This is a genomic window from Alteromonas sp. 4NH20-0056 (assembly GCF_057539655.1).
Genome location: NZ_BAAJLS010000002.1, coordinates 57672 through 288357, shown reverse-complemented (window position 1 = coordinate 288357; position 230686 = coordinate 57672). Strand labels below are relative to the sequence as shown.

The following is a 230686-nucleotide window of genomic DNA, read 5'->3' as shown; positions in this document are numbered from 1 at the left end:
ACTACCGTGATTAACATAGCATTACCCTTAGATTGATTTATTCGTCTATCTTTACTGTTAAAAGAAGAGAAAGGTTTAAAATTATACAAAAGTATTACACCAGTTTAACATTGGTGCCTAGTGCGAGCGTCAGTGCGTACCATCGTTGCCTTAACATGTACTAACGGCTGGCTTTCAATCTTGTAGTAAAAAAGTCTGCTAACGTTTTGCTAATTACCGGGTGCTGTGTGTCTTGGTTAAATAAGCAGATATTCACTTTACCTAATGCAGGAAGGTGCGGGTGATTCAATGAAATTAAATGCTTAGGCACACTTGAACGCGCTAACGCGGTCACCCCAAGACCTTGCTGAATTGCGGCTACTAACCCGGTTAAATCGGCATTGGTATAGGTAATTTTCCACGCAAACGTTTGCTGTTTTAGCTCTTCAATCACGCGGCTTCTATACATGCATCCGTCGGGCGCAAGCACTAGCGGAATATTGTCGCCAACGAGTGGATGTGACACATCACCCACCCATACCACGTCATCTTCTAGTACTACATCGCCTTCTGTTTCTTCGTCTGGATTCACTAGCGCTAAAATAAGGTCGAAATGATCGCGCTGGCTTGGGTGGAGAAGATCTCGGCTCAAAGCCGATGTCACTTCTAGTGAAACATCAGGATAGCGTTTAGAAAATTCGCCAATCAACCCAGGCAGCAGGGTAGACGCAAACTCGTTTGGAATGCCTAAACGTAATCTTCCACTAAGCGGTGCGAGGGTTAAGCTTCTGAAGATATTATCATTTAATTCAAGTAACTCTTTTGCTTTAGGGTAAAGCCAGTTTCCGTCTGCGCTTGGCACATGACGTTGGCCTACTTTAGTAAACAGCTTTTTGTTTAGTTGTGATTCAAGCTTCTTTATTTGCAAGCTAATAGCCGGTTGAGAACGGCCCAGAAAATCACCGGCTTTGGCATAGCCACCAAGCTCAATAACGCTAACAAATGTGCGTAAGTTATCTAAAGACAGTTGCTTCATGTTGATTTGAATTCCTGATGTAATCGCACGAATACATTAGCATTGTAAATGTATTGATAAGAAATTCCAATTTGTTGCACGTTATTTACCCCACTATACTTCATTCTGTTTTCTATCTTTATAACTGAGAAAAGTGGAATGACTAACACTACCGCCCTACACGCGAAGCACCTAGAAGCTGGTGCGAAAATGGTCGACTTTTTTGGCTGGGATATGCCAATTAATTACGGCTCGCAAATTGAAGAGCATCATGCAGTGCGACAAGACGCTGGCATGTTCGATGTGTCGCATATGACCATTGTTGATGCAAAAGGCCCGCAAGCGAAAGCCTATCTTCAATTTCTATTAGCAAACGATGTAGCGAAGCTTACCGTTAAAGGTAAAGCGCTTTATAGCGGCATGCTTAATGAAGAGGGCGGCGTGGTTGATGACCTCATCGTTTATCACTTCGATGAAACTAATTATCGCTTAGTGGTTAACTCGGCCACCCGTGAAAAAGACATGAACTGGTTAATAAGCAAAGCCGAGGGCTTTGACGTAACCATTACTGAGCGCCCTGAATTTGCAATGATTGCGGTACAAGGCCCTAACGCGAAAGAAAAAGCAGCAACGCTTTTCAGCGCAGCGCAAAAAGAAGCTGTTGCCGATATGAAGCCGTTCTTTGGCGTGCAAGCCGAAGACTTATTTATCGCCACAACCGGTTACACTGGTGAGGCGGGCTACGAGATTATGGTGCCTACCGCGCAAGCTGAGAGTTTTTGGCAGGGTTTACTAGATGCAGGCGTTAAGCCATGTGGTTTGGGTGCGCGTGACACGCTTCGTTTAGAAGCGGGAATGAATTTATACGGCCAAGATATGGACGAAACCGTATCGCCACTTGCCGCTAACATGGGGTGGACAATCACATGGGAGCCAGCAGAGCGTAACTTTGTTGGTCGTCAGGCGTTAGAAGCCCAGCGTGAAGCGGGTACCGATAAGCTAGTAGGTTTAGTCATGACCGAAAAAGGCGTGCTTCGTCATGGCCTTAAGGTAAAAACTGAAAACGGCGAGGGTGTTATTACCTCAGGTACGTTTTCGCCTACGCTAGGCCATTCAATAGCAATGGCTCGTGTACCTCGTGATGTTGGTGACACGGTTGAAGTGGAAATGCGTAAAAAGTGGGTTACAGTAAAAGTGGTTAAGCCCTCCTTTGTTCGCAATGGAAAAAGTGTTTTATAGGGTCTGCGCCAATAGGCCCCAAGTTAACAGAGAATAACAGGAACGATTATGAGCAACATCCCAACTGATTTACGTTACGCCGCTACACACGAATGGGTTCGTCCAGAAGGTAACGGTATTTTTACTGTCGGTATTTCTGAGCACGCTCAAGGCTTGCTAGGCGATATGGTTTTTGTTGAATTGCCTGATGTTGGCGATGCAGTTACTACTGGTGACGACATTTGTGTTGCTGAGTCGGTAAAAGCGGCGTCAGATGTATACGCCCCAATTACTGGCGAAGTGGTTGAAGTTAACGAAGACCTCGAAGACTCACCAGAGCTTGTAAACTCAGACCCATATGGCGACGGTTGGTTATTTAAAATTAAAGCCGACGATGCCGCAGAGGTACAAGGTTTACTAGACGCAGAAGGTTACGAAAACAGCATCGACGAAGAGTAATTCGTTACGCAGTTTTAAACGATACAATTTTAAAAAAGGGGCATGAATACAATTCAGCCCCTTTTTAACTTTAAGATTTAACGCGCCCTTGCGGCAATCAATACGAGTGCTTAATAACGTTATGTCGAATACTTCCCCTACATTGGCTCAGCTTGAGCAAAAAGATACGTTTATCCGTCGTCACATTGGCCCGGGTAAAGGCGAAATAGATGAAATGCTGTCTGCTATTGGTGCTACCTCGCTTGATGATTTAATTGAGCAAACCGTGCCTGCAGGTATTGCGTTACCAGAACCATTGAAATGCGGTGAAGGTGCGACAGAAGTTGAAGCATTAAGCGAACTAAAAGCGGTTGCTGCGAAAAACAAAATTAACCGTTCTTTCATCGGGATGGGTTATTACGACACCCATGTACCTAACGTGATCCTTCGTAACGTACTGGAAAATCCAGGTTGGTATACTGCTTATACGCCTTATCAGCCAGAGATTGCCCAAGGTCGTTTAGAAGCAATTCTTAACTTCCAGCAAGTAACCATTGACCTTACTGGGCTAGAGCTTGCTTCTGCATCGTTACTTGATGAAAGTACGGCGGCGGCTGAGGCCATGGGCCTAGCCAAACGCGTATCAAAGAATAAGAAATCAAACCTCTTTTTCGTGTCGGACGATGTTCACCCGCAAACATTAGACGTAGTGCAAACTCGTGCCGATATGTTTGGTTTCGGCATTGTGACAGGCCCTAGTGAAGATGCATCGAATCATGATGTGTTTGGCGCATTACTACAATACCCTAGCTCGACAGGCGAAGTTAAAGACATTTCAGACGTGATTGCAGCGGTACAAGCGAACAAAGGTATTGTAGCGGTAGCCGCTGACCTGATGAGCTTGGTAATGCTTAAGTCGCCAGGTGAACTAGGGGCTGATGTAGCACTAGGTAGTGCGCAACGCTTTGGTGTGCCAATGGGCTACGGCGGCCCACATGCTGCATTCTTTGCAACACGCGATAGCTACAAGCGTTCTTTGCCTGGGCGTATTATTGGTGTAAGTAAAGACACCCGTGGTCGCCAAGCGCTACGTATGGCGCTGCAAACTCGTGAACAGCATATTCGCCGTGAAAAAGCGAACTCGAACATTTGTACTGCTCAGGTACTACTTGCCAATATGGCAAGCTTTTACGCCGTATACCACGGTCCGCAAGGCCTTAAGACCATTGCTGAGCGCATTCACCGTTTTGCTGACATTTTAGCAACGGGCCTTAATCAAAAAGGTGCGGATAAAGGCGTTGCCCTTAAGCATAGTACCTACTTCGACACGCTAACTGTTATGGTAAGCAACAAAGAAGACGTGCTAGCAAAAGCGTATGCAAAAGGGATGAATCTTCGTGCAGATCTTGACGGTGCGGTAGGCGTATCGCTTGATGAAACGACGACCCGCGAAGACATTACCGCGCTGTTCGACGTTTTCCTTGGTGAAGGCCATGGTTTAACTGTAGAAGATGTTGATGCAGAAGTAACAACGCAAGGCGTGAAGTCTATTCCTGAAGCGCTTGTACGTATCAGCGACATTCTTACGCACGAAGTATTTAACAAGTATCACTCTGAAACAGAGATGCTTCGTTACATCAAAAGCCTTGAAAACAAAGATTTAGCATTGAATCACTCAATGATTTCATTGGGCTCGTGCACCATGAAACTAAATGCAACGGCTGAGATGATCCCCGTTACTTGGGCTGAGTTTGGCCAAGTACACCCGTTTGCACCGCTAGACCAAGCATTAGGCTATCAAGAAATGATTGCCGAGCTGGCTGAGTGGCTAATTAATGTTACAGGTTATGACGCTCTTTCTATGCAGCCTAACTCGGGTGCACAAGGTGAATACGCAGGCCTATTGGCCATTCAGCGTTATCATGAAAGCCGTGGCGAAGGCCACAGAAACGTATGTTTAATACCTAGTTCTGCACACGGTACTAACCCTGCTTCAGCGCAAATGGTTAGCCTTAAAGTGGTTGTAGTTGCGTGTGATTCGAACGGTAACGTTGACCTAAACGACCTTCGCAAGAAAGCAGAAGAAGTAGGTGAAAACCTGTCTTGCGCAATGATCACATACCCGTCTACGCACGGTGTATACGAAGAAACGGTACGTGAAATGTGTGACATTGTTCATAAGTACGGTGGCCAAGTATACATGGACGGCGCGAACATGAACGCGCAAGTGGGCATTACCTCGCCGGGCTTTATTGGCTCTGACGTATCGCACCTTAACCTACATAAAACTTTCTGTATTCCTCACGGTGGTGGTGGCCCAGGTATGGGGCCGATAGGGGTTAAATCTCATCTTGCGCCATTCCTACCTAATCACTCGGTAGTGAACGTAGAAACAGCAGGGAAAGATTGCGGTGCTGTGTCAGCAGCGCCATGGGGAAGTGCGTCTATTCTGCCTATCAGCTATATGTACATTAAAATGATGGGTAGCGAAGGCCTACGCCGTGCTACTGAAGTGGCCATTCTTAACGCTAACTATGTGGCGAAGAAGCTAGAAGGGCACTATCCAGTGCTTTATAAAGGCAACAACGACCGCGTAGCGCACGAATGTATTATTGACTTGCGCCCACTAAAAGAAGCAAGTGGTGTAACGGAAGTAGACATTGCGAAACGTTTGAACGATTACGGTTTCCACGCGCCAACAATGAGCTTCCCGGTAGCGGGTACGCTTATGATTGAACCAACTGAGTCAGAAGCGAAGTACGAGCTAGACCGTTTCATCAATGCCATGATAAGCATTCGTGAAGAAGTGGCGAAAGTAGAAAGCGGTGAGTGGGATGCAACAGACAATCCTCTACACAACGCGCCACACACACTTGCAGACATCTGTGATAGCGACTGGAACCGCAGTTACGACCGCATGCTAGCGGCGTACCCAGCACCAGAAGTTCACAGAAATAAGTTCTGGCCAACGGTTAACCGTATTGATGACGTATACGGCGACCGTAACTTGATTTGTTCATGCCCGAGCATTGAGAGTTATTCTGAGGAATAGGTTGGTTGACTAAATGCAATTAAGATTGTGAATAGCTAGATATGAGAAAGGCGAACCAGGTGGTTCGCCTTTTTTGTCACATTCTCGGCCCTTGTTAAGCTAAGAGTGCTCGTAGCGAGAATATAACTGCAAGAAACGGGGGAGTGATAAACCGCTGCGCGGCGAACACTCCCTTTTGGTCTATAAAAACAGCTAAGCCTAATGGCAGCGTGTTATTATGGAACAGCTTTAATAGGCTGATAACCTTCTATATCTAATTCTTCATTGATGCAGCTAAGCAAATAATCATCAAGTGATAAACCGTCTGTGCCTTCATCTTCTGCAAGCTCTGTACAGTATGCTTTATATTCAAGAACTAGGTCCATGTTTGCAACGGGCCTATCGTCAGCAAACGTGGTTGAAGAAAAAGCTAACCCTGCCACTAACCAAATATATTTCATGTTATCTCCAAATAAGTTCATTCAGTGAACAGGCTAAGATTAAAATTTATTGGCCAAAATACGAGCGAAATAAATTGACCGTTAAGGACAAATTATTTCGTCAAAATACTGCTTTTCATCCTAAAGCTAAGCAGGCAGTTAGATGCCGGTAAATAGAGCAACGTCTGCCGTGCAAAAACAATGAATCTTAAACGTACTTTCTGCGTTTAGTGACTTACGCCCTCACAGGTTCAACCGTGAGTGAATCAGTTTTTCTGTATTAAGCAGTTATAGACCATGGTTACCTATTTATTGTGCTTGTACTTTTCTCTTTTGCTGTAATGTCTCAATCGGTATAAAGTCGAAGTCGAAGCCAAAATGGCGCGGCCCCATTAATTCAATACCTTTTTTAGTTCGCCATTGTTTATGTGCCGGTACGCCAACTAACACCACTTCTTTATGTAAAGGGTAACCACCAATACTGCCCCCTTCAGGGGTAGATTCGCCTGTTTTTGGGTCAAGGTTATAAATATAGTCTGGGGAAACTGCGTCAAGCTTGCCATCTAGCCAGCCTACGATATTCTCGTTTTTAACAAACACCTTATAGGTTTGACCGGTAAATTCATTAGTGCCTTCAATTTCAACATCCACCCAATTAAACCCACGTTCACCTTTTTCATCCGATTTAGTTACCATACCTTGGAATAACTTGTATCCGTTCGTAACCGTTAACAATGCATTTATAGGGTCATTGCCAGACTCTCTTGCCTCTCTTACCGTCTTTCCGTACAAAATGGCTTCAGATAAATTGCCTGGAATAATGCCTTTGTCTAGCTGCTTCCCCGTCATTGGTGTCATAGTAATAATTGCTGAACCCCCACTGGCTACCGCAAGCGCACGACCAATATCTTCAACCCTATATTCATCTACCGCGTCTTTGATAACAATTTCGTCACCCCATTGAGTGACTATCGCCGTCGGTATTGACGCAATCCCATTAATCCAAGGAAGTGATTGTTGTACTTCGGGAACCGCTCGCCCGGTAATGCCTGCATCTAAGGTTGGAATGCCTTTTTCAGCGGCTACTATCAGCGCTGTTAGTGTGGCATCTGCAGCCTCTGAACGTATAAGCGCTGTCATTTCGGTTCCCATATGATCACTGAGTAAATCGATAACCTTAGCGTTTTGTTCTGAGAGGCTAAGCGTGCCCAATTGCTGCTGCTTCGTTCGCTCTATTACGTAGTCCCAAGCGCCACCGCCTCCAAGGCCTTGCACTGCAGCAACTAAGCCGGTTTCCGGAAAGTTCTCGGGTGACATCATGGTGAACGTCATCCCGTTACCGAGTGCTGCCTTTATCTCTGATACAAGCGGTTCAGAGTCGCACCCTCGTGTTGACTGAATACACGAGCCAACTAGCATATCTACTAACTCCTGTTCACTTAACACTCTGGTTTTTGCTTCTTGAGCAGTAGCTACTTCAGAGGCGCTTACGCTAGCGAGTAATAAACCGCTAAATAGCAATGAAGTTAATGGCTTAGACATGAATTATGTACTCCGGAATGTTGAGTAGGGGTATTAACGGCGGGCTGCGCCTCCATAGCTTTAACTTACCATCGCGCTGTCGAAGGTTACAAAAAAGAATTAAATCTACCTTTTTAAGTTTTGGCTTAATGGTTCACATAGAAAGAGCGCTGCTACATATGTACCAAAGCATTAGCCTTACTGGCTGTCCAATGCGTATTGATTATGTCATGGGCATTGTATGCGTTGGTGAGGGCCTCTGTGGTTGAAAGCAAAAGCTTGATTGTCGATAAAATGAGTAGATATAGCAGGGGGCGCGCGTGCAACCCCATACACGCTCAAGGCGAACATTCTCAATGAGAAAAGCTAGTGATAATCTTTATTAACATGATAGTGTCGGTGTATGTGGAACACAAATAACAGTAACGCTTTCTTTAGAACGAGACAGCACGTTGATAAAAATTTATAGTTATTACCCATAAACCATCAATAATGTTTAATGCGCATTATTCCCTAATTATTCGCTTGTAGGCAATACAACTCCTTATGTCTAAAACCACGATGACACCATTACGCTCCCCCTCATTTCTACACTCTTTCATTTGCTTTAGTGCAATTGTTGTTGCCCTCGCGGGGGGCATTTTTGGCTTTGGTATTAGTTTGCATGCGTTGATGTTTTTGTGTTTGATATGGGTAGGGCTAAACGCGCACTTACTAGGCTATAACTACCTTCAAATTCGTGAACTTATGACAAGTTCATTGGCCCGAGCCATGCCCGCTATTTATATTTTTATTCTGATAGGCATGGTTATTTCTAGCTTTATGCACAGTGGCACAATCGCCACTTTGATGTATTACGGGTTAAGCTGGCTAAGCCCTAGCTTGTTCTTAGCGGTTGGCATGATACTGTGCGCCATTATGTCCGTGGCAACTGGCACGTCTTGGGGCACGGTGGGTACGCTCGGTGTTGTGTTAATCGGCATTGGAAGTGCCATGAATATTCCACCTCCATTGGTAGCGGGCATGATTGTTTGTGGCGCTACCTTTGGCGATAAAATGTCACCTATATCAGATACTACCAACCTTGCTGCAATGAGTGCGGGTACCACACTTTTTCGCCATATCTACTCAATGCTTTTTACCACGTTACCTACGTTTGTTATCACCCTTATTATGTTTGTCGTTATAGGTTTAAGTTATGGAGATCAAAATCTCAACCTCGTTGAAGTATCGTTAATTCAAGAGGCACTGGCAAACAATTATAGCCTTACACCAATCGTCACATTACTCCCGCTTATATTATTAGTTACCTTAAGCATCAAAAAAGTGCCAGCAGAAGTCACAATGTCATTTAGTATTGTGTTAGCAGTAGTTATTGCCATTTTTTATCAAGGCGAGAGCTTCATCAGCGTACTAAACGCGCTGTGGGAAAATAAACCGGAATCGACAGGTCTCGAAAACATAGACAAGTTGCTTGGTCGCGGCGGTATAACTAGCATGAGCTGGACCTTGTTACTTGCTTTAATGGCTATTGCATTAGGTGGCATGCTGCATGGCGCAGGTTTTTTAAGCTCGCTTCTCGCCGGCAGTATTGCCAGAGTAAAACGAACGGCGAGCCTAATTGCTACTACTATAGTGTCTGGCTTTGTCGGCAATATGGCGATGGGGGAGGCCTACATCTCTATCATTCTTAGTTGCCAACTTTTCAAGCCGAAGTATGAGCAACAGAAACTAGACAATGCATTGCTATCACGGTCAGTAGAAGAAGGCGCTACCATGACAACCGGCCTTATTCCATGGACAACAGCGGGTGCATTTTATGCTGCCACGCTAGAGGTAGACGTATTGTCTTATGCGCCATATGCCTTTTTTAATTACCTAAACGGGATAGTAGCGGTAATAATGGCAATGTTCGGGATAGGGATTTTGAGAAAAAACAATGCCAACGAAGCGCATCCGTAAAAAAGCCGCAAGCACTAACGTGATGCGGCTTTCCGAGCTGGGTTGACTAGACAGCCGTATAGAACAAAAACGTAAAAGAGGTTAGCTAGAACGTTCTTCACTCATGGCCGCCTGTTCAAATACTTGAACTCTCGACATATGACCACCTCTTTAATTTTGTTGCCAGCACTTTCAAAAAAGTAGCATACGAAACAACTAGCTGAAGCACGCCAAAATCAAAAAACGTAAGTTGGGATGCATTAAGTTAAGCTTAATTAGGCGTTTAGTATAACTGTAAAGAAAATGGACACTCGGTGTTTTGGTTTCCAAACGGAAAAAAACCTCAGATATACCATTGATGTAATGCACCCTGGGACAGATAAAAACAGCGTAGATAGTGGCCTAAAGAGAAATAATGAAGCGACGATGTTGTTTTTGTCAGTTATTTTTACAGAATAAGCACATAGTGAGAAAATTTTTTATAAACCCACTATAAGTGTTTGATATTGAATTCGTATCTGCTATTGGTTCAGTTCTTGCTGGTGACTAATTTGAATTGTTCAATCATTCCCAGGAGTACAGAAGTGATTACTGAACTGAAAAATAAAATATCCAAAGGTTTTATTGCTGCGTTAGCTACGCTTTCTATTTTTGGATCGATGCCAGCCTTGTCATCAATAATATTATTTGAAGATGATTTTTCTTCAAACGACCTCAGTAATTGGAGCCTTAGTGGTGGCAGCCAAACATGGCAGGTTATTAACGGTGAATTGGTCACGAACCGAGTGCCTTCAGGGTTCCGATATTTCGGAATAAATGGTATTACCACGCCTGAAAAATTTGTTTTTAGTGTCGATGTAAGAAACATTGCTGGTGCTTCTAATAGAGTCTCTTCTCAAGGCCATGGTGGTATTTTCTGGGATCAAACTTCTTTGGGAATTGATAACAAAACGTATATTCGAACTCACTCAGACCACCTTAATCTTGTATCTATTGGTGCCGGCGAGACGCATGCACCTATTGTGGCAGACAATGGTGATACGATACGTTACACGTTAGATGTCGATTACCTCGCTCGTGAGCTATTAATTAACGCGACACTTATTGCCGGCGCTAATCAAGGTAACGCTACCCAAATTAGTTACGTTGGCAATGACTTCGATACCTATGTTCGCAGCTTTGGTGCAGGAGAGCTAGGCCTTCTTACGTGGGGTGATGCCGTTGCTTTTGATAACGTTAGAATAACCACCGTTTCTGAGCCATGGTCAATTGCCATGCTGGGTTTTGGAATATTAGGCTTGTCGCTGTATCGTCGTAAAAAACAGTAATATTACGAGCAATAATAGGAAGGCCAGAGTGAATCGCTTATGAAGACTCTGGTCTTTTTTGATCCCGCATAGTTATTTAGACTGACGTTTGTCCAGTGCGTATTGTACGGCCATTCGCGCAACACCCGCACCAATACCCGACACGACCGCCCATGTTACTGCCTCTTTAAGGTCGGTATCTTCGCTTGCTTTGTCTTTTGGAGCCGGCTTGTTCGTCACCTGTTCCCATGACTTCTGTAATGTCTTTCTGGCCAGCATGCCAGCAGAGGCAGCGGCAAGTCCGACACCTACTGTGGTTATTAATTGTTTTTTACTCATAATATTCTCCGTTATTTATTATCGGCAACCCAATAATGAATCGGTAGCGCTTAGCGCTTTATGGTGGCCGCGTGCTGCTCGGCTCTAAAAAAACAGCCATTAATCAAAAATTAATAGCTGTTTTTTTGCAGGTTTGTGACATGCATTGAATGCATGCCAATTAGTCTGCGTGGGTTCATTTGCCCCTAACCATATTCATAACCAGCGAAACCACCAGTAAGATAAGGAAAATACCAAAAATTATTTTGGCAATACCCGCTGCAGAACCGGCAATGCCGCCAAATCCTAATACTGCTGCAGCAAGTGCGATCACTAAAAATATTAAAGCCCAACGTAACATAATGTATCCCTTCAGTTTGTGAGTTCATAATGACTGGTGCAAAGCATAGGCCGCTTTGACTAAATTTATAGTGCCACCACTCAGAACCAAGAAAATACGGGGCTTAAAGGGCGAATATGGATTTAAGAATAGTAACTTTTTTTTTCAACGTTTCGACGGAGTCGGCACAATATATAATCAATTTTACCGAAATTTTTGTAAAAATTTCTTAATGAACGTTTGTGCCGATTGGCATGGCGCAAACATAAAGCGTTATTTTTCTTACTTTCCCATTAATGGCGCGTGACGATGAATACACGTGCTGCCAAGCAAGCCTTATAAACCCTAGCGGCAATAATCCGTTTACACAAAATCGATGTAACGGGCAGATAACGATGAACACGACGTTATTAATTTTAATTACTGGCTCGTGCCTTGCAACCAGTCTTGTAAAGAAAATGCCCATTAGGTAACTGCGCCACATCAGTATATGGACATCATTTTAAAAACGTACTTAATAAAGTTAGCTATCGCACAGTGGTATTGATTTATGTGAAAGGGTTTTGTTTAACAATATAGAGTGATGTAGGCAAGCACATCATAAATAAACAACAAAGCTCAATACCACTTTCGCTTTCTTCAAACTGACAGGGACAAGGTAATGAAGCAGAATCCGCTTTTACATAGGCATGATGACTTTAAAGTTAAAACCAGGGATGTACGGGTGGTTAGGTTACTTATTGTCTTGGTGGCGCTTTCAACACTCTACACATTATATTTCGCCCAATCACTTATTATTCCCATGGTTTTTTCAATGCTTGTGGCATTACTGTTAAGTCGTATTGTCACTAAATTAAAAGAGTGGCGGATCCCGCGGTCTATTTCCTCAATTACACTACTTACTATGCTAATTGCTCCCCTCATGTTTTTAATACTCGAACTCTCAGAGCCAGTAGAAAGGTGGGTGAAAGCGTTGCCCCAAATCTCTGAACAGGTGTCACAGCAGCTTACTGAGGTAACTGCTGCTATTGATGGAACAGAGCAAAAGGCAGAGGGTGAAGAAAGTTCGACAAATACTACGGCTTACCCTTGGTTTGAAAAAGAGCCTGTTAAAAAGCAAGACGACACCATGGTCGAAGAGCGGTTTAAGGAAGGAAGCAGGCAAATGATGTTTGAAATGCTGCTTGCTACGCCAATATTTCTTGCACAAGTGCTTGGGGCTATTGTTCTAACGCTATTTCTTCTTATTTTTGGGCCACCGCTGTCTAAAGTGATCATTGATGATTTTCCCATAATTAAAAATAGACATCGAGCCAGAGCATTAATTAAGAACATTCAGCAGGCCTTGTCTCACTATATTTTAACCATAAGCGTTATTAATTGCGGGTTGGGGGTGTTGACGGCAGTCGGACTTGCGTACTTTGACGTTCGCGATGCCATTTTATGGGGGGCGATAGTGGGGTTACTGAATTTTGTTCCGTATATAGGTTCAGTGATAAGCGTAGGCATATTGCTGTTTGTAGGTGTTGTGCAGTTTGGATTTACGGATACCGCATTTATCCCAGTAGGCGTATTTATTATTTTAAATATTGTGGAGTCTCAAATAATCACGCCAACGGTGCTGGGCAGAAGCATGCAAATTAACCCGCTTGTTATCATTTTATGGTTATTTCTTAGCGGCTGGTTGTGGGGCATGTTGGGCGTACTGTTAGCGGTACCTATCTTTGTGTGTATTAAGCTTACCCTACAGCAGATGGAAGTTTTTCCTCACTGGTTAAAATTTATTGAAGCCCATGAATAAATTAGTGTTGTCGATATGACCTTTGCCCCTTTAAACTGGGGTATTATTGCATTCGATAAATCATCTTCGAACGACGTTTCGACACGGCAATTATAAGGCTCACATTTGGCACACTCAGAAATGACAGTTTATTTTCGCTTACTTAACTTAGACGCAATGCAAGCGCACACGCTCAAAAGGGAAATTGAAGGGGCATATTTTCATAAACACGACGATTCCCCTGTTTTTATTGGGCTCGTACCATTAAAAGAAGCGCTGTTTGACGAGTTAAACGACTATGTCATTCGCCAACAAATTCAATATGACGAGTGTGATATTTACGTTAAAGCAGAAAACGCAGATGGGGATATTGATGTTCCGCGCGTGGTCAATAAGTTGCTTAAATACATCGACTGTAAACTCACCTACGCATTCGTAAAATAACAAAGCCGTTAACCAATAGCGTGGCTAGCAGATTAATCGAAACCGCCAAGACAGCAGTGCGCCTTGTTAGGCGTAATCTATACCGATACGGGGCGAGCACTGTATTTCTTGAATCGATATCCCGTTCCCATTACCCGAAATCCACAGAGTGTGACCAAGCAATCCTTTTGCGATGCTCACCACATCACAATGGCTAAAAAAGGTGCGAGGTAATGTCACGATAACAATGCAGAAACGTTAGGATGTTTTTTGGATTTCACTATGGGATTTTAATACCTCGCTACCATCGTCCTGTTCAATAAGGTAGGCAGGGTCTCTGTCGCTGGCATCGCGTTTAACGGATGAACCTTTAATGGTGCATTCCACTTCACTGGTATACTTTTTACGTATATTTCCAGTGGCGTGACCTTTTCCCCATTTCCATTCTACTTCAGTGTTAATTGCATAATGTTTCATATCAAATCCTTATGTTGTTACGTAACTGCGACGTTAGGTTATTTTTATTTGTCAGTATTAACCAAACGCTAATGCCGTTACGCACTTTGTGATTTCCATATTTTTAAACGAGCGCATTGCGATTTAAGTTCATTAAATGCTGGCATGGGTTCATAAACTGGCAAAAAGAGAAAAAATTGTCGATAATCAAATCTTTGACTAATACAAAGACAGAATGGAAACACGACTTCCGCTATACAAAAAATTATTGGTAATGTATCGCATCGAGCCTGGGTGTCTTGGGCCGCAAGGTGTTGAGTATGTTGAAGAATTCTGTACTTTCGCCAAGAAAAAGCTAAAAAACAATCATGGGCACTGTTTACGTTGGGTGGTGAAGCCGCGTTATGATAAGTCGCTTCCTGAGCTTGAGTTTCAAATTAAGAACAATGTAGTTTCGCGTGAAAATGCTGCGAAGTACATGGACAGCTTTGATATAGATATTGACGCTTTTGAAGAAGCATTGGAAGAAACGTTGGCTGATTTAGTTGATTTGTTTTTCGAGCGATAAAAGCGCACGAATGTGCGCTTTTATTGTGTTTTATTATTGCGGAATTAATTCAACTTCAAGTTCTCTGGGTAGAACGTGGCATAGGTCTTTTCCGATACCATAGTCACTTACCTGAAAAGTTTCATAGCCTGCTTTTTCAACGGTAATCGAATAAAAACCAGGGCGTTCGTCTAACATCGTGACAGCGTTGCTTCCATCGCACTCACCAGAGGCAGTTTCAGCATAATCCTCTTCCGTTGCCGTCACCGTTGCATCACAGGCAATGGGGGCGTTAGTTGATTGGTCGACAATCGTCACTATCAACCCACTTTCTATAGAAGTAGTGCAGGCAAAATCGTCAGCACCCAGCACATTGCCTACCTCAATAGTGTACTCATCGTCAGCCATTTGAGCATTACCGTCTACTTGAATTCGTGTTGGGTAACCAAGCTCAGGGTGATATTCAACCGATAGCGATTCTGCGCGGCTTTCTTCCAATGCTATGCGCTCGAACAAGCCGGCTATAGTTTCAGAATTCACAGTGTCTAGCGGCAGCGCTGCATTGTTCGCTTTGATGGTTTGTGATGTCACTTGATTTGCGTTCACTACCACTAGACGAGGGCGGGTAACGTCGTCTAAACAAAAGCAAGAAATACTGAAATCGAATTGGTAGTTATCAATGTTCGCACTTTCCCATTTTGCGCGGTTGGCATTGAGCTCTTCTAACGTATTGTTTGAATTGCCATTGCAGGAGAAAAGTAAAAATGTGGAGGCAATGGTTGCACAGCAGCGACGTAGGTTCTTCATAACAGTCCTTGGTAATGAGAGTGAACAATAATCACTATTGCAAGCACTGCCGATATAGTCAAAGCCTTTTGGGTTGACGTGCGCTTACTTTACACCGAATGCGTGCTACCGACGCTTTTTACGCCCTTTGAACCGGCCTTTATGCTTTGGCTTTTCATCAGCTTCAAAATTTCCGTACAACTCCTCATCTGCTTTTTCCTTTTTAGCTGCAGGTGGTTTGGGTTTTGGTGAAAACCCTTCCACAAACGTTTTCTTAAATTGTCGCCCAATAAAACGCTCAACCGCTCTTAGTTGCTTGGCTTCATCTTCGCTGTATAACGATATCGCTAACCCCTTCATCGATGCTCTGCCTGTGCGGCCGATGCGATGAATATAGTCTTCGGGCACATAGGGCAAATCTACATTTATAACGCACGGTAATTGTTGGATATCGATGCCTCTGGCAGCAAGGTCGGTACCGATTAATACCTTTATAGTGCCACTTCTAAAACCATCTAAAGCTTTGGTACGCGCTTGTTGTGTTCTGTTTGCATGAATAGACTCGGCGGCAATACCTAATGCTTCAAGCTCATTCCTTAGCGTGTCGGCACCTCGCTTCGTGCGTGTGAATACCAATATCTGAGACCAATCGTTATTGTTCATCAAATGAATAAGCAGCTCGTGTTTTCGGTCTTTGTCGACGGGGTGTAGAACTTGTGTGATATTTTCAATATGGTCGTGCGCGGTCGCTAGCTCAATAGTTTCAGGGTTTTTAAGCATATCAGTGGCTAACGTTTTAATTTCTTTTGAAAACGTAGCTGAGAACAGAAGCGTTTGGCGTTGTTTCGGCAATAGCTTTTGTAGACGTTGGATATGTTCGATAAAGCCTAAGTCCAGCATGCGGTCGGCTTCATCTAATACTAAGATTTCGAGATTATCGACGTTGATATCACCCTGCTCATATAAATCGAGTAGGCGCCCAGGCGTCGCGATAAGGATATCAATGCCTTGCTGCAACGCATGTTTTTGCGGTTCAATACGCACACCACCAAATACTGCCGTTGAGCGAATATTCATCTGTTGACTGTAGGTGTCTACGTTTTGCGCAACTTGAGCGGCAAGTTCACGTGTTGGTGCAAGAATAAGCGCTCTAATTCCCCGTGCGTGTTGGCGAGGTTTTTCTGCCAACAATTGCAATATGGGGAGCGAAAAACTAGCGGTTTTTCCTGTGCCTGTTTGCGCAATGGCGATAACATCTCGCGCGTTCAATATTGCAGGAATTGCGTCCTTTTGAATGGGAGATGGCTCGGTGTACCCTTTCTCAGAAACCGTATTTAACAGTTCAGTGCATAGACCTAAGGCTTTAAACGACATAAAAGAGAAGCTCATAACGTATAAAAATTGGCGTCATAATACGTGTTGCGGGTAAGCTTTGCGGCATTAAATTTTGTCTTTTTGTCCTATTCATTAGCAATGTAGGCCTAATTTGCTGATTCATAATAGTTATTGTTTTAAATACTCACGGCTACCCTTGGCGTTTTTGCTCACACAGTACTACGCTTAGCTAAAATCAAGGGTAAAAGCAGTGATGAATACTGACAAAAGACAACATCCGCGATTAAGCCTTAAAGGCGTTCATGCAAACATCACCATCAGTAACGCATTAAGCGAGGATAGCATTCACTTAGAAGGTGATATGGTCGATATGAGTTATTCCGGTATCCGAATTAAACTGCTCTCTGAAATGCCCCAGAACCTTCCTGCGAGTAATGTCAAAATTGTTCTTACGCTACCGAACTCAGACGTTAGCTGCACTATAAAAGGGGCAATTAGGCATATAAATAACAACGCCGAGGTTGGCTTGCACTATCGCGATAACCACAAAGAAGATGATGTTGATGCATTCATGTTTGAATGCGTTAAGCACATCGATACACCAACACAACACATGATTTAATATCACATATATCCATTATTGAAACCAGAAATTGATAGCTCAGTATGTTGAGCTTTAGTCACGTTCACCACGTACATACCCATAATCACCATTTGTATGAAATACTAGTGCGTATCGGCTATCGCAAGAATAGTAAACAAAATAAAAAACGAGGACGGTAAGAAAATTATGCGGAAAAAAATGATCAAACAAAAGCTAGCGTTGCTTGTCACCGTAATGGCTGCGTCGTTCACAGGTGCTGTACAGTCTAGTTGGGCAGAGCAAGTTGAAATGAAAGGCAGCAAGGGAAGCGCAGTTTCCGGCAATGTACTTGCTACCTTTGACCAACCATGGGCTATGACGTTCTTACCTGACGGCCATAGTTTGGTGACAGAAAAGCCCGGCACAATGTGGTTACTTGATGAAAATCAGCAAAAGCGGTTTGCAGTAACCAACTTACCGGAAATTACTGCGCGTGGGCAGGGCGGTTTGGGGGATGTCATTGTTCACCCTGAATTTAGCACTAACAACACCATTTATTTGTCTTACATTGAGCGCGACTCACAAGACGATGCTTTCAGCGGTGCAGTGATTGAGCGAGCAACCCTCACTATTACCGATAGCGGTGCAAGTTTGTCTAACCGTCAGTTAATTTGGCAACAGGCGCCAAAAGTAACAGGTAATGGGCATTATTCTCATCGTATGGTGTTTTCGCCAGACGGACATTTGTTTATCACGTCTGGAGAGCGTCAAAAATTTACGCCGGCACAAAACATGGCAATGAATTTAGGAAAAATTGTACGCTTAAATGCCGATGGCAGTGTGCCAGAAGACAACCCATTTTATGGAAATGGCAGCATAACCGAGCAAATTTGGACACTGGGACATCGTAACCCTTTAGGTATCGACTTTGATGCAGAAGGCAATTTGTGGTCGCACGAAATGGGGCCGCGTCATGGCGATGAACTGAATATCATTGAAAAAGCGCGTAACTATGGCTACCCCACAGTATCACAGGGCGATCATTATTCAGGGGTTAAAATACCTAACCATGAAGATATTCCAGTATTTAAAGCTCCCGCGCTAGACTGGGTTCCTGCAATAAGCCCAGCTGGGTTTATTATTTACAAGGGCGACTTATTCAGCGAGTGGACCGGCAACGGCTTTATTGGCGGGCTTTCTTCACAAGCGCTTGTGCGAGTCGACTTCGGTAAAGATGATAAGGGCAAGTGGAATGTACAAGAAGCTGAACGCTATGAGTGGGGAAAGCGTGTCCGAGAGGTCGAGCAAGATAGCCAAGGTAATATTTATGTATTGGAAGACGGAAAAGGCGGGCGCCTGATAAAAATTAAGCAGTAATTACATCAGGCCACCTTGACGTAAACTGATTAAGCCCGATAAACGCAGCAGATTTGATTATATTTTCCGTCTGCTGCGTACCTGTAACTTAGCACTACTCGTATCAACGTGGAGTAGTGCTTGGTTCGTTTAGCGGGCCTTCATTTCCTTCTTGTTCTATGCCCCCAGAAGACTGTAATTGAGAGGCCAGCATAAGGCATAAGATGGACCAGAATATACCAACCGTCCAACCCGCCAATACATCTGATGGCCAATGCACACCTAGATAAACGCGGCTAATACCAATACTTACTGTTAGCAATGTGGCGATAGACATCAAAAATACTTTAACCCGCTTGCGCTTCTCGACACGTGATAGCAGCGCGCCTAGTGTAAAATACACCAATGCAGACATTAGTGAATGCCCGCTTGGAAAACTGTGAGTGTAAACATAGCTTCCATGAGGCACTAAGTCAGGGCGAGGACGATCAAATCCATACTTAAGCGCAAAGCTTAGCAATGTACCGGTTACAATCGCCACCACGATAAAAAGTGCCATTTTGGGCTTCTTAATTAGCAGCATGTAAGCCGCTGATGTCAGCGTGAAAAAGGTGAGAATACCTACGCCACCTAACCCGGTTATATCACGCATAAGCTCTTCTACCCAATGTGCTCCTATCGGATCGGAAAGGTCATCTGCGGTGCGAAACAGTAACAAGAGTGTTTCGTCAATCGCTGAGGTACCGCCGCTCATTACCATGCCTGCTATTTCGACAAAGGCCCACAAGCAGCCGGCTAGCAGCATTCCGCCTAGCAGCATGTTTATATCAATTCGGTTGATATTTTTAATATTCACCAGTGCTTCTCCTTACGCGGGTTGTGTATTGGCGTTGCTACGTTTTTTGGTATGGCGATAAGCCACAATGGTCATAATGATACTGACAACAGCACCGCCCGCCAGAATGGCCCACTGATACGTTGGCGGATGAGAGTCACTGTTAAGCATCGAGTTTCCTCCTACCCAGCCAAGATAGGTATAGAGTGTAACGAGGGGAAGCTGACCTATGAACGACGACCAGACATACTGTTTGAATGAAATATTGGTGATGCCAAAACCATAATTTTTGAGAACGGCGGGAATGAACGGATTAAGTCGCAATAAGATAACAAAACGCCACTGACCGTCCTCAGCAAGTTCTAGTACTTGTTTACTGCTGTCATAGTGCTCCAGCTTTTTCTTAATGCTGTCCTTCATCCAATATCGCGCGAACAGGAAGGTAATGCATGCACCGCTGAGCGCTGCAAGTGCCGACACACCTAACGCAATAGAAAAACTTAGTAATATGCCGGACGTTATATTTAAAATGGTTGATGGGAAAGAGAGGGTCACAAGCACGGTATATAACAGAAAGTAAACGATGGCTGTCCATGCCCCAAAAGAACGAACGTACTCAACGACTTCAATCACTTGCTCTCGGGTAACTACATATTTCCATAACAGAATGACGCCTGCGATAAACACGGCAGCAAGCAGTCCTTTCACTAACCAAATATTACGCTTCTTCACATTTCATTCCTTTTTGTATCACGTTTTGCATTGTGCTTTTAACGTTGACTGACATCACTGTCGATATCATTGCTACGGGTTAGGCACAGAAAAGATTAAATATTATTTAATTTAGCCTTAAAGCAGTGACTGGAATAAGTGCAAGGAAGGTTAAAAATATATTTTGATAACAGTGAGTTATCTTTTGTTGCGTGCGCGTGACATGGAGGAATAGATAATCACTTTGCTTTATTCAGATACTGATTAAAACAAAGTGATAAGTATAGATTGCGATTGCATACCACCTAGGTTTCATCATCCGTAGGATTAATTCGTGCGAGTCGGGCCTTCTCTTCATCTTCAGCCGCTTGAATCTCTTCAAGTATCGCACCCACATCCGCCGCTTCTTCACTCTCTTCAAATTCACCAGTAAGGACCGTATTCGGGGTGAGGTTACCCTCTTCAAACAGGGCCCACATTTCTTTGGCGTATTGAGTGTGTAATAACTCGGGGGCAAATTCGCTGTAATAGCGGCGCATGTTGTTAACATCGCGGGCGAACATCGCTTCAGCGCTATTATTCGCAGCGGCATTAACGGCCTGAGGTAAATCGATAACAACAGGCCCCTTATCATCTACCAGTACGTTAAACTCGGAGAGATCACCATGAATGAGGCCTGCGCACAACATAAGCATGATGTTATGCATCATTAACGTGTGTTGCTTGATAGCCTCTTCTCTGCTCATGCTAACGTGGCCTAATTGAGGCGCGACATCGCCGTTCTCATCAGACACGAGTTCCATGAGTAACACACCATCGACACAGCAGTATGTGTCGGGCACACGCACGCCGGCTTCGCTCAAGCGTGACAGAGCATCAACCTCAGCATTTTGCCATATCTCTTCTTCAAGCTGGCGGCCATAACTAGACCGCTTACCCATGGCTCGAGCCTGGCGACCGCCTCGCACTTTTCGGCCTTCTTGGTATTGTGCTGCTTTTTTAAAGCTGCGTTTAACCGCATCTTTATACACTTTTGCGCACCGCACATGCTCGCCACAGCGAACCACGAAAACATCGGCCTCTTTCCCGCTCATTAGGCGGCTAAGTACTTCATCAATTAAACCATCATCAACGAGCGGCTGTAAGCGTTTAGGTATCTTCACACAGTGCCTGCATTATGGCGTTGTTTTTTCATCATTATTTTTTGGGTACTCTGTTTGTTTATATCAAATATACTGCACCAGTATATCAGGCTTAAAAAGTAAGAGCAGTGACGTAAAGGCACTTATTCATGTTCTATTTGAAAAATGGGGCAGTTTTTTGAACGTATTTGAAGGCTTACCATTAACTTCACTAGGCATTTTGCTCACGGCTTATTTCAATCTGCTGTTTCACTTTTGCACTAACCATAACCAAGGTGGAATACAGCAAATCTATTTGCTCGTCGAAGGCGTCGGTTACTGCTTGCTTATCGTGTTGGATAATTTGCTCAACGGTGTACGTGAATTCAGCTAAATTATAAGCGCCAATGTACCTAAGCGCAGTAATGTAGATATGTGAAATTCTCAAAATAGACGCATAATCTTTGTTATCAATAGCACTTCGAAGGGCGTCAAGTTCGCTAGAAAGCGCGACGAAGTCGTTAAGTAGAACGTGGTAAAGCGCCTCATCATTAAGCAATCCTCGCATGGCTTGCGTTTTATTAATCACCGCAAGTTTATTGCTAGAAGCGGCGTCCGTTAGATTTGCGTTAAAGTCCGGGACCTTTTCGACGGCAGAGTCTGAGGTGTCTTTAACTAATATATTTGCTAGCACTGCGAATAGCTTGTCTGGGTCTATTGGCTTATTAATATGGCCATTCATGCCTGACGCTCTGCTTTTCTCAATATCTTGTTTCATGGCATGCGCAGTCATAGCAATAATCGGTACGTTTAGCTGCAGTTCTTTACGAATGGTTCTTGACGCTGTTAACCCATCCATTTCAGGCATTTGAATGTCCATTAATACAATATCGAATGACGGATCGTCTCGAAGCGTATTTATCGCCTCTAGGCCATTATTTACTACGGTAATCGTTGCCTTACTATCGGCTAACAAACCCAATGCGACTTTCTGATTGAGCGAATTGTCTTCTGCCAGAAGAATTTTTTTACCCGTAAAGTCAGGAATGTTAACTGCCGCTGTGGTCGCTGAAATCGGACTGGAAGTAACGTTGAGGCATAGCTCTTGAATGGTATTTACAAGCTCGCTGGCACCGAATGGTTTTTTTATGAATGTGTGGATGCCGAGCCGGTTTGCTTGCTCATGCATCTTAGGAGAATCGAAAGCAGATAACATGATCACCTTGGGTTGTTTAGCCGAGCGTTCTTGATTCATTATCGCTGCAACTTCGAGACCGTCGATATCAGGCATTTTCCAGTCAAGTATTAAAACGTCGTAGGCGCTATTACATGCAGCCGCAGCACGAAGTTTAGCGATAGCCTCTTGCCCCCCAGAAGCAAGATCTGTACGAATATTGGCAACCGATAGGGCATCAGAAATGGCGTGTCTTGATAAACTCACATCGTCTGCAACAAGCACGTTTAGCGCGGCAAGCTGCTTTGACGGAGACGCTATCTGCTGCTGGGCGGGGTTGTGCTCAACAACAACGGTGAAATAGAAGCTAGCACCTTTTCCAACTTCGCTTTCTACCCAGACGTTTCCACCCATTAACGTGGCTAGCTGTTGGCAAATGACTAAGCCTAACCCTGTTCCCCCGTAACGGCGGGAGATAGACTCGTCACCCTGATTAAAGGGTTGAAAGAGCCTTGCTTTCTGTTTTGCACTTAACCCAATCCCCGTATCTTTAACTTCAAATATGAGCTTTATGCCACCGTCTTCCTGCGTGCTTCTAACACTTACTGATATCAATCCATCGTCGGTAAACTTCAGTGCGTTACTTAGCAAATTATTTAAAATTTGCTGTATGCGCAGCGGGTCACCTATGAGGTTAAGGGGGACATCTCTTGCGATGTGTTGAATAAGCTCAATGTGCTTCTCGTTGGCTCGAGCGAGGTGGAATCTAATCGCTTGATTTACTAGCGAGTCTAAATTGAATTGTGTCGACTCAATATCAAGTTTTCCCGCTTCAATTTTTGAAAAATCGAGTACTTCGTCAATCACACTCAGTAGTGTTTGTGATGCGGCTTCTATCTGAACTAAGTTTGTTTGCTGTTCCTGACTTTCTGCAGAACGCTGAGAGAGTTTAGTAAGCCCTATGATCGCATTTAGCGGTGTACGTATTTCATGGCTCATGTGCGCTAAAAAGTCTGACTTAGCGTCGGTGGCTTTTTGTAAGGCTTGTGCGAGGTTATTTAATGCTTTGCGTTGTTTTCTTGTGCGTAACCATAGGGCAATCACCAATACTAGTGAAACGACCACGCCCGTTATGAAGTAAAGCTGCATTGTGTTACTTTTTTGCTGAGCAAGGTTACGTTGTTCTTTTAGCTCGTTATCTTTTTCAAGCAGTTTAATGGTTTCTTCTTTTTCCGCGATGGCCAAGCGTACGCGATTAAGTGCCAATTGCTGAGATTGTTGTTCGTTAAAGCTTTGTTGGTAGGCTGATTGGTACTGCTTAGCGTAGTCTAGGGCAGATTGGTAATTTTTGGTGCTTTCAGATAGCGACACTAATTGCTCTAAAATATTGAGCGTGACCACCTTATCATTCTGTGCAACATCTTTAGTCAGGCCGGCCTTGAGCTCAGCAATGGCCAGCTCTGTCTCGCCTCGCTGTACATAAATTTCGGCTAATTGCAGTAAGCGAGCACCCTCGTTGTAGCGAAAGCCGACCTGACGATCAGCTTCAGCCGCTTGGTTTAGCCTTTTCAGGGCTTCACTTACGTTCTGCTGCGCAATATGAAGTTCTGCCATTGTACTGTAAACAATACCAATAAACGGATACTCAACGTCGTGAAGTATTTCTTCAGCAAGTAATAGGCTGATTTTTGCGTCTTGGAATGTGCCAAGCTCTTTTTGTGCGTATCCTTGAAAAAAATACGCAATGCCTTGTTCCCGTCGGCTGTCTAGGCGTTTTGCAGTGGATAAATATTGATATCCAAGGGCGAGCATCGCGTCAAAGTCTTTTAGAGACATGTAGACGTTCCCCATTGCTCCGTAAACAAGGAGGACATTGTCACTTTCAGCTTCACTGTAAAGCGCTAAAGCGCGATTCAATGCTTCTAGCGCACCAGCATGTTCGCCTGACAAGTCTAAAATCAACCCTTCCAGCCGAAACGACTCTGCAAGCGCTAGCTTATTATCGCTGGCGTTCGCAAGTTTTCGAGCTTCTAGAAGTGCTTCATACCCTTCAACGTAGTTTTGCTTTAACACGTAGTGATACGATTTAAGATTAAAAAAGTCAGCCTGATTAAATTCGCTAGGCTGTGCGGTGAAAAATTGCGCTAGCTCAGTAAATGTCGTTTCAACCGTTGGGTCATTTTCTTGAATACGTTGTTTTAATCCATCTAGTAGCGTTAATGACGGAAGCGTACTATCGGTATTGGCATTTACAGCGAAAACCGATAGCGTCATCGAAAAAACGATGGCAATTGAGAGGCATCCCCAAAGACGTTTCATTGTCACTTATACATCATTTAATAATTAATAACGCGAGTCGCTTTGCTGGCATCATCAAAGCGTCGTTTCACTTCATCCCAATTTTTCTCTTCAATCAAACGTAGTTCGTCATCTACCAGTCCATAAGCACGTGCTGTTCCAACTGGGTCTTTCTTATACGCTTCCATTAGTTTGCTATTGGTGTCTAATTCTTCTAAAAAATCTACAATTGATTGTTCCACTTTTATTCCTTTTAGTTAGTTTTAGGATGTCGATAATTAATGACTTGTTGTTCAGTCAAACCAAGCGCTCCAAGTCGGTCTTGTCGATACTCTGGTAAACCTAATGAAGGCACCACCAAAGTAGAAATTAATGTGGGTTTCGCCTGCGGCAATTCGCGAAGGGGAATTTTTTGGATGCAGGGTTCACAAATGGGTAAGGTTGCCGCCTCGTAAACGATAACTTCATGAACGTCAGGATAATGTTCCAACAAAATGTCTGTCAACATGACTAATCCGCTGTGACTGTGCGTAGCATCGAGTACACTTAGAGAGGCTTCTCCGGCAAGCCCTATCTGCCAGATTATCTGCGTCATGTAAGGGTCTATACGGTAGTCACGAAACAAGAATTGCGTTGCTTCATAAGACTGACAACCGAATCGAGAAGGGTCGATACCTAAATCGGCAATAAGACAGTCTTCTGCAGATACCCCAGGCAACATTACTGCTTCTAAACCAAGCTCGGTCACTCGGCGAATAGCGTCATGAGAGGGAGTAACAAATACACCTGCATGGCCATAAAACGCAGCACACACCTTATTCCCCTCGACTACGGCTTGCACAATACGGTCTGCCATCTGGCGGTACGTAATGGCGCGAGATTTACCTTCTTCATAAAGGTCATCGAGAGAAATACTATTAGGGTTCAGTTTTTTGACGACGTGCTCGCCAACACGGTTCATGATGCCCATAAACACGATATCAGCATTTTCAATATGGCTTTTCGCCGCCAGCGTCATTTGACCCGCCACGCTGATTCCGGTACCGACAACGGTAAGCGAGCCTTTTTTAGCAGTGTCCATTCCTTCCCTTGCCAGTAATACACAGGTTCCATGCCCACTATAAGACAGATTTTTTGCTTTTACTATGCTTGAAGCGCAATGCCTTACAACACCGTGGTGCATGAGCTAGTGATTTTAAATGATGCGTTGCTCTATTCGTTTGCAGCCTTACGTTTTGCATATACCCACTGAGGAGTGACTACAATAAAAATAAGCAGAATAAATGGCCATATTAGCGAGGCCAATGTACTGAAAAGTGCATAGGACATTACGTAGCCATATTCAGGCCGCTGAGGATTAAGTGCAATAGTGACGCTGCTGCCAACTTCAATAATACCTATGCGCGAATAAACATGGGCATTTTCCCATATCCAATAGGTTTGCTCACCGAGAACATACTCTATAAGTATGTCGTGTCGTTGCGGGGTTCTGTCCGATACCGTCATAAAGGTAGGGCGCTCTTTGGTGACGGTATACTCAACAACTTCACCATAAACCGTATCAAAAAAGAAATAAGCGGGGATTGCACGTTTTCCTAACACTGCGAACGTCAGTATCAGCGCAAATCCTATGCATAACGTTGCCGTTAATTGTTTATATTTCTGTTTATAGGTCATTAACCTTCTCTTTCAGCCTGCCGCACTGACTATATCAGTTATCACGTTAACCGCCGTACTCTTTTCATCGAACACGCTTTTAGATCTGAATTTTATACAAGAAGCACTGTAATTGTAACTTAGTGTTAAAAATACTATACATAGTGACTGGTTTGGTTTACATTTCATGTTGTACTGTTTGCTAAGAACGTTATTACACTCACCGTATTTAACAAGCCATAGAGGTTTACAATGAACATGTCACTGAAAGAAAAGAGTACCTGGATATCTTTGGTTGCAACCGTACTGGTTTTTGGCTGGTACGCGTTAAACGTAGTGAATATTGATATGAGTAATATGCCTGAAAAAGACGTAAATGCTGTCGCTATGGGGTATTTAAGCGGCGCTATTTTATACATCATAGTCATCGAGATTGCGTTTCAGTCACTTATTTCAATCGCCGGTACAAAAGCTGATGTAGAAGGCGATGAACGAGACCGAATGATAGCCCTTACAGCAAATAACAGTGGCTATTGGGTGTTAAGCATTGGCGTCATTCTTACGTTAGGGCAACTATTATTGCCACACCTGCTAGGTATGGAGTCTTCAATAAGAGAACATTTTCCAGTGCCTCTGTTCGAAGTACATGTGCTGCTTTTTGCTTTTATTCTGTCGGAGATTGTTCGTTTTACTCATCAAATTATTCTTTATAGACGAGACGCGGTGTAAAACATTATGGCGATTACCAATAAAGTAAGAGAATGCCGTTTTTTTGCTGATGAAATGACCCAGCAAACCCTTGCCGAAGCGGTTGGCGTTACACGACAAACCATCATGGCTATCGAAAAAAATAAGTACAACCCTTCTTTAGAGGTTGCTTTTAAGATTGCTAAACTTTTTGATAAACCGTTAGAAGAGGTATTTGCCTACATCGATGAAGGTTGATGTATCTTCCTTTCAAAGGTGTGCGTGTTTAACGATAATGTCGTCATATTATTAAATTTTAATTGGCCAAATTCGCTACTTACATATTGTTTTATGCTTAAAGCTTTGTTTTGTATCGTCTTTATTTTTGGCGCTTATTTTGCTTTTTTACATTGTTAACAATGCGTGTAAAAAAACAAAAAAGGATAGGCACATGTATACCGATGAAGATTTAACACTGGCGGTAAAACAAAATATCTTTAGTCAGAATGAGGTCAACCAATTTCGGCAAAGTATTAACGCCCTTCGTAACAGTCCTGCTGTTGATGAAGAGAATTTTCGTTTAATTAACGGGTTCAATGATATTTTCGTCGTCATAGCTAGCGTGCTATTGCTGGGTTCACTAGGTTGGTTAGGTTTTTCTATCACCCCAGCCCTTGGCGGCATTGCCGTTGCGGCAGGCGCATGGGGCCTAGCGGAATACTTTGTTAACAAGCGCCGCATGGCGTTGCCTGCTATTGTCCTGTTGCTCGCCTTTCTTGGTGGCCTTTTTGCTACGCCAATATTATTTAACCCCGATGCGAAAGAGTTTGCCTTAATGATGGCGGGGCTGCTGACAACCGCTGGTGCGGTAGCGCATTGGGCACGCTTTCACGTACCCATCACCATCGCCGCGGGGGCCGCTACGTTAAGCGGCGCGATAGTAGCGAGCACGCTATACCTTTTCCCGGCAGTGCTTTACTACATAGACAACATTGTACTGGTGTTGGGTCTCCTCATCTTTGGTTTTGCGATGATGTGGGACAGTAAAGATACGCGTAGACAAACTCGCGACTCAGACGTTGCCTTTTGGTTGCATCTTATTTCGGCACCTATGATTGTCCACCCCATATTTAATAGCTTAGGTGTTTTAGATGGGAATAGTGGGGTAATAATTTCGGCCGTCGTGCTCGGTTTGTATATTCTGCTAGGTATTATCGCTATTGCTGTTGATCGCAGAGCAATCATGGTTTCGGCCCTAGTTTACGTAATCTACACCTTTTCAACGTTAATGGAGAACTATGGATTTGTAACCTATAGCTTTGCAATAACCGGGCTGTGCATTGGTTCAACCTTGTTACTACTTTCAGCGTTTTGGCACCGTTGCCGTAAGGGGATTGTCGATCTTCTGCCCCAAACTGTTCAGATGAAACTGCCGGTTCTAAAAATATAGAGAAGTATGAAGGTGGCGTTCATCTAATCCCCACTTGTGATTTGACCTGATGTATTAGGTCAAATCACGTTTCCTGCTCGTTCCCTCGTTCCCTCGTTCCCTCGTTCCCTCGTTCCCTCGATTCATACATTAATATTGATATCTCTATTGAAAATGAACAGCCCAGACAAATATCTATGCTGTTCAACTAATTGGGAAATCCATTGAAATTACATTATGCGCTTATAGCACTTTCATTTGTCCTCACGTTAATGTTTGCCAGTGGTTCGGTGCGAGCACAGGACAACTGGCTTGAACAACATGAGATTGAGGTAGCCTTAAAAAACCTAATCATTGCGGTAGAAGCAGACTATCTTTTTGATGAAAACCGAGCGCTTATTGTTGAAAGACTTACCTCAGCAATTAATCAAAGGGATTTTGACGGGCACTATCAGTTTGAACGCTTTAAAAGAAAGCTCGAAAGTATGTTATTTGCTGTAAGTAAAGACTCTCGGTTTGAAATACAGTGGCGTGCGAGCTCGCTGCAATTGGGCGTTAATGGTGGCAAAACCTTTCCTGGCACGATTGAGACGCAGTGGTTTGATGACGGTGTTGCTTGTCTTTTGATAGACGGCGACTTTACCTATTCAAATTCGCAAGAAGATATTAATGAGGCAATGGCGTATTTGATGGATGCGAAAGCATTAGTTATCGATTTAACCGGCGCAGGTTATATCGACTTTGCTGTTGCTAACGGTTTTCTTCAGCACTTTATTCCAGCCGGTCAGCCAATGGTTACCCTATCGCTTGCCCATGGCAACGCGCTAAATATAGTCTCTGAAGCCGATGTTACCCTTAATGATATTCCGGTTTATATTGTAACGTCTTCGTTCGTAGCAGGTACGTGGGAATTTGTAAGTTACACACTTCAGCATGCTGGGCGAGCTACCGTCGTTGGTGAGCCGACAATGGGGCTAAGTACGATGAAAACAACGACTACATTGAGTGAACATATCAGTGTAGTCATGGCGTACGCAGAACCCCTTCACCCCGTTACCAAAGTAAATCACAAAGATGAAGGTGTGACTCCAGACATCGAGTCAAACGCAAACGAGGCACTAGATAAAGCGCTTGGCTTAGCCTATGACGCCATAGCAGATAGCCAAGCGATTAATCAGTAATGCCGTCGACCTAGTGCATAACCTTGTCGCCTTAATAGCCAGTAATATAAATAATTTTTAATCCTACTCATTCACCGCGCTGTATCAAACCTTAACAGACACAAACTAAGCGATTACATGAGTACTACGCATCTTAGCAAAGCTGAATCGGCCCTTGGGTTAACAACAAGAAATTGGTGGAGCATCATCAAGCGCACGTTCGTGCACGTACAGCGCCATAATATTTCATTGATTTCTGCAGGCGTGGCGTTTTATTGCTTACTTGCCATATTTCCTCTGCTTGGGGCCACTATTGCTCTTTATGGGTTGGTGGTGTCACCCAGCGAATTACAAGAACATATGACAATGTTAGTGAGTGTTGTCCCTTCAGATAGCCGATATATCATTGAAGAAAAATTGAATGATTTAACGCAAAAGTCGAACTCTGCGCTAGGGTGGGGCTTCTTATTAACGCTGTTACTTTCATTGTGGAGTAGCAGCAAAGGAGCAAATGCGCTGATTACGGCATGCAATATCACCTATATAGAAGACAATGGACGAGGTTTCTTTAACGGCATGTTGGCGCGCATCGTGTGCACGATTGCAATGATTGCAACGGTGATCGTTGCGTTGCTTTGCATCAGTGTTTTGCCTGAGCTAATTAGCTCTTTTTCCACAGGATTTATTACTGATAAACAAGCGGAATGGATGACATGGCCTGTGCTACTTATACTGTTTAATGTTTGTTTGTCTGCCCTTTATCGTTATGCGCCGCATCGACGAGCGGCACAATGGCGGTGGGTTACGCCAGGTTCTTTATTTTCTACACTGCTATGGATTGTGGCCTCTTTCGGCTTTTCGTTTTATTTAAACGAATTTGCCAGCTACAACGAAACGTACGGTTCGGTAGGAGGCATTATCATATTATTGATGTGGCTGTACTTAAGTGCCTATATCATTTTGATTGGCGCTGAATTAAATTCATCAATAGAACTGCAAACTACAGCAGATAGCACCGTTGGCGAAGACAAGCCCATGGGGGAGCGAAACGCAGTAGTTGCCGATAATACGCCAAAGGATTTAAAGCAATCTTGATGTTGAGGGAATAATCAACATGCCCTTGTTGTATTATACCCATCAATCTCAAGAAGGAATATACGGCTAATGGCCCCAGACTACTCTCAGTTATTACACTCCCTTTTTGGGTTTTCTTCGTTTCGTACTGGGCAACAAGAGGTGGTAGAGAGGCTGTTAAATCAGCGCTCCACGTTGGCCATATTCCCAACGGGTTCGGGTAAATCATTGTGTTACCAATTTGCCGCCACGCAGCTTCCTCATCTTACTTTGGTAGTATCACCCCTGCTTGCGCTTATGAAAGATCAGCTTGAGTTTTTGCATAGCAAGGGAATTGCAGCGGCAAGCATAGATTCAACATTAACAGCACAGCAGAACAAACAAGTAATGCATGATGTACGCACTGGTACATGCAAAATTCTAATGGTGTCGGTAGAGCGCTTTAAAAATGAGAGATTTAGACAGTTTATAGAATCAATTGACGTGTCTATGCTGGTGGTAGATGAAGCGCACTGTATCTCTGAGTGGGGGCATAATTTTCGTCCCGACTATTTAAAGTTACCTGCCTACCAACAAGCGCTAAACATTCCCTTAGTGCTATTACTGACTGCAACGGCGACCAAAAAAGTGAAAGTGGATATGGCGAAAAGATTTGCCATAGCTGAAGATAATATAATTCAAACGGGTTTTTACCGTTCAAACCTTAATGTAAACGTATTGCCAGTACTAGAACCGAGTAAAAACAAGGTGCTGCTTCAACAGATACAGCAGCAAGACGGGGCGGGTATTGTCTACGTTACGCTGCAACAAACCGCTGAACAGGTAGCTCGTTTTTTACAACAAAGTGGGTGCGTAGCGAAGGCCTATCATGCGGGGTTAGACAGTGCACTAAGGCAAAACATTCAACGAGATTTTATGGACAATACGCTGCAGGTGGTGGTGGCTACTATTGCATTCGGCATGGGAATTGATAAATCTGATATTCGCTTTGTTGTCCATTATGACTTACCCAAATCTATCGAGAACTACAGCCAAGAAATAGGCCGCGGTGGGCGAGATGGTAAGGACGCGAATTGCACGGTGTTGGCAAATTTAGATGGGTTAGTAACAATAGAAAATTTTGTGTACGGTGACACGCCAGACCGCGCAGCCATTGCCCGAGTTATCAATGATATTGCCTCACAAGGCGACGCGCTACCTCAAGGTAATGACGTCACAACAAGTGGCAAGTACCAATGGGAAATGCAAATCAATAGCTTAGCGACGCTAAGCAATATTCGTCAGCTTCCTTTAAAAACACTGTTAGTCCAATTAGAGCTCGCGGACATCATAAAGCCTTTATACGCTTACTTCGCCGAGTTTAAGTACCGATTTATTACCAATAAAGCAGACATACTGAACCTTTTCTCTACAGAGCGAAGCCAGTTTTTAGAGGCGGTATTTACCCATACCAATATGAAAAAAGTATGGGGTGTTGTTCAATTCGATGACATTTTTCAACAATATGGCGCACAGCGTTCGCGTATTGTTGCGGCATTAGAGTACCTACATGAACATAATCACATCGAGCTTGCGTCGCGATTGATTACTGACGTATATGAAGTCAATCAACGTGCGTTACTTAAAAGCGACGTTGTAGATAACCTAGCGAATTACTTTGCTGACAACGAGCAAAAAGAGATAGCGCGTATTGACGCACTTGTTCGCTTCTTCGAGTTAGATACCTGTTTGAACGCTCAGCTTTCTGCTTATTTCGATGACAAGCATGCGCCTAAACAATGTGGTCATTGCAGTGTGTGTAACGGGAATGTGGCGAAACTTGAATACTCAACACCTATAGCGATGCCAGATAAAGCCCATGTGGCAGAGGCGATGGCTTCATTAGAGGCGCATGTCGAAGACAAAATTGATGCGCCGCTTACCGCATCCACTTACTGCCGTTTTTTAACTGCGATGACCATGCCGTTGTTTACCCGCTTGAAGGTGAGGCAGGTACCAGGGTTTGGGCGGTATGAGCAAAGTCGCTATTCTGATGTGCTATCAGTGGTTACATCGCTAATGGTTTAGGGCGTGAAACTCAAATAACTGATATTATAGCCCCATCAAAGACAGCGTACGAATAGGCAATGAGCAAGCCTACACACGTCATAGCGAGTGGTTTTTACGTACGCCGTACATTAGGAAACAAAGAATTACATGGCCCTTAAAGCAACGATTTTCAAAGCAGACATATCTATTACCGATATGGATCGCAATTACTATAACGATCACAACCTGACAATTGCCCGTCACCCGTCTGAAAATGACGCGCGTATGATGCTTCGCATTATTGCATTTATCGTCAATGCGCATGAGCAGCTTCAGTTTACCAAGGGCTTATCTGATGACGACGTGCCTGATCTGTGGCAAAAAAGCTACGCTGATGAAATAGAGTTGTGGATTGAGTTAGGGCAACCTTCAGAGCAGCGTATTAAAAAAGGGTGCAACCAAAGTCAGCAGATGATGATTTACGCATACGCGGATAACAGCTTTGATGTGTGGTGGAAAAAAGAGCAAAACAAGCTTCAAATGCGAAAGAACCTGTCTATCTTCACAATACCGGCAGAGATGGCGACAACACTTGCTCAAGCTGTAGAGCGTTCTATGCAAGTCCAAGTGACCATCCAAGACGGACAAATCTGGCTTACGATAGAGAGTAGCCAAGCCAGCGAATGTGTAGAGGTTGAGATTACTCAGCACCAATAATACTTATTGAAGACATGTGGCCGCTATCGGCGACACTTCTTTACTACGCTAGCGAGACAACACCATGAAAAAACTTTCAGCAGTGCAATTAAAGCAGCAAGCGCTTATCTTCGATGTTGCTGATAGGCTCGAAGCGATGGGGCAGGCAGACATCCCAGGCATGTTACAGTGCTGGTTTGACGTAAAATACCATGAGTTTCCTGGCTCACTATTACTGCGCTTTCAATTTGAAGATGAGCAAGCATTAGCCGCTGCAAAACCCGATTTGCTCAAATGGCAAAAACGTTTAAGTGCAGCCATGCTAAAAAAAGGAGTCGTGCTAAAAGATATGCGCAGGCACCTGACGTTTACCACAGAAGGACCTGATGCGTAGGCATCACTAATCGTCCCCTTTTTACCTCAAGAATGAATGTCGAGTTGGCCATCAGAAAATTGCGCTTGGGCTAGCCGTACTTTATCGATGTTGTAGTCTTGGTCTAATCGCCAAGGCGCGACATTTCCCTGTTTAGGAATAATGCTTTGCGCTCGCTCTATGTAGCCTGACGACAAATTAAGAAAGGGCTCTGGCTGAATGTCTGAAGAGGGGGTAGGGACAAAATAGCTAGCATCGTTTTTGTCCAAGTGATTTATTAATCGGCAAATATATTGGGCCACCAACTCTACTTTCAACGTCCAAGACGCATTAGTATAACCGAACACCATACCAAAATTAGGTATGTCTTGAAGTAAGGCACCTTGATAAAACATTTTGCTGCCGGTGTCCTGCACCTTGCCGTCAATGCAGAGGTCTACGCCAGACATAAACTGCAGCTTTAAGCCTGTAGCCGTAACGATAATGTCTGCATCAATATGCTTGTCACTTTTTGTCTTTATACCCGTTTCGGTAATGCAGTCTATTTCGTCGGTAATAATCGACGCTTGTTCGTTATTAAGGGCGGTAAAAAGGTCGGCATCGGGTACTAAACATAGCCGCTGTTCCCATGGATTATATTTGGGCGAAAAATGCACGGCGTCTATATTCTTAAAAAGTAATTTCTGCCGCTCTTTATTAATGATTTTTTTCGCCTTTTGGGGGTGTTTGGTCATGTATTTGAAATAAAAGTTTCCCAACCAAATATTCCGCTTTCTAATGAGTGATGAGGCGAGTTTTTCAGGAAGTAGGGTTTGAACAACTTTGGTAAATAAGTCTCGTTGAGGCCTCGATAAAATGTAAGTCGGTGAGCGTTGAAGCATAACCACATGTTTAGCTTTTTCTGCCAAAATAGGCACCAGCGTTACGGCCGTTGCGCCACTGCCAATAACCACAACATTTTTATCTTTATAATCTAGGTCGTGTGGCCAAAACTGGGGGTGAATTAGTTTGCCATTAAAGTTTTCACTACCTTTAAAATTAGGAGAGTGCGCTTGTTCATAATCATAATATCCGCTACATGCAAATACAAAGCTAGCCTCTATAGTACTGTCACCCTCAGGTGTGCTGACACTGATTTCCCATTTCTTTATTTGGCTGTTCCAGTTTAGATGGGTCACCTTGTGTTGGTAACGTATATGTTTGGTAATGCCAAATTTCTGCGCGGTATCGTCAAGGTAATTGCAGATACGATCGCCCGTAGCGAGCGACGATTTTTCAGTCCAAGGGTTGAACTGATAGCCATAGGTATACATGTCACTATCAGAACGTACACCAGGGTATGTAAATAAATCCCACGTACCACCAAGGCTTTCTCGCCCTTCTAGAATAAGTAGCGATTTACTCGGGCAGTTTTTCTTCAAATAATAACTTAACCCTATGCCAGAGAGACCTGCACCAACAATTACAATATCGACGACTTTTTTCATGACACTCTCTTATTGAAGCGTTTTAGATTCGACGTTTCCGCATAATCTAAAAAAGTATGCATAACGGTCAGTTGTGTTTAAAAATGTACGCGGTTGGGAGTAAAAGCGCAATGACGTTATCGATAAGGTTGTAGTATTCCATCGTGTCAGGTTGGTTTGCACCAAATTTTATCAAACGCTCGAGTTATACTTTAGTCTGCTTTTTTCCTTCACCTTACCTCTAGTTACATTATTTCTATTTTTTTTCAATAGTTTATGTTTTCGTATACTAAAGAGTAAGCCTAACGGTAGTGTTAAAATTACAATATTGGTTTACCTTTAAATAAGGGTAAACCAATTAAAAACGCACTTCGCACAGGCAGTATAAATGGGTAAAGCTGATGTCAATGCTATTTTGCAGCTAGGCAACGTTCCTAATATGGAGCTAATGGAAATGTTAGTCGCGTCGAACGATGGCTTCGTTGCATATTATGATAAAGAAGGGAAGCTCGCTGGCTGTCTGCTCGAAGAACACCTTGGTTACATAAAGGCTTCTCTCCCCCAAAGCCTAGCCCCAAGTTGGTTACATGATATTGAGGCGCTACCGCGTTCGGTAAATATTGATTCGATGGAGGGCAACACGTGTATTTTAGCGCTCAACGCCGATGAAGCTGCGCCATACGCCTTGTTTGTACTCAGTGAGTTCAAGTCACTCATTAAAATAATACATGATTTACCTGTAGGCGTTATTTATCTCAATAAATACTGGGACGCGGTGTTTATTAACGCGAAGTGTGCCGAACTAGTAAACAGCGACATAGAGTCTATGCTTGGGCGGCAATGGATTCGTTACCTTCCGCCTGAACTTGATAGAGAGTTTCATCAACATATAAAAGACGTGCGTACCTGTCGGGAGCCGCTCCGCAAACAAATTGAATATATTACTCCGCTTGGCAGGTCTTACACTTTTTTGGTCCAACTTGTTGCCTATTTTGACCATCGCAGTGAATTTATAAGTGCAGCTATTACCGTCAACGACATAACAAAAGAGTCGCATGCTGTTATGAGATTGCAATACACAGCTGAGCATGACCAACTGACGGACCTTTATAATCGTTCGGCGTTTATTTCTAAGGCAGAGGCACTTGAAACAACAGATTTTAACAAAGCCCTTTTCTTGTTTATCGACCTAGACAGATTTAAAGAAATTAACGATACGTTGGGGCATAAGTTTGGAGACCGGGTGCTTGAAATTGTTGCGCGCCGAATAAATTCTACTATCCGTGATGACGATTTGAGTGCTCGCTTTGGTGGTGACGAATTTGTCATTTGTATGCCTAATGTTTCAAGTAATGAAGTGGTAACACAAGTTGCTACCAAAATAGCAAATTCACTAAATTGCAGTGCAACGATTGAAGGAACGGACGTTTATATAAGAGCAAGTGTCGGTGTTGTATGGACGCCAACAATTGTGTTTGATGAAGAGACCAGTCGTGCTGAAAAGGTTCAGGCGCTGATTGATGCTGCAGACCAAGGGATGTACGAAGCAAAAAGAGGGTATTTGACCCATGAAAACTTCAAGATTTATGACATCAATTTAAGGCAGCAGCGTTTATTACTTCAAAATCAAAAAGACGAGCTTTGTCATGCGCTTGATAATGATGGTCTCACATGTCACTTCCAGCCCATTTTTAACAAAGCGGGATGCGTAGCGTCGTTAGAGGCTTTAGCGCGATTTAAAACGCCATTGCAATACTTTGACGGCATCGAGGAGGTTATCGTTTTTGCCAAACGATTAGGTATAGAAAGCACCTTTTTTAAAAGTGCGCTTCAACAGGCTATTGAGGGGTTCTCTAGACTTCTTTGTTACAACCCAAGTCTAATGGTAAATTTAAACGTAGATGTGTCGCAATTAGAAACACCGATGTTCGTATCAGAAATAAAGACACTTTGTTTGAGCCACAAAATCCCTTTTACTCAGGTAAGAATTGAAATTACAGAAATTATGCTTGAACGCAGCAGTTCACGGTTAGACGCCCATATAAAACAGCTGATCAAACTTGGTTTCTCAATTTCAATGGACGATTTTGGGACGGGATACAGCTCGTTTAAGCGCCTCCTAAATTATGATTTTAACGAACTCAAAATTGATAGATACTTTGTAGACAGTTTAGTGAAAAGTAATAAATTCGAAAAAATGTTTAATGCTATGGTAGCGGTAGGTAAAAGCTTTAATTTGAAGATACTTGCCGAAGGAATTGAAACAGAACAGCAGTACAATAAGTGTAGGGAGTTAGGGGTAGAATTGTTTCAAGGATATTTTCTATCTAAGCCCATGAGCATCGCTCATTTAGAAAAAAGCACCCTTTTAAATAGCGGTGAGCCTTCATTGATAGAGAGTAGATAAAATGGATAACAAGGATACGAAAATGGCACCAAAGTACATTGTTGGGATTGGCGCATCTGCTGGAGGCCTTGAAGCACTTCAAGAGTTATTTAATGAGTTGCCCTCAGACTTAGGGGTTGCATACGTAATTGTTCAGCACCTCTCGCCCGATTTTAAGTCGATGATGGACGAATTACTGAGTAAAAACACGTCGATGGCGGTACATCAGGCTGAAGAGGGAGAAGAGTTAAAAGCCGATACGGTATTTTTAATACCAGCAGGCAAATTAATGCGAATAGCGGAAGGAAAAATTTACCTTTCTGATCTTCCTCCTGATAACCGAATCAATCTTCCTATCAACGAATTATTTAGAACACTTGCAGAAGATGCGCAAAACCGTGCTATTGGTATTATTTTATCAGGTACGGGTTCAGATGGTAGCCGCGGTGTATTATCACTAAAAGAAATGGGCGCGATGGTTATTGCGCAAGACCCCAACGAAGCTAAGTTTGATGGCATGCCATTAAATGCTATTAATACTGGGTCGGTTGATTTTGTGCTAAACATTGGTGAAATACCAGAACAGATAAAGCGTTTTATTCAGCATCCACTGGCAACAGAAAAACATGGTAAGTTTAGAGATCACCTCTCAAAAAACTCAAAAATTTTAGATGACATTATTGGGTTGATCCACAAGCGTACGGAACTCGATTTTAAAGCATATAAAGAGTCAACGGTGTCCAGAAGAATTGAACACCGTATGAGCATCAATAGTAAGCACACATTATTCGAATATTGGGAATATCTAAACAGCTCACCTGAGGAAGTAGACTTAGTAAAGCAAGATTTATTGATTGGTGTTACACAATTTTTTAGAGATGGCGAGCTGTGGGATTATCTGTATGAAACCGTTGTTAAACCTATAGTACTAGAGACATCGCCTAAAGATAGAATTCGGATATGGTGTGCAGGGTGCTCGACCGGAGAAGAGGCATATTCGTATGCCATGCTATTTGCAGAAGCTATGGAGGAACTGCAAATAGAAAGGCAGGTTACTGTTTTTGCGAGTGATATAGACCAATCTGCTATTGCGTTTGCGGCAAATGGCGTTTATCCATCGAGTATTTCCTCTGAAGTGCCAGTTGAATATTTGGCCAAGCATTTTAATTTGCAAAGCGATAACAGCTATCAGGTTTCAAAAACGCTTCGAAATATGGTGGTATTTGCCACGCACAATTTAATTCAAGACCCTCCATTTTCAAACATGAACTTGGTGAGCTGTAGAAATACGCTTATCTATCTACAAGTTTCTGCGCAGCAAAAAGTAATGGCCTTCTTTCATTTTGCACTTAAAGTGACAGGCACCTTAGTTCTAGGTAGTGCAGAGTCTCCTGGAAGTTTTAGTGTTTACTTTGATTCGGTAGAACCTAAAAAACGAATATATAAGAAGACGAGAGATATAAAAGTACCATCGTCGAATATAGATACCACGTCGTTTCGAGCGCGTCAGTATAGCCCTAAAGCCGTAGCCAACTTTATCAACACCTCAAATAAACGGATTGCAAAAGAGCGAAAGTCGTCTGCAATCGGGCATCAAGCTGTTATGGACGAGTATTTGCCACCTACCATCATTACTGATGAAAAGCTTCGCGTGGTATATAGTTATGGTGATACGGCTGAGTTTACCTCTAAATTGCGTCCGGGTTCGGTAACTAATGACTTGTCTGATGTGTTAAATGATCACCTCTCTAGTGTCGCAATATCGGCAGCTCATCAAGTACTGCGCGATAAAACATCGTTGGTGATGAAAGATGTTCATGTAAAAAATGACGAAAGTTGGTCGCTTCGGTGCTTTCATTTTGTAGAAAACGGGCCAGATAATTCTTATCTTGCAATCAGCTTTATCCCTCCGGGAGAAGAGAATACAAAAAAATCTGATGTGGTATATCAAAGAGGCGACCAATCAGAGAAACGAATTGAAGAACTTGACAATGCGTTGATTGAATGCCAGAAATTGTACAGAGAAGCGCTTGAAGACTTGGACAGCACAAGTGAAGAACTTCAGTCTAGCAATGAAGAACTAATGGCGGCCAATGAAGAGCTACAGTCTACTAACGAAGAATTGCAGTCGGTTAACGAGGAGCTTTATACCGTTAATAGTGAGTATCAGCTTAAGATTACAGAGCTAACGGATATTAATAACGACTTAGAGAACCTAATGACCGCAACGCGCTTAGCGGTGTTATTCTTAACGAGTGATCTTAAAATAAGACGCTTTACTCATGCACTTAAGCAATACGTCAATATCATAGACTTTGATATTGATCGAGACTTTAGAGATCTGTCTTTTAAAAAGCCTCTAGATGGGTTAGATCTTCTTGTAGATCAGGTCAATAAAGGTAAGGAGAAAGTAGTGAGTAAAGTATTTTCATCGGCCGAAAACGATGAGGAGCTAGAGGTTATGATTAGTCAGTATTCGACAGGTGATTCTGCCAAAGGTGTCATAATGTCAATTGTTCAACTGGTAAAGTAGGGAATATGGACACAACTAGTCGGCTTGAAGGAGGGCAGCATTATCTTGAAAAAGAGTTGCACATGTTGCTTCGTGAAGACAAGCTTATGTTTGAGTTTTTTCAGGAAGATGTCGTTGATGGGCTATGGTATTGGGATTTAGTTGAGCCAGAAAATGAATGGATGAGCGCTAAATTCTGGCGGCTTTTTGGCTATGATCCCGAATTTAAAACGCATAAAACCCACGAATGGCAAAACTTAATTTTTGAAGAAGATTTAAAAGTTGCTACACGCAATTTCGAGCTTCACCTAAGAAAGCCAAGCATACCTTATGATCAGATTGTGCGTTATCATCATAAAGATGGGTCTGTTGTGTGGGTAAGGTGCAAAGGGGTTGCTATTCATAATAGCAATGGCGAAGCGGTGAGGATGTTGGGCTGCCACCTAGATATGACCCGTTTCATGGAGAAGCAACAAGAACTTTTAGGCCTTAAAATTAAGTATGATAGAGCGTGTAGAGAGCTTAAAGAGTTAGAAACTAACCTGAACCGCAGCAAAGCAATGAATAGTATGTTTGCGCAGCGACTTGAAAACGAACAGGCTCACGACGATTTTGGTATTGCTGGACAACAATATTTTGTAAGTCAAACGCAAAATTTGGTAAAGACGGCGAGGCGCTGTAACCTTACGCTCAACACGCTGCATTTTTCTATCAATGCCGTGAGTGGAGACATTACGAGACAATCTGAAGCAAAAAGTTTTTTTGGTAGGCACGTACTCGCGATGATAGAGGGAGGCATAGCCTATCAATTTTCAGACGATTTTTTCGGCATTATAGCGTTATGTTACAGAGATGATGATGTCGCCACTTTACGAGAAAATATTATTGCACTGCAGGCCAATGCAGGCTGGATAAGCAGTGCGCCTGTTTTTGATATAACATATCGTGATATTGAGGTAACAGAGGAAACGGTGGAACGATGTGTCGATTTGGACGCAATTCTTACATTGTTTTTTATGTGATTGAGGCTCATCTTTCCGTTTTATTGTTATTTATATGTGTTTTGTAAAGCAACATTACGCGATTTTTTAGTATCGATTTAACATGCGTTAATTCTACAGCAACGCCCGCCCGGTTAGCCGAGCGGGCTTTTTATTTTGTAGTAACGAATGCGTGTCAGGTGCAATAAGAATGTGATCGTTATTGTGATGTTTTGTCTACCCAATACCAGGAGTAATTAACGTTTAGGGAAATGATGAAACAAAAAAATGAGGGTTGTGTTCAAGTCCGCGGTGCCCGAGTGCATAATTTAAAAGACCTCAGTGTAGATATCCCGCGCAATCAATTGGTGGCATTTACCGGTATATCAGGTTCTGGAAAATCCTCTCTAGCGTTTGGTACGCTGTTTGCGGAAGCGCAGCATCGTTACTTAGACTCTGTTTCACCTTACGCGCGACGACTTATCGATCAAATTGAAAAACCCGATGTGGATAGTATAGAAGGGTTACCGCCTACGGTCGGGTTACACCAGCAGCGCGGGGCGCCTTCTATACGTTCTACCGTGGGTAGCATTACCACCATATCAAACAGTTTGCGCATGCTCTACTCGCGCGCAGGCGACTACCCTGATGGTCAACATATTGTTTATGCCGACGGCTTTTCGCCAAATACGCCTCAAGGGGCATGCGAGTATTGTCATGGTATAGGAAACGTTTTCGACGTAACCGAAGACACATTGGTGCCCAACCCACAGTTGTCTATTCGACATGGGGCGATAGCAGCATGGCCTGGCGCGTGGCAGGGCAAAAACTTAGTAAGAGTTTTACTGTCGTTAGATATCGATGTGGATATTCCGTGGCAAGACTTACCGAAGGCTGTACGAGATTGGATTTTATTTACCGATGAAACACCGCAAGTACCGGTGTATCGAAACTACAACTTGGCCCAAACCCAAAACGCAAGAAAAGAGGGAGAACCTGCCAGCTATAATGGTAAGTTTATCAGTGCTAAACGCTATGTATTAGATACGTTTAAAACATCACAAAAAGACAAAATAAAACAACGTGTTGCTGCGTTTCTACATGTGTCGACATGCACTGTGTGTAACGGCAAAAAACTGAAAAAGGAGGCGTTATCGGTCACGCTTCACGGTCTCGATATCGTTGCGTTTTCTGAATTGCCTGTGAGTGATGCAATGTCGCATTTGACCTCGCTGCTGGATGCCGCTGCTAACGGTTCAACCGAGCGCAAAAAAGTTATCAACAATGTGGCCAGTGATATCATCGCGCGGATAAAACCCATCATGCATCTTGGATTGGGCTACGTATCGTTAGCACGAAGTACTACCACACTGTCACCCGGTGAACTGCAGCGTTTGCGGTTAGCCACACAGATAAAGTCGAAGCTTTTTGGCGTGGTGTACATCATGGATGAACCCTCATCTGGTCTTCACCCTTCAGATATTAGTGCACTAATGGATGCATTTGATGAGTTAGTGGAAGCCGGTAATTCGGTATTTATTGTAGAGCATAACCCACGCGTCATACGCCATGCGAATTGGTTGGTAGACATAGGGCCTTATGCCGGAGTAAATGGCGGAGCGCTTATTTATAGTGGCCCTGTGAAACAAGCTGACAATGTTGAAGGGTCTATCACGTCATCTTATTTGTTTAATTCAGCCACCCATCTTGATAATGAAAAACGTGCACCGCAATCGTGGTTAGGGTTAGAGAGAATTTCAGTCAATAACCTCAACGCGCTTGATTGTTCAATACCCTTAGGAGTAATGACAACGGTAACTGGCGTGTCGGGGTCGGGCAAATCTAGCCTAGTCAGTAAGGCTCTGGTCGAGTTAGTGGGTAATTTTCTGGGTAAGAATAACGGTGTTAAACCAGAAGAAACACATACAGAATTTAACGACGCCGCCTTGTTGAACGAAGCGCGTTTAGAGCCGGTGAGCGGCGCAATTACTGCGGGGAGTGATAGCGTAAAGCGATTAGTTGTCGTAAGCCAAGCGCCAATAGGTCGAACGCCGCGGTCGAACTTGGCAACCTATACGGGGCTGTTTGATCATGTACGCAAGGTGTTTGCATCAACACCCCTTGCTAAGCAGCGTAAGTATGACGCGGGGCGTTTTTCTTTTAATGTGAAAAAAGGGCGGTGTGATAACTGCGAAGGCGTAGGGTTCGTGTCTGTCGAACTATTGTTTATGCCCAGTGTGTACTCGCCCTGTCCGGTGTGTGAAACCCAACGCTACAATAGCGAGACATTAGAGGTTACTTGGAAAGGGCTTTCTATTGCCGATGTGCTGTCACTAAGTGTCAGCGATGCACGTAAGGTATTTGAAGGAGAGGCTGCCATTATGCGTGCGTTAAATGCCCTAGACAATGTGGGTTTGGGTTATTTAAAACTAGGGCAACCCGCTACCGAGTTATCTGGGGGGGAAGCGCAGCGCATAAAGCTTGCGACAGAGCTTAAGCGTGCAGAGAAGCGCCATACACTTTACGTGCTAGATGAGCCCACTACGGGCTTGCATCCTGCTGATGTAACCTTGTTAATGACACACCTAAACGCGTTAGTAGACGCTGGCAACAGTGTGGTAATGGTTGAGCACAACATGCAGGTTGCAGCCGCTAGCGATTATATTATCGACATGGGGCCGGGGGCAGGCGACGCGGGTGGTTCTATCGTTGCACAAGGTACACCGCAAGACGTGGCGAACAATGTGAAAAGTAAAACCGCGCGCTTCTTGCGTTAAATGAAGTACCGGTTGAGTTTGTTTGTGTATGCACTCCCTTATTGATAAACGATGGAGCGCTTTTTAGGAACTCAACATAAGTGAGGGTGGTTATAGATTGTTCAATGCATCTACCCCCTTTATTAGTCCATTGGTCGCGTGTTGCATTGAACCGCGACCAATCTATTTGTACTTTCAATGCGGTAAGGTCCTAATCAGCCAATAATAACTAGGCAATAATAATGAAAAAAATCCTTAAAGCTGCAGTGGCGGTAACGGTAGCGCTGTCATGCATGCCTGCGTTCGCAGATAAATCCGATAACGACAAAAATTCTGTTTTCAGTAGTAAAACCTTTAGAAGCATGGAGCTTAGAAATATAGGCCCTGCTTATATGTCTGGCCGTATTGCAGACATTGCAGTCGACCAAAATAACCCTTCTACTTGGTATACCGCGGTAGGGTCTGGTGGCGTGTGGAAAACCACGAACGCCGGAACAACGTGGTCACCAATCTTCGATAAGCAAGCGGTTTACTCGATAGGCGATGTCACCATTGCACCAAGCAACTCAAATATAATTTGGGTGGGAACGGGCGAAAATAACGGTGGCCGCCATATTAGTTTTGGTGACGGAGTATACAAATCGTCAGACGGTGGGCAAACATGGAAAAACATGGGGCTTAAAAAGTCTGAACACGTCTCTGACATTATTATTCATCCAACCAACCCTGATGTCGTTTGGGTGTCTGCCCAAGGCCCTTTATGGACAAGTGGCGGCGAGCGCGGTTTGTATAAAACTGTTGATGGTGGTGAAACATGGAAACAAGTATTAACTCCTGCTGATGAATGGACAGGCGTTACGTCTTTACTTATCGACCCAAGAAACCCAGATAAGCTTTATGCCGCGACCTGGTCGCGCCAGCGCACTATCGCAGCATATGTTGGTACCAATGAAGGGGCAGGCATTCATACCTCAGACGATGGTGGCGAGACTTGGACCGAACTAAAAGGCGGTTTACCATCAGGGAATATGGGCAAAATCGGGATGGCTATTTCGCCTATTAACCCTGATGTGGTTTACGCAACTATTGAAACTGACAATCGAAAAGGCGGCTTCTACCGCTCTGCGGACCAAGGCGCTAGCTGGTCTAAAATGTCAGATGAAGTAGGTGGAGGAACGGGGCCGCATTACTACCAAGAAATCTTTGCTGACCCACACCAATTTGACCGCGTCTACATTGCCAGTAATTACAGTAAAGTGTCTGATGATGGCGGTAAAACATGGACGCCAATTAATACCAAACATAAGCACGTAGATGACCACGCAATGGCCTTTCACCCAACCGACCCTGACTTTGTCATGATGGGGTCTGACGGTGGTATCTATGTCTCTCACGATAGAATGGCCAACTGGCGTTTTATGGCCAACCTTCCGCTTACGCAGTTCTATAAAGTAGCACCAGACGATTCATCACCTTTCTATATGGTATATGCCGGAGCGCAAGATAATTCAACGCAAGGTGGGCCTTCGCGCACTAATCGTGCAGAAGGGATCAAGAACAAAGACTGGTTTTTAACCCTCGGTGGCGACGGCCATCAGCCGGCAGTAGAGCCTGGCAACCCTGATATCGTCTATTCCCAGTGGCAGCAAGGTAACCTTACGCGTATTGATATGACCACGAAAGAAGGTGTATATATCAAGCCACAGCCTTTGCCTGGAGACCCAGCGGAGCGCTTTAATTGGGATGCCCCCATTAACGTTTCAGCGCACGACCCCAAGCGTATTTATTTTACGTCGCAGCGTGTATGGCGTTCAGATAACCGCGGTGACAGCTGGACAGCAATATCAGAAGACCTTACCAACAATGGTAACAGGATGCATATGCCCATGATGGGGCGTACCTGGTCGGTAGAAGCAGGCTGGGATATTTATGCCATGTCTGAATTTCACACCATTGCTAACTTTGCGGAAAGCCCGGTTGATGAAAATATCCTTTGGGCAGGTACCGATGACGGTATTATTCAAGTTACCACTAATGGTGGTAAATCATGGAAGAAGATAGAACTAGATGATATCAAAGGGATCCCAGCGACAGCGTATGTGAATGATATTCGAGCCGACCTGTACGACCCCAATACCGTTTATGTTGCGCTTGATAACCATAAATATGGCGACTATAAACCGTACCTTATAAAATCAACCAACCTTGGTAAAAAATGGACATCGCTTGCAGATGATTTGCCTGAAAAGCATTTAGTATGGCGAATTGTGCAAGATCACGTAAACAAAAACCTTATGTTTATTGGCACTGAATTTGGCATATTTTTTACCGTTGATGGCGGTAACAAGTGGGTTGAGCTAGACGGTGGTATCCCAACAATATCAACGCGGGATGTGAAAATTCAGCGCCGCGAAAACGACTTAGTCGCGGGCACATTTGGTCGCGGGATTTATATACTAGACGACTATGCGCCACTTCGTGAACTGACCGAAAAATCGATGCAGCAAGACGCGTTATTGTTTGCTCCTAGCCGCCCAGTTAAATGGTTCCAGTTAGACGACAATCACACAGATTCTGATGGCGACGATAGCTTTATTGCTAATAATCCTGAGCACGGTGCAACGCTTACCTACTATCTGAAAGACAGCATTCTTAGTGCAAAAGAAAAGCGTCAAGAGGCAGAAAAGGCGTTGATTAAAGACAAGAAAAAATACCCTAAATACCCAAGTTGGGAAGCGGTAGAAGCTGAAAGCCAAGAGGCACAGCCGTCGGTATATGTTGAAATTCGTGATGCTGCCGGTGATGTTGTTAAGCGCGTAGAAGGTAATACTAAAAAAGGCTTACACAGACTGACATGGGATATGAAGTATGCGAACCACATGCCTATTACCTCAGACAAACCATCTCGACGTTCTCGTGGAGCGTTAACTGCGTTGCCAGGTACGTACTCAGCTACGTTGTTTAAACGTGAAGGCGCAAGCATTACCCAGCTTGCTGAGCCTGTTGAGTTTGTACTGCAATCAATCTATAAGGGCGCATTAAAAGGTGCATCGGCAGAAGCGCGAGCTGAATACGACAATGCCGTAAACGCAGCACAAAAACGGGCTATTACTGCTACCACGGTGCTCAAAGAGATGAAAGCAACGATGACGGCGCTAAGAAACGCCATAGACCGTACTCCAGGCAACGTCGCGGAACTTGAATTGCAATTTGCGAGTATTCAAGACGAAATCAACGTGGTAAATCGTGCATTGTTTGGTTTAGCATCTCGCGATCGTAAAGGGGCGAAGCCAGCCAATATTACGAGCCGATTAGGTTATGCACGTTCGGGCGTAGGCTCTTCTTACGGCCCAACGCAGCAGCACCACGATCAACTGCGCTTTGCTAGCGAAGGCTTAAACGAGGTAAGTAACCGTATTAGCGCGTTACAGCAACGTAGCGTACCGGCACTTCAACAGGCAGTCGTTAACGAAGGTGGTCCGTGGACACTTGGGCTACCTGTTATCACACAGTGATAACCGCGTTACATAAATGACAAAACGGCAGGTATATTCCTGCCGTTCTTTTTCATCTTATTCCCTTACTGGTTAGTGACAAATTGACATGAATAGCCTGCGCATAATGCGCCATATTGCCGTCTCTTTTATCGGTTTTATTTTTGTTTCTACAGCGCTTGCAAGTAGCGTAGAAAAAGTGACTGTTATTGCACAGCGACCTTATTATCACGACACGCTGGAAAAGATTTTTGTGCAATATCGTTACAATGATTCTCGGTTGGTAAGCCCCGTACATGTTAACGATGTACTTACGCAATCTCCGCTTGTCTCGCTAAATGGACAAGGCGGGCAAATTCAAAATATCAGTATCCGTGGCTTTTCCCGATGGCGAGTGCAATCGTTGCTTGATGGCGTACCCATTAACAGTGACCGACGTGCCGGTGCAAGCGTCGGGTTTGTGCCGCCATCATTTATCGATAGCGCATGGGTTATTCCAGGGGCCGCATCAACGTACTTGGGCTCTGGCGCCATTGGTGGCGCTGTAAATTTACTGCTATCAGAAACACGCAAACATGAATTAACCATAGGCTGGGGAAGTAACCAAAACCTTCAAGAGTACGGGTACTCGGGCTATAACGATACCACAGACTGGAAAATAGCGTATCGCACCGCCAATAATAGTGAAGACGCTCGGGGTAATGTGCTGTTCGATTCATTTGATCAAACTGCTTTGTTTTTGCGTCATAGGCCCGAGAGCGGAGCGCTATCAGAAATATGGTCGCTCTACTCAGATAATCGCGATGTGGGTAAGTCGAGCAGTGATTATCCACAAGACAGAATAACGAATTATCCTAAAAACACGCATTGGTTGGGCAAAGCTACGTTCGCGCTTGATAGTGCCACTGGCAATGTATGGTGGCATCAGGCGCATCTTGATACCACTGTTTTGAGGCCTCAACAACGCATTAATCAAAGCCAAAGTGAGGCCTTAAATATTGGCGCAGAGGTAGGCGACAAGATTAGATTTGCTGAATGGTTAGTTAACTGGCAAATGCAAATAAACGCCCGGCATGGAGTGGTAATTGATGAGCGAGAGCTTACCCCTGAACAGCAGTTGGTATACCAAGTGCAAACACTAGATGCCTCATCATTAGGCGTTGCTGCCGTGATGGATGCTTCTCGGACATATGGCTCGACATCCTTAGCCGTTGGCGCAAGAGTTGATACGCTAAGGCAATCTCACGAACGCGTCGATATATCAAAATCTAATGTCAGTGGTTTTATAGGCGTAAGTCACTCTTTAGCGGCTAATTGGTCAACCAGTATTTATGTATCAAGTGCATTTAGAAACCCCACGCTTACCGAGCATTTTTTTCAAGGTGAAACACCGCGAGGAAGGGTATTAGGTGACGTAAACCTTGATACAGAGCAGGCTATTAATATACAAGGCGCGTTGTCGTTTAATAGCGCGCGCATCACTGGCATGTTTGATGTGTTTTACCAAAATATAGACAACTACATTGAACGCATTACGTCATCAAACGACATAGTACGTTATGCCAATTTAGAAAGCGCCACGGTCAAAGGTGTCAGTTATCAGTTAACGTGGAAGGCGCGAACTACACCGTTCAATGTTCTTCTCAGTGGCGCGTGGATACAAGGAAAGGACCAGTCTGGAAACAGTATTGCTGATATCCCCGCTCATAATCAGCGCATTGACCTAACCTTTGATATGAACCGGTGGCGTTTTTTCACGAGCTTACAATACCGCGCAAATAAAACCGCTATTTCAAGTGGAGAGAGAAAGCTTAATGATGTGACGACGCTTGATATCGGCGCGCATTGGCGAGTAACTAAGCGGATGACAGTAAGCGGAAGCTGGCGTAACCTGACTAATCAGCATTACTACGCAAGTGCTGACGACAGCGCCGCGTTCGCGCAAGGCCAAAGCCTGCAGCTTCGTTTAGCGTTCTCGCTGTGAGCGGAAGGCATGTTTTCGATACTTACTCTTCAGTGTTGTAGATAACATAACGATACCGGTTAGCCACAATATAAGTAATAAAACTGCAGCAGGTAAAAATACCCAAAGTTTCGCGCCCTCAAAAAACCAACTTCCGTCGTGTATCGCTTCTATGGTGTCGGTACGGCGGTAGGCTACCTGAAGAATATCGCCGTTACTGGCATTGAGTTGCACTTCCCAATGGTTTTTAGCCCGAACTTTTATAATGCCTTTATTCGGTCTTACATCCAATCGGTCTATATCATCCCAACCACTAATATCTGCCTCGGGGACACGCTTTACGACGCTTAACATATCGTCAAAGGTTATGATCGGTTCGGCGACCGCGATTTTTTTCGTGGGAGGCTGTACCCAGTCTATTTCTTTTTTCACCTGTAGCAACAATCCGCTGCCAATCACAATAACAACCGGAATAAATATGCTCAGTGAGATCCACAAGTGGAAACGTCGACTTATTTTACGAAGGGTACTTAACATGCTAACGCTACCTAAATCGTGCGGCTGCAATAATGCGTTTGCATTATTGTTTCTCTGTAAAACCTACTTGGGCTGTGCAAAAAACGCAGCCTTATGTTTTTATCATTCTCTTTGTTTAATAAAAAATCCAATAAAAACAGTTAAATGGCGTAATTATGCCGTTGGTTTGCTTATTGCATCGTTACTCGTAGATAGCGGGAACGCTATGCAGCCTAAATGCCGGTGCATACTACAGGTGATGCACGACATTTTCCTAGGCCGTATATGAAGTATAACAACACATTGCATAGAAATAGGAGTGTTTAACGATGAGCAACAAACAAAACCTAAAAGGTAAAAAAATTGCGATTTTAGCCACAGACGGATTTGAGCAAAGTGAACTGATTCAACCAAAAGATAAGTTAATCGAGCAGGGCGCTGACGTCGTCATTTTGTCGGTTGACGGGCAAGATACTATTACCGCATGGGATGAAAACAACTGGGGTGACAACGTCAAGGTTGATGCTCAAGTATCGACAGCTGCGCCTAGCGACTTTGACGCCCTCATCCTTCCTGGTGGTCAGATTAATCCAGATGTTTTGCGTACCAACGATGCTGCGGTTTCTTTTATAAAACGTGCCTATAAAGAGGAACGTATTAAAGCGATAGGCGCAATTTGCCACGGACCGTGGTTGCTTGTAGAGGCTGGGTTGGCAAAAGAGAGCCAGCTTACTTCATTCCCCAGTATAAAAACCGATTTGGTGAATGCCGGCGCGCAGTGGAAAGATGAGGAAGTGGTACAGGATGGAAAATTGGTTACCAGCCGTAACCCGAATGATATCCCCGCGTTTGTAGAAACTATTAGTGAACTTGTCGCCTAACAGCGGCTACGTAAAGGAGGACATATGTCAAAAGACCAAGCAAAGAACTCAAAAGTGATCGCCATTACAGGCGCATCAAGTGGTATTGGAAAAGCAACGGCGCAAGCACTTGTCAACGAGGGTCACAAAGTAGCACTGATTGCGCGAAGTGAAGATAAGCTAGCGGAATTGGTATCGGATCTGGGCGAAGACAATGCCTTTGCCGTAACCGCAGATGTCAGTGACTACGACGCACTAGAGCGCGCATTTGCCGATATCAATGCACATTTTAAGCGCATAGACGTGGTGTTTGCCAACGCTGGCACTGGCGCGAGTAGCGCAGGCATTGAGAAGGGCGACGTAGACGAATGGTCGACCATGTTAGGGGCAAACGTGAATGGTTTACTGTACACCGCGAAAGCCGGTTTACCGTTTCTTAAAGAAACCAAAGGGCAGTTTGTACTTACCAGTTCGGTAGCAGGGCGAATTGCACTTAAGGGCTCGGTATATGGCGCAAGTAAATGGTTCGCTTATGGCTTTGGAATGAACTTAGCTGAGGAAATGCGTGAATGGGGCGGTAAATGCACCACAATCTGTCCGGGTATGGTAAATACCCCATTTTTTGATGAGCCGAAAGAAGACAAACTAGCGCCAGAAGATATTGCTGATGCGGTTATTTATGCATTATCTAGCAGTGATAAGGCATGTGTTAGAGAAGTATACGTTATGCCAACCGCATAGCATTCATCGCGATAGACGGTTGCGCGTGCATTGTGCGCTGTCACGTCACAAAAATAAGGCCAGCGCTTGCGCTGGCCTTATCTATTTTTACTGTGGTTTATGCATCTTTAACGTTAACCACGTAACGGCCGACTACTTGGCCGTTGAGGAATTTATCTAAATACTCAGGCGTATCGCTTAATGAAATTTCTTGTTGGTAGCGGCCCAAATTCGGCAACTTCATATCGGTCGCTACGCGATGCCAGATGTGTTTTTTATCTTTAAGCGGAATGTAGACTGAATCCACCCCCAATAACGACACGCCTCGGGTGATAAACGGAATCACGCTCATCGCTATATCAGGAGAGGCGGCCAAGCCAACAGACGCCACACCACCACCGGGCTTAAGCTGTTTTAATAAGCCCGTAAGATAATCACCACCTAAGGTATCTATTGCATGAGCCCACATCGGTTTGCCCGCAAGCGCTTCTTTAACTTCTAACAGTGTGTCTCTAGGGAGCACTTCCTTTGCGCCTAGTTGTTTTAGCTTATCTTCTTGCTCTGGTTTGCCAGAGAACGCCACAACCTCATAACCCAATTGTTTGAGCAATGCGATGCTAATGCTGCCAACGCCACCGGTTGCGCCGGTTACAGCAACTGGACCATCGCTAGGCGTAGCGCCCATCGTTTCTAGTTTTTGAATACATAAAGCGGCGGTAATGCCACCTGTGCCATAGGTCATCGCCTCTTTTAGGGAAAGCGTATCAGGACACGCCACAGCCCATGTCGCGGGTATTGATATTTTTTGTCCAAGGCCACCAGGGGTATTCATACCAAGATCGTAGCCGAAAACTAATACGCTATCGCCAGGCATAAACGTACCAGACTTATCACTTATTACGATACCCGCGGCATCAATTCCTGGCGTATGCGGAAAATGTTGGCTAATTCTTTTGTTGCCGCTTGCTGACATTGCGTCTTTATAGTTTAACGACGAAAAATGCACATCTATCAGCAAGTCGTTCTCAGGTAGATCACTAAGGTTGCGGTCAACAATTTTTTTAGTAAAAGTATTGTTGTTTTCTTCAACGAGTAGGGCTTTGAAAGGTGCGTCGATGCTCATGAAAACTCCTTAAGGGTGAGTGGCTAGTCAGTGCATCTATGAACAGTGTTGTGGGTAATCACTATTCCATTATCTCTGCTAGTTAATGTTAGATGCACAGCGGTGTCACGGATAATGACACGTTAATGTCTAATTACGTTGGGCGTTATTGGCAAGATTCAAGGTGAACCTTGTATTTATTGTACGAATAATGAAACAGAGGGTTGTTTATATTCACGCGGTGAAGTCAGATGAATTAACCAAATAAAGTAGGTAAAACGCGGATGGGGTCCTAATCTTGTTAAATACGAATAACTAACGCCTTTCACTGCGTATAGCACAACGTTATCCACCCAAAGGCTGTTTAAAAAACTAAAATAAGGAATGAACATGTCAAACGAGTTTACGGGTAAGACAGCAGTTATCTCAGGCGCTGCTGGTGGCATCGGCCTGGCGATCGCTGAGGTGCTTGGTCAGCAAGGTATGAATTTAGTCATGTGTGATATCGATGCAAAAACGCTGGACGCGGCAAGTCACGGCTTGCGTGATAAGGGGCTGAATGTACTCGCATGCCAGTTAGATGTTACAGACTATACACAGTGGGAAGACGTTGTTACGCAAGCGAAAGAGACCTTTGGCAATGTGCATATGGTGGTGAACAATGCTGGCGTTGGCGGTATTCCTGGAAAAATTGAAGACACAGAACACGAAACGTGGCGTTGGGTGTTAGATGTGAATGTAATGGGCGTACTGTATGGCACACAGGCATGCGTACCTGCCATCAAAGCGCATGGTGAAGGAGGCTGGGTGTTAAACGTGGCATCGATGGCGGGCATGCTAGGCATGCCTTATGCTGGCGCCTACTGTGCGTCAAAGGCTGCTGTTGTATCGATGACAGAAAGTTGGGCTGCTGAACTTGCGCCTAAAAATATTCATGTATCTGTGTTGTGTCCTGCATTTGTAAAAACAAGAATTCACGAGTCGCACCGCAATCGTCAGGAAAAATACGCAGTCGCTGAAGGCAACCGCCAAGATAAAGAAAAATTGAAAGCAGGTGCTAACGCAGCTACTGTAGCAGTTGAATCGGGTATTCCTGCAAGCATGTTGGCTGAACGCGTTCTTGAAGCACTGAAATCAAAACAAACCTATATCTACACGCATCCCAACTACCGCAAAATCACAAGTGGGCGGGCGAAAGCGATTGACCACGCGTTTGTAGATGCAGAAAATAGCCCAGTAGTGGGGCATTTGATTAACGACGATATCGTTACCTTTTAGGCTTTCATGGTTTAAATAGCGCAAGGCTGTTCTTGCACGCTTACCTGTTTGTCATCAAGATCACTATGGCTCGGTTATGGCGGTGGCAGGTTCAGTTTGCGTTAGCCGAGCAAGGCACATAAAGCACGGCATCGGCGTTTGAAATTTACTCTAGCTACTAAAAAAGCCGGCAGTTTATGCCGGCTTATCATTTGACTGTTTAGCTACTTACTTAAATTAACCGAAGTCTGCGTAATTAATTAGCATCATGTGGTAGGTTTCCATTTGCTAAGTTGTTCGCATTTTCTACAAATTGCTTTGCAGTATCAACGTCTTCAAATAAGTAGTTAATATCAATGTAGTCTGCATCCTCTTCATCAGAAACAAAGATAGAAAACGCACTGTTGCTGATTGATAGGTAAAGTCTACCACCCAAATCAATACTTCCATCATCGTTGGTGGTGTACGAAAAACTATTAACTACACTGGTGAAGGTTTCATCATTAAATATTGTCGCTTCGCTTCCTGAGAATGAAACGAACGTAGTATTCCATTCTCCATCTTCATTTACGTCAACCAGTACAAGTTGTTTGTCGTTCAGCGTTGCAAAAGAAGCCTCAGACAGCTTATCTCTTAATACGGTTTCATAGGCTTGCGCGTCGCTGCTTGTGTTAAACAAAAGCACTGGCGTAGCACCTACTGCGCCAATAGTGACATCGCTTGTAGCAAATAAGAACGCACCGACAGAGGTTGGCACACCGGCTTCATTCTCACTCAAGATAATACTTTGGTCCTGAGCAACCTTATAGCCACCGGTTTCGACACCTCTTGCAGATGATGCGTTTTCATACGTGCCATCTGCGGCAAGCGTGAAGGTAAAGGTTGCGTCTTCAGTGCTAGTAATAAGGTTTTGAGCTACACCGTATACGGTGCTACCTACATAGCTACTTGGTGCAACCAAGCCTATGAATTGCTGTGGTGGCTGTGAAGGTAAATCAGGGTGAATGGGCAAATCAACGGATACTGGGCGAGTCGACTGTTTCGACACGCGTCGATTATCCATTGCTAAATAGTCAAATTCACCGTCGAACCCATTGCTGCCATCGGCAAGGTAAAAATCGAATTCGTGGCGATTAGTGATATGGTACGCCTCGCCTTCCTTTGCAAATAAAGACCAACTGCGATCGTTGTATAGATAGCAGCTAGGGTTTTCGTTAAAGCATCCCGGGAAACGATAATCCGTAAAGCGCAAACGGCTAATGGTTAATTCACCATCAACAGAGACACGCCAGTTTCCGTACATCACGCTTATTTCATCTACTGTTAAACTGCCATTGCCATCTCTATCGTTTGTACTAATAGTATACGCGCGGCCGTTTGGCCAAAGTTCCCACCAAAATTCATTGATGCTACTTCCGTCAAACGCATAGCTATAAATACCAGGTACAGAAGCGACATCAAAAGCATCATCGAGTGTTTTTGCACCGCCGGCATCCACTTTAAATGAGCGTGTTTCGCCGTCTAATGACGCACCTGATACAGCATATAAGTTTACACTTTGACTGTCGGTGAGTTGTAGATACGCCAGTTCGGTACCATCTTCAAAAGTGACGAGCAGTTCGTCGATAGTCTGATCAAATGACGAAGGTTGCTTAAGCCAAGTGAAGCGTCGGTCAATGTATTGAGAACTCCCTGTTCCATCAGGTGAAAATGCAAAGGTGTCAGCTGACCAATTAAAAAATTGTAGGGCAGGGTCTTCAGACGTAAATAGTGTGCTTGTGATCGGTAATGAAAGGTAGGTCGTCTCGCTGTCGTCTAATGCAACTTCATTTGCGTTATCAATTGAAATAGCTGTAACTTGACGTGCCGTGTCACTTAAACCACTTTCGTCGCTCAGCTCTCCATTAGGGTAGTGCTTTGAATACAGGTTTGTAAGTTGGAAGGTAAAAACACCTTGCTGCTCATCTAGAGGGAGGTAACGAAGTTCTTGATATTGGTATTCCACATTCACTTGAATTGTGTTGCCGTCCATCTCAATCGTCTCTAGTCCGCTTCGAACATACTCACCATCGGCGAAGCTAAGAACGATTTCATTAGCATCTTGTGAAAAGGTAGCCTCGACGTCCGTGTCGTAGGCAATGAAGTGGGCACTGTCATCGTCGGATATTTTCACAACGCTGCCAGGATAGGCCAGCAGTGGGTTATGATAATCAGAGATAAAAAAGGTTTTTATCGCACTGCTGATGTCACTGTTAACTAGTTCAGGGTCGTTAACGATTTCATCATAGGCTTCGGCATAAGCGGGCGTATCTTTGATTGCATCAACATACTGCGTCGCTGCTTCAGTATTTAGCGCAAGTGCGAGAGTATCAGTGATACCCTCTGGTAGCCCTAGACTAGGGTTATCGCCAGACTTATCAATTGCTACTTTAATTGCGGTAGCGAGAGCAAACTTTTCTTCTTGTGATACCTGTAAGTTTAGTGCAGCTAATAACGTATCGTCCGTAATCGCTTCGCCTAGATTTTCTCGCTGTACTAACGCAGCATTGGCGGTAGTCACATTGGTCACGTTTACGTCAAACAGCTCATCTTTGGTCAGTGTATTGTCATCACCTGATAACGAATCAAGTCTCTCGACTGTCCCTAATATCGAGGAAAGTTTCGCTTGAGCTTGTGCACCTTCACCCTGAGCGATGATGGAAACCATGCTACTACTATCGTCATCATCTAGGTTGAATTCAACGGTATAGTTACCCTGTGCATCCGCGGTCGTAGTTAACGTTTTATCGCCTACTGTGAAGGTCACGTTTGCGTTTTCAATAGGGGAATCGGTAACTACTCCTGAGATCGATAGCGTTATGGCGTTTTGGAGGACTTCAACGTTAACATTGGCACTGCTCGACTCACCTTCATCGTCCACGACGGTTACCGCGAAAAGAAGCATTTCATTTTCTGTTACTGATGGGGCGGTAAAGCGCATCGCCGCAGTATTCGCATTTTCAAGTACTACGCCGGTACCGCTTAGTTGAAACCATTGATATGAAGCAATTGAGCCATCATCTTCGGCCACTGCGGTAATGGTAATAGATTGCTTTTCTTCTACGGATTGTTCGGATACCGATAACACCGGTGCTGCATTAATGTGAGTAACAAGTACATTAACTGCGCCTGTTGCGCTGCCTCCATCATTATCTTGTACGGTGAGTTCAAAGGTAAGCGTTTCGGAGGGCTTAACATCTGGAGCTGTAAAAGACAGATTGGCAGTATCCGCGTTGGTTACCGTTACCGATGTCCCTGCCGTCTGCACCCAATTATAACTGGTAATCGTACCATCAGTGTCTGTGGCATTACTTGTTAATGTAACATCAGACTTTTCGTCTACCGTAATGTCACTGTTTAATCCTACTGTGGGCAGCACATTCGGGGCTTGCTCTACAATGTCTTCTACCTGCTGTTTGTTGTCGTCATTATTACACCCTGACAATGCAACTAATAGCGAGGCAGCAATAATACTTTTTTTAGTGTTTATGCGAACAGGCATGAACGATTCCTTTTTTATTTTTAGTTAACCTACGGCGTATTGGCAAAATAATATCGTCAACCGTATTGCTCATTCCTTCCTCAAATCGCGCAAATTTTGAGTCATTCACGGTTCTCATAAATTTTTAAATTAGTTTTGGAATTTTGCTCTGCATTTTCTTCCTACGCTTTTGACTATAAATGCAGCACTGTTTTGTCAATGTTATTAGGGGTAGATAGGGAAGATCATGACGCACCAATCAGGGAGCAGCGCGCAGCGGTTTAAACAAAAATTTGAAGCGCAATTGAATTATGAAATTCAAATACGACAAAAGGGCACCATTACGACATTACCTGATATCCGAGTGAGTGGCGTTGCAGTTGCTTTGAATATGGATGTTTCAAATTTGCGGCGTTTGTGTCATCGCTATTATAAGCAATCTCCCAAAAGCCTCATCGATCAGTACAGAGTAAAAAAAGCGCTTGTACTCCTTGCGAGAGGAATTCGCCCATCAATAATCGCGGATAAACTTGGGTTTTATGAGCACAAAACCTTTTCTACTGTTTTTAAAAAACATACGGGCATGGCACCTAGCAAGTTTGTTAAATGTTCGCCAGTGGCCTGAGTTAGCGACGTCGAAACCTAATTATACCTAATGCGGATTTACAACCGTGAACCGTTCATTAGAGACCGCCCAATACCCCGCTTCGGATATAATTAGTATCTTATACGCATTCCCTTGGCCGTTGAATTGAGACGGGTCGAGTTCATAGCTTCCTGAGTTAAGGGTGCGGTCGGACACTAAATACCAGCGACGCTTAAGTACCGTTGGAAAATGCACGTTTGTTCCATTGCCTATATTGTGTGGGCTATCGTGTAACACATAGATGGCGACCATATTGCCTTTCAATGCATCGTTATTCCATACGATATGGTTGCGCTGCCCTACGTTATAAACCTCATAGGCCTGCGGTTTGCTTATAGCATCAACTAACAAATTTGGGACCATCATCTGTTTTAGCCCGTTATCTGCCGCGTTGCCAGATTCCACGCCAAAAAAACCTTCATTGATAGCCCAATAACCATGATCAGACACAATCATGACTTTAAAGCCTTGTACACCATTCGCCATCATCACTAATGGGTCGAGAACGAGTTCTCCTGAGTTTTCTACATCAGAGGCAAACAAGTGCCAATGGATATCTTGAATGTTGCTCCAAGAGTCGAATGCGTTTTTAGAAAAGTTGTTTTTATGATTTATATATAAAGATACTTTCTCACCTTTAAGCGCGGTAGGTTGCCACTTGAAGGTGAACGGCGTGCCGATAGTCAGCATGTCAGCATGTCCTGGGGAGAGAACACTGCGTACTCTGCGATTACTTAAAATGATGTTATTCCCAGCCAAAGCGAGCGCACTAAAATCATTTAAATTTGAAAATTCAGTATGCGCAGGATTAAGCGACTTAAGTAGAGAATCGGAATAGGTTGAATTAATGCTCGTCTTCCCCAGCATGTCGAAAAAACGGTTTGCTTGTTCCGCATTTTTTTCAGTGGTGTAAGCCTCTATTAATGCAAGTCGGCTGCGTACATCTGAGTGTTCACTATGCGTACGGCCGAAATCTATCGCCCACGCAGCGTGTCCTGCACGTGTTGCTGCACTGATAATTGCTGCGGTGTGTTTTGATTCATGGTCTAACGTAGTTAGGTGTCTCAGTTGTTCTGTAGTTACCTCATGACCTAAGCCAATGTTACTATTGAGGGAAATAAGATTTGCAATAAACACATGAGAAGACTGCTTTGTTGAATCGCCATCAATAAATGGCGATAGCATCTGTAACGCCCCTGAATAATCGTTCGTAAAATATAGCGCCGCAGCATGTTTAATGGCTATACGTTCACAAGAAGCACGGGGTGAGGTAAGACATAATGTATGCGCGGAACGTATATAAGATGCGCTCTGTGCGAACTGCTTAGCATGTAAGTAGTAATTGTGCTGCTGCTCTAAAATAGTTAATAGTTTGTGGTCGAATAAAGGGCGCAAGCTGCTGAAAAGACTCTGTTGTTTGGTTAACAGCATTTCTAGCGTTAATTCATCACTGGCTGCCGCTGCCACCCACATTAACTTATTATAGATTAGGGCTTTTTCGGGGTTTTGGCTATTAAATGCGGTATTGGTGTGAAAGAGAGCCTCAGACATTGTCTTATGAGAACGTTCAAGATCATTTGTTGCGGTTTCTGCTTGTGCTTTTATCGTAAAGTACCATGCCAGTTGGTGGCCTGTGTAGCTTGAAGTATCTGTGTTGTTTAAGGTCACGAGCACCTTCGCTGCATTAGCATTAACGTCTTGCTCCCACCTTGAGCGTTGAAGTGAAAATTGCTGTGTTGCCGTTAATGCATGTTCAAAGCGTTGACGCAATACTTCCAACTGGTTTGTCGTTGAGCGCTCAGGGTAAAGATGGGTATCAATTTGTGAAGCAAGGAATAACCCGTCGAAACTCTCTTGCTCGGTGGCAGCGTTATACTTGTCTATCCACATTTCAGCATTGTGATAATCGCCTCTTAAGTAAGCTGCTTTTGCATAAATAAAAGCTGATACTAATGATTCATTTTCTACTTTAGAAATTACGTTTTCAGCCTGTTCCAAGTAGCCCAAATTTAACAGGCTGGTCGATAGTGTCGATGTAATAGAAGCTTTCGTTTTAGTGTCGGCCACATTAGATGCGCTTACCAAAGCAATGCCTTCATTTATAAAATCAGCAGCGCTTAGTGCGCCGCCTCGTGCCGACGTAGGTGTATTGACTTCAAACAACGTGTCATAAAAATCTAAGATCTGCTGGTTTTTATCTGCCTCATTTACGAGTTTATTGTTCTGTAAATATAAAATGCTTAAACCGGCGAGCAACGCTAGCGGAAACGCAATGGTCAAAAATGCTGAAGTGGGTGAGCGTTGAAACCACTTTTTAATTAAGTAACGTCGAGAGTTGTTATGCCATACAAGCGGTTGATTATTACGGTAGGCTAATATAGCGCTACTAAATTGCTCCATACTTTGAAAGCGAGATTGGCTTTCTTGCGATGTCGCTTTGTTCATAATAGCGTTGAGTTCGACGTCGCGACTACGACCGAGTAAAAAAACCATGAGTTGGCCCAATGAATAGATATCATCGGTGACATTAGGTTTATTACCTGCACGCTGTTGAGGGCTGGCAAAATGAGAGCTTGCGGCTGTTAGCTGCTGACGCTCAGCGTCATGAAGCGAATTTGCAATGCCAAAATCGAGTAGCTTTGGTGACAGATTGGCTTCTATTATTACGTTAGAAGGTTTGATATCTGCATGAACAATACCATTTTGATGTGCTTCGGTAAGGGCGCTGCAAAGCTGGCTTAGGATTGATAATTTTGCAGCCACGGTGAATTGACTAATGTCACACTCGTTTAACGCTTTGCCCCGCACAAACTCCATAACAATGTATGGCACGCCTTCGTCAGTCGTATCGATATTGTAAACTTTGGCTATATTTGGATGGCTCAGGCTGGCAAGAAACTGGGCTTCTCTTTGAATAAATGTTTCACCTGCCATATGAGCTATTGATGAGTATACAAATTTAATGGCGACTTCTTGCGCGATAAGCCCGTCGTTTCGTTGCCCTAAATAGACCGCCGACATCCCGCCATGCCCTAACTTATTTTCTAATAGGTAAGGGCCTACTTGATTGCCTGATAGTTCTTGAGTTTTATGATCGTCACAAAGAAGTTCTGCTTGTGTACCGACGAGAGCGGTGAAGCCACTCTGGTTTTTATTTGCATAGTGGGCGTCAATCAATGCGCGCGTATCTCGGTAGAGGAGAGAGCTTTCACTGCAAAAATGTCTCAAGTTTATCAACATATTCGCTTCATCAAATTCAATGAGGTGCGTAAACAGTAAAAGTGGATCGGAAAACGTCATAGCAACCTACGAATCAGTGTAAATTATTGTTTTTGTTATGCCGCGTCGCACTGCACTTTTAAGAAGGCTTTCGCAGCCGAGAGTTCGCTGTACACCGTTGAACCGCTTAGGCTTAGTTGGGTTTGTATTTCTTCTACATTTTGTCCGAGATAGTAATGCAGTAAAGCAATTTTGTAGCATCGCGCATTGGCTCGCTCCAAAGCGGTGAGTGCATTATCGAAATTTACATACAGAAAAGAATCTGTAGGTAGGTCGGTAAAAAGTGCCGGTGAGGTAAATTCATCATTGCGCTTCTTCGCTAGGCGTTTCTTTAGTTCGTCTTGTAACATCCATCGAACAAAAAGTGCAATTGACGTATAAAACTGTTCGCGGTTGTCAAAAATCTCATCGGGCGCAGAAAGTTTTATAATGACATCGTGAAGTAGGGATGTGGTATTGGGGAGTTTATCGACAATATGTTGTGAGCGTTGAGTACGTGCAGCGCTATCTATTTGCTTTTTAACAATGCCTTTTAAATGGTAGTAAACCATACTGCGTAGTTGATTCGCGCTGTCTAAATCATTGCTGATCACCCACTGGTTGAGAACAACCGTAAAATTAGCATCGGTAATATGCTCAGCTCCTACATCCATGTCGCATTCCTTTTAATTGTCCCTCTCCCTTTTTTGAGACCATACTCGAAAAGGGAAAACGTTTTAACCTTAAAGTAAAAGCGTAATAAATCAAAGAGAAAGTGAATAAAATTAACACAAAGTTTAATAATGCTTAACGCAATGAACGTGCGGTGGAAAATCATAAATGCAAAAAGCGTTGGGTAGAGAAAAGTCAACTAGATACGTTGATGTGCTATCTTCGCTATAATAACGTGGTATTAAAGAAAAGGGCGTGGCGTCGATGCGTCAACAGTTGATGAGTATTAAAATGAAACGATTTCATATGTTTACTGCATGTGTATGTTTATTCATCGTAGTCGCGTGCGCAGAAATTCCTCGCGTAGTCATTAACAGCGCTGAGGTCAAAGGTACTGTAATTGATAGCGATACAAAGGTACCTATTCAGGGCGTGAAGGTAACTGCGGTAACAAGTTACGGTAACGCAAGTGGGGCGCGTAATATGCAGCAAGGCATTGCATACACCGATGAAAACGGTGAATTTAGTATCCCCAAAAAACCTACTGATATTTCAAGTTATCAAACGTATATCATGAGCGCGCCCGCTCTTGATTTGGAAAAAAAGGGTTACTGCTTAAAGTCGGTGGTCCGAGGGGCAACCTCATATCAACAAGGTGTTATTATTGAGCTTTCATTGCCTGATGGGAATTGTAAGGTGCACTAGCACTATTTATTATTGTCACCTGATAGAAGTCATATTTTTTGTTTTATCAGGCACTCCACAAAAAAAGGGGCATTAGCCCCTTTTTGAATTTACTGCGTTACCTAACAATACGTGATTAGTGTGTTAACACCATCCCAGACCCAGTTCCCATTAGCACGGAACTGTTGCCATTTGGATTGCCTAGTTTAAGTGAGTTAATTACCCCTCTTCCAGACAATGCTGCACTTTGCCACACGACGCCACCTGTTGTTGTATCTATCTCGGTTAGCAATGTTTCATTAGCACTGAAATAGTCTAATTCTGGTATTTCGGCAATCAATACGTTATTCGAATTGGGTACGTTCACCATACCAGTGAATTCGCGGTTAATAGGCACATAAGCCATCTCGCTCAAATTAAGGCTATAAGTGGTAACGCCGCCCTCGCTATAATCTTGCGTTCCACATAAAAATGCATCTTCGGTAGCTGCTTCAAGCATGTAGCTACAAGCGCGTGCCGCTGAATTGCTTGCTCTCATCGTCAGCGAATTACTGCTGTTTATGTTAAGTGCTACCAAACCATTCCACGAACCAACAATGATAACGTTGTTATCATCACTGTCCTTTACTGTCGTAACATTATAAATACGGGCACCCGTTGACCACGTATCGATGACCGTGTCATTGCTAATGTCATAGATAGTTAGAATTTCTTCATCGGCCAATAAAAGGTCGTCGTTTCCGTCGTTATTAATATCGGCCACGTGGATTGCGCTGAAGTCGCTGTCGAAGCTATCGCCACCTATTTGCCACTGACTAATACCTGAATCTAAATTAATGACATCCACGCGTGGATCGTACAAATCGGCGCCGAGTAAAAAGAGTTCATCATAGCCGTCACCGTTGCTGTCACCAATAATACCTTTGTACTCTCTACTCCAGTTTGTTGATATCTCTTCACTGATAGTTACGTCGCCCTCTGATGTCATTAGTGCGTAACGTTGTCCGTCGTATCCACTGTCGGTTTCAGGGATGACATAAATAGCGGCTTCTTCTGTCGGCGATATATTGGCCCAACCAACAGGATAAAAGCTGTCTAGTTGTGCTGGATTTTCATTAAACCAAACCACTTCGGGCACGGGGCTAAGCGCTGCTACGACAACTTGGTCTTCACCTGTAGTCGAGCCGCCGGTACCCCAAACCAATTCAAGCTGACCATTACCGTTTGTGTCTCCAACCGCTAAGCTCTCGCTGCCATGACCAATTAGAGGTAATGCCCATGCTTGTGAGTAAGTGTCACCCGTTATGTCATAAGCGGTAATATTTCCCCACTGGCAATCACCTAAAATGATTTCATCAGCACCGTCGGCATCAATGTCAGCTGCAACCACGCTGCAGTTATCGTCATTTTCAATAGTCGCTATTTGAGATTGGGCATCAGCGTTCCAAACGATCAGAGACGTCCAATTTAGTGCTGCAATGATTTCATCAATACCATCGTTGTTTACATCGCCGGTGGTGAGTACTCGGCCAAAGCCTTGGCCATTGTTCCACTGTATGTCTCCAGAGTCTAAATCAATGACCTGTCCTGAAGAAATAACAAGCTCTAGCGCGCTGTCGCTGTCAACATTCGCAACGTCAAATTCGATTCGGTCGTCGACAGTAATTGTGGTGCCAAGGAGTTCGGTTGTGAAGTCATCATCTAGCACGACAAGATTGGATTCGCTAGACCGCTCTTCGAACAAAACGATAAGCTCAGGGGCGGCATCGCTATCAATGTTTCGTACCAAAAAATTCACCATGGCTGTTGACGATGAATAGACGAATTGTGGTGGTTTGTTAACGTCGCCGATGTAATACACCGCTTTTTTGCCTAACACATAGACTTCTTCGTTACCGTCGCCGTTGGTATCGTAAACCGAAAGCCTTGTTGCATTTCCAGTACTATTTAACGAATATGGGTAGGTAAATGTGCTCTCGTATTCACTGCCTGTTGCCTGAATAAAAGACAGCGCGCCGAATTGGTCTAGCACAACAATTTCAGACTCGCCATTGCTATCAAAGTCACCAATTTGAATGCCGCCTGGGTAGTAGGCGATGTCGATACCTTTTCTTATCGTTGGCGGGGTAAAGTCATTGAACGATACGTCGACATCAACAGATATTGGGTCGACAACATCGTTACTTGTAAACGCAAAACTAACCGTGTTTGTCTCAGAGATCATTGGTAATGACGCAGTCCAAGTCACATCGCCATCTTCAGATATCGCAGTGCCTGCAGGCCCATAAAGTAACGTGATAGGGAATGCTGAGTCACTGTCTTTTTGAACGTTGAATGAAAGTTCGCTTCCAATAGTTACACTACTTGGTACACTAGAAACCGATAGGCGGGCTGCGCGTTGCATTGCTATCAGTGCAGTACCACCCGTTTCATTTTCGAACCACTGCATGCTATTTCCACTAAAGCTGGCGTAAACCTCTAATACACCGCCCACAACATCCTCGAAGCTATTTTCACAGTCGTTTTCTAAATTCTGTTGTTCAACTGTTAGGGTGAGTGGGTGTCTGCTTCCCGCACTGACCGTACTATCGAACTGATAGCTGCCTGCGATAAATGAATTAGCAGAATTGATTTCAAAATTGCCGCTAGCATCGAATTCATAGGTTTCGACGCACTGGTTGGGGTAAACAAAAGTCCATATTGCAACGATGTTGTTCGTTACCTGTGTGGGAGGCGGTGGCGTGCTGCCGCCGCCGCTATCACTGCCGCCACCGCCACAGCCGGTTAGCAAAGCACTACAAACGAAAAGGAATGCAAACAAGCGCATATACGTCATCCTTGATGTTGAAGCTACTTGGCTTGCTATAGCGCAATGAAGTAGCTCATTAATTTATGGTGAGCGCATAGGTTACTGCTTTTACGCTACGTTAAAAACATTATTTTCATTAATTTGTTAGTTGAAGAATTTTTCATAGTGCCACCGTATCCAAACCGCAAATAACGCTAGGTAGCAAATAGGTCAAATTGTCCTTATAATCCGCAGGGTGTGTTAGACGTAGCCTGTGATAGTAGAAATGTATTAGCGACACAGCATTAACACGGGTGCTGACCACATGTAATATTCATATCATATGAGTATGGTCAGTTATTAACCAAAGTGGCATTGAATTACACTATGAAAACAACAAAAACCTATTCAGCGCATATATTTAATACGTTTTTTATCCAAGCATACCGGCTTGTGTTTGGTCGTATTCTTCCACAGCGTTGGTTACGTGCAAAAATTCCTTCAGAAGCTGAGCGTAAAGCGGTTCAAGGAATGATTAACTTAGAAATAGTGAGCCATTGCTGGGGATATGCAAATATGCTCACCTACCAACTAAGCTCATACGTTAATTATCCCCCAACGAAATTAAATCTTACCGCTACCGTGTTTTATTCCCAAGAAGACGAAAAAACCGCTGCTGTGTTGGCTTATTTCGAAAAAATTGATGTGCCCAATGTGACGTGGAATTTTCAACCAATGTCAAAGCCAAAGCTTTTTAGAAGAGGTATTGGGCGCAATATGGCGGCGCAGTCTACCAAGGCAGATTGGATTTGGTTTACCGATTGCGACATTATTTTTCATGAGAATTGCTTAGATTCTTTTGCCGATAGCTTTCAGCAGGAAAAGGGCTTACTGTTTTTCCCAAAAGAAGAAAAAATCACAGAAATGCTAGAGGATGACGACCCAATGCTACGCGCTGATGCGGGTTTGCAGGTGGTAGATATTCCGGTCGATAAATTTACGACGTACCAGCGCGACAAAACACGAGATAAGGCGAGAGGACCATTTCAAATCGTCCATGGTGATGTGGCAAGGGCGATAGGATATTGCGATCGTTTATTTATGTTTCAAACCGAATCAACACGGTGGCGCAAAACCTATGAAGATACGGCATTTCGTTGGTTGTTAGGAACTGACGGCGCGCCAAAAGAGATTGATGGCGTGTTTCACATTCATCACGTGACAAAAGGGCGTTATGCTCAAGATTCAAAAGTGTCTGAAATGCGTAGCAAAATTCGCCAAAATCAACGATGACACATAACGTTCTTATATTTACCAAAAAGGTGCTGCCACGCTCTAATACGTTCGTGGCAACGCAGGCCTTACAGCTACGCGATAAAAAGCCAATATTTTTGGGTTTTGCAAAAGATAGCTCGGGAATTGAGCTCATTAAGGGCAATCATCATTGTGTGTTAAGTGATTATTCGTCTTTCCCGAAGTTGTTTAAGTTATTATTTGAAACAACAGGCTACATTCACCCCCGTTGGCTTAGTGCGATAAAAGCTGAGGCCCCCGATATAATTCACGCTCATTTTGGTAAGGGTGGTTTTTATTGTGCGGCTTTCGCTAAGCAGTTGCAGCTGCCTTTGGTCACTACGTTTCACGGTTCAGATATTACCCAAAAAGACAAATTTTCTTATGGGCAAAAGCATCGTGAAGTGGCGTTTACCGCGTCTACAAAAGTCATAGCGGCGTCAAAATTCATTGAACGTAAGCTCATTGCGCGACAGTGCCCACCTGAGAAAATCATTCAGCACTACACCGGAATTGAAACTGATTATTTTGTGCCCTCAAATCAAAAATCTGACGTTCCGACTGTTCTTTTCGTTGGTCGATTGATAGAGCAAAAAGGGTGTCAGTTTTTATTGCATGCGTTTAAGCACGTACAGCAAGTCATTCCCGAAGCACGTTTATTAATAGCTGGTTATGGCCATTATGACAGCACGCTTAAGAAAATTGCGAGCGAACTCGAAAACGTGACCTTCTTGGGTGCGCAGAGCAAACCACAAGTTAAAACGTTAATGGATGACGCATGGTTAACGTGTCTACCCAGTATAGTTATGAAACGAGGTAATGAAGAGGGGCTTTCTACGGTATGTATGGAATCGCAAGCGATGAATACGCCGGTGGTAGCATTTGATACCGGTGGGGTAGGGGAGGTTGTTAAGCATGAAAAAACAGGCTTACTAGTAGAAAAGATATCGTCAGAAACGTTAAGCGAAGGGTTGTTAACGCTGTTGCAAAATGATGCACTCAGATTGGCTTATGGCCAAAATGCAAGAACGCATATCATGGAAAATTTTAACGCAAAAACACAAAGCCAGCGCCTCTCAACAATATATGAACAAATAATCGCTAGCTCCCGTCACTAGCAAATACCCCCAACGCATTCACAGTGAATACGGCTTGCCTGTATGCATGAAGCAAGCGCGCTTACCAATGTGCCACAAAAAAGTGGTTTGCTTACATACAATAAGTGCGCTAAATATGAGCAAAAGCCGTAAGTATTACCTTACTAAAAATGCAAACCGCAAAGGCCTGTTCTATGAATGACGCAACTGAACAACGTACACAACACAATGATGTTTCCATCCCTCAAGAAGCGTTTGATTGGTACGATGAATACGCACATGGTGACATTGATAGGCGTACCTTTCTGACTCGCCTAGCATCACTTTCTGTAGCGGGCCTATCGGTAGGGCTTATCGGCAGTGCGCTTATCCCTGACTATGCAAAAGCTGAGCAAGTATCATTTAATGACCCAGCCATTAAGGCGACTTATCAAGAATTTGATTCACCTAACGGGCATGGCACCGGTAGCGGTTATTTAGTCGTTCCCACAACGTTGAACGACAACGCGCTGGCCCCGGCTGTTTTAGTGGTGCACGAGAACAGAGGGCTAAACCCTTATATTAAAGATGTCGCGAGACGATTAGCCACACAAGGTTTTATCGCATTTGCACCTGATGCGCTATTTCCTTTGGGTGGCTACCCAGGGAATGACGATGATGGTCGAGCCATGCAGCGCAGTTTAGACAGAGAAAAAATAGAGCAAGACTTTGTTGCCGCCGCGCGTTGGTTAAAAAGTCATAAACAAACAACAGATAAGCTTGGCGTAGTCGGGTTTTGCTTTGGTGGCTATATCAGCAATTTTTTAGCGGCCACCATGCCAAATGCAATTGACGCAGCGGTTCCCTTTTACGGTACGCCAGCAAAAGGCGACTTACAAAACAACGTGAAAGGGCCATTGTTGCTTCAATTTGGCGAAAAAGATCAGCGCGTGAATGCATCTTGGCCCGATTATGAAAACGTTTTGAAGAGCAATAATGCCGTCTATACCGCCCACGTTTACAAAGGGGCTCAACATGGCTTTCATAACGATTCGACAAGCAGGTATAGCCCAAATGATGCGGAAATGGCATGGCAAAGAACGATAGCATTTTTTGAAAAGCATCTGCGTAGCTAATGCATCTTCTTCGTTAAACAAAAAGGGCCGGAGTACTGGCCTTTTTTGATCGCGAGGCGCAGGACGTTAAGATGGGAAAAACTTAGGTTCGCGGTAATTTTATAAATGAGATAAAATGAAACACTGCCAATAAGGTTCCCTCAATTAAGGTTTCATCCAATGATCCACAACGATGTATTACGTCGAATTCGTTATGCGCTTGCCATTAACGATACCGCAGCCATTAGTATCTTCAAACTCGTAAACTACGATATGGATATCGACTATTTGCACAGCATCATGAAAAAGGAAGGGGAAAAAGGATATCTTCCGTGCAGAGATAAAATTATTTCGTTGTTCCTTGATGGGCTTATTATCAAACAGCGAGGAAAGCAAGAAGGTGTTGAGCCCAAGGTATTGGAAGGCAGTGAACGTTTAAGCAATAACGAAGTGTTGCGAAAAATTAGAATTGCGATGAGCTATAAAGACGAAGACATGCTCGCCATGCTTAAACTCGCCGATTTTAGATTAAGCAAAGGTGAGCTTTCTGCGTTCTTTAGAAAACCTGACCATAGAAATTATAAGCCTGCCGGCGATCAGGTTGTTCGTAATCTGCTGCAAGGTATGGTTAAGAAATATCGTCCTGATGCACGTCACACGGCGCACTCAAAAGATGCGCTTCGAGAAAAAGCGAAAACCGAAAGCCGAGTACGTAAGGAAAAGCAGCAACCTCAAAAAAATAATGATGTATGGGGGAAGTTGTCTTAAGCGTTCCAAAGTGTATAGCTTTAAATTGCGGCAATTCCTTGTTGTTCGCTGCAAGGACCTAGCGGTTGAATTATAGAAGCTTGCCTCCATGCTTTAACATTCACCATAAAAATGGAAGGGGGGAGTGATGAGTAGACACTTTGATAACGCAGACGGGTTATGTGAGCAACGGGATGAAGCGACCAAAGGTTTTGTATTTAACCAAACGATGCTACGTATTGCAGAGCCTGCAAGAAGCTTAGATTTTTATACTCGTGTGATGGGGATGACGTTACTTAAACGTCTTGATTTTGAAGACATGCAGTTTAGCCTGTATTTTTTGGCGGCAGGCGATGATTTTTCTGACGTTAGCCTTGATGACGCGCAACGTACCGCGCAAACCTTCGGGCGTCCCGCTATGCTTGAGCTAACTCATAATTGGTCGGATACCGCAGATAAAACCACATATCATAATGGAAACTCAGAGCCTAAGGGGTTCGGTCATATCGGATTTCATGTGCCTGATGCTGATGCCGCATGTGCGCGGTTTGAAGCACTAGGTGTACCTTTTCAAAAAGGCCTTAACGACGGGGCGATGAAAGGCATTGCTTTTATAAAAGACCCTGACGGATACTGGATTGAAATCTTTGACGCTACCACAGTAGCAAACACATGTGCGCCGCATGTCACCTAAAAGTAAGTACAACAGTGTGTCCCTAGCGTAAATAAAAGTTAACCTAAGGGGCACAATACATTACACTGGTTAAATAATAACAAGAGTATGCTAGGTCATTGCTAGTGAACGTGTTTCGACTGTGTATCATTTCGGTCTTTTCAATTGCCTTATTTATAGGTAATACACTTCCTGTTGCAGGCGGCGAACGAGGCGCTTCAAAACAGCTTAAAGTAGCGATCAACTCTCCTGGGTCTTATCCCTATTTGTATTTCGATGATGTGTCTGAAGATTATCAGGGTGTGGTTCGTGACCTGTTCAACGCAATGGAGCGCGAATTAGGCTATTCATTTGAATATATCGATTCAAATCAGCTAAGAAGCGAAGAATTTCTTCTTAATGATAAGGTTGATATGCTGGTCATTAGTCCTCGATGGTTACAAAAGCCCGATAGTTTTATTTTTTCTGATGTGATAATCGACCATGAAACCTACTTGTATAGCACAAGCCCCTTTCCTAAAGACTTCTCTCTAACATCGCTCACTGGGCAAACTGTCTGCACACAAGAGCGCTATATCTATAGCGGTATTACGCAGCGTTTTGAAGATGGGGCGTTAAGGCGTATTGATTCGACCAATCAAGCATTAATGGCTGCAATGCTAATCGCCAAACGTTGCGATTTCGCCGTACTGAATAATTACAATGCCTGGAGCGCTTTTTCAAAACCTTCTAATTGTCATGCCACCATTTATCAATCGCCTCACCCTACAAGTAACGTTTCTTTACACGTTGCATTTCGCAGGGCACTTGCGCCCGTGAAACGTGACTTTGACAGCATTATGTCAACGCAAAAAAGCAACGGGGCATTTGAGAAACTACTTACCGAGCATAGCCTGAAAGTGTCATTCCCTAAAAAACCAAACTGTTAAATTTCCTCCTTTATTCCCCTTCTTTGTCGATATTTACGCAATACCGTTTTCATTGCTTTCAAAACGATATACGTTAGTCTCTCTTTTATGTATTCATGTGGGGTAAGTGTATGAAAACCTTTTTTGGCGCGAGTGTAGCTTCATTATTATTGTCTTCTTTTGCGTATAGTGCAGAGTTTGCAACGGGGCCGTTAATTTCAAATTATGGTAAACATGCGCCAGTCGAAGGTATTACACTGCCTGCGAACACGCAGTTTCACATTGCCTTTGATGTGGCCGGTGGTGCCGACACCGGAAAAGTAAACCGAAAGTTTGACTCGCTAGCGCGTTTTTTGAATATGCACGTAGCTAATGGCGTGAAAGCGGAGAATATCAAACTCGCGCTGGTTGTTCATGGTTCCGCTACGCTCGATGTTCTCGCTCATGCGCATTATCAATCTAAAAAGGGAAGCAGCAATAGTAATGTGGCACTGTTAAATGAACTGATGAAGCACGGTGTACGCGTTATTGTGTGTGGCCAGTCTGCGGCGGCAAACGGCGTAACAAACGACATGGTAGTGGATGGGGTAGAAATTGCACTTTCTGCGATGACAGCCCATGCGCAATTGAGCATGAACGGTTACACCTCAAACCCGTTTTAGTAATAGTCATTGGCATCGGGGATATGGGTGCCATTGCCTAAATGATGATATGGAATGAAGAGATGACACGGAATAGACCGCTTTTTAAGCATATTCGCAATCACACTGCGTTATTCAATCAATTAGCACGTTTTCGTGATGAGGCTGTTGCGGGGCTTGGTATTAGTGAGCTTGAGTTTCACAAAACACCTAAATTTATTACTCCCGAGGGCGCGCGGCTTACCATAGAGCCAGAAAGAAGCATTATTGTACCTGGCGTGCACCATTTAGAAGGGATAAAAAAACATTTGGTTAATACCACGAAGGGGCTGACGTTTGTCGATAACAGTGAGATAGGTTACCGATATCCAACTGCTGCGCTAGCAGGGCTTGACGCCCCTTTCATAAAACGCATGCGTTCTGAATATTTTCACAAGGTGGATGAAGACAGAAGTATTTGTCGACCCGTAAACTTATCATACGGCATAAAAAGTCGAGGTAAGGGAGACGATAGGCAAGAATATGAAGTATGGCTTCCAGAGGAGGCGCCTAATCAAAACCCGTTGCCATTAATGATAAACCGCTATGGAGAAGATCTTCCTAACGATATTAGGCATTTTGTAGAACAACCCTCACGTGTACACGGCTGGATGGGTGTAAAGCGGGCGGCCTTTGAGGCGCTTTATCAAAATAAAGTGGCGTGTGGTGACTTGATCATTTGTGTGTCAATGAGTGCTGATGCTTACAACATTGGCGCGCGTCCCGACTTGTCTTACTGCCCTATAGCAGAAAGCTCGATAGCGGTTAGTAATGCAGAGATAGAATGGGAAGTACTAGGCTATTATGCGCCAAGAACGTGGATGTTTGACCATGACATGGTATGGCAAGCCATAAACCATACCTTAGAAGCAATCAATAACCCGCTGAACGACGCATTAGCCCATTGCGCAATCCCTATTGCTGAGAGCAAAACAGAACGAATTCTTTCTACCTTGCAAGGTTTAGGTATTGAGCGTGATGAGATAGAGGCATTAAATTTGCAGCCTTGGGAATTTATGCAAAGCGAAAGCGATAGCCGGGTGAAGGGGCATGACCCAAGCCGTTCAGTGAATTTGCTCGGGCGTTTAAACCGTTTGTTCTACCAGCCAGAAAAGCAGTTACCGTCGTTAAACTGGCTTCATGATCTTATTGCGTAGCGCATATACCGCGCTACGCTGGTGTTAACGTCACTATTGCTTTGATGAAATCAAGTGAAACGTTTTTTGTCTGCTATCGAGATAAGTCACGCGCTTGCCATCAAAAAAGGCGTCTTCCTCTAACATAATGCGAACCTCTTTGTTCCATTCAGGAATAAACGTAGCAGCATTCAATTCGATAGAGTAGGCCGTGTTGGGGTACATAGGGTAATCCCCATTAACTGGCACGCCTTCTTGTGCATCCCACATGCCTATGGTTGGGCCAGCGGCATGCCCATGTAAACCCAAGGGGTGGGTATAGATGGCAGGCTTAATACCCTCATCAATAGCTTGCTTGCGAGACATCGCTAATATCTCATTACCTGAACGGCCGGTTTTAAAGTTGTCTGTCAGAATATCTTGAAGGCGATTTGCGTTGGCAAGCGCTGCAACCAAACCCGCTGGTGCCTCAGTTTCGCCTGGTTTTAGAATATAGGCATGTTGTTGTTGGTCTGTATTTAAGCGCAAATAAGTAATGCCAAAATCAACATGAATGAGGTCGCCACCTTGGATAACGTTCTCTCCTGGGCGTTTGCTAAACGCCTTAATTTGATCAAACACTTCGTTATCTGCACGCTGAATAGATACGGTGGGATGGAACCAGTTGCTAAACCCTAATTCGTTACTTTTATCCCGTAACCACCATACGACATCGTCAGTGGTGGTTACGCCAGGCACAACGACATCATTTGAGAATGCAGTGGCAATCAGTTCATGCCCCATTTTAGCGATAGCAGGGTAATGTTTCATTTCAAGTTCGCTGCGTGTTTCTAACCAGCCAATAGCGAGTCGTTCGCCCGATACGACACGCTCTTTGTACTTCTGCGGCAGTGCACCTAAAAAGTACGCTTGTTCCGTAGCGCTCATGCCATCGCCAAGTGCAAAAGAGGTAGATATATTAACCGCAATTTTCTTTGGGTCTCTTTTCGTAATGATGTCAGCAAGTGCTTTGAATTGATCGGGTTCTGCTTCTTTGTCCCAGGCCTTTTCAAATAAATCTGCAACGGCATAGCGGGCGACAGCCAGACGCTCTAGCGGTGCACCATTCCCAGGATTATATATCACCAACATGGTATGGCGGCGCGCTGATAGCCATGTAGAAGGAAGCATCGTTTTAAGTACGGGGTCTTCATTGTACTCCCGTGACATTATTACCCACATATCAATGTTTTCACGTTGCATCACGCCCGGTAGAACATGTTCAAACCGTTCAATAAGTATGTTATCTAATAATTCACTGCGCGCTTTCATCGACAGTACATCACTGGCGAGCGTTGCAAAGCTGGTAAGAATGAGTGCCAGCGTAACGATAATTTTCATGTGTTGTCCTTATCATGAATGATTAAAAGTAATCTATCATGTTATTGGTTAAACGCTAAACGGGGCGGTTGAAAAATGAACAGTAAACGCGCAAAATGGTATATCAATTGATATAAGCCATAGCAGGCTTTGCTGTTTTTACGTTTACTATAAGTGACGCAGTACGTAGGTATTTATGTACGTCTTTAAAAATAAACACGATCGAAGTGAAGGTGAGTTGTGCGCAAGCTGATCATTCTTTTTTTTATTTTTACTATGCATTCGGCTGCCAGCCAACCCGTGGTGTGGGGAACTGACTCATGGGACAATTTCACTAATGTAGATGGTACAGGCTTTTATCACGAGTTGATCAACCGTATTTATGATGAGGCCCACTATGACGTTAGCGTTGAGTATCTGTCATTTGCGCGCAGTTTACGGGCACTTCACGAAGGCAGCATTGATCTAACCGGTGCGCTACCGAAAACTGACGATTATTATCAGTCTGCGCTTCCTGTTCTTAGCGAAAATATTTATATGGTAGTTGATGGTGAAAACTATCCATTTTGTTGTGATACCACCAACAGAATCGGTGCGTATCGTTCAGGTTACAAAGACGAAGTGTTTCATGCCGCATTGCCTTATGAAGCTGAAGGCGTTGAAGTAGCGTCGGCCGAAGATGGACTTAAATTACTTAATGCAGGGAAGGTCGATTATGTCGTTGATGTTCAGAGCATTCTTTTGCCCTTACTTGCCAACCCCAACTATGGCAATATGAGCATGCACAGCATGGGGTTTTACGATTTGTACTGGTCTTTCGCGCGCACAGATAAAGGGCGAAAACTAAAAACGCAGTTCGACATTAGATTAAAACAGCTAAGAGATAGCGGTGAGCTATCAAAATTGTATAAAAAATACCAGCTAACCATGCCGCAATAGTGCCACACCCCTATAGCATCGCTTTTCACATTTAGCACACCGCCTAATCAGGTATACTGTGTGTAAAATTACATTGTTTGGCCTTCCGCGGCCATGATGTCCGTTATCCATCGTTTGTAGACACAGTAAATGCACCCAAGAAACATACATAAAAACGGGTATCCTATTGAGGCACTTTGTCGTGCTTACCCAGGCCTCAGTGGCTATGTGATTGACGCTAAAAGTGGAAGTAAGAGTGTCGATTTTTCTAATCCTAAGGCAGTTAAAGCGTTAAATGCGGCTTTGCTTACGCACTATTACCGCATTGACCGGTGGGACATTCCCGATGGTTACTTGTGCCCCCCTGTTCCTGGTCGGGCAGACTATATTCACGGTATTGCTGATTTACTTGCGCGCAGTAGCGGTGATGTTATTCCGATAGGAAGCGAGGTCAAAGGCCTAGATATTGGTACGGGAGCAAATGCTATTTACCCCATCATTGGAACACATAGTTACCAATGGCGATTTGTAGGCAGCGATATCGACCCGATATCGATAACTTCGGCACAGAAGATCATCAGCAACAATGCGCGCTTATCCAATACGTTTGAAGTGCGATTACAAAAAAAACGGGATTGTATATTCGAACACATTATCCAGCCTGATGAACATTATACCTTTACCATGTGTAACCCGCCTTTTCATAAATCTGCAAAAGAGGCACATGAGGGCACCCAGCGAAAAGTAAAAAACTTAGGCGTTAACAAGGCCAAGCGAGGCAGTCACCAGTCGAAGAAAGGCATGCAATCGACAGGGCTTAACTTTGCAGGGCAGGCAAACGAGTTGTGGTGTGAAGGGGGCGAGTTAGCCTTTATTCAACGAATGATAAAAGAAAGCGTTACGTTTAAGCGCAATGTACGTTGGTTTACGTGTTTAGTCTCAAAGTCCGCGCATTTACGGCCAATCCAAACGAGTATAAATTACTACGGGGCGTCGCAATGTCACACCATTGATATGGGGCAAGGGCAAAAACAAAGTCGATTTATCGCATGGACATTTGAAACGTAATCAACGTTAATATTACTACTTATTTTTCATCACTCATCACCAGCCCCCATGAGCGGTAAAATAGGGAGTAAACTTTTCATATAAACGCAGCGTATAGTTTATAATTAATTAGTTAGTTGTGTTGTTAACATTTAACGTTGGGGGTGCCATGTACTGCGCTGATTGTGAATCGATAGATGATTACTTTTTTGATGAGACGGTATTTTGGATCTTTGTTCCCACCATCGAGTCTTTTGGCAAAATTGCAGGGCTTTGTGGCTCTTTAGGTTTTGAGTCTAAACAAGAAACGACACACTGCATCTCTACCCGCGTTAAACGAGATGACATCTCTCAATTCTTAACCTCGTTGGCAGGGGCGCTTGAAGCGCCAGAGCTGGCAGGTACTAAAGTGACGACGACAGAAAGCGATCACGAATTAGATTTGAAAACAGTAGGACGAATGACAACGTTCGGTGTTTTGATAAACCGTTTTAAAGCCAAATGGTTAGCCGACAGCGTAGAGCAGCATCGCTATGAAACCTGGTATCAACCTATTGTTTACGCTAAAACTGCGTTATCTGAGAATGTTCCATTTGCCCATGAAGGGCTTTTTAGAATACGCGATGAGCACAATACCATCGTGCCACCTGCGCTAGCGTTTCAGCTAGCAGAAAGCTCTGATTTACTGTTTTCTTTAGATTTAGTGGCAAGACGCTCTGCCGTAGAATGCGCAGCTAGGGCTAACTTGCGCGGTAAGTTATTTATCAACTTTAATCCATCAAGTATTTACGACCCTGCTTATTGCTTGCGTGCTACTGCAGCGGCTATTAATGAGATTGGTTTAACACCCAGCGACGTGGTGTTTGAGGTGACGGAAACGCATAAAGCAACCGATGTTAATCATTTAAAGGGCATTTTAAGTTTTTATCGAACAGCTGGCTTCCAAGTTGCGCTTGACGATATCGGCTCTGGTTGGTCTGGACTCAATTTAATGCAAGCGCTGCGCCCTGATTATGTGAAGATTGATATGGAATTAGTCAGAGATGTGCACAACGACCCGTACAAACAAAACATCGTGACCAATTTAATTCGAATTTCCCGCCTAAACGGTATCCGAGTGGTCGCCGAGGGGGTGGAAGTAGTAGAAGAAGCGCAGTGGCTAATCGACGCAAAGGCGGATTATCTGCAAGGTTACTTGTTTGGCAAACCTGCGCCGCTTGAAGAGTCGGTAGATGAAAAGCGAAAAGACAGCATTAAAGCGTCGATGGCACCGCTAGAAAAAGCTGCAAAAGATATGAGTTAAGTGTCGTTTAGGCGACAGTGTTGGCTTGGCGTGTGACGTAGGCTTAAGCAATTGTTTACCTGAATGATTGCCTAGAAAGTTATGAAAACCTTAGAACAGCATATCAGCGAATATGCACATTACCACCGTGATAAGCGGAACATACTTACCCATTATGTTGGCATTCCTCTTATTGTATTCGCCTTACTTGCGTTTTTGAGCAGGCCAGCGGTAGGGATAACGTTCCCGCTTATTGGGCAAATTATCGTAAGTCCAGCACTACTTGTATGGTTAGCCGGCAATATGTTTTATGTTTTGCTAGATAAAAAATTGGGTGCAGCCATGATTATTTTAACCGGCGCGCTGCTATACGGTGCACATGCGCTTGCGCCACTCTCTATGTGGGCGTGGCTGTCGGTGTCTATCGGTGTATTCGTTGCTGGTTGGGTACTTCAGTTTATAGGTCATTATTTCGAAGGCAAAAAGCCTGCGTTTGTAGACGATATTATGGGGTTAGTTATCGGGCCGTTATTCGTGGTTACCGAGATTGCATTCGAACTAGGGCTTCGAAACGAATTAAAAGCGACGGTAGAAAATAATGTCGGGCCAACGCGATAGTTAAGTAATAGGTCGCAAGCCCTGAAAAGAAATTGATAACGACAATAGGGTACGTAAATTAACCCATTGTCGTTATCGATGCGCTATAGCAAACAGTAGTTATGCGCGCATTAACTCAAGCGTCGTCTTACGTAGTTGACGCTTAGACTCGGCAAACGCATGAGAAGGCAGCATCTTCAACTGTTCGGCATATTTCAGTGCGGTTTTGAGTACGTGCTCTTGTGGAACCGCAGCATCTAAAAATCCGGCTTCTACTGCTTCATTACCTTGATAAATTCGAGAGAATAGAAGTGCTTCAGTCAGTTTAGTCGGGGCAAGTCTCGCTTTCGCTAACTCCATCCCAAAGCTAGGTAAAACCATGCCTATTGCAGTTTCATTTAGGCCGTACTTTGTCTCGCCATCTTTACCGATACGTAAATCAGCAGCCATGAGAAAAATAGCCCCTAATGCGATGCTGTGCCCTTCAGCGGCAATAATGACAGGTAGCGGGAAGCTATAAAGACGCACGATAAGATCGGCTCCCTGCTGAACTAAATCATGCTGCTTTTGCTTGTCATCGTCTTTCATCACGGTTAAATCGAAGCCACCACAAAACCGTCCTTCCCCGCCATAAAGCACAACCGCTTTTGCATTTTTCTCGGCGTCGTCCAGCGCATTGTTAAATTGTTCAATTAGGGTAAAGCCCACTGCATTTACTTTGCCGTCATCAAAGGTGATAACAGCAATATCGTTTTCAATTGTCGCGTTGAACGCCATAATGTCTAATCCTTAATAAAGCTACGTTTACTATTATTTCGTATAGTGCGTATGCGAAACCACTTTTAACCCGTGATTATTCTCTATCGACATGGGTAATGTAAATGTAAAACGTGGAGAGCAACGAAAAGAGCACGAGAGACTTGCCTTGTTATGCGTTGTCGCTCATGTCATCCAACCGCACAAGCGTCGCTAATTCGTTAACCATTCTCTTTTTGTATCGCCGCTGTCTGCGCCTTGCTTTCTGGTTATTCGCCCGCCATTGCTGACGCTTGTCAAAAACAACGTTTTCTATATCATCGACGTTATCTATTTTATCGACGTCGTTTAACGATGTGCGTTTTGGCATTTACTCCTCCGGCGGGTTCATCATTAAAAGTCAAATGACTGCTGTTTACGTCTGTATCGCTTTGACGCATCGTTTAAAATATCGAGGTTTACTTCATTTTTTATTATTTGTTCGCATAGCGTTACCGCTGCAAGGGCTTGTTGGTAAGTAAGATGTTTGTAGGCCGGCGAGGGGATTTTTTCATACCAACTGCACTGGCATACTGTGTCTAGTACAACGCGCTGAAAGCAATGATCGTTGTGAATAGGCCAATCCGTTTTACGCGCAATATCGGGAAGTACCGTTTGGGTTAAATAAAGATACTGTTCCACCAGCATGGTGTGTGTCATACGTGTCGAGTCTTTACGTTAAATAATGGTTGCCTCGCTATCTTTTACTTTCTGAAGTGTGCTGATGGTTCACATAACCACATTAACCAATGTCTTTCGATGTTACTCTCGTTTCAAACACAAAGCAGGCCGGTAAAACGGGTAGTTTGATATTCTATTTCTCTGTATGCTAGTAATCATTAGCACCTAAAGAAATTCAAGGACGACAATGTTTTTAAAAAAAATAGCCTTATCGTTAGCCAGCGTACTTGCCCTTACTGCAAACGCACATGCTCATGACTTTATTGATACAGCTGGGTTTCCAGGGTGGTTTAATGAGGCCATGCAAAGGGAAGGGTCATTAAATGAACGCTCTGAGCTGTCGTTACCTGAGCTAAGCGTAAATAGTGAAGTGCTTGGCACGCTTGCACTTGCAGACACAAGTACAGGAACCTGGTATTACACCATTGATATTGGCAGTGATGTTCCTATGGAATGCTGGGTGTTTACTGAATACGATGGCACAGCGAATTCAATGCACGGCATTTCCCAAATGGGTCTGGAAAGTGCTGAAACACTTAATGAAAAAGCGTTATCCGGTCAGTTTAACTTTGCATTAGATGTAGGGGTTGTCGGGACTACGGCATATGCAGCTTATGATACGCTTTATCATTTGGGAGAAGGCGACCAAAAAGTTGCGGGCTTAATGAAAGCAATGGCAGCAGAGACAAATGATAGCTTGCAGGTTTGCCTTCACAATGAATTAGGCTATCGAGAAACATTCAAGCAGGCGTTTGTTGCATTTATTCAAGCATTTGAAAATGCCAAGCCTACCAATGCGTTCTATCAAACCGCCTACGCGTGGCGTATTAACGGTATACCCGTAGGTTTTTCACGTGAGTCATATGCAAAAGATGAAGACGGTGACGTTGTTATTGAGTCGTCGCTATCAATGTTAGTGCCGGTAGACGCCAATTCAGTGGCACGTACTGACAGTTTTTCAAATTCATGGAGTATGCCTGATGGCGCATTAATTAATGGCCAACAATACACTATTGAAAACGGCGTTATGGCCTCAACCTATCGTATCGACTACAAAGATGAAAAGTGGGAGGTTGCCGGTAAAATTCAAAACAAAGACATTGCCGCTACCCTTGAGTATAACCAATGGCTTCAGTCTGAATATGGTAACTATCTAAGCATAGAAAGCCTTCGCAATTCCGACGAAACCAGCGACACCTTTTTTATGTGGTCGCCAGATGCTGACCCAACATCAGCGTTAGAGGTGTCGTTAGAACAAACTGAAAGTAACGATACATTCCAGCTTAACATGTCGCTATTTACGTTTTTGTTTGAAATAGACGCTAATAACGCCCCAATCTCGGGAACGATCGATTACGGCGTAATGAAAATGACGCTAGATCAAATGGTATCGACAGGAACACCTAAACTTCCATGAAATGGTTAATCGCTCTCTTAGTATTTGGATATTGCGCACAGGGTAGTGCGCAAAGTTCGCCAACGTTTGCGCAGGTGGCGCTGTCCACTGATATTAACGTAAGTGAACCTCTGCCTTCTCGTGTCGTGTTAACCGCGTGGTCTAAAACACCAGAGAAACATGCACAAGCGGTCGCGGGCAATAGCAATGTAACGGTACTTAATCGTGATGAGCACGCATTGACGTTGGCACTTTCAAGTAATAATGCGTATCACGGCACGTTTTTACCATCGCAGTTAGCACCTAGTTTTGTTATCGATTTTGATGAAGAAGCCACAAAGCCGTTTATCTCTGGCTTTGAGTCATCGAAAGATGAGGATGTTAAAGCCCAAATAGTGAAATACGTATCAGGCTACATTACGGAACCCAGCTATGTGCATGGGTTTAACTTTGCTTCTACGGTTGCACAGCAGCGCAGTGGCGATTGTACGGAATATGCTGTGCTTACCACGGCACTTGCGAGAAGCGAGGGGATACCGTCAAAGTTGATACTGGGCATTGTTGTGGTGCAATATCCACACGGTTTGTACGCGTACGGTCATGCATGGAGTGAAATGTGGGAAGACGGACAGTGGCATACTGCCGATGCCGCGTTATATAACGATGGTGCACTAGCCAAGTTCTATTTACCGTCATCTGAGCTGCAAAATGAAACGATGGCATATAGTCGATTGTTGATGGAGTCTATGGCGTCCATGCCCTCGAAAATTACCGACTTTCAGCGCGGCGACAGTCAATTAGAATAACGTTTAGCGTGATTTGCCGCACGTAGGCTTGAGTTTTACTACAATTCACATACACTTCTCCGACTTATTTTTCGTGTAACGTATTGCGGCACTGACGCCACTTTTTTGTAGGGCCACTTATCAAATGAAACTTGATGACATAAAAAAATTGCACCAAAAGAAATACCGAAGCCAATTCGGATATTACTTGGTTGAAGGTGAGCACCTTGTTGCAGAGCTCATTAAAGCATCGTCCATGTCTGATAGTGAACAACGCATTACGCTTTATATTACCGAAGATTACCAACGCTGGGTTGCTGATAACTCGGTGGCGTATGAGGTGGTGGTACTTAACGCGAAGCAAATGTCGCAGATTAGTGATACCAAAACGCCGCAAGGCATTATTGCATGCGTACCGCTGCCCAGCGCGCTTGATAAACCAAATGAACGCGGACCGTCCCGCGCGGTTTACTTACATGAAGTACAAGACCCCGGTAACCTTGGAACCATCCTTCGCTCAATGGCATGGTTCGGCAATTTTCGCTTGTTACTTAGTCCAAATAGCGTCGACCCATTCAATAGCAAAGTGGTGCGCGCAAGCATGGGCGCTATTTTCCACGTACCGTTAGAATTAGACGTGTCACTTGATTCGCTGACGACGCGCTTCTCACGTTTTGCCTATCTCGATATGCAGGGTACTGCCATTACTGATAGCGCGTTTAACGAATTCGATTGTTACTTGTTTGGAAACGAGGCCCGCGGTGTACCAAGAAATGCACTTAAAGAATGTAATGCGTTGCCTTTCACCATAGAAGGAAGTGGCGCAATCGACTCGCTAAACCTTGCCAGTGCCGTGAATATCTCGTTATTCCAGCTATCCCAGGCACCGCGTTAGCCCTATTTTACGCACCCGTCTTCATGCAGTGCGTTTGCAAAATATTACAGTGAATATTGGGATTTCGTAAAACCGATAACGGAATTACGATATAATCCCTTCACATTATCTAAATTCTCATAAAGGAAGCACATCGTGGCCTTACAGTGGTTTCCAGGGCATATGCATAAAGCCCTAAAAGAAATGAAAGAGTCGTTGGCTCAAGTCGACATTCTCATTGAAGTGCTTGATGCGCGTATTCCTTATTCAAGTGAAAACCCAGAAATTGCTAAGATCCGCGGCGATAAGCCGTGTATTAAGATCCTGAATAAATTCGACTTGGCCGACCCGGAAATTACCGCTCAGTGGCAAGCGCATTTAGAGCTAGAGCGCGGTGTGAAAACCATTACTACGTCAAGTGATAACCCTGGAAATAGCAAACAGCTAATGGGGCTTATTCGTAGTATATGTTCGCACAAAGACGGCCAAGGGAAAGTGATTAAAGCTATGATCACCGGCATTCCTAATGTCGGAAAATCTACGCTTATCAATATTTTGGCAGAGCGTATTATTGCTAAAACAGGTAACGAGCCTGCCGTCACAAAAAGCCAGCAGCGCATTAATTTAGGTAGCGGTATCATTTTATTCGACACCCCTGGTGTGCTATGGCCAAAGTTAGAAAACCCCAATTCTATTTACCGGCTGGCCTCCTCCGGTGCGGTAAAAAATACCGCGATGGAATATGACGATGTTGGTTTTTTCGCCGCCGATTATTTGATTAAAGCGTACCCTGATGTAATGAAGGAGCGGTTTAAACTAGACACTCTCCCCGATACTGAAATTGAGTTTTTAGAAGCTGCTGCTAAAAACCGGGGGGCCATCATGGCCGGTGGAAGAGTTAATTTGCATAAAATATGTGAAGTGCTGCTTAAAGAGCTTCAATCAGGCATGCTTGGTCGGGTAACGTTAGAAACGCCTGAAATGCTGGTGGAAGAAAAGCGTATTATGGAAGAAGAAGCTAAAAAGAAAGCGGAAGCAAAGGCCAAACGCAAAGAGAAATTTAAGTCAGGCTCGCTAACACCAGACAAGCGCGATAGAAAAGAAAAGCGCACGGAAAAACGCGAGGAACAAAGTCGCAGAATGAAACGAGACAAAAAATAACGCAATGAACACCTTAGACCCAATCAGCGGCTTTTTTTGGTTTCTGATTGGGCGGCAATAACACGCGCAATATCGTCTTCGCAAGCCGTAACCTTGTTTTGTAATGCCACTTTCTCTTCAGGAGTACTGGCTTTGGCGAGAGCCTCAGTCAATGCAGCGAGATGTTCCTGTTTAGTTTCTAGCGCCAATTCATGTTGCTCTGCCTCTTCCGCTTTATCGAATGCGACACTCTCATGTTTTTCATCTTTTTTTGCGTCAGCTTTATTTTTCATGCTGTTTAATGTTGGAATGAAAGCTTTCGCAGGGTCAGTAGGGCGCTGAGCCACCACATTGGGTGACATAATTTCTACGCCATGTTGATGAAACTCATCAAGGATCGCAGTGTGCAATCGAGATTTTGCGCTCAACAACCCCTTTATTTCAGTAAGCAGCCCCGATATACGATAATTAACACTGAAGTCTCCCAGAGCTATAACTTGAACAAATCCATCAGTGAGCCCCGCATTTGCCGAAGCTTTCTCTAAATAATGCGTTACCGTATCGTGATGAACATCGTAACCAATCGAAATGTCGGCCGTGACAAGTGTCCCTGAAGCACGGATAACGGTGACTGGGTTTGCAATCAGGTAGTTATTCGCAATAGATATTAAGTCGCGTTGTTCGGTTTGAATTTCGGTATCTAGTAGCCCCTTTTCAGACACACGTCCGAAATAGTGATTACAACGAATAAAGTCACCGGTACGAAATGGGCGGTTAAATTTTAACACCGCACCGGCCATGAGGTTTGTCACAATGGTTGTTGACGAAAATGCCAGCACGCCTGATACCATTACGCCAAGTAACGCCAGCACTTGATTTCGAGAGCTCTCACTAACTGGCAACGTTAATATTATGGCAATGAGACAAATAATAATAAGTGCAATAACGCTCAATTGACGAGGCAACCGCTGGTCTGCCGTGCGCTCGTGGTTATGGCGATTCAGCAATGTGGTTGCAATGAATATAACAATACTTGAAACCAGAATAGCAGCCACAAAAGGAAGCCATAGGGTTAACCATTGCATAAGTAAATCCTTATTATTCGAGGCGAATATCGCAACGTTATGCGGCGTTATCTTTAAGGTGTTAAGCCTACCTGAAGCCTTGCTGCTTTGCTCTTATTTATTGAGAGAAATGCATATTGATATGAACAGTGTTGTGTCTGCGCCGCTACTTTCCAATATGGAAAGTGCTTGTTATTGTACTGCGAGGTGGTATGGTTAAGGATATTGAAACGCCACGCAGACGCTAGCGCGTAAACAATACTATGCCCGGCATATAGATATTAAAGAGAATTATTCATGCAAAACGTTACTACTAATTACTTTTACAATTTTACTCACTGACAGCGCCTGACGCTTATTGTTCAGGGGCTTATCGTCGCTTCTGGGCAAAATAGTAGAAACGTTTTGAAAAGCCCAGAAAATAAAAAATCTGGGTTTTTTTATGCCCGAAAAAAAAAGGCAAGATCATGAAAGAATTAACACTTGGTGACATTAGAAAGCAACATCGAGTAAAACAAGAAGTAGTGGCAATGGCGCTTTGTGTAACAGCGTCAGGGGTAAGTAAGCTAGAGTCTAAGCGTATTCAAGATGTTTCATTACAACGTGCAGCGAACTATTTGGCTGCCGTGGGCGGTAGTTTAAAAATCGAAGTAACGTTACCCGATGGTGCCACCGTAGCGGTGGGGTAGCGTTCCCTTATTTGGCCAGTTATATCTTTCGTACATAAGGCGAGAGCGCGGGCAAGAAAGCAATAACGCTATCCAAGTGTGCACATATTGCAGCGATAGCACGTTTGCGCTTTATATATGCTGAGGGTCGGGTAAACTTGGCGTACTAATTTGATTGGAGAATCACCATGGCCGTTCACGAAATAACACACCCCCTTATTGCACATAAAATTGGATTGATGCGCCACGCTAATATAAGCAGCAAAGACTTTCGTGAGCTTGCATCTGAAGTCGGTAATTTACTGACTTACGAAGCTTCCAGAACACTGCCCACTGAAAAAGCGCATATTGAAAGTTGGTCGGGTGACCAGGTCGAAGTAAAACAAATCAAAGGTAAAAAGATAACTATCGTTCCTATCCTGCGTGCTGGGTTAGGTATGTTAGACGGCGTTATGAACTTAATTCCTAATGCTAAGATAAGTGTTGTAGGGCTTTACCGTGATGAAGAAACCCTTCAGCCCGTTGCGTATTTTGACAAGGTAGTAAACAACATTGACGAGCGTACCGCATTAATCGTTGACCCTATGTTGGCCACGGGAGGCACGCTAATAGCCACCATCGACTTACTTAAAAAGAAAGGTTGCCGCAATATTATGGGCCTATTTTTAGTGGCGGCTCCTGAAGGCATTAAAGCCGTGGTTGATGCGCATCCTGATGTTGATATTTTCACTGCAGCAATAGATGAACGCCTTAATGAAAAAGGGTACATACTTCCCGGGCTTGGCGATGCAGGTGACAAAATATTCGGAACCCGCTAATAATATTAAATATTATTGTTTTATTTTAAGTGCCGCTTAAGTTTCGCCAGACATTGAAAACAGTGTGTTAGCACAAAATGTTAATTTTTTGGTATTAATCGATTAAGTTGATGTTATGATGGCTTTTTGCAGTTCGTCTAGGTGCTGACTTTTTAAGTTAGTACGTAGTGAGGTATGCGCACATTTGCTAATTTTATGTTGCGCATGAAGTAGTAAGCCATTGGCGAAAAAACAATGAAAAAAACAAAACTGACGCTTAAAGATGTAGCGCAGCAGTTGGGGGTATCAACGGCCACCATATCAAACGCATTTAATCGTCCTGATCAGCTCTCTAAACGCCGTCGTGAGGAGATTTTAAAAGCGTGCGAATCGATAGGGTACAGCGGTCCGAATAAAGCCGCACAAATACTCAGAAAAGGGCGTTCCAATATAGTCGCATTAGTACTTGCTGATAGTATCGCCTATACCGTGAGCGACCCGGTGGCGAGTACCTTTATTAAAGGTGTTTCTACCACGCTTCAGCAGCAAGGGAAACATTTGCTTCTCTATGCGGGCGACTCTCAAAGTATCCTTGATGTTGTTGATTTCGTGGATGGCTTTATTTGTTATGGTTCGCCTCGCAATCCTAAGCTAGCTGACGAACTCGCCAATCAGTCAAAGCCTGTGATAACCGTTGATTTCGATATTCAGGGCATACCATCTGTCAACATTGATAACGAAGAAGCCGCTTACCAAATAGCCAAAAAAGCCGTGTCGCCGAGCGATCATGTCGCCATTCTCGGCCTTCGTTTAATCGACTCTCCCTCTACATGTCGTATTTATAACAGCTCATTGGTCGATGTGAGTACCTCTATTTCGCATCGTCGTTTTCAAGGTTACAAACGTGCGCTTGAAGAAAAAGGGGTAACCATTAGTAATGATTGGGTATGGCATATTCCAGAAAGTGACAGGCGCTATGCAAAACAGGCTGCGCAAGAGGTATTGGGCAGTAGTCCAAGGCCTAATACCATATTGTGTATGAGTGATATTATTGCGCTAGAATTACTGCAGTGTGCGCTCTCAATGGGAATAGATGTGCCAAATGAACTTAAAATTACAGGGTTTGACGGTATCGAAGAGGCACAACGAACCCGCCCAAATCTGAGCACGGTTTGCCAGTCTAGTGCTAATAAAGGTGAAATTGCAGCGAAAGCGTTGCTTAGTGAATCAAGCGGCAATGTTGTGTTGCCATTCGATATGATTGAAGGTGAAACGGTGGCGAGCTAACCACCGTTTTTAGCGATTTGGGATAATAAAAACAAGGAAGTGGTAGGGCGTTACTGCGCACTTACGACAGTATAATTAGTTATCCCACACTAGCGCTTTGAAATGCTTACGACACATAGACTCGTATTTATCGTTGCCACCAATTTGCACTTGAGCGCCCCCACGTACAGCATTCCCCGCTTCATCAAGCCGTACGACAAAGTTTGCTTTTCGACCGCAATGGCACACGGTTTTAAGCTCAAATAGCTTATCTGCCCACGCTAGTAGATACAGACTTCCTTCAAATATTTCACCGAGAAAGTCAGTTCTGAGACCATAAGCAAGCACGGGAATATCAAGCTCATCGACTACTTCAACGAGTTGACGCACTTGCGCTTTAGTTAAAAACTGCGCCTCATCAATAAACACGCAATCGAGTTTCTGTGTGTCATTGTCTGCTTTGATGGCGTCAAACATGTTGTCGTCGTTGCCGTAAAGCTTAGCGTCTGCTTGCAACCCAATGCGAGACGTCACCTTGCCAACGCCATAGCGGTCATCGAACGCTGCAGTATAAATTAAAGAGTGCATGCCGCGTTCACGATAGTTATAGGCAGACTGAAGGAGTGAAGTCGATTTGCCTGCATTCATTGCAGAATAATAAAAGTAAAGTTGAGCCATGAGTTATTAATTATTTTTGTTGTACCAAGAAATGAAGTCGCTAGCAGCCATGGGTTTAGCATAGTAGAAACCTTGAAGATAATTAACGCCAAGTTGCTTAACGCGCTCGACATGTTCAACGGTTTCTATACCCTCTGCTACAGTTTTACAGCCAAATTCGTTCGCTATAAGCATAGTTGCGCGAAGTATAGTATCACTCTCTTCATTTGTATTCTGCACAAAAGAACGGTCAATTTTTATAAAATCACAGGCCAACGATTGCAAACGGCTAAGTGACGAAAAGCCGGTGCCGAAATCATCAATAGAGATGTTAACCCCCAGCCTCTTAAGCGCCGTGATCTGCTCGCCAACGTTGTCTTCTTCGTCAGCGAACACACTTTCGGTTATCTCTAAATGCAACCTGTCAGGTGTTATACCCGAAGATATCAGTGCGTTTTTCGTCGCTTTTTCAAAGTTTCCTTTTGTAAGCTGGCAAATAGAGACATTAACCGATAACGCAAGGTCAGTGTCGGTATTCCACTGCATAACATCAATACAGGCTCGGTTTAATACCCATATCCCTACTTCAGGCATAATGCCAATTTTCTCTACAAGAGGAATAAATTGAGCAGGAGAAATGGAGACACCATTACAATTCCAACGCAATAACGCTTCAACTTTCACGGTTTTTCCAGTGTTTGCGTCGATTATGGGCTGGTAATGTACACTAAACGTTTTTTTATCAATTGCCGTTCGAAGGTTTTCGCAAAGCTGTTGCTCTGTTTTTATATCTGTATGTAACGACTCACTAAATACCCCAATGCTCCCGCGTTGCTTTCTTTTCTGTTCATACATTGTTAAGTCAGCATGTTGGATAAGTGTTTGGGCGTCGATGCCATGATGGGGGTACATCGATATGCCAATAGTGGCGTCTAATGTGATCTCGTTTTCCAATGCGGTAATAGGAACGGTAATACCGCCTCGCATTGCCTGAGCCACTGCGAGGGCGGTATCTTCGGTAGCATAGGGCACGGTAGCAACAAACTCATCGCCTCCCCAGCGTGCTAAATGACCACTTTCACAGAACTTCGTTAACCGCTTAGCAATTTCAGCCAATACTGAATCACCCACTTTGTGGCCCAAGCTATCGTTAACTTGTTTAAATCCATCAAGATCGATAAACAGTAATGCCAATTGATTATTTAACGTACTCGCCTTTTTAATTTGACTGTTGACGTGTTTAAGAAACCCGTTTCTATTTAATAAGTTTGTGAGCGAGTCGCGATTTGATAATCGCAAAATGTCAGAGGTTCTTCGTTCAACTTGTTCCTCTAAACTTGCATTAGCTTGGTCTAAGCTATTGTTGGCTTTCAGCAATTCATCGTTAATCCGAAAGGTTTCGCGCTGCTTTTCGTTCATTTCTTTTAACAGCTTTTCTTTTTGGTCTTTTAAAATAACGGTATCAACGAAAAAACGGTTGTACCTAAAAGCGCTAGAAAAAATACCAATCCAGAAACAAAGACCAAGCGCGCCAAGAATAACAAATTGAGATTCATTGTCGTAAAGAGCGCGTAGAGAGGTAGGGACGAGTAGCGCGGTACAATAAACACTTACGAGCAGTCTACTTGGTGCGAGGACCGTGGCCGCCCCTCCAGCCATTGCTGCGAGCACAACCATGGTTGCTGCCAGTTCAATAGTGTCCATTGTGTGATATAGCGATACAGCATACAACGCCCACATCACTGCGGTAAAAATAGATGCGATGCAGAAGCGTAAAAAAACAGGTTGAGGGGAAAAGTGCTTTTGCTTTAAAGAAAAATGCCAGTAAAGCCAATCTAAAAAGCGAAAAATAACGATGGTATTCATGACATACCAAAACAGCATTTTAGTTTGACGAGTCTCTTCGTTATTGATGCCAAAGACCAGGCCTGTAAAGGCGATATAGGTCATAACTAATCCGGTTGCGACATTTCCGAGCAACATATTAACGATGTCTCTTTTCATCGACGTCGTAAATGAGGTTGTTTGGGCGAGCTTTTTATCTACATCTGTCTTCACGAATATGACTTATTTTTAAGCGCGTCTATAATCTAAGCATAGTATGCGATTTGACCAATGTATAAAAGTTAATGCTCCTTGTTTTAAACTTTAGGATTAAATTAACATTTTATTCCACGATGATTTTAGCCCATTTGTAGGTCCTGTCTTAATCGTTTAATCTAACGGTGTTAATTTATGTTGTTGTTTTATGGAGTGTTATCGAATTCATCACTATTGTTAAATGATGGTTAACGCAGGAGCTTTTAAAATAGATAATAAAATAAATAATTCACAGCATGTTTACAATTCATAAAATATGTTCTACATTCTTAATCGATTAAGTCGCTGGGCAAAAAAACCGCAGCTTTTACATTGGCCACTTTGGTTTAACGGCTCTAACACATCGCCGGAGAAAACATGAAAACACAACACACACTTAACACACTAACACTTGCGGTTTGCGCCGCATTGTCTGGTTCAGTCATCGCTCAAGAATCAGCACCTGCTGAGACTGAAAGCAAAGAAAAGTATGAACAAATTGTTGTCACTGCAACGCCGGGTGGCACAACAATGCAAGAGGCTAGCGTTTCAGTAAGTGCTTTCGATGAAAACGATATCGTTAAACTAGCGCCTCGTTCAACGGCAGAAGTTTTTCGTGCTTTGCCGGGGATTCGTGCTGAGTCTTCAGGTGGTGGCGGTAACGCTAACATTACTATCCGTGGTATTCCTCTAGCTACTGGTGGGTCTAAATTCCTTCAAATTCATGAAGACGGCCTTCCTGTTTTAGAATATGGTGACATCAACTTCGGTAACGCAGATAACTTCATTCGTTACGACTGGTCAGTTGCCAGCGTTGAAGCAATCCGTGGTGGTTCTGCATCAACGTTCGCAAGTAACTCTCCTGGTGGTGTCATCAACATGATCAGTAACACAGGTGAAGTAGGTGGCGGTGCTATCGGTACTTCATTTGGTGTTGACTACGAAGAGTTTCGTTTAGATTTCCGCTACGGCGGTGAAATTTCTGATGACATGTATTATCACATCGCGGGTTTCGCGCGTGGTGGTGAAGGTCCTCGTGAAACGGGTTATAACGGCGACCAAGGCGGACAAGTCAAAATTAACATCACTAAGATGCTAGATAACGGTCACATCCGTTTTTACTACAAAAATCTTGATGATAAAGTATCGACTTACTTGCCTTCTCCAGTGCTGGTTAAAGGCGATGGTCAATACGGTCCAGTACCAGGATACGATGCAAGCTCACAGGCACTGAATTCTGCATACAACACAAACATTTCTACATTCGATAGCTATGGTAACCCAGAGAATCGCGACGTACGAGATGGTATCGAGTCACAAGTAAGCTCGTTTGGTGTTGAAGTTGATTTAGAAGTAGCAGAGAACTTATTCCTACTGAATAAATTCCGTACTTCAACGATTTCTGGTGGTTTCATTGCCCCGTTCGTAGATGGTTTCCCTACAGGCCCTGGCGATGTATCTAACTTTGCATCTGCACTTTGTGCCGGCGCGCTAGACGGTGATGGAAACGCATTAAACTGTGATTCAACCACCGTTACATTGGCAAATGGCCCAGGTGCGGGTGATGTGTATAGCGGTCAAGCGTTCACAAACCTTCAGTTTGATACTCGTATCAACGATTTAGGCAACATGATTAACGACTTCAGTCTTCGGAAAGAATTCGATAATGGCGTTAATTTAACCGTAGGTTACTACTACTCGAATCAAGATATTGCGACAAGCTGGTCTAGCTGGCAGACATTCATCCAAACATTGGATGGCAGCAACTCACAAATGCTAAACATTACTAACGGGGATGGTGTTGAGTTAGTGTCTAACGGTTTACTTTCTCCAAGTTTCCTTTCATGGGAATGGGACTTAAACTACGTGACAAAAGCTCCGTACATGAACGTTGGTTTTGAATTGTCTGACAATATTATCATCGATGCATCTGTCCGTCGTGACACGGTAGAGGCGTCTGGTGAACTTATCAGCGCATGTTGTGGTGGTAACACTGACTTCGACGTAAACGGTAACGGTGTTATCGAGCAAATCGAAGACGCGTCAGCGACAAACAGCGGCTTTATCCGCGGTGGTGTAGTCAACCTTAACCGTGCGGGTGCATCGTCTCAAATCGTTAACTACGATGCGAACCATACGTCATACTCGTTCGGTGGTTCATACTTGCTAAGCGATAGCCAAACGTTCTTCGCTCGCTACTCTAAAGGTGGACGTGCAATTGCTGACCGTCTTCTACAGATTGGTGGCACATTGAATGCTGATGGTAGCCTTACAAGTACAACGTCTGGTTTCGATACCACTAAGCAATTAGAAGTGGGTTATAAGTACGGTACAAAAGACTTGATGCTTAACGCAACATTGTTCGACACCGTAACAGAAGATACGCAAGCTGAAGTAACCAGCGGTCTTACGTTTATGCGTGAGTACGAAGCAATGGGTCTTGAATTCGAAGGCCGCTACAATGTAACCGATAACTTTACTTTATCAGGTAACCTTACGTGGACTGATGCTGAAATTAGCAAAGACGTAAACAACGCTGCGATTGAAGGCAACACACCTCGTCGTCAAGCTGACTTTATCTGGACTATCACACCAGAGTACGCAACAGATACATGGTCTGTAGGTGCATCGCTTCAAGGGTCAACTGAATACTACGTTCAAGATAACAACGACCTTAAGCAAGAAGGCTATAACCTAGTTAACTTGTTCGCGACATACTGGGTGAATGATCAATTCTCAGTGTCACTTAACGTGAACAACGCGACTGATGAGTTCATCATCACTGAATCTGAAGAAGGTTCTGCAGCGGTAGGCAGCTATGTAAGAGCGCGTCCTCTTAACGGTCGCACAACAGTACTTTCACTTAAGTATATGTTCGACTAAGCGCCTAGCGTAGATAACTTATGCAGATGGTTGCGAATTTGGACTAACGCTTTATTCAACGCCACACTGTGTTAAAACAAAAAATCCGGTATCAGGTTCTGATATCGGATTTTTCTTTTATGGCATGAATGTGTTTACTCTACTGCGTGCAAATGTTCTATCTTCAACCCTTTTGCTGTACGCGGTGCAAACCCGTTCCAATAGGTATGCGTTGCTTCCTTGTTACCCGCTTTATCCATCGCCCATACACCATCGTTTGATTCGGGAATAAGGTCTAAGTAGGTGTGCATGTCGTTGTTGCTCTTCAAGTACTTGCCCAGCCATGCGGTGACGAAGTGTTGCGCAATATTATTCATGCGAGTGTTGTCCCAGACTGCGTCGATATAATGCGTGCTGGTGTTAAAGCCTAATGCGTTATCGAATACAAATGACTCTTTTGGTGCCGGCATTACCGCGCCAGCGTTATGGTTAGCGTTATTGAAGGTTAGTAGTGTGCGGTCAACATTGTTTGCCCCTTCCCAAATCGCACGTACACCATTTTCATAGCCAGAGACATCATCTTGAGAGCCGGCTACCAACATCATAGGAACTGCAACACTGTCGAGAGTAAACATACCGTAGTTCATTCCCCATGGCGCGAAGGCAATGATGGTCTTAATTCGAGGATCTACTTTTCCTGATTGATAGCGCGCCAGTAGGTCAAAAGGGGCGCCTAGTTGACTAGTAATCGCCTGTTCGGTTAGCCCAGCACCGGCATTAATCACCGCGCCGTAGCCTCCCATCGAGTAGCCCACAATGGCAGTATTATTAACGTTGACTAACTGATGTAAGAACGATTTTTCCTGCTTTGCTAATGCCTCGATGTGCGAAACAACGAAAAGCTGGTCGATAGGACGGTTAACCAACGTAGATGAAAATGCTGCTTGTGTTCTGTACGTTGAGTCTGTGTGATCAATCGATACGACCACGTAACCCTTTGACGCAATGTTTTCTGCTAAATGTGCAAGTAAAAAACGATTACCCGGGTAACCATGAGAAATTACTACCAATGGAAATGGAACATTAGCGCTCAGCGGTAGCGCATCTCTAACTGCTTTGCCATGCAGCGCTACTTGTTTTTTGCCATCGCGTATAAATGCCTGTAACACGGTATCGCCTTTGCTGTTTTTGTCAGCGGGATACCATACCTCAAGCGTAAGAGGGCGATTGTATACGGGCATAGAGTCAGGTTTGGGTTGGGTGGCGTCAAGTGCCAAGATATCAATTTGGGATGGGTTTGTTACGTCTAATTGACGCACGCCAACAGAGTAGTCTCCGTAAGCAGCGAGCGCAGGCGCATCAGGGCGCTGGGTATCAATTCGATTTTCTGAATACGCATTAGTCATCGTACCGAAACACAATAGCGTGCATACGGTATTAAAAAAAAGGCTGCGAATGTAGCGGTTGTTCTTCATCTTCTAAAGATCCTTAATGAGCGCGTTGGTGAGGATAGATTGTTACTTATTTTGATGACACGTTTATGGCTGCCTACTGCCTATCTCGCATATCCATTTGCGAATACAGCCACAAAGAGCGCAGCAGTACTTTGCTAAAGCCGTTAGAGCTTATCAGTCTAATGTAAGACATATCACCTGAATTTTTGTTATTTATTTGTATCATTGAAACATATAATCATCATTTTGAATTCTTATTACGGCATCTTTGTTTTTGTTAAACTTCAATTAAAACATTGTATTATGTTTATTTTGACTCACTGTTTTTATGTTCTTCTATCACGCCGTTTATTTTTAACAAAAAGATTGCAATTCATTTACTTATTGGTTAAGTTTTCATTATCTTCTGTCTTATATAAGACAAATGAGCCCGTCGTAGTCTAGACAAAAAATAATAATAGTAATCGTGAAAGCCGTCGGTCATGTGGCAGATAGCTTGACTAAACCTATAAAAAGAACTCGTGGAGAACACCCATGTCACTAAGACCTAGCACACTACATTCAAGTATCACCAAGGCGTTAGCCGTGGGTACTTGCATGACCATCGGCTTCGCTGCCCACGCTCAAGATGCTGAGCCTAAAGAGCCCAAGGGGCTAGAAAAAATAACGGTTACCTCACAGAAGCGAGTGGAGAGCCTTAACGAAGTGCCGGTAGCGGTCTCGGTATTAAGAGAGGATCAAATTAACGCCACGTTTGCTGCCAACATTGAAGGGTTACAAGCACTAGTACCCTCGGTCAGTTTCAGGAAAGGAAACACGACACGAAATTCAGCTATTACGGTGCGCGGTATTGGTACTATTTCATTTAGTGTTGCGGCAGAACCAAGTGTTTCTACTGTGGTTGATGGCGTGGTTTTAGGCCGTTCAGGTCAAGCATTCGTTGATTTATATGACTTAGAGCGTATCGAGGTATTACGCGGCCCACAAGGTACGTTGTTCGGTAAAAATGCCTCTGCTGGTGTAGTAAATATCACCACCAAGCGTCCTACTGAAGAATTTGAGGGCACCGCAGAAGTTACGTTGTTTCAAGATAACGAATATAGATTAAAAACCAGTGTGTCGGGCGCATTAAATGACAACGTGAACGGCAGTCTAACGGTGCTTAAGTCGCAATTCGACGGCTATATTAAAAACGTTTATAACAACGAAATGACCAACGGCTACGATAAAGAAGGCGTTCGAGCCATGCTTGATGTTGATGCTGGCGACGACACAGACATCTTATTCATATTCGAAAATGTTAAGTCTGACGATAGCTGTTGTGCCGATTTAGAACTTACGCCTAGCGGTCGCCACCCCGGTTCTGAAGCGCTACCCAATAGCACGGGGCCTGGCGATTTAGACTTAGAACAGCGCCTAATAGATCATGATTTTGAGACACGCACATTAGATGAAACCACTGGTTTCTCTGTTCAGGTCGATACTATGTTTGGCGATCATCAATTTACCTCAATTACCGCGTACCGAGATTGGGACAATACCGAGTTCCGCGAAGGTGACTTTACCTCAACGGCAGGAACGCGTCCGTTCCCTGTATTTGGCGAACCCTTCCAATTACATGATATTGGTGCCCAGAACTGGAAGCAAACATCACAAGAATTCCGTATTGCCTCACCACTTGGCAATGCATTTGACTATCAGGTTGGTGCATTTTGGTGGACACAAAAATCGCAGCGAAACTTTACTCGTGATGCAAGCTGTCAAAACAATGCGGGGCAATTCCCGTCGGCTATCAGCGCTTACTTAACCGATACCTTCGGCATTGCAGACCCAACAACTGATCAAGTTAATCAGTTCATTGCTGATGAAGGGTTAAGCTGTAACTCTAACGATATTGTTAGCGCTACCGCGTACATGGAAACGCAGTTTGATAACTGGGCGTTATTTGCTGATGGTAAATACCATATCAATGACGACCTGCGCCTATTATTCGGTGTTCGCTATACTGCAGATGAAGTGAGCTATTCGCACAATAGAAGCAGCAATGATCAGTACAGCCGCACCGGTGTTGGTGTGCGTAGTTTTGACACTGATTATAGCGGTGAAACCGATGAAACGAATGTGTCTGGTAAGTTAGGTGTACAGTATGATTTAACTGACAACAGCATGACGTATTTCACATTCTCTCAAGGTTATAAAGGGCCAGCATTCAACGTGTTTTATAATATGTCGGCTACCGATACCCTGCCAATAGGCGAGGAAACATCTGATGCGTACGAATTAGGTTACAAGTACGCCAGCACTAACATCGTGTTTAATGCGGCTATTTTCAGAACAGATATCGACGGCTTCCAAGCCAATAACTCAGAATTACTCGATTCGGTAACAATCTCTCGTTTAACCAATGCGGGTTCAGTAACTACACAAGGTTATGAATTTGACTTTATGTGGCAAGCAACTGACAACTTATCATTAACGGGTGGATTGTCGAAAGTCGATGCCGAGGTAGACGAGTTTCTTTGCCCTGTAACCGATGTAAACTGTACGGGACGCTCTGGCGCCGACTTGCCATTCTCACCGGATTTAAAATACTCAGTAACGGGTGAGTATATTTGGGAAATGGACAATATGGACATTATCTTAAACGGTTCTTATGTGTACACAGACGAAATGTTTGCAGGTGCACCAGGCGCGTTTGCGACAGATAACGATCCAGCAGTATTACCTGACTATGCCATCATCAATGCAAGTTTAGCATTTTCGTTCAGTGACGATGACTATCGCATAAGCCTTATCGGTAAAAACCTAACCGATGAAAGCTTTGTAACGACGTTTAGTGGTGACGGCTTCCGTTATCAATTACCTCGTGATGCTGACCGCTACTTCGGCGTGCAGCTTCGCGCTAAGTTCTGATCCCCCGGTAAGTGTGTGTAGGGCGCCTTCGGGCGCCTTTTTTCGTTTAGGACATCCCATATTCGTTGATACATGCTTGTGCCGGCAAACCTCTAGGATACGCTCTAGCCAAGAGATTTCGGACAGTAAGAGACTTCGGACAGTCATAATAAGGTTTTGGACAGTCATAGAAGAGACTTCGGACAGTCATAAATAAGGTTTTGGACAGTCATAGGATGTGACGTATAAAAAGTGACACCGTGCTATAGGAAATGAATAAAATAAACGAGAGTGCGCCGAGTGAAGTAGTGTTGTAGTGCGTATTTTATTTTACTTGGGTTGGCATTAAATGCGCAGCGATGGGAGCACGCCGCCCGTGGGATTTCGGGCCGTACCAAGTGTTAAGGTAGTCTAATATAACAGGCTCAGCATCTCCAAGCGGCCAAAGTTTTTGCGTGCGCTGCATCCATTTGATGGTCTCTAACCATCGCTCACGGCTCATTCTGTTTTGTGAAATAAGTGCAGCGGAATGGCAAGCCGTACAATGGGCCATAACCGTCATATGCCCTGGAGCGTCGACAAGCCCGGTGGTGGGGTGTGCTGAAGGTACGGCTGCCTCACCCCTTACCGTCATAACATAAAGAGTTGATAGCACTATAGCAAAAGGTAACCTTTTCATTGATTACACCACGCTAACGGCAATGCGGTGGCAGGCGTTGTTTAAGTAGCCTTTGGGGTTCCAACCAGGCAATACCATAGGCTGAGAACGGCCGTTATTGTCTTCAGCGCGTGCCCAAATTTCATAATATCCCGCCTGCGGAAACTTAATTTCTGCATTGAAATGCTGCCAAGCATGCCGATTCACAGCAGTTGTAACGCTCGTTTTTTGCCATGTTTGGCCGAAGTCGATAGAGGTGAAAACATTTGCTATTGCTGCTTCGCCACTCCATGCATGCCCACGAACCGCCAACGCGCTATTGCTAGCGTGCGTTATGCCAGAACGTGGGTGAGTAATTAACGATTTAACGGGCATCGCTTCAATGATACACATGTCATCTTCCGAAACGGTTGCACCTGGCGCGACAGGTTTGCACGGCACTCGATAGGCATTACCACCCATTTTTGCACCATCATGTATGCGGTCACGCACCACTATTTTCGATAACCACTTTCCTGATGTTGAGGCAGGCCACCCTCCAAAGACTAAGCGGAGTGGAAAACCATTCATAAGAGGTAGCGGTTCACCGTTCATTGCAAATGCAATCAATGATTCATCTTCAAGTGCTTTACTTATGGGTACACCACGAGAGATGGCCGCCTTGCCCGGTGTGCGGCTTAAATGTATATCTTCACCGTAATAACCAATGTACACGGCGTCGTTTTTAATTCCTACGGCCTTAAGCACATCTTTTAATCGAACCCCTGTCCAACGAGGGCAGCCTACTGCACCAGTAGTCCATTGGTTGCCGCTGGCAGCAGGTGAAAACTCTGAGCGGCCATTTCCGCCGCACTCTAACGTCAGTTGATAGGTGTAGTGTCTGAAGTTCTTTTTTAGTTCTTCTAGGGTGAACGTTCGCGATGTTTCAACTGACTCACCTTCAATCGTGAGTGTCCATTTGCTTTGGTCGAAACCTGTGGGTGATACGTCTGGTACTATTCCGTTATTACGCACAAATAAGCGTGAGGCAGGCGTCACATTATCATCAAGTAAGTGGGCCGGTGTTTCGGCGTTAATGGGCCTGTCATTAAGTATCACCAAGCCATCTTTACCTTTTATACTAAAAGAAGAATTGGTTTGCGCAAGCGCAGCAGGAATGAGCCCCGCCGGCATAAACTGCCCATAAACAATTTCTGCACCAAGTAACAGTGAGAGAGTTTTCAGGCCCGATAAAAAGCCACGGCGGGTAAGGGGAGCGGTATCGCGGCCAAAGGCAATTTTGTCAGCTTCAATAGGGTTTTGGCTATATAGAGCGTGCAAGCCTATATGGGGTGCTTTTGCAATTTTAGCCGTGCTTGCGGCCCCAGAGCTCGCCTTAAGTTTTTTAAACCGTTTCACCCCATGCTCCTTTATATAGCTTAACGTAAAAATAAAAAACCGAGGATCAACAGCGCTATCCAAACCGTTTCTGTAACAATAAGAACAATAGGGAGCATGCCAACTTCAGCCAGTTTGCCCAGGTTAGATTTCATGCCAATAGCGGTGATCGAAACCACAAGGAAAAAGCGTGATAGCTGAGTACCAGAATCAACCACGATATCGGGTAAAGAGAAAAAGCTGTTCACAAGCATCAAAACAACAAAACCAACTAAAAACAGCGGAAGTTTTGGCATGCTGCCATCGCATTCTTTTGAAATGCTATGAACCCGTTTTACAACAACCATCATGATCACAACAACAGGCAGCATCATGGCCACGCGAACTAATTTGGTCAATGTGGCCAAGTCACCGGCGTCGTTTGATACGGAGTAGCCTGCACCAACCACCTGTGCAACATCGTGAATGGTACCGCCAAGGAAAATGCCTGCTTGCGTATCGCTCATGTTCATTTGCGCCGCAATAATAGGGTAAATAACCATGGCAATCGTAGACATCGCAGTCACACCAATTACGGTAAGCAATGTGTCTCGTTCATGATTTTTACCCGCTGGCAGTATGGTTGAAATAGCCAATGCTGCCGATGCTCCGCAAATGGCCACAGAGCCACCGGTAAGCGCACCAAAACGCTTTTGCAAGCCTACCGTTTTCGCCAATACAATACCTAGCACGATGGTAGAAAAGATGGCGAAAGCTAGCATTGCGGCGGTTTGCCAGCCCAATACTATCAAGTCGCCTAGCGCAATGCGTAAGCCCAGCAGCACTACACCTGCACGTAAGAGCGTACTGGCTGTAAAATCGATGCCACATTTACATATACTATCGCTTTGATATAAGAATGAGATAGCCATACCAAGTAACAGTGCAAACAACATGGCGGGTGCACTATAGTGTTCACTTAAAAATAGCGCAGCCATTCCAGTGATTGTGGCAATACCAAAACCTGGCCAAATAGATTTGCACGTTACGGCAAAGCCACCCATAGCGATTAACGCTCAGAGGCCACAAGCGCTACAAGCACTTGGCGCTTTCTTTCGCCGGAATAAGGACGTCTGCCATGCATTGCACGGTAGTTATCTACCAATGCCACATCGCCGTCTTGCCATTCAAGGTCAAAGGTAAAGGTTTGAGCGAGCTCGGTAATACGGGTTAACCCTTCTCTAGGAATTGGCATACCATCGCCGAATGTTATCGCAGAGGATGGGTTGTCGTGTACGCCTTTCCAGCCCATATAGGCTGCGATAAGCTGGTTATAAAAAGACTGCGAACCGTCCGACAACTTAATCACTGCGGGTAGAACTGGCGTAATGGCACGTAAACTGCCGTCTCCCATCCATTCCCAGCTATAACCTAATTCACCTAATTTAGCTTCGGCAGCCTCGGTAGTGTCCACACTCAATGTGCTTTTCCAACTGCGGCCTTGGCCTGAATTTGCGTCATCAGCGGCGGGCATTGTTGTGGTGTATTTTACGCCTTTCTTCGCAAAGTCGTCAGCTAACGATGGATTTTCTGCTTTTAGTGCTTCAAACAGTTTGTCTGACCGACACAAGGGTGTTGCACCCCCTTTGTCGGCAGCAGATAGGCAGAAAAAGAACAGTTTGCTTGGAGAGATGGGTGTCTGTGCCATCTCGTGATGCAAGAAAATCTCTACTTCTTTTGGTGCTTCATTGGCTGTAAAGACTCGCTCAGTAAAATTAATGCGCACTGCGTTTGATAGCGATTCTTTATAGGTAAAATTTGCGTAACCGAAACTCGCTGAAAAGGTATCAAAGGTTTCGGCTGAATCAAGTGGAAAACCTCTGAACAATAGCGCTCCAGATATGGCAAGTTGGGCCTCAAGTTCTGCTTGGTTGTCTTGAATAAACGCAACGGTATCGTCTACCGAAATACAGTTATTGTTATTCACAACAATTTGCGGAAATACGGTATTACCGTAGCTATGTTGCGTCGCCACATTGGCGTAAGTGATCGCGTTGCTCATCGCACTCTCCTAGTCGTAAATAGGGTGGAAACGGTTAAATGCAGCTTCACAAAAGTGACCTGGATCGTTGAAGCGTCGGTTCATGTTTAGCGCAGAAATAGCGGCCATTTCATCATCAGTTAAAGAGAAGTCGAATAAAGCTAAGTTTTCTCGCATCCGTTCTGGTTTTGATGTTTTTGGAATAATGGCATTACCGCGTTGAATACCCCAGCGTAATACCACTTGAGCAGGGGTTTTACCATGCGCTGATGCGGCTTGCTTCACGACACTTTGCTCCAGTACCGATTCGGTTTTATCGGCCATTTCCAGCTCTAAATAAGACAACGCCCCTAATGGCGAAAATGCGGTTACGTTCATACCATAGTCTTTTGCCAAACGAATTAAGCGTGACTGGGTCAGGTAAGGGTGCGATTCAATTTGTAGCATGGCAGGTTTGATGCGTGCGTAACTCATCAGGTCGTGTAATAACCCGGTGTTGTAATTACATATACCAATACGGCTGACTTTTTTGCTATCGACTAACCCTTCCATTGCTTCCCATGTTTTATAGAGCGGGACTGGGGCTAATTCCATGGTCGGGTTTTCTAGCGTAGTGTCGTAAAACCACTCTGGCGGATAGCGTGTTTCAATGGGCACAAACTTCTGGGCAATCGGGAAATGAATCAAATATAGGTCGAGATAATCTAACTGTAAGTCTTTCAGCGTTTTTTCCAGTGCTAGTGGCACATGTTCTGGCGCATGGAAGGTGTTCCACAATTTAGACGTAATCCATAGCTCCTCACGGGTGCATAGGCCTTCTTTTATGGCGCGTTGAATGCCTTCGCCAACTTCTTTCTCGTTACCGTAATCTGCAGCACAGTCTAAGTGGCGATAACCCGCTTTAATCGCTTCGTACGTTGTATCAGCACAAATAGCAGTATCGACCTTCCAGAACCCAAACCCTACTTCAGGGATGTTTGCCAACGCGTTCATATCTCTAATCCTGTCAAATAATGTAGCACAAGTCTTGTATAAGACATAAGTTATTACAGGAGTAGTTCCTTGTCAACATTGTGTTAACAAGCTCAGTTGTTGCTGATAAATAATAAGCACTTGCAAAGGCGCTGTCTTTGGCAACAATAGGGAAAAAGAATGATATTTAAATAATAAGGACAGGGAGATCAACGCGGTGGAGGCGTGTTGAAGCAAAGCGTTAACCCTCTCCTTATGTCGGCGCTAGGCGTATTGAGCCGCGCATACACGGGAATGATTTTTAAAACACGCCTAGTGCAGATTTAGTCTAGCTCAACTTGGTAGTGATAATGATCGCTTCTGCATTTACTTTCACGGTATTCAATAAGTTTACCGTCGATAGATTCTGTCACGCGAGTGACAAGCAGCAAGGGCTCATTCTCTTTTATCTGTAATAACTTGGCGTCTGATTGTGACGCCAACACAGCTTTTATTCCGTCTCGGGTTTTTAGCACGGTTTGATTAAAGTCAGTTTGGTAGAAATGGTACAGTGTATGCGGAATGTCTTTGTGCTCGTGTATTCGAGGGAAGTATTTTGTTGGTAGAAAAATGGTTTCAAGCATACAAAATTCATTATCAAGAATACGCCGACGCTCGATTTTGGTTACGCGCTCTTTATTGGTAAGTTGTAAGGCGGTTTGAATCGTTTCATTGGGCGCTATCAACTCAATGTTTAGAAGCTCTGCTTTGGGCAACTCAGCACCTTTGCCGTCGGCTTGCAAAGGAAAAAACCTAAATAATGCATCTTGCGCGGTATGCTCCGATACAAAGGTGCCAACACCTTGGCGACGCGAAACAATTTTTGTGTCGGTAAGAAGTGTTAATGCCTTGCGCACGGTGCCTTGGCTTACATTGAATTCATCGGCAAGTTTAAATTCACTCGGCAACATTTCACCTGGTTGCCAGCGGCGTTCTACAATAAGCTGTTTGATATATTCTGCAACTTGTTGATAGAGCGGTTGGAACGCAAGACTAGGACCACCTAACTTATGGTCGAACTGAGATGAAGACATGAAACCCTGACCTAATGCTTAATGTTTATTAGTTATATCATACACACGTGTTATAGCGTAATTTTGATGTAAATCACATATCACCTTAGGTATAGACGAAATACCAGCTAATTAATTGTACCTTGCCCGCGAAATGTCCATTGACAGTTAAGTTACATTTCATTAACTTATGTCTTATATAAGACGTAGGGTGTTAAGTGACATGAATAAGGCATTTTCGGTTAACGAACCAGATTGGAACAGTATAAATGCTGCGGATATCAACGGCAGCTCATATTTATTAGACGAATATCACTTTGCGGTACCCACGCAATACGACACACTGGTATTCTCACTAAGTGAGTTTGGCCTGCGCATTCAATCAGGCATTGGCAGTGTGGAAGGAACGCGCGGCACAGACTATAACATGTTGGTCGCCACCCCTGACGTTTTGCCCCTTTCAGTCTCAGGAGATACCGAGCAACAAGTAATTAGTGCCGGAGACTACCGTTTAGCGTTATTTTTTGCCCCTCTTCATTTTAAACTTTATCGCAATGATGTATTAGTTCAGCAATCTGCAACTGATGGGCATTTTGTTCGACAGCATCGTCTTCCTCCGTTCGCTAAAACTGACGCAGGGTGGATAGTCAGCCTCGAGCTTACCGACGAAGAGCCTATCTATGGGCTCGGGGAAAAATGGGGCAAGCTTGATAAACGTGGTCAGTTAATTCGTTCTTATAATCACGATGCATTGGGCGTGAACACAGAAAAATCATATAAGAATACGCCTTACGCGTGGAGTACTGAAGGGTGGAATCTTTTTGTCCATACGCCCACACCGGTTACGCATGGGGTTGGTTATGCGCCTTGGTCACAGCGCGCCTATGTGTGCATAGTAGAAGATAACGCGCTAGATATGTTTCTTTATCATTGCGATACGCCTGCGCAAAGTATCAATACCTATAGCAGCTTAACGGGCTTTGCACCTGTGCCACCTACGTGGAGTTTAGGGGTTATTCTGTCGAAGGCTTATTACAAAGACGCAGACGAGCTGCTTGCGGTTGCGCGTGAAGTGCGTGAAAGAAAGATGCCATGTGATGTGATAACGCTAGATGGTCGTGCATGGCAGGACACTGACACCCGCTTTGCATTTGAGTGGGATCCTAGCCGCTATCAAGATCCTAAGCCAGTCATTGACGAATTAAAAGCGATGGACTTTAAAATTTGCGTATGGGAATACCCCATGGTGTCGGTTAAAAACCCGCTATTCGCAGAAGCTGCTAAGAAAGGTTGGCTTATTAAAGACAAGCGTACCGGTGAAGCCTATCGCTACGAATGGGATTTAAGCCCTTTTGGTGAAGTGCTCACGCCGCTGCCGGATTCTGGCATCCTCGATTTTACCCATCCAGATGCCTATGAGTTTTGGAAAGCGTCACACAAGCCGCTATTCGACTTGGGCGTTGATATGATTAAGGCCGACTTTGGTGAGCAACTAGAAGATGACAATATGCTGGCATACAGCGGTGACTCGGGTAATCGATTACACAACGTATACAGCATGCTATACAACCGCTGCGTTTACGAAGCTGCCGAAAAATACTGTAAAACGGGGCCATTTTTATTTAGTCGTTCTGCATGGACAGGCAGTCAACGTTTTCCTTCACAATGGGGAGGGGACCCGCAAGCCGACTGGCATGGGTTAGCGGCCAGTATTCGCGGCAGTTTGTCGTGGGGAATGTCAGGAGGCCCTTTCTTTGCCACCGATATCGGCGGTTTTTATAAAGACACTCGCGACGCTGAATTGTATGTGCGTTGGACACAGGCTTCTGTATTTTCAGCCCACATGCGTTTACATGGTATTGGGCCAAGAGAGCCTTGGTCTTATGGCGATGCAGCCTCTGATGCGGTGTTTGAGGCATTAGCATTGCGTTATCAATTATTACCCTATTTACAAAAGACCATGCAACAAGCCAGTGAATCGGGGTTGCCCGTACAAAGGGCGATGGCCTTAGCATTTCCGCACGACCCCTTAGCGCGCCAGTTTGAGCAACAATTTATGTGCGGTGAGAGTTTACTCGTGGTGCCGTGCATCGTCCCCGGCGGTAAAGTGAAGTTTTATCTTCCAGAGGGAGACTGGGTGAGGTTTGCTCCAACATCTACTTCTAGTTCGGTCTATGAAGGGGGTAAATATTATGAGCATACATTACCACTTAACGAGCTTGCGGTATTTATTCGAAAGGGTGAGCGCATTCAGTTGGGGCCTAAGGTAGAGCATACTGAAATGGATATGTCAGCCACCACAATGTGGCCACAGTAGTTGTCGGAGCGTTAGCATGAATGTCACCCTTACCTTAGTAACCTGCATTGCCTTTATGGCGTTAGTTGCCATAATTTCTTACTTTAAAACGAAGGGCGAAGTAGACACGCAAGATGGCTATTTTCTTGCGGGGCGAGGGTTAACGGGGATTTTCATTGCGGGCTCAATGATATTAACGAATTTGTCGGCAGAGCAGCTAATAGGGCTTAATGGCTCAGCGTTCGGTTATAACTTAAGTGCGATGGCATGGGAGGTAACCGCTGGCATTTCTACTATTATCATGGCACTCGTGTTTTTACCTCGCTATCTAGCGGGTGCGTTCTCTACGCTTCCTGAGTTTCTTCGTGACCGATTTGACGACAGCGTGCGACGTATGACTGTTGTACTATTTATGGTGGGATACACATTAATCACTATCCCATCGGTGCTTTATTCAGGTTCTATTGCCGTGCTGCGGTTATTCGATGTACCTGGGTTGTTAGATTTACCCTATGAAGCAAGCCTGGTTGTTACCATTGTTATGGTGGGCAGCATTGGTGCGCTATATGCCATATTTGGTGGGCTAAAAGCGGTGGCGGTGTCAGATACAATAAATGGTATAGGGTTACTGATTGTCGGTCTTTTGGTGCCTATTTTAGGGCTAATTGCGTTAGGTGATGGCAGCTTCTCCAGCGGGCTTACTACCATAGCGACAACAGAAACGGAAAAACTCAACGCCATAGGTGCAGCAGACGACCCTGTTCCCTTCGGCACCATATTTACCGGCATGTTACTCGCAAACCTGTTTTACTGGGGTACGAATCAATACGTTATTCAGCGCACGTTAGGCGCAAAGAACCTAGAAGAAGGGCAGAAAGGTGTCCTATTTTCTGGCTATTTCAAGGTACTTGTTCCCTTCATGATGATGCTGCCTGGTGTGATCGCGTATCATTTGTATCAAAATGAAAGCCTACAAACTATCGACTTGGCATACCCTCACTTAGTAAAAGATGTACTGCCTCAATATCTATCGGGCTTCTTCTTGGCCGTATTGTTAGGGGCTGTGTTTAGCTCGTTCAATTCGTTACTAAACAGTACTGCTACGTTGTTTTGTTTAGATGTGTATAAGCCATTTAAGAAAAATAAGGTTAGTGACGGCCAGCTAATTCGCGTGGCAAAAATAACCAGCCTTGTTATTGCGGTGGTGTCGTTTATTACCGCACCACTTCTGATGCTAGCGCCAGAGGGCTTGTGGCAAATCATCCGCATTTTTACAGGGTTTTATAATATTCCCGTTATCACTATTGTGTTGGTTGGGCTGTTTACTAAAAACGTACCGGCCGTGGCAGCCAAAGTGGCCATTATATTCCATGTTATCGCCTACGGGCTGTTGAAATTTGTATGGCAGGTAGAACTAAACTTTATTCATATATATGCTGTGCTTTTCTTCATTGAATTAGCAATTATGTTAACCATTGGTCATTTCTATCCAATGGCAAAGCCATGGCGTTTTATACCGAAAGCCGAAGTGGATATGACCCCTTGGCGCTATTCGATTCCGTGCGCCATTATCCTTATAGGTTTAATTGTTACCCTGTACTTGATGTTCTCTCCCATTGGCTTTGTGGGCGGTATGAGTAGTGCATTTGTGCCGTTACTAATCATTACGTGGGTGGTGAGTATCATATCGGTCGGCATAAGCCTGAAATGGTGGAGACGTCGTTATGAGCAAAATGTAGCGCGAATTATTACGCCGTAGGTGAGGTTCCCCTTCTTCACGTTGCAGACCGCAACCTAGCATCAGATGAAGCGCGGTTATCCGCGCTCTTCAATTACCGTTTGCAAGGCTTCAAATAATGCGCCTGATAGCATAAAAATTAAACATTACAAAAAATTAACTTATTGGTTGTGTGTAGCGTTCTTAGTTTAAACCGCGTTTAACGGTTATTAACCGTTGCTTAAAAAAAACTCTTCAAAAATACAATTCAACCCCCCGCTAATATCCGAATAACAATTAGTCTTTTGTTATCGAAGCCTTACGTTTTAGGCGTTTCAGGATAATTTTTTCAATAATCGCACTACGCTTCATGTGTTTGGATTCTTATTGCTAACGTATTACTTTCTCTAATTAATTGGCATATGATTATTCCATTTTGTTATTGAATGATTGTTTTTTATAACTTGAGAATTCTTCTCAAGCTTTTGTTCTAACTGAATTAATTATGGAATATAGGGTTTCGTTATAGTATAACATTTCACCAGTATCCTCTGGTTAATTTGGATTGGGCAATGATGAGAAATGATGTCGATTATATTGATGAAACAACACTTGAACGTCCACACCTCTTAGTTGTCATTGACACTGAAGAGGAGTTTGATTGGCACAAGCCAGTAAGCAGTGATTCTACAGGAACTGAACATCTATCAGCACTGCCGTCTTGGCAAAAGTACTTCGTTGAATCAGGAGTAAAACCTTGTTACGTGGTCGATTACCCAGTTTCTCAAGATAAGAAAACAATGCAATTGCTATCACTCTACCATAACGATGGTTCAGCTGAGATTGGTGCGCATTGTCATCCGTGGGTAAACCCACCAATTGAAGAAAAAATATGTGCAATGAACAGTTACCCGGGTAACCTCCCTAAACTATTAGAATTTGCAAAAATTCAAACTTTGACGGAAGAAATTGAAAGACAAATTGAGGCGCCGTTAAAATCATATAAGTCAGGTCGATATGGCAGCGGCCCCAACACGCAAGATATTTTACTTCAGTTAGGTTATGAAATTGATCTCTCAGTCTGCCCCGCATTTGATGCAAGAATGGACGGTGGGCCTGATTATCGCTTTGAAAAGACGCAGTCATTTATCTACACGTCACAAGAAAACGAAAAGCTAACACATTTTCCGTTATCATCAGACTTTGTTGGGTGGGGAGGAGTAATTAAGCCTCATATAGACCCCTTAGCACGAAAACTCGAACGTCTTAGGATACCTGGTATTTTGGCGCGAAGCGGCTTTTCCGATCGATTAAAGTTATCTCCGGAAGGCTACACATCTAACGAACATATTAAGTTAGCCAATTCCCTAATTAAAAAAGGCAATCGGATACTATCTTGGACTCTTCATTCTTCATCTTTCGCACCCGGGTATTCACCCTATGTCAGGACTGAGAACGACCTTAACGAATTTAAAGCGAAGTTTGATTTATTTTTTGACTATTTCTTTAACACATTGGGCGGCGTTGCAGTAACACCAGCTCAACTTAAAAAAGAGCTTACCTTATGATAATACTTGGTATATCACCCCTTGATAAAGATGCGACAGTTTCACTTATGATTGACGGTAAATTAGTATTTGCCGCATCTGAAGAGCGTTATTCAAGGGTCAAACAACAAGGCGGATTCCCCACTTTAGCGTTGTCTCATGCGTTAGAATATAACCAAATCACTATAGAACAAATTGATGTCGTGACTTATCCATTTCTAGAGGCGAAAGGTGAGTCTGCATGTATTAAAAAGAATGTTACCGCACTAGAGCAACTGCCGCGTAAAAAGCCGACACCAGAGCCGCCCATACCTCAAGATAGTACCTTTGAAACAGTACCAGGCTTGGATAGCGCTACAGAAACTATGCAAAAAAGTCCTCTGCATAAACTCGTTTACAGAGTCCTTGGAAAACCTTCAGCGTTAAGTAACTGGTATTCTCGCCGAGCGTTTCGTCAGTGGGCCGTTAAAAGCCAAAATAGCTTTTCTTACTACGACGACGTGCTATCTAGGGGCCTTAAAAGTTTAGGCTTCAAAGGTAAAGTCAAGCGGGTCGACCATCATCGCTCACATGCAGCTAATTCGTTTTATTGCAGTGATTTCGATAAAGCACTCATTGTCACTTTAGATGGTTATGGTACTGGGGGAGCGGGTTCGGTAAGTGTGGGTGAAAAGGGAAAAATTAAATTATTAAATAAAGTCGATTATCCCCACTCGTTAGGTCTCATGTATGAGCAGGTTACATCAGCGCTTGGTTTCAAACCTTCGAGGCATGAAGGAAAAATTGTCGGATTAGCTGCTTATGGCAACCCACAAGTACTTGGTCCTTACCTGCTCGAACGCGTTTATCTTGCCCCTGGAAAGTTTGAATTCGATATGCCCCACAATCCCTATTTTGCGCGCTACCTAGCGTCAAAGTATAGCAAAGTGGATGTGGCCGCTGGCTTTCAGTGGGTTCTGGAAAAGCTAGCATGTGATTACATTGAACATTATGTAGCAGAGACTGGTATTGAAAACATTGTGCTATCAGGAGGGGTAACTGCAAACGTAAAATTAAATCAGCGTATATACGAAATAGACGGTGTTCAAAGACTATTTGTATACCCGAATATGGGTGATGGCGGCTGTGCTACCGGAGCAGCGTTACTTGCAATGGATAATGCTGGTGATTTCAAATTTGATGACCCGTACTTAGGTCCAGAATATAGTGAAAAAGAACTTGAGCATGCACTTATCAAAAATGGCCTATCGTACGAGAAGCCAGATAACCTCGCAGAAACGGTTGCGTCGTTGATTAACGGTGGTGCGGTTGTCGCTAGGTTTGACGGCCGGATGGAATATGGCCCACGCGCACTGGGCAATCGTTCAATTATGTATCATGGGCGAGACCCTGACGTAAATAACTGGTTGAATAAAAGATTAGGCCGTACGGAGTTTATGCCGTTTGCACCTGTAGCATTGATGGAAGATCGTAACCGATACTTTTTCAATAGTGAAGGAGTGGAAAGAACAGCAGAGTTTATGACGGTAACGCTAGACTGTACCGAAGAGATGAAGCAAGACTGCCCAGCCGCTGTTCATGTAGATGGAACCGCCAGACCTCAACTTATTACAAGCGAAAGAAATCCCGGGTACTTTGACATTCTTAAGGCGTACAAGGGCTTAACTGGGATAGGGGCTTTGATTAACACCAGCTTTAATATGCATGAAGAGCCAATCGTGAGAACGCCAGATGATGCAATAAGAGCTTACCTATTAGGGGAGTTGGATGTTTTGATATTGGGTCCATTTATTTCTGTGAAGGGAATAAATTAGTAATAGAGTGGGGTGTTTTTTTGTACACCCCAGATTACTTCACGCTATCCATCATTCGTGTAATAAAGCGCCAATGTTGAACGTCAAACTATTTACTTCGATTCAACATTGGGTTTTTTATGGTTATCCGCGCTCTTCAATTACCGTTTGCAAGGCTTCAAATAATGCGCCTGATAAGTGTTGGTTTCTTTTGTGGATTACATGAACAGCAGGTTGTTCCGTGCTGATAGCTATTGTTTTTATCCTCATCGCCTCAAAATCAGCGTCTGACGAGCCATCGCTAGGCAGAATGGCATAGCTATAGCGTTTAAATGTCATCAGATCTCGTATCTTCTGAATATCTTCAAACCCATCTAAGTTTGCATAAATGTCTGGGATGTCTTTGTTTTCTCGACGTTGGGCTTTAAAACGACGCCTTACCGCAATAGTTATGGAAGGGTCACGCAGTATACCTAAGTTACAGGGTACATCGCTTGCACAATAAAGTGATAAACGTCCGTTTGCCAAAGGAGGGTAAATGGGAAGTACATTACTGAAAGGGCGGGTGACGCTCTCAAAGCGAATGATATCAGCATCCAAAAAGCCGTCATTAAGTAAACGAAGACCTCGTTCACCGCCTACCTCTATGAACGTGGGGGTAATGCCAATACGCCGGTAGGCCTCCTCAATCAGGGGTTTATAATAAGTGTGAATACGTGGGTGATTAATGTACCCGATGGTATACGCACGTTCTTCTCCATAACTATTTTTGACGCTGGTTATTATCAAAAAGACTAGCACTACAAGACATTTCATTGTGTTCCCTAGAATGTCGCCATACTAGTTAATATAGGGAGCCATTATACTAAAGTCTAATGCCTTGAGGTGGGGAGTGAGAACAATGGGTCATGTGTTGGCAATTTATATTGACGAAAAACCATTAAAAAAGCCCCGCTTTCGCAAGTTAATCTGTTTATCAGACACTTACCAATGCAGGGCTTTTTAGTAGGTTAATATAACCTAATTCGTTTAGGCTGCGTTTTTGCCGCCATCTACCGCTGTTAGCGTTTCAGACGCAGGAAGTAATTCCATGTCGAATGTATATTCGTCTACACGTACAGCAAGTTTACGCTTTTCATTGTAGTCATGAAGCTGTGCAGCTTCTTGTGCATTAACCACACCTTTTTCTTGCAGCTTGTTCAATGCATGCTCAAAAGAGATGAATGGAACCACTGGCTCTTTGCGAAGTGCTTTTTGTACTTTGCCAAGAAGGTGGGCAACCGCATGCTTAGCTTTAAACGCTTGCTCGTTGATATCGTTACCATCACCCGGTGTTACGCGTACAAGGTGAGTAAGCTGCGCTTTAACGCTATTATCTTGCATTGACGCAATTGATAATTCACGTACTAGGTCATCGCTAATACCCGCAACACTATTCGTGTAGGTGTTAGTAAGTAAACGCATTAGACCGCGCGTTGCTGTATTCGGGAAATTGTTGATGAAGTTAACAATCGCCTGATCAGCCTGCTGTAAAGACCACTGCATAGCATACTCGAAATACGGTAGTGCTAGCTTTCTGTCTTCAATGCGCTGCTCGTAAAAACGGATAGCAGCCATTGCACCGTATAGGTAGCTCATTACATCGCCTAAGCGAGCAGAAAGAAGCTCCGCTTTCTTAAGGTCGCCACCAAGTACTGCCAAAGATAGGTCAGCAAGAGGTGCAAGCTTCGCAGAAATGCTATTTACACGTTTTTCATACTTACGTACTTCAGGTAGTGCAGACTCGGTACCGCGTAAGAATGGTAAATATGATTTACCCAAGCTGCGGAACGCGTTATTCACACTGAAACCAACTGTCTTACGTAATACCTTGTTGAACTCTTTGTCCGCAGAACTTTCGTTGCTGTGGATAAGGTCTACCATGTCTTTTAGGTAAGGGTGACAACGCATTGCACCTTGACCAAAAATCATAAGGTTACGAGTAAGGATATTTGCACCTTCAACCGTAATTGCGATTGGCAGTGCTGCATAGCCGCCTGCTAATGTATTCTGCGGGCCACGTTGAATTGCTTTACCAGCTTGAATATCCATTGCAGAGTTCATTACGTCACGACCTAGTTCAGTCATGTGATACTTAGCAATCGCGGTAACAACTGATGGTTTAACGCCAAGACCTAAGCCTTCTGTCGTTAGAACACGCATTGCTTCAAGTAAGAATGTCTTACCAGCAATGTCAGCCATTTTCTCTTGAATACCTTCAAAACGACCAATTGGAAGACCAAATTGTTCACGAACGAAAGAGTATTCAACAGTACCTTTAAACGCAGACTGTGCTGTTGCTACGCCCATCGCAGGAAGAGAGATACCACGGCCAGCGCCTAAGCAGCTAACCAGCATCTGCCAACCACGGCCGATGTTCTTCTGACCACCAATGATGAAATCCATCGGGATAAATACGTCTTGACCGCGAGTGGTACCGTTGTAGAAACGAACGCCCATAGGGTCGTGACGGTTACCTAGTTCAACACCTGGGTGTGACTTAGGAAGCAATGCACAGGTAATACCTAGCTCTAATTTATCGCCAAGAAGGTGCTCTGGGTCGAATACTTTAAACGCAAGACCAAGTACAGAAGCGATAGGCGCAAGCGTAATGTAACGCTTATCCCAGCTAATACGAAGACCTAGTACTTCTTCACCATTGAACTCGCCTTTGGTAACAATAGCAGCATCAGGAATCGCACCTGCATCTGAACCTGCTTCAGGGCTAGTAAGCGCGAAGCATGGAATGTCACGGCCGTCAGCAAGACGTGGTAGCCAGTAATCTTGTTGATCTGTGGTGCCGTAGTGCATAAGTAACTCACCTGGGCCTAACGAGTTAGGTACCATTACGGTTACCGCAATTGCGCCACTTACTGCTGCTATTGTGGCAACAATCGTAGAGTTTGCATAAGGGCTGAATTCTAGACCACCAAATTTCTTTGGAATGATCATTGAGAAGAAACGGTTCTTACCAAGAAAATCTAAGATTTCCTGTGGAATGTGTTTGCCGTTACCCAACTCGAAGTCGTCGACCATAGCAAGAAGTTCAGTGACAGGGCCGTCCATGAATGCTTGTTCTTCAGCGCTCAATTTCGCTTGAGGAATATCGCGTAACGCCTGCATGTCAGGCTTACCCTGATAAATTGACGATTCAATCCACACGTCACCCGCGTCTAGCGCTTCTTGTTCTGTAACTGAAATTGGGGGTAAAACTTTCTTTAGACTTGTTCTAATACTCATAAGACTCATCCGCTCATCTGACCAGTTGTATGGGGTTAATACTACAACAGATTTGGAAAAGATCAAATTTTGTAAAAAGTGTATAAATATCATGTTCTTATTTTCATGGTTTAATTGCTTGTTTACAAAAAATAAACAAAATCAGCATCTTAAGGTGTATTTTATTTGTACAGGAAAGTGCAGAAAGGTGAAAAAATAGTCGTTTTTTGCGACTGTTAACAATATTTCATCTTAACCGTTGAGGTAATTAATCGTTTCACATTGATAACGGCTTCTTTATAGTGTGAATCATTAATTAAAGGAGTAATTGTTGTGAAGTTTTTAACAAATGTAATGAAAGCTAGCTCGATGCTGGCGCTGGCGTGCTTGTCTATTTCTGCTAACGCGGACGTTTATGGTGTTGCAACGGTTGGGTACGCAGATGTTGATACCGATGTAATAGGTGACAGCGGCATGGCATTTGGCGGTGCTATTGGCTATCAGTTTCATAAGCAATGGTATGTTGAAGGCGGTTATTTATCTCTGGTCGATGAAAGTGAGCCGTCTGCCATGGTCGAAGCCAAAGGGGCATATCTTGCTGTATTAGGTAAAGCGGGAAGCCGAGAAGGTGAATTGTTTTACAAGCTTGGCGTTGCCAATATCGATGTTACCAGTGTCGACGCTGTAGCGTGCGCGGCAGACGTATTGCCCTGCGCTTATGACGATAGCGTGGTGGCTGGGTTAGTTGGGTTGGGGTTCGACTATTTTGTCGGTCACCGCACCATGATACGGCTTGAATACACCTACCTAGGTGGCGAAGATGATTTTTCGGCCAACATGGTGAACGTGGGCGTGCGCTATAATTTCTAAACGCTTTTAGGTTCATACAATGCGTATGTGAGGGGCTTTCTTTTGCCCCCACCACGTTGTGATGAGCATATTGTGATGTAAACCAATACACACCTTGCTGTGTATACATTAGTAAATGAACAAGCAGCATGGAATTACAATGAAAAATGAATTAGACAGTAAGTTCCTCTTACAAGTGTTCGATAAAATTCGTAACAACGGCACTAAAAAAGATGAGCAGTATGCGTTAAATGGGGTAATTGCCTTTACCGACCATGATGGCTACACCCTGTATATAGAAGATGCCAATGTGAAGCTTCAATATGGCTTTCACAATCAATACCACTTCGATTATCAATCAAGCGACCAGTTCGAAAGCTTTGAGAAAAAGCTAAAGCAAATCGATAAAGAGTATTAGTGTAAACAGCAAGGTGAGGTCTAGTGCCCGGGTTTGCGCTACAGCATCTTGCTAAATAAATCGCTGGTCCGCGCTTTCTCAGCCTCAGTTTCTTGGTACAATAGCGACATAAAACAATTAAATGGATACCGTCGCGTTGGCTGCAGCACTCAAAGCTCCCACATTTAAGTTGGCATTTCTTGGCCCTAAATACTGGTTAATCTGGTTCGCCGTTATTGTATTGTATGCAATCACATGGTTACCGTTGCCGGTAATCCGCTTTATCGGTGGTGGCACGGGCAAACTTATCGCGAAAATTGTGCCTAAACGCGCAAAGGTGGCACGTCGAAACCTTGAATTATGGAACCCTGAACTTAACCCTGCGCAGCTTGAAGCCTTGGTGAAAGAGAATATTCGTAGAACAGGCATGGCGCTTTTCGAAACCGCAATGGGCTGGTGGTGGCCTGACTGGCGCGTAAGAAATGCGATGGAATTTGAAGGGACAGAACACGTAGAGGCTGCGTTAGCCAGCGGTAAAGGTGTTTTTGGTATGGCTTTGCACAATATGAATGTTGAATTTGGGTGTCGAGGAATTGGCTATTTTCACCCGAGCATTGCGTTCTACCGTAAGCATAACAACCCGTTGATGGACTACCTTCAGTACCACGGTCGCAATCGTTCGAACAAATACATGATCCACAAACGTAACTCGAAAGCCTTGCTAGAGGCCATGGACAACAACGAGTTGTGTTTATACTTGCCAGATCAAGACTATGGTCCTAAACAAAGTGTTTTTGTTCCGTTTGGTGGTGTAAAAGACACGGCCACAACAACCGCTACGTTAATGTTTATTAGGCGTTCAGAGGCAGTGCCTATGATGATTTCGTCACAGTACACTAAGCGTGGTTATAAGATTAAAATATATCCACCGCTTACGCATTTAGGCGAGATGGACGATCACGCTGCACTCACTGAACTTAACAGGCATATTGATTCTGCAGTGAAAGAGCAGCCTGAAAGTTATTTATGGATGCATAAGCGTTTTAAAACGCGACCGGCCTCTAACCCCGCGTCACTATATGACTAATGCATAATTAGCGCACAATTAGTGCGAATATGGCAGTAAAACCCTATACTTTTGTGTGAAAATGCCGTTTCGCAATTGTTTGTTGGTGCCGACTCGGTTAGTTTGTAGATAGTTTAGATAAATAAGAACATAGAATAACAATGGCTCAAAAAGGTTACTCAAGCTCTGCATTTTGGATCCGTCAGGTTGGACTAGCACTAGGACTTGTTGTTGTCGCGGGTGTACTTATCTTTTTGCTTGAGAACCAAGATGCTGCCCCGGTGCCTGAAGCACAAAAAGAAGAAAAATCAGTGTCTTCTGGCCTCAGCGATTTTTATCGAGACTTTCGCATGTCAGCCAACGATCCGATGGATGAAGAACAAGGTGATTTTGTTCTTGATACTGCCGGCGTTGACCCTCAGCTTGATAGCAAGCTGGAACAGATGTCGAGTGGCATTCGCCCGGTAGATAAACGCTGGGAAGGCGAATACAAATTTCGCACTTTCAAAGAAGGCAATACATTGCGTGAAGCAATATCAAACTACGCGCAAGAAGAAGGCATGCAGCTAATATGGAATTTAGAGCAAGACTTCGTTATCAAACATCAGTTCCAAATGGATAACTCTGTAGCCGGTTCATTGGCTAAAATCGCAAACGCTATCGACAGCAATTTTGAAGGCGATGTGAAGGCGTATTTGTGTGCTGGTCAGCGCTCGTTAGTAGTCAGCGCTGAAGAAACGGAATTCCTTAAAAGCGAATGCAGCGTACTAGAGCGTTAATACTGCATTTTATTTTGTGAATAGCGAATTCCAATACCGGCTAACGGTGCTTCGCATCGCCTCTAAATGCGCAGAATCATCGGCATATTTTGTGTCGGCAAGCGTAAGGTGGTGATACTGCTCCCTAAGTGCTAAGTACGCTTGCTGCAATTCGTTGGCTTGTATTTGCTCAATAATGCCGGTGTCGGCTGCCATGTCTAAAATACGCAAATTATCGGTGTAGCGCGTTATTTCATTAATGGTATTTGCGTTAGCAAGTACCCAATACTGTGTCATAAATTCAATATCAGTAATGCCGCCCACACACTGCTTTAAATCCACTTTGTCACCGTGTTCGGTAAGTAGGTGAGTGCGCATCTTTTCCCGCATTTTGCGTACATCATCGGCCAGTGTCATGTTATCTCGCGCCGTTGATAGTATGGCATGGCGAACCGCATTAAAATTGGTTAGCAGGTCTGTGTCGCCGTACACAGCGCGTGCGCGCACCAAAGCTTGATGTTCCCACGTCCAGGCTTCTTCACGCTGATATTTTTCGAACCCGTCTATGTGACAGCACAACAAGCCCGCATTACCTGAAGGTCGCAAGCGTAGGTCTGTTTCGTAAAGTTGGCCGAACAATGTTTTAGTGTTCAGCAAATGCATAATACGTTGAGACAATTTAATGTAGAACTGTTGCGCTTCTATCGATTTTTTGCCATTCGTTACTGCGTCGCGAGGGGCGTTGTGCAAAAAAACAAGGTCAAGATCAGACCCATAGCCTAGCTCGTAACCGCCTAGCTTCCCGTAACCAATAACGGCAAACCCTTTTTGAAGCTCGCTTTCACCTTGTGCTAATACATCGCCATTGTCTAACAAATGAGATGGTACGCCATAGCGGTCAACCATTTGAAACCATGCAGCGTTTACAGCATGTTCTAGAACCACCTCAGCTAGCACCGTTAACTTGTCACTGACATTTGAAATAGGCAGCGACCCACTAATATCACTGGCTGCAATACGCAGCTGTTGGCACAATTTAAACTGGCGAAGCATATCCATAATGCGTTCAACGTCGTCAAGTTCAACGCGCAACATGGTTTCTCGTAACTCTTGTTTGTAAGCAAGTTTACTGCTGACAATATCCGTGTTTTGTTGTTGCAAATAAAGTGGGCTAAGCAACTCATCAAGTAGCAGTGGAAAGCGCTTAATTTCACTGGCAATCCACTCGCTGCGATCGCAAAGTTTAACCAGCTGTTTTAATACATCAGGGTTTTCTAACAATAAATCGAGATAGGTGGTACGGCCGGTTATCGCCGTAATTACGCCCAGTATACGTTTTAACAATTGCTGCACGGTTGTGGGGTTATGAGCAATAAGCGCATATAAAATTTCGGGCATGAGCTTGTTAAGCGTGTCTTCACCTCGCTGTCCTATGCGGTAGTGTCGTTGGTTTCCTTTGAAATCAGACAGCAGCGTAAAAACATGTTCAGCGTCTTCTTCGCAAAGCATAGGCGCGAAGGTTTCTACAAACTCACCTTTATCGAGTGTTAATTGCCATGCATCTCTGCATGTTTCAAACAGCGTATCATGTTCATCATGGGTGTCTGCCTGCTCTTCAACTAGCTCGTTGAAGTGGCTGTGAACGCGAGTCATCACACTGTCTATTTCGCGTAGCAGGGCGTCATAATTATCATAGCCCAGTACCATACACAGAGCATGCTGCTCCCAGGTGTTATCCGGCAGGGTTTGGGTTTGTTTGTCGCGGCATTGCTGAAGAGTGTGTTCTATTTTTCGTAAAAATAAATAATCGGAAGCAAGTTGTTCGGTAACATCGTTCTCTACAATGTCTAATTTTGAAAGCGCTGAAAGCGTAGTAAGTAATGACTTACTTTGTAGTAGTGGTTCACGGCCACCGTGGATAAGTTGAAAGCTTTGGGCAAAAAACTCTACTTCCCTAATGCCGCCCGCGCCTAACTTAATATTGTTGTTCAGCCTTCTTCGTCTTATCTCAGTCGCAATAAGCTTTTTCATGTTGCGAAGGGCATCTATTGTGGTGAAATCTAAATACCGCCTAAACGTGAATGGTTGTAAGATCGCGCTAAGTGCCTGCGCGCTTTCACTGCCATCATGGTTAATAATGCGTGCCTTAATCATGGCAAACCGTTCCCAATGACGTCCCTGTTCTTGGTAGTAGTCTTCAAATGCTGAAAAATGCATAACTAGTGGCCCAGACTCGCCAAAAGGGCGCAATCGCATATCAACGCGATATACCTGTCCGTCGGTGGTTACTTTATTGAGTGCTTGAATAAGCTTTTGTGCCAAGCGGGTAAAAAACTGCTGATGTTCTAGGGGCTTTCTTCCCCCTTGTGTTTCGCCTTTCTCGGGGTAAACGAAAATAAGGTCGATATCTGAGGAAAAGTTTAGTTCTTTTCCGCCAAGCTTTCCCATTCCAAGAATATACATGGGCATGGCTACGCCATTGCAATGCGGTGTGCCATGCTTCTCGCTTAGCATGTTAAACAGCCATTGGTACGCACCATTTATCAGCGTATCTGCAAGGGCCGACACGTGGCTAAGCGAGGTTTCAATACCTTGCTTGTTCAACACATCACGATAGGTAATAGCCGCCATGTGCTTGTTTCTAAACTGGCGAAGTGCACGCAATAGCGCATCTTCATTGGTAACCTGCTGTAATTCAGTATCCAATGCGCCTTGATAAAATTTAACCGGGTCTACATCACGCAGGCGGGTGTCAGAATGGTAAACAATATCGTGTAGCCAATCGGGGTTAGCAATAACGGTTTCGGCCAAAAAGGTAGAGCAACCAAATGCACGGCATAGTTCGTCTTGGTGGCGAATAATCGTGTCGGGTAATGGGCCTTTCTCGGTTAGTTGCTGCCAAAAAGTGTGCCCACGTTGATGGTTATCAATGTTATTTGCGCTATCTGTAGGCATAATAGTGTTTTACCATTCTCTTAAATAAAAAAGCGTGTTTTCAAACCGTTAAGCTAGTTTAACGTAGTATATATAGCACACCGCCACCGATAAAGGACGAAAGCGGGCGATAGCGGGTGACATCGCCAGCCAAGCCAGTGCATACAATACAAAAACATAACGCTAATGAAGTAGTATTCAAGGAGCAACGATAACGTGGAAGCATTATTAAAACTAGTCCCCATTGCGCATGACTTATGGGTTTACCTGGCCATCGACATTGGGATAGTACTTTTCTTGCTCCTGATAATGAAATGGCTTTCAGGGGCTAGGCGTCAATACTCGGTGACAGAAGAGCTTGGCGTGAAGGACAACTTTGCATTCGGTATAAGCATCGCTGGCGGCATGCTGTCGTTGTGCATTGTAATGAGTGCGGTGGTGGGGCGCCATGTGAGCGAAGGGTATACGCAAGCCGCGGTCGGTATGCTTACGTTCGGCATTGTAGGCGTATTGCTGGTAAAAGTAGGGCGTTATGCTCACGACAAACTTGTTTTAAACCAACTCGATACGCAAGCATTAATTATTGATCGAAGCGTAAGTGTAGCCTTAGTTGATGCCGCCAGCTTAGTTGCCAGCGCCATTGTTCTACACAATATTATGGTATGGGTAGATGGCAGCGACATGAACGCCATCATCGCCATTGTTACGGGCTTCTTAGTGGTACTTACCATGCTATTGGTTATGACCCGCATTCTTGAATTGCGCTACGCCAAAGATAATCAAAATGGGTCGTTTCAAGAGGCGCTTAAAAATGGGCAGCTAGCCTTAGCCATTGAACACAGCGGTAACTTGCTAGGTACGGCTATGATTGTTTCGGCTGCTAAGAGCCTGCTGGAATACGATCCGTTAGGCTATGTAAGCAATGTTACGGGGTGGTTAATAGTAAGTGTTACGCTGGCTATTGCGCTGCATCTTCTTGTTATGCTGAGTAAAAAAATCATATTGTTTGGCATGAACTTTAGACAAGAAGTCGACCATCAACACAACGTAGGCGTAGCGGCGTTGGCTTTTACACTAAGCATTGGTAACGCGATGATTATTAACGGTGTGCTTGGCGGATAGGCCAGTACATTACAGGTTAAGCGATGCTTTAACGCAGCAGTATGATTGGAAACTCGCTTTGGTAACAATGGCGAGTTTTTTTGTTTTAGGTAACTGTTTTACTTCGTACTCCAGTCGCGCGGCTGTCGACTTATCGCCCACCTGAAATATGACTTTAAATGCCAGAGGCCCTTTGCCACGTAGTGCTTTTGCGCCGCCTACCAATTCGCCCCTGTGCTGGCGTATTCGCCTCTCGGGGTTGTTAGTAATACCGGTATAAAGCTGCCCTGTTTTATTTTCGATAATATAAAGGTACCAGGGCGCGGGTGAAGGCGTTTCACCATTATTTAACGCGCTGTCGCCACACGCACTAGGTTGAGTATTACGTTGGTGGGGTTTAGCGGTGTTAGTTGATATACTCACAAACAAGATTTCATCTATCGAAAAAATGGCCTAAAAATAATATGACCAAAGATATTATCAGATATCGGCCAAGCTAACGCGCTGATTGTTAGCACCTATATGGTAGCTAACAAAAGTTAGCACCGCTAAAGGTGGTAATGTCGGGTGCACATTCATGTGCTTACCTTTGGCGATGCAGGGTTTACCACCGCGAATATTAAACGAATTACTATGAATAAACTCAAGTAACTCGTTTAAAATTTAAGTATTATAAAACAGCGTATTTTTTCAACGGTTATTCAACACGGTATTTTGCATGTACGAAAGTTATTATGGACTTAACTCGAAACCGTTTCAGTTAACACCTGACCCAAATTTTTTCTTTGCCAGTAAGTGGCACAAGCGTGCTATGTCTTATTTGCAATATGGCTTGTCTCAAGCCGAAGGCTTCATTGTAATTACTGGCGATATTGGTACAGGTAAAACGACAATTGCCAATAGCCTATTGGCCGAAATTGAAGACGATATTGTTGCTGCACAAATTGTTACGCCTAAGCTGTCGCCCGATGAATTAGTAAAAATGGTGGCTGCTAAGTTTGATATTGAGACAGAAGGGCGGTCGAAAGCAGAAATCCTTAAAATGCTTGAAGTGTTTCTGTATGACTTAAGCGTGGTAGGGCGCCGTGCTCTGCTTTTAGTGGATGAAGCACAAAACTTACCTTTAGAAACGATTGAAGAACTGCGCATGCTGTCTAACTTCCAGTTAAATGGTAAGCCACTTATTCAAAGCTTTCTATTAGGGCAAGAAGAGCTACAGCCTATTCTTCGCGCGCCTAATATGGAGCAATTCAGACAACGTATTGTAGCGTCGTGCCACTTAGCACCACTATCGCTAGACGAATGCAAAGAATATATAGAATACCGTTTACATCATGCTGGCTATAACGGCTCTAACTTGTTTTCAGACGAAGCTTACGACTGTATTTTTCAGTTTACCCGTGGCGTACCCCGTAAAATTAATACCCTAATGGATAGAGTATTGCTGTACGGGTTTTTAGAAGAGGTAGACACCTTCGGCAGTGATGAAGTAAGCGAAGTGATTGCCGAAGTAAAAGCGGAAATGTTCGAACCACAAGAGGCGCCGGCCGCTCAGCCTGAATCGCTTATTCCACAGCAGGTAGGTGATGACGGCAAGCAAATTATTACGCCAGCGGGTAATACGGTTCGCGATACGCAATACTATTTAGACATGCTAGCAGAGCTAGTTGATGCGTTAGACGATGCCATTGGGCATAAGGTTAAAATGACGCAGTACATCGACAAGCTCATGAAGAAGAAGTTTAAAACTTACGTAAGGCTTAAGAGTACGGACAAAACGGAATAGAGAAGATATAGCCAAAGCAAGCGAATACAAAAAGGGCCTCATACGAGGCCCTTTCTTAATTTTTTTGTCGCAAAACAATCGACAGTAGTATTAGTTCCGCTTACTCGTAAGTGTAACTTAACGAGAGGGTAATACGTCTGTCGGTGAAGTTGGCACCAAAGAAACCGCCACCGACACCGCCGCCGTTAATTAAGTCGCCACTGCGGTCAATATACGAAAGATCGGCACCCACGGTCAGCGAGCGTCCTAGGGTACGTTCAATACCCATAGTGGCATTCCAGTTGTCACTTTCGCCGCTAATGGCTTGCTGCTCTGAACGTTGCTCAATATTAGCGTAATTCACGCTGGCATTTAAATTGGTGTAGCTTCCAATTTTATAAGCAAGGGTAGAGCCTAGTGAGTATGTGCGCGTTAATCTGTCTTGGTCTAGTGCATCGTCTAACGAATAGCGCCAAGACATGCCTAACGTTACCCGCGAAAAGTCGTAACCCATTTGGAAGTTACTGCTTTTACGCACAATAATATCGTCGTTAAACTCTACGTTCTGTGTAGATATTTGTACAAATTGTTCATTGGCCTCAGGCACATAAGCGAGGCTGTTAGGCTGGAAACAACTGGCAATAGAGTTTGAGCTTACTGGGCAAACAAACACCCCTAAATTCTCGGGGTTTGCTAAAAGCCTCGACGTATTAGTAACGTCTTCAGAGTAACCAAAAGCAGTCCGGAAATATTTAGAATTATAGCTAATGTTTGCAGATGCAGTTTCACCAAAGAAACGCCTTCCATAAGTCGCGCTTATTTGAGTGCGTGAACTTAGTGCCCACTGAATATCAACACCTATAAAGCTTTCGTTATTGTCATCCTCAAGGCTTGAATCGCTAGTATTCGCAGTAAGGGAAATATAACGATTGTTGCTTTGTCTGTAAGTAATCCCCGCACCGTAAGAGTTAAACTCACGTACTAGGCTGTTTGTGTCAGTTCTATCCGATATTTGGTTCGCTTCATGAGACGCAGTAACGCGTACTGCCCAATTATCAAACACATGCATATCTACAAAACCCGACCCTGTTCGCGATACGAACTCACCGTTATTGTTTTGCGCTCTATCTGTATTTTGATATGCGCCGGTAAGGTTCCAAATTAGGTACTTGGCTTCATCGCCGTTGGTTAGGGTGCCAGACAGCTGATAGGTGTCGTTATCAAGGGCAAAACCGTTATTCAGTGCGTTACGCTCAGAGGCTACATCGGAATACGATGCCGTACCTTGGCCGCGAACCCAATCGCCTTGTGAAAGCGTAATAGTAGTGCCGAAACGGTTAGAGCGTGTTTTGGCGAGTGCGTCTGCATTGGTAAAAAAGTCAGACACTAAAAAATTACCTGCCTGCGCATTTTGATAATTCAACGCGCCCGATGCCTGAAAAGTAATGAGCTCATCTACCGGTGCCCACTCCGCAGAGTAGCTGTATTCACCGTAATTATCTTCACGGCTGTTGTCGTCACTATCTCGGGAAATATGGGTAAGCTTACCTTGCCATAACCCGTTAAACGTACGCGACTGATACGCGACGTTTACACTGGGGTTAACCGATAACGTATTTAGCGAAAAGTTACCATTCTCTTCAGATTCAACATCTTGAAAAATGCCTTTCGCTGACGCAGTTGCGCTTATATCTAACTTAGCGTTTACGGGCCCACTAACACTAGTTAATAGTGCAGCGGCAACTACCAAGGCAATGTTACTGTGCCGAAAAGCTAATTTGTTATTTATTGCGCTCGGCATAGTAATATCCATAATATCCGCTTCCATCGGTATCGTTATGTACGCTTTTATTTACCACAAAGCCTATTGCCATTTCTGGGTTTAAACGCTCTACCGACATTTTTATGTCGCCAATTTTTGCTTTGCCTTCTTCCACTACCACAACGGCTTGGCCTGCAAAATTCGCTAAAATAGCACTTTCAGTAATACCAATAAGGGGGGGCGTATCAAAAATTACAATACGGTCTGGGTAGCGGTTCGCAAATTCATCTACCGTCTCGTGCATTTTTTGGCTAGCCAATAGTTCGGTAGATAAATGGTGCGATTTACCTGCAGGGATAATCTTTAATTTTTCAATATTGGTAGGGTAGAGCACATCTGAAATGTCTTCTACGTCACCCGTTAAATACTCCATCAAGCCTTTTCTACGCTCAAGGCCTAACGTATTTAATACGTTAGGCTTTAACACGTCTGCATCAACCAATAGCACGGTTTTATCTTGCTCTGCCGCAATACTTAGTGCCAAGTTAACTGCAGTAAAGGTTTTCCCCTCGCTAGGCCTGCTGCTACTTACCATAATTATATTTGGGTTATGTAGCGTTTTCGCTAGGCTGCCAAAGGCATTCGCCAGTAGCTTTCGCTTAATTTCACGGTATTCTTCGTTTATCTGTTTACGTTCGCCCGCTATTGAAATGTGGCCTTTTTCTTCTAAACGCTCTAAATCAATTTTAAATTCCGGTAGCGCAGATGATTGCCCTTTTTCTGAGCTTGTAGTAGCGGGTTCTGGACTAGGTGCTACGTTTTGTGGATCAGGAGAAGGGGACGCTTGAACAACAGGAGTACTGTTCTCAGTAAGGTCCGCTCGTTTTGCTGGCTGAGGCTCAGGTACAGAATTTTTTGCTATTTCTTGTTGCTTTCGCTTTGCTTCATTCTGCTTCTGCAACGCTTTTTCAATGGTGTTTTTCATTAAAGCATGCCCCTAAATAAATCGATATTCATAATTTCAGCGGCCATTAAAACAGCGTACATAGCAAATATCATCCCAGAGGACAAAAGAAATACAAATAAACGCATGCGATTAGTTTTGTTAATTTGCTCAATGTTTAAATGCGTAACGGTACCCCAGATAGGATAATCGGTTAAGGCTAACAGCTGTTTTGGCCTTATCAAGATAGGGTTTAGCTGGCTAACTAAAAAGGCAACAGCAATACCTGCTCCAAAACCTATAATCAACACTGCCGTATAAAATAATACTCGTTTAGGGCCGGCAGGTGATTTTGGCATCAAAGGAGGCTCGATAATTCTAAACTGTAAATCCTCTGATGACACATCTGCTCGTCGAGACAAGTCGGCAGACTCTTTTCTTGACAGTAGCTCTTCGTACTTACGTTTAGTAATGCCATAGTCGCGGTTCAGTGCAGTAGATTCGGCTTCAATCTGCGGTATTAAATCAACCTTACTTTCAAGTTCTGCAATTTTTGCTTCTAAGTCGGTTTCTTTCACGCGTAACGACGCAACTTGGCTTTCTAAACGACTGGCTTCCAGTTTAAGCTCGCGGTTTAGTTCACTTAAAGGTTGCGTGTCGTCATCATCACCTGCTTGTAAAAATGCTTCTATTTCTTTCGCTCGAGATGCTTCCAAACTTTCTAATAAGGCTGCCGTTTCAATAACGTCAGGGTGTTTGTCGGTAAAACGAAGGCGCAAGCGGTCAAGCTCTTCCTCAAGACCTTTTATTCGCTCGTCGTACCTAGTGCGAAGCACAGGTTCATCTTGATTTGTTACTCCAAAGCTATCTGCAGTTTTTCCGCTACCAAGCTGTTTCTTTAATGATGCCGTTTGCTGTTGGGTTTGTTTTATTTGAAGACGTGTCGCTTCTAAGTCATTGTTCAGTTGTTGTAAGCTAGAGTAATAGGTTCCTGCTAACGGCAGTATGTCGTTATACTGGCGCTTGAAATCGGCTAATCGCTGCTCAGATTCAGAGAGTCTAGCTTCATATTCACCTAACTGTTCATCTAAAAAGCGGCCCGCAGTGTCAGTATCTTTTCGGTTGTTACCAAGCGACCCTTCTACAAACAAATCTAACGTTTCTTGAACCACTCTTTGTGCAACTGCTGGCATCTCGTTAGAAAATGAAATGTTGTATATGTTGTCCCTGCCAGTTGATGACAAGTTGATATCTTTTGATAACCTTGTTACTAACGCTTCAAACTCGTCTTCTGTCGATGTTGTGATATCCAAATCGCTTTCTCTGGCAATTTTCTCCACATTACTTCGGCTAAGTAATGTTTTCGCCATCATTTGTATTTCTTGGTCGGGATTGGTCTGAATAGCTAAACCGCGAAGCAATGGTTGGAGTACCGAGCGGGTGTCTACGAAGACTTGTGCTTTGGATTCGTAAACATCGGGAAGGGTTGCGACATATAAAAAACCTACTGGGCATATAAGCCATGAAAAAATCATCACGTAGCGTTTTTTTATCCAGATTCCTTTTAAATAATCGAGAACCTGGACGAGCGTTTGCTGTAAATCCTGCATGTTATTAATTGTTCCGTTTACTGCTAGAACTAGAACCAAGCTTCCGGAATGATAACAATGTCGCCAGGCAACATGTCTACATTCTCTGAAATATCTCCATCGCGAATTAAGTCATCAATGTTGATATCGAAAGTGGTTTGTTTATTGTTTATTACTCTTACCAGTTTAGCGCCGTTTCCGTCAGCAAACTCGGTTAACCCGCCCACGGCTATCATAAGGTCTAGCAATGTCATGTGTTCAGTGTAATTCACCGCACTTGGGTTAGTCGCCTCGCCAATAACACGCACCTGTTCACTTAACGGGCCGGTAAAATTATTTACACTAACGGTAACGCGAGGGTTGTTGATATAAGTAGACAGTTGCTCTTCTATTTCACGGGCAAGCATAGTAGGCGTTCTACCCGCTACGTCGATATCTTCAACAAGCGATGTAGTTACTTTGCCATCAGGGCGAACAATAAATTGCCCCGACACTTCAGGGTTACGCCATACAAAAATAGTAAGCGAGTCGCCCGGGCCAATTAAGTATTGGTAATCGTTTACGTCGGTTGTTAACGACGCTCTGGTAGTAGATTCAGGGAGTGCCCCCGTATTACTACAGCCTGAAATGAATAGTGTTAGTAGTACTGCAAAACAGATTTGTAAGCGTTTAAAGCTCAACATAAGAGATCATCCTACACTCATTATGGTTAAATTCTAACTTTCGGTGGATACCCTACGGTAATTGTCACTATAATGCCAACAACAATTCTAGTCTATTAGAATAAATCCCTTTATAGTGGGAATCATAGCGGTAGTTTTTTGGGGGCCAGGGGTGGCAGTTAATAAAAGAAATCAGAATAAACGCTCAAATATATTAGTACTTACCGAGGCAGTCCTCATAGCGTACATGGGGTATATTTCTCATTTTATCCTTACGCAGTTGGGGTTGGCGGCCAATGTCGATATAGAAAAATTAATTGTGAACGTGGGCTTGCTCACCGTTTCTATTCTTTTGTGTTCGCTGTCGGTTGGGTTGTACGAGGCTAAATTGCGTGAAACCTTCAGGGGAATAATACGCAGAATTTTTGTAAGTGTAGGGTTAAGTTATTTTCTTGTTGAGGTAATTAGTAGGGCGTTTTTCGACCAGTTGGTAATGGATTCGTATTTCTTACCTGCCGCGGTAAGTGCCATCATTATTACGTTAGTCGTATTTCGCTACTTTACTAACCGCTTAGGGTTGCTTGGTTTAGGCAAAGTGCGCATTGTTGTACTTGGAGCGGGCGAACGTGCCTCTATAATAGAAAAGCGTATGCGCCGCGACGTAGACCGCATAGCATTCGATTTGTTGGGCTTCGTACCTATTCCGGGTGATAACCGCGAAGACGGCATAAAGCAGGAAAAAATTATTCATGTAAAAGTAGATGAAAGCTTTCAACAATTTATTTTAGATAACGACATTGAAGAAATCGTCATTGCCTGCGATCAACGCCGAGGCACTTTACCGGTAGAGGTACTGTTCGAATGCAGGCTGCGCGGTATAGAAGTTACCGAATTGCTCGATTTCATGGAACGCGAAACCGGGCAAATAGTTGTAAACTTAATGTACCCAAGCTGGGTTATTTACTCAAATGGCTTTCAAAGCCAAAACTATCTTCGCGACGCCCTCGATTACACCTTAAATGCCTTTTTAGCGTTTATTGTGTTCTTTTTTGTTTGGCCCATTATGTTGTTTACCGGCCTCTTTATTTATTTAGATGATGGCTTTAGAACTGGCGTGTCTGTGTTCTATAAGCAGGAGCGAGTGGGGTTAAACGGGCAGCTTTTCAAAATTATTAAATTTAGAAGTATGCGCCCCGACGCTGAAAAAGACGGTGCCAAATGGGCATCGAAGAACGACAGTAGGGTAACTCGTATTGGTAACTTTATTCGTAAATACCGCGTAGATGAATTACCTCAATTACTTAATGTGTTTAAAGGTGAAATGGCGTTTATCGGGCCGCGCCCAGAGCGCCCCGAGTTTGTTGAGCAATTAGTGAAAGAAGTACCCTATTACAACCAACGCCATAATGTAAAACCCGGGTTGGCAGGGTGGGCACAGCTTAACTACCCATATGGTGCCAGTGTTGAGGATTCAATGGAAAAATTGAAGTTCGACCTTTATTACGTTAAACACCAAAGTTTGTTACTGGATATCTTAATATTAATACGTACCGTTGAAGTGGTGCTATTCGGCAAAGGCCGTTAGTAAGGGCGATGAGCATGAAGTTAGATAATCGCCTAAATGCGATGACGGTTGATGTTGAAGACTACTTTCAAGTATCGGCCTTCGAAGGTGTAGTAGATAAAAAAGATTGGAACAGCATAAGTTTACGGGTTGGCGACAATACGCACCGTTTGCTTGACTTGTTTGCAGAAAATAACGTTAAAAGTACCTTTTTCACGTTAGGTTGGGTAGCCAAACGTTGCCCCGACGTCATAAAGCGTATAGTAGATGAAGGCCATGAGCTGGCTAGCCATGGGTTAGAGCATCAGCGTGCTACTACGATGAGCAGAGATGCGTTTATAAAAGATGTGGCTGATAGTACGGCAATACTAGAGGACACCGGCGGTGTCGCTATTAAAGGGTATCGTGCCCCTAGTTTTTCGGTGAACAATACCAATACTTGGGTTTACGAAGTATTAGCTGAACAAGGTTTTGTTTACTCTTCTAGTACATACCCAATACAACATGACCTTTACGGAGTGCCTGATTGGCCGCGTTTTAAGTATGAACGCGAAGAAGGCATTATAGAGATACCCATTCCAACTATCCGTAAAAACAATGCAAACACGGGTATCGGTGGTGGCGGTTATTTCAGGCTTTACCCTTACTGGCTATCTAAAAAACGAATTATGCAGTTCATGGAGTCTGAGTCAGCACCCTATAGCTTTTATTTTCATCCGTGGGAAATCGACCCTGATCAGCCATACATTGCCAACGCTAAATGGCTTTCAAAATTTAGGCATTACGTGAACCTATCAAGAATGGAAGCAAAAATTGATAATTTGTTAAAGGATTTTAACTGGGGCAGTATGTATGACACATACATTAAGTAGTGAGGCTGCATCGTACAATAAAGTTACATTGGCGGTAGGCCAGGCAGTTGTGTTGTGTGTTTTTGCAGCACTATGGTTAGCAATGTATTTCACTACATTTGCAGATATTGTGTCTATTTGGTTTTCGTCTACGACATTCGAGCACGCGGTATTAATTGTACCCGTGGCGTGCTGGTTAATTTATAGAAAACGTTATGCATTCAACTTGGCAGTTAAGCGTAACATGCTAAGTAATGTTGGCTTTATAGGGCTAGTGGGCTGCACTGTTCTTTATTTGGTTGGAAAGCTTGCCTTAATTGGTGCCGTTGAACATTTTGCCGTTATGGCAATGCCGCTTTTTTTTGTTTGGGCAGTATTTGGCACCGCTGTATTAAAGTTATTGTTGTTCCCCTTGCTGTTTCTTTTGCTTGCCGTTCCCTTTGGTGAGTTCTTAATTCCCGACTTGCAAGAAGTTACCGCAGACCTAACGGTATTTATGTTAAACGCCGTTAATGTTCCCGTTTATCGAGAAGGATGGTATTTACAAATACCAGAGGGTTTATTTCACGTGGCTGAAGCGTGCAGCGGTATTCGCTTTCTTTTTTCTACTATTACTATAGGGCTTCTTATTGCCCACCTAGATATTGTTTCGCGCACCAAGCAAGTAGTATTTATGGTATGCGTATGCTTAATACCCATTTTAGCCAATGGTATGCGCGCATTCATCATGGTGTATATCGGGCATATTAGTAATATGGAAGCTGCAGTTGGCTTTGATCACCTTGTGTATGGTTGGGTCTTCTTCTTTATTGTAACCGTGCTAGTGTTATTGTTCTCACGTCTGTTTTACGACAATAAACCACTTCCCGCGATGAATAAGAGTACGTCTCAGCTATCAGTAGCGAAAACTCACGTTGTATTTGCTGCAATAATTTTAATATGTGGCCCAGTATTTATGGTGGCGTTCAATGCTGAAAAATCTACGCTGCTCGAACAACTGCAAGAAGAAACCACAGATCAAACCGAGCCTAAAACCATCGATGGCTGGAAGCCAATTTATACTAATTACGATAAGCAGCAGTACGCTAATACAAGTATTAATGGTGTTGATATTAGCCTTTATAGCTTTACCTATTTCACAGAGCGAAACGATAAAGAGTTAATAACTTGGAGTAATAAACCATACGACCCCGAATTTTGGTCGGTGGCAGAGTCTATTGCGGCTACCTATGAAAGTGAATTAGGCATTGTTCACTATAAGTATTTACAATTGAAAAACGGCGGTGGTCGCACAATTAATGTTGTATATACTTGGCGTGTGGACGGCCTTTACACCGCAAACCCGATAAAGGCAAAAGCAACCCAGTTGCTTAGTAAGCTTTCTTTTGATGACTTTGGTGGTACAGCGTTATATGCTGCTAGCTCACAAATGGTATCTCCAGAAGTACTTATAAAAACGCTCATGAATAAAGAACAAGAAAGCGAGTAAGCATAGTGGATATTTCAGTTGTAATCCTTTCATTTAATTCGGCAAAGCATATTGAACGGTGCTTGTCAGACCTGCATAGCGCCTTGCAATCGCTTACTTTGGCAGCCGAAGTTTTTGTTGTAGAAAATGGCTCGTCAGATGATTCGTTACGCCGTATTGAGGCGTGTAAATCTCAATACGGTGACGCCCTCAAAATAATCAATCTACATAAAAATACTGGCACGACGTATTCTCGAAACCAAGCGCTAAAACAAGCAACGGGTAAATTTGTGCTGGTGCTAGATTCTGATGCGTATGTAAATGGCATTGCGCTAAACAGATTAATGAATTACTTAAATGAAAATGACAGCGTAGGGTTAGCCGTTCCTAAAATTACCTATGCGTCTGGTAACTTTCAGTTATCCTGCGACAAATTTCCCACCTTAGTTGGAAAAGCTAAGCGGTTTTTATTTCTAAAAAAGATGGAAGCTAAGCCTAGCGAGTTGTCTGCTATTCAGCAGCCAGTTGATGTAGATTATGCTATTTCCGCGTGTTGGATGTTGCCCAAACATGTAGTTGATAAGGTTGGTTTATTGGATGAAAACATCTTTTATTCACCTGAAGACGTTGATTACTGTATTCGCGTGTGGAAAGCGGGTTACGAAATTCACTATGTACCTGACGTTTCGGTTATTCACGATGCACAAGAGCTCTCGAGAGGCTTCAAGCTTACACGTTTTCACTTCTCTCATTTAAACGGAATTTTATACTTAATGAAGAAGCATAAATATTTCTGGGGGTTAAGCGGGCTTTATAAAAGCATGCAAAGGAGATAACCAGACGTGTGTGGTGTTGTAGCGTGGGTAAGGCAGCCCTCAGAGTGTGAAATTGACGAGTCTATACTTCGTAGTATGACCGAGTCGTTGCGCCATAGAGGGCCAGATGGCGAGGGTTATTATACAAACAAGAATGTTGGCTTAGGGCACAAGCGGCTGTCTATTTTAGATGTAGAAAAAGGCGCCCAGCCCATAATAAATAACAATATAGCACTGACGTATAACGGCGAAATTTACAATTTCAAATTATTAAGAAAAGAGCTTGAAGCGTTAGGGCATGTGTTCAAAACTAATTGTGACTCTGAAGTGCTACTTCACGGTTGGCTTGCCTGGAAAACCGACTTAGTAAGTAAATTACGCGGCATGTTTGCCTTTGTTATTCACGATGCGAATGACAACGTGCTTTATATGGCACGCGATAGATTAGGCATTAAGCCATTGCACTGGAGTATTACTAAGCAGGGCGATTTGCTGGTTGCCTCTGAACTGAAGGGCGTGCTGGCCCACCCATCTGTTACGAAATCATTAAACCATAGTGCGGTTGAAGACTTTTTTTCGTTAGGTTATGTAGCCGACCCTAAAACTATATTTTCAGGTATATTTAAGTTACCGCCAGCGCACCATGCATTGATTAAGCTGGAAGGGGAGGGTAATCACAACTTATCGGTAGTGCCTGAATGTTACTGGAATATTGAAGACTTTGTTTCCGATGAAAAACCTGATGAACGAGCAATAACGGCTGAGTTTGAAGCGCTAACCGAAGACGCGATTAAAGTTCGAATGCTAGCCGACGTGCCATTAGGTAGTTTTTTGTCAGGCGGTATAGATTCATCGGTCATTTCAGCAGTAATGCAAAAGCATAGCGAACAGCCCATCAATACGTTTTCCATTGGGTTCGATTTGTCTCAGTACGATGAGTCTTTCTATGCGAAACAGGTTGCGGATAGTTTGGGCTTTAAACATGTAAATACTAACGTATCGATAAATGACCTCACCTATTTAGACACGCTAATCGATATTTACGACGAGCCGTTTGCAGATAACTCTGCAATACCCACTTTCATACTGTCGGGTGTTGCCGCAGAACATGTAAAAGTGATTCTATCAGGTGATGGTGCCGACGAGCTTTTATATGGTTACCGTAACCATAAAATGTTGTGGGTAGAAGAGAAGATTAGGCGCTTGATGCCATCAAAACTGCGCCATGCGGTATTCGGTTCGCTAGCAAAATGTTATCCTAATTTGAATAAAGCGCCTAAGTTTTTGCGGGGTAAAACAACGTTAAATGCCTTGGCAGGTAGTGCCATTGCAAGCTATCACAATGCAATTTCAATTACCGACCAAAGCCATTTAGCGCGCATTTATTCACCGCAGTTTAAAACCGCATTACATGGGTACAGTAGTTTGAAGCTATTTGAGGACATTGCGAAAAAGAGTAAAAGCCGCGATGCGTTAAAAGCTATACAACTTGTAGATTTTAAAACGTACCTTGCTGGCGACATATTAACGAAAGTCGACAGAGCAAGTATGAAAAACTCACTTGAAGTGCGGGTTCCCTACTTAGATCACCATTTAGTAGAAAAGGTATTAGCGGTTTCGCCGACGTTAAATTTGTCGTGGGACAGTGCAAAGCGTGTGCTTCACAAGGCTTTTGATCATTTACTACCTGAAATTGTTACTAAACGCAGCAAAATGGGGTTTTCTGCCCCCATAGATGAGTGGCTTAGACAGATCCCAACACAATCACTGCAAAGTAAGTTAACAGGAGGAGCGCTGAAAGATACGGGCTTATTTGATGAAGCCGGTATAAGTGCGCTACTACAAGAGCATCATGACCGTAAATTCGACCACGGTATGACAATATGGTCACTTCTTATATTTAATGCTTTTGTAAATAAGCATTTTGGAAAACAGTAAACGTGAAAATACTTTACCACCATAGAATAGCCTCAAAAGATGGACAATATGTGCATGTTGAAGAGCTAACAAATGCCTTTATTGAGCAAGGCCACGAGCTGTGCTTTGTAGCCCCTCAGGTAAACGAAAACGCAGAATTCGGTGGTGATGGCGGCTTCGTTAGCAAGCTGAAAAAAGCGCTGCCACATGCGTTGTATGAAATTATTGAGCTGGCTTACAGCATTTGGGTATTTTTAAAACTGGCTGTTGCCATTATTAAGTTTAAACCCGATGTGATTTACGAGCGTTATAACCTGTATCAGCCAGCAGGCGTGCTGGCTGCAAAGCTTTTTAACGTGCCATTTATACTAGAAATAAATGCACCATTAGTGGAGGAACGCAGTAAATACAGCGGGCTGGCATTAAAAAACTTCGCAAAAAAAATTGAGAATTTTACATGGCGAGGGGCTGATTACTGTTTGCCCGTTACTGACGTTCTTGCCGACTATGTAAGGGCGGCGGGTGTACCCGATAGTAAACTAGAGGTTATCCATAACGGAGTACGCCAGTATTTCATTGATGAAATGCTAGCGCAGCCAATAAACGAAGATAAGGCTCAGATAACCATTGGCTTTACCGGCTTTATTCATCCATGGCATGGAATGGACAAGGCAATCGAAGCTATTGCCGAGCATAAAGAGTTGCCTCTTAAGTTGGTATGCATTGGCGACGGTGCCATTTTACCTCAGCTAAAAGCGCAAGCAGAGGCTTTAGGCATAGCTGACAAAGTAGAGTTTAAAGGCCTGGTTACCCGAGACAAAGTGCTAAATTATGTGAAGGAGTTCGATATAGCCTTACAGCCTGATGTGACGTCTTACGCATCGCCACTTAAAATGTTTGAGTATATGGCTGTGGGCGCGCTGATTATTGCGCCGAAAACTCCTAACATAGAAGAAATTTTAAGTGACACTACTGCATTGTTCTTCGAAAAAGGAAATCAACACGCCTTCAAAGCGGCGTTAACCGAAGCTATTACGCAATATACCAAACATATCGCGAAGCGAAGTGCAGTAAAACAGAGCGTGGTAGATAAACGGTTTGTTTGGCAAGAGAATTCAAGAAGAGTAGTTACCCTTGCAGCCCATTTAAAAGGTAGTAAACAGTAATGCCGATTACTGCGTTAGGTTTTTTGGCGGTATTTTCAATAGGCTGCCTTGTTGCCTTAAAGCGGCCATTTATAGGCTTATTGTTGTATTTTTTCGTGTTTTATATGCATCCACCAGGAAAGTATTGGGGGGCTTTTTTACCTGAGATTCGGTGGACACTAGTAGTCGCTGTTGTAACGCTATTAAGTACTCTAATGCATGCCAAGAACAAAGGTGCTTGGTTGAAGATCAAAGAATCAAAAATACTTTTATTGTTCTTTACCTACACATGTATCCAAATACCTCTAGTTACTTTTTCAGAGGTGCAAATTGATTATGTTATTTTACTTTTTAAATTGATTATCGTTTTCTTTCTTATAGTTACACTAGTAAACTCTGAAAAGAAGCTGGTAGCTTTGATAGCTGCGAATTGTATAGGTGCAGCATACATTGGGCTTACGGCTTTGCAGACTCATATAAAAGGCCGGTTTGAAGCTGCTGGGTTGCCAGGAATTGAAGACAGTAACTTACTATCCATTCACCTAATTCCAATAATAATGATGTCTTCTGCCATAGTTGCCACCAACGTAAAAAAGCGCTTTTTGATTCTAATACCACTAGCTCTAACCGCGAACCTACTGTTTATGTCAGGTAGCCGTGGTGGAATCGTTGGTTTGCTATTAGCTGGTGTCTGCTTTGTTTTTTTTGCTCCTAAACTTAAACGAGCTCTCATTTTTAAATGGGCTGCAGTAGCTGCCATTGCTGGACTAATGTTAGTTGGCCCTTTAATTGTTGAAAGATTAAATAACGTTATAAATGCAAATGATACTGAGCAAATAGATAAAAGTGCGTATTCACGGTTTGTTATTATTGAATCTCAATGGAAAATGTTGAAAGACTACCCGCTGTTTGGTTTTGGGCATAGAGGAACATTGCTATTAAGCCCTTTTTATGTACCAGAAGATTTTATGACCAACACTGAAATTGGTGGGCGTCGAGCCTCTCACAATATCACCATGAGCTTTTTAGTTGACCACGGAATCGTTGGAGCATTTTTATACTTTTGGTTGGTTTTCACTGCATTTATGAGAGTCAAGGAGGTTAAGCGCACGTCCGATGAAACGATTAATGTTAAGCTGATACTGTTAGGTTGCTGTAGTGGTTTGCTTGGTATAATGGCTGCAAGTCAATTTTCTAATAGCAAAGTTTTAGAGATATCGATTTGGATGATAGCCTTAATTGCTTCAATAAACTCAATTTTTAAGAAGTATAAAAACCACGATTTATTAGATAAAGATAAATAACGAGTAATTATGGATATTGAAGAAAAGCTGTATCGAACGGGAAAAGGGCATTGGAATCATTTTTCATTAGAGTTGAAGCAAATATTTGAAGCTGCAGAGAAGTGGAAGTCGAAAACAAATGGCTATGAAAAATTATGGCTATGCTGGAATGTTGATCCAGATTGGTGCCTTATACAACAGCAGTTAGTGAAAGATGTTGGATGGACGCCGCTTGTTGGCTCTGACCCAAGAGCAAAAGCACCTGTTTTGCTTGATGGTGCAATTGAAATTGACTTTAATCAAGATTTAAAGCTCCCGATGCTTCACATGATGTTCCCTATCGAATTTGCTTTCCTATACACAAAAAAACTAGCATTTTGGCATTCAGATTTACTGGTCCGTAAGAGAAACGTTTCATATTTAGCTGAAGTATTTGGGTCTTTACGGGAAGGCGACATCGCCGTAACCAAGCCTAATCGAGGCATCATGAACACTATATTAAATAAATATAATAGATACTGGGAATTAGCGGGTTGTACAACTCAAGCAGCCAGTAAGCACCAGTTTGAGACTGGCTCAGGTTGGTTTGGTCATGTGGCCTATCATCCAAACTCACCACAAGCAGAGTTTACAAAAAGATCTAAAATTTATTACGACCATGGTAGTGGTATAAAATACTGGGCTAAAAACCTTAAACCTAAAAGTTCAAAAGTCTATTTGATTCCTGAAAAAATATTAGATGAAGGTCACTGCACTCGCATTAGAAGCAAAAATTATGTAGCTCAATCACCTAATAATTCTAAACGAAACTTGGCATTAGACTTGTCTTACAATTTTGATCTTAAGGCTGAGTGCGAAAAACTTGAATTGAGCAAAACATATAAAAAAGTTTTACCTGAATAGAATAGATAACGACAAGCTTTAAAACATGACTATAAATAAATGAATCAAAAACATTCGCCAAGATTGGCAAAGAGTGCGCTACTAATGTTAGTTACTCGCTTAATTATTAATGCTCTAGGCATCATTAGCTCTCTCATTTTAGTGCGTATTCTGTCACCTCAGGACTTTGGTGTAGCAGCAATTGCTATGTCGCTATATAGCTTAGTTAGTTTGTTTGGTGACTTTGGGTTGAATACTGCGTTGATACAGAAAAACAAGTTGGAAAAAAGCGACTATGATACAGGTTTCACTATTAACCTAATGTTTGGCGGTTTTGCTTGTTTATTCTTTGTAATTATTGCAACTCCAATTGCAGTTTTTTTTGAAGACCCTCGCCTAGAGTCGGTGATCTACGCTGTTTCATCGCTGTTTATAATTTCTAGTTTCAAAAATATTAAAGTAGTAGACTTCCAAATCGAGATGAATTTTTATCTCGAACTTAAACTTCAAGTTATACCCAAGTTAATTAGCTTTTTCGGGACGCTATTAATGGCGTATTTATTGGAGAGCTATTGGGCTTTAATTTTTGGTTCACTTCTTGTCACCTTACTCAACATAATTTTCAGCTATGTGATGCTACCCTATGTGCCTTCATTGTCATTAAAAGGGGTAGGCGCATTATTTAACTTTTCTAAATGGATAATGTTGAATAACTTTTTTTACTATTTAAACAATAAGAGTGTTGACCTAATAGTAGGTAAGTTTATTTCGACCTCAGCAGCGGGTATCTACAGTATAAGTAAAGAAATGGCGACATTGCCAGCTACAGAAATAGCTGCGCCTATTAATAAGGCTGCATATCCAGCGTATGCAAAACAAAAGCATAATTTTGAGTCGCTACGTGAACTGTTTTATCAGACAACGTCAATGATCACGGTAATAGCACTCCCTGCATCATTGGGGCTAATGATCACCGCTGATTACTTTGTCCCTACAGTACTAGGTGACAAGTGGATGTCGGCAATTTCAGTTATTCAATTATTATCAGTTTTTGCGTTCATCAGCTCCGTTTCATCAAATAATGGATATATTTTCTTAGCACTCGGAAAGCCAAAGGTTACGACACTTATTTCAGCAGTAAGAATACTGTCATTTTTCGGATTTTTGTTTGGTTTTAATCTGATTGAAAATATAGAAGGCCCAGCACTAGCTCTCATATTGAGCTCTCTTGTCAACCTGTTTTTTTCATACTTCTTAGTTCGTCGTGAGATATCAATTTCGCTAACTAAGACTTTTATCACAAATATGCGAGCAATTCTTTCTAGTTTGGTTATGTGCACACTATTATTTTTGATAAAGTATTACGTTAACTTTGATATTAACTTGTTAAACTTTTTAATATTAGTTTTTTTAGGTATTGTATTTTATTCAGGAACTACATTAACAGTGTGGGTATGCGTAGGAAAGCCGGAAAGCGTTGAAACGTTGATTGTAGAAAAGCTCTCGCAAACTCTAAGAAAGTTTAGAGTTCTAAGGAGGGAAAAGTCAGATAATGAGTAATTTATATCGGTTAGTCTCTTTAGATGCCTTACGGGGAATTGCAGCCGTAGGGGTGGTAGCTTATCACTTTACATCTCTCTTTGCGATTAAGTTCAATTACCCTGAGTTGTTAGGTTTATTCCCTGCAGCCTCGTCACACATTGGTCGTTATGGTGTTGAGCTTTTTTTTATCATAAGTGGCTTTGTGATATCGATGTCTATCGAAAATTCTAATAATGTGTACCGATTTTTTGTGTCTAGGTTTGCTCGACTTTTTCCTACATTCTGGGCTGCAGTTTTTTTTCGTCGTTTTTTATTTGGGTGTTTAATGGACAATTTGATATCTTCGTTCTACTTAAAAACTTAACGATGATCCCTAATTTTCTCGGTGCTAAAAACATAGATGGCTCATATTGGACTCTTAGTTATGAATTATTTTTCTACATTGCAGTAGCGACAATTTTTTATCTTTTTAAATCTATCCCTATAATATTAATGATCGTAATTGGCATTGGAATTTCAGCCTTGACAGTATTGAGCTCTATATTTGACGTCTATCTTAGTTATAAATTTAAAGCTTTGATGCTAATTCCTCATATTCATCTGTTTTTAGCTGGTTTTCTTTTTTACAAACTGTGGGAGTCAAACAAATTACGAACTACCCAAACATGGTTTATATATTTTATACTGTTTTTCTTGATTTTAGCTCAGTGGCTGTTGGCTGAGACAGACTACTCTCGCCATAACCTTACTTCAAGCATTATGGTAACAGTCTTCTTTCTAGTGATGATTCTCGTAATAAAAGATAAATTATCTTTTTTAAGGCACCCAATACTTGTCTACTTTGGTACGATATCTTATTCGTTATACCTCATTCATCAAGAAGTCGGCTACATTTTAATTAATCAATTTATTAACTTTACCGGTAGCTATTGGTTGAGTATGCCTTTAAGTTTCTCTGGTGTAATATTAATAGCCCACTTTATGCATCGATATATTGAAAATCCATCTAATAAAATTGTGAAGAGATACCTATTGCTCTTTCAACCAAAATAAAGTAGAAAAAAATGTGCGGAATTTTAGGGACACTTAATTACAAATATGCAGCAGATGCAGAACGCATTGCAGTCATGCGAGACACAATGCCGTATCGTGGCCCAGACAGTAACGGAATATGGGTGTCAGACAATGGTTATTGTGGGTTAGCTCATCTACGCTTGAGCATATTAGATCCAACCCCGGCAGGCCACCAGCCACGCGTGGAAGAAAGCGGCCGTTTTGTTATTTCGTATAACGGTGAAGTGTATAACTATATTGAAATTAGAGCCGAGCTTGAGAAAAAAGGCTACAGGTTTGAAACCGGTACCGACACTGAGGTGATTTTACAAGCGTACGTAGAGTGGGGAAAAAGCTGTTTAAGCCGTTTTAACGGCATGTTCGCTATTGCAATATTTGATAACGAAACACAAGAATTGTTTCTGGCCCGAGATCGTTTGGGGATAAAGCCCGTTTATTATTATCAAGATGCTAACGAGCTTATATTTGCTTCTGAAACGAAAGCTATTCTCAAAGGACTAAGTGCACTTCCTGATTTAAACGTTGAACTTATCGACGACTACATGAGTTTTGGCTATATTCCTGGCGAAAATACGCTTCATAAAGGCATTAAACGCCTTATGCCAGGGCACTATGCTATTGTGAAGAATGGCCAACTAACAACAACACAGTGGTGGGACCTCGAGTTTAACAATGTTGAAGATAAAGGGTTCGACTACTATGTAAATGAAAGCAAAACGTTACTTGAAAGTGCGATAGACCTCAGGCTTCGCAGTGACGTTCCTTTGGGTATTTTCTTAAGTGGTGGTATCGACTCTAGCGCGGTTGTTGGGTTGCTTGCTGATAAAGTAAAAGAGCCCCTTAAAACATTCTCTATAGCGTACGACTTTGGTAAGAACTTCGACGAAACGCAGTACGCAAGAATGATTGCAGAGAAGTTTGGTACCGATCATCATGAGCTAAAAATAACACCGCAACAATTTGCCGACTTTATTCCTGAGTATATTCATTTAATGGATGAGCCTGTTACGGAGGCTGCGGCTATATCGCTATTTTTTGTTTCCAAATTAGCCAAAGAAAAGGTAACGGTTGCATTATCGGGCGAAGGATCTGATGAGATTTTTGCAGGATATGACCTGTACCAATACATGAATGTATTAGAAAAGTACCGTAACGTAGTCGGGCAGAGCGGAACAGAGCTTTTCGCGGGGATTTCAAATAAAGTGCTGGGTAAAAGTCATAAGGTATCTAAATACCTAAATATGGCCACACAACCCATTGAAAAGCGCTACAAAGGTATGTCTACTTACCCTGACGCACAGAAACAAGCATTGTATAGAGATGACTTTAATGAACGATTACAGTCAGCCAAAGCAGCAACAAACCACGGTGAGTTCTCTAAGCAATTGTTTGAAAAAACTAAAGACAAAGACCAGCTTAGCAAAATGCTTTATTTCGACACTAAAACTTGGCTGGTTGACGATTTATTGATAAAAGCTGATCGTATGAGCATGGCAACGTCGATTGAGCTTCGTGTGCCGTTTCTTGATTACAGATTAGTAGAGTTTGCGGCAACTATACCGTCGAAGCATAAAATTAAAAAAGGCGAAGGCAAGTACCCACTTAAAAAGATGATGGAAGGCATTTTGCCGAACGACATTATTTATCGTAAGAAAATGGGGTTCCCCACACCACTTAAACTTATGTTTCAAAATGAGCTTCGTGATTACGCGAAGGACTTATTGCTGTCGAATAAAACCAAGCTTCACCAGTTTTTCAAGGTTGACCGCATTCAGCAGCTGATAGAAGAGCATAATGCAGATAAGTACGATCACCATAAAACGTTGTGGCAATTGGTTGTGCTAGAAGAGTGGCTTAGGAAAAACGTTAGCTAATATGACTACGAAAAATGACCATCCAGATAGAGAGACCATACGCTCATTTGCTGCAGTATCAGTGATTATTTTGCATATTGATAATTCTGTAATTCTCGAAGCAAAAGTAAAAAGTGGCGCTCAATTTGAATAAGCATATTTCTTTGTATTTAGATGTATGGCGTTTTGGGGCTGCTTTGGTTGTATTCCTCTCCCATGTTGCATCACAGAAAATTAGTAATGGCTTATTTTGGCAAATGAAGCACTTTGATCAAACTGCGGTTATGATTTTCTTCGTCATGTCAGGCTTTGTGATCTCATACATATCATCGACAAAAGAAACGGCATTAAAAGACTACTCTATAGCAAGAATAAGCAGGCTTTATTCAGTAGTCGTGCCTGCGCTTGTAATTACTTTCTTTGCAGATTCTATTGGGTATTTACTTAACCCTGATTTCTATATAAGCGGACCTTGGCCTTTTGAGACAGATAGTTACCTACTAAATTATTTCTTGTCATTCTTTATGATTCAAAATATATGGGACCTCGGCTTGAACCCAGGTATAAATCAACCATTTTGGTCATTGACGTTCGAATGGGTTTATTATGTCGCATTTGCATGCGTATTTTATTTCAAGTCGCACTGGAAATATGCTTGGCTTGCGTTGATCTTGTTGTTTGCAGGTCCCTCGATAGTCGCGCTCTTGCCTATTTGGTTGTTGGGCTATTTTTTATATCGTGGAATGTCAAACAGTACTCCCAGGCCAAACTCTCTTATTTCGGCGCTATTATCAATCGGCGCATTAGTTACGATGATTTTCTTGGGTCCCGAAATACGTAGCATAGAGTTTTCAAGTAGCTGGGTGTCGAGAAAGGAAATATACGGGGATTACTTTGACGCAATAATGTTTTGTGTACACCTTTATTTTGTGCCTTCCGTTTTGCACCATGTAGGCCACATATTAGAGAGGTACGCAGGTATCATAAGAAATGTTGCTGCCTGTACGTTTGCACTTTATCTTTTTCACAGGCCTTTGATTCAACTGATTGCTGCGATTACACCGACCGACCTCGACTCTATTTTATATCGATTTTTTCTTTTATTAATGCCTCTGTTAATTGTATTTACTGTTGGGTATTGGTCAGAAAAGCAAAAAAATAATCTAAAAAATGGCTTGAATAAACTATATTCAATACTTCATAGGGGAACTAAGTAGGCTATGTTACAAAGCAAAAGAAAAAAAATACTAGCTATCAGTTACTTATTTCCTAACACGGAAAAACCAAACCATGGAATCTTTGTATATAATCGCTTAAATGCGATGGCGCAGTATGCCGATATCACGGTTATTAACCCTATTCCTTGGTCTCCTGTTCACTCATTTATTAGTAAGTTCGAACACCTTAGCCGCATACCAACTAAGACACAGCGTGGTAAATTAACAATTTATCATCCAAGATATCTGTCAATTCCAGGGTACTTTAAAGGGCTAGAGATTCAAACGTATCGAAATGCAGCGAAGAAGGTTGTTAAAGAAATTGGGTTCAATTTCGATTTAATTGATTTACATTGGACTTTTCCAGACCTCCCAGCCGGGGATTATCTGAGCAATCATTACGATGTTCCTTATCGTGTAACTTTAAGAGGAATGGAAGCGTTTCATCAGCAAGACGGTGATATAAGAGAAAAAGCCGTTGCGAAGTACCTGAAAAAGGTAGACAGCATTATCTCGCTCAGCGAAGAGATGGCCGATACTGCCGACAGAATTGCGAATACACGGCACAAAACCAAGGTGGTTAGAAACGGCGTAGATACTGCTGCATTTTTTTACAAAGACAAAACTGCCTGTCGCAGCAAGCTTGGAATTTCAGCAGAGCATAAGATAATACTTGGTGTTGGCGCACTTATTTATAGAAAGGGATTCGATGTCGTTATTGATGGTTTGAAAGATATAGTAGATACTCCCGCTCTGAGCAATACACATTTCTATATTCTTGGGGCTGAAGGTGCGGAAGGGGACTATCGAAAGGAGCTCAAGCAACTCGTTAGCGATTTAGAGCTGCAGGAACACGTCCATTTTGTTGGCGCTGTACCAAATGAACAGCTTATCGATTGGTATAACGCTGCAGACATATTTTGTTTATCTAGTCGTGGTGAAGGCAGTCCAAACGTTTTAACAGAGGCATTGGCGTGTGGTTGTCCCGCTGTCGCGACAAGTGTTGGTAGTGTGCCAGAAATCATGGCAAGTGAACCAGATCTTGGAAGTGTTGTCGATATTGACGCCATAGAAGCTACGAAACAGGCAATATATGATCTCCTAACAACAAACCATAAACGCGAGAATCAAGCAAAATTGTTCAAAAAGTATACTTGGGATTGGTGCGCTAGAAAAGCTATGGTTTAATTGTAGTCCGCTTTAATTTTATGAGTACTTATTTACGGTACACATATAGCCGAACTAGGTCTAGATGCCTCAACTGTTTCGATCTTGTCTAAAATAAGACCTTTGTTATTTGAATGATTAACATTAACGTTTATGAGGCTACTAACAGTATCTTTTAGGACTGTATATTCGCTTACAGCCTTCTGTTTTGGTTCAATCTGAACAGAAGCGCTTCTTTTCCATTCTTGTATGGTCGCATCAGTAATTCTAGATGAAGATGACAGTGATATTCTCGGAGAAAAAGTAACTTTTTTATTCGTATTGTTAAACCACGTCGTCCTAATTACGTCGCCACGCTGCAAGAAAAAACGGCTTCCAGATAGAAGAGTGAAATCGTAAACTTTGTTAGAACCTACCGTTATTGTTGTACCGAGGCGAGTGAAGTTTGTATAAGAATCCGTTTCTATTTTTCTAAACCTCTTATCAGCTATTAAAGATTTCTCAGCTGAAGTTTTAAAGTCTGCTAATAGTCCGCATTGTTGTACATGTAGGTCCTCACCCATTAAAACGTTAGCCTTAATGTTAACGAGTTCACTGAGACCTTTTGCGTCCACTATTTCGTATTCCATAAATAAAGTTTGCTTTTTTAGTGGGGTACCTGAAAGCAAGCCGGCCGCGTTAAGCTGCAGTCCATTTGGTAGTTTTTTTGCCTTAAAAACAAGCGGTGGCGTCCCTCCATATGCTTTAAGTTGCTGCTCGAAATATTGACCAACTAACATCTGATTTAAAGTTTCAGTCTCACTTTCGATAGGGTAGCTTACAGGAATTACTTGGTATTCGATGGTTTTAACAAGATCCGTTGTTCGCATGTAACCTAGGTCAGGAACGTAGACGTGACTAAAATCTACATCTTGCTGGTGTATGCGTTGGCGCTTTGACACATCTTTTACTGCGAAATATATTTTTCTATAAGGAGTTAGTTTCCCAATATCTTCTGGTTTTAAGGTAATGGCACCCCATAATAAATTGTACCCATTGCTTGGCTTATATAACTTACCTTCTTTGTTACTTTTAGCTCGATCAAAATTTAGTACAAAGTTAGGGATTGTCGCATGTTTAAAATTCGTATTATCAATTGGTGAAAATGAATATCTAATTTCATATTCTGCATTGCATTTACTACATCTGTATTTGTCTTCGAAACTTATATCAAAAACGGATGTACGAGGGTTGTAACCAATACCGAGGTTGTTAATTGTTTCCTCATTTTCATAAGCAACGTAATCAACGGTCATTTCGTCTAAATAGTAAGCTGACATCATTGGTTGGTTTCTATTGGCGCTTGCTGCGATGGAAAATGTGACTATGTTGTTAAAATAATCTACGCTGCTTCCTGGAAACTCGTATCCGCCGGAAGCGAAAGCGCTATATGCATTTTTAGAACCCGCGTTGTTATGTGTAGGATGTCCATCAAACTGTACTTTGGTCCATCCGCCCATTGGGATGTTAGATGAATGGTGGTAGTAGTGAGCACCTTTAGAAGAGTTAATAAAGGGGTACCAGCTTATTCGCTGCTCTGGGCGGCCTAGTTTTGCCAGTGTATAGTTTTCAATGTCTACTGATTTGTGCGGCATTAAAACCCAAATCGCTAGCCTGTTCTTGCCTTGCAGCTGCTCGAATCGAGACGTATTTGATTTAGTCTTAAAATATAGCGAGATATCACCAGGATATTTGTCAACAGATTTAAAACTTGAAATTGGGCGCGATATTATAGCCGACTCAAAGTCACCCTTCGATTTTGCGGGAATCCCACTAAACTCAACACCACCGCCTCTAGCGTGATGTGCACCGCCAGTAGCTTGCACTTTCAGTGCGCTCCCCGAGACTGTAAACTCGGTAGAAGCATCGATATATCCGTACCTCATCCATCCCATATGATCTGTATTATAATTGTTATAGTAAGGGTAAATTTTATAGCCATTCTCATTGCACAGCTTGGATTGCTTCTCTCCAGCATAAACGTTGCATGGATTTTCACCTTTATCAGAATAATACCAATCGCCAAAACCATTTTCGATAATATCACCTTCAAAATCGAAAGAGATAAATGGCGCTGCCAATGCTGCGATTGGTATAAAGAGTGCCGCTACGAAAAATAGCACAAGCATTTTTTTATAAATGAGACTTTTTGATTTTATCATTTTTAAATTTTATCACCGTATTTTGCCATCGCCTAGAATGACAGAATAAAAAGGTTTTATTTTGTATAGAATTTGTTGATGATTAAAATCAGAAACAGAAGTTTCTTCTATCTTTACCAATTGCTATGTGAATTAATTTTTTCGACTTATAAATATCGAAGCTATCTGATTGCAGGAGCGTCTTAAAGTTTGAACATCGTGATTCTTTCATCTCGCTAATTACTTTACGTTTTTCAGAGCCCCAACGAAATATGATTTTATTAACCCCTGAGTTCATAAGTAATCCATCAAGTTGCCAACCTGTAATTGGCTTTACAAATTCTCCAATCATTTTGTTTTCATTTACGGCATTCATGGTAAATATGGGTCTTGAATTCCTTCCTGTCACGATGATTTCATCATACTCAACGTCCAATATTGCTACCTCTCGTGCGATGTTAGTTATTAAACTATTATCGAAGCTTCTTTGGCTTTTATAGGTATTACCAATTTGATAGCTAAGCGAAATAACGATAGCTATAGGAATCAACGCGAGAAAATCTAATTTACTGTTTCTTAAACTAAAAAATAATATAACTAAAGCACAAAACGCAGTTGCAGTAGGAATAGTCCTGAAATGTACTAACGTATTACTAAGTAAAAAGAGAGGTCCAAACAACGACAAAACAACAAACAACAAACTTAGTAATAAGTAGAAGTTCCTTTTGCCACCTTCCGCAATACTTGACCTGCTAAAGAGCAGACCAAGAAATACAGTAAGACACATCACAATTAACAACGGTGAAGTTACGTATAAGTCAATCGTATAGTTTATAAATCGCGATATGTTACCAAATGCTTGAAACAAACCACCTTCTTTGAATAGCAAAAGTGAAGATCGCTCAGTGCGTGCACTCACAATGAGTCCTACAGTCAAATAGTAAAAAACATAAGCTGCTACAAAACTTGATATGCGTAGCGAAATTATTTTTACTAGCTCAGTTCTTCGGTTTGAAAAAACCACAATTAAAAGTTCTAGTCCGATAAGCGCTATAAACAAATTTACGATAGCTTGGTAACTACATAGGCCAGCAACGAGGAATGCAGATGAAAACATCAAGTAATAGCGGTTCGCTAATGGTCGCAAAGAAAATGCTAGCGCGACAAAGAAGATACCCAGTGCCATGCCGATAGAATCAAAGCGGTAATATAAATTGTATAAAAAGAAGGGATTGAGAAAGAAAAGAACGAAAGTAAAGACAATTCTTTGTTGGTAATATTTGGAGACAAAACTGGCTACAATCGTTACCGCTAAAGATAACAATAAGAGACTTACGATTTGCGTGAGTGGAGCTACGTCAATTAAAACGAGACCACTTCCGGATATCAAGCGAGAGGCTTCTTGAGCTATTGGTCGGCCTAATCCATACCAATCATAATTGCCTGTAATTGCCCTGTAGATATCATCCTGATGATAAATATCACCGAGTATTACTGGAAGACCCCATAACCCGAAAATGGCTAATGCTATTGTGAGTAGACGATAATCAGCTCTTGCGAACTTAAAATATTGTAATTGATCTATTACGTAGGTTTTTATCATTTCCATTTTTATTCGTCTTCCCTATAAACCCATTTGGATAGAAGTATGAATGTAATTATCGGTGTTAAAAAGGCGATACCGACGATTGACCACTGCGCGTCTATCTGTAGTAAATTGTCGACAAAGAATACCCAGAAAGCATTTATAGAATAACCTATAATAGCTGTACTGAGAAACCGCAAACTCATAGTTGCTGTCATGTTTTCAGATGATTTTTCAAACGTAACGTATGTTTGACCTACGAACGAGAAAGCTAATGCTATGAGGAATGCGACTAAATTAGCGACCTGGTTACTTGTCAACTCACTCGCTAAAATTGCCCAAAATACAAAAACATGTATCAATGTCGCGAATATGCCTATCGAAAAAAACTTAGCCAACGTTTTTATGAGTACGTTGTCGAGCATTGTGTGTAGCATCGTTTATTATTACTCCAAGGATAGTTATCTTAAAAGCTTCTCTGTAGGATTGTATATAATGTGGTTTATCGACTCAATTTATGAGAGGAGATATCATTTGAAGTGTACTGTAATGAGTTTATCCGAGAACCGAAAGTATATTCTCAAAATAGCTATTTTTCACAGCCTTACACTGGTAAGGTTATATTCGTAGCGCTTCGGATAAATCATTTTTCTAACGACCCATTTAGTTTAGGTATACACGACTATGAATGAAAATCTACCTTTAATCTCCCTTGTTGCTCCAATGTACAACGAAGAAGAGGTCGTAGATATATTTTTTAAATCGATAAAAGCTGAGTTTTTAAAAATCGATGCAAATTATGAGATTATTTGCGTAAATGATGGAAGTTCAGATGCAACTTTAGAAAAACTGCGTTTAGCTGCCGCTGCTGACTCAAATATAAAGGTAATAAATCTATCAAGAAATTATGGCAAAGAAATAGCGCTTACTGCCGGCCTAGATTATTGTACCGGAGATGCTGCTATACCGATAGATTGCGACTTGCAAGACCCACCTGAACTAATCGGTAAAATGGTTGCTGAATGGGCCGGCGGATATGACGTGGTTCTTGCTAAACGTATCGATAGATCTTCAGACTCTAAATTAAAACGTTTTACTTCGAATTTATTTTATCAATTGATAGATCGTATATCTGATGTCTCAATACCAAACAATGTTGGTGATTTTCGATTGATGGATCGTAAAGTTATTAATGCTTTAAAAGATTACAGAGAACGAACTCGATTTATGAAGGGGCTGTTTGCATCGCTTGGCTTTTCGCAGGTTACTATAGAATATACAAGACCTGAGCGTGTTGCGGGTACTACCAAGTGGAACTATATTCAGCTGTACAAGCTTGCCCTAGAAGGGTTTATATCATTTACATCTTTACCCTTGAAAGTATGGTCTTACCTCGGCGCTTCAATGTCGATTTTTTCTTTTCTATATGGCATTTATCTTATTATTAAAACACTTCTTTCAGGAATAGATACGCCTGGGTATGCTTCGCTCATGGTCGTTACGCTATTTATTGGAGGGCTCATTTTAATGTGTTTAGGGATCATCGGTGAGTACCTAGCGAGGATATTTATCGAAGTAAAACAACGTCCTCTGTATTTGGTTCAGGATACTAAAAATATAGATTAGCCGATTGATTTGAATCAGTGAAAAATATAAATAATAACGAAACGAGCGTAGCACAAAAGCTGACCTCAAAACGCAATCTAAAGATTACATATTTTTACAAAGTTTTTAATAACGCTAACAATTGCTCAGTTTTGCGTTCCCTGCTATGTGATGATAAGTCTCTGTTGATATTTAAACCTTGGTTTTCTAGAAGATATATCAATGCGTTTCCTAATTCTTTATCGCTATATCCAGCTACTGTCCCTTCATGATTAGTCGCTAATTTATACGTCGCTCCATCGCGGTGAGATTTTACTAATAATGGCTTTTGTGTTCTTAAATACTCGTACAACTTACCTGGTATTTGCTTATTAAACCTTTCATCTTGAATAAGCAACAGCGCATCACATGTCATCATATTCGACAAAGCGTGCAAAAAAGGCACCGGAGATACAAATTTAACCAGGGCTTCGATACCCAAATCGTTTAACGAACTCTTAAAATTTTTGCCGTCTCCCGCCCCCTGAAATACAAGTTCAAAGTTACTCTCGGAAATTTGTCCTTCACGCTGTAATAGCGCTAATGCGTTAAAAATAGGTAACGGGTCTCTACCATGGGGGTAAAGCACGCCCGAGTAATACAAGCTAAATTTATTGTCATCGAAAGGGGAAGGAGGGGCTTCCATTGTTTTAAGTTTTTCGAAATTCATTTCATCGAAACCGTTTTCAATAACACTGCTTTTCGATGACACCATGTCGCCGTACTTGTCACAATAAAGTTGTTCAACTTGTTCTGTCGCAAACGTTAATTTGTGAGCGTTTTCTAATGTATGCCTGTCTATTCTCGCTTGTATCTTGTCAAGCGTTGCACCCGCCGAGCCATTCATGTAATGAAAAGGGTCGCGGTAGTCTGCAACCCATGGAATATTGGCTTTATCTGCTAATTTTCCGGCTATGTGGTGAGTACTGGGTATGGGTGATGAAGACCATATCACGTCGGGGTTATATTTCTTAATGAGTTTTTTACCAACGTGAACTGCGCATGGTACCCATGTTAAGCCCCAACGGTCTGGCCGTTCTAAAGACGATAGGTATTTGCCTTTTATCGACAAATGGCGTGGCACATCTAACGCAAATGCACGATAAATTAAATCGTCACTACCGTCTTTATATTCTGCGTTAAACCTTTGATATGCTCTTTCGTTAGCTGTTAATACTACTACTTTCCAGCCCCACAACTTTAAATAGCGATAAAAACTTTCAATGCGAGGTACAGAAGCGCCATTACTTGGTGGAAATTCGAAGGCCACCATTAGCAGCGTCTTTTGCTTGTTACTCACTTATTGTTTCTCCCGCAATTTTTTTGATAGAAATACAAAACTGGTTAAAGTCTTTTCTGTAGGGCATAAACCTTGGTAGGCATGTGCGTGGCGTTTTAGTTGTTATGCCACCGTCGTTAGTGGCTAAACCATATTGAACACTGGTTTGTTTCAACATGTTTTCGTGCTTAGCGGTGAAGTCTTGTCCGTACCAACCGTTGGGGTAAGCAAAAAAGTTTACTGGCGTTGGCAAGAATTTATTTAAGTCGTTTATAGAATCTTCGATCTCTTTTTTTGCAATAGGGTCAGGCTGATATGAGAGTATACTATGTGTGACTGTATGCGCACCAATAGTGTGTCCTTGCTCTTGGAGGGTAATTAGCTGCTTATCAGTCATCATGCACCTAGGAGGTGTATATGCCCCTAACTGTTCTTCAATATCAACAAGCGCTTTATCGCGTTCATCGTTTTTCTTTATTTTTATGATAGTTACTAGCGTATGGTACGCATTTGCGCGTTTTTCTAACGAGGTTAAGTCGTAAGTGCACTCATTAAACGTTAGGGTTTTGTGCTGAGTTTTCTTTAGGATGAAGGCTAATTTATCGTTCCACAGATAGCCTCGTGCCGTGCCTTCAGAGGCAACAAAAAAGCACCCCTTAGCGCCTACGTTTTGCAAAATAGGTGCAGCATATTCAAAATTGTCGGCATAACCATCGTCAAAACTTAAGCACAACGCGTTCGCAGGAAGAGTGCCGTTATTTAAAAGTGCCATGGCATTATCGAGTGAGAGGATAGAAAAGTATTTTTTTAGCCCTGCAATTAGTTCTTCAAAGCGGTCTGCGGTCCAGTCGTCTGGGCAAAACGGGTCTGGCTCAGGCATTACTCTATGAAAATACAACACAGGTAGCGGGTTGCTTTTATGTTTAATATGGTTGAATGCGTCCATAGCTTTTAGTGCTAAACCAAGCATTTTTACGGTGTCCTTTACGTTTATTCACGCCAGCGCATGTTTTTATTGAAATGAGAATACACGCTCACAAAATGTAAGTGAACAATAGAAGTAGAAAGTTAGCGAATTATTGACTGTAAATATCAACCTAGGTAAGGCAAAATGATGGGCATTAGGGAAAATTAACTGCATAGATAATAAAGGCAAACGCATGAAAAAAGTTCTTACCGTTTTTGGTACACGCCCAGAGGCGATAAAAATGGCCCCGCTAGTACATGCATTAGCAGGCAGTTCAGATGTCGACGCAAAGGTTTGTGTTACCGCTCAGCATCGAGAAATGTTAGACCAAGTGTTGTCGCTTTTCGAAATTACGCCCGATTATGATTTAGATATCATGAAGCCAGGGCAAGACTTGTACGCGGTGACTACCCGAATTTTAGAGGGGCTTAAGCCCGTTCTTGAAGAGTTTAAGCCCGATGTTGTGCTTGTTCATGGCGATACTACCACTACGTTCTCAGCATCGCTTGCTGCATTCTATCAGCAGATTAGTGTAGGGCACGTTGAAGCGGGTTTAAGAACGGGAAATTTATATTCGCCTTGGCCTGAAGAAGCGAACAGAAAACTTACCGGTGCACTAACAGAATACCATTTTGCCCCAACTAGCTTGTCGAAAAGTAACCTACTTGCTGAAAATGTGCCTGAAAGCAAGGTAACCGTCACGGGTAATACTGTTATCGATGCACTTTTATGGGTGCGAGAAAAACTTAACAGCGATAATGCGCTCTCTACCACGTTCGAAGAAACATTTTCTTTTATCGATAAAACAAAAAAGCTTATTTTGGTAACTGGGCATAGAAGAGAAAGTTTTGGTGGCGGCTTTGAACGTATTTGTACTGCGCTTGCTGAAATTGCAGAACAACGTAGTGATGTCCAAATTGTTTATCCAATGCATTTGAACCCAAATGTAAGAGAGCCAGTAAACAGGCTACTATCGAAGCACGACAATATCATCCTGATAGAGCCTCAAGATTACTTGCCGTTTGTTTACTTAATGGATAAAAGCCACATTATTATTACAGACTCTGGCGGTGTACAAGAAGAGGCCCCTTCGTTAGGTAAACCGGTACTGGTTATGCGCGATACCACGGAAAGGCCAGAAGCAGTAGAAGCCGGAACTGTTAAACTGGTTGGTACCGATGCCAGTAGAATTGTTAGCGAAACGCTTGAACTACTAAACAATGAAGAAAGTTACAAAACCATGTCGATGGCGCATAACCCTTATGGCGACGGCAAGGCTTCAGGCAGAATAGTAGCCACACTGGCAAAGGATTCAAAGTAATGGAATTTAAAAAAGTATCAGTAATTGGCTTAGGGTACATTGGCTTACCAACCGCTGCAGTTATCGCATCTCGTGGGATTGAGGTGGTGGGTGTAGAAATAAACCAAAAAGCGGTCGACACCATAAACCAAGGCAAAATTCATATTGTAGAGCCAGATTTAGACATTGTGGTAAAAAGTGTTGTCTCTACCGGTAATTTGCGCGCAACGTTGAAGGTTGAACCCGCGGAAGCATTTATGATCGCGGTTCCTACCCCTTTTAAGAAAGGCGAAAATAATTCAAATAGTCCAGACCTTAGCTATATAGAAAGCGCAGCGAAAGCAATTGCACCCGTGCTCGAAAGGGGCAACTTGGTAATTTTAGAGTCGACAAGCCCTGTAGGCGCAACAGAGAAGCTCGCCGAATGGCTTAAAGAAGCCCGCCCAGAACTTACGTTCCCGCAAGACGTGGGCGCGCAAGCAGACGTGAATGTAGCACATTGTCCCGAACGCGTTTTACCTGGCTATGTATTGCAGGAATTGGTGTCTAACGACCGAGTTATTGGTGGTATTTCGTCTGCATGTAGCGAGAAAGCCGTAGCGCTTTATAAAACGTTCGTGCGTGGTGAGTGCATTGTTACTAATGCAAGAACCGCCGAAATGGCTAAGTTGACTGAAAACTCGTTCCGCGATGTGAATATCGCATTCGCTAACGAGTTGTCTATTATTTGTGACAAGTTGCAAATCAATGTATGGGAACTTATTAAGTTGGCAAATCGCCACCCGCGAGTGAACATATTGAACCCAGGCCCTGGGGTTGGCGGGCACTGCATTGCTGTAGATCCTTGGTTTATTGTTGACAGTTGTCCCGAAGAAGCCAAGATAATCAAGCAAGCACGTTTGGTTAACGATGGTAAGCCACATTACGTTGTAGACCAAGTTGTTGCAGCAGCAGATGAATTTAAGAAGCCGGTAATTGCATGTCTAGGTTTGGCATTTAAAGCTGATATTGATGACTTAAGAGAAAGCCCTGCCGTTCAGATTGTGAACGAACTGTCGTCAAACCCTGAGCTTTCATTGTTGGCAGTCGAGCCTAATATTAGTGCATTGCCCGACCATTTAAACAAAAAAGGCATCGAGCTTGTTTCATTAAACCAAGCGCTCGAAAAAGCTAACGTTATTGTTGTATTAGTCGATCACAAAGAGTTTAAGTCTGCTGACAAAGCAAGCCTAGCAAGAAAAGTGGTCATTGATACGCGAGGCATTATTTAAATGTATTCGTTTGCGCAAGGAGGCGCAACGCTAGCCCGTGTGATTATCGCGATATGCGCCTTTTTGTTTATAGTAAGCAGTTTTACGGCGCGTGCTGAGAAAGTGTTTGTCGACGGTGTGCCGTTTACATCATTTAAACAGGCCGTTAGTAATATTAAGGATGGCAGCCGTATTTACCTCGAAAAAGGGGTGTATACCGAAGGCGTTTATATTGGTGCAAGCGACATCTCGATTTTAGGTGAGACTGGCGTGGTTTTCGACGGCGCAGTTGCAGATAACAAAGCTGCGTTGGTGCTTACTGGCGATAACGTAACCGTCGAGTCTATAGAGTGTGTGAACATCAGTGTTTCAGCAGGAAACGGTGCATGTATACGCTTCGAGGGAACCAACCTTACCGTAAAAGATATTTATGTGCATGACTCGGAGTCAGGTGTGATGACGGCAAGCGACGCGGGCAACGTTGTTATTGCTTATTCTCGTTTTGAGCATCTGGGAAGCCGTAATGGTTATTCTCATGCACTTTATATAAAAGCTGATGAGCTTCAGTTTTTGTACTCATCAATTACCAACACTAAGAAAGAAGGGTCTGGCATTAAGTCGCGCTCGAAACGTGTGGTAGTCGACAACAGCCTTATTGCGTCATTAACGGGCGTTGATAGCCGATTGATTGACATGGCTAATTATGGCGAACTTGTCGTAACAAACTCTATATTGCAACAAGGCAATAAGTCTTCAAATAGCCAGCTTATTGCTTATGGCCTCGAAAAAAACGTTAACAAGCAATTCGAAGTAAACAAAATAACAATCAAAAATAATCTTGTTTTTTTCGATAGAAAACAAGCGAATGTGCTTGTCGAAAGCAGGCTTGATGATGAGCGTATTATTAGCGGCAATGTTTTTGTTGGGGATGTGAACAACCCCAATAGCTTCATGGCGGGAAATTTATGGTACTTATCACGCGATAAGGCAGGGGTTCAGCCATTTCCTTATTTACCTACGTTGAATGAACGTCAGTTTATAATGGACAGAACTAGAATTATTGGTGAAGCACAGAATGACTAATGGAAGTAAGGCATTGTATAACGTTGAAGAAGTTAAAAACGAAGATCACAATCTGTGGGATGCCTATGTAGAGCAGCACAGCAAAGGAACGCTTTATCATAAAATGGCGTGGGCAAGCTTAATTAAAAGAACGTTAAGTCAAAAACCTCGGTACTTTATAGCAAGAAATGCAGCAGGCGATGTTGTCGGCGTACTGCCGTTAGTTAATTTAAAAAGCATCGTGTTTGGTAATTTTTTAGTGTCTATGCCGTACTTTAACTACGGTGGCGTACTTGCTGATAATGCTGAAGTATCTACAGCGCTAATTAATGCTGCAACACGCCTAGCCGATGCGCTAAACGTGTCACACGTTCAGTTTCGTTGTAGCGAAGAGAATATGCCTTCAGAGTTTCACTTGTCGACACATAAAGTGAATATGATTCTAGATTTGCCAGAGAGCCAAGAGGCGCTAGGTAAGTCTATTGGTTCAAAGCGTCGCTCGCAGATAAAAAGGCCCATCCGCGAAGGCGTTAGCCACAAAATTGGCGGCAAAGAGCTGCTAGACGATTTTTATGAGGTTTTTTGTCAAAATATGAGAGACCTTGGCACGCCGGTTTACAGCAGAGCGTTGTTTGCCGACATACTAAACACTTTTGAAGCCAATGCCCGCATATGTGTGGTTTACTGGGAAGGAAAGCCAGTCTCCACAGGTTTTTTAATGCATTACAAAGACAAGCTAGAGATACCATGGGCTAGCACATTGCGATACGCCAATCGTATTTCAGTAAACATGTATTTGTATTGGCAAATCTTAAGCTATGCCATTGAAGCCGGGTTTGAGCAATTTGACTTTGGCCGTTCTTCTATCGATGCAGGAACGTATAAGTTTAAAAAACAATGGGGAGCACAACCTCAGCAGTGTTATTGGTATCACTATGTACCTGAAGGTAAAGCGTTGCCAGACTTATCGCCAGATAATGAAAGCTTTGGCTTGGCAATTAAGGTATGGCAAAAGCTACCAATAGGCATTACCAAATTGATTGGACCGCACATTGTTAAAGCTATTCCTTAGAGAATAGCTTCTTCTTTATTAGGCGTAGCTTGGTTTCAAGCTTCGCCTTCATCGTCGGGCGCTGAAAGTACGTGTAACTAAAGTCAACGCTCTCATTTGAAAATGAGCGCTTGTATCGATAGTCACCAGCAAGAAAGTCGTAGCGATTAATGCCCTGTTTTGCACACCATTCAATAACATAGTGATGCAAGCTTAATCCATGCTTAACTTTATTATTTTCGCTAGTTTCATTTGCCGACAGGTAATAATAGAACGTTCCATTATGAATAAAGCCAATCAGAGCAGCTACTATGCGTTCTTGCGTTTTAAGTAATGCACTCACAAGCCTTGTTTCATCTTGCACCTTAGTTAGCATAGCCAAGTACTGCTTGAATTCTTTAAGATAGAACCCGCTTTCTTGCTTCCACGTAGCCTTGTGCATAGGTGAAATGGATTCCAAGGCTTGAAGGAAGTCATCGTTATCATCAGAAATGATAATTGATGTGCTGCTGGCGGCAAGTAACTTATTGCTGCGTTTAATGTTAGACGTAAGTTGCTTGCTTTTATATTTTGGTAATTCATTCTTTGGTGTTGTTAATACAAGCCCTGTGTCGACAATGTAATCCCAAGAATAATAGTGGGGTAATATGCGTTGCGTGGCTAAGATAGTGTCCCTCGCGCTTACGCCAACAATAAATTCGTCAATATGGGTGAAGTGTGAGCTTATATAGCGCCACATTGCAACCCGTGTATCCTGCGCGTACTGGTTGTGAAGTAGGAAGTCGTTATATTCAATCCACGTCTTATCAAGTACTTCATCGCCTGTTTTGTGTAAAAATAATTGGTTGTATCGAAAGAGCTTGTGGCGCGTTTGCGTTCGCTCACAAAATATCGCTAAGCCAACAGTTGTATTGTCTTTTAATAATGCCTGAATTACGTGAACGGCATACCCTGCCTCTACCGCTTGCAGTGCGAAAGGCTTTATCCATCGCCAACTTAAAAAGAAAGATGTGTTAGATTGACTGAAGGTTTCTTTCCACATTGGGGTTAGTGCTTCGACGCTCATAGGTGTCGTTAACGTAAAACTTTTTACGTTAATTTGATGTGCGGGGGGCGTTTCGCTCAAAATAATTTTTTTCTTAAGGTAAATGGAATATAGTGTGCAAGCACAAAGGATGTCCAGTATGGAAAATGAAAATCGGTGAGTCAATGAAAAAGAAGGTTGTCCATCTCGTATATAGTATGGGGTGCGGGGGATTAGAGAAGGTTATAGTTAACTTGATTAACGGTTCGAGTGACGCTTTCGAGCATATTATAGTAACGCTTATCCCTGAATATGAGATGACGTCTAGCCTTAATGAACACGTTGAACTTCACTGTTTGCACAAGCGCCCAGGTAAGGACGTAGGCTGTCATAAAAGGCTGTTTTCGTTACTTAAAGGTTTGCAGCCTGACGTTATTAATACTTATAATTTTGGCACTATCGAATACCACATCACGGCATATCTAGCCGGCGTGAAAACGCGTGTTCATAGCGACCATGGACATGGCGGTGATGCACAAGATGGGTTGAATAAAAAGAATAACTTTATTCGCAAAGTGTCCTCTTACTTTATCAATGACTATGTGGTCGTATCTCAAGACTTAATGGACTGGGTTACGCAGGTTGTAAACGTTCGCCCTAGTAGGCTTCACCTTATTCAAAATGGGGTTGATGTCCCATCTTCAATTTCACCTAAAAAAACTACCACTACCGGTGAAAAAGTAATTTGTACGGTAGGCCGCCTAGACCCCGTTAAGAACCAACCGCTGTTGTTAAAGGCTTTTAAGCAGGTGTTACAAAGCACCACCTTACCCGTTAAACTAAAAATTGTTGGCGATGGGCCAGAACGTAAAACGCTAGAGGCCTTGGCAGTTTCGCTAGATATTCAGCAACATGTTGAGTTTATGGGGTACAGAGAGGATGTGCGCGAGCAGCTAGAGTCTTGCGATGTTTTCGTATTGTCGTCGCACTATGAAGCTATGCCCATGACAATATTAGAATCTATGGCAATAGGCAGGCCTGTTGTTACTACCGACGTTGGCGGCATAAGGCACTTCGTAAGTAGCGAATATGTAAATTATGTTTCAGCAGGAGATGCTAAAGAGCTCGCTGACACTATAACTTCGGTGATAGCAAACACAAGCTCTCATGATGAAAGAGTGATGAGGTCTCATTCACTTGTTTTAGATAAATACTCTTTGAAGAGCATGTCTGACCAATACGCCATTATTTATAATAAGAACTAGGATAAAACCATGCCATTAAAAAAGAACCAACTCTTGTCCCTTGTATGTATGTCAGTACTTGTTGCCGCTGGTTGCTCGTCTGAATCGCCGGAGAAAAAGTTGAGTGCAGCAAAAGTTGCCATTGAGCAGGGAGATTTCGCCGAGGCAGAAATTCTTATTAAGGCTGTACTTAGTGAAGATAATTCATTTATGGAGGCTAATCTTCAACTTGCTACTACATACTATCTGCAAGGGGAGTTTGAGAATGCATTAAAAGAGTACGAAAAATTAAAGAATTCCACTCTTCTGAAGGAGCGTGATGTAAGGAACTGGTTGCAAACCTTATTATTTACAGACAGCTTAGAGGTTGTGGAAGGTGTACTTAAGACGCATGGCGATAAGCTACCAGCTTCAGTGGTTAGCTACTACAAGATGAAAGCGAAGTTAGATGCTGGTAATAATACTGTTGATAGCAATTCAGAGCTTGCCTCGTTAGTAAATTGTTTTCCAGCTGGTACAACAGAATACGGTGATTGTATAAGTCAAATAAGAGATGAGAGTTCACTAGAATATTATTTCGAGCTGGCTACTGTGGCTATGCAAGTTCGAGATAATGATGCGTTTCTTAGCTCTGTTTCGACCTTGGCAGAAGCATTTCCCAGCTCGCCGATGTTTCAAATCCTTTACGCAGAATCGTTAGTAAGAGTTCAAAACTACAAGTCAGCGTCTGAAGTCGTGGCGCCATTACTTAAAAAATTTCCTAATCAGGGTTTTTTAAATTATTTGCAATCTTTAATCTCCTTTGATGAGAATGATTTTATCGCAAGTAAACGTCACTCAGAAAAAGCCATTCAAAATGGGGTCGATAATACTCAAACGAGATTGATTGCTGCAATTAGTGCTTATAATTTAGAAGCCTTCGAGCAAGCTTATAACCATTTTGAACCTATAGCCACAAACATTAGAAAAGCATCTCCAGAGTATAGGATTTATTCGTCAACCTTGTTGGCGTTAGGTTATGACTCCAAGGCTTTGGACGTTATTGAAGATATGGATGGTATATCGATTGACGATCTCCCGCTTTATACTTCCGTAGCGAGCGCATTATCAGAATCATCCAGTGAGCAAAAAGCACTTACGATTTTAGAGAAGTTCGATCATTTGGTTGAAGGTAATTCAAATGCTTTTATTGAACTTAATGTCAACAAGCTAGCTTTAGATGATATTAATGCACTTGCTAATCTTGAGTCGGTTAATGAATCAGACTCGCCGAAGACGGTAAAGACAGCGCTGGCGTCGTATTACTTGTCAAAAGGGCAAACTGAAAAAGCATTAGAGCAAGCTGATCAATTAATGAATGTCGAAGGCGGTGAGTATACGTCGAAGGTTATTGAGGCGTTGGTCGCACTTAAGGTTAATAGCGAAAACGCCGAAGAAAAGTTTCGCTTACTGTTTAGCTATGACGAACAATCTTTGCCAGCGCTTTTTTACTTCGTCAACAGTCATTTGGCGAAGAAAGAATACGAAAAAGCACTAGCGCTATCTGAAAAATTGCAAAGCGCGATCCCAAACTCGGTGTTGGCGATTACTACGCATATAAGTGTTTTGAAAGGCATTGGTAATCAGGAAGCTCTCATTTCTTACTTAGAAAATTCTTACAACAATAATACTAATATCCAAACAGCGTCGCTTTACGCAGCTGAAATGTTTAATCAGAAAAACTATGCTGGCGCGCGCAAAGTTTTGTTGAGCTTTGAACCGAGTTCAGCTGCCAAGCCATTGTATTGGCTTACTCTTATAAAGGCTGAATCTGCATTAGAAAACAACGAAGCTGCAAAGCAATTAGCAACAAGCTGGGTGACCCAAGTTCCAAACTATAAGCCAGCAATTTTGCTTGCAGCTAATATTTATGAATCTTCTAATGAGTTTTCTGAGTCGATAAGAGTGTTAACACGAGCCAGAAGACAGTTTCCAGACGATGAACAAATTAAGCTTCTATTGGCATCAAACTTTATAAGCGACAAGCAACATATGAAAGCTGAGAAAGTGCTGGCTAGCATGAATATTGATAGCAAAAATAGTCTTTCTTATAAGCTTGTATCGGGCCGGCTAGCGCTTGCGAATGGTAACAGTATTGAAGCTGTTTCCAAGATATCTGAGTATTTTGAAGAATTTCATACCTACGATTCTTTGATGCTGCTCGTTCAAGCTTATCGTGCTCAACAAGATATAGAGGGCGCAATTTCGGCTTGTGAAAGGTATCAAGATGCGTCGGGGTTCGATCCGAGAGTTTCATTATACGTTGCAGAGTTATATATAAAAACCAACCACACAAAAGCGATAACCGAATATGAAAGATTATTAAGAAATGGTGCAAATAGCGCATTGGTATTTAATAATCTAGCATGGTTACACCATGTAAACGACGACAATAAGGCGGCACTGACGCTCGCTGAGCAGGCAAACAAAGTTGAAAAAAACAATCCTGATTATCTAGATACGTTAGGTATGATTCAATTACGGTTGGGCAAAGAAAGTAGCGCTGAGGCTACATTAGAAAAAGCATACAATTTGGCTCCCAACAATCTTCCTATCATTTTACATTATGCAGAAGCGCTTGTGATGGTTGGAAAAAAAGGGAGAGCGGACATTATAGTTTCACCATATCGCGACCGCTCGGAAAAGTTGGATACAGAGCTTGATAGGATATTTAGACTTTAGTGGTGTCTGTTTTTTTTACAGTCGAGAAAGTGACTTTATAAATCTCTATTAAAATCAGTGATTTAATTATTGGCATGCTAGTTGCTTTAATCTTTGTGAAATGAAACCATTATCTATAACGAGGACGTTATGAAAAAATTATTATTAGCAACTGCTATTCTGGCAGCAAGTTCTGCAGCAAACGCAGGTGTTGTAAGCGCAGCCAACGGCGTATCATGGGAAGTTGATGGTGGACTTCCAAATTTCAGTGCTACTATTGACTTCACTCAGTGGTGGACTATCTCTAATACAACAGGTTTGGCAGACACTAACGGTGCTGTTTCTGGTGTTTCTATTGACCCAACACTAGCTAGCATTGGTGCTGCACAGGCGAATGGTGATGCTCCAGAATTAGTTGGTGCTGGTAAATTTAACCTAGGCAACGGTTTAGGCGAGCCAAATTGTAACGGTTGTGAATTGACTTTCAGTTTCGGTGGTCTTTTCTTTGATCCGCAAAACGCTGCTGCTCCAATCGATTCTTCTGATGGTTGGTTGAATATCTATGTAGATTACGCGCAAACAGCAGGAGCTTTCGACGAAGGCATGATTTCTGATACTGCTTCTGCGGTTGAGCAAGCAGCCCGCGCAGTAGACGGTGAGCTTTGGTTAAGCCTAGATTTACGCGATTTTGAATACTACGCGGACCCTGCTTACGTTGCTGTAGGTGAGCCACTGCTTAGCGGTACCACATTGTTCTACGGTAACGTTGTTGGCGGTAGCGCAGAAACAAACTTTATCTCAGACTTTTTTGCGGGTGCCTATGAAGCTGACGCTTTCGGTTTAGCATCAACGTTCGATGACAACAGCCGTGCACCACGCAACCCAGCTGACCTTAACGTATCTCAGTACAGTGTTCGAGGTTCAGGTAACGTTGAAGCTGCCACTGTAACAGCACCTTCTTCAATCGCATTGTTCGGTTTAGCACTTGTTGCTCTAGGTGGAATGACTCGTCGCCGTAAAGCGTAATTGAGTTAAATCCAACCTTTAAAAGCCAGCTATCGCTGGCTTTTTTGTGCCCGTAATAAAATCGTTTATCACGCGCAAAGTATTAAAAAAGCACCCTCAAAAGGTGCTTTTTTATTTTTTATCATATTAAAAAATGTATCAAGTATGATAGCAAAAGGCTGTGGTGAACCGAAAAGCACGGTTAACTAATAAGCGAGTGGCAATGCGTACTTAATGTTTGCTAACAAGGCCTTGCCTTACATCGGCGAGCATTTTTGCAAAACTAGGGGATAAGCTGGTTTTGAGCAATTCTTGATTGATATAGTATGGAGCACGTTTGCCGTGATAATCGACTACGGGGCCTATTTGTTGGAATTTAATACCTACAAAGCCCATGCTGCGCGCTAATCTTGGTTCCATCATTACATAAGCATGTTTTATCTGATGTTCTAGGGCCATGCCTGCGGCAGCAAAGTAAAGGCCAACAGCAATAAATGGAAAGCAGCGCAATTCTGTTTCTGAATAGGTTTGCTGATTAATGATACCAACCGCTGCTCCATCATGGTTATCCATTTGACGGCGCCTAAACGCTTTTGGAACTGCCAATCTCGATACTTCACATACGTCTTCCCTAGCAAAGTTTGCCGGGTTTAATTCATCGTGAGTAATAGAATTTAAGCAGTATTTTTCTATAGGTAGTTGTTCGTTAGGCTCTGTTGGACGAACTATTCTTACGGTTCCCGCATAATTTTTAGAGCTTACGTGTTGAATTAAACAGTGCAATGAGAACGCGTCGAATTCGTCTAACTCCAGGCCACTTTCTTTTACTGGCTCGAACCCTAGTTCTTCGCAATATACGTTGTGACGTATTTTGTACACTTCTTCGCGAAGAGCATCGTCTTGTGCAATACAGGGCGTTAGATAAGTAGAAAAATGTGACGAAATATAGTTCGCTTCTTTTAGCTTGCTATACCCTGAAATAAGCTTGCCTAACTTGTTGTTTTTCCCAACAAGCTGCGACACTCTGTCTAATACACTTTTCTGTTTTTGATTGCTCATACAACGCTTTTGTGGCTTGTAACTGTTGTTTAAGCTTAGCAGATTATTAGTGATTTAAGGAATGTAAATTCCGTAAAATTTTTAAACTGAACCTTGACGAAAACTATCTTAGAAACAATCAATTAGATATTCTAAACTTTACTCTTGCTAAGATTTCATAAAGTCCGTGATGCGCGCTTTCTAGTGCAGACTGTGAAGGTAGCGTAAAATAAGGCGATAAACTGCCTTTACTGTGATAGTTAACGGGAAAATAAGCAGCTGAGGCAACGATGCCGTCAAGTTCATACTGTATTCTCTCAATATGGGTGGCCGATGACACAACCCATACATTTTTATTTTTTATATGTGGTAATGCCGAAATTACCTCTTCATGAGTATTAGTACCGCGATGCGTGGTAATAATATATTCGCTGGGAATGGTTAACGACGTGAAAAACTGATGCGCTTTTTCGCCATAATTTACGGTTTCGTCATTCAAAAAATTACCGCCAGTAACCAGCAGGGGCGCTTGAGTTTCAAAGTGAAGTCTTGCTGCTTCTGTGTTTCTTTGTAATGAACATTCTGCCCACCTACTGATTTCGGTGATTTTGCCTTGCGTGTTGTAGTAACAAGCAAGTACGAAAATGTAGTCAGGCGACCGTTCAGGGTATTGATATAGCGGTGGCTTATATTCGATGTGATGTAATAACAAATCGCTGGCATAGGGCTGAGACCAAATGAGTATCCAGCTTATCGCGATAATATTAACTACTCGGGGCATACGCTTTCGATTAGCTACTTTCAATATTAAAGCAACAAGCAATAACAGTAGTGAAAACTTTAGTGGTGATACAAGCTGAAGCGCTATAAGCTTAAGAAACTCCATGTTTTTACCTTAAGCAAATGAAAGGAATTCGATGAACGTTAAGACTACGTTATTTAGACCCGCTATGCGACTGGCATTAACAATATTTTTTACCATGCTTAGCGCTAATGCGTTAGCCGCGTTAACCGACACTATCGAGAAGGTAACCCCATCGGTAGTAGCAATTGGGCTGTACACACCTATTGAAAACAGTGGAAACCAAGTGTTAGGCACTGGATTTGTGGTAGGCGATGGCAGTTATGCTGTTACGAACTATCATGTGGTATCTACCATACTCGACCCGCAAATTGTTCAGCATTATGTGGTTATTCATGGAAGCGGTAACAATGTGAAAGCATTTAAAGCGGAAGTGGTAGAGATAGACCCTTTACACGATTTAGCCTTGGTTAAATTCTCAGGAAAGCTTTCACCTATCGCGGTAGGGCAAAGTACCATGCTTAAGCCTGGTACTGATATCGCGTTTACAGGTTTCCCGATAGGCGCAGCAATCGGATTATACCCAGCAACACATAAAGGCATGGTTTCCGCAATCACGCCCGATGCCATTCCTGCCCAAAATGCTAATCAGTTGACCGTGTCAATGCTGAAACGTTTGAAACAACCTGAATTAGTGTATCAACTTGATGCAACCGCTTACCCAGGTAATTCAGGCAGCCCGGTTTATAATATTGAAAACGGGGAGGTTGTTGGGGTTATAAATAAGGTTTTCGTAAGCCAAGGGAAGGAGTCGGCACTGTCTTCACCCAGCGGTATTAGCTACGCCATACCTGCTAAGCACGTAACGGCATTAATGAAGAAGCAGGGGTTATAGACGGGTTGCTCAGCCATTGTTATGACTGAGGTTCTGGTTTGTAAGGGTTGTATCTGTCGGGGCTAATAATGCCATTAGGGTCAAGTGCGTGTGCAATTTTACCTGCCGTTTTCCAGAACGTGCTATTGGCGTTAAGCGCCTGTTGTTGCTTTATATTTAGCCTGTAGGGAATAAAGCCATGCTTTAGCCCTTCTTCTACCAATGTATCCAAGCAGTCGTGTGCATCTCTTACGGCTTGTGGGTTTTCTTTGTCAAACACGATAGGAATAGTGCTGTCAGTAGAAATACCGCTTAAATTCGTAAACGTGATCATTGGCTCAATGTTGTATCTTGGCGCAATTTCTCTCACCATTTCAATAAATTGCTGCATTTTTTCGGATTTTGCTGGCACCAAAGGCGCATACCACAACAAGCCGCACCCATCTTTGGCAGGGTCTAGCGCAGAGGTTTGGCTAGGGGTAACTCTTGGGTTTCGCCAATAAGCTAGGGGCAGGGCAACTTGGCTGGGTTTGCCGCGCATAACATCCATACCAGCAGACAGTTTTTCAAGCTGTGTTTTTACATTATTGAGCGCGCGTAGATTAAATTGTCGAGTAACAAATTGCCCCGCCTTAACGAGTAAGCTGCTTGAAAAGAGTATTTGGTCGGCATGTTGTTTTGCTATACGCTTAACGTCTTTTTTGGCTGCTTTTGCAACAGACTCGGTGCCGTAAATAGTGCCTACAATTGTCCACTCTGGAACGTCAAATTGTTTGGCTATGGCTTCTACTTGTTCGTCAATCATGACTTTATGGGCTCCGGCACCTTGCGGGTTTTCTGCGACCATTGCTGCAACGCGCCGTTTATCCATAAGATTTATTGAGCCAACGACGCCTTCAAGGTTGTTAAAAACATTCTTGATGATGCCGTAAGCATTTTCGAAGCTATCTTTACTGTAGAACCGCATATAAAAAGAGTCGAACGCGGGCTTAAGTCTGGCTAGCGCAATCGTCATTTCGGTTACAATCATATTGCCAGATTGGGTAAATATGCCATCTAGATAGGGGCCGTGCTTCCATTTGAACGTTTTGTCTACATAGCACTCGCTGTCGCTATTAAGCGCATCGTCGCTCATCACCTTCAATGATGATTCGTAAAAGCTGCCATCGGCGAGGTAGCCTTTTATTGATGTTACTGCAGTAAAATGATCAGCCGTTGGAGTAATGCCATAACCGCGTTCAAGCGCATTACTTACAATACCTACTGATGGCCCTGCACCCGTAACCGGAACCATGAACGGTGCGTTATGTTGTTGTAGAAAGTCATATAGCTGCTGCTGCGTAACGCCTGGTTGAAGCGTACAAACTCCGCTGTCGATATCGAAGTAGGAGATTTGGTTTAATAGTTTTAAGTCAAGTAAGGCTATATTGCCTGTCTGAGTGCTAGGGAGACCCGAACCATACCCCCAGTTTTTCCCAGTGCTTATTGGATAAATGGTAAATGGATCGATATTATACGTGTCGGGGCTATTGGCTACTTGCAATAACAGTGGAATGGCAGCGGCATCTAAAACCTCAACGACGCAGGAAACGGTTACAGACAATGATTCGGTGTTTGTACTGTAAGATGAAAGTTGCTCAGAAGGCACTATGATGTTGGCGCGCTGTGCAAGTACACCTCGTAAAACGCTACTTAATATTTCCATGGCTAGAACGCGCCTTCTTAAAGCTAGTGGGTTAACAATTACATCGAGAAGCTTTCATTATTGGTATATACTATAGTAATTGCAAAGTAAGTTTTATTTAACCGTAAGGTTGGGTTTTGCAAGTAGGTAAGTGATGTAAAGATACGCCAGTCTTAAACGGACTTTATATTTATCAGTATTTTATCTTTGGGCAAGCGTATTTGACGCTGTCGAAATATTTTACATGTTTTATTTTTTCCAAAAATAACCCTTTTAAATCAGGTGTTTATTTTTGGCGCGTTTTTTGCATTGTATGCTGTATGTCAACAGAGTACAAACGAAGGCCAATCAGGTCGTCAACATATTGGTAGAGTATGAACATGGACAAATCAAACAATAACGAAACTGCGCAAAGTCGTAGACGTTTCGTTAAAAGAACTGCAGTAGGTGCGGCGTTAGTTTCGCTACCGGTAAAGTCAGTTTGGGCGAACGGCATCACTAACTCAATTGTTGCCTCTGGTCATGGTTCAGATTGGGCCAATGGTGGAACGCTTAGCTTGCAAGGTCCCGATTATTGGGCTGCAAATATCTCTGGTACTGTGGCAACGGAAAAGTTCAGTGATGTCTTTGGCCAGCTTGGCTACAGCGCGCGTGCGCACCAAGGCATTCAATACAAGAATGGTTCGGTGAAGAAAATTAACGAAGACAGAACATTGTTAGACGTTCTGGTTTTGAAAAATGCAAATAAATCTGCTGGTAACGCACCGTGGGTTGCAGGGCCTAGCGATTACAACCGCTTAATGGTTGCTATGTATCTAAATGCGAAATTTGGTAACACTGCTGAAGGTTCTGATGTTCACTACCCAGTAGCAAACGGCCGCCCATTTGCAGATGAATATGCATATGCATTAAAGCTAGCCGAATTAACGTATGCAGACCCAGTTAATTCAGCAACAGAACTTACTGGCATTATTGCAAACCCGTCTAACTACCAGTCATTGTGAAGCTAAAACCTTCCGTTCTTTGTCATCAATTTGATGACAAGAGCGGAATTCTTCTTTACGACACCTCTTCAGACGTTTCTGTACTGCTAAATTGCGAAGAATGCGCGATTCTGCAGCAAGACAATGACGGTGGTGTACATGTTCGTTTAGGTGATACAGTAGCAGTAGACTTAACTCGCAAGGGCTTTTTGCTTGGCACATAAACGTATTTTGTTATGCTCCCCGTTTGCATTCCATATTACTTCACATCATCAGTCTGTCATCGATAACCTAGAAAACCTGTATGGTAAGCGTGTAATACAGCCTGATAATTATGATGGCTTCATAGATTATCGCGTATCGGTAACCCATTCTGGTGGTATAAGGCGTTTAATCAACGACCAAGCGCGATTCCAGTGTGACAAAATGGAGCCGTTCAAGCCGCTTAACCGGTCACAAGCTTTCGCTATGTTAGAGTGGGGCTTAAATTGGGTGGTTGCTGCACATGAAGTATCCCACCTTATTATTCACTCTGCAGTGCTCGCTAAAGATGGAAAGGCGGTTGTATTCCCTGCACCACCAGGGTCGGGTAAAAGTACTCTTACCGCTTATTTATCTAGAAACGGCTGGCGCCTGTTGTCAGACGAAATGGCGTTAATTACACCGCTGACGTCGACGGTGACGCCATTCGTTAGGCCGGTATGTTTGAAGAATGATTCTATTAGCCTTGTGAAGTCATGGTATCCAGACGACGTATTTTCTACCATTGCTAAAGACACACATAAAGGTGATGTAGTTCATATGGCACCAGGCGATGTGGCGGTAGCAAGAGACACTGAACAAGCCGAAGTTGTTGGTATCGTTTTTCCAAAATACAATAAAGACGTATTTTTTGATGTGTACGACATGGATCAGGCAACAGCTTATACAGCACTTGCGGAAAACGCGTTTAATTACACAGTGCTTCAAGAACAAGGCGTGAAGTCGGTGATTAAGTTAGTAGAGAATGCATCGTCGTTTGAAGTTGAATATAATAGTTTAGAAGAATTAGACAGCTTTTTAACTGAAGAAGTACTTGGTGCTGCACATGTTAAGTAGTCAACAAGTAATAGAGGCTTTTACGCAGCCAGAATCCACGTCGTCTTTTACACTTCATCAATGGAACGACCTTGTTTTAGTGTTACGCCACGAAAAGTTGCTTGCGCGGTTTTATTTGCTTCTAAAAAACGAAGGAATGACGGGGCTTCTTCCTGATAATGTGCAGCGCCATTGTAAGAATGCGGAAACCCTTGCTGAAAAACAACGCTCTGTCGTGTTGTGTGAAACGCAGGGCCTTAAACAAGCCATCGGTAACGAGACTCCTTATTTGTTGATGCTAAAAGGTGCAGCGTATACGATTTGTGAAAACAACGCCGGGCTTGGGCGCGTGTACAGTGACATTGATGTACTTGTTCCAAAGAACGTTATTAGCAAAGTTGAAAGTAGGCTGGCAATTCAGGGCTGGTTAAGTAAAGAGTTAGATAACTACGATGAAAAGTACTATCGACAATGGGCACATGAAATTCCTCCAATGCAGCACGGTACAAGAGGGACGGTATTAGATTTACATCATAATATGGTGCCTGTAATTTCGGGTAAAAGTATTGATATCGAAAGGTTTGTCGCGGTTACCCAACGTGAGGTTAATGGCGTTTTAACATTGAACGATTCAGGAATGTTTTTTCACAGCGCTATTCATTTGTTTTTTAATGACGATTATAGCTCGGCGTTTCGTGATATGACTGATTTATGGTTGCTTGTTAAATCTCAGGATGAAGAGTTCTACCATATACTGTTTGCGCTCTGTAGCGACTTCGGCTTTAAGAAAGAGTGTGTCATTGCGCTTTATCTTTTACAAATGCGGTACGGGGTTACTCTTCCTGAATGGGTTGATAGTCAAATAAAAGAAAGTGTTGGTAAAATGTCTGCGTGGGAAGTTAAGCTACTGAGTAGAGTGACAGAGCCAAAACATAGCTTGTTGCTTTCAGGCGAGCGCAACGCGTTAAATACAATCGCCGAAGCGAGAGGACACTTTTTAAAAATGCCACTCAATATTCTGGTTTACCATACTGGGATGAAGCTGCTAAGAGCGATGACAAAAATGGTATTTGGGAAGCATTTCTTCACCAAGCCCACACAGCAATAAGGTTATAGGGAAAATTAATGAAAATTCTGGTCACCGGCGCGGCCGGCTTTATTGGTGCAGCCGTATCTCAGTACTTAATAAACCGAGGTGACGAGGTTGTCGGTATTGATAACATTAATGACTACTACGATACCGCGCTGAAGTACGCACGTTTAGATTCAATAAAAACCAGCGAAGCAGCAAATAACTTCACGTTCATAAAGATGGGTGTTGAAGACCGCGATGGCATGGCAAACCTGTTTGAAACGCAAAAGTTCGACCGTGTAGTGCATCTTGCTGCGCAAGCTGGCGTGCGCTATTCGATAGAAAACCCTAACGCTTATGTCGATTCAAACCTAGTGGGTTTTGTGAATATTCTTGAAGGGTGTCGCCATAATAAAGTAGGGCACTTGGTGTATGCATCGTCAAGCTCAGTATATGGTGCAAATGAGACCATGCCGTTTTCAGAACAGCATAATGTTGATCATCAAGTTAGCTTGTATGCGGCCTCTAAAAAGGCAAATGAACTTATGGCGCATACGTATAGCCACCTTTATGATTTGCCAACCACCGGCTTACGGTTCTTTACTGTATATGGCCCATGGGGGCGCCCAGACATGGCATTGTTTAAATTTACCAAAGCTATTTTAGAAGGCAAAACCATAGACGTGTATAACTACGGCAATCACCGTAGAGACTTCACCTATATCGATGATATTGTTGAAGGGGTGGTACGCTCACTGGATAGAGTTGCCTCGCCAAACGAGGCATGGAGCGGCGAAACGCCAGATCCAAGTAGCAGTAAAGCGCCTTATAAGGTGTATAACATTGGTGCGCAAACACCGGTACACCTTTTAAGCTTTATTGAAACGCTAGAAAAGGCACTGGGCGTAGAAGCGAAAAAAGCGCTGTTACCTATGCAGCCAGGTGATGTGCCTGACACCTATGCTGATGTCTCATCACTAGTCGCTGACACCGGTTACAAGCCGTCTACATCGGTTGAAACAGGCGTGAAAGCTTTTGTTGATTGGTATCGCGGCTTTTACAATATAAAATAGTTCGTAAGCACATGCTTTGCTGTTAAAACGCCGTATTTATTTTAGTAAGTACGGCGTTTTGCGTTTTGTGTTGCTTATGCGGTTAGGCTGGGGGGACGACCACCGGCTCGCTAGCAGGAGTGTTGCTAAACGCTTGCGGTAAGTTTAATTGCGTACATTTTTTGGGTAAGAACTCTTTTGTTGTATGGTACCCCAGTTCGAAAAGCTGGTGTTTTACTTCAGGCGAAAGCGAAAAGTCGACCGCAGAAATATCCCCCGTATTCACCACTACCGTGTTATGCCAGTATTTTGCATTTACATACTCCCGTGATATGGCTGTCATAAATGTACGTATCAACATGCTGACGTACTGCGGTAGCAGCAATACGCTTTTTTTAATCACTGCGCGCTTTTGCGGTGCGCTTTGTAGCCTAAAGCACACCGTGGGGGTGCCATCTTTTTGCCAATCTTCAAATAATGCATCTTCAGATAAAATTGCACCGTCTACCAATAGGTGCTCTTTAAATGGCTTGAACGAAAAAATGAGGGGGATAGACATTGAATACCTTACCGCTTCAGATACTTTCATGTCGGGCGTGTTGTCTTTCCCGAAGAGGACTGGGCCGCCACCATTTACATCGGTGGCTAGAATAGTCAGGGCCATAGGTAAGTCTTTAAACGTCGCGCCTTCAAGTTGTTGGTCAATCCATGCTTCAAATACGTTACCCGACGATAGCCCGCCTTCACGCAACAAACGCCACAGTGAAAACTCAGTAAACTGTTTAAAGTCGGTATCAACGGCAAGTTGCTTCATTTGTTCTACGGTGAAGCCCTTCGCATAAAGCGACGCAATAATAGAACCACCAGACACCCCCACTAAGGTATCAAAGTGAATATCTAAGTCTTGTAGGGCTTTTAAAATACCGATATGGGCACTTAAACGGGTGCCACCCCCAGAGAAAATGGGCACAATACGGGGCTTTTTTGTCACTATCTCGGACATAGTCTACTTCCACAGTCATCACGCATTTGCGCTTTTATAAGCGTAGTTCAACCATGCCGTTGCGCCAATAGAATTAACAAGTAAATGAGCGATAAGCTACTAAAGAATAAACAAAAAAACCGACACACATGGTGTCGGTTTTTTTTACACATATTAATAAGATGAAATGTGTACCAGCAACTTATGCTTTAGCAAGTGCCGCTTTCATTTCTCTTCGTCTAGCGTGAAGTAGCGGTTCGGTATAACCACTTGGTTGTTCTTTGCCTTTAAAGATAAGATCGCTTGCTGCTAAAAAGCCTATTGAGTTATCAAGGTCAGGGGCCATTGAAATATACTCGGCGTCCCCTGCATTTTGCTCATCAACCAGCACCGCCATACGACGTAACGACTCTTTTACCTGATCAACACTTACAATGCCGTGCTCAAGCCAGTTGGCAATGTGTTGTGAAGATATACGCAGTGTTGCGCGGTCTTCCATTAGTCCGACATCGTTAATGTCAGGTACTTTCGAGCAGCCTACACCTTGGTGTACCCAGCGAACCACATACCCTAAGATACCTTGAACGTTATTATCTATCTCGCGCTTGATAACATCACGGGTTAGGGTAGAGGCATCAGCCAATAGTGGAATAGTCAGAATGTCGTCTAACCCACTAAACGTTTTATCCAGCTGCTGTTGTACACTAAATACGTTTACATCATGATAATGCAGCGCGTGCAAGGTTGCCGCGGTCGGCGAGGGTACCCATGCGGTATTTGCCCCTGATTTCGGGTGGCCAATTTTAGTGTCCATCATGTTTTGCATTTCATCAGGAATGGGCCACATACCTTTACCGATCTGCGCTTTACCAGACAGGCCACAGCGCAAACCTACAGCAACGTTCGCCGTTTCATAGGCTTTAATCCACGGCATGGTTTTAAGCGTGGCTTTATCTGCAAATGGGCCGGCTAGCATACTGGTATGAATTTCATCACCCGTTCTGTCTAAGAAACCGGTGTTGATAAATACAACGCGGTCGGTTGCTTCTGCAATACACGCTTGCAGATTTACACTGGTACGGCGCTCTTCATCCATTATGCCCATTTTAAGAGTATTTGTAGGTACATCGATAATGGTTTCTATACGACCAAACAATGCATTTGCAAAGGCCACTTCTTCAGGCCCGTGCATTTTAGGCTTAACAATATAAATGCTGCGTTCACGGCTGTTGCTAAAGGTGCTGTTGCCAAGTAAGTCGTGTTTGGCAATAAGTGAGGTTACTAACCCATCCATAATACCTTCAGGCACTTCTTCGCCGTCAAATAACATGGCACTGTTTGTCATTAAGTGACCAACGTTGCGCACGAACATTAAGCTTCTGCCAGTTAACGTTACCGTATCTTGATTCGCGGCGTGCTTAGATGGCGTATACACTCTGTCTGCGTTCATGGTGCGGGTAATGTCTTTTCCGCCCTTAGTCATATTAACGCTAAGCGTGCCTTTCATTAGGCCTAACCAGTTGCTGTACACCAAGGTTTTGTCTTCTGCATCAACCGCAGCAACCGAGTCTTCACAGTCCATGATGGTGGTCAGTGCGGCTTCAATAAGCACGTCTTTTACGCCAGCAGGGTCGGTTTTACCAATGGGGTGTGTTTTGTCTAGCTGCACTTCAAAGTGAAGACCATTATGAACAAATAGTAGCGCTGACGGTGCGGTAATATCGCCCTGATAACCTTGCCACTGTTCTGTGTTAGCAAGTGTTGTGACATCACCATCGCTTAGCATCATGGCAAGTTTGCCCGTTTCAACTTTATACTGTGTGACCTCTGCGTGGCTGCCTTTTGCTAATGGGATCATACCGTCTAGGTAGGCCTTTGCTTTCGCAACCACTTTTTCACCGCGAACAGGGTTGTAGCTTTTGCCTGGTTCGGCGCCATTGTCATTGCTAATGACATCGGTACCGTAAAGCGCGTCGTATAGGCTACCCCAACGCGCATTTACCGCGTTAAGTGCGTAGCGGGCGTTGTTAATCGGTACCACTAACTGTGGGCCTGCCATGGTGGCTATTTCGGCATCAACGTGGGTAGTTTTGGCACTAACTGATGCTGGTTGTTCTACCAAGTAACCAATGTCTTTTAGAAACGACGTGTAGTCGTCGCCAAAGGGCTTATTACCCGCTTTATGATAATCGTCAATGGCGCGCTGCAGTTGTTCTCGCTTTTCGAGAAGTGCGCGGTTTTGACCAATGAATTCTGCGAACAGGGCTTCTGCACCTTCCCAAAATGCGTTGGGCTCTACGTTGGTGCCAGGTAATGCTTGTTGATTGATGAACGAATCAAGCTCTGTTGCAACCTGTAAACGGCCTCGTGAAATGTATTCTTGCATAATTACCTCTATACCTATTCTGTGCTACCAGTGTAGAGAGTATAGAGGCAGTTTTTTAATTTATGGTTTGTATCTTTGTCATAACTATCGTGAATATTGCTAGCTGCCGTTCATTTCACTTGCGACATCGCTGATAAGACGACGCAACCAAATGTGGCCGGCATCGTGATGAAGTAGGGCGCTCCACGCCATTTTTAATGCAATAGGAGGAATGTCAAAAGGCGGCTCTTTTATTACCACCTCTGGATCGTTTTTAAAGAGTTTCGCCGCTTTACTAGGTAGCGTTGCAATTAATTTTTGCGTTTTGGCGATTTGAAGTGCGGCATGGTAATGGCGAGTAAATACGCGAATAGCACGCTGTTTACCTATTTTGGTTAGCTCAGCATCTACCCATCCCAATTTTTGTACTTCATTTGGGTCGATACCCACACCTACACCAAACCCGGTTTTACTTACCCATATGTGCTGCGCATTTAGGTAACTGTCTAAGTCGCATCGTTCAACAAGCGGGTGGTCGGCGCTCATCACGCAACTAAACGTGTCGTACCAAATTACTTTTTGATGGAACGATAAAGGCAACTCCTCAAACCGGTTTATTGCCATATCTACTTTGCCCTGCTCAACGTCATGAAACGTTACGTCACTTGGAGTAATTAAATCGAGCGTAATATTTGGCGCAAGCTCGGCCAGTCGACCGACAAGCTCAAGCAATAACGTACTTTCAGCATAATCACTGGTCATAATACGAAAGGTACGGACACTGGTGAGAGGGTGAAAATCGGTTTCTGGTTGAATAGAGCTTTCTAACCGGCTAAGTACATCACGAATAATGGGCTGAAGTTCTAGAGCCCGTTTGGTGGGTGTCATGCCGTCGCTGGTGCGCACTAGTAAAGGGTCTTTGAATAGGTCGCGAAGACGCTTTAAGCCATTACTCATTGCTGGCTGAGTAATGCTGAGCTGGTTGGCCGCTTTTGTTACGCTGCCTTCTCGCAGTAATACATCTAAGTAAACGAGTAAGTTTAGATCGACCTTCGCTATATTCATTATTGTAATGCTCTTTATGAATTCAATTAAACGAATCTATTATAAAGCCTTTTCAAATGAATGCTAGATAAGCGTTTAGTCTTATTCTTATTTGTATTTTTTAGTTAAGCTAATGAATTTAATGGTTAAAACTAGAGGTGTACGTAATAGAGGATGATGGCCTATTTTTTACAGCTGGCATAAAATTAATAAATGCCGTGAATAAAGAAGGGCACCCGAAGGTGCCCTGAGGAAAGGTTGGGAAACTTTTCCTTTTAAACGTCGAACTGATTCATGGTGTTGTCATCGCCAGACGCTTTCAATGCGCCCTCACCAGAGAAGTATTCTTTGTGCGTATCACCTAGGTCAGAACCTGCCATTGCTTGGTGTTTAACACACGCAAGACCTTGGCGAATTTCTTGACGCTGAACACCGCGAACATAAGCAAGCATACCTTCTTCACCGAAGTAACCTTTAGCAAGGTTATCAGTAGATAGCGCTGCTGTGTGGTAAGTAGGTAGCGTAATAAGGTGATGGAAAATACCCGCTTCGCGCGCTGCATCAGCTTGGAAGCTCTTAATTTTCTCATCAGCTTCTGCCGCAAGCTCACTGTTATCGTAATCTTCAGACATTAGCTTGGCACGGTCGTAACCAGACACATCTTTACCTGCTTCTGTCCATGCGTCGAATACTTGCTGACGGAAGTTAAGCGTCCAGTTGAACGACGGAGAATTATTGTAAACAAGCTTCGCGTTAGGTACTTGTTCGCGAATGGCATTTACCATTTCAGCGATTTGACCAACGTGTGGTTTTTCAGTTTCAATCCACAGTAAGTCTGCACCTTGCTGAAGTGATGTTACACAGTCTAGTACTACACGGTCGAAACCTGAGTTGTCTTTAAAGCGGAATAAACCGTTTGGTAAGCGCTCTGGCTTAACAAGCTGACCGCCTTGTTTAAGTACAAGGTCGCCTTCGTTCAAATCTTCAACACCGCTTACTGGCGAAGTTTTAAGGAACGCGTTGTACTGCGCTGCTAAATCGCCTTCAGACAATGACACTGGGATCTTCTGAGTAAGGCCAGCACCAAGTGAGTCGGTACGTGCAACGATTACGCCTTCTTCAACACCAAGTTCAAGGAATGCATAACGTACTGCATTAATTTTCGCTAGGAAGTCTTCATGAGGAACCGTCACTTTACCGTCTTGGTGGCCACATTGTTTAGCGTCAGAAACTTGGTTTTCGATTTGGATACAACATGCACCCGCTTCAATCATTTGCTTAGCAAGTAGGTATGTTGCTTCTTCGTTACCAAAGCCTGCGTCGATATCAGCAATAATAGGTACTACATGTGTTTCGTAGTTCTCAATCTCTGCTTGAATCGCAGCCACGTCGCCGCCGTTTGCTTTTGCATCGTCCAGCTTGTGGAAAAGGTCGCCTAATTCACGAGCGTCAGCTTGACGAAGGAAAGTGTAAAGCTCTTCGATAAGTGATGAAACCGACGTTTTTTCGTGCATAGATTGGTCTGGCAGTGGACCAAATTCAGAGCGAAGTGCTGCAACCATCCATCCTGAAAGGTAAAGGTAGCTCTTGCTAGTAGTGCCTTGATGTTTTTTAACAGACAACATTTTTTGTTGGCCGATGAAACCGTGCCAGCAACCTAAAGATTGCGTGTACTGAGACGTATCAGCATCGTATTCAGCCATATCTTTACGCATGATGCCTGCAGTATAACGAGCGATGTCTAAGCCCGTTTTAAAGCGGTTTTGTAATTTCATGCGGGCAGCATACTCTGGGTTAATTCCTTCCCAAGTACCTTTTTGTGCTGCTTTTAAGGTGGCGAAGTTATCAATGTCTTGTTGATATTGCGACATGCTCGTCTCTCCCGACTATAATTAAAATTCTTAACGTTGTTTTGCGATTACGCTGTAGGGCGTTCCCGTTAGTTCCATTTCATCCTAGTGCGGAGTTGAAGATAAGAGAAATATATAATTTGGATTGCCGTCATTCATATTGTGAATATTTGTGTGGCGACACGTTACTCATAGAGACGAAAGTATAGTGAGCATTGAGTGATAAGAGAGAGTAAATTTATACCATCACGCACAAGGTGTTTTGTTAACAGGCAACGACGTTTAAAGATTAATAAGCGATAACGTGCTTCATGAGGCATTGCCTCGCGCGTTAATAGGCGGTTGTAGACTGAGAAGAAGTGAGCGATATGACTAATAGCGTACTGTCATCGGTAGATCAAAGAACCAAACTAGTAGGGGAGAACCGCTTAGAGCTACTCCTGTTTAGGCTAGGCTCACGCCACATCTTTGCTATGAACGTGTTTAAAATCAAAGAGGTTATTGGCGTGCCTAAGCTTAATAACATGCCTGGGTCGCACAGTAATTTGAAAGGCGTGATGAATTATCGAGGCGCCTCTATTCCCATTATTGATTTACGCCAAGCGATTAAAATGCGAGGTGGTGCTATTGGCGATGAAGCGAATAACGTAATTATCACTGAATATAATCGCAGTGTTCAGGGGTTTATTATTGGTCATGTAATGAACATTGTGAATACGTCTTGGGACACGATACAGCCACCACCAAGCGGTATAGGTAAATCAAACTATCTAACCGCTATCACACAGGTGAATGTAGGTGGCAATCAAGAGATTGTAGAGATAATAGATGTAGAAAAAGTACTGGCCGAAATTATCGATTATGACATTACTATTTCTGAAGAAGTGCTCGATTCCAACATCGTTAACCATTTTGTAGGTAAAAAAGTACTGATTGTTGATGACTCTAGCACGGCACGTAAACAAATCTCAGATACGTTATCGCAGCTTGGCGTGACGATCATCGAGCGCAAAAATGGTGCACAAGCACTCGCGCTATTAAAGCAGTGGGCTGACGAGGGCAAACGTCCAAGCGATGAAATACTGTTAATGTTTACCGATGCCGAAATGCCTGAAATGGATGGGTATCGCCTGACAGCTGAAGTAAGAGAGGATGCAAGAATGAGTGATTTATTTATTGCGCTTAATACCTCATTAAGCGGCAGCTTTAACGACGCCATGGTTGAAAAAGTAGGGTGCAACCGTTTTATCTCTAAATTTCAGCCAGACATGCTTGTCGACGTCGCGCAGCAGCGACTTCGAGAATTTCTAGAGCAATCTAAGTAGCGAAGCGCTACTTAACGACAACTTTACTAATCTTAACGTAAAGTTTTGAGGTACGCTCCGTCCTGATTTACACTAGCGCTATTATTAGTAACGTTTTGTGTAGTTAATACGTTTTTAAGGCGTCGGTTACCTATTTTTCGCTTCTTTCGCGATACTACCCAAAATAGCGCTTTTCTTTTTATGTGCCTTTACGTGTAGGCGCGTAGTTTATACTTCAGGGAAGTTTTCATGATTAAACAACATATTCGTACAACGCTAGTACTTTGTGCCTCTGCTGCAGCATTGATTGGGTGCGGTGCCACAGATAATACAGTGAATACTGCCCCGCCAGCCGCAAAGCAAAACATTCCGAAGAACATAATTATGGTAGTGGCTGATGGTATGGGGCCTGCGTATACCACCGCCTATCGCAATTATGTTGACGACCCGAGTACACCTAGTATTGAAAATGTTGTGCTTGACGATATTTTAGTTGGGAATGCTTCGACTTACCCTGCTCCGGTATCAGGCTATGTGACTGACTCTGCAGCAGCGGCTACCGCACTGGCAACAGGTGTTAAATCGTACAATGGTGCAATTGGCGTTGATGTTGATAAGCAACCGCTTCAATCGGTGATGCATTTTGCTAAATCAAAAGGCATGCGAACGGGACTAGCCGTTACCTCGCAAATAGTGCATGCCACGCCGGCTTCTTATATCGCCCATAACGAAAGCCGTAAAAACTATAATGCTATTGCCGAAGACTTCTTTGACGTTCGCGTAAATGGTGATTTCGTTGCCGACGTTATGCTTGGCGGTGGTACGTCTTATTTTAAGCGTGACGACCGTAACATACTGGCAGAGTTTGTAGACGCGGGGTATCAACATGCAGACTCTTATGAAAGTTTAGCGTCGGTACCGACTGGCAGTAATATTCTTGGTTTGTTTGCGCCAGTTGCGCTGCCATGGGTGCTGGATGATAGCCGTAAAAATCGTCTTGAGTACATGACAAAACATGCCATTAAGCATCTAGAAAATGACAACGGCTACTTTTTGTTAGTAGAAGCAAGCCAAGTTGACTGGGCAGGACATGCAAACGATATTGCTTCAGCAATGACAGAAATGCACGACCTAGCGTTAACCATGTCGTTTTTGCGTGAATATGTTGAAGCAACCCCGGATACCTTAGTGATATTAACGGCAGATCACAGCACCGGCGGGCTTACCATAGGCGCGCATGGCGACTATCGCTGGAGCCCTGAGTTTTTACAAAACATGAATGCATCGGCAAGCGTAATTGCGCTTGGTATGGTGAATGAAGATAAGCCTGGCGATTATGTTGCGAAGCAACTAGGGCTTACTCTCACCGATGAAGAATTGGCCACGTTCGACAGTGTTGCTAAGCAAGACGATGCGATTCGTTTAAGTGCGATTAAGACGTTTTTAGACAACAAAACCAATACTGGCTGGACGACGACAGGACATACTGGTGTTGACGTTGAAGTGTTTGCGTTTGGAGCGGGGCAATCCTCATTCCTAGGACAAATCGATAACACCGATATTGCTAAGAAAATCTTTTCATTTATTGATGGAAAGGTACCGCATGGACCTCAGCGCGGTATGGCATCAACAACAGGCGTGACAACCTATTAATAAGTCGATGTCAGCTAGCCGAATGGATGAAGATATCGGGTCACTTCTTGAAGGGATTTTCGAAGAAGTAAAGCCCATGCTAGGGCAGGGAAAAGTTGCAGATTATATCCCTGCGCTTGCATCGGTAGACCCAAACCAGTTCGGTATCGCCATTTGTGACAACGAAGGGCATATTACGTCGTTAGGCGATGCCAATGTGCCTTTTTCAATTCAAAGTATTTCAAAAGTTTTCAATCTAGCGCTGTCCATAAACCACTACGGCGAAACGATGTGGGACAGGGTAGGCTGTGAGCCGTCAGGCTTACCGTTTAACTCATTAGTTCAGCTAGAATACGAAAATGGTATTCCTCGAAACCCATTCATAAATGCCGGTGCGCTGGTGGTCAGTGATATGGTGCAGTCGCGCTTTGCGTCGCCCCACATTGCGATGCGAGACTTTGTTAGACGTTTGTCATGTAACCCTGACATTATGGTTAATAAAGTGGTTGCTGACTCAGAGTTTGAATACCGCGCGAGAAACGCCGCAATGGCGTACCTTATGAAAGCATACGGTAATTTTGAAAATGAAGTAGAGGCCGTATTACACAACTACTTTCATAACTGCGCAATAGAAATGACATGCGTAGACCTGGCAAGGGCTACTAATTTCTTGGCTAACCGAGGTTTTTCTGCTTGCGCTAACGAACAGGTATTAACTCCTGATCAAAACCGCCAAGTTAATGCGCTTTTGGCCACCAGCGGCATGTATGACGAGGCAGGAAGCTTTGCATTTAAAGTAGGGCTTCCTGGAAAAAGTGGGGTTGGTGGCGGCGTTATTGCTGTGGTGCCGGGCCGATTTTCTATCTGTGTGTTTTCTCCAGCGTTAAATAGCGTGGGTAATTCACAGTTAGGTGTGGCGGCACTCACCAGTTTAAGTAAACGAATAAACTGGTCGGTTTATTAGCGAGTTAAGTTTTTAATAGTTACGAGTGAGAACGTCAGTTTTTTTTACATTTCTTAGCTTTGCTTTAATTAATCCATTAATAATCAATGGTTTATTTTTGGCATGTTTTTGGCTTTACTGGGTTTGGTGTTAATCGAATTTAATACGCAAACTCTTTAAATCAAAAAGGAATTGTTCAAAATGTTCAAAAAAATAGCTCTAGTGGTAACTGCTTTAGTTATGACGCAAAGTGCAAATGCAGTCATGATTTTCCAAGGATCGTCGTCAACAACAGCAACAGTAACTAACTCGGTTGCACAAGCTCGTGCAGCATGGGAAGCTCAGTTGTTCTCATTTGATAATGATGATTTGACTGGATTTACATCAAATGGTATTGGCGGCTTTACCTCTACTTTTGGTAACATTTTTACGTCTACTGGAAATGGAAGTTCAATTAGTGCGGTTTCAGGCCCTGCTCTTCGAGGCTCGCGTCCCTTCGGTGTTTCGCTTATTGAGTTTACGGTGGAGTTCCCTGCTCTAGTTAACGCTATTGGGTTTGATGTGTTTGATAATGATGGTGGCGGTATGGTTATGTGGTTGACTGAAGCTGACGGCAGTGAAACTAGATTCGACCTTCAGTCAGTTCCAGGTAGCGGTCGTACTGAGTTTTTTGGTGTTGTATTTGAACCAACTACGTTAATCAGTAGTCTGCGCGTTGGCGGTACCGATCCGGGTGGCGTAACCACATGGGACAACTTTACTACTGGTATTGGACAAGAAGCTCAAAATATTATTGATGCAAACGCACCTGCTACATTACTTATGTCTTTATGCGCAATTGCTTTCCTTGGATTTAGACGGAAGGCTCAATAAGTCTCATTATTGATCTCTAAGAGCTGGCGTTTTGCCAGCTTTTTTGTTTCAAAATTAGAACATAGTCAATTTCAAAAACGTTACCTCTTTATTAGATCTACGAACGCTCTGATTGCTTTACCTATTTCTTTCTCTGTAATGTAAGTCTAAAAGAGATGAGTTCGAATGCCGTTGTTTTTAGTTCCTAGTGCTAAGGCTTCCCGCAATGGTCACCAGAGCGAATAAAGATATTATTGCGGTCACTCAACCCTCTGGCTATCAATTAAGGAGGTATATCGTTAATACTGAGGCTAAACGGACCACTGAAGTTCTTTCCGCCCAATACAAAAGCTTCTGTTAATTGAAAGGCTATTCTTTCTTGCCATGTGCTTGTACTTATAGGGCTCACAACCTGACGATTAAATAGATACTGGCGTTCAAATCTTTCTCTCAAGTCTGAAAGAAAGTCGGGATCTATGACACCTTTATTTTTCATTGACCAAACATGGAATCTGAACAACGGCTCTGATCCTGCGTCTTTAATTCCTCACACAATATTACAGGCACTTGGTGGAAAGTCGAGAGACGTTAATCCCGCCGGAGCGCCAGAGCTTAGCTTTATGTTTAACAATTCAGATGCGCGCAAAAGGTCTCGTTTGACAAAATCAACTACAACTGTCATACGTCCTGCCGTACCGGATAAGAAATTAGACTTTATGTTTTTAAATTTGTATAGGGGATGCCGCGCCATTTTTCGGTATTTGTTCTTGTATGCTTGATTAGTTAAGACAGCTGCTCGTTTTGATAATGAGTCATGTTTTTACCTGAGGGGCTCTGATAAAGCGCAAGCGCTTTTTTATTTAGGCTGTCAAATGAATTTCTCGAAGATATTTCAGTCAAAAAGAAAAGAAAAACTTAACTTTTCATTGCTTTAGGTTAAATAGCGCTGATGAGCAGCGCTTATTTTATTTCTATTATCATTTACTCATTACTTATGCGCACTAGGCTTACTTTTTCTACTAAGTGCCACTGCGGCTACACTTGCAATAAACAGCATCGACGTTGCCGGAGCAGATACCGGAACTGTGTCGACAAACACATTTATTGATGTAGACGTTACTAAGTCGTTCCCCGAGAACGCGCTAAGCGAAACGGTATACTGACCGGCTCCTACAGGGGCGCCTGGTAGAAAACCCATGTTCACAGAGTTTTGTCCGATGTTAAAGTCGTCTAACATACTGCTAAGATTGGACGTGCCGTCTGCAGGAATAAAACTAGCGACGTTTGCCGCCGAGGATTTGTTTCCGTCAGCGTTAATCCATGAACTATTATTGCCCAAGTAATAACCTGTGCTAGTACCTGAAACAGGGTTGTAGTTTTGAATGTTCATTGCCGACGATGGATTGTAGTCTACGCCGATTAAATAGGTGTATGTACTTAACGGAGAATCACCATCTAGTGTGTCAGAGTTAATTGACCAGTCGAAGCTCCAAATAGACCTATTGCTTGGTACCGTTACGCCAGTAGAGTTAAACAAATAGTTTCCATTACTATCTTGAACAATGCCTACGCCTATCTGATCGTTTGGTGAAGCGTAGCGTTGTTTTGCTCGTAATCCCAATTCAAGATTTCCAGATGTTGCAACGGTGAAACCTTGGTTTGTATTTCCACTACCCCATATAATCCCAGGTGTGATGAGCGCTGCATTGGCAACGCCTGAAAATAAGAATATAGATAGTGAGCTTAGCGTTATTAATTTCTTTAAATTTTTCATTAATTTTCCTATAACGATAGTGTTAACACTCCAACATAAGAAATAATGGCAGTAGAGCGTTATACTTTAGTCTAAGCAATGATTGTTCCCTTTTTTTTATTCTTTTTTATCAGTAATTTATGTTTATGGGTAGACGGAGACAATAAAAAGTGTAAAAAATAATGACGAAAATTGTTAATGGTTTTTTAATTTTGCGCTGTTGCTTTTTATCAGAGCCTTTCACACTAACGTTTGCCCTGCTAGCTGTGCGTCTACAGGGTGAAACATAGAGATTAGGCGGTGTAAAAAAAGTAGACACTCGCTTCGCAAGACCCATCAATATCCCGTTAACTCTAAAAAGCCAGCGCCGCTATGACTACCAGATACGTCGACTCTTCCCTCATAGTAGGGAAATACACTGTGATTCCATTGATTTTCCTTGAAAGGGCTTATTGTAATATCAATGTGTTTAGTGGGTATCGAAAGCGTCCATCGGGTAGGTACCGATTTTTCATTGATGCGCTCTGTTGCCAATACTGAAAGCTGGATATCGTCTTGGGTTAGTGTTTGTGACTGTCCAATCGGTGAAATATAGGTGCCGGTGGTGAAGGTATCTGAACGAGCTTGGTCTTTGCTTAACCTGCTGCTTGGCGTTGCATGCATTTGAAACGCCATAAGTTTGCTTCCATCATTAAGATGCAGTGAAAACCAATCCCAACCCAATGCGTTATTGTTAGCAAGGTGACTTGTCCATTCATGATCAAACCAGCCATTGCCCGTTACCACAACGCTTTCACCCTTAATTTCAATATTGCCCGCCACTTCAATATGCGGTTGACTGTAATAGTAAGAACGCAGCGAAGCATTGGCTGTTTTTTTACTATAGCCGTTACTACCGTGCTTAATAAATGGGCCCGTTTGCGTTAGCGCTAACGCTACGTTTACGTCTTGCTGAATAGTGATGTTTACGTTGCTCGGAAACAGCGCGTTAGAGGATGATGTCCACGACCAATTGTCTATTATTGCTTCAAATGGTTCAGCACTGACAAACGCGTTGCCGACACCACCTTGCGCGAAGCGCTCTTCAAAGTAGTGATTGTCGATTGTGTGTAACGATGCATGCCCCATCCATTGTTGGCTATTCGACCAATCGTTTTGCGTTGTATCGTCACGTAAGAAACGAAATAGCGTGTATTGTAGACCGTAATCGTTACCTTTATTATCTTGCAGTACAAACGTTAAGTACCACCATTCAAGTTGGTAATCAGGATGACTTTTGTGATCGTACGGTATTAACAGCGGCTTGCTTTCATCTACGCTTGCATGTTGTGAAGAGGGGCGCATATCACCAAAAAAGCTAATAGGTTTTTGTGGTTCGCTGCAGCCAGTCAAGATAACCATTGCAAGTAACCAAACTAAAAACGCTCGATATGTTAAGCCATTAAAAAAACCGTACAACGCGTTAGTCATTACCACTCCTGCCGTAAATCGACTTTTTGTTTCATCCTACCAAGAGGCAGCAATAAGATAACCAAAACTGTTGCAACGCCGAAAAGCGCGCTATGTGCGATAACCGACACGTCTAAAATGAGCGGGTATACCCAATGAAACGCATAGCGATTAACCAACGTTATGAATGCCCACGCTAAGAAAAGACCAAATGGGATGGCCAGCAGTGTGGTGATAATGCATAACGACAAATACTGGGCGAATAGCGCCGCTTTAATTCGTCTAGCACTTACCCCTAGGGCGCTAAGCACACTAAGTTGAGACTGATTACCCATAGCTAGCATGCTTAGTGATACGGCAAACGCTAACCCTGCAACCAACAAGGTGGTAATGTTTAAGCCGTGAGTGAGAACAAAGGTTTTATCAAACGTGTCCATGGACAGGCGCAGTAACGCGTCTCTTGTGTAAAGTGTGCCTTGTTTATTTAACATTGCGTGGTGCGGGGTAACATTTCCACTTAACGACACAACACCAGAGAAGGTAGAGGACGCATTAAATAACCGTTGAGGAAGCAATACTTGGGCGTGAATGTTGCCGTAGTCTGGATAAACGCCTAACACTTCCCACTGTTTCCGTTTTATTGCGTTAAACACTACCTGAGTGTTGTCAGTTTTATCGCTATTACTTAAAGGAGTGTTATCAGTAGAGGCGTTCTCGACTGGCGTTAGTGATAGAACGTCACCGGGCGTAACCTTATATTTAAATGCAAATTGCTGATTAATGTATATGCCTTCGCCATTGGCAAAACGCTGCGTGCTATTTGTAACGGCATTTTGTAGTACCAACGTACGCTGCGCCTTTTCATTTTCTAAAAAGCTTCTAAGCCTCACCGGTACGGCAACATCGTCAATATGAGCAACGGCGCGCCGGCGGTAGACAGGCACGGCGGTTATATCATCTGGAAGTTGTAATGCATCCACCTTGCTCTCGGTGTAGAGGTACGCCGGTGCGTCAAGACGCTGCGACAGCCAACTTTCTGTGGCCTCTCTAAAGCTATCGGTCATTACATTCATACCCACGTTAGCAGTAAGTGCAATGAAAAAAGCACTGATCGCTAGCTTCGTTTTATGCGATAGCCTATGTGTACTTGCCGCAATATAGTGCAATAGTGGTTTATTTCTTGGCGTGATGTGCTCAATTAATTTTGTTACTAATGGCAGCCAGAAAATGATTAATATGCAGCTAACAACTAACACAAACCCAACAAAAAGGAGTGCTTCTAGAGTAGAGCTAACAAGGTGAAGCACTACATAAAATGTCACCAAACACAGTGCTGAACCAACAAGTACCTTTGAAACCGTCGGCGTGGCATAAGGCGTTGCGTTGCGTTTATTAAGCGCATGTTTAATCTGCTTTGCTGGGAGCAATGAAAATGCAGCCAGCGCTAGAAAGGTCACCAACACGCTTTGAAAGAAGAGCGATAACAAGGCTACATTTGGTGTCACGAAAAGTGAATCAAATAACGAACTAAACGTAGTGGTAAGTATTGGAGATAGGAGCACAGCGCCGTTAAACCCCACCAACAGGCCGATAGCGCAGCCTATAACGCAGTATAGGAATAGTTCGCAAAGTAAGCTTATGCTTATTGTACGTGGCGGGATACCAAGTTGACGTAGCCTAACGATGTTAGGTAGTCGAGTGCGATACATTAAATTGAGTGCGTTGAGAATAATAAATAACGACACCACACTCATTAATATTCCCATGGCCCACAGGTTAAGTTTAAAACTATCTGGTAGTGAGCCAGTATCAGTAAGGGTAGGAGGGCGTTGAATGGTTAAGTGCTTTGGCAGATACGTGAGTAATTGTTGACTATCTGCATCGCTCAGCGCTGTCATAAATACTGCGCCTGACAGCGGCGTATTTTTTAGCGTACGGCCTTGTGTATAATAATCTGACAGGGCCATTATCAGAGAATCACGAGGCGCGTAGCTACTGGTGCTAATCGAAAGTTGCTGTGAATAGGGCGCTGTTGTGGTTTCTGCCGGATCATGTTTTGAAGGCGTCAGTGAATTCACCTCCATTGTATTGCAAGTAAGCGTGTCCGCAAGCGTCGGGTGCGCAATGGCTGAAATTAAACGGGTATCGGCACTGCCAGTTTTTGCATTGCGTGCGCGACTCAAACCGAGTAGGGCAGACGTACGTTGAGCGCCGCTCTCTAACTCACTACCTTTAAATGAGAGTAAGGCTTGAGCGTCTATTCCAATTAAGCGTAATGCTGTTGCTTCAGAAGTTGATGGTGATTGGTTGGTGTTATGCGCATCTGAATGCGGGCAGTTTACGCTTGCATCATACTGAGAAAAGGCCACGAGTTGTGTGTAGCCTTGTCGTCTTAGCGCAACATAGTCGCTTTTCGTAAAGGTCTCTCCTTTTTTTGCAACTACCATTGCGTTACTAAATAAGGTCGTTTGCGTACTGACGAGTTCGCCCTGTTCTGCCCCCTTGTTAATAAGCAGCACCGTAACTAAGCCGGCATTGGCGACAATAATTGCCAAGGCAATAAGCAGCGGCTCCCACGGGCGCTTCTTGCTCATCGCCAATAATGCGCGAAAGGTATGGGAGATTAACCCCATTATGCACGCTCTCTTTTTAATTGTCCTTTGTGAAGCCAATAGGGCGTTTTCGCTTTCTGTGCTACGTCTTCACTGTGTGTGACGACCACTAAGGTGGTATTTAATTGCTGACATACATCGAAAAGCGTATTGGCAACAAGTTCACTGGTGTCTTCATCAAGGTTACCGGTAGGCTCGTCGGCCAAGATTAGCGACGGCTTATGAACAAGCGCTCTGGCAATAGCCGCGCGCTGTTGCTCACCCCCTGATAGTTGAGAAAGCGGTGCATTGGCTAAAGATAAAATGCCAAGCTTTTCCATTAACTCTGTTTGAAACGCGGCATCGGCGTTGCCTTTTAACCTGCTGGTAAAGGCCACGTTGTCCCACACTGAAAAGCAATCGAATAAGTTATAGCTTTGAAACACAACACCAAGGTGTTGGCGTCTAAACGCATCTGCGTTTTTCATTGCCAATAATGCGTTACCGCCGATTAGAATGTCACCGGACGTTGGAGCGTCAAAACCCGCGATAAGCGAGAGCAACGTTGACTTTCCGCAGCCGGAGGCGCCGCGAATACTGACACTGTCACCTTGGTTCACAATAACGCTAAGGTTATTGATTATCGGTGTAGTTTGTTTTGGAAACGTTTTAGTAAGTTGCTTGAGTTCTAGCATGGCGACACGTTTATGAAGTACGTAACTTTAGTACGGGGTTTGTATAATAAAGCTCAACACGCAGTACCTAAATTATCCGTTACTTAGTGCATTTTCTCTTGATGATAGAACTGTGGCGCTCGCGCTCAATGTGGTTAATTAAGCGCCAAAGTATAGCCAAAGCGGTAGGGTAAACGCGTTATTGATTAATAAAGTTGTCTAACTCTTCACCGGTAAGCTTTTTGATTTGAGCGAATAAATACCATAACGCTGCAATTAACAGGATCATACTAGGAATAACAATAACCGGATAACTCAGGGCCGTCATTTTACCTAGCTCTTCGGTGTAAGCCGTGGTACCAGGTTCACTGACCAAGATCATTTTTGCCAAAATATAATTTAGGGCTGATGATAGAAAAAACGAACTGGCGACAATATACGAGCTTACTGCTATTTTATGCTTGAATGCACGCTGCTTATTTTGTTCATCTAATACTTTGTTTAAGTACGGCCAATTAATAATTTGATCGTTTAATATCAGCATCTTTACTAATGGCTTGTCAGAGTATTGGGTAATGAGCACGGCAAGGCCAATTATGCCGGGAATCGCGGCTTCTTTTATGGCAATGTACTCGGCAGGTAGTTTAAGTAAACTGAACCCTCCGGTAAGCAATACGCTGATAATACCAAGGATTGAAAAACCGTTAATTTTGCCTGATGCCTTTAAGTCCCAAAGCCCATAACCTATCGGAAAGCTGAGTGCGGCCACCACACTCCATGCAGGCCCTAAATAATCTTCTGAGCTGGTATAGCTCATGATCACCACGGGGATAATAATGTTGAACGCAAGATTACCAAAGAAACCTTGGTTTTTTTGTGTAGGTTGTTGTGCTGCTGTCATAATACTTTTAGCCGCTATAATAATACTGCAATTATACGTAAACCAATTATCGTGCCCAGTACCAAGCGGCAAATAAACCACCTAAAAAGCCAAATAAATGATATTCAAATGAAATAAATCGCGAACTGGGAAGTACGCCCACTAACATGCCGCCGTAAATAACGGCAACAACAATAGAAATCAGTAAGTACCGCTTTTTATTTCCAATAAAGCCTGCCAGCACTAAAAAACCAAAATAGCCGTACACCATACCACTAGCGCCTATATGTATGGCACTTCTTCCTAATAACCACACGCCAAGGCCTCCAATCACCATTGCGCATAGCGTGGCTGCGATAAACGTACGCTTTCCCCATTGCATCGTAAGCCACATAAACAATAATAGAGGAACTATGTTTGCGAATAGGTGGGCTGGCGAACCATGCAGAAATGGAGCGGTAAATATATACGGTAAATGCGAGAGCGTTCGCGGTATTACGCCGAATTGGTTTAGCATATTTCCCGTTAGTAAATTAATCACTTCAAGTAAAATAAGCAGCGCGCCAATAAAGAAAAGTAGCTTAACTTGTAACGATAGTGGCTTCATTAAACATCACTCTGTTGTAAATCTAAGATAATTGCTGCGTGGGAGTAATCCACCGACATATTCACTCTCTTACGCACCGGACCGCCGTATGGTTGCATGCATAGAAGTATTATTATTCGGTTGATTATCAAAGAATAATATGAGGTAAATAACGAGACAAATCCTGTGTAATAGCTGAGGTGTCTTCCCTTACAGAAATGCCCGCGGGCATGTCGTCTACCAACCAGCTGCCAATTAATGTGTGATTTCCATCGAATACAGGAAGCGTTGAAAAGGCTTGAATAATAAACCCTTCCTCGCCATAGGGGCCTGAACTTAGTTCCGACTCTTTACCCTCGTCGATAATTGAAATATTGGCGCCTTCTCGCGAGAACAACGGCTTTTTAATCCATTTTCCGCTGATATCTTTCGTTTTGATGTCGTCAGCAAAGTAAGCAGGAAGCAGGTTGGGGTGGCCCTCAAACATCTCCCATAACAATGGCAGTAGTGCTTTGTTTGAAAGAATGGCTTTCCATGCTGGCTCTATCCAGTTGACACCAGCATCAACAAGCACATCGCCAAACTCCTCTCGAAGCATGAACTCCCATGGATACAACTTAAAGCAATCGGTAATAGGGTTGTCGTTAAGGTCGGTGAATACGCCGGTGTCAGCAAGACCAATATCTTCAATAAACACAAAGTCGCTATTTAGGCCGGCTTCACGCGCGCAATCTTGCAAATACTGTACAGTACCGCGGTCTTCAACAGTATCTTTACAACACGAAAAATGCATTTGGTTGATACGATAATGCTCGGCTATTTCTTTAAAACGAAACACCAACTTTTCTTGCAGGCTGTTAAATTGGTCAGCCCGTCTTGAAAGCACTGAATTTTCGACGTTCTGTTCTAACCATAGCCATTGCCAAAAACCAGATTCATACAGGCTGGTGGGCGTATCTGCATTGTTTTCAAGCAGTTTTGCTGGCCCCTTTCCGTTATAGACAAGGTCGAGTCGAGAGTACAGGCTAGGATCGTTTCGCTGCCAGCTGTCTCTTACCGCGTCCCAATGTTGCTGTGGAATACAAAAGCGAGCCAACAGTGCTTCACTGTTTACGACGCGATCGACAACGGCAAGACACATTTGATGCAGTTCAGCAGTTGGGTCTTCAATGTCATTTTCAATTTGTGACAACGAGAATTGATAATATGCATTTTCATCCCAGTAGGGCTGGCCATACATGGTATGAAAATGAAAACCAAATTCGTTGGCCAATTGCTGCCACCCTTTTCTAGGCTGGCATGGCACTCTTAACATGTGTTATCCGCCCCAGCCGCCTTTACGAGAACTACTTCCCCACGACGACTTCGCTCGTACGCTACTACCGAAACCACCTCGGCTAATGGTTTTGTTTACGGTTGGCTTAGGTTTAAAGGTGTCCGGCTTCACTCTGAAGTTGCGATTTCTAATATCACCACCAAAAACATGACCGTCAGCGGTTACCCATCGTGAGCGATAAGGTGAATTATAAGCATAAGACGTATACAAAGGCTGTGAATAATAGCGGCTAGGTGATAACAATTGGCTAACCATGTAGCCAGCCATAAATGGCATAAAGAAGCTGCCGCTGTTGGTGGTAACGTTTCGGCACTGATTAGGGCCAAATTCCGCCTCACAATCGTATTCAGAACGATATCGAGGGCTGGTACGCTCGGCTTCTTCTAATGCGGTTTGATACGCTGCTTCACATTGCGCAGCGGCGTTGGGTAAGTCTTGCTTACAGTCTTCAATAGAGGTGTAAACCTGCGCATCTTGTCTATTGTCAGAGCACGCTGCAATAAAGACGCTCGCCACACCAATGGCTAATGGCTTAACATTAAATGCCTTGCGCATGCGAGAAAGGTCGATGTTTGCACTTCGTTTGCGAGGTTGCGGGCTGTTCTCACTAACTGGCAACGTATTTTCAACCACCTCGGTTTGTTTTGATGTACTCATCATGCCCCCTTAGTACGTCATGCACGCTGCGTTTAATAAGCCAACAGCAACAGACATACAGCCAAGCATAACGCCTGCAGCAATCTCGTTATTATTAATACGCTCTGCAATTTTTGGCATAAAGGTATAGCGTAACAAAACAAATGCGAGTGATTGTGCGATAACCGCTACCAGGGCCCAGATGATGAAATCGACCAACGCCACAGAGTGAGAGGCGGCACTGCCAAGCGCAATCGCGAAACCAATAATTGCCCCACCAAACCCAATGGCCGCGGCCACGTTCTTGTCTTCTTTTACCAACTTCCACTCATCGTGTGGAGTCACTAAGGTGTATACCACTTTGAATATGAATAAAAAGACGATGGATAAACCAAAATAGAGCGCGAAGTTATCAAGCCCTGCCAGTGATTGCATTACCGTTTCCATACTTAATCCTTACTTTTAACCGTTTATTGTGATGTCTGCAGGTTGTATATCAAACCCTGTTGAAATAACCAAGCAGCGATCAAAATTATTACTGACTAACTTTTCTTCACCTACAACCAATAATGACTCTACTCTGCCGCCGCCAATAGGGCGTTCATATAGCATCATAAACTGATCGGTCGTACTGATATCTTCATCTTCTTCATAGGTTGTTTCTGTTACTGCAACAGGGGGCGATACATTACCTACTGCCTCCCACACCCTCGTGTAGGTGTGACCTTCTAATTCAAAGGTAGGTTGGCTAATAATATTATCTAAACAGTCTTTCCACTGGGCTTCATTGCCAATGGTTTTTGTTTCATAGAAATACCACAGTTTCACATCGGTGATATGGTTTTCAGTAAGACCACCGTCTAGTACCACTTGCAGAAAACTATCGTCGTCGGTGTAGAAGCGCAGTAGCGTGCCGCCGGTGTCCAAGGGGGCTTCGCCAACGGCTTGAATTAATTGTGAACGTGCCGCGCCTTCAATGACCAATTTGGGCTCAAGAAGCGACAGTTTAAGATTATCTAATTCGAACGAGCCGCCTAGATACAATCCCATCACTTCGGGAGCTTTAGGCTTTTGGGGCTCAGTTTTTTTAAAGAGTTTTTTGAACATTTGCATGCCTCTGTGTTGGCGTTACACCGAACCCATTTTCGCCCAATCAATCGTTCGTATGCGTTTCTCAGCGATATAGAAAAGGGTGTCGCCAGATGTTAGCGTTGTGTGAAGTGGTGGGTTAACCACCATATCTTTAACTCGCCCGTTGGGCGCCATACCAATGAAGATGGCATCGTGGTCGCGCTTTAAATTAACGAATAAACTCGATACCGGCACATCAGGGCTGCCCTCTGGAATACGCATAGAAAACTGTGCTTGGCCTTCATCAACACTGAGTAAATCGTGGTGAAGCATGCTGGACCCAGGGTCGAACGCAGCTTTTGCTAGCATTTCTACAGCAACGCTTGGGGTGCATTCTACTTTCGGGCAGTGCTCTTGTAATAACGAGACCAGGCTGTCGTCGTCAAAGTAAGCGACTTGATGTGCATTGGGGTTTCGTTTAGAACAATAAAGCGCGGTCGTCATGGTGACATCGTCTTGCGGGTTATCTATCAGTATCGTTTGAGCGTCGGCGACGCAGGCACGATCCATATCTTCATCTTTGTTGAATGAATCTACTTTAATAAATTCAATAACACCGGGCATAGGGTTGCTAATGTCCGCCTTTACACATAATACAATGTCTGGGTTTTCTGGCATTGCTTCACGCTCTTGCAACAATAAGTTTAGCAGCAGCATGGTGCGTTGTTCGTTCCATCCGATAACCAAAATATGGTCGTTCACGTGCAAATTACCCATACCCATTAACCCTTTTTTCCACTGTTCAGATACCCAAGCCGCAATGCGGCCAATCACCATAGCGAAGATGCTTAACCCAACAGGAATAACATAAAACGCTACTACCAACTTGCCCGCTGATGAGGTGGGAGAGAGATCGCCATACCCAACCGTTGATGCGGTCACCGCCAACCAATAGATAAAGTCGGTTTGTGAAATTAGTTCGGTTTCGCCCGCGGCGTATAGTAGCCAATAACTACTTACACCGTAAAAACCGGTCGCACCAAGAATGGTGTACCAACGCGACTCAGCAAAATACTGCAACATCACTTTGCGAAGCTTTAACCATGGCAGCATAGCAATCAACAACCCCTGTTAGTTTGACCTGCGAAGGTATAAACAAAAACGGGAGCGAAGCTCCCGTTTGGTATTACTTACCTAAAATGCGAGCTAGCTCGTCGTCTGCCGACGTTTGCCCACCTTTTATGCCTGCTTGCGCGAGGCGTTTTTCTAAGTCGCTGCTAGACTCATCACCCGCCAGTTCTTCAGCGGCTTCTAGCTCTGCGCTACGTAGCTTTTGCTTTTCTTGAATACGAGACAGTGACTCTGTCGCCGTCTTCATTTTGCTGTTTGCGCCCATGTGGCGAGACGATACCGCAACTTGCGCTTTTTGTACGCTTTCTGTTGCCTTAACCATATCAACTTGCTGTTCTAGGCGGCGTAAATTCGCTTTTGCTTGCTGGATATTAGTCGCAAGCTGTTTCTCAGACTGTTGAAACTGATCAAGATAGCTTTGTTCCTGATTACGCTCTTCTTTCAACTCGGCCACTTTCTGCGCGCAATCCAAGGCTAATTGACGATCGCTGTCGATAGCTTTGCGAGCATGTTCTTCGTACTCAGCAATCGACGTATTGAATGAGCCCACTTTTTGCTCAGATAATTTACGTTTTGCTAAAATCTGCGTTCTTGCGTGATCAGACTTACGTAACTCTTCCTTTGCTTCTCGAATTTCTTGCTCAAGAATACGAATTGCTTGGCTATCTACTACAGATTGCGCCGCTTCCGTTGCGCCACCTTTTACTGCAGTAACTAATTTTTTCCATACTGACATGTGCTTCTCCTTAGAAGTAACGCTTATTTAAGGTGTGTTTCGTAAGCATCTAAAAATGACGCTACGTTTTGAAACAAAGTTTCCACTTCAATGACAATACTTTCTGCTTTTGATTGCGCGCTCAACGCACCAAACGCGGTGTAGTATTCTTCGTTGCCCACGGTAGATATGCCTACAGTAGTCAAAGGAAAAAGCATATGAGTAGATAAGATTTCGTGATCAAGAGCAGGCTTATCCTTTACTTCTGATGCCGAGAACAACAGGCTTTCTACCAATATTTGTTCACCACTTAATGCCAACCATGCATCTATGCCGTCTTGATTTGCAATGAGTAAGCAATTCTCTTCACGTGTTACTACAAAGTCATCGTGTCCTTTAAAGAGTGTTTCGATGCTCTCCAGTTCCCAACTCATAACGTTCTCCTTAATGAATGAAGTGATAATGTCGTATGTCTAATAGCGCGTACCACTGTAACGACTATTTCGACTTACGCCAACATCTCGACTTGCAGTGTAGTCGTAATATGCCATAATCGTCAATAACAAATAGAGTCTTAATGTGTAAAAAAGTGTGTTTTTGTAAATCATACGTCACAAATGGGGTGTTTTTTGAGTTCTAAAAATGTATGGCGACAAACGGTAGAGCGGCTCGTAAAGTCTGAAATGTCAGTGCGGGGGGTTAAGTACCAACAACTTAGTCAACGCTTAGCTGACATTGGGATAGACCAAAGTGCAGATAACCTTCGTAATAAGGTGAATAAAGGAATAATGGGGGCTGACCTTTTACTTCAAGTTTTGTTTGTATTAAAAGCACGGCCTATTGATGCGGCATTGATTGAAGAAATCTTAACTGATTTTGGCGACGTAACAGGATAAAATATTGCTAGAAGGTGAGTTGAGTGAAATTACGCAAGCGCACAAAAAAATACCCAGCAGCGCTGGGTATGAAACTTTGAAATGCTAAGGGAGAGCATCATCATAAAGTAGGTGAATCTTAAACGTTTAAGGTTCTTGCTGCTAGAAATGCTTACTATTTGAGCGTATTGCTGGTCATATATACGTATTTAATGTAATACGTAATTGTTAAGCGCTTATTTTTAAGATGCTTTTAACTATAGTGCGGCCAGTGGTTTTACGTTAAAACCGTAGTTGGTTTTACTGTGGGACAACGTGCGCGCTGGCTTAATTTTACTTAACACTATATTGGTTATTGAGTTATCAACTCATTTCAACGAACAAGAGCTAACATGAAACTGTCTGATTTTAATTTTACCCTTCCTGAGCATTTAATTGCCAAGTATCCAACGCAAAAGAGAACCGCTAGCCGGCTTCTAAAACTAGACGGAAAAACAGGCAGGACAGAGCACAGTATGTTTAATGACATGCTAAGTCTTGTAGAAAGTGGCGACCTACTTGTGTTCAACAATACGCGGGTTATTCCGGCAAGATTGTTAGGCGTAAAGGAAACCGGCGGTCAAGTGGAAGTGCTTATAGAACGCATTCTGGGTGACAACACCGCGCTTGCGCATGTCAGGGCAAGTAAAGCACCGAAGCCGGGCACACATTTAACGCTAGAAGGTAAAGTAAATGTGGTGGTTGAGGGAAGGCAAGACGCGTTGTTTATTCTTAAATTTGAACATGAAGAAAGTGTTTTATCTCTGCTAGAAGCCCATGGTCATATGCCGCTACCTCCGTATATTGATAGACCTGACGAAAATTCTGATAAAGAACGTTATCAAACAGTGTACAACGAGAAACCGGGGGCCGTAGCAGCACCAACTGCAGGGCTGCATTTCGACGAAGGTATTCTTGCTGCGCTAAAAGAGAAGGGCGTACAACTTGCCTTTGTTACGCTTCATGTTGGTGCAGGTACGTTTCAACCGGTTCGTGTAGATAACATCGAAGAACACAAAATGCATGCCGAGTATGCTGAGGTTCCTGAAGATGTAGTAAATAAAGTGATAGAGACGAAAGCTGCGGGTAAACGGGTTATTGCCGTTGGTACAACGTCGGTTCGCTCTTTAGAATCTGCCGCGAAAGAGGCGGGGGATGCGTTAATTGCGCCATTTTATTCCGATACTGAAATATTTATTTATCCAGGGTTCAACTTTAAGGTAGTGGATGCGATGTTTACCAACTTCCATTTACCAGAATCTACTTTGATGATGCTAATTAGTGCATTTGCAACGAAAGATAGCGTAATGAACGCATACCAAGAAGCCATTGAGAAAGAATATCGATTCTTCAGTTACGGCGATAGTATGTTTATCGAAAAGTCATAAACATAAATAAAATATTTAAAACAATAAGTTAAGGGCATTTTATATAAGTGCCCTTTTTGTTTTAGCGGCACGTGTCTGCCAAGTCGGATATAAACATAGAAGAGGGGAATGATCTCCTCGTAATAACTGGTATAATCGCCGCCAAATTATTTTTATACCCAGCGTAAGTCGCACATTTGTAGCGCTATACGCGCATATCATTGGGAACGCATTACATGCAATTTGAGTTATTAAAAACCAGCGGAAGAGCAAGGCGCGGACGTCTTGTTTTTGAACGTGGTGTGGTTGAAACACCGGCGTTTATGCCTGTAGGTACCTACGGTACGGTGAAAGGTATGACGCCCGAAGAGCTAAAAGACAGTGGTGCGCACATTTGTTTGGGCAACACGTTCCATCTTATGCTTCGCCCTGGTACTGGTGTCATTCGCCAGCATGGCGACCTGCACGATTTCATGAATTGGGATAAGCCCATTTTAACTGACTCTGGTGGTTTTCAGGTATTTAGTTTGGGTGATTTGAGAAAAATTACCGAAGAGGGTGTAACGTTCCGCTCGCCTATTAATGGCGAAAAAATATTGTTAACGCCTGAAAAGTCGATGGAAGTTCAGCGTGATCTAGGTTCAGACATCGTGATGATTTTTGACGAATGTACGCCTTACCCTGCTACCGAACAGGAAGCGCGCGTTTCAATGGAAATGTCTCTTCGCTGGGCCAAGCGTAGTAAAGATGCGCACGGTGAAAACCCCGCTGCACTGTTTGGTATTATCCAAGGCGGAATGTACGAAGGGTTACGTGATGTATCACTCGCGGGCCTAGAAGCTATTGGTTTTGATGGCTATGCCATTGGTGGCCTGTCGGTGGGTGAACCTAAAGAAGATATGATCCGCATTATCGATCATACTGCTCCGCAAATTCCGGAAGACAAGCCTCGCTACCTTATGGGTGTGGGCAAACCAGAAGATTTAGTAGAGTCGGTTCGCCGTGGCATTGACATGTTCGACTGCGTAATGCCAACGCGAAACGCACGTAATGGTCACTTATTCGTTACTGAGGGCGTGGTAAAGATTCGCAACGCCAAGCATCGCAATGACACGTCGCCGCTTGATGAAAAATGTGATTGTTACACTTGTAAAAATTATTCTCGTTCATATCTACATCACTTAGATAAGTGCAATGAGATTTTAGGGGCGCGTTTGAATACGATTCACAACTTGCGCTACTACCAACGAGTTATGCAAGGGCTTCGTGATGCAATTGAAGCCGATACATTGGATGACTTCGTTAGTACTTTCTATGAAGAAAAAGGGTTGCCGGTTCCGGCATTATAACAACGATAATATTTGGGGAATTCTATGAGCCTATTTATCTCTAACGCGTACGCGCAATCTGCTGGTGGTGCTCAACAAGGCGGTGGCATGGAAATGCTTATCATGTTGGCAGTATTCGGTTTAATTTTTTATTTTCTATTGTATCGCCCGCAAGCAAAGCGAGTAAAAGAACATAAAAACCTTGTTACATCACTGGGCAAAGGTGATGAAGTGTTGACGCAAGGTGGTCTTGTTGGCCGCATTACTAAAGTATCGGAAGAAAAAGATTTCATTGAAATCGCACTTAACGATTCAACAGACATCGTAGTACAAAAATCATCTGTTACTGCTGTGTTGCCAAAAGGCACGATGAAGTCGCTGTAATTGATGAACGCCGGGGCCGGGATGCTTTCCGGTGCTGGCACAAAAGGAATATCCAGTGCTAAACAAAAATTCAATTTGGAAAGTGCTTAGCGCGCTCATTATCGTATTGATGTGCGCGCTTTATGCGCTTCCAAACATTTACGGCGAAGATCATGCCGTACAAATTTCTGCAGGTCGCGACGCGGTGGTTACCGAGTCGATGATTTCACAAGTTGAATCTACGCTTGCCAGTAAAAATATCACCCCAAAACGTATTGAATTTGAAGGCGAGCAAATCCTTGTTCGTGTGTCTGATTCTGATACCCAACTGGTTGCCAGAGAAGCGCTAGAAAAAGCCCTCGGTGACGATTATTTTGTGGCCATGAACTTAGCTCCAGATACACCTGAATGGCTGGAAAGCCTAGGTGGTGCACCTATGAAGCTTGGTCTTGATCTGCGCGGTGGTGTTCACTTCTTAATGGAAGTTGACATGTCTGAGGTGATTGCAAAATCACTTGAAGATGCGGAAAGTAGCTTTAGAACGTCGTTACGTGAAGAAGGCATTCGCTATCGTGGTGTATCACAAAAAGACGATTTCGTAGAAATTACCTTTCGTGACGAAGACACGTTAGATAAAGCCGAATTCTTCCTTAGAAACCAAAATCGCGACCTTACGTTTACGCAGGTTGATGATTTGGTGCTTCGTGCTGTGTTTGCAGAGTCTAAACTTCAGGAAATTCGCGATAACGCGGTTAAGCAAAACATCACGATTATCCGTAATCGTGTAAACCAACTTGGTGTTGCCGAGCCACTTGTGCAAAAGCAAGGTGCTGATCGTATCGTAGTGCAGCTTCCTGGTATTCAAGATACGGCACGAGCAAAAGAAATTCTAAATGCTACCGCAACGCTAGAGTTTCGAATGCTAGACCAGAAAAACGATGTTCGTGATGCGCTAAATGGCCGTGTGCCAGCAGGTTCCCAAGTTATTGAAGATCAACAAGGTGTTCCTCAACTTCTTGAAAAACGCATTATGCTAACAGGTAGCCATATTATTGATGCCAACAGCGGTGTTGATGAATACGGCTTACCTAACGTTAATATCTCTCTTGACTCTGAGGGGGGCAACAAAATGTCTCGCTCGACACGCGGTAACATTGGCAAGCCAATGGCAACCGTGTTTATTGAATATAAGTCTACGGGCGAGCGCAACAATGACGGAAAGCTTATCTTCGAAAAAGAAGAGCAAGTGATTTCTGTTGCCACTATTCGCGCACAGTTGGGTAGTAAGTTCCAAATCACCGGTTTGGATTCACCGAAAGAAGCACGTGACCTTGCGTTGCTACTTCGTGCCGGTGCGCTTATTGCGCCAATCCAAATTGTAGAAGAACGTACCGTTGGGCCTAGCCTAGGTAAAGAGAATATCGACCTTGGTATGCAGGCAATTACTTACGGCCTTGTAGCCGTATTAGCCTTCATGTTGGTTTACTACAAAGCGTTCGGCATTGTTGCAAACATCGCGTTGGTAACTAACTTGGTGATGATTGTGGGCATTATGTCTATGATCCCAGGCGCCACATTAACCCTTCCGGGTATGGCGGGTATTGTACTTACGGTTGGTATGGCGGTAGATGCAAACGTGCTTATTTTTGAACGTATTCGTGAAGAACTGCGCGATGGGCGAAGCCCGCAGCAAGCTATTCATCATGGTTACGACAGCGCATTTTCTACTATTTTAGATGCCAACATTACAACCTTTATTGCCGGGCTTATTTTGTTCGCAGTAGGTACAGGTCCAATTAAAGGGTTCTCAATTACGCTTATGATTGGTATTGCTACTTCTATGTTCACCGCTATTTTGGTTACACGCGTTATTGTTAACGCAGTGTGGGGCGGTAAACGTGTAGAGAAATTAGCGATTTAAGGAGCGTAACATGCAACTATTAAAATTATCCGAAACCGTTAATTTTATGCGCCTTCGCATTCCTGCGATGGTGCTATCTACTATTCTTATTTTGGGCTCGTTCGTGTCATTGGGCGTGAATAGCTTAAATTGGGGGTTAGACTTTACTGGCGGTACGCTTATCGAAGTAGGCTACGAAGACGGCGCTAACTTAGAAGCTATTCGTACTCAGTTGAATAATGCTGATTTTGGCGATGCCATTGTACAAAACTTTGGTAGCAGCCAAGACGTGCTAATACGTATCGCACCGCGCGACGATATTAAAGCGGTCACCATCGGCGACCAAGTTATCGATGCACTTAGAGCAGACGGTACAAGCGTTGAGAAGCGCCGTATTGAGTTTGTAGGGCCTAATGTAGGTGAAGAGCTAACCGAGCAGGGTGGCTTGGCGATGCTGGTAGCACTTATCTGTATTCTGGTTTACGTGGCAATGCGTTTTGAATGGCGTTTTGCGCTGGGCTCGGTATCGGCGCTAGCGCACGATGTTGTGCTTACGCTTGGATTATTCTCGGTATTTCAAATCGAATTCGACCTAACGGTACTGGCGGCAGTATTAGCGGTAATCGGTTATTCACTAAACGATACTATTGTTGTGTCTGATCGTATTCGTGAAAACTTCCGCAAAATACGTAAAGGTGAACCTATTGATATTATCAATATTTCACTCACGCAAACGCTGAACAGAACCATTATTACTTCACTAACCACTGTATTGGTATTGGTGGCACTGTTCTATAAAGGCGGCGCACTAATACATGGTTTTGCTACTGCATTACTCTTTGGTGTGGTTGTGGGTACGTACTCATCAGTTTATATTGCGAGTTCGGTTGCTTTAGCATTAGGTATTAGCAAAGAAGATCTCATGCCTCCACAGGTTGAGAAAGAAGGCGCTGATTTAGACCCTATGCCGTAACGTAATTGATTGGCGTATTCTTACGCTAACGTGAACGTTTAAAAGCCGCATTGATATGCGGCTTTTTTGTAACCCAGATGCCACTCATTCCCCGTTTTTTGGCTAATTAATTTGCCGGCTTAAACGGTCGTTATAGATTCAATCAAGTGCAAGTTTGTATCGCCGGGACATCTTTACCGTTTGCCCAGATGTTAGCGTAATGATGCCATCACCGCTTTCGCTTACCGTGATATTGTCAACATAACGCATGTTGACCGCATAAGAGCGATGAACACGCCTGAACGAAGCGTAAGTATCATGCTCCAAAAAGGCTTTGAACGTGGCGCGCATGGGGAAGGTTTGCTCGCCCACGAACAAGTTTAAGTAATTGCCCGAAGACGCTACCCATTCAATTTCATGTTTTTTGATTAAAAATTCACGGCCTAGCTTTTTAATAAGAAGAAAGTCATTGTTGTCTGTTTCTTTCAGTCGGCTCTGAACATTTTTTTGCGCGCGTTCCTTGTTACCGTTGTTCTTTCGGCTGTCTGTAATTGACTCGCCGTGGGTTTCAGTTATTTCAATGTTGATGTTCTTTGCATCTCCTAACCATTGCGCCACGATATAGCGATAGAAACCGATTACTAATACAAAAAATATAAATGACCATATATCTTTATGAAATTCGTAAACCAGTTCAAATATCCACTCTTGGATATCTTTAGCAAAGTTATAGTCTTTGTTTAGTACGGCGTATATGGCTTCTCTTGAGGTAATCATAAAGGCAACATGTAATGCGCTAAACCCTAACGCCAATGCGCAATATTGGGCCAGGCTCAGAAAAGGGCAGTGCCAATTCCACGGAAAACGCCTCAGGCAATACGCGAGGCCTAATACCAATAAAAAGCTGCCTACTGCACTTGTATACTCCCATACAAACGGTTCCCACCGGTCGAAAGGCAGTGGTGGGTTTCTTAACGCTTCCATCAATACCGTGGTTGAGTTAACAGCACCATTTATTAAAAAATACATGCCTAAAAGTGTAACGGTAATAGATGTTTGGTATCGCTGAAACAGTCTCTTACTCAGCATTAGGTTCTCATCCTTTTGTCACTCTTATCTGCCTTTCGTCACAATTAATATCAATATCAACAATATAGCCACTATGTTGATGAGTATTAACCCACTCGCTTTAGCTACTGTGCCTACCATATAAAAGGAAAACATGAGAGAAAACAACAGCGAAACATATCAGGTAACGAGAATTATCGCGCTGGATTATTTAAGGGTGATAGCCGTAGCGATACTTTTCTTTTTTCACCTGGGCATGATTTGGGTGCCAGAGTGGCAGTTCCACTTCAAACAGCAAACGCAATGGTATTGGTTACAGCATGTCATGCTTATCGTTTCACCGTGGAGGATGGGGTTGTTATGGTTTATTGCTGGTACTTCTATTTGGGTTATGCGACAGCGCCATGGCCTTAATTTTCTGCTTTTTCGTAGAAGCAATGCTATTTTACTTCCCTTGCTGATTGGGGTTTTCTTTATCGTTCCAATTCAGCTTTTTGTGGAAATGACACAGAAGCTGGCGATAGATGCTCCTTTGTCTGAATTTTTCTTTCACTTCTATTTTGGTGAAGAGGCATATTTTCAGGGCTTTAGTTCAGGAATTTGGCATCATATCGATGTAAATCACCTATGGTTCTTGCGCTCGCTTTGGCGGTTCACCTTGTTGTTAGTCCTCTTCGACCGTGTGCTATTGGTGATGCGACAACGATACGGCACCTTTTCGCTGCTATGGTTGTGTGCGCTTTTACTCGCCACGCTTGGCATCATGCATATAGAAAATAGCGATCTACGTCGCGATTGCTATGGGTTTATGTGCTTGTTGATGGGCTATTTTTTTGGTGCGTCCCATCAATTTTGGCGGTGGTTAAGCATAAACGCGTCCCCACTTGTGCTTAGTGCCGTAAGCGTTACGCTTCTTTATGAAGTGTGCTTTTGGTTAATGCGTATTGAAGTGGGTGGAGACACCGTAAATACGTATTTTGGTGTGTTTTATAACGTAGCGAAAATAGTGACGTTGGTGGCAGTGTTGGCAATATCTACTCGGCTGTTTTCTCACCCTAGTGCGAGCGTGGCAAGGGCAAATCAGTTTGTATTTCCATTCTACGTTTTTCATCAAAGCGTGCTTGTTGGGGTTGCCTATATGGTTGCCAACCAAACGCTATCTTCATTTGAGTCAGTGGTTATAACCGCTGTGTTCAGTCTTACTGTGTGCGTTTTAGGGCTAATGTTAAGCCACTACAGTGCATTTGTGGGGTTGTTATTTGGCAAAAAACCTAAACGTACCTCTTGGCTACACTCTCGTGAAGTACAAATCGGGATTACATTAATAACGCTACCGTTGGGGCTTAAGATAATTGGGGCCATATAATTCATGGGATATTATCTGCAAACAGGTCGGTGATAATGGCTAGCATCAACGCGGCATAAAAAAAGGCGCTTATGCAAGCGCCTTTTTGGTATCAGTGACTCACGTTCAATTTGAACGTGTCTAACTATTTCAGGTGCTTAACGAGGCCCTGAACAACCTTAGCGCTACCGGCTACGATTTCGCCTTTGTGAAGTGGGTCATTTCCGCCTTTAAAGTCGGTAACCAATCCGCCTGATTCGCGAACCAATAGCTCACCTGCTGCAATATCCCATGATTTGATACCACGCTCGTAATAACCGTCGTGACGACCCGCTGCAACGTAGGCTAGGTCTAGCGCTGCGCTACCTGCACGGCGTAGATCACCTACTTCATGGAAAATTTTGTTAAGGCTTAATGCATATTCGCCAAACTGCGACTTGTTTTTGTATGGCAGGCCAGTCGCAATAATTGTTTCTGATAGGTCACGAGGCTTAGAACCACGAATTCGGTAACCATTTAATTGTGCGCCCTGACCACGGCTTGCAGTGAATAACTCACCGCGAATAGGATCGAAAACAACGCCTTGATCTAAACGGCCTTTATGAAGAAGTGCTATTGAAACGGCAAAGTGTGGGATGCCTTTTACAAAATTAGTGGTGCCATCTAAAGGGTCGATAATCCATTGGTATTCTGTTTCAAGACCATTGGTTTCGCCAGATTCTTCGCCAAGAAAGCAATGCTCAGGGTAAGACTGCTGAATTTTGGCAATAATTGCCTGTTCTGCTTCTTTGTCAACTTGAGTAACGAAATCGTTAAGGCCTTTAGACTCAACACCAACGTCGTTATGTTTTTCAAAACCGCGAACAATAACTGTTCCAGCCGCACGCGCAGCACGCACTGCAATATTCAGCATAGGATGCATAGATAAACCACCAATTGTAAAAGATCAATGAAACAACCAGTCTAAGAATTGTACAAAAAATGACTAGTTGTGTTCGAAACGGGCGGAGTCTACCAGAATCAGCGCCTGATGCAAATTAAAATGGTTTGTAGGACTTCATTAGCCGCACTTACTTGTCAGATAGCCATCTATACTGCCGCTATGGTATCATTTACGCATTATAATATGTGACTGTCTAATATAAGGCAGAACACGCATTTCAAGCTTTTATACAGCGATGTAGCAACAACTCAGGTGCAAAGGTCATGCTCGACAATATCCGTATTATTTTAGTCAATACGTCTCATACAGGTAACATTGGTTCAACGGCGCGCGCCATGAAAACAATGGGGTTAAGCAACCTTTATCTGGTAGACCCGGTAAATGAGCCAGATGGTCAAGCCAGCGCATTGGCGGCAGGGGCGGGCGATGTACTTGCTAACGCAAAAATAGTCAAAACCCTTGAAGAGGCCGTGGCAGATTGTGGTTTGGTTGTTGGTACGTCTGCACGCTCTCGCACGCATTCATGGCCAATGCTTGGCCCCCGTGATTGTGGTGAAAAGTTAGTACAAGAGGTAAGTAAATACCCTGTTGCTCTGGTATTTGGAAGGGAAAACAGCGGCTTATCGAATGAAGAGCTTCAGCAGTGTCATTTTCATATGTGTATTCCGGCTAACCCAGAATATAGCTCACTTAATCTTGCGGCAGCGGTACAAACGCTATGCTATGAAATTAGAATGGCATACTTAAGTACCGACGCTTACCCTGAGGTTGAGCAAGAGTACCCACTTAATGAAGATTTAGAGCGTTTTTATACTCATTTAGAATCGACGCTAGAAACCACTAGCTTCATTCGAAAAAATCACCCAGGTGTAGTGATGACAAAACTTCGTCGCTTATTTAATCGAGCACGACCTGAGTCACAAGAGTTGAACATTTTGCGTGGGATCCTCGCATCAATTAATAAGTCGGTAAAAGCTGATAACGAGTAATGTTTTATGTTTTCTAGAATAAAGGATGACATTCAAGGGGTGTTTCACCGCGACCCTGCAGCACGTAATACTTTTGAGGTGTTAACGAACTATCCTGGATTGCATGCAGTGTGGCTTCATCGTATTAGCCACTCACTGTGGCGGTCTAATTGGAAATGGCTAGCGCGCAGTTTGTCTACGTTTAGTCGTTGGCTTACCGGCATTGAAATTCATCCAGGTGCCACATTAGGACGCCGAGTATTTATCGACCATGGCATGGGCGTGGTTATTGGTGAAACGGCTGAAATCGGCGATGACGTAACGCTTTACCATGGTGTTACGTTAGGGGGCACCAGCTGGAAAGCGGGTAAACGACACCCTACCTTGAAAAAGGGCGCCGTTGTCGGCGCTGGCGCAAAAGTGCTAGGGCCCATTACTATTGGCGAGAATGCAAAAGTAGGGTCAAACTCAGTCGTAGTTAAAGATATTCCTGATGGCGCGACAGCGGTGGGTATTCCTGGGCGTATTATTATGTCTAAACAGCAAGGCACGTCGGCGGAGCTTAACCCTCAGCGCGATAAAATAGCGCAAAAATACGGTTTTGATGCCTACGCCGTAGCACCTGATAACCCCGATCCTGTTGCCAATGCGATGGGTATAATGCTTGAGCATATGCATCAAATGGATACCAAGGTTGAAGAAATGTGCAAAGTCATTCAATCGCTTGGCGGTGATGTTTGCACTGAAAATCTCCATAACCTAACCGCAGAAGACTTTGCCGATACGGGTATTGAGTTCGCTCAACAAGATGAAAGTAAAGAGGGGCACAAAGCTTTCGACCCAGCTATATAGTTTATAACAGTGTACATTCAAACTATAGCTGCGATACATTAGTGATGGTCAAGCGCCACTTGTTTTTATCGTAAACGTTTTACACGGATGTATTCTATGACTCGCTTATATTCACATGTTCCCTTGTTTATCTTGTTGTCTCTATCGCTATGCACCAATGCCATGGCGATATCTCTGCAGTTTACGCCTGTCGAACGCGAACGATTAATCACCAATAAGCAAGAAAAGTTAGTAGCGCTAGGTCTCAAATACGAAAGCGGAGATGGTGTTGCTAAAAATTATGTCCTTGCTCGTCAATATTACGAACAAGCCATCGAATGGGGCTCTGTTCAAGCCTTTCATAATTTAGGTTCGCTTTACAATTGGGGGTATGGTGTAGATAAAAATAGGCAGATGGCCCTTCTTTTATGGGAGCAGGGGGCAAGTAAGGGAAATATGTATTCTTCTTTTAATATGGGGAATGCGTTTTTAATAGGTAATGGGGTTTCGCAAGATACATACAAAGCGCTCGATTACTATATGGCGTCTTATAACCAAGGTTACGAACCCGCAATATGCAAGTATGGCGATACATTATTGATGGTGGAGCCAAGTGATATAGAAACTACCATTTCACTTCTAAAACCGGTAGCACAAAAAGGTGAAAGCCTTTGTCTTTCTGCAATAGTGGGTTTGCTGCACAACAATTATGATTTACATAAAGATGGTGAAGAGTTGCTTCGTTGGGCGCTAAAAGGCGATGCACAAAACCTTCCGGATGTCGTATTTACATTAGGCATGATTTACGATTTTGGTGAACGTGGAATAAAAGCCGATGCGGATAAAGCGAAAGCCTACTATGCAAAAGCTGCCGAATTAGGGCGCGTTAATGCGCTAGCTAATTTAGGGTTTATGTATGAAAGCGGTAAGTTTGGACATCCTGATACTGTGACAGCGAAGCATTATTATGAACAGGCCATCGAAGCGGGATCAGCGTGGGGCTATAATAATCTTGCTACCTTCTATCGGGATGGAACTGGAAAGGTAGTGGACTATGAAAAAGCGATGTCGCTTTACAAGACGTCCTCTGAAATGGGTAATGCGTACGCGTATAGAAATATTGGGAATATGCTCAGGTTTGGCGAGGGAGTTGAGAAAGACGCTTATGAAGCTGAAGTTCATCTAAAAAAATCCGTTGAACTGGGCTATGCGCAGTCACTGGTTGACTTAGGTTTTCTTTATTTAGACGACTCGTTGCCGCTATTCAGTAAATCTGTCGCATTAGAGCACTTTTATAAAGCTGTTGATGAGAATGTGCCTGGTGCGCTAGAAGCACTTGCGCAACAATTTAAGGAAGAAGACAGAGAGTGGTTCGTAGCAACGGAAGTGGCGCCACAGCTCGCTTATGATTTAGCTGGGTATTTTGAAAAAAGCGAAAACGATTTCGAAGCGTGTAAGTGGTATTTAGTCGCATTTAAACGTCGTCATGATGATGCTTATCTTGATGTCATGAAATGTGTAAACAGCAAACAGTATCCCGATATGCCTTATGCGAGTTTTAAAGATGTCGCTATTGAGTGGGCTGAATACATGCAGTGGGACGCGTACTCGTTAATTGGCGAGCTGTATTACTATGGAATTAGCACTACGAAGGATAAACATGTTGCGGCAGAGTATTTCTTGCGGTCTCATCACGATTCCGGTGATGAAATAGCGCAGTATAAGCTCGGTGAAATGTATCTTATCGGAGAAGGTGTTCAAAAGGATTACGACGCTGCGTTACGGTTTTTATTGCTAGCAAGTGAGGCTGGCGTAAGCGCAGCAGATGTCACGCTTAGTAAAATGTATCGCAACGGCAACGGTGTGACCTCTGATAAACACACCGCCTTTGATTTTATGAAAAAAGCCGCTGAATATATGGATGATTCCGAAGCCACCTTTTTATATGCGAAGATGCTATATGAAGGATACGCCGTTCCTAAAGATATTACGCTGGCAATTGACTGGTTTGATAGGTCTATACAATTAGGTAATGTAGAAGCAACGTGCTTTTTGGGTGGCATATTGAAAAAACACGGTAAGAGTGATGAAGACAGACGTCGAGCCTTACAGTTATTACAAGGGTGCAGTTAGTCGCGTTTGAACGCCTTAAATAATTGTCGTTTCCAATCCAGAGCCGGAATGATGGTCTTTGTAGTTAGCGGGTTTGAAGGGCGGAGTTTCTAATAGCCCTTTTGCAAAATTTCCAGAAGCTGACTGGATTGGAGGAATATTCCAGAACCGGGCTGGAATGCAGTAACTATATATAACAAAGGGTTATGGCGCTTGTGCATATATAACCTTATGTGAAAAATCATAGCTTGAAATACGCTCATTAGCAAAGCCAATTCTGTGAAAATCAACTTATTTTAGATTTTTTTGCATCATCGAGATAGCTTGTGAAGGGGGCTTAGGTTGGTGAAGAAAAGGCTGTAGTTTGGGAAAAAGTAGAGTCTGCTATAGAAACTTAGGTGGGTTCTGGGTTAGATCTCCTGCTATTACAAATACAAGTGTTGCTGAATTATCAAGCTCAAAGGAATCCCTGCTGTTCGGGGTTCCTTAGCGCGATAGAGATATTCTCCAATAAATTCAACTATAACGATGTCCATTAGAATCTTCTGAAAAGTTAGTAAAAAGTGAACGAACGTCTTTGGACAAGTCAACCCGTGGCGTTGCAAAATGAGCAAAACGTTTTGGAATATGCTGCATACAGCAGGGTGAGAGTTCCGACTTTCTGAAAACGACAAAGTCAGTTTTCGTTGGATTCAGGCGCCCTGTAAGCGAGTAACGGAGTGCAACACTCAAACTGTCGAAATACTTTACACACAAGAAATAAAATAAAAATATTACTATAAATATCAATGCCTGAATGTGTGGCGTGGTTCATGCATCTAGTTCCAAAGCGAGATATATTGCAATTATTAATACTAAATAGGAATCAAGGTGATGAAACGATTATGCTTCTTTGCAGTTTTAAGTCTAATGAGTTTTGTAACTCAATCTGCAATTATTACAGGCATTGCTAATGATTTATTCAAATCGGACGTTAGTAATGACGGTTGGAACATACAATACCAAGGCGCTTACTCAGGCTCTTTTTTATGGAGTTCAGTATTAGCCGGAGTTGATCCATCGAAATATATGGCTCTGGCATCATCTTCTAGTGATGGAGCTACTACATATGACTTATTTGCCGCGATAAAAGTGTCTGACTTTTTAGGACTTTCCACTGCTCGCAATGAGACTCAATTATTCAATGGTGCTTATTGGTACAGAAGTTCAGCGTCGGGTTCTGTAGGTTTTTCACCAACATCAATAATCAGCCAAAACTCAGCAGACACTTGTGCAGGATGTGGAGGTGACGATGGTTCCGAAAGGCTATCTTGGCATATGAGTAGTAATGATAGAGTGTTTGGGGGATGGAGATCTGGTTTAACTCGAGGTCTTAATTCTAATAGCACTTGGCAAAGATACGTTCTTGTAATTGATGCTCCCCAGCAAGCTCCCATACCGGCTCCAGAACCAGGTTCACTTGCAATTATTGGCCTAGGTCTAGCTGGCCTAGTAGTTCGCCGCAGAATCAGAAAGTAATTCAATTTCATTTTTAGTGCGTTCATCAAGGACGCACCAGCCCACTCATAACCCAGCGCAGCAACTAACTCCATCTCATCATCGACATGCAAATAAGTTTCTTCTATATGCCTAACTGACGTACCAGCATTACGTGCAATGTCCTGATACTTTGCGCCAGCTCGAACACGCTCAGTAATGCCATAATGCCGCAATGAGTAGTAGGTTAAGTTATCGTCTTTATAATTTGGCAATCCCATCAACAGCATTAATTCACGCCAACACGAATACATTTGACGCTGAGTCAACATTCCACCATCAAGAGAAAATACATAGTCATCACCTGAAAAATATTCCGTAACGGAACGTATTTCATCAAACAACAAACCAGCCTTTGCTATTACATTCCGTGTTTTTCGCACCTGAGACGTGTCTGCCAGCACCGTGATCTTTACCAATGAGCGTTGCACTCCGTTAATATCGCTACGAGTAAAAGAGTCGCTTACAGAGCGCCACTGAAGCTGTCGTAATTCACCAAACCGCATCATCGTTTCAGCACTAGCCAGAATAAACAGCCTGACCATTTGCCGAAGCAATTTAACCTCCGGTGAAATGTTCCGTTCCAGAACATATTCACGCATGACGCTTTTCAATTTTTGAAACTGCTATGGTGTGAACGTAGCCCTTGCTCGTCGTTCAACGGAATCTTCAACTGGCAGCACGTCGAACTTCAATTTTTGAATGTGAACGAGGCCTTCGTCATAGCAATAACGAAAGCAAGCGTTGATGGTTGTTTGTTCGTTGTTGATTGTGGCATTTTTGATACCTGCTTTCTCACTGCGGCGTGTAAACGCATAGTCTTGCAAATTGCGTCTGTCCAAGTCATTGACGCGAGTACCGTAACCAAGTAAACGAGTTAAGTGCTTTAAATGGCAAGAAATAACGTAATACTTATCGAGATGGAGGAAATTAGATCGTTGACCGTCTATTGTTTGTCTTATGCTGCCTGTCAGGTTTAGCGGAAACTTCCAAACAATTTCGTCTGATTATATATGAGCCACTACACATAAACATGTTAACACCAAGCGACTTTGTCGAATTTTAATTACCGATCGATTCTGTCGGTTGCTAATTATAACGACAGAGTTGCTTAGTTGTCAGACTAACCCAAATCTACGCACTACGAGCGATCGGCTATATTAGATGCTCAGATAGAAATAGTACGAAGTTGCTGAAAACACCGAAGCTAGTTCCCACGCCCACTCTAGGTGAGCATTCCAGACTCGTTAGAAACCGTTCCAGCTTTGGATTGGAAAATACATAATACCTGACTAAATTACTAGGTCTTTTACTTGACCATTTTAGTCGGGTATGTGAAAATTCTCCCACTTAAAACGGTGGGAGAAATCAATGAAACTTACCTCTAAAGGGCGCTATGCAGTTACTGCGATGTTGGATGTAGCTTTACATTCTACCCGCGGGCCTGTTCCTCTTGCCGATATATCAGAGCGCCAAGAAATTTCTCTTTCTTATCTAGAGCAGCTTTTTTCTCGCTTACGCAAAGAAAAACTTGTCGATAGTGTACGTGGTCCAGGCGGTGGGTATTTATTAGGTAAAGACCCGTCAGCTATTGCGATTGGCGAAGTGATCAAAGCGGTAGACGAATCGGTAGACGCAACCCGATGTCAGGGGCAATCTGACTGTCAGGGGGGCGACCGTTGCCTTACACATAGCTTATGGCAAGACTTAAGTGATCGCATTAGTGTGTTTCTTAACTCCATTACATTGGGCGAGCTGATGGCTCAGCGCGATGTGCGAGAAGTCGCTGGTCGACAAGATAAGCATGCTTCGCTGCGCAATATAGCGAATGATATTGAAATAAGCATTCAGCTTTAGTCAACGTACAAAGGCCGTTATTAGTTACTATGTCAGTTACTACTCCTGTATATCTAGATTATGCTGCTACAACACCGGTCGACCCGCGTGTTGCAGAGGCGATGGGAAAATGCCTTACATTAGAAGGTAACTTTGGTAATCCTGCGTCTCGTTCTTACCGATTTGGATGGATGGCAGAAGAAGCGGTAGATATTGCTCGCAACCAGATGAGTGATGCGCTTAACTGTGACCCTCGTGAAATTGTTTTTACGTCGGGCGCAACAGAGGCGAATAACCTTGCGATTAAAGGGGTTGCACAAGGGTACAAAGACCAAGGTAATCATATTATTACCGTAAACACCGAGCATAAGGCGGTGTTAGATACCTGTGAGTACCTTGAGGCGCAGGGCTGGTCGGTTACCTATCTGGATGTTAACAGCGACGGATTAATCACACTCGAACAACTTGAACAGGCCATGCAGCCTAGTACGGTGTTAGTGTCTGTAATGCACGTGAACAACGAGCTAGGGGTTATTCAAGATATCAAAGCTATCGGTGAACTATGCCGGCGCAACAACGTATTATTTCATGTTGATGCGGCGCAAAGTGCGGGTAAGCTTCCTATCGATTTGTCTTTACTGCCTGTTGATTTACTTTCGCTATCTGCTCATAAGTTTTATGGCCCCAAAGGAACGGGAGCATTGTATGTACGTCGTCGTCCTAAAATTAACCTTGTGGCGCAAATTCACGGCGGTGGGCACGAACGTGGCATGCGCTCAGGAACACTGGCCACGCACCAACTTGTTGGTATGGGCGAGGCGATGGCAATCGCTCAAGCGCAAATGCAAAGCGACACCGCTCACATTTTGTCACTACGAGATTTGCTATGGGAAGGTTTATCGGCGCTAGATGGCGTTTATTTAAATGGTCATGAATCGCAGCGTTTGGCGGGTATTTTGAATGTGAGTTTTGCCGACGTTGACGGCGAAACCCTAATGCTAGGGCTAAACGATATTGCTGTGTCATCAGGTTCGGCTTGTACTTCTGCCAGTTTAGAACCGTCCTATGTGCTTAAAGCCATTGGAAGAAGTAATGCGTTGGCTCATGCTGGGGTCCGTTTTAGTGTTGGCCGATTCACTACAAAAGACGATATCACTTACGTTGTTGATAAGGTGCAAACCGTACTGTCGAAGCTTCGACAGGTGCATCCCGCCTAAACAGCGTAACCACGTAAAATTAAAAAACACCGAATAAAGGGAAGCGCCAGACGATGGGTGACTTTCTCGTAACAATAATTTAAGTAAGTTAGGGCGGTTGAATATTTGAGTGAATTACTCAGGTATTATATAATCCCGCCCAAAATTTTAGGCTGCTTTGATATGTGACCGTACATATCCTTATCGGCAAGACCGTTTGGCCGATAATAAGCAGCAAAATGCAGGCAAATAAGTGAGATCCTAACATGAGTGAACAGATCGAACAGGCGTTAGAAAGAAAGTACGAGGCCGGTTTCTATTCGGAAATCGAATCGGAAACATTTGAGAGCGGCCTGGACGAGTCGGTTATCCGCCGCATATCAGCAATGAAAGAAGAGCCAGAGTGGATGCTCGAATGGCGCTTGAAAGCTTATCGTTCTTGGTTGGAAATGGAAGAGCCAGACTGGGCACATGTGGATTATCCAAAGATTGATTATCAGGCAATTTCTTATTACTCCGCACCGAAGAGTATGAAAGATAAGCCTCAGTCGCTTGACGAAGTTGATCCTGAGTTGCTTCGTACCTACGAAAAATTAGGTATACCGCTTCACGAACAAGAAATGCTTGCTGGCGTAGCCGTCGATGCAGTGTTCGACTCGGTGTCTGTGGTAACGACATTCCGCAGCAAGCTTGAAGAAGCGGGTGTAATCTTTTGCCCTATTTCTGAGGCGCTTAAAAAGTATCCAGAGTTAGTTAAAAAGTACATTGGTTCTGTTGTGCCACGCACCGACAACTACTTCGCGGCGCTAAATAGTGCGGTATTCACCGACGGTTCATTTGTTTACATTCCGAAAGGCACACGATGCCCGATGGAGTTATCTACGTATTTCCGTATCAATGAAATGAACACAGGTCAGTTTGAGCGCACGCTAATCGTTGCCGAAGAAGGTAGCTATGTAAGCTACTTAGAAGGGTGTACGGCACCTCAACGTGATGAAAATCAGCTGCATGCTGCAGTTGTAGAATTAGTAGCGATGGACGACGCAACCATTAAATACTCTACCGTACAAAACTGGTACCCCGGTGATGAAAACGGGAAAGGTGGTATTTATAATTTCGTGACTAAACGCGGTATTGCGCACACGAATGCCAAAATTTCATGGACACAAGTTGAAACGGGTTCAGCGGTAACGTGGAAGTACCCAAGCTGCGTATTAAAAGGCGACAACAGTGTAGGTGAGTTTTACTCAGTAGCACTGACGCGCGGACGTCAGCAAGCCGATACGGGAACCAAGATGATCCACGTGGGTAAAAATACCCGCTCAACCATCATCTCAAAGGGTATCTCAGCAGGAAACAGTAACAATGCGTACCGCGGGTTAGTGCAGATGGGGCCCCGCGCAGACGGTGCACGTAACTTCACCGAATGTGATTCGTTATTGATTGGTGATAAGTGCGGCGCACATACCTTTCCGTATATCGAAAGCCGTAATCCAAGCGCGATTGTAGAACATGAAGCGACAACGTCAAAAGTGAGTGATGAGCAGTTGTTTTTGTGTCAGCAACGCGGTCTAGATACAGAGAAAGCCGTTTCTATGATTGTGAACGGCTTCTGTAAAGAAGTATTCAAAGAGCTACCAATGGAATTTGCCGTAGAAGCCGGCAAGCTGCTCGAAATTAGTCTTGAAGGTTCAGTGGGGTAACCAATGCTTAGTATTAAAAATTTACATGCCAGTGTGGAAGAGAAAAACATCATCAAAGGGCTTAACCTTGAAGTTAAACCTGGTGAAGTACACGCTATCATGGGCCCCAATGGTGCCGGTAAAAGTACATTAGGTTATGTATTGTCTGGTCGTGACGGCTATGAAGTTAGCGACGGTGAAGCAACACTGAACGGCAAGAACTTGCTTGAACTTGATGTTGAAGAGCGCGCACGTGAAGGTTTATTCCTTGCGTTTCAATACCCAGTAGAAATTCCGGGTGTAAGCAACATGGAGTTTATGAAAGAGTCGGTTAACGCGATGCGCGAACAACACGGTAAAGAGCCTCTGACTGCTGCTGAGTTCCTTAAAAAGGCGAAAGAAGCATGTAAGCAGGTTCAATTACCCCTCGACTTTTTGAAGCGTGGCGTTAACGAAGGCTTCTCTGGTGGCGAGAAAAAACGTAACGAAATCATGCAGATGATTTTGCTTGAACCGTCACTTTGCATCTTAGATGAATCTGATTCTGGTCTTGACGTTGACGCACTGCAAGTGGTTGCTGACGGTGTAAATAGCCAGCGCGATGGCGAGCGTAGTTTTATTGTTGTCACGCATTACCAACGTCTTCTTGATTATATTAAGCCAGATTTTGTACACATTCTTGCTGACGGCAAAATTGTGAAAAGTGGTGACGCATCACTCGCACTAGAGGTAGAAAAAAGCGGTTATGCTTTTCTTGGTAAAGAGTATGCGGAGGGTGAGGCATGAGTCAATGGCTAGAACAGGTCATTGGCGCGGCGCAGGTCGACGACTATCTAGCGCCCGTGCGTCAGCAGGCCTTAGCACAGCTTAAAGCCGACGGTTGGCCAGCTCGCAGAAACGAGAGCTGGCGGTTCACACCGCTTACGCCAATTGAAAAGCGTGAGGCAAAAACGGTCACTCAGGCAGACAATGTGCCGGTCCCCGTTATTGAAAATCTAAATGCTATCGACTTGGTATTTGTTGATGGCGTGTTAGTGACGCAAGTGAACACACTTGATGTGCCTAAAGGCATGATCATTACGTCGCTAAATAATGGCGATAATGCCATTCAAGCCGATATTTCTCGCGTATTTGGGCAAGTAAAGCCAACGCGTCATTTATTTGGTTTGGTTAACGACACGCTAGTGCAACACGGTATATACATTGGTGTTGAAGCCGGTGTTAGTATCGACGTTCCAGTGCGCATTATTAACCTTTCAAATAACGATGTTGATGCACATACCCGTGTTGTGGTTAATGTTGCTGACGGTGCCCGCGCGACGATTATCGAGCACGGTGTGGGTGACAAAAACAGTTTGACGACAGCGTTTGCTGAATATCATATTGCCGATGACGCGCATCTTGAACATTATCGCTTTGCTATGTTTACCGGTGTAGCGAAACAAGTAGGCGGCAGTCATTTTAAATTGCATAACCGGTCTACTCTCAACAGCACGTTGGTAGGGTACGGAAGTGAATTGTCACGATTAGATGTAGATATTCATCACGCTGGCGAATTTGCTGATGCAAAGATGAATGCGATTTACTTGTTGGCCGAAGGTGAGCTATTTGACCTGCATTCGACCATCGAACACGCAATGCCTAACGGCACCACAGAAGAAAATGCACGTGGAATAGTGGGCGATAAAGCCCGCGCGGTATTCAACGGTCGTATTCATATTCATCGTGATGCACAAAAGACATTAGCCGAGCTTAACAACCGTAACTTATTATTGTCTCGACGTGGTGTTATCAACACCAAACCAGAGCTTGAAATTTATGCCGATGACGTGAAATGTGCGCACGGTGCTACGGTCGCGGAAATTGATGAAGCCTCACTCTACTATTTGCTTACTCGCGGTATTTCACGTAGCAAAGCGCTAGTAATGCTTAATTTTGGTTTCATTCGAGAGCTAATTAATGATGTGCGCAACGAGCCTATTCGAGACTGGTTATTGCCAGTATTAAGCGAGCGTTTCTCTCAAATGGAGGTGAAATGAGCTTAGATGTTGCAGCACTTCGTGCCCAGTTTCCTATTCTGTCTAAAACGGTAGACGGTAAGCCGCTCGTTTATTTAGATAATGCGGCGACGACGCAGAAGCCACAAGCCGTAATCGACGCCATCGTAGATTTCTACACAGGAACAAACGCGAACGTTCACCGAGGCGCGCATCATTTATCTGATGAGGCGACGCGTCGTTACGAAAACGCGCGCTCAAGTGTTGCGAGTTTTATTAACGCGAGCGTGCGAGAAGAGGTTATCTGGACATCTGGCACGACAGAAGCTATCAACATTGTTGCCAATGGCTTAGCTTATCAGCTAAGCGAAGGTGATGAGGTGATGGTAACGGAGCTAGAACATCACGCTAATTTAGTGACGTGGCAGCAAGCGTGCAAGCGTTCTGGCGCTACGTTGCGTGTCGTGCCTATTTTCGACACAGGCGAGCTAGATGTTGCTACCTTCGATAAGCTGCTTTGCGATAAAACCAAGCTTGTTGCTTTTCCTCACGTGTCTAATGCGTTAGGGACTGTAAACCCAATTAAACAACTTACGGCTAAAGCGAAAGCGTTTGGGGCGTGGGTGCTGGTGGACGGTGCACAAGGTATTGCCCATGGCGGTGTTGATGTACAAGGCATTGGCTGTGATTTCTATGCCTTTTCTGGCCACAAATTATTTGGACCAACCGGTATTGGCTGCCTGTGGGGCAAGCAAGATGTTCTACAAAACTGGCCAGTGTGGCAAGTTGGTGGCGAAATGATCAAAGACGTCACGTACCAAGATGCTACGTGGGGTGCATTGCCTAATCGATTGGAAGCAGGTACGCCAAATATTGCGGGTGCTGTAGGTATGGGTGCTGCGATAGAGTGGTTTGCTGCGCTCGATATGCAAGCATTGCATGATCATGAGCAAGCGTTGCTTCGATATGCCACAGAGCAAGCCGAAGCGCTTGACGGTATGCGTATCATTGGGACTGCGCCTGACAAAGTTGGTGTACTAAGCTTCTTGCTTGATGGTGCACACCCAGCCGATGTGGGTTTTATTTTAGATAGGCAAGGCGTGGCTATTCGTACCGGTGATAACTGTGCGCAGCCGCTAATGAAACGACTTGGTATTCCGGGCACTGCTCGCGCGTCGTTTTCAATTTATAACACGCTTGATGAAGTGGACAGCCTATTTGCTGCACTGAAAAAAGCAAAAATGATGTTGGCCTAAGGAGGCATAAATGAGTGTAGAAACGTTTGTACCGAGTACTCAACTCATTTCGCTAACTGACAGCGCCGTTAAGCATTTCGAAAGTAAGCTTAAAGAAAAGCCTGGTCAGTTAATTCGTCTATCCACAAGAGTCAGTGGCTGTACTGGTTACGCTTACGTGTTGGATTTTGCTGATAGCGCAGAAGAGAGCGATGAAATCATCGAGATTTCTCCTTTGCTTAACGTTGCTGTCGCCGAAGACGCAACTGACTTATTAAGAAACACCGAAATTGATTACGTCCAAGAAGGCGTAAACGGTGTGATTAAGTACAACAACCCCAACGTGGTTGATGAATGTGGTTGTGGCGAAAGCTTCAACGTAGGCTAAGCGAAAGGCGCTAAAGCAGTTTATGAAACAGAAAATGGTGGTCACTGAACGTGACTGTAAAGCGCGTTTGGTGCCGGTAGGTAACCCAGCTACTATCCCCGAAGGTGAGTTTGTTACTATCACGCAAGACTTAGGCGGTAACTTTACTGTTACGTGGCGCGGTAATATGTATCGTATTGACGGTACTGATGCCGACGCGATTGGACGTAAAGCGCAAGTCTTGAATTTTGATGCGCCTGAAGACGGTAAAATTAGTGAACAGCAAGTGTGGGATGCGCTAGAAACTATTTTCGACCCTGAAATTCCAATCAACCTAGTCTCACTAGGGCTTATCTATAAAGTGGCCGTGGATCAGAAAACAGGATGCGTTAATATTGACATGACGCTTACCGCGCCCGGATGTGGAATGGGACCGGTGTTGGTCGGTGACGTTGAATATCGTGTTGCGATGGTGCCTTTTGTTGAAAGCGTAAATGTAGAATTAGTCTTTGACCCGGCATGGTCACGAGAGATGATGAGTGAAGAAGCACAGCTTGAAGCTGGCCTTTTCTTTTAATACACAGGAAGATAAATGCGATTACCTAGCAGTGAAGAAATTATTGACGATTTGGCGTTTTTCGATGATTGGGAGCAGCGCTATCAATATATCATTGATCTAGGGAAATCTATTCCAGGTTTATCTGATGACGACAAAACCCCAGAGCGTTTAGTAAAAGGGTGCCAAAGTAGCGTATGGTTAGTCGAATCATACGAAAATAATATCATTACCTTTGATGTCGATAGTGATGCGGTGATTGTTCAAGGTCTGTTGGCATTAGTGCTAGCGGCGTACAATGAAAAATCGCCTCAAGATATACTCGCCTTTGACATAGACGGCTATTTTGAAGCGTTAGACTTAGAGCGTCATATTACGCCAACCCGCGGCAACGGTTTACGCGCGATAGTGGGTAAAATCCAAGAATTGGCAAAGGCGAATAGCTAGCCTACGCTTACACAGTTATTTCATTGTGCTGTCATAAACGTGGTTATAATAGGCAGTACAATGGTTTATTTCACCCCTATTTAGTTACCTATTAAGGTTGATTGCAAATCGCTGCTAGTCAATGCGACATTAATCGCCTATAATTCGCGACCAAAATTTTAAACGACATACTATTTGTTTGGAGAAAGAACATGGCTTTAGAGCGCACTTTTTCGATTATCAAGCCTGATGCGGTAGCTAAAAACGTTATCGGTGCTATTTACAACCGTTTCGAATCTGCAGGTCTTCGCATCGTTGCTTCTAAAATGATTCACATGAGCAAAGAACAAGCTGAAGGTTTTTACGCAGAACACAAAGAGCGTCCTTTCTTTGGCGCACTTGTTGATTTCATGACATCTGGCCCAGTTATGGTTCAGGTTCTTGAAGGCGAAAACGCAGTACTTGCTAACCGTGAAATCATGGGCGCAACTAACCCAGCAGACGCGGCAGCGGGAACGCTTCGTTCTGATTACGCAGCGTCTATCGACGAAAACGCAGTACACGGTTCAGATGCACCTGAGTCTGCTGCTCGCGAAATCGCTTACTTCTTCTCTGAAGAAGAGATTTGCCCACGCACTCGTTAATCGATTGCTTAAGCAAATTAAAAACGAGGCTTAGGCCTCGTTTTTTTGTACCTTTTATCGTGATGGAAACCCCTAGCGATATTAATGATGGTGCGACTTTTTATGCAATATGTTGTGTGGTAAAATCCGCGCAAAATTTGAACGAATTTGGCGTGTTATTATCTAAAGCAGTTTAACAAGACGTTTATTTCTTAATAGACCGTTTTAGATATTGCGGCTTTTTATTCTTTGCTCGGGCGACAGTGTCGAGCGTGTAATATTCGATTAAGCATTACGAGGCCACTGTCCTCGTTAGGTAGAAGGGTCATCTTTTTCATGGCAAAAACAAACTTATTAAATCTAAATCGCGAAGGCTTGCGAAATTTCTTCAAGGAAATGGGAGACAAGCCGTTTCGTGCCGATCAGGTAATGAAATGGATTTACCAGCACGGCGAAAGTGATTTTGAAAAGATGAGTAATCTTAATAAGAACCTTCGTGCCATGCTTATTGAAAACTGCGAGATTAAAGCACCAGAAATTGCTTACTTTCAAGAAGCGAGCGACGGTACCATAAAATTTGCGCTTACCCTTGAGGGCGGGCAAGAAGTGGAGTCGGTATGGATCCCAGAGACCGACCGGGCCACGTTGTGCGTGTCTTCGCAAGTTGGCTGTGCGTTAGAGTGTACGTTTTGCTCAACAGCGCAACAAGGTTTTAACCGTAACCTAAGCGTAAGTGAAATTATTGGCCAAGTATGGCGCGTTGCTACGTTTTTAGGGTTATCAAAAGATACCAGCCAGCGCCCAATTACTAATGTGGTAATGATGGGAATGGGTGAGCCGCTGCTTAACCTTAAAAACGTTGTTCCGGCAATGGACATCATGTTAGATGATTTTGGTTTCGGCCTGTCAAAACGCCGGGTAACACTAAGTACGTCTGGTGTTGTACCAGCACTTGATATGTTGGGCGATCAAATCGATGTAGCGTTAGCAATCTCGTTGCACGCACCTAACGACGAGTTACGAAATGAAATTGTACCGGTAAATAAAAAGTACAACATTGAAGCGTTTCTAGCTGGTGTTCGTCGTTATTTAGCCAAGTCGAAGGCGAACCAAGGACGCGTGACCGTTGAGTATGTTATGCTCTCTCACATTAACGACAGCACTGAGCAAGCGCATGAGCTTGCCAAAGTGCTAAAAGATACACCAAGTAAAATTAATCTTATTCCGTTCAACCCTTATCCGGGCTCGCCATATACGTGTTCAAGTAATTCGCGTATAGATAGGTTTGCGAAAGTATTGATGGAATACGGCTTTACCACGGTAGTGCGTAAAACCCGTGGCGATGATATTGATGCCGCATGCGGACAACTTGTTGGTGATGTGGTAGACAGAACCAAAAGAATGTTGAAAAAACAGATGAAGGGCGAAGCAATTTCGGTAAAAATAGCCCAATAATCATAACGATATTAGGGTGAATCGATGCTAAACGGATTGCGTGTTGGACTTTTACTAGCGGTAGCTGGGCTGTTTGGTTGTGTAACTAGCAATCAAACAGGCAGCTATAGCGAAAATATCGACTATCAAGAGGCCGCGAGAACACGCATGTCTCTTGGTCTTACGTATCTTAAAAATAACAATTACGCGCAAGCCAAAAAGAACCTCGACAAGGCGCTGTCTTTCGATCCTCGGTCTGCCGACGTCCACTATGCATTAGCCTATTATTATCAGCTTGTTGGTGAAATCAGCCGCGCTGAAGAGTTTTACGAAGAATCCTTGAATATTGCACCTAACAACGGTGATATTGCCAACAGTTACGGTGCCTTCCAATGTCAAAATGGTAACTACGAGAAAGCAAAAACGTATTTCTTGAAAGCCATTAATATCCGCCAATACTCAAATACCGCTGAAACCTACGAGAACTTAGCACTGTGCGCGCAGAGCCAAGGCAACGAAGCCGATGCCATTAACTATTTAAACGACGCACTGAAGCACCAGCCAATGCGTGCTAAAACGCTTTATTTACTGACCGAAATTTATGTTGCCAACGGACAGTGGGGCAATGCGGAAGACACATTGAGAAAATACGAACGCGCCAGCCCAGTATCGCCTGATTCGTTATGGCTTGCCTTTGAAGTTGCAAAGGGGCAGGGTGACTGGCAAACCGCGAAAGGCTATGGCGATATGATCGTTGCCATGTTTCCTGAGAGTCCTTATGTTAAGCGTTACCTGGATGTAACACGTGAAAGTGCACCTAAAGTAGCGCGTACGGCAAAGGTGAAGGCCATTAATGTACCTCAAGAACAGCCTGTCGTGATTAGCGTTGAGCCCGACTATGAGGGTTCACAAACAGTGACGACGGTAAGCCCTACTGCTGAAACGCCAAAAGACAAAGAAAACACTGAAATAGTGGAAGAAACACCCATATTCCATATAGTAAAAGAGGGCGAAAACCTATATCGTATTTCGCTCATGCATAATATCAAGATGGTAACTCTGCAAACGTGGAACAACTTAGAGAATACTGGCGCTATTTTTGCTGGTAAAAAGCTTTGGTTGGTACCACCGAGTATGCAGGAGGATTAAAATTTAATGGTGTCAGAACAACATGCGGCAGACGACGTAACTGCGCAACAAGAACAAAGTACGCCAAGCCCAGGCAATATGCTGCTAGAGAAGAGAGAATCTTTAGGGCTGTCGCAACAAGATATAGCCAATAAGCTTTTTTTGAAAGTCGGGCAAATCGATGATTTAGAAAATGACAAGATTGACGACGCGTCTTCAGTCACCTTCACAAAAGGCTATGTGCGCAATTACGCCAAACAACTAGGTATGGACTCAGAGGCAGTTATTGCTGCATTTGAGCAATACCATACCAGTGTTAAGTCGCCGGCCAAACTACAAAGCTTTTCAAAGCGTGTCGCAAAACAGACACATGATGACCGTTGGATGATAGTAACGTACATTATACTGCTACTCATTATCGGTGGGGTTGTAGCATGGTGGTATCAGCAGCCTAGCGATGAGGGGGTGGTCGAAGCTCCGTTAACAGAACGCGTATTGAAAGAAGCGGCAGAGACGCCGCTAACGAGCGTTGCGACAGAACGAGACAGCAGCACAATGGCTGTTAATCCGGTACCTGCACAATCGCAAGCACAAGCTAACACGGATGAATTTGAGTCTCAGTCGGCGCAAACTAACCTTCCTTCATCGAGCGATACCAGCGAACAAGCCGCTGAGATGGCTGCACCGACTATTGATGAAACAAATAATGTCACCGCACTTATCACAAACGATGAATCAGAGACAGAGGGTGCTGTCATACAAGGTCTCGTTGATACATCAGCGCCTATTAGCATTCTGTTTAATTTCGATAACGATTGTTGGGTTAGTGTAAAGGACGCCACCGGTGAGACCATTGCATATGGTGTTAAGGAAGCGGGCCGGGTGATGGAGATCTCAGGTGTGCCACCTGTTCAAGTAACGCTGGGTGCCCCACAAAATGTTCGTATTTCAGTAAATGGCGATGCCGTCGATATTTCTAGCTATCATGGTCGTACCGCACGCTTTTCACTTCCTTTATAGGTAATAAGATGTTTTCAGAAAGTCCAATTACGCGCCGCAAATCAACGCGTATTAATGTTGGTAATGTTCCTATAGGCGATGGCGCGCCTATCGCCGTTCAATCAATGACCAATACACTTACGACTGATGTTGCGGCAACGGTTGCTCAAATCAATCGAATTGTTGCTGTGGGTGGCGAAATTGTGCGCGTTTCAGTGCCTACCATGGATGCGGCCGAAGCCTTTAAAGAAATTAAAAAGCAAGTATCGGTGCCTCTTGTTGCCGACATACACTTTGATTACCGCATTGCCCTAAAAGTGGCTGAGTATGGGGTAGACTGCCTAAGAATAAACCCCGGTAACATTGGGAATATGGAACGTGTTAGGTCAGTGGTTGACTGCGCCAAAGATAAGAACATTCCTATTCGAATTGGTGTTAATGGCGGTTCGTTAGAAAAAGACTTGCAAGAAAAATATGGTGAGCCCACACCTGAAGCATTGGTAGAGTCTGCCATGCGCCACGTTGATATCCTTGATAAGCTAAATTTTGACCAGTTTAAGGTGAGTGTAAAAGCGTCAGATGTCTTTTTGGCGGTAGGTGCATACCGTTTACTGGCGCAGAAAATTGATCAGCCTCTTCATTTGGGTATTACCGAAGCAGGCGGCCAGCGTGCCGGTGCTGTGAAAAGCGCGGTCGGTCTGGGCATGTTACTTGCCGAAGGCATCGGTGACACGATAAGGGTATCGCTCGCGGCAGATCCAGTGGAAGAAATTAAGGTTGGCTTTGATATATTAAAGTCACTACGCATTCGGTCTAGAGGCATTAACTTCATTGCATGCCCCAGCTGTTCACGCCAAGAATTCGATGTTATATCGACAGTGAACGCGTTAGAAGAACGGTTAGAAGACATTTTAACGCCGATGGATGTTTCAATCATTGGTTGCGTGGTAAACGGGCCTGGCGAAGCCGAAGTCTCTGACTTAGGTTTAACGGGGGCGCGAAATATGAGTGGTTTATATGAAGACGGTAAGCGAGTAAAAGAGCGTCTTCCTAATGACGACCTTGTAGATAGGCTCGAGAGCCGTATTCGTGCTAAGGCAGCAAGAATGCGCGAAGAAAATAAAATTCAGGTAGCAATAAAAGACTAACGCGCGGTAATTGTTTCACCAAGCGCACATTGCGCAAAGAACAATACAGCTGAGCATTGTTGTTTATTTCCAAAGCCCCTATAATGCGGGGCTTTTCACTATTTAGCAGTATGAGAATTTCACGTGGCTAAGACTATTCAGGCAATTCGAGGCATGAACGATTGCCTGCCGGAAATATCCGGTACATGGCAGAAAGTAGAATCTGCAATTCGTCAGGTGGTAGCGAGTTATGGCTACCAAGAAATACGCACTCCGATTGTTGAGAGCACAGACTTATTCAAGCGCTCTATTGGTGAAGTAACCGATATTGTTGAAAAAGAAATGTATACCTTCGAGGACAGAAATGGCGACAGCCTTACGCTTCGTCCTGAAGGTACTGCTAGTTGTGTACGCGCGGGTAACGAGCATGGCTTGTTATACAATCAGCAGCAGCGTCTGTGGTATATGGGGCCTATGTTCCGCCACGAGCGTCCTCAAAAAGGCCGTTATCGCCAGTTTCACCAATTTGGCGTAGAGACCTATGGTATTGATGGTCCTGATATCGACTTAGAAGTTATCCTTCTTAGTGCCAGATTTTGGAAGCTGTTTGGTATTCAGCAGCACGTTAAACTTCAAATTAACACTTTGGGTTCAAATGAAGCGCGCGCCGCTTATCGCGATACACTTGTCGATTATTTGAAAGCGCGAGCAGATAAGCTAGATGAAGAGTCGCTGCGTCGATTGGAAACCAATCCGCTGCGAGTGCTAGATAGCAAGAATCCAGAGGTGCAGGCAGCCATCGTTGATGCGCCTTCACTCATCGACCATCTTGATGATGAGTCAAAAGCGCACTTCGATACGTTATGCGCGCGTTTGACGCAAGCAGGCGTTGAATTTGAAATAAACCCTCGTTTAGTGCGCGGGTTAGATTACTATAACCGAACGGTGTTTGAATGGGTTACAGACAGCTTGGGTGCTCAAGGTACCGTGTGTGCTGGCGGCCGGTACGATGGTTTGGTTGAGCAGTTAGGCGGAAAGTCTACCCCCGCGGTCGGCTTTGCGATGGGACTAGAGCGTCTCGTATTGCTGCTTACTACGTTAACCGACGAGGGGCAGGATGTCGCAAACGCGGATGTTTATGTCACTGCGATGGGTGATGATGCGCAAGCGTATGCTGTCGAGGTCTCTGAACATTTACGAAATACATTGCCAGACGTGCGTATTATGATGCACTGCGGCGGTGGAAACTTTAAAAAGCAACTTAAACGTGCAGACAAGACCGGTGCACAACTTGCACTGTTACTAGGGTCTGATGAAATGCAATCACGTACCGTTGGGATAAAGCCGCTACGTGATGGTCAGGAACAGCAAACTGTTGAGTTTGATGCGTTAACGCGCACGGTTTCTGCATTGCTAAACCGTTAAGATAAGAGGAAGTCATGGAACAATTCGCAACAGAAGAACAACAAGTAGAAGCGATCAAAGGTTTTTGGAAAGAGCACGGTACCGCGATTATTGTTGGTGCAGCACTTGGTTTAGGCGGCCTGTGGGGCTGGCGTTATTACTCAGAAACACAAATCGAAAACCGTGAAGCGGCGTCCGTTGCTTATCAGGAAGCGGTGCAAAGCCTTGATGCTGAAAACGGCGTGGAAAATGTAGAAGCCTTTATTACAGCGAATAAAGATACCGGTTATGCAAGTGTTGCAAGCTTGATTGCTGCAAAACAAGCGGTTGATGCAGGCGACTTAGACAGTGCCGCGTCGCACCTTAACCATGTTGTTACGTTTGCAGAAAACGACCAGTTGAAGTCATTGGCCAGTGTTCGTCTTGCTCGTGTGCAAATTGAAATGAACCAGCTTGATGCAGCGTTGTCTACGCTAGGCAATATTGAAAGTGAAGCGTTTAGCGCGGAAGTTTCTGAATTAAAAGGTGATGTTTACCAGCTGCAGAATAAGATTGATGATGCGCGCTTGGCTTATTCAGCCGCCTTAGAAAAAAATGCCAATAACCCGCTGCTACAAATGAAAGTAGATAATTTAGCCATTGCGGGCCAATAAGCTGGTAAATAAAAATAAAGAGGTACGTAATTTGTTTCACAATACGTGTGGCCCTACAGGCCGTTTAGCTCGCATCACTGGCATGGTTTTAGCCATGACATTCACGCTTTCTGGCTGTTCAACGGTTTCAGACTGGTTTGCTGATGAAGAAGAGTTAGAAATTCGTCGATTAAAGCCTATTGACGCGCAATTTTCACCACAAGTTGAGTGGTCTCGTGATATTGGCGACGGTGTCGACTTTTACTTCTCGCGTCTACAACCTGTTTATGCGTACGACAAGCTCTACGCTGCCGACCGCCACGGAATTGTGGTTGCAATGAACCCCGACACTGGCGAAGTCATGTGGGAGCGCGACTTTGCATCTTTCGAAGGTGAAGGTATTTGGAACAGCGTGTCTAGCGTTTGGGAAAGTGGCGAAAGCGCGCGCATAGGCGGTATATATGCGGCCGACAGGCATGTGTATGTTGGCACTGAAAATGGCCATGTTGTAGCATTAGATGCTGAAACCGGCGAAACGGCGTGGAGCAAGACTATCCCAGGTGAAGTGCTAGCAGCGCCTGCGGCAGATGAAGGCGTATTGGTAGTAAATACCGGCGCTGGCTCTCTTTATGGCTTTAACACCCGTACCGGCGAAGAATTGTGGCATCACGAAGGTGATACCCCGCCACTTACGCTGCGTGGCATTTCAGGCCCTGTTGCTTCTAACGGTGGTACCATTGTTGGAACGGCGACAGGCAAAATTCAAGTAAACCTGATAGACAACGGCGTTTTAGCATGGGAGACCGCTATTGCAAAGCCTACCGGTGCAACAGAGCTTGAACGTATTGTTGATATAGACACTACGCCCGTATTGTTCGGTGGAACCATCTATACGGTAGCGTATAACGGTACGTTAGCTGCCGTTGAATTGCAGTCGGGTCGCGTGATTTGGAAGCGTGAGTATGCTTCATTTCGTAACCTTAGCATCGATGGTAATCGAATTTTTGTGGTAGACAATAATTCAAATGTCTATGCGCTTGATAGACGCAACGGTGTTGAACTATGGTCACAAGGTACGTTAAAGGGCCGCTCTTTAACGGCTGCAACTCCCATGGGTGATAATATTGTTGTTGGCGATAATTGGGGATTTTTACACTGGGTAAACCAAGAAAGTGGAAAGATTGTCGCACGACTAGATGTAGGTGGTGATGACGAAGATGATGCTATCTATACTTCGCCAATTAACGTAAAAGACAAGATTGTTGCAGTGACGCGTGAAGGCGTTGTAGCGTCGATAGTTGCACCCCAGTAAATATGAATTAATGTTAGTAGTATGCGCTGAAATGTAAGTATATAAAACGTACTTCGTGCAGATGAGCGTTACATGCTGACGCATTATCCATTACACGGTATAATGAAAACTCACAGTAACCGCAAGTAGGCTTCGCTTACTTGCGGTTTGTGCTTTCAAGCACTCATGACCTTTAGGATCTGATACATGTTACCCGTTGTTGCTTTGGTTGGCCGTCCCAATGTTGGAAAGTCGACTTTATTTAATCGTCTGACAAATACGCGCGATGCGCTTGTTGCAGATTATCCTGGACTTACCCGCGATAGAAAGTATGGCCGGGCGAAGTTCGAGCGTCGTCAATTCATTGTGGTAGATACTGGTGGTATCACAGGCGATGAAGAGGGCATTGATGCCGAAATGGCGCAGCAGTCCTTATTGGCTATTGAAGAAGCCGATGTTGTGATGTTCTTGGTTGATGCTCGTGCAGGTTTGCTGCCAGCCGACCAAGGGATTGCTGATCACCTACGCAGAATTAATAAACATGTGTTTGTGGTAGCCAATAAAGTCGATGGTATTGACGGCGACAGCGAGAGTGCTGAATTTTATTCTCTGGGTCTAGGGGAAATTAAGCAAATTGCTGCCGCGCATGGCCGCGGTGTTAGCCAATTATTGCAAGACGCTCTCGCGCCGCTAGAAGCATCTTTTCCAGATATGGAAGTGGTTGAAGAAGTTATTGATGAATCGCTTGATGCAGAAGCGCAGCGTGAACGGCTTCAATCGTTACCCATTAAACTTGCCATTGTCGGTAAGCCTAACGTAGGTAAGTCTACACTAACCAATAGAATATTGGGTGAAGAGCGCGTGGTGGTGTATGACCTTCCCGGCACTACTCGAGACAGTGTTTACATTCCGATGGAACGTGACGAGCGCGAGTATGTACTTATCGATACTGCTGGGGTAAGAAAGCGTAAGAAAGTTAACGAAGCGGTTGAGAAATTCTCGATTGTAAAAACACTTCAGGCCATTGAAGAGTCGAACGTTGTTTTGCTCGTTATAGATGCGCGCGAAGGCATTACAGACCAAGACTTAAGCCTTTTAGGCTTTGTACTTAATTCTGGACGCTCTTTGGTTGTTGCCGTGAACAAGTGGGATGGATTAACGCTAGATGTAAAAGACGACATTAAACGTGAAATGGATCGTCGTTTAGGGTTTATCGATTTCGCGCGAATTCACTTCATTTCTGCGCTTCATGGTTCGGGCGTAGGGAATTTGTTCGAATCTGTGCAAG

Annotated in this window: 192 protein-coding genes and 1 pseudogene (1 of these 193 running past the window's edge); 120 read left to right on the top strand and 73 right to left on the bottom strand. The window is 43.5% G+C overall.

Features of this window, described 5'->3' with window-relative positions:
• Positions 1–160 precede the first annotated feature (160 nt).
• The gene (locus tag AC27EZ_RS04810) at positions 161–1015 is read right to left on the bottom strand and encodes a LysR family transcriptional regulator (RefSeq protein WP_487134229.1); all 855 of its coding nucleotides are present in this window, start codon (positions 1013–1015) and stop codon (positions 161–163) included.
• 138 nt (positions 1016–1153) lie between these two features.
• Between AC27EZ_RS04810 and gcvT the strand changes: the two genes are divergently transcribed.
• The 3 genes from gcvT (at position 1154) to gcvP (ending at position 5702) form a co-directional block, all read left to right on the top strand.
• Positions 1154–2233, top strand: coding sequence for a glycine cleavage system aminomethyltransferase GcvT (gene gcvT / locus AC27EZ_RS04805; protein ID WP_487134228.1), 1080 nt, complete (start codon positions 1154–1156; stop codon positions 2231–2233).
• 48 nt (positions 2234–2281) lie between these two features.
• A complete protein-coding gene (gcvH, locus tag AC27EZ_RS04800) occupies positions 2282–2671 on the top strand; it encodes a glycine cleavage system protein GcvH (protein WP_487134227.1) in 390 nt (129 codons plus the stop codon).
• Positions 2672–2792: 121 nt separating this feature from the next.
• Positions 2793–5702 (top strand): aminomethyl-transferring glycine dehydrogenase, encoded by a 2910-nt coding sequence (gcvP, locus tag AC27EZ_RS04795; RefSeq protein ID WP_487134226.1) that lies wholly within the window; start codon positions 2793–2795, stop codon positions 5700–5702.
• Positions 5703–5917: 215 nt separating this feature from the next.
• Here the strand turns inward: gcvP and AC27EZ_RS04790 are convergent, their stop codons facing one another.
• Complete coding sequence (locus AC27EZ_RS04790; protein WP_487134225.1) at positions 5918–6142, bottom strand: hypothetical protein; 225 nt, start codon at positions 6140–6142, stop codon at positions 5918–5920.
• A gap of 288 nt (positions 6143–6430) precedes the next feature.
• On the bottom strand, positions 6431–7663 hold the full coding sequence (locus AC27EZ_RS04785; RefSeq protein WP_487134224.1) for an S-methyl thiohydantoin desulfurase family protein: 1233 nt from the start codon (positions 7661–7663) through the stop codon (positions 6431–6433).
• 525 nt (positions 7664–8188) lie between these two features.
• On the opposite strand from AC27EZ_RS04785, the gene nhaC reads away from it, so the two are divergent.
• Together nhaC and AC27EZ_RS04775 are read left to right on the top strand one after the other, a co-directional pair.
• Positions 8189–9604, top strand: coding sequence for a Na+/H+ antiporter NhaC (gene nhaC / locus AC27EZ_RS04780; protein ID WP_487134223.1), 1416 nt, complete (start codon positions 8189–8191; stop codon positions 9602–9604).
• A 563-nt stretch (positions 9605–10167) separates the two neighbouring features.
• The gene (locus AC27EZ_RS04775; protein ID WP_487134222.1) at positions 10168–10911 is read left to right on the top strand and encodes a hypothetical protein; all 744 of its coding nucleotides are present in this window, start codon (positions 10168–10170) and stop codon (positions 10909–10911) included.
• A 72-nt stretch (positions 10912–10983) separates the two neighbouring features.
• Here AC27EZ_RS04775 and AC27EZ_RS04770 read toward each other — a convergent pair whose 3' ends face one another.
• Complete coding sequence (locus AC27EZ_RS04770; RefSeq protein ID WP_487134221.1) at positions 10984–11229, bottom strand: DUF4235 domain-containing protein; 246 nt, start codon at positions 11227–11229, stop codon at positions 10984–10986.
• 175 nt (positions 11230–11404) lie between these two features.
• Entirely contained in the window at positions 11405–11569 is a 165-nt protein-coding gene (locus AC27EZ_RS04765) for a DUF1328 domain-containing protein (protein ID WP_421132158.1), read from the bottom strand.
• A 640-nt stretch (positions 11570–12209) separates the two neighbouring features.
• Between AC27EZ_RS04765 and AC27EZ_RS04760 the strand changes: the two genes are divergently transcribed.
• Together AC27EZ_RS04760 and AC27EZ_RS04755 are read left to right on the top strand one after the other, a co-directional pair.
• Complete coding sequence (locus tag AC27EZ_RS04760) at positions 12210–13349, top strand: AI-2E family transporter (protein ID WP_487134220.1); 1140 nt, start codon at positions 12210–12212, stop codon at positions 13347–13349.
• 120 nt (positions 13350–13469) lie between these two features.
• Entirely contained in the window at positions 13470–13772 is a 303-nt protein-coding gene (locus AC27EZ_RS04755; RefSeq protein WP_487134219.1) for a hypothetical protein, read from the top strand.
• Positions 13773–14009: 237 nt separating this feature from the next.
• Here the strand turns inward: AC27EZ_RS04755 and AC27EZ_RS04750 are convergent, their stop codons facing one another.
• Positions 14010–14228: a hypervirulence associated TUDOR domain-containing protein gene (locus AC27EZ_RS04750; RefSeq protein WP_487134218.1), complete on the bottom strand. Its 219-nt coding sequence runs from the start codon at positions 14226–14228 to the stop codon at positions 14010–14012.
• Positions 14229–14442: 214 nt separating this feature from the next.
• Here AC27EZ_RS04750 and AC27EZ_RS04745 point away from each other — a divergent pair, with 214 nt between their 5' ends.
• Positions 14443–14775 (top strand): hypothetical protein, encoded by a 333-nt coding sequence (locus AC27EZ_RS04745; RefSeq protein WP_487134217.1) that lies wholly within the window; start codon positions 14443–14445, stop codon positions 14773–14775.
• 33 nt (positions 14776–14808) lie between these two features.
• On the opposite strand, the gene AC27EZ_RS04740 is transcribed toward AC27EZ_RS04745, so the two are convergent.
• Positions 14809–15561, bottom strand: a complete 753-nt coding sequence (locus AC27EZ_RS04740) for a DUF6174 domain-containing protein (RefSeq protein ID WP_487134216.1) — start codon at positions 15559–15561, stop codon at positions 14809–14811.
• 105 nt (positions 15562–15666) lie between these two features.
• Positions 15667–16914 carry a DEAD/DEAH box helicase gene (locus AC27EZ_RS04735; protein WP_487134215.1) on the bottom strand — a complete coding sequence of 416 codons (1248 nt, stop codon included), beginning with the start codon at positions 16912–16914 and terminating at the stop codon, positions 15667–15669.
• Between the two features lie 214 nt (positions 16915–17128).
• Between AC27EZ_RS04735 and AC27EZ_RS04730 the strand changes: the two genes are divergently transcribed.
• Both AC27EZ_RS04730 and AC27EZ_RS04725 read left to right on the top strand, forming a co-directional pair.
• Positions 17129–17497, top strand: coding sequence for a PilZ domain-containing protein (locus AC27EZ_RS04730; protein ID WP_487134214.1), 369 nt, complete (start codon positions 17129–17131; stop codon positions 17495–17497).
• A 180-nt stretch (positions 17498–17677) separates the two neighbouring features.
• Positions 17678–18835, top strand: coding sequence for a PQQ-dependent sugar dehydrogenase (locus AC27EZ_RS04725; RefSeq protein WP_487134213.1), 1158 nt, complete (start codon positions 17678–17680; stop codon positions 18833–18835).
• Between the two features lie 103 nt (positions 18836–18938).
• Here AC27EZ_RS04725 and AC27EZ_RS04720 read toward each other — a convergent pair whose 3' ends face one another.
• The 7 genes from AC27EZ_RS04720 to AC27EZ_RS04690 form a co-directional block, all read right to left on the bottom strand.
• Positions 18939–19670, bottom strand: a complete 732-nt coding sequence (locus AC27EZ_RS04720; RefSeq protein WP_487134212.1) for a phosphatase PAP2 family protein — start codon at positions 19668–19670, stop codon at positions 18939–18941.
• A 12-nt stretch (positions 19671–19682) separates the two neighbouring features.
• Positions 19683–20381, bottom strand: coding sequence for a TVP38/TMEM64 family protein (locus AC27EZ_RS04715; RefSeq protein ID WP_487134211.1), 699 nt, complete (start codon positions 20379–20381; stop codon positions 19683–19685).
• Between the two features lie 284 nt (positions 20382–20665).
• A complete protein-coding gene (locus tag AC27EZ_RS04710) occupies positions 20666–21523 on the bottom strand; it encodes a PA4780 family RIO1-like protein kinase (protein ID WP_487134210.1) in 858 nt (285 codons plus the stop codon).
• Between the two features lie 190 nt (positions 21524–21713).
• Positions 21714–24974 (bottom strand): response regulator, encoded by a 3261-nt coding sequence (locus AC27EZ_RS04705; RefSeq protein ID WP_487134487.1) that lies wholly within the window; start codon positions 24972–24974, stop codon positions 21714–21716.
• Between the two features lie 17 nt (positions 24975–24991).
• On the bottom strand, positions 24992–25195 hold the full coding sequence (locus AC27EZ_RS04700) for a hypothetical protein (protein WP_487134209.1): 204 nt from the start codon (positions 25193–25195) through the stop codon (positions 24992–24994).
• An 11-nt stretch (positions 25196–25206) separates the two neighbouring features.
• Entirely contained in the window at positions 25207–26034 is an 828-nt protein-coding gene (locus AC27EZ_RS04695; RefSeq protein ID WP_487134208.1) for an SAM-dependent methyltransferase, read from the bottom strand.
• Positions 26035–26165: 131 nt separating this feature from the next.
• Positions 26166–26630, bottom strand: coding sequence for a hypothetical protein (locus AC27EZ_RS04690; RefSeq protein ID WP_487134207.1), 465 nt, complete (start codon positions 26628–26630; stop codon positions 26166–26168).
• A gap of 231 nt (positions 26631–26861) precedes the next feature.
• On the opposite strand from AC27EZ_RS04690, the gene AC27EZ_RS04685 reads away from it, so the two are divergent.
• From AC27EZ_RS04685 to AC27EZ_RS04650, 8 genes are all read left to right on the top strand, one after another.
• Entirely contained in the window at positions 26862–27338 is a 477-nt protein-coding gene (locus tag AC27EZ_RS04685; protein ID WP_487134206.1) for a hypothetical protein, read from the top strand.
• A 6-nt stretch (positions 27339–27344) separates the two neighbouring features.
• Positions 27345–27554: a helix-turn-helix transcriptional regulator gene (locus AC27EZ_RS04680; RefSeq protein ID WP_421132142.1), complete on the top strand. Its 210-nt coding sequence runs from the start codon at positions 27345–27347 to the stop codon at positions 27552–27554.
• Between the two features lie 193 nt (positions 27555–27747).
• On the top strand, positions 27748–28746 hold the full coding sequence (locus AC27EZ_RS04675; RefSeq protein WP_487134205.1) for a hypothetical protein: 999 nt from the start codon (positions 27748–27750) through the stop codon (positions 28744–28746).
• A 203-nt stretch (positions 28747–28949) separates the two neighbouring features.
• On the top strand, positions 28950–29906 hold the full coding sequence (locus AC27EZ_RS04670) for a S41 family peptidase (protein ID WP_487134204.1): 957 nt from the start codon (positions 28950–28952) through the stop codon (positions 29904–29906).
• A gap of 117 nt (positions 29907–30023) precedes the next feature.
• Positions 30024–30980 carry a YihY/virulence factor BrkB family protein gene (locus AC27EZ_RS04665; protein WP_487134203.1) on the top strand — a complete coding sequence of 319 codons (957 nt, stop codon included), beginning with the start codon at positions 30024–30026 and terminating at the stop codon, positions 30978–30980.
• A gap of 69 nt (positions 30981–31049) precedes the next feature.
• The gene (locus tag AC27EZ_RS04660) at positions 31050–33026 is read left to right on the top strand and encodes a RecQ family ATP-dependent DNA helicase (RefSeq protein WP_487134202.1); all 1977 of its coding nucleotides are present in this window, start codon (positions 31050–31052) and stop codon (positions 33024–33026) included.
• A 129-nt stretch (positions 33027–33155) separates the two neighbouring features.
• Positions 33156–33704, top strand: coding sequence for a YaeQ family protein (locus AC27EZ_RS04655; protein WP_487134201.1), 549 nt, complete (start codon positions 33156–33158; stop codon positions 33702–33704).
• Positions 33705–33768: 64 nt separating this feature from the next.
• Positions 33769–34077, top strand: coding sequence for a hypothetical protein (locus AC27EZ_RS04650; protein WP_487134200.1), 309 nt, complete (start codon positions 33769–33771; stop codon positions 34075–34077).
• A 26-nt stretch (positions 34078–34103) separates the two neighbouring features.
• Here AC27EZ_RS04650 and AC27EZ_RS04645 read toward each other — a convergent pair whose 3' ends face one another.
• Positions 34104–35543 carry a flavin-containing monooxygenase gene (locus AC27EZ_RS04645; RefSeq protein ID WP_487134199.1) on the bottom strand — a complete coding sequence of 480 codons (1440 nt, stop codon included), beginning with the start codon at positions 35541–35543 and terminating at the stop codon, positions 34104–34106.
• 367 nt (positions 35544–35910) lie between these two features.
• Between AC27EZ_RS04645 and AC27EZ_RS04640 the strand changes: the two genes are divergently transcribed.
• The 6 genes from AC27EZ_RS04640 (at position 35911) to AC27EZ_RS04615 (ending at position 49634) form a co-directional block, all read left to right on the top strand.
• The gene (locus tag AC27EZ_RS04640; protein ID WP_487134198.1) at positions 35911–37929 is read left to right on the top strand and encodes a putative bifunctional diguanylate cyclase/phosphodiesterase; all 2019 of its coding nucleotides are present in this window, start codon (positions 35911–35913) and stop codon (positions 37927–37929) included.
• A 1-nt stretch (position 37930) separates the two neighbouring features.
• Complete coding sequence (locus AC27EZ_RS04635; protein ID WP_487134197.1) at positions 37931–40441, top strand: chemotaxis protein CheB; 2511 nt, start codon at positions 37931–37933, stop codon at positions 40439–40441.
• Between the two features lie 5 nt (positions 40442–40446).
• Positions 40447–41442: a PAS domain-containing protein gene (locus AC27EZ_RS04630; protein ID WP_487134196.1), complete on the top strand. Its 996-nt coding sequence runs from the start codon at positions 40447–40449 to the stop codon at positions 41440–41442.
• A gap of 233 nt (positions 41443–41675) precedes the next feature.
• A complete protein-coding gene (locus tag AC27EZ_RS04625) occupies positions 41676–44177 on the top strand; it encodes an excinuclease ABC subunit UvrA (protein ID WP_487134486.1) in 2502 nt (833 codons plus the stop codon).
• Between the two features lie 221 nt (positions 44178–44398).
• Entirely contained in the window at positions 44399–47671 is a 3273-nt protein-coding gene (locus AC27EZ_RS04620; RefSeq protein WP_487134195.1) for a VPS10 domain-containing protein, read from the top strand.
• A gap of 88 nt (positions 47672–47759) precedes the next feature.
• Positions 47760–49634 carry a TonB-dependent receptor plug domain-containing protein gene (locus tag AC27EZ_RS04615; RefSeq protein WP_487134194.1) on the top strand — a complete coding sequence of 625 codons (1875 nt, stop codon included), beginning with the start codon at positions 47760–47762 and terminating at the stop codon, positions 49632–49634.
• Here the strand turns inward: AC27EZ_RS04615 and AC27EZ_RS04610 are convergent.
• Positions 49617–50150, bottom strand: coding sequence for a PepSY domain-containing protein (locus AC27EZ_RS04610; protein ID WP_487134193.1), 534 nt, complete (start codon positions 50148–50150; stop codon positions 49617–49619). The two genes, AC27EZ_RS04615 and AC27EZ_RS04610, sit on opposite strands and share 18 nt — an antisense overlap.
• A 308-nt stretch (positions 50151–50458) precedes the next feature.
• Between AC27EZ_RS04610 and AC27EZ_RS04605 the strand changes: the two genes are divergently transcribed.
• Both AC27EZ_RS04605 and AC27EZ_RS04600 read left to right on the top strand, forming a co-directional pair.
• Positions 50459–51010: a DJ-1/PfpI/YhbO family deglycase/protease gene (locus tag AC27EZ_RS04605; protein WP_487134192.1), complete on the top strand. Its 552-nt coding sequence runs from the start codon at positions 50459–50461 to the stop codon at positions 51008–51010.
• 24 nt (positions 51011–51034) lie between these two features.
• Positions 51035–51730 (top strand): SDR family oxidoreductase, encoded by a 696-nt coding sequence (locus AC27EZ_RS04600; RefSeq protein WP_487134191.1) that lies wholly within the window; start codon positions 51035–51037, stop codon positions 51728–51730.
• A 97-nt stretch (positions 51731–51827) separates the two neighbouring features.
• On the opposite strand, the gene AC27EZ_RS04595 is transcribed toward AC27EZ_RS04600, so the two are convergent.
• Entirely contained in the window at positions 51828–52832 is a 1005-nt protein-coding gene (locus tag AC27EZ_RS04595) for an oxidoreductase (protein WP_487134190.1), read from the bottom strand.
• Between the two features lie 369 nt (positions 52833–53201).
• Here AC27EZ_RS04595 and AC27EZ_RS04590 point away from each other — a divergent pair, with 369 nt between their 5' ends.
• The gene (locus AC27EZ_RS04590; RefSeq protein ID WP_487134189.1) at positions 53202–54089 is read left to right on the top strand and encodes an SDR family NAD(P)-dependent oxidoreductase; all 888 of its coding nucleotides are present in this window, start codon (positions 53202–53204) and stop codon (positions 54087–54089) included.
• 235 nt (positions 54090–54324) lie between these two features.
• Here the strand turns inward: AC27EZ_RS04590 and AC27EZ_RS04585 are convergent, their stop codons facing one another.
• Positions 54325–57609, bottom strand: a complete 3285-nt coding sequence (locus AC27EZ_RS04585) for a PKD domain-containing protein (protein WP_487134188.1) — start codon at positions 57607–57609, stop codon at positions 54325–54327.
• 226 nt (positions 57610–57835) lie between these two features.
• Between AC27EZ_RS04585 and AC27EZ_RS04580 the strand changes: the two genes are divergently transcribed.
• Complete coding sequence (locus AC27EZ_RS04580; protein ID WP_487134187.1) at positions 57836–58213, top strand: helix-turn-helix transcriptional regulator; 378 nt, start codon at positions 57836–57838, stop codon at positions 58211–58213.
• A gap of 27 nt (positions 58214–58240) precedes the next feature.
• Here AC27EZ_RS04580 and AC27EZ_RS04575 read toward each other — a convergent pair whose 3' ends face one another.
• A complete protein-coding gene (locus AC27EZ_RS04575; RefSeq protein ID WP_487134186.1) occupies positions 58241–61534 on the bottom strand; it encodes a serine/threonine protein kinase in 3294 nt (1097 codons plus the stop codon).
• A 35-nt stretch (positions 61535–61569) separates the two neighbouring features.
• Positions 61570–62166 carry an ECF-type sigma factor gene (locus AC27EZ_RS04570; RefSeq protein WP_487134185.1) on the bottom strand — a complete coding sequence of 199 codons (597 nt, stop codon included), beginning with the start codon at positions 62164–62166 and terminating at the stop codon, positions 61570–61572.
• A 289-nt stretch (positions 62167–62455) separates the two neighbouring features.
• Here AC27EZ_RS04570 and AC27EZ_RS04565 point away from each other — a divergent pair, with 289 nt between their 5' ends.
• On the top strand, positions 62456–62869 hold the full coding sequence (locus AC27EZ_RS04565) for a peptidase associated/transthyretin-like domain-containing protein (RefSeq protein ID WP_487134184.1): 414 nt from the start codon (positions 62456–62458) through the stop codon (positions 62867–62869).
• A gap of 115 nt (positions 62870–62984) precedes the next feature.
• On the opposite strand, the gene AC27EZ_RS04560 is transcribed toward AC27EZ_RS04565, so the two are convergent.
• Positions 62985–65675, bottom strand: a complete 2691-nt coding sequence (locus tag AC27EZ_RS04560) for an FG-GAP-like repeat-containing protein (protein ID WP_487134183.1) — start codon at positions 65673–65675, stop codon at positions 62985–62987.
• 348 nt (positions 65676–66023) lie between these two features.
• On the opposite strand from AC27EZ_RS04560, the gene AC27EZ_RS04555 reads away from it, so the two are divergent.
• The 8 genes from AC27EZ_RS04555 (at position 66024) to AC27EZ_RS04520 (ending at position 73285) form a co-directional block, all read left to right on the top strand.
• Positions 66024–66929 (top strand): glycosyltransferase family A protein, encoded by a 906-nt coding sequence (locus AC27EZ_RS04555; protein ID WP_487134182.1) that lies wholly within the window; start codon positions 66024–66026, stop codon positions 66927–66929.
• On the top strand, positions 66926–68047 hold the full coding sequence (locus tag AC27EZ_RS04550) for a glycosyltransferase (protein WP_487134181.1): 1122 nt from the start codon (positions 66926–66928) through the stop codon (positions 68045–68047). Before AC27EZ_RS04555 ends, AC27EZ_RS04550 begins: the two co-directional genes overlap by 4 nt.
• 173 nt (positions 68048–68220) lie before the next feature.
• Complete coding sequence (locus tag AC27EZ_RS04545; protein ID WP_487134180.1) at positions 68221–69141, top strand: dienelactone hydrolase family protein; 921 nt, start codon at positions 68221–68223, stop codon at positions 69139–69141.
• Positions 69142–69300: 159 nt separating this feature from the next.
• Positions 69301–69888: a YehS family protein gene (locus AC27EZ_RS04540; protein ID WP_487134179.1), complete on the top strand. Its 588-nt coding sequence runs from the start codon at positions 69301–69303 to the stop codon at positions 69886–69888.
• A 127-nt stretch (positions 69889–70015) separates the two neighbouring features.
• On the top strand, positions 70016–70561 hold the full coding sequence (gene gloA, locus AC27EZ_RS04535; RefSeq protein ID WP_487134178.1) for a lactoylglutathione lyase: 546 nt from the start codon (positions 70016–70018) through the stop codon (positions 70559–70561).
• A gap of 104 nt (positions 70562–70665) precedes the next feature.
• Entirely contained in the window at positions 70666–71469 is an 804-nt protein-coding gene (locus tag AC27EZ_RS04530; RefSeq protein ID WP_487134177.1) for a substrate-binding periplasmic protein, read from the top strand.
• Between the two features lie 110 nt (positions 71470–71579).
• The gene (locus tag AC27EZ_RS04525; protein WP_487134176.1) at positions 71580–72110 is read left to right on the top strand and encodes a DsrE family protein; all 531 of its coding nucleotides are present in this window, start codon (positions 71580–71582) and stop codon (positions 72108–72110) included.
• Between the two features lie 62 nt (positions 72111–72172).
• On the top strand, positions 72173–73285 hold the full coding sequence (locus tag AC27EZ_RS04520; RefSeq protein ID WP_487134485.1) for a hypothetical protein: 1113 nt from the start codon (positions 72173–72175) through the stop codon (positions 73283–73285).
• Between the two features lie 33 nt (positions 73286–73318).
• Here AC27EZ_RS04520 and AC27EZ_RS04515 read toward each other — a convergent pair whose 3' ends face one another.
• A complete protein-coding gene (locus tag AC27EZ_RS04515; RefSeq protein WP_487134175.1) occupies positions 73319–74644 on the bottom strand; it encodes a M24 family metallopeptidase in 1326 nt (441 codons plus the stop codon).
• 219 nt (positions 74645–74863) lie between these two features.
• On the opposite strand from AC27EZ_RS04515, the gene AC27EZ_RS04510 reads away from it, so the two are divergent.
• From AC27EZ_RS04510 to AC27EZ_RS04495, 4 genes are all read left to right on the top strand, one after another.
• Positions 74864–75562, top strand: a complete 699-nt coding sequence (locus AC27EZ_RS04510; protein ID WP_487134174.1) for a substrate-binding periplasmic protein — start codon at positions 74864–74866, stop codon at positions 75560–75562.
• A 129-nt stretch (positions 75563–75691) separates the two neighbouring features.
• Positions 75692–76609: a 23S rRNA (adenine(1618)-N(6))-methyltransferase RlmF gene (gene rlmF / locus AC27EZ_RS04505; protein ID WP_487134173.1), complete on the top strand. Its 918-nt coding sequence runs from the start codon at positions 75692–75694 to the stop codon at positions 76607–76609.
• 148 nt (positions 76610–76757) lie between these two features.
• Complete coding sequence (locus AC27EZ_RS04500) at positions 76758–77891, top strand: EAL domain-containing protein (protein WP_487134172.1); 1134 nt, start codon at positions 76758–76760, stop codon at positions 77889–77891.
• Between the two features lie 81 nt (positions 77892–77972).
• Positions 77973–78488 carry an Mpo1 family 2-hydroxy fatty acid dioxygenase gene (locus AC27EZ_RS04495; protein ID WP_487134171.1) on the top strand — a complete coding sequence of 172 codons (516 nt, stop codon included), beginning with the start codon at positions 77973–77975 and terminating at the stop codon, positions 78486–78488.
• 99 nt (positions 78489–78587) lie between these two features.
• Here AC27EZ_RS04495 and AC27EZ_RS04490 read toward each other — a convergent pair whose 3' ends face one another.
• The 3 genes from AC27EZ_RS04490 to AC27EZ_RS04480 all read right to left on the bottom strand — a co-directional run bounded on the left by AC27EZ_RS04490 (position 78588) and on the right by AC27EZ_RS04480 (position 79922).
• A complete protein-coding gene (locus AC27EZ_RS04490) occupies positions 78588–79244 on the bottom strand; it encodes a crotonase/enoyl-CoA hydratase family protein (protein ID WP_487134170.1) in 657 nt (218 codons plus the stop codon).
• 151 nt (positions 79245–79395) lie between these two features.
• The gene (locus AC27EZ_RS04485; RefSeq protein ID WP_487134169.1) at positions 79396–79593 is read right to left on the bottom strand and encodes a hypothetical protein; all 198 of its coding nucleotides are present in this window, start codon (positions 79591–79593) and stop codon (positions 79396–79398) included.
• 23 nt (positions 79594–79616) lie between these two features.
• Positions 79617–79922, bottom strand: a complete 306-nt coding sequence (locus tag AC27EZ_RS04480) for a hypothetical protein (RefSeq protein ID WP_487134168.1) — start codon at positions 79920–79922, stop codon at positions 79617–79619.
• Positions 79923–80130: 208 nt separating this feature from the next.
• Between AC27EZ_RS04480 and AC27EZ_RS04475 the strand changes: the two genes are divergently transcribed.
• From AC27EZ_RS04475 to ylqF, 4 genes are all read left to right on the top strand, one after another.
• Entirely contained in the window at positions 80131–81360 is a 1230-nt protein-coding gene (locus AC27EZ_RS04475; protein WP_487134167.1) for a hypothetical protein, read from the top strand.
• Complete coding sequence (locus tag AC27EZ_RS04470; protein ID WP_487134166.1) at positions 81357–82145, top strand: transglutaminase-like domain-containing protein; 789 nt, start codon at positions 81357–81359, stop codon at positions 82143–82145. Before AC27EZ_RS04475 ends, AC27EZ_RS04470 begins: the two co-directional genes overlap by 4 nt.
• Before the next feature lie 124 nt (positions 82146–82269).
• The gene (locus tag AC27EZ_RS04465) at positions 82270–83019 is read left to right on the top strand and encodes a TrmH family RNA methyltransferase (RefSeq protein WP_487134165.1); all 750 of its coding nucleotides are present in this window, start codon (positions 82270–82272) and stop codon (positions 83017–83019) included.
• Positions 83020–83154: 135 nt separating this feature from the next.
• Positions 83155–84159, top strand: coding sequence for a ribosome biogenesis GTPase YlqF (ylqF, locus tag AC27EZ_RS04460; protein WP_487134164.1), 1005 nt, complete (start codon positions 83155–83157; stop codon positions 84157–84159).
• A 23-nt stretch (positions 84160–84182) separates the two neighbouring features.
• On the opposite strand, the gene AC27EZ_RS04455 is transcribed toward ylqF, so the two are convergent.
• The gene (locus AC27EZ_RS04455) at positions 84183–85223 is read right to left on the bottom strand and encodes a mechanosensitive ion channel family protein (protein WP_487134163.1); all 1041 of its coding nucleotides are present in this window, start codon (positions 85221–85223) and stop codon (positions 84183–84185) included.
• A gap of 446 nt (positions 85224–85669) precedes the next feature.
• Between AC27EZ_RS04455 and AC27EZ_RS04450 the strand changes: the two genes are divergently transcribed.
• The 3 genes from AC27EZ_RS04450 to AC27EZ_RS04440 all read left to right on the top strand — a co-directional run bounded on the left by AC27EZ_RS04450 (position 85670) and on the right by AC27EZ_RS04440 (position 87954).
• Positions 85670–85891 (top strand): helix-turn-helix domain-containing protein, encoded by a 222-nt coding sequence (locus AC27EZ_RS04450; protein WP_487134162.1) that lies wholly within the window; start codon positions 85670–85672, stop codon positions 85889–85891.
• A gap of 167 nt (positions 85892–86058) precedes the next feature.
• On the top strand, positions 86059–86688 hold the full coding sequence (gene upp / locus AC27EZ_RS04445) for a uracil phosphoribosyltransferase (RefSeq protein WP_421132096.1): 630 nt from the start codon (positions 86059–86061) through the stop codon (positions 86686–86688).
• 234 nt (positions 86689–86922) lie between these two features.
• Positions 86923–87954 carry a LacI family DNA-binding transcriptional regulator gene (locus AC27EZ_RS04440; RefSeq protein WP_487134161.1) on the top strand — a complete coding sequence of 344 codons (1032 nt, stop codon included), beginning with the start codon at positions 86923–86925 and terminating at the stop codon, positions 87952–87954.
• Between the two features lie 75 nt (positions 87955–88029).
• Here AC27EZ_RS04440 and AC27EZ_RS04435 read toward each other — a convergent pair whose 3' ends face one another.
• Positions 88030–88611 (bottom strand): thymidine kinase, encoded by a 582-nt coding sequence (locus AC27EZ_RS04435; protein WP_421132094.1) that lies wholly within the window; start codon positions 88609–88611, stop codon positions 88030–88032.
• Between the two features lie 6 nt (positions 88612–88617).
• On the bottom strand, positions 88618–90648 hold the full coding sequence (locus tag AC27EZ_RS04430) for a putative bifunctional diguanylate cyclase/phosphodiesterase (protein ID WP_487134160.1): 2031 nt from the start codon (positions 90646–90648) through the stop codon (positions 88618–88620).
• A 399-nt stretch (positions 90649–91047) separates the two neighbouring features.
• Between AC27EZ_RS04430 and AC27EZ_RS04425 the strand changes: the two genes are divergently transcribed.
• Positions 91048–93552 (top strand): TonB-dependent receptor domain-containing protein, encoded by a 2505-nt coding sequence (locus tag AC27EZ_RS04425; protein WP_487134159.1) that lies wholly within the window; start codon positions 91048–91050, stop codon positions 93550–93552.
• Positions 93553–93686: 134 nt separating this feature from the next.
• Here the strand turns inward: AC27EZ_RS04425 and AC27EZ_RS04420 are convergent, their stop codons facing one another.
• Positions 93687–95006 (bottom strand): alpha/beta hydrolase family protein, encoded by a 1320-nt coding sequence (locus tag AC27EZ_RS04420; RefSeq protein WP_487134158.1) that lies wholly within the window; start codon positions 95004–95006, stop codon positions 93687–93689.
• Between the two features lie 513 nt (positions 95007–95519).
• Between AC27EZ_RS04420 and AC27EZ_RS04415 the strand changes: the two genes are divergently transcribed.
• Positions 95520–97898: a TonB-dependent receptor gene (locus AC27EZ_RS04415; RefSeq protein WP_487134157.1), complete on the top strand. Its 2379-nt coding sequence runs from the start codon at positions 95520–95522 to the stop codon at positions 97896–97898.
• Between the two features lie 304 nt (positions 97899–98202).
• Here the strand turns inward: AC27EZ_RS04415 and AC27EZ_RS04410 are convergent, their stop codons facing one another.
• From AC27EZ_RS04410 to AC27EZ_RS04385, 6 genes are all read right to left on the bottom strand, one after another.
• Positions 98203–98511, bottom strand: a complete 309-nt coding sequence (locus tag AC27EZ_RS04410; protein ID WP_487134484.1) for a hypothetical protein — start codon at positions 98509–98511, stop codon at positions 98203–98205.
• Positions 98512–98559: 48 nt separating this feature from the next.
• Positions 98560–99828 (bottom strand): sulfite oxidase, encoded by a 1269-nt coding sequence (locus tag AC27EZ_RS04405; protein ID WP_487134483.1) that lies wholly within the window; start codon positions 99826–99828, stop codon positions 98560–98562.
• 125 nt (positions 99829–99953) lie between these two features.
• Positions 99954–100955: a YeiH family protein gene (locus AC27EZ_RS04400; protein WP_487134156.1), complete on the bottom strand. Its 1002-nt coding sequence runs from the start codon at positions 100953–100955 to the stop codon at positions 99954–99956.
• A gap of 5 nt (positions 100956–100960) precedes the next feature.
• Positions 100961–101953: a TauD/TfdA family dioxygenase gene (locus AC27EZ_RS04395; protein WP_487134155.1), complete on the bottom strand. Its 993-nt coding sequence runs from the start codon at positions 101951–101953 to the stop codon at positions 100961–100963.
• Between the two features lie 9 nt (positions 101954–101962).
• Positions 101963–102925: an aldo/keto reductase gene (locus tag AC27EZ_RS04390; RefSeq protein ID WP_487134154.1), complete on the bottom strand. Its 963-nt coding sequence runs from the start codon at positions 102923–102925 to the stop codon at positions 101963–101965.
• 302 nt (positions 102926–103227) lie between these two features.
• Positions 103228–103977, bottom strand: a complete 750-nt coding sequence (locus tag AC27EZ_RS04385; RefSeq protein ID WP_487134153.1) for a GntR family transcriptional regulator — start codon at positions 103975–103977, stop codon at positions 103228–103230.
• Positions 103978–104179: 202 nt separating this feature from the next.
• Between AC27EZ_RS04385 and AC27EZ_RS04380 the strand changes: the two genes are divergently transcribed.
• From AC27EZ_RS04380 to AC27EZ_RS04365, 4 genes are all read left to right on the top strand, one after another.
• Positions 104180–106273, top strand: a complete 2094-nt coding sequence (locus AC27EZ_RS04380; protein ID WP_487134152.1) for a glycoside hydrolase family 31 protein — start codon at positions 104180–104182, stop codon at positions 106271–106273.
• 16 nt (positions 106274–106289) lie between these two features.
• Entirely contained in the window at positions 106290–108011 is a 1722-nt protein-coding gene (locus tag AC27EZ_RS04375; protein ID WP_487134151.1) for a solute:sodium symporter family transporter, read from the top strand.
• 530 nt (positions 108012–108541) lie between these two features.
• Positions 108542–109537, top strand: coding sequence for a polysaccharide deacetylase family protein (locus tag AC27EZ_RS04370; RefSeq protein WP_487134150.1), 996 nt, complete (start codon positions 108542–108544; stop codon positions 109535–109537).
• Positions 109534–111330, top strand: a complete 1797-nt coding sequence (locus AC27EZ_RS04365; protein ID WP_487134149.1) for a carbamoyltransferase family protein — start codon at positions 109534–109536, stop codon at positions 111328–111330. Before AC27EZ_RS04370 ends, AC27EZ_RS04365 begins: the two co-directional genes overlap by 4 nt.
• 123 nt (positions 111331–111453) lie before the next feature.
• Here the strand turns inward: AC27EZ_RS04365 and AC27EZ_RS04360 are convergent, their stop codons facing one another.
• Positions 111454–112125 carry a hypothetical protein gene (locus AC27EZ_RS04360; RefSeq protein ID WP_487134148.1) on the bottom strand — a complete coding sequence of 224 codons (672 nt, stop codon included), beginning with the start codon at positions 112123–112125 and terminating at the stop codon, positions 111454–111456.
• 213 nt (positions 112126–112338) lie between these two features.
• Positions 112339–114681, bottom strand: coding sequence for an acyl-CoA dehydrogenase (locus AC27EZ_RS04355; RefSeq protein WP_487134147.1), 2343 nt, complete (start codon positions 114679–114681; stop codon positions 112339–112341).
• A 219-nt stretch (positions 114682–114900) separates the two neighbouring features.
• Between AC27EZ_RS04355 and AC27EZ_RS04350 the strand changes: the two genes are divergently transcribed.
• From AC27EZ_RS04350 to AC27EZ_RS04335, 4 genes are all read left to right on the top strand, one after another.
• A complete protein-coding gene (locus AC27EZ_RS04350; RefSeq protein WP_487134146.1) occupies positions 114901–115437 on the top strand; it encodes an outer membrane beta-barrel protein in 537 nt (178 codons plus the stop codon).
• Between the two features lie 139 nt (positions 115438–115576).
• Positions 115577–115834: a DUF3081 family protein gene (locus AC27EZ_RS04345; RefSeq protein ID WP_487134145.1), complete on the top strand. Its 258-nt coding sequence runs from the start codon at positions 115577–115579 to the stop codon at positions 115832–115834.
• Positions 115835–115970: 136 nt separating this feature from the next.
• Positions 115971–116900, top strand: a complete 930-nt coding sequence (gene lpxL / locus AC27EZ_RS04340; protein WP_487134482.1) for an LpxL/LpxP family Kdo(2)-lipid IV(A) lauroyl/palmitoleoyl acyltransferase — start codon at positions 115971–115973, stop codon at positions 116898–116900.
• A gap of 140 nt (positions 116901–117040) precedes the next feature.
• The gene (locus AC27EZ_RS04335) at positions 117041–117658 is read left to right on the top strand and encodes a TcpQ domain-containing protein (RefSeq protein WP_487134144.1); all 618 of its coding nucleotides are present in this window, start codon (positions 117041–117043) and stop codon (positions 117656–117658) included.
• A 9-nt stretch (positions 117659–117667) separates the two neighbouring features.
• Here the strand turns inward: AC27EZ_RS04335 and glnE are convergent, their stop codons facing one another.
• Entirely contained in the window at positions 117668–120592 is a 2925-nt protein-coding gene (gene glnE, locus AC27EZ_RS04330) for a bifunctional [glutamate--ammonia ligase]-adenylyl-L-tyrosine phosphorylase/[glutamate--ammonia-ligase] adenylyltransferase (RefSeq protein WP_487134143.1), read from the bottom strand.
• Positions 120593–120787: 195 nt separating this feature from the next.
• Between glnE and AC27EZ_RS04325 the strand changes: the two genes are divergently transcribed.
• Positions 120788–121693: a DUF350 domain-containing protein gene (locus AC27EZ_RS04325; protein ID WP_487134142.1), complete on the top strand. Its 906-nt coding sequence runs from the start codon at positions 120788–120790 to the stop codon at positions 121691–121693.
• Between the two features lie 9 nt (positions 121694–121702).
• Here AC27EZ_RS04325 and AC27EZ_RS04320 read toward each other — a convergent pair whose 3' ends face one another.
• The gene (locus AC27EZ_RS04320) at positions 121703–122095 is read right to left on the bottom strand and encodes a GIY-YIG nuclease family protein (RefSeq protein WP_487134141.1); all 393 of its coding nucleotides are present in this window, start codon (positions 122093–122095) and stop codon (positions 121703–121705) included.
• 295 nt (positions 122096–122390) lie between these two features.
• Between AC27EZ_RS04320 and AC27EZ_RS04315 the strand changes: the two genes are divergently transcribed.
• On the top strand, positions 122391–123458 hold the full coding sequence (locus AC27EZ_RS04315; protein ID WP_487134140.1) for an XrtA/PEP-CTERM system-associated ATPase: 1068 nt from the start codon (positions 122391–122393) through the stop codon (positions 123456–123458).
• A 100-nt stretch (positions 123459–123558) separates the two neighbouring features.
• Here the strand turns inward: AC27EZ_RS04315 and AC27EZ_RS04310 are convergent, their stop codons facing one another.
• From AC27EZ_RS04310 to AC27EZ_RS04295, 4 genes are read right to left on the bottom strand one after another with little or no spacing between them, the layout of a single operon-like run.
• Positions 123559–125265, bottom strand: a complete 1707-nt coding sequence (locus tag AC27EZ_RS04310) for a TIGR03016 family PEP-CTERM system-associated outer membrane protein (protein WP_487134139.1) — start codon at positions 125263–125265, stop codon at positions 123559–123561.
• The gene (locus AC27EZ_RS04305; RefSeq protein ID WP_487134138.1) at positions 125219–126184 is read right to left on the bottom strand and encodes an XrtA-associated tyrosine autokinase; all 966 of its coding nucleotides are present in this window, start codon (positions 126182–126184) and stop codon (positions 125219–125221) included. Before AC27EZ_RS04305 ends, AC27EZ_RS04310 begins: the two co-directional genes overlap by 47 nt.
• Entirely contained in the window at positions 126184–127752 is a 1569-nt protein-coding gene (locus tag AC27EZ_RS04300) for an XrtA system polysaccharide chain length determinant (protein WP_487134137.1), read from the bottom strand. The genes AC27EZ_RS04305 and AC27EZ_RS04300 overlap by 1 nt, the downstream gene beginning before the upstream one ends.
• A gap of 29 nt (positions 127753–127781) precedes the next feature.
• Positions 127782–128414, bottom strand: coding sequence for an XrtA/PEP-CTERM system exopolysaccharide export protein (locus AC27EZ_RS04295; RefSeq protein WP_487134136.1), 633 nt, complete (start codon positions 128412–128414; stop codon positions 127782–127784).
• A 151-nt stretch (positions 128415–128565) separates the two neighbouring features.
• On the opposite strand from AC27EZ_RS04295, the gene AC27EZ_RS04290 reads away from it, so the two are divergent.
• From AC27EZ_RS04290 to AC27EZ_RS04230, 13 genes and pseudogenes are all read left to right on the top strand, one after another.
• Entirely contained in the window at positions 128566–129978 is a 1413-nt protein-coding gene (locus AC27EZ_RS04290; RefSeq protein WP_487134135.1) for a TIGR03013 family XrtA/PEP-CTERM system glycosyltransferase, read from the top strand.
• A gap of 14 nt (positions 129979–129992) precedes the next feature.
• Entirely contained in the window at positions 129993–130829 is an 837-nt protein-coding gene (locus AC27EZ_RS04285) for an XrtA system polysaccharide deacetylase (protein ID WP_487134134.1), read from the top strand.
• A complete protein-coding gene (gene xrtA / locus AC27EZ_RS04280; protein WP_487134133.1) occupies positions 130810–132297 on the top strand; it encodes an exosortase A in 1488 nt (495 codons plus the stop codon). The genes AC27EZ_RS04285 and xrtA overlap by 20 nt, the downstream gene beginning before the upstream one ends.
• Before the next feature lie 5 nt (positions 132298–132302).
• Complete coding sequence (locus AC27EZ_RS04275; RefSeq protein WP_487134132.1) at positions 132303–133112, top strand: glycosyltransferase family 2 protein; 810 nt, start codon at positions 132303–132305, stop codon at positions 133110–133112.
• A gap of 6 nt (positions 133113–133118) precedes the next feature.
• Positions 133119–135029, top strand: coding sequence for an asparagine synthase (glutamine-hydrolyzing) (gene asnB, locus AC27EZ_RS04270; protein WP_487134131.1), 1911 nt, complete (start codon positions 133119–133121; stop codon positions 135027–135029).
• A 2-nt stretch (positions 135030–135031) separates the two neighbouring features.
• Entirely contained in the window at positions 135032–136174 is a 1143-nt protein-coding gene (locus AC27EZ_RS04265) for a glycosyltransferase family 4 protein (protein WP_487134130.1), read from the top strand.
• The gene (locus AC27EZ_RS04260) at positions 136174–137457 is read left to right on the top strand and encodes an O-antigen ligase family protein (protein ID WP_487134129.1); all 1284 of its coding nucleotides are present in this window, start codon (positions 136174–136176) and stop codon (positions 137455–137457) included. Before AC27EZ_RS04265 ends, AC27EZ_RS04260 begins: the two co-directional genes overlap by 1 nt.
• A 9-nt stretch (positions 137458–137466) precedes the next feature.
• Positions 137467–138339: a hypothetical protein gene (locus tag AC27EZ_RS04255; RefSeq protein WP_487134128.1), complete on the top strand. Its 873-nt coding sequence runs from the start codon at positions 137467–137469 to the stop codon at positions 138337–138339.
• A gap of 39 nt (positions 138340–138378) precedes the next feature.
• Positions 138379–139878 (top strand): lipopolysaccharide biosynthesis protein, encoded by a 1500-nt coding sequence (locus tag AC27EZ_RS04250; protein WP_487134127.1) that lies wholly within the window; start codon positions 138379–138381, stop codon positions 139876–139878.
• A pseudogene (locus AC27EZ_RS04245) lies at positions 139871–140913 on the top strand (acyltransferase family protein). The gene AC27EZ_RS04250 and the pseudogene AC27EZ_RS04245 overlap by 8 nt, the downstream one beginning before the upstream one ends.
• An 11-nt stretch (positions 140914–140924) precedes the next feature.
• Entirely contained in the window at positions 140925–142808 is a 1884-nt protein-coding gene (gene asnB / locus AC27EZ_RS04240) for an asparagine synthase (glutamine-hydrolyzing) (protein ID WP_487134126.1), read from the top strand.
• 125 nt (positions 142809–142933) lie between these two features.
• A complete protein-coding gene (locus tag AC27EZ_RS04235) occupies positions 142934–144004 on the top strand; it encodes an acyltransferase family protein (RefSeq protein ID WP_487134125.1) in 1071 nt (356 codons plus the stop codon).
• Between the two features lie 3 nt (positions 144005–144007).
• Positions 144008–145192 carry a glycosyltransferase gene (locus tag AC27EZ_RS04230; protein ID WP_487134124.1) on the top strand — a complete coding sequence of 395 codons (1185 nt, stop codon included), beginning with the start codon at positions 144008–144010 and terminating at the stop codon, positions 145190–145192.
• A gap of 32 nt (positions 145193–145224) precedes the next feature.
• Here AC27EZ_RS04230 and AC27EZ_RS04225 read toward each other — a convergent pair whose 3' ends face one another.
• The 3 genes from AC27EZ_RS04225 to AC27EZ_RS04215 all read right to left on the bottom strand — a co-directional run bounded on the left by AC27EZ_RS04225 (position 145225) and on the right by AC27EZ_RS04215 (position 149361).
• Entirely contained in the window at positions 145225–147372 is a 2148-nt protein-coding gene (locus AC27EZ_RS04225; RefSeq protein ID WP_487134123.1) for a hypothetical protein, read from the bottom strand.
• 88 nt (positions 147373–147460) lie between these two features.
• On the bottom strand, positions 147461–148960 hold the full coding sequence (locus AC27EZ_RS04220; protein ID WP_487134122.1) for a glucosyltransferase domain-containing protein: 1500 nt from the start codon (positions 148958–148960) through the stop codon (positions 147461–147463).
• Positions 148961–148962: 2 nt separating this feature from the next.
• Complete coding sequence (locus AC27EZ_RS04215) at positions 148963–149361, bottom strand: GtrA family protein (RefSeq protein ID WP_487134481.1); 399 nt, start codon at positions 149359–149361, stop codon at positions 148963–148965.
• A gap of 259 nt (positions 149362–149620) precedes the next feature.
• On the opposite strand from AC27EZ_RS04215, the gene AC27EZ_RS04210 reads away from it, so the two are divergent.
• Entirely contained in the window at positions 149621–150562 is a 942-nt protein-coding gene (locus AC27EZ_RS04210) for a glycosyltransferase family 2 protein (RefSeq protein WP_487134121.1), read from the top strand.
• Positions 150563–150656: 94 nt separating this feature from the next.
• Here AC27EZ_RS04210 and AC27EZ_RS04205 read toward each other — a convergent pair whose 3' ends face one another.
• A complete protein-coding gene (locus AC27EZ_RS04205; protein WP_487134120.1) occupies positions 150657–151880 on the bottom strand; it encodes a glycosyltransferase in 1224 nt (407 codons plus the stop codon).
• On the bottom strand, positions 151873–152829 hold the full coding sequence (locus tag AC27EZ_RS04200; RefSeq protein ID WP_487134119.1) for a polysaccharide deacetylase family protein: 957 nt from the start codon (positions 152827–152829) through the stop codon (positions 151873–151875). The genes AC27EZ_RS04205 and AC27EZ_RS04200 overlap by 8 nt, the downstream gene beginning before the upstream one ends.
• A gap of 190 nt (positions 152830–153019) precedes the next feature.
• On the opposite strand from AC27EZ_RS04200, the gene wecB reads away from it, so the two are divergent.
• From wecB to AC27EZ_RS04180, 4 genes are read left to right on the top strand one after another with little or no spacing between them, the layout of a single operon-like run.
• A complete protein-coding gene (wecB, locus tag AC27EZ_RS04195; RefSeq protein ID WP_487134118.1) occupies positions 153020–154147 on the top strand; it encodes a non-hydrolyzing UDP-N-acetylglucosamine 2-epimerase in 1128 nt (375 codons plus the stop codon).
• Entirely contained in the window at positions 154147–155397 is a 1251-nt protein-coding gene (gene wecC / locus AC27EZ_RS04190; protein WP_487134117.1) for a UDP-N-acetyl-D-mannosamine dehydrogenase, read from the top strand. The genes wecB and wecC overlap by 1 nt, the downstream gene beginning before the upstream one ends.
• Positions 155398–156459 (top strand): right-handed parallel beta-helix repeat-containing protein, encoded by a 1062-nt coding sequence (locus AC27EZ_RS04185; RefSeq protein ID WP_487134116.1) that lies wholly within the window; start codon positions 155398–155400, stop codon positions 156457–156459.
• Positions 156452–157510, top strand: a complete 1059-nt coding sequence (locus AC27EZ_RS04180) for a FemAB family XrtA/PEP-CTERM system-associated protein (protein WP_487134115.1) — start codon at positions 156452–156454, stop codon at positions 157508–157510. The genes AC27EZ_RS04185 and AC27EZ_RS04180 overlap by 8 nt, the downstream gene beginning before the upstream one ends.
• Here AC27EZ_RS04180 and AC27EZ_RS04175 read toward each other — a convergent pair.
• The gene (locus AC27EZ_RS04175; protein ID WP_487134114.1) at positions 157500–158555 is read right to left on the bottom strand and encodes a GNAT family N-acetyltransferase; all 1056 of its coding nucleotides are present in this window, start codon (positions 158553–158555) and stop codon (positions 157500–157502) included. The two genes, AC27EZ_RS04180 and AC27EZ_RS04175, sit on opposite strands and share 11 nt — an antisense overlap.
• Before the next feature lie 143 nt (positions 158556–158698).
• Between AC27EZ_RS04175 and AC27EZ_RS04170 the strand changes: the two genes are divergently transcribed.
• The 3 genes from AC27EZ_RS04170 (at position 158699) to AC27EZ_RS04160 (ending at position 163483) form a co-directional block, all read left to right on the top strand.
• Positions 158699–159778: a glycosyltransferase gene (locus AC27EZ_RS04170; protein ID WP_487134113.1), complete on the top strand. Its 1080-nt coding sequence runs from the start codon at positions 158699–158701 to the stop codon at positions 159776–159778.
• A 99-nt stretch (positions 159779–159877) separates the two neighbouring features.
• On the top strand, positions 159878–162478 hold the full coding sequence (locus AC27EZ_RS04165; RefSeq protein ID WP_487134112.1) for a tetratricopeptide repeat protein: 2601 nt from the start codon (positions 159878–159880) through the stop codon (positions 162476–162478).
• Positions 162479–162607: 129 nt separating this feature from the next.
• Positions 162608–163483: a hypothetical protein gene (locus AC27EZ_RS04160; RefSeq protein ID WP_487134111.1), complete on the top strand. Its 876-nt coding sequence runs from the start codon at positions 162608–162610 to the stop codon at positions 163481–163483.
• A 210-nt stretch (positions 163484–163693) separates the two neighbouring features.
• Here AC27EZ_RS04160 and AC27EZ_RS04155 read toward each other — a convergent pair whose 3' ends face one another.
• Positions 163694–164521, bottom strand: a complete 828-nt coding sequence (locus tag AC27EZ_RS04155; RefSeq protein WP_487134110.1) for a PEP-CTERM/exosortase system-associated acyltransferase — start codon at positions 164519–164521, stop codon at positions 163694–163696.
• A 118-nt stretch (positions 164522–164639) separates the two neighbouring features.
• Positions 164640–165386: a YdcF family protein gene (locus tag AC27EZ_RS04150; protein WP_487134109.1), complete on the bottom strand. Its 747-nt coding sequence runs from the start codon at positions 165384–165386 to the stop codon at positions 164640–164642.
• Between the two features lie 31 nt (positions 165387–165417).
• Here AC27EZ_RS04150 and AC27EZ_RS04145 point away from each other — a divergent pair, with 31 nt between their 5' ends.
• On the top strand, positions 165418–166197 hold the full coding sequence (locus tag AC27EZ_RS04145) for a S1 family peptidase (RefSeq protein ID WP_487134108.1): 780 nt from the start codon (positions 165418–165420) through the stop codon (positions 166195–166197).
• Positions 166198–166216: 19 nt separating this feature from the next.
• Here the strand turns inward: AC27EZ_RS04145 and AC27EZ_RS04140 are convergent, their stop codons facing one another.
• Positions 166217–167881: an FAD-binding protein gene (locus tag AC27EZ_RS04140; protein ID WP_487134107.1), complete on the bottom strand. Its 1665-nt coding sequence runs from the start codon at positions 167879–167881 to the stop codon at positions 166217–166219.
• A 359-nt stretch (positions 167882–168240) separates the two neighbouring features.
• Between AC27EZ_RS04140 and AC27EZ_RS04135 the strand changes: the two genes are divergently transcribed.
• From AC27EZ_RS04135 to AC27EZ_RS04115, 5 genes are read left to right on the top strand one after another with little or no spacing between them, the layout of a single operon-like run.
• Positions 168241–168864, top strand: coding sequence for a twin-arginine translocation signal domain-containing protein (locus AC27EZ_RS04135; protein ID WP_487134106.1), 624 nt, complete (start codon positions 168241–168243; stop codon positions 168862–168864).
• Positions 168861–169067 (top strand): hypothetical protein, encoded by a 207-nt coding sequence (locus AC27EZ_RS04130; protein ID WP_487134105.1) that lies wholly within the window; start codon positions 168861–168863, stop codon positions 169065–169067. The genes AC27EZ_RS04135 and AC27EZ_RS04130 overlap by 4 nt, the downstream gene beginning before the upstream one ends.
• A complete protein-coding gene (locus tag AC27EZ_RS04125) occupies positions 169057–169941 on the top strand; it encodes an HprK-related kinase A (protein WP_487134104.1) in 885 nt (294 codons plus the stop codon). Before AC27EZ_RS04130 ends, AC27EZ_RS04125 begins: the two co-directional genes overlap by 11 nt.
• Complete coding sequence (locus tag AC27EZ_RS04120) at positions 169931–171028, top strand: nucleotidyltransferase family protein (RefSeq protein ID WP_487134103.1); 1098 nt, start codon at positions 169931–169933, stop codon at positions 171026–171028. Before AC27EZ_RS04125 ends, AC27EZ_RS04120 begins: the two co-directional genes overlap by 11 nt.
• Positions 171029–171045: 17 nt before the next feature.
• Positions 171046–172065 carry an NAD-dependent epimerase gene (locus AC27EZ_RS04115; RefSeq protein WP_487134102.1) on the top strand — a complete coding sequence of 340 codons (1020 nt, stop codon included), beginning with the start codon at positions 171046–171048 and terminating at the stop codon, positions 172063–172065.
• Between the two features lie 82 nt (positions 172066–172147).
• On the opposite strand, the gene AC27EZ_RS04110 is transcribed toward AC27EZ_RS04115, so the two are convergent.
• The 4 genes from AC27EZ_RS04110 to AC27EZ_RS04095 form a co-directional block, all read right to left on the bottom strand.
• Complete coding sequence (locus tag AC27EZ_RS04110) at positions 172148–173047, bottom strand: patatin-like phospholipase family protein (RefSeq protein ID WP_487134101.1); 900 nt, start codon at positions 173045–173047, stop codon at positions 172148–172150.
• Positions 173048–173228: 181 nt separating this feature from the next.
• Positions 173229–175412 (bottom strand): malate synthase G, encoded by a 2184-nt coding sequence (locus AC27EZ_RS04105; RefSeq protein WP_487134100.1) that lies wholly within the window; start codon positions 175410–175412, stop codon positions 173229–173231.
• A 99-nt stretch (positions 175413–175511) separates the two neighbouring features.
• A complete protein-coding gene (locus AC27EZ_RS04100; protein ID WP_421132032.1) occupies positions 175512–176456 on the bottom strand; it encodes a LysR family transcriptional regulator in 945 nt (314 codons plus the stop codon).
• A gap of 254 nt (positions 176457–176710) precedes the next feature.
• Complete coding sequence (locus AC27EZ_RS04095; RefSeq protein ID WP_487134099.1) at positions 176711–178306, bottom strand: isocitrate lyase; 1596 nt, start codon at positions 178304–178306, stop codon at positions 176711–176713.
• A gap of 347 nt (positions 178307–178653) precedes the next feature.
• On the opposite strand from AC27EZ_RS04095, the gene AC27EZ_RS04090 reads away from it, so the two are divergent.
• The 4 genes from AC27EZ_RS04090 (at position 178654) to AC27EZ_RS04075 (ending at position 183037) form a co-directional block, all read left to right on the top strand.
• Positions 178654–179610 carry a chemotaxis protein CheV gene (locus AC27EZ_RS04090; protein ID WP_487134098.1) on the top strand — a complete coding sequence of 319 codons (957 nt, stop codon included), beginning with the start codon at positions 178654–178656 and terminating at the stop codon, positions 179608–179610.
• Positions 179611–179838: 228 nt separating this feature from the next.
• The gene (locus AC27EZ_RS04085; RefSeq protein WP_487134097.1) at positions 179839–181242 is read left to right on the top strand and encodes an alkaline phosphatase; all 1404 of its coding nucleotides are present in this window, start codon (positions 179839–179841) and stop codon (positions 181240–181242) included.
• A gap of 22 nt (positions 181243–181264) precedes the next feature.
• Positions 181265–182185 (top strand): glutaminase B, encoded by a 921-nt coding sequence (gene glsB, locus AC27EZ_RS04080; RefSeq protein WP_487134096.1) that lies wholly within the window; start codon positions 181265–181267, stop codon positions 182183–182185.
• A gap of 180 nt (positions 182186–182365) precedes the next feature.
• Entirely contained in the window at positions 182366–183037 is a 672-nt protein-coding gene (locus AC27EZ_RS04075) for a hypothetical protein (protein ID WP_487134095.1), read from the top strand.
• A 967-nt stretch (positions 183038–184004) separates the two neighbouring features.
• On the opposite strand, the gene AC27EZ_RS04070 is transcribed toward AC27EZ_RS04075, so the two are convergent.
• The 13 genes from AC27EZ_RS04070 to AC27EZ_RS04010 all read right to left on the bottom strand — a co-directional run bounded on the left by AC27EZ_RS04070 (position 184005) and on the right by AC27EZ_RS04010 (position 196272).
• Complete coding sequence (locus tag AC27EZ_RS04070; protein ID WP_487134094.1) at positions 184005–184790, bottom strand: hypothetical protein; 786 nt, start codon at positions 184788–184790, stop codon at positions 184005–184007.
• 315 nt (positions 184791–185105) lie between these two features.
• Positions 185106–186239 carry a lipocalin-like domain-containing protein gene (locus tag AC27EZ_RS04065; protein ID WP_487134093.1) on the bottom strand — a complete coding sequence of 378 codons (1134 nt, stop codon included), beginning with the start codon at positions 186237–186239 and terminating at the stop codon, positions 185106–185108.
• Entirely contained in the window at positions 186239–188851 is a 2613-nt protein-coding gene (locus AC27EZ_RS04060; RefSeq protein ID WP_487134092.1) for an ABC transporter permease, read from the bottom strand. Before AC27EZ_RS04060 ends, AC27EZ_RS04065 begins: the two co-directional genes overlap by 1 nt.
• Positions 188851–189504 (bottom strand): ABC transporter ATP-binding protein, encoded by a 654-nt coding sequence (locus tag AC27EZ_RS04055; protein ID WP_487134091.1) that lies wholly within the window; start codon positions 189502–189504, stop codon positions 188851–188853. The genes AC27EZ_RS04060 and AC27EZ_RS04055 overlap by 1 nt, the downstream gene beginning before the upstream one ends.
• 178 nt (positions 189505–189682) lie before the next feature.
• Positions 189683–190384 carry a VC0807 family protein gene (locus tag AC27EZ_RS04050; protein ID WP_487134090.1) on the bottom strand — a complete coding sequence of 234 codons (702 nt, stop codon included), beginning with the start codon at positions 190382–190384 and terminating at the stop codon, positions 189683–189685.
• A gap of 46 nt (positions 190385–190430) precedes the next feature.
• Positions 190431–190970: a rhomboid family intramembrane serine protease gene (locus AC27EZ_RS04045; RefSeq protein WP_487134089.1), complete on the bottom strand. Its 540-nt coding sequence runs from the start codon at positions 190968–190970 to the stop codon at positions 190431–190433.
• Positions 190971–191097: 127 nt separating this feature from the next.
• Positions 191098–192264 carry a glutathionylspermidine synthase family protein gene (locus AC27EZ_RS04040; RefSeq protein WP_487134088.1) on the bottom strand — a complete coding sequence of 389 codons (1167 nt, stop codon included), beginning with the start codon at positions 192262–192264 and terminating at the stop codon, positions 191098–191100.
• A gap of 3 nt (positions 192265–192267) precedes the next feature.
• Positions 192268–192942 carry a DUF1190 family protein gene (locus AC27EZ_RS04035; RefSeq protein WP_487134087.1) on the bottom strand — a complete coding sequence of 225 codons (675 nt, stop codon included), beginning with the start codon at positions 192940–192942 and terminating at the stop codon, positions 192268–192270.
• 9 nt (positions 192943–192951) lie between these two features.
• Positions 192952–193368 (bottom strand): DUF350 domain-containing protein, encoded by a 417-nt coding sequence (locus AC27EZ_RS04030; RefSeq protein WP_487134086.1) that lies wholly within the window; start codon positions 193366–193368, stop codon positions 192952–192954.
• 15 nt (positions 193369–193383) lie between these two features.
• Complete coding sequence (locus AC27EZ_RS04025) at positions 193384–194028, bottom strand: YjfK family protein (protein WP_487134085.1); 645 nt, start codon at positions 194026–194028, stop codon at positions 193384–193386.
• Positions 194029–194049: 21 nt separating this feature from the next.
• On the bottom strand, positions 194050–195105 hold the full coding sequence (locus AC27EZ_RS04020; protein ID WP_487134084.1) for a potassium channel family protein: 1056 nt from the start codon (positions 195103–195105) through the stop codon (positions 194050–194052).
• A gap of 73 nt (positions 195106–195178) precedes the next feature.
• On the bottom strand, positions 195179–195859 hold the full coding sequence (locus tag AC27EZ_RS04015; protein WP_487134083.1) for a PspA/IM30 family protein: 681 nt from the start codon (positions 195857–195859) through the stop codon (positions 195179–195181).
• 23 nt (positions 195860–195882) lie between these two features.
• The gene (locus AC27EZ_RS04010; RefSeq protein WP_487134082.1) at positions 195883–196272 is read right to left on the bottom strand and encodes a DUF2170 family protein; all 390 of its coding nucleotides are present in this window, start codon (positions 196270–196272) and stop codon (positions 195883–195885) included.
• Between the two features lie 195 nt (positions 196273–196467).
• On the opposite strand from AC27EZ_RS04010, the gene AC27EZ_RS04005 reads away from it, so the two are divergent.
• The 6 genes from AC27EZ_RS04005 (at position 196468) to secF (ending at position 202683) form a co-directional block, all read left to right on the top strand.
• The gene (locus AC27EZ_RS04005) at positions 196468–196734 is read left to right on the top strand and encodes a DUF6471 domain-containing protein (protein WP_487134081.1); all 267 of its coding nucleotides are present in this window, start codon (positions 196468–196470) and stop codon (positions 196732–196734) included.
• A 371-nt stretch (positions 196735–197105) separates the two neighbouring features.
• Positions 197106–198140, top strand: a complete 1035-nt coding sequence (queA, locus tag AC27EZ_RS04000; RefSeq protein ID WP_487134080.1) for a tRNA preQ1(34) S-adenosylmethionine ribosyltransferase-isomerase QueA — start codon at positions 197106–197108, stop codon at positions 198138–198140.
• Between the two features lie 215 nt (positions 198141–198355).
• Complete coding sequence (gene tgt / locus AC27EZ_RS03995; RefSeq protein WP_487134079.1) at positions 198356–199468, top strand: tRNA guanosine(34) transglycosylase Tgt; 1113 nt, start codon at positions 198356–198358, stop codon at positions 199466–199468.
• A 24-nt stretch (positions 199469–199492) separates the two neighbouring features.
• Positions 199493–199831: a preprotein translocase subunit YajC gene (gene yajC / locus AC27EZ_RS03990; protein WP_421132013.1), complete on the top strand. Its 339-nt coding sequence runs from the start codon at positions 199493–199495 to the stop codon at positions 199829–199831.
• A gap of 55 nt (positions 199832–199886) precedes the next feature.
• Positions 199887–201731, top strand: a complete 1845-nt coding sequence (gene secD / locus AC27EZ_RS03985; RefSeq protein ID WP_487134078.1) for a protein translocase subunit SecD — start codon at positions 199887–199889, stop codon at positions 201729–201731.
• 10 nt (positions 201732–201741) lie between these two features.
• Complete coding sequence (secF, locus tag AC27EZ_RS03980) at positions 201742–202683, top strand: protein translocase subunit SecF (RefSeq protein WP_487134077.1); 942 nt, start codon at positions 201742–201744, stop codon at positions 202681–202683.
• Between the two features lie 138 nt (positions 202684–202821).
• Here secF and AC27EZ_RS03975 read toward each other — a convergent pair whose 3' ends face one another.
• On the bottom strand, positions 202822–203751 hold the full coding sequence (locus AC27EZ_RS03975; RefSeq protein WP_487134076.1) for a LytR/AlgR family response regulator transcription factor: 930 nt from the start codon (positions 203749–203751) through the stop codon (positions 202822–202824).
• A gap of 133 nt (positions 203752–203884) precedes the next feature.
• Here AC27EZ_RS03975 and AC27EZ_RS03970 point away from each other — a divergent pair, with 133 nt between their 5' ends.
• Complete coding sequence (locus AC27EZ_RS03970; RefSeq protein ID WP_487134075.1) at positions 203885–205096, top strand: acyltransferase family protein; 1212 nt, start codon at positions 203885–203887, stop codon at positions 205094–205096.
• A 124-nt stretch (positions 205097–205220) separates the two neighbouring features.
• Here the strand turns inward: AC27EZ_RS03970 and suhB are convergent, their stop codons facing one another.
• Positions 205221–205997, bottom strand: a complete 777-nt coding sequence (gene suhB / locus AC27EZ_RS03965) for an inositol-1-monophosphatase (protein ID WP_421132008.1) — start codon at positions 205995–205997, stop codon at positions 205221–205223.
• Positions 205998–206281: 284 nt separating this feature from the next.
• Between suhB and trmJ the strand changes: the two genes are divergently transcribed.
• From trmJ to AC27EZ_RS03945, 4 genes are all read left to right on the top strand, one after another.
• Positions 206282–207007, top strand: coding sequence for a tRNA (cytosine(32)/uridine(32)-2'-O)-methyltransferase TrmJ (gene trmJ, locus AC27EZ_RS03960; protein WP_421134760.1), 726 nt, complete (start codon positions 206282–206284; stop codon positions 207005–207007).
• A 6-nt stretch (positions 207008–207013) separates the two neighbouring features.
• Positions 207014–207838 (top strand): serine O-acetyltransferase, encoded by an 825-nt coding sequence (gene cysE, locus AC27EZ_RS03955; protein ID WP_487134074.1) that lies wholly within the window; start codon positions 207014–207016, stop codon positions 207836–207838.
• 96 nt (positions 207839–207934) lie between these two features.
• A complete protein-coding gene (locus tag AC27EZ_RS03950; RefSeq protein ID WP_487134073.1) occupies positions 207935–209950 on the top strand; it encodes an SEL1-like repeat protein in 2016 nt (671 codons plus the stop codon).
• A gap of 852 nt (positions 209951–210802) precedes the next feature.
• Positions 210803–211447 (top strand): PEP-CTERM sorting domain-containing protein, encoded by a 645-nt coding sequence (locus tag AC27EZ_RS03945; protein ID WP_487134480.1) that lies wholly within the window; start codon positions 210803–210805, stop codon positions 211445–211447.
• A 644-nt stretch (positions 211448–212091) separates the two neighbouring features.
• Here the strand turns inward: AC27EZ_RS03945 and AC27EZ_RS03940 are convergent.
• On the bottom strand, positions 212092–212307 hold the full coding sequence (locus tag AC27EZ_RS03940; protein WP_487134072.1) for a hypothetical protein: 216 nt from the start codon (positions 212305–212307) through the stop codon (positions 212092–212094).
• A 529-nt stretch (positions 212308–212836) separates the two neighbouring features.
• Here AC27EZ_RS03940 and iscR point away from each other — a divergent pair.
• The 18 genes from iscR to der form a co-directional block, all read left to right on the top strand.
• Positions 212837–213322, top strand: coding sequence for a Fe-S cluster assembly transcriptional regulator IscR (iscR, locus tag AC27EZ_RS03935; RefSeq protein WP_421132005.1), 486 nt, complete (start codon positions 212837–212839; stop codon positions 213320–213322).
• A gap of 29 nt (positions 213323–213351) precedes the next feature.
• Entirely contained in the window at positions 213352–214518 is a 1167-nt protein-coding gene (locus tag AC27EZ_RS03930) for an IscS subfamily cysteine desulfurase (RefSeq protein ID WP_487134071.1), read from the top strand.
• 245 nt (positions 214519–214763) lie between these two features.
• Complete coding sequence (gene sufB / locus AC27EZ_RS03925; RefSeq protein ID WP_487134070.1) at positions 214764–216200, top strand: Fe-S cluster assembly protein SufB; 1437 nt, start codon at positions 214764–214766, stop codon at positions 216198–216200.
• 3 nt (positions 216201–216203) lie between these two features.
• A complete protein-coding gene (gene sufC, locus AC27EZ_RS03920) occupies positions 216204–216965 on the top strand; it encodes a Fe-S cluster assembly ATPase SufC (protein ID WP_487134069.1) in 762 nt (253 codons plus the stop codon).
• Positions 216962–218218, top strand: coding sequence for a Fe-S cluster assembly protein SufD (gene sufD, locus AC27EZ_RS03915; protein ID WP_487134068.1), 1257 nt, complete (start codon positions 216962–216964; stop codon positions 218216–218218). The genes sufC and sufD overlap by 4 nt, the downstream gene beginning before the upstream one ends.
• Positions 218215–219432 carry an aminotransferase class V-fold PLP-dependent enzyme gene (locus AC27EZ_RS03910; RefSeq protein WP_487134067.1) on the top strand — a complete coding sequence of 406 codons (1218 nt, stop codon included), beginning with the start codon at positions 218215–218217 and terminating at the stop codon, positions 219430–219432. The genes sufD and AC27EZ_RS03910 overlap by 4 nt, the downstream gene beginning before the upstream one ends.
• Before the next feature lie 10 nt (positions 219433–219442).
• The gene (locus AC27EZ_RS03905; RefSeq protein WP_487134066.1) at positions 219443–219799 is read left to right on the top strand and encodes a HesB/IscA family protein; all 357 of its coding nucleotides are present in this window, start codon (positions 219443–219445) and stop codon (positions 219797–219799) included.
• A gap of 22 nt (positions 219800–219821) precedes the next feature.
• Entirely contained in the window at positions 219822–220355 is a 534-nt protein-coding gene (sufT, locus tag AC27EZ_RS03900) for a putative Fe-S cluster assembly protein SufT (protein WP_487134065.1), read from the top strand.
• A gap of 15 nt (positions 220356–220370) precedes the next feature.
• On the top strand, positions 220371–220781 hold the full coding sequence (locus AC27EZ_RS03895; protein WP_487134064.1) for a SufE family protein: 411 nt from the start codon (positions 220371–220373) through the stop codon (positions 220779–220781).
• A gap of 191 nt (positions 220782–220972) precedes the next feature.
• On the top strand, positions 220973–221404 hold the full coding sequence (gene ndk / locus AC27EZ_RS03890) for a nucleoside-diphosphate kinase (RefSeq protein WP_012519000.1): 432 nt from the start codon (positions 220973–220975) through the stop codon (positions 221402–221404).
• A 315-nt stretch (positions 221405–221719) separates the two neighbouring features.
• A complete protein-coding gene (gene rlmN, locus AC27EZ_RS03885) occupies positions 221720–222838 on the top strand; it encodes a dual-specificity RNA methyltransferase RlmN (RefSeq protein WP_487134063.1) in 1119 nt (372 codons plus the stop codon).
• Positions 222839–222862: 24 nt separating this feature from the next.
• Positions 222863–223966, top strand: coding sequence for a type IV pilus biogenesis/stability protein PilW (pilW, locus tag AC27EZ_RS03880; protein ID WP_487134062.1), 1104 nt, complete (start codon positions 222863–222865; stop codon positions 223964–223966).
• Between the two features lie 6 nt (positions 223967–223972).
• Positions 223973–224965: a RodZ domain-containing protein gene (locus tag AC27EZ_RS03875; RefSeq protein ID WP_487134061.1), complete on the top strand. Its 993-nt coding sequence runs from the start codon at positions 223973–223975 to the stop codon at positions 224963–224965.
• 8 nt (positions 224966–224973) lie between these two features.
• A complete protein-coding gene (gene ispG, locus AC27EZ_RS03870; protein WP_487134060.1) occupies positions 224974–226092 on the top strand; it encodes a flavodoxin-dependent (E)-4-hydroxy-3-methylbut-2-enyl-diphosphate synthase in 1119 nt (372 codons plus the stop codon).
• Between the two features lie 123 nt (positions 226093–226215).
• Positions 226216–227496 carry a histidine--tRNA ligase gene (hisS, locus tag AC27EZ_RS03865; protein WP_487134059.1) on the top strand — a complete coding sequence of 427 codons (1281 nt, stop codon included), beginning with the start codon at positions 226216–226218 and terminating at the stop codon, positions 227494–227496.
• 14 nt (positions 227497–227510) lie between these two features.
• Positions 227511–228128, top strand: a complete 618-nt coding sequence (locus tag AC27EZ_RS03860) for a YfgM family protein (RefSeq protein ID WP_487134058.1) — start codon at positions 227511–227513, stop codon at positions 228126–228128.
• 31 nt (positions 228129–228159) lie between these two features.
• Positions 228160–229419, top strand: coding sequence for an outer membrane protein assembly factor BamB (gene bamB / locus AC27EZ_RS03855; protein WP_487134057.1), 1260 nt, complete (start codon positions 228160–228162; stop codon positions 229417–229419).
• A gap of 186 nt (positions 229420–229605) precedes the next feature.
• Positions 229606–230686, top strand: the 5' portion of a protein-coding gene (gene der / locus AC27EZ_RS03850; RefSeq protein ID WP_487134056.1) for a ribosome biogenesis GTPase Der. It continues 365 nt past the right edge of the window; 1081 of the gene's 1446 nt are visible here — the first part of the coding sequence; the start codon lies at positions 229606–229608; the stop codon falls past the right edge of the window.

Excerpts from the sequence above, each read along its gene's own strand:
- AC27EZ_RS04810 (WP_487134229.1), bottom strand. The coding sequence starts at position 1,015 with ATGAAGCAACTGTCTTTAGATAACTTACGCACATTTGTTAGCGTTATT.
- gcvT (WP_487134228.1), top strand. The coding sequence starts at position 1,154 with ATGACTAACACTACCGCCCTACACGCGAAGCACCTAGAAGCTGGTGCG.
- gcvH (WP_487134227.1), top strand. The coding sequence starts at position 2,282 with ATGAGCAACATCCCAACTGATTTACGTTACGCCGCTACACACGAATGG.
- gcvP (WP_487134226.1), top strand. The coding sequence starts at position 2,793 with ATGTCGAATACTTCCCCTACATTGGCTCAGCTTGAGCAAAAAGATACG.
- AC27EZ_RS04790 (WP_487134225.1), bottom strand. The coding sequence starts at position 6,142 with ATGAAATATATTTGGTTAGTGGCAGGGTTAGCTTTTTCTTCAACCACG.
- AC27EZ_RS04785 (WP_487134224.1), bottom strand. The coding sequence starts at position 7,663 with ATGTCTAAGCCATTAACTTCATTGCTATTTAGCGGTTTATTACTCGCT.
- nhaC (WP_487134223.1), top strand. The coding sequence starts at position 8,189 with ATGTCTAAAACCACGATGACACCATTACGCTCCCCCTCATTTCTACAC.
- AC27EZ_RS04770 (WP_487134221.1), bottom strand. The coding sequence starts at position 11,229 with ATGAGTAAAAAACAATTAATAACCACAGTAGGTGTCGGACTTGCCGCT.
- AC27EZ_RS04765 (WP_421132158.1), bottom strand. The coding sequence starts at position 11,569 with ATGTTACGTTGGGCTTTAATATTTTTAGTGATCGCACTTGCTGCAGCA.
- AC27EZ_RS04760 (WP_487134220.1), top strand. The coding sequence starts at position 12,210 with ATGAAGCAGAATCCGCTTTTACATAGGCATGATGACTTTAAAGTTAAA.
- AC27EZ_RS04755 (WP_487134219.1), top strand. The coding sequence starts at position 13,470 with ATGACAGTTTATTTTCGCTTACTTAACTTAGACGCAATGCAAGCGCAC.
- AC27EZ_RS04750 (WP_487134218.1), bottom strand. The coding sequence starts at position 14,228 with ATGAAACATTATGCAATTAACACTGAAGTAGAATGGAAATGGGGAAAA.
- AC27EZ_RS04745 (WP_487134217.1), top strand. The coding sequence starts at position 14,443 with ATGGAAACACGACTTCCGCTATACAAAAAATTATTGGTAATGTATCGC.
- AC27EZ_RS04740 (WP_487134216.1), bottom strand. The coding sequence starts at position 15,561 with ATGAAGAACCTACGTCGCTGCTGTGCAACCATTGCCTCCACATTTTTA.
- AC27EZ_RS04735 (WP_487134215.1), bottom strand. The coding sequence starts at position 16,914 with ATGTCGTTTAAAGCCTTAGGTCTATGCACTGAACTGTTAAATACGGTT.
- AC27EZ_RS04730 (WP_487134214.1), top strand. The coding sequence starts at position 17,129 with ATGAATACTGACAAAAGACAACATCCGCGATTAAGCCTTAAAGGCGTT.
- AC27EZ_RS04725 (WP_487134213.1), top strand. The coding sequence starts at position 17,678 with ATGATCAAACAAAAGCTAGCGTTGCTTGTCACCGTAATGGCTGCGTCG.
- AC27EZ_RS04705 (WP_487134487.1), bottom strand. The coding sequence starts at position 24,974 with ATGAAACGTCTTTGGGGATGCCTCTCAATTGCCATCGTTTTTTCGATG.
- AC27EZ_RS04695 (WP_487134208.1), bottom strand. The coding sequence starts at position 26,034 with ATGGACACTGCTAAAAAAGGCTCGCTTACCGTTGTCGGTACCGGAATC.
- AC27EZ_RS04690 (WP_487134207.1), bottom strand. The coding sequence starts at position 26,630 with ATGACCTATAAACAGAAATATAAACAATTAACGGCAACGTTATGCATA.
- AC27EZ_RS04685 (WP_487134206.1), top strand. The coding sequence starts at position 26,862 with ATGAACATGTCACTGAAAGAAAAGAGTACCTGGATATCTTTGGTTGCA.
- AC27EZ_RS04680 (WP_421132142.1), top strand. The coding sequence starts at position 27,345 with ATGGCGATTACCAATAAAGTAAGAGAATGCCGTTTTTTTGCTGATGAA.
- AC27EZ_RS04675 (WP_487134205.1), top strand. The coding sequence starts at position 27,748 with ATGTATACCGATGAAGATTTAACACTGGCGGTAAAACAAAATATCTTT.
- AC27EZ_RS04665 (WP_487134203.1), top strand. The coding sequence starts at position 30,024 with ATGAGTACTACGCATCTTAGCAAAGCTGAATCGGCCCTTGGGTTAACA.
- AC27EZ_RS04660 (WP_487134202.1), top strand. The coding sequence starts at position 31,050 with ATGGCCCCAGACTACTCTCAGTTATTACACTCCCTTTTTGGGTTTTCT.
- AC27EZ_RS04655 (WP_487134201.1), top strand. The coding sequence starts at position 33,156 with ATGGCCCTTAAAGCAACGATTTTCAAAGCAGACATATCTATTACCGAT.
- AC27EZ_RS04650 (WP_487134200.1), top strand. The coding sequence starts at position 33,769 with ATGAAAAAACTTTCAGCAGTGCAATTAAAGCAGCAAGCGCTTATCTTC.
- AC27EZ_RS04645 (WP_487134199.1), bottom strand. The coding sequence starts at position 35,543 with ATGAAAAAAGTCGTCGATATTGTAATTGTTGGTGCAGGTCTCTCTGGC.
- AC27EZ_RS04640 (WP_487134198.1), top strand. The coding sequence starts at position 35,911 with ATGGGTAAAGCTGATGTCAATGCTATTTTGCAGCTAGGCAACGTTCCT.
- AC27EZ_RS04635 (WP_487134197.1), top strand. The coding sequence starts at position 37,931 with ATGGATAACAAGGATACGAAAATGGCACCAAAGTACATTGTTGGGATT.
- AC27EZ_RS04630 (WP_487134196.1), top strand. The coding sequence starts at position 40,447 with ATGGACACAACTAGTCGGCTTGAAGGAGGGCAGCATTATCTTGAAAAA.
- AC27EZ_RS04625 (WP_487134486.1), top strand. The coding sequence starts at position 41,676 with ATGAAACAAAAAAATGAGGGTTGTGTTCAAGTCCGCGGTGCCCGAGTG.
- AC27EZ_RS04620 (WP_487134195.1), top strand. The coding sequence starts at position 44,399 with ATGAAAAAAATCCTTAAAGCTGCAGTGGCGGTAACGGTAGCGCTGTCA.
- AC27EZ_RS04615 (WP_487134194.1), top strand. The coding sequence starts at position 47,760 with ATGAATAGCCTGCGCATAATGCGCCATATTGCCGTCTCTTTTATCGGT.
- AC27EZ_RS04610 (WP_487134193.1), bottom strand. The coding sequence starts at position 50,150 with ATGTTAAGTACCCTTCGTAAAATAAGTCGACGTTTCCACTTGTGGATC.
- AC27EZ_RS04605 (WP_487134192.1), top strand. The coding sequence starts at position 50,459 with ATGAGCAACAAACAAAACCTAAAAGGTAAAAAAATTGCGATTTTAGCC.
- AC27EZ_RS04600 (WP_487134191.1), top strand. The coding sequence starts at position 51,035 with ATGTCAAAAGACCAAGCAAAGAACTCAAAAGTGATCGCCATTACAGGC.
- AC27EZ_RS04595 (WP_487134190.1), bottom strand. The coding sequence starts at position 52,832 with ATGAGCATCGACGCACCTTTCAAAGCCCTACTCGTTGAAGAAAACAAC.
- AC27EZ_RS04590 (WP_487134189.1), top strand. The coding sequence starts at position 53,202 with ATGTCAAACGAGTTTACGGGTAAGACAGCAGTTATCTCAGGCGCTGCT.
- AC27EZ_RS04585 (WP_487134188.1), bottom strand. The coding sequence starts at position 57,609 with ATGCCTGTTCGCATAAACACTAAAAAAAGTATTATTGCTGCCTCGCTA.
- AC27EZ_RS04580 (WP_487134187.1), top strand. The coding sequence starts at position 57,836 with ATGACGCACCAATCAGGGAGCAGCGCGCAGCGGTTTAAACAAAAATTT.
- AC27EZ_RS04575 (WP_487134186.1), bottom strand. The coding sequence starts at position 61,534 with ATGACGTTTTCCGATCCACTTTTACTGTTTACGCACCTCATTGAATTT.
- AC27EZ_RS04570 (WP_487134185.1), bottom strand. The coding sequence starts at position 62,166 with ATGGATGTAGGAGCTGAGCATATTACCGATGCTAATTTTACGGTTGTT.
- AC27EZ_RS04565 (WP_487134184.1), top strand. The coding sequence starts at position 62,456 with ATGAAACGATTTCATATGTTTACTGCATGTGTATGTTTATTCATCGTA.
- AC27EZ_RS04560 (WP_487134183.1), bottom strand. The coding sequence starts at position 65,675 with ATGCGCTTGTTTGCATTCCTTTTCGTTTGTAGTGCTTTGCTAACCGGC.
- AC27EZ_RS04555 (WP_487134182.1), top strand. The coding sequence starts at position 66,024 with ATGAAAACAACAAAAACCTATTCAGCGCATATATTTAATACGTTTTTT.
- AC27EZ_RS04550 (WP_487134181.1), top strand. The coding sequence starts at position 66,926 with ATGACACATAACGTTCTTATATTTACCAAAAAGGTGCTGCCACGCTCT.
- AC27EZ_RS04545 (WP_487134180.1), top strand. The coding sequence starts at position 68,221 with ATGAATGACGCAACTGAACAACGTACACAACACAATGATGTTTCCATC.
- AC27EZ_RS04540 (WP_487134179.1), top strand. The coding sequence starts at position 69,301 with ATGATCCACAACGATGTATTACGTCGAATTCGTTATGCGCTTGCCATT.
- gloA (WP_487134178.1), top strand. The coding sequence starts at position 70,016 with ATGAGTAGACACTTTGATAACGCAGACGGGTTATGTGAGCAACGGGAT.
- AC27EZ_RS04525 (WP_487134176.1), top strand. The coding sequence starts at position 71,580 with ATGAAAACCTTTTTTGGCGCGAGTGTAGCTTCATTATTATTGTCTTCT.
- AC27EZ_RS04520 (WP_487134485.1), top strand. The coding sequence starts at position 72,173 with ATGACACGGAATAGACCGCTTTTTAAGCATATTCGCAATCACACTGCG.
- AC27EZ_RS04515 (WP_487134175.1), bottom strand. The coding sequence starts at position 74,644 with ATGAAAATTATCGTTACGCTGGCACTCATTCTTACCAGCTTTGCAACG.
- rlmF (WP_487134173.1), top strand. The coding sequence starts at position 75,692 with ATGCACCCAAGAAACATACATAAAAACGGGTATCCTATTGAGGCACTT.
- AC27EZ_RS04500 (WP_487134172.1), top strand. The coding sequence starts at position 76,758 with ATGTACTGCGCTGATTGTGAATCGATAGATGATTACTTTTTTGATGAG.
- AC27EZ_RS04495 (WP_487134171.1), top strand. The coding sequence starts at position 77,973 with ATGAAAACCTTAGAACAGCATATCAGCGAATATGCACATTACCACCGT.
- AC27EZ_RS04490 (WP_487134170.1), bottom strand. The coding sequence starts at position 79,244 with ATGGCGTTCAACGCGACAATTGAAAACGATATTGCTGTTATCACCTTT.
- AC27EZ_RS04485 (WP_487134169.1), bottom strand. The coding sequence starts at position 79,593 with ATGCCAAAACGCACATCGTTAAACGACGTCGATAAAATAGATAACGTC.
- AC27EZ_RS04480 (WP_487134168.1), bottom strand. The coding sequence starts at position 79,922 with ATGACACACACCATGCTGGTGGAACAGTATCTTTATTTAACCCAAACG.
- AC27EZ_RS04475 (WP_487134167.1), top strand. The coding sequence starts at position 80,131 with ATGTTTTTAAAAAAAATAGCCTTATCGTTAGCCAGCGTACTTGCCCTT.
- AC27EZ_RS04470 (WP_487134166.1), top strand. The coding sequence starts at position 81,357 with ATGAAATGGTTAATCGCTCTCTTAGTATTTGGATATTGCGCACAGGGT.
- AC27EZ_RS04465 (WP_487134165.1), top strand. The coding sequence starts at position 82,270 with ATGAAACTTGATGACATAAAAAAATTGCACCAAAAGAAATACCGAAGC.
- AC27EZ_RS04455 (WP_487134163.1), bottom strand. The coding sequence starts at position 85,223 with ATGCAATGGTTAACCCTATGGCTTCCTTTTGTGGCTGCTATTCTGGTT.
- AC27EZ_RS04450 (WP_487134162.1), top strand. The coding sequence starts at position 85,670 with ATGAAAGAATTAACACTTGGTGACATTAGAAAGCAACATCGAGTAAAA.
- upp (WP_421132096.1), top strand. The coding sequence starts at position 86,059 with ATGGCCGTTCACGAAATAACACACCCCCTTATTGCACATAAAATTGGA.
- AC27EZ_RS04440 (WP_487134161.1), top strand. The coding sequence starts at position 86,923 with ATGAAAAAAACAAAACTGACGCTTAAAGATGTAGCGCAGCAGTTGGGG.
- AC27EZ_RS04435 (WP_421132094.1), bottom strand. The coding sequence starts at position 88,611 with ATGGCTCAACTTTACTTTTATTATTCTGCAATGAATGCAGGCAAATCG.
- AC27EZ_RS04425 (WP_487134159.1), top strand. The coding sequence starts at position 91,048 with ATGAAAACACAACACACACTTAACACACTAACACTTGCGGTTTGCGCC.
- AC27EZ_RS04420 (WP_487134158.1), bottom strand. The coding sequence starts at position 95,006 with ATGAAGAACAACCGCTACATTCGCAGCCTTTTTTTTAATACCGTATGC.
- AC27EZ_RS04415 (WP_487134157.1), top strand. The coding sequence starts at position 95,520 with ATGTCACTAAGACCTAGCACACTACATTCAAGTATCACCAAGGCGTTA.
- AC27EZ_RS04410 (WP_487134484.1), bottom strand. The coding sequence starts at position 98,511 with ATGACGGTAAGGGGTGAGGCAGCCGTACCTTCAGCACACCCCACCACC.
- AC27EZ_RS04400 (WP_487134156.1), bottom strand. The coding sequence starts at position 100,955 with ATGGGTGGCTTTGCCGTAACGTGCAAATCTATTTGGCCAGGTTTTGGT.
- AC27EZ_RS04395 (WP_487134155.1), bottom strand. The coding sequence starts at position 101,953 with ATGAGCAACGCGATCACTTACGCCAATGTGGCGACGCAACATAGCTAC.
- AC27EZ_RS04390 (WP_487134154.1), bottom strand. The coding sequence starts at position 102,925 with ATGAACGCGTTGGCAAACATCCCTGAAGTAGGGTTTGGGTTCTGGAAG.
- AC27EZ_RS04385 (WP_487134153.1), bottom strand. The coding sequence starts at position 103,977 with ATGTCTTCATCTCAGTTCGACCATAAGTTAGGTGGTCCTAGTCTTGCG.
- AC27EZ_RS04380 (WP_487134152.1), top strand. The coding sequence starts at position 104,180 with ATGAATAAGGCATTTTCGGTTAACGAACCAGATTGGAACAGTATAAAT.
- AC27EZ_RS04375 (WP_487134151.1), top strand. The coding sequence starts at position 106,290 with ATGAATGTCACCCTTACCTTAGTAACCTGCATTGCCTTTATGGCGTTA.
- AC27EZ_RS04370 (WP_487134150.1), top strand. The coding sequence starts at position 108,542 with ATGATGAGAAATGATGTCGATTATATTGATGAAACAACACTTGAACGT.
- AC27EZ_RS04365 (WP_487134149.1), top strand. The coding sequence starts at position 109,534 with ATGATAATACTTGGTATATCACCCCTTGATAAAGATGCGACAGTTTCA.
- AC27EZ_RS04360 (WP_487134148.1), bottom strand. The coding sequence starts at position 112,125 with ATGAAATGTCTTGTAGTGCTAGTCTTTTTGATAATAACCAGCGTCAAA.
- AC27EZ_RS04355 (WP_487134147.1), bottom strand. The coding sequence starts at position 114,681 with ATGATATTTATACACTTTTTACAAAATTTGATCTTTTCCAAATCTGTT.
- AC27EZ_RS04345 (WP_487134145.1), top strand. The coding sequence starts at position 115,577 with ATGAAAAATGAATTAGACAGTAAGTTCCTCTTACAAGTGTTCGATAAA.
- AC27EZ_RS04335 (WP_487134144.1), top strand. The coding sequence starts at position 117,041 with ATGGCTCAAAAAGGTTACTCAAGCTCTGCATTTTGGATCCGTCAGGTT.
- glnE (WP_487134143.1), bottom strand. The coding sequence starts at position 120,592 with ATGCCTACAGATAGCGCAAATAACATTGATAACCATCAACGTGGGCAC.
- AC27EZ_RS04315 (WP_487134140.1), top strand. The coding sequence starts at position 122,391 with ATGTACGAAAGTTATTATGGACTTAACTCGAAACCGTTTCAGTTAACA.
- AC27EZ_RS04310 (WP_487134139.1), bottom strand. The coding sequence starts at position 125,265 with ATGGAAGCGGATATTATGGATATTACTATGCCGAGCGCAATAAATAAC.
- AC27EZ_RS04305 (WP_487134138.1), bottom strand. The coding sequence starts at position 126,184 with ATGAAAAACACCATTGAAAAAGCGTTGCAGAAGCAGAATGAAGCAAAG.
- AC27EZ_RS04300 (WP_487134137.1), bottom strand. The coding sequence starts at position 127,752 with ATGCAGGATTTACAGCAAACGCTCGTCCAGGTTCTCGATTATTTAAAA.
- AC27EZ_RS04295 (WP_487134136.1), bottom strand. The coding sequence starts at position 128,414 with ATGTTGAGCTTTAAACGCTTACAAATCTGTTTTGCAGTACTACTAACA.
- AC27EZ_RS04285 (WP_487134134.1), top strand. The coding sequence starts at position 129,993 with ATGAAGTTAGATAATCGCCTAAATGCGATGACGGTTGATGTTGAAGAC.
- xrtA (WP_487134133.1), top strand. The coding sequence starts at position 130,810 with ATGACACATACATTAAGTAGTGAGGCTGCATCGTACAATAAAGTTACA.
- AC27EZ_RS04260 (WP_487134129.1), top strand. The coding sequence starts at position 136,174 with ATGCCGATTACTGCGTTAGGTTTTTTGGCGGTATTTTCAATAGGCTGC.
- AC27EZ_RS04255 (WP_487134128.1), top strand. The coding sequence starts at position 137,467 with ATGGATATTGAAGAAAAGCTGTATCGAACGGGAAAAGGGCATTGGAAT.
- AC27EZ_RS04250 (WP_487134127.1), top strand. The coding sequence starts at position 138,379 with ATGAATCAAAAACATTCGCCAAGATTGGCAAAGAGTGCGCTACTAATG.
- asnB (WP_487134126.1), top strand. The coding sequence starts at position 140,925 with ATGTGCGGAATTTTAGGGACACTTAATTACAAATATGCAGCAGATGCA.
- AC27EZ_RS04230 (WP_487134124.1), top strand. The coding sequence starts at position 144,008 with ATGTTACAAAGCAAAAGAAAAAAAATACTAGCTATCAGTTACTTATTT.
- AC27EZ_RS04225 (WP_487134123.1), bottom strand. The coding sequence starts at position 147,372 with ATGATAAAATCAAAAAGTCTCATTTATAAAAAAATGCTTGTGCTATTT.
- AC27EZ_RS04220 (WP_487134122.1), bottom strand. The coding sequence starts at position 148,960 with ATGGAAATGATAAAAACCTACGTAATAGATCAATTACAATATTTTAAG.
- AC27EZ_RS04215 (WP_487134481.1), bottom strand. The coding sequence starts at position 149,361 with ATGCTCGACAACGTACTCATAAAAACGTTGGCTAAGTTTTTTTCGATA.
- AC27EZ_RS04210 (WP_487134121.1), top strand. The coding sequence starts at position 149,621 with ATGAATGAAAATCTACCTTTAATCTCCCTTGTTGCTCCAATGTACAAC.
- AC27EZ_RS04200 (WP_487134119.1), bottom strand. The coding sequence starts at position 152,829 with ATGCTTGGTTTAGCACTAAAAGCTATGGACGCATTCAACCATATTAAA.
- wecB (WP_487134118.1), top strand. The coding sequence starts at position 153,020 with ATGAAAAAAGTTCTTACCGTTTTTGGTACACGCCCAGAGGCGATAAAA.
- wecC (WP_487134117.1), top strand. The coding sequence starts at position 154,147 with ATGGAATTTAAAAAAGTATCAGTAATTGGCTTAGGGTACATTGGCTTA.
- AC27EZ_RS04185 (WP_487134116.1), top strand. The coding sequence starts at position 155,398 with ATGTATTCGTTTGCGCAAGGAGGCGCAACGCTAGCCCGTGTGATTATC.
- AC27EZ_RS04180 (WP_487134115.1), top strand. The coding sequence starts at position 156,452 with ATGACTAATGGAAGTAAGGCATTGTATAACGTTGAAGAAGTTAAAAAC.
- AC27EZ_RS04175 (WP_487134114.1), bottom strand. The coding sequence starts at position 158,555 with ATGAGCGTCGAAGCACTAACCCCAATGTGGAAAGAAACCTTCAGTCAA.
- AC27EZ_RS04170 (WP_487134113.1), top strand. The coding sequence starts at position 158,699 with ATGAAAAAGAAGGTTGTCCATCTCGTATATAGTATGGGGTGCGGGGGA.
- AC27EZ_RS04160 (WP_487134111.1), top strand. The coding sequence starts at position 162,608 with ATGAAAAAATTATTATTAGCAACTGCTATTCTGGCAGCAAGTTCTGCA.
- AC27EZ_RS04155 (WP_487134110.1), bottom strand. The coding sequence starts at position 164,521 with ATGAGCAATCAAAAACAGAAAAGTGTATTAGACAGAGTGTCGCAGCTT.
- AC27EZ_RS04150 (WP_487134109.1), bottom strand. The coding sequence starts at position 165,386 with ATGGAGTTTCTTAAGCTTATAGCGCTTCAGCTTGTATCACCACTAAAG.
- AC27EZ_RS04145 (WP_487134108.1), top strand. The coding sequence starts at position 165,418 with ATGAACGTTAAGACTACGTTATTTAGACCCGCTATGCGACTGGCATTA.
- AC27EZ_RS04140 (WP_487134107.1), bottom strand. The coding sequence starts at position 167,881 with ATGGAAATATTAAGTAGCGTTTTACGAGGTGTACTTGCACAGCGCGCC.
- AC27EZ_RS04135 (WP_487134106.1), top strand. The coding sequence starts at position 168,241 with ATGGACAAATCAAACAATAACGAAACTGCGCAAAGTCGTAGACGTTTC.
- AC27EZ_RS04120 (WP_487134103.1), top strand. The coding sequence starts at position 169,931 with ATGTTAAGTAGTCAACAAGTAATAGAGGCTTTTACGCAGCCAGAATCC.
- AC27EZ_RS04115 (WP_487134102.1), top strand. The coding sequence starts at position 171,046 with ATGAAAATTCTGGTCACCGGCGCGGCCGGCTTTATTGGTGCAGCCGTA.
- AC27EZ_RS04110 (WP_487134101.1), bottom strand. The coding sequence starts at position 173,047 with ATGTCCGAGATAGTGACAAAAAAGCCCCGTATTGTGCCCATTTTCTCT.
- AC27EZ_RS04105 (WP_487134100.1), bottom strand. The coding sequence starts at position 175,412 with ATGCAAGAATACATTTCACGAGGCCGTTTACAGGTTGCAACAGAGCTT.
- AC27EZ_RS04100 (WP_421132032.1), bottom strand. The coding sequence starts at position 176,456 with ATGAATATAGCGAAGGTCGATCTAAACTTACTCGTTTACTTAGATGTA.
- AC27EZ_RS04095 (WP_487134099.1), bottom strand. The coding sequence starts at position 178,306 with ATGTCGCAATATCAACAAGACATTGATAACTTCGCCACCTTAAAAGCA.
- AC27EZ_RS04090 (WP_487134098.1), top strand. The coding sequence starts at position 178,654 with ATGACTAATAGCGTACTGTCATCGGTAGATCAAAGAACCAAACTAGTA.
- AC27EZ_RS04085 (WP_487134097.1), top strand. The coding sequence starts at position 179,839 with ATGATTAAACAACATATTCGTACAACGCTAGTACTTTGTGCCTCTGCT.
- glsB (WP_487134096.1), top strand. The coding sequence starts at position 181,265 with ATGGATGAAGATATCGGGTCACTTCTTGAAGGGATTTTCGAAGAAGTA.
- AC27EZ_RS04075 (WP_487134095.1), top strand. The coding sequence starts at position 182,366 with ATGTTCAAAAAAATAGCTCTAGTGGTAACTGCTTTAGTTATGACGCAA.
- AC27EZ_RS04070 (WP_487134094.1), bottom strand. The coding sequence starts at position 184,790 with ATGAAAAATTTAAAGAAATTAATAACGCTAAGCTCACTATCTATATTC.
- AC27EZ_RS04065 (WP_487134093.1), bottom strand. The coding sequence starts at position 186,239 with ATGACTAACGCGTTGTACGGTTTTTTTAATGGCTTAACATATCGAGCG.
- AC27EZ_RS04060 (WP_487134092.1), bottom strand. The coding sequence starts at position 188,851 with ATGGGGTTAATCTCCCATACCTTTCGCGCATTATTGGCGATGAGCAAG.
- AC27EZ_RS04055 (WP_487134091.1), bottom strand. The coding sequence starts at position 189,504 with ATGCTAGAACTCAAGCAACTTACTAAAACGTTTCCAAAACAAACTACA.
- AC27EZ_RS04050 (WP_487134090.1), bottom strand. The coding sequence starts at position 190,384 with ATGACAGCAGCACAACAACCTACACAAAAAAACCAAGGTTTCTTTGGT.
- AC27EZ_RS04045 (WP_487134089.1), bottom strand. The coding sequence starts at position 190,970 with ATGAAGCCACTATCGTTACAAGTTAAGCTACTTTTCTTTATTGGCGCG.
- AC27EZ_RS04040 (WP_487134088.1), bottom strand. The coding sequence starts at position 192,264 with ATGTTAAGAGTGCCATGCCAGCCTAGAAAAGGGTGGCAGCAATTGGCC.
- AC27EZ_RS04035 (WP_487134087.1), bottom strand. The coding sequence starts at position 192,942 with ATGAGTACATCAAAACAAACCGAGGTGGTTGAAAATACGTTGCCAGTT.
- AC27EZ_RS04030 (WP_487134086.1), bottom strand. The coding sequence starts at position 193,368 with ATGGAAACGGTAATGCAATCACTGGCAGGGCTTGATAACTTCGCGCTC.
- AC27EZ_RS04025 (WP_487134085.1), bottom strand. The coding sequence starts at position 194,028 with ATGTTCAAAAAACTCTTTAAAAAAACTGAGCCCCAAAAGCCTAAAGCT.
- AC27EZ_RS04020 (WP_487134084.1), bottom strand. The coding sequence starts at position 195,105 with ATGCTGCCATGGTTAAAGCTTCGCAAAGTGATGTTGCAGTATTTTGCT.
- AC27EZ_RS04015 (WP_487134083.1), bottom strand. The coding sequence starts at position 195,859 with ATGTCAGTATGGAAAAAATTAGTTACTGCAGTAAAAGGTGGCGCAACG.
- AC27EZ_RS04010 (WP_487134082.1), bottom strand. The coding sequence starts at position 196,272 with ATGAGTTGGGAACTGGAGAGCATCGAAACACTCTTTAAAGGACACGAT.
- queA (WP_487134080.1), top strand. The coding sequence starts at position 197,106 with ATGAAACTGTCTGATTTTAATTTTACCCTTCCTGAGCATTTAATTGCC.
- tgt (WP_487134079.1), top strand. The coding sequence starts at position 198,356 with ATGCAATTTGAGTTATTAAAAACCAGCGGAAGAGCAAGGCGCGGACGT.
- yajC (WP_421132013.1), top strand. The coding sequence starts at position 199,493 with ATGAGCCTATTTATCTCTAACGCGTACGCGCAATCTGCTGGTGGTGCT.
- secF (WP_487134077.1), top strand. The coding sequence starts at position 201,742 with ATGCAACTATTAAAATTATCCGAAACCGTTAATTTTATGCGCCTTCGC.
- AC27EZ_RS03975 (WP_487134076.1), bottom strand. The coding sequence starts at position 203,751 with ATGCTGAGTAAGAGACTGTTTCAGCGATACCAAACATCTATTACCGTT.
- AC27EZ_RS03970 (WP_487134075.1), top strand. The coding sequence starts at position 203,885 with ATGAGAGAAAACAACAGCGAAACATATCAGGTAACGAGAATTATCGCG.
- suhB (WP_421132008.1), bottom strand. The coding sequence starts at position 205,997 with ATGCATCCTATGCTGAATATTGCAGTGCGTGCTGCGCGTGCGGCTGGA.
- trmJ (WP_421134760.1), top strand. The coding sequence starts at position 206,282 with ATGCTCGACAATATCCGTATTATTTTAGTCAATACGTCTCATACAGGT.
- cysE (WP_487134074.1), top strand. The coding sequence starts at position 207,014 with ATGTTTTCTAGAATAAAGGATGACATTCAAGGGGTGTTTCACCGCGAC.
- AC27EZ_RS03950 (WP_487134073.1), top strand. The coding sequence starts at position 207,935 with ATGACTCGCTTATATTCACATGTTCCCTTGTTTATCTTGTTGTCTCTA.
- AC27EZ_RS03945 (WP_487134480.1), top strand. The coding sequence starts at position 210,803 with ATGAAACGATTATGCTTCTTTGCAGTTTTAAGTCTAATGAGTTTTGTA.
- iscR (WP_421132005.1), top strand. The coding sequence starts at position 212,837 with ATGAAACTTACCTCTAAAGGGCGCTATGCAGTTACTGCGATGTTGGAT.
- AC27EZ_RS03930 (WP_487134071.1), top strand. The coding sequence starts at position 213,352 with ATGTCAGTTACTACTCCTGTATATCTAGATTATGCTGCTACAACACCG.
- sufB (WP_487134070.1), top strand. The coding sequence starts at position 214,764 with ATGAGTGAACAGATCGAACAGGCGTTAGAAAGAAAGTACGAGGCCGGT.
- sufC (WP_487134069.1), top strand. The coding sequence starts at position 216,204 with ATGCTTAGTATTAAAAATTTACATGCCAGTGTGGAAGAGAAAAACATC.
- sufD (WP_487134068.1), top strand. The coding sequence starts at position 216,962 with ATGAGTCAATGGCTAGAACAGGTCATTGGCGCGGCGCAGGTCGACGAC.
- AC27EZ_RS03910 (WP_487134067.1), top strand. The coding sequence starts at position 218,215 with ATGAGCTTAGATGTTGCAGCACTTCGTGCCCAGTTTCCTATTCTGTCT.
- AC27EZ_RS03905 (WP_487134066.1), top strand. The coding sequence starts at position 219,443 with ATGAGTGTAGAAACGTTTGTACCGAGTACTCAACTCATTTCGCTAACT.
- sufT (WP_487134065.1), top strand. The coding sequence starts at position 219,822 with ATGAAACAGAAAATGGTGGTCACTGAACGTGACTGTAAAGCGCGTTTG.
- AC27EZ_RS03895 (WP_487134064.1), top strand. The coding sequence starts at position 220,371 with ATGCGATTACCTAGCAGTGAAGAAATTATTGACGATTTGGCGTTTTTC.
- ndk (WP_012519000.1), top strand. The coding sequence starts at position 220,973 with ATGGCTTTAGAGCGCACTTTTTCGATTATCAAGCCTGATGCGGTAGCT.
- rlmN (WP_487134063.1), top strand. The coding sequence starts at position 221,720 with ATGGCAAAAACAAACTTATTAAATCTAAATCGCGAAGGCTTGCGAAAT.
- pilW (WP_487134062.1), top strand. The coding sequence starts at position 222,863 with ATGCTAAACGGATTGCGTGTTGGACTTTTACTAGCGGTAGCTGGGCTG.
- AC27EZ_RS03875 (WP_487134061.1), top strand. The coding sequence starts at position 223,973 with ATGGTGTCAGAACAACATGCGGCAGACGACGTAACTGCGCAACAAGAA.
- ispG (WP_487134060.1), top strand. The coding sequence starts at position 224,974 with ATGTTTTCAGAAAGTCCAATTACGCGCCGCAAATCAACGCGTATTAAT.
- AC27EZ_RS03860 (WP_487134058.1), top strand. The coding sequence starts at position 227,511 with ATGGAACAATTCGCAACAGAAGAACAACAAGTAGAAGCGATCAAAGGT.